The 230686-nt window shown below is 34.8% G+C and carries 200 protein-coding genes, 6 tRNA genes, 2 other RNA genes and 7 pseudogenes (2 of these 215 only partly in view); 114 read left to right on the top strand and 101 right to left on the bottom strand.

All coding sequences use genetic code 11. The features are described 5' to 3' along the window. A protein-coding gene (locus H3U97_RS02950) for an MFS transporter (protein WP_198198016.1) crosses the window boundary here: on the top strand, positions 1-704 show its 3' portion. It extends 616 nt beyond the left edge of the window; only the last 704 of its 1320 coding nucleotides appear in the window; the start codon falls outside the window, past its left edge; its stop codon occupies positions 702-704. A gap of 71 nt (positions 705-775) precedes the next feature. On the opposite strand, the gene H3U97_RS02945 is transcribed toward H3U97_RS02950, so the two are convergent. Together H3U97_RS02945 and H3U97_RS11555 are read right to left on the bottom strand one after the other, a co-directional pair. Continuing rightward, complete coding sequence (locus tag H3U97_RS02945) at positions 776-946, bottom strand: hypothetical protein (RefSeq protein WP_198198014.1); 171 nt, start codon at positions 944-946, stop codon at positions 776-778. Then, a pseudogene (locus H3U97_RS11555) lies at positions 925-1131 on the bottom strand (ATP-binding cassette domain-containing protein); the annotation flags it as partial. The gene H3U97_RS02945 and the pseudogene H3U97_RS11555, both read right to left, overlap by 22 nt. Positions 1132-1622: 491 nt before the next feature. On the opposite strand from H3U97_RS11555, the gene adhP reads away from it, so the two are divergent. After that, positions 1623-2654 (top strand): alcohol dehydrogenase AdhP, encoded by a 1032-nt coding sequence (gene adhP, locus H3U97_RS02935; RefSeq protein ID WP_065578293.1) that lies wholly within the window; start codon positions 1623-1625, stop codon positions 2652-2654. 172 nt (positions 2655-2826) lie between these two features. After that, the gene (locus H3U97_RS02930; RefSeq protein ID WP_198198012.1) at positions 2827-4275 is read left to right on the top strand and encodes an APC family permease; all 1449 of its coding nucleotides are present in this window, start codon (positions 2827-2829) and stop codon (positions 4273-4275) included. 75 nt (positions 4276-4350) lie between these two features. Here the strand turns inward: H3U97_RS02930 and rimL are convergent, their stop codons facing one another. From rimL to H3U97_RS02910, 4 genes are all read right to left on the bottom strand, one after another. After that, positions 4351-4896, bottom strand: a complete 546-nt coding sequence (gene rimL / locus H3U97_RS02925) for a 50S ribosomal protein L7/L12-serine acetyltransferase (RefSeq protein WP_065578294.1) — start codon at positions 4894-4896, stop codon at positions 4351-4353. 185 nt (positions 4897-5081) lie between these two features. Then, entirely contained in the window at positions 5082-6446 is a 1365-nt protein-coding gene (locus tag H3U97_RS02920) for a PTS ascorbate transporter subunit IIC (RefSeq protein ID WP_065578295.1), read from the bottom strand. Positions 6447-6461: 15 nt separating this feature from the next. Then, positions 6462-6734 carry a PTS sugar transporter subunit IIB gene (locus H3U97_RS02915; protein ID WP_034900870.1) on the bottom strand — a complete coding sequence of 91 codons (273 nt, stop codon included), beginning with the start codon at positions 6732-6734 and terminating at the stop codon, positions 6462-6464. A gap of 31 nt (positions 6735-6765) precedes the next feature. Continuing rightward, complete coding sequence (locus H3U97_RS02910; RefSeq protein ID WP_034900868.1) at positions 6766-7209, bottom strand: PTS sugar transporter subunit IIA; 444 nt, start codon at positions 7207-7209, stop codon at positions 6766-6768. Between the two features lie 318 nt (positions 7210-7527). Between H3U97_RS02910 and H3U97_RS02905 the strand changes: the two genes are divergently transcribed. Beyond that, a complete protein-coding gene (locus tag H3U97_RS02905) occupies positions 7528-8559 on the top strand; it encodes a LacI family DNA-binding transcriptional regulator (protein WP_198198010.1) in 1032 nt (343 codons plus the stop codon). A gap of 75 nt (positions 8560-8634) precedes the next feature. On the opposite strand, the gene H3U97_RS02900 is transcribed toward H3U97_RS02905, so the two are convergent. The 3 genes from H3U97_RS02900 to tgt form a co-directional block, all read right to left on the bottom strand. Continuing rightward, positions 8635-8765, bottom strand: a non-coding RNA gene (locus H3U97_RS02900) — RtT sRNA. A 34-nt stretch (positions 8766-8799) separates the two neighbouring features. After that, a tRNA-Pro gene (locus H3U97_RS02895) sits at positions 8800-8876 on the bottom strand. 57 nt (positions 8877-8933) lie between these two features. Next, positions 8934-10088 (bottom strand): tRNA guanosine(34) transglycosylase Tgt, encoded by a 1155-nt coding sequence (gene tgt, locus H3U97_RS02890; RefSeq protein WP_034900864.1) that lies wholly within the window; start codon positions 10086-10088, stop codon positions 8934-8936. Between the two features lie 139 nt (positions 10089-10227). Here tgt and H3U97_RS02885 point away from each other — a divergent pair, with 139 nt between their 5' ends. Next, the gene (locus tag H3U97_RS02885; protein WP_198198008.1) at positions 10228-10908 is read left to right on the top strand and encodes a M48 family metalloprotease; all 681 of its coding nucleotides are present in this window, start codon (positions 10228-10230) and stop codon (positions 10906-10908) included. Positions 10909-10953: 45 nt separating this feature from the next. Here the strand turns inward: H3U97_RS02885 and queA are convergent, their stop codons facing one another. Next, entirely contained in the window at positions 10954-11985 is a 1032-nt protein-coding gene (gene queA / locus H3U97_RS02880; protein ID WP_198198006.1) for a tRNA preQ1(34) S-adenosylmethionine ribosyltransferase-isomerase QueA, read from the bottom strand. Between the two features lie 157 nt (positions 11986-12142). Here queA and H3U97_RS02875 point away from each other — a divergent pair, with 157 nt between their 5' ends. Further along, entirely contained in the window at positions 12143-12901 is a 759-nt protein-coding gene (locus H3U97_RS02875; RefSeq protein WP_086320762.1) for a M48 family metallopeptidase, read from the top strand. Between the two features lie 190 nt (positions 12902-13091). Here H3U97_RS02875 and H3U97_RS02870 read toward each other — a convergent pair whose 3' ends face one another. Then, positions 13092-14309: a pyridoxal phosphate-dependent aminotransferase gene (locus H3U97_RS02870; RefSeq protein ID WP_065578302.1), complete on the bottom strand. Its 1218-nt coding sequence runs from the start codon at positions 14307-14309 to the stop codon at positions 13092-13094. A gap of 143 nt (positions 14310-14452) precedes the next feature. On the opposite strand from H3U97_RS02870, the gene H3U97_RS02865 reads away from it, so the two are divergent. From H3U97_RS02865 to nusG, 11 genes are all read left to right on the top strand, one after another. Then, positions 14453-14722 (top strand): ACT domain-containing protein, encoded by a 270-nt coding sequence (locus H3U97_RS02865; RefSeq protein ID WP_086357127.1) that lies wholly within the window; start codon positions 14453-14455, stop codon positions 14720-14722. Positions 14723-14757: 35 nt separating this feature from the next. Then, positions 14758-16113: a PFL family protein gene (locus H3U97_RS02860; protein ID WP_065578304.1), complete on the top strand. Its 1356-nt coding sequence runs from the start codon at positions 14758-14760 to the stop codon at positions 16111-16113. Between the two features lie 383 nt (positions 16114-16496). Beyond that, complete coding sequence (gene tcdA / locus H3U97_RS02855) at positions 16497-17294, top strand: tRNA cyclic N6-threonylcarbamoyladenosine(37) synthase TcdA (RefSeq protein ID WP_198198004.1); 798 nt, start codon at positions 16497-16499, stop codon at positions 17292-17294. Between the two features lie 297 nt (positions 17295-17591). Further along, the gene (gene adhE / locus H3U97_RS02850; RefSeq protein ID WP_198198002.1) at positions 17592-20294 is read left to right on the top strand and encodes a bifunctional acetaldehyde-CoA/alcohol dehydrogenase; all 2703 of its coding nucleotides are present in this window, start codon (positions 17592-17594) and stop codon (positions 20292-20294) included. Between the two features lie 366 nt (positions 20295-20660). Further along, positions 20661-20736 (top strand) — tRNA-Thr (locus H3U97_RS02845). Positions 20737-20768: 32 nt separating this feature from the next. Next, positions 20769-20853 (top strand) — tRNA-Tyr (locus H3U97_RS02840). Positions 20854-20908: 55 nt separating this feature from the next. Continuing rightward, positions 20909-20983 (top strand) — tRNA-Gly (locus H3U97_RS02835). A 3-nt stretch (positions 20984-20986) separates the two neighbouring features. Further along, positions 20987-21062 (top strand) — tRNA-Thr (locus tag H3U97_RS02830). A 183-nt stretch (positions 21063-21245) separates the two neighbouring features. Next, the gene (tuf, locus tag H3U97_RS02825; protein WP_034900851.1) at positions 21246-22430 is read left to right on the top strand and encodes an elongation factor Tu; all 1185 of its coding nucleotides are present in this window, start codon (positions 21246-21248) and stop codon (positions 22428-22430) included. A gap of 193 nt (positions 22431-22623) precedes the next feature. Further along, entirely contained in the window at positions 22624-22965 is a 342-nt protein-coding gene (secE, locus tag H3U97_RS02820; RefSeq protein WP_198198000.1) for a preprotein translocase subunit SecE, read from the top strand. A 1-nt stretch (position 22966) separates the two neighbouring features. Further along, positions 22967-23512, top strand: coding sequence for a transcription termination/antitermination protein NusG (nusG, locus tag H3U97_RS02815; protein WP_034900847.1), 546 nt, complete (start codon positions 22967-22969; stop codon positions 23510-23512). 84 nt (positions 23513-23596) lie between these two features. Here nusG and H3U97_RS02810 read toward each other — a convergent pair whose 3' ends face one another. Further along, positions 23597-25519 (bottom strand): ABC transporter ATP-binding protein, encoded by a 1923-nt coding sequence (locus tag H3U97_RS02810; RefSeq protein ID WP_198197998.1) that lies wholly within the window; start codon positions 25517-25519, stop codon positions 23597-23599. A gap of 90 nt (positions 25520-25609) precedes the next feature. Between H3U97_RS02810 and H3U97_RS02805 the strand changes: the two genes are divergently transcribed. After that, positions 25610-26770 (top strand): sugar diacid recognition domain-containing protein, encoded by a 1161-nt coding sequence (locus tag H3U97_RS02805; protein WP_198198072.1) that lies wholly within the window; start codon positions 25610-25612, stop codon positions 26768-26770. Between the two features lie 86 nt (positions 26771-26856). Here H3U97_RS02805 and garD read toward each other — a convergent pair whose 3' ends face one another. Then, complete coding sequence (gene garD, locus H3U97_RS02800) at positions 26857-28395, bottom strand: galactarate dehydratase (protein WP_370545671.1); 1539 nt, start codon at positions 28393-28395, stop codon at positions 26857-26859. Positions 28396-28849: 454 nt separating this feature from the next. On the opposite strand from garD, the gene H3U97_RS02795 reads away from it, so the two are divergent. From H3U97_RS02795 to H3U97_RS02770, 6 genes are all read left to right on the top strand, one after another. Then, complete coding sequence (locus H3U97_RS02795) at positions 28850-30181, top strand: MFS transporter (protein ID WP_034900846.1); 1332 nt, start codon at positions 28850-28852, stop codon at positions 30179-30181. Between the two features lie 39 nt (positions 30182-30220). Beyond that, complete coding sequence (locus H3U97_RS02790; RefSeq protein ID WP_065577657.1) at positions 30221-31558, top strand: enolase C-terminal domain-like protein; 1338 nt, start codon at positions 30221-30223, stop codon at positions 31556-31558. 42 nt (positions 31559-31600) lie between these two features. Further along, positions 31601-32935, top strand: coding sequence for a glucarate dehydratase (gene gudD, locus H3U97_RS02785; RefSeq protein ID WP_034900842.1), 1335 nt, complete (start codon positions 31601-31603; stop codon positions 32933-32935). Positions 32936-32982: 47 nt separating this feature from the next. Continuing rightward, on the top strand, positions 32983-33753 hold the full coding sequence (garL, locus tag H3U97_RS02780; RefSeq protein ID WP_034900840.1) for a 2-dehydro-3-deoxyglucarate aldolase: 771 nt from the start codon (positions 32983-32985) through the stop codon (positions 33751-33753). A 36-nt stretch (positions 33754-33789) separates the two neighbouring features. Next, positions 33790-34671, top strand: a complete 882-nt coding sequence (gene garR, locus H3U97_RS02775) for a 2-hydroxy-3-oxopropionate reductase (RefSeq protein WP_086357481.1) — start codon at positions 33790-33792, stop codon at positions 34669-34671. 62 nt (positions 34672-34733) lie between these two features. Next, a complete protein-coding gene (locus H3U97_RS02770; protein WP_086357482.1) occupies positions 34734-35882 on the top strand; it encodes a glycerate kinase in 1149 nt (382 codons plus the stop codon). A gap of 48 nt (positions 35883-35930) precedes the next feature. On the opposite strand, the gene H3U97_RS02765 is transcribed toward H3U97_RS02770, so the two are convergent. Continuing rightward, positions 35931-37934: an OPT family oligopeptide transporter gene (locus H3U97_RS02765; protein WP_198197994.1), complete on the bottom strand. Its 2004-nt coding sequence runs from the start codon at positions 37932-37934 to the stop codon at positions 35931-35933. 226 nt (positions 37935-38160) lie between these two features. Between H3U97_RS02765 and mazG the strand changes: the two genes are divergently transcribed. Both mazG and H3U97_RS02755 read left to right on the top strand, forming a co-directional pair. Continuing rightward, a complete protein-coding gene (gene mazG, locus H3U97_RS02760) occupies positions 38161-38958 on the top strand; it encodes a nucleoside triphosphate pyrophosphohydrolase (protein WP_198197992.1) in 798 nt (265 codons plus the stop codon). Next, positions 38951-39391 (top strand): hypothetical protein, encoded by a 441-nt coding sequence (locus H3U97_RS02755; RefSeq protein ID WP_198197990.1) that lies wholly within the window; start codon positions 38951-38953, stop codon positions 39389-39391. The genes mazG and H3U97_RS02755 overlap by 8 nt, the downstream gene beginning before the upstream one ends. A 79-nt stretch (positions 39392-39470) precedes the next feature. Here H3U97_RS02755 and H3U97_RS02750 read toward each other — a convergent pair whose 3' ends face one another. Together H3U97_RS02750 and gltB are read right to left on the bottom strand one after the other, a co-directional pair. Further along, on the bottom strand, positions 39471-40883 hold the full coding sequence (locus tag H3U97_RS02750; RefSeq protein WP_198197988.1) for an FAD-dependent oxidoreductase: 1413 nt from the start codon (positions 40881-40883) through the stop codon (positions 39471-39473). A 14-nt stretch (positions 40884-40897) separates the two neighbouring features. Beyond that, positions 40898-45355, bottom strand: coding sequence for a glutamate synthase large subunit (gltB, locus tag H3U97_RS02745; protein WP_198197986.1), 4458 nt, complete (start codon positions 45353-45355; stop codon positions 40898-40900). A 395-nt stretch (positions 45356-45750) separates the two neighbouring features. Here gltB and H3U97_RS02740 point away from each other — a divergent pair, with 395 nt between their 5' ends. Beyond that, positions 45751-46938 carry an NAD(P)/FAD-dependent oxidoreductase gene (locus tag H3U97_RS02740; RefSeq protein ID WP_198197984.1) on the top strand — a complete coding sequence of 396 codons (1188 nt, stop codon included), beginning with the start codon at positions 45751-45753 and terminating at the stop codon, positions 46936-46938. On the opposite strand, the gene H3U97_RS02735 is transcribed toward H3U97_RS02740, so the two are convergent. Continuing rightward, entirely contained in the window at positions 46939-48360 is a 1422-nt protein-coding gene (locus H3U97_RS02735; RefSeq protein ID WP_198197983.1) for a sigma-54-dependent Fis family transcriptional regulator, read from the bottom strand. Between the two features lie 255 nt (positions 48361-48615). On the opposite strand from H3U97_RS02735, the gene lysA reads away from it, so the two are divergent. Genes lysA through H3U97_RS02715 form a run of 4 tightly spaced genes read left to right on the top strand, consistent with a single transcriptional unit; the run spans position 48616 to position 54058 of the window. After that, on the top strand, positions 48616-50013 hold the full coding sequence (gene lysA / locus H3U97_RS02730) for a diaminopimelate decarboxylase (protein ID WP_034900801.1): 1398 nt from the start codon (positions 48616-48618) through the stop codon (positions 50011-50013). Between the two features lie 55 nt (positions 50014-50068). After that, the gene (locus H3U97_RS02725) at positions 50069-51481 is read left to right on the top strand and encodes an APC family permease (RefSeq protein ID WP_198197981.1); all 1413 of its coding nucleotides are present in this window, start codon (positions 50069-50071) and stop codon (positions 51479-51481) included. Positions 51482-51499: 18 nt separating this feature from the next. Then, positions 51500-52606, top strand: a complete 1107-nt coding sequence (locus tag H3U97_RS02720) for an alanine/ornithine racemase family PLP-dependent enzyme (protein WP_198197979.1) — start codon at positions 51500-51502, stop codon at positions 52604-52606. A 54-nt stretch (positions 52607-52660) separates the two neighbouring features. Then, positions 52661-54058 (top strand): amino acid permease, encoded by a 1398-nt coding sequence (locus tag H3U97_RS02715; protein WP_198197977.1) that lies wholly within the window; start codon positions 52661-52663, stop codon positions 54056-54058. Between the two features lie 110 nt (positions 54059-54168). Here the strand turns inward: H3U97_RS02715 and H3U97_RS02710 are convergent, their stop codons facing one another. The 13 genes and pseudogenes from H3U97_RS02710 to aas all read right to left on the bottom strand — a co-directional run bounded on the left by H3U97_RS02710 (position 54169) and on the right by aas (position 64856). Then, positions 54169-54774 (bottom strand): MarC family protein, encoded by a 606-nt coding sequence (locus H3U97_RS02710; RefSeq protein ID WP_086365369.1) that lies wholly within the window; start codon positions 54772-54774, stop codon positions 54169-54171. A 157-nt stretch (positions 54775-54931) separates the two neighbouring features. Continuing rightward, a complete protein-coding gene (gene rplS, locus H3U97_RS02705; protein ID WP_034900792.1) occupies positions 54932-55282 on the bottom strand; it encodes a 50S ribosomal protein L19 in 351 nt (116 codons plus the stop codon). Between the two features lie 31 nt (positions 55283-55313). Then, complete coding sequence (gene trmD, locus H3U97_RS02700) at positions 55314-56066, bottom strand: tRNA (guanosine(37)-N1)-methyltransferase TrmD (RefSeq protein WP_065577644.1); 753 nt, start codon at positions 56064-56066, stop codon at positions 55314-55316. Positions 56067-56082: 16 nt separating this feature from the next. After that, entirely contained in the window at positions 56083-56613 is a 531-nt protein-coding gene (rimM, locus tag H3U97_RS02695; protein WP_065651530.1) for a ribosome maturation factor RimM, read from the bottom strand. 19 nt (positions 56614-56632) lie between these two features. Continuing rightward, the gene (gene rpsP / locus H3U97_RS02690; protein ID WP_034900786.1) at positions 56633-56881 is read right to left on the bottom strand and encodes a 30S ribosomal protein S16; all 249 of its coding nucleotides are present in this window, start codon (positions 56879-56881) and stop codon (positions 56633-56635) included. A gap of 274 nt (positions 56882-57155) precedes the next feature. Next, the gene (locus tag H3U97_RS02685) at positions 57156-57524 is read right to left on the bottom strand and encodes a DUF956 family protein (RefSeq protein WP_065577642.1); all 369 of its coding nucleotides are present in this window, start codon (positions 57522-57524) and stop codon (positions 57156-57158) included. A 150-nt stretch (positions 57525-57674) separates the two neighbouring features. After that, positions 57675-58586: a PTS system mannose/fructose/sorbose family transporter subunit IID gene (locus H3U97_RS02680; RefSeq protein WP_065651528.1), complete on the bottom strand. Its 912-nt coding sequence runs from the start codon at positions 58584-58586 to the stop codon at positions 57675-57677. 16 nt (positions 58587-58602) lie between these two features. Further along, positions 58603-59403, bottom strand: coding sequence for a PTS mannose/fructose/sorbose transporter subunit IIC (locus H3U97_RS02675; RefSeq protein WP_065577640.1), 801 nt, complete (start codon positions 59401-59403; stop codon positions 58603-58605). 21 nt (positions 59404-59424) lie between these two features. Continuing rightward, a pseudogene (locus tag H3U97_RS11550) lies at positions 59425-59964 on the bottom strand (PTS system mannose/fructose/N-acetylgalactosamine-transporter subunit IIB); the annotation flags it as partial. 65 nt (positions 59965-60029) lie between these two features. Further along, positions 60030-60396 (bottom strand): annotated as a pseudogene (locus tag H3U97_RS11545) (PTS sugar transporter subunit IIA); the annotation flags it as partial. A gap of 223 nt (positions 60397-60619) precedes the next feature. After that, positions 60620-61519, bottom strand: a complete 900-nt coding sequence (gene murQ, locus H3U97_RS02665; RefSeq protein WP_232343717.1) for an N-acetylmuramic acid 6-phosphate etherase — start codon at positions 61517-61519, stop codon at positions 60620-60622. Further along, positions 61506-62693, bottom strand: coding sequence for a lysophospholipid transporter LplT (gene lplT, locus H3U97_RS02660; RefSeq protein WP_198197972.1), 1188 nt, complete (start codon positions 62691-62693; stop codon positions 61506-61508). The genes murQ and lplT overlap by 14 nt, the downstream gene beginning before the upstream one ends. A gap of 15 nt (positions 62694-62708) precedes the next feature. Next, positions 62709-64856, bottom strand: coding sequence for a bifunctional acyl-ACP--phospholipid O-acyltransferase/long-chain-fatty-acid--ACP ligase (gene aas / locus H3U97_RS02655; RefSeq protein WP_198197970.1), 2148 nt, complete (start codon positions 64854-64856; stop codon positions 62709-62711). A 200-nt stretch (positions 64857-65056) separates the two neighbouring features. On the opposite strand from aas, the gene H3U97_RS02650 reads away from it, so the two are divergent. Next, positions 65057-66031, top strand: coding sequence for an ornithine cyclodeaminase family protein (locus tag H3U97_RS02650; RefSeq protein WP_086360544.1), 975 nt, complete (start codon positions 65057-65059; stop codon positions 66029-66031). A gap of 251 nt (positions 66032-66282) precedes the next feature. Here H3U97_RS02650 and gpsA read toward each other — a convergent pair whose 3' ends face one another. From gpsA to H3U97_RS02635, 3 genes are read right to left on the bottom strand one after another with little or no spacing between them, the layout of a single operon-like run. Next, a complete protein-coding gene (gene gpsA / locus H3U97_RS02645) occupies positions 66283-67296 on the bottom strand; it encodes an NAD(P)H-dependent glycerol-3-phosphate dehydrogenase (RefSeq protein WP_198197968.1) in 1014 nt (337 codons plus the stop codon). Positions 67297-67338: 42 nt separating this feature from the next. Continuing rightward, positions 67339-67821, bottom strand: coding sequence for a protein-export chaperone SecB (secB, locus tag H3U97_RS02640; RefSeq protein ID WP_086320457.1), 483 nt, complete (start codon positions 67819-67821; stop codon positions 67339-67341). A 25-nt stretch (positions 67822-67846) separates the two neighbouring features. Beyond that, positions 67847-68287 carry a rhodanese-like domain-containing protein gene (locus H3U97_RS02635; protein ID WP_065651523.1) on the bottom strand — a complete coding sequence of 147 codons (441 nt, stop codon included), beginning with the start codon at positions 68285-68287 and terminating at the stop codon, positions 67847-67849. A gap of 130 nt (positions 68288-68417) precedes the next feature. Here H3U97_RS02635 and H3U97_RS02630 point away from each other — a divergent pair, with 130 nt between their 5' ends. From H3U97_RS02630 to fruA, 12 genes are all read left to right on the top strand, one after another. Further along, the gene (locus H3U97_RS02630) at positions 68418-68594 is read left to right on the top strand and encodes a hypothetical protein (RefSeq protein WP_165601679.1); all 177 of its coding nucleotides are present in this window, start codon (positions 68418-68420) and stop codon (positions 68592-68594) included. A 584-nt stretch (positions 68595-69178) separates the two neighbouring features. Continuing rightward, positions 69179-70588: a glutamate--ammonia ligase gene (glnA, locus tag H3U97_RS02625; RefSeq protein ID WP_034900760.1), complete on the top strand. Its 1410-nt coding sequence runs from the start codon at positions 69179-69181 to the stop codon at positions 70586-70588. A gap of 74 nt (positions 70589-70662) precedes the next feature. Then, positions 70663-71712 (top strand): nitrogen regulation protein NR(II), encoded by a 1050-nt coding sequence (gene glnL / locus H3U97_RS02620; RefSeq protein ID WP_034900758.1) that lies wholly within the window; start codon positions 70663-70665, stop codon positions 71710-71712. A 5-nt stretch (positions 71713-71717) separates the two neighbouring features. Continuing rightward, positions 71718-73163, top strand: a complete 1446-nt coding sequence (glnG, locus tag H3U97_RS02615; protein ID WP_110453766.1) for a nitrogen regulation protein NR(I) — start codon at positions 71718-71720, stop codon at positions 73161-73163. 201 nt (positions 73164-73364) lie between these two features. Then, positions 73365-74321: a siderophore ABC transporter substrate-binding protein gene (locus tag H3U97_RS02610; protein ID WP_198192171.1), complete on the top strand. Its 957-nt coding sequence runs from the start codon at positions 73365-73367 to the stop codon at positions 74319-74321. Between the two features lie 9 nt (positions 74322-74330). Then, positions 74331-75290, top strand: coding sequence for an ABC transporter permease (locus H3U97_RS02605; RefSeq protein ID WP_086360540.1), 960 nt, complete (start codon positions 74331-74333; stop codon positions 75288-75290). Next, complete coding sequence (locus H3U97_RS02600; RefSeq protein WP_198197966.1) at positions 75280-76251, top strand: iron chelate uptake ABC transporter family permease subunit; 972 nt, start codon at positions 75280-75282, stop codon at positions 76249-76251. The genes H3U97_RS02605 and H3U97_RS02600 overlap by 11 nt, the downstream gene beginning before the upstream one ends. Further along, entirely contained in the window at positions 76248-77003 is a 756-nt protein-coding gene (locus tag H3U97_RS02595) for an ATP-binding cassette domain-containing protein (RefSeq protein WP_198197964.1), read from the top strand. Before H3U97_RS02600 ends, H3U97_RS02595 begins: the two co-directional genes overlap by 4 nt. A gap of 159 nt (positions 77004-77162) precedes the next feature. After that, a complete protein-coding gene (gene cra / locus H3U97_RS02590) occupies positions 77163-78191 on the top strand; it encodes a catabolite repressor/activator (RefSeq protein ID WP_198197962.1) in 1029 nt (342 codons plus the stop codon). Positions 78192-78391: 200 nt separating this feature from the next. Then, complete coding sequence (fruB, locus tag H3U97_RS02585) at positions 78392-79594, top strand: fused PTS fructose transporter subunit IIA/HPr protein (RefSeq protein ID WP_198197960.1); 1203 nt, start codon at positions 78392-78394, stop codon at positions 79592-79594. Positions 79595-79596: 2 nt separating this feature from the next. Continuing rightward, positions 79597-80532: a 1-phosphofructokinase gene (gene fruK, locus H3U97_RS02580; protein WP_198197958.1), complete on the top strand. Its 936-nt coding sequence runs from the start codon at positions 79597-79599 to the stop codon at positions 80530-80532. 8 nt (positions 80533-80540) lie between these two features. After that, the gene (gene fruA / locus H3U97_RS02575; RefSeq protein ID WP_198197956.1) at positions 80541-82241 is read left to right on the top strand and encodes a PTS fructose transporter subunit IIBC; all 1701 of its coding nucleotides are present in this window, start codon (positions 80541-80543) and stop codon (positions 82239-82241) included. A 58-nt stretch (positions 82242-82299) separates the two neighbouring features. Here the strand turns inward: fruA and H3U97_RS02570 are convergent, their stop codons facing one another. Further along, positions 82300-82872, bottom strand: coding sequence for a TIGR00730 family Rossman fold protein (locus tag H3U97_RS02570; RefSeq protein ID WP_086320448.1), 573 nt, complete (start codon positions 82870-82872; stop codon positions 82300-82302). 148 nt (positions 82873-83020) lie between these two features. On the opposite strand from H3U97_RS02570, the gene H3U97_RS02565 reads away from it, so the two are divergent. Together H3U97_RS02565 and H3U97_RS02560 are read left to right on the top strand one after the other, a co-directional pair. Continuing rightward, positions 83021-83096: transfer RNA gene (locus H3U97_RS02565), tRNA-Asn, on the top strand. A gap of 228 nt (positions 83097-83324) precedes the next feature. Continuing rightward, a complete protein-coding gene (locus H3U97_RS02560) occupies positions 83325-84062 on the top strand; it encodes a carbonic anhydrase (protein ID WP_198197954.1) in 738 nt (245 codons plus the stop codon). Positions 84063-84202: 140 nt separating this feature from the next. Here H3U97_RS02560 and H3U97_RS11540 read toward each other — a convergent pair. Then, a pseudogene (locus H3U97_RS11540) lies at positions 84203-85144 on the bottom strand (COG2958 family protein). A 268-nt stretch (positions 85145-85412) separates the two neighbouring features. On the opposite strand from H3U97_RS11540, the gene H3U97_RS02545 reads away from it, so the two are divergent. After that, positions 85413-86369, top strand: coding sequence for a hypothetical protein (locus H3U97_RS02545; protein WP_198197948.1), 957 nt, complete (start codon positions 85413-85415; stop codon positions 86367-86369). A 315-nt stretch (positions 86370-86684) separates the two neighbouring features. Here H3U97_RS02545 and H3U97_RS02540 read toward each other — a convergent pair whose 3' ends face one another. Further along, on the bottom strand, positions 86685-87155 hold the full coding sequence (locus H3U97_RS02540; RefSeq protein WP_198197945.1) for a pyridoxamine 5'-phosphate oxidase family protein: 471 nt from the start codon (positions 87153-87155) through the stop codon (positions 86685-86687). 959 nt (positions 87156-88114) lie between these two features. Here H3U97_RS02540 and H3U97_RS02535 point away from each other — a divergent pair. Next, on the top strand, positions 88115-88750 hold the full coding sequence (locus H3U97_RS02535) for a hypothetical protein (RefSeq protein WP_198197943.1): 636 nt from the start codon (positions 88115-88117) through the stop codon (positions 88748-88750). Positions 88751-88881: 131 nt separating this feature from the next. Here the strand turns inward: H3U97_RS02535 and H3U97_RS02530 are convergent, their stop codons facing one another. The 7 genes and pseudogenes from H3U97_RS02530 to H3U97_RS02490 form a co-directional block, all read right to left on the bottom strand. Beyond that, complete coding sequence (locus H3U97_RS02530) at positions 88882-89097, bottom strand: hypothetical protein (protein WP_198197941.1); 216 nt, start codon at positions 89095-89097, stop codon at positions 88882-88884. Positions 89098-89196: 99 nt separating this feature from the next. Then, positions 89197-90864, bottom strand: coding sequence for a DUF2326 domain-containing protein (locus tag H3U97_RS02525; RefSeq protein WP_198197939.1), 1668 nt, complete (start codon positions 90862-90864; stop codon positions 89197-89199). Further along, positions 90830-91105 (bottom strand): ABC-three component system middle component 6, encoded by a 276-nt coding sequence (locus H3U97_RS02520; protein ID WP_198197937.1) that lies wholly within the window; start codon positions 91103-91105, stop codon positions 90830-90832. The genes H3U97_RS02525 and H3U97_RS02520 overlap by 35 nt, the downstream gene beginning before the upstream one ends. Then, positions 91089-92081 (bottom strand): hypothetical protein, encoded by a 993-nt coding sequence (locus H3U97_RS02515; RefSeq protein ID WP_198197935.1) that lies wholly within the window; start codon positions 92079-92081, stop codon positions 91089-91091. The genes H3U97_RS02520 and H3U97_RS02515 overlap by 17 nt, the downstream gene beginning before the upstream one ends. A 749-nt stretch (positions 92082-92830) precedes the next feature. Continuing rightward, positions 92831-94021: pseudogene (locus H3U97_RS11535) on the bottom strand (integrase domain-containing protein). Between the two features lie 187 nt (positions 94022-94208). Further along, positions 94209-94573, bottom strand: a transfer-messenger RNA (tmRNA) gene (ssrA, locus tag H3U97_RS02495). 64 nt (positions 94574-94637) lie between these two features. Continuing rightward, positions 94638-95618 (bottom strand): D-glycerate dehydrogenase, encoded by a 981-nt coding sequence (locus H3U97_RS02490; protein WP_198197927.1) that lies wholly within the window; start codon positions 95616-95618, stop codon positions 94638-94640. 569 nt (positions 95619-96187) lie between these two features. On the opposite strand from H3U97_RS02490, the gene H3U97_RS02485 reads away from it, so the two are divergent. After that, on the top strand, positions 96188-97084 hold the full coding sequence (locus H3U97_RS02485; protein WP_255548068.1) for a DMT family transporter: 897 nt from the start codon (positions 96188-96190) through the stop codon (positions 97082-97084). A gap of 59 nt (positions 97085-97143) precedes the next feature. Here the strand turns inward: H3U97_RS02485 and H3U97_RS02480 are convergent, their stop codons facing one another. Further along, entirely contained in the window at positions 97144-98424 is a 1281-nt protein-coding gene (locus H3U97_RS02480; protein ID WP_198197923.1) for a virulence factor family protein, read from the bottom strand. A 4-nt stretch (positions 98425-98428) separates the two neighbouring features. Next, positions 98429-101032: a bifunctional lysylphosphatidylglycerol flippase/synthetase MprF gene (gene mprF / locus H3U97_RS02475; protein ID WP_198197921.1), complete on the bottom strand. Its 2604-nt coding sequence runs from the start codon at positions 101030-101032 to the stop codon at positions 98429-98431. A gap of 343 nt (positions 101033-101375) precedes the next feature. Here mprF and H3U97_RS02470 point away from each other — a divergent pair, with 343 nt between their 5' ends. After that, the gene (locus tag H3U97_RS02470; protein WP_198197919.1) at positions 101376-102044 is read left to right on the top strand and encodes an HD domain-containing protein; all 669 of its coding nucleotides are present in this window, start codon (positions 101376-101378) and stop codon (positions 102042-102044) included. Positions 102045-102123: 79 nt separating this feature from the next. Here H3U97_RS02470 and H3U97_RS02465 read toward each other — a convergent pair whose 3' ends face one another. The 3 genes from H3U97_RS02465 to H3U97_RS02455 all read right to left on the bottom strand — a co-directional run bounded on the left by H3U97_RS02465 (position 102124) and on the right by H3U97_RS02455 (position 107079). After that, the gene (locus H3U97_RS02465; protein WP_065577615.1) at positions 102124-103047 is read right to left on the bottom strand and encodes an AEC family transporter; all 924 of its coding nucleotides are present in this window, start codon (positions 103045-103047) and stop codon (positions 102124-102126) included. Positions 103048-103074: 27 nt separating this feature from the next. Continuing rightward, positions 103075-105729, bottom strand: a complete 2655-nt coding sequence (gene glnD / locus H3U97_RS02460) for a bifunctional uridylyltransferase/uridylyl-removing protein GlnD (RefSeq protein WP_198197918.1) — start codon at positions 105727-105729, stop codon at positions 103075-103077. Positions 105730-106335: 606 nt separating this feature from the next. Next, positions 106336-107079, bottom strand: a complete 744-nt coding sequence (locus H3U97_RS02455) for a DNA-binding transcriptional regulator YciT (protein ID WP_065577675.1) — start codon at positions 107077-107079, stop codon at positions 106336-106338. A gap of 380 nt (positions 107080-107459) precedes the next feature. Between H3U97_RS02455 and H3U97_RS02450 the strand changes: the two genes are divergently transcribed. After that, positions 107460-108323 (top strand): aspartyl protease family protein, encoded by an 864-nt coding sequence (locus tag H3U97_RS02450; RefSeq protein ID WP_198197916.1) that lies wholly within the window; start codon positions 107460-107462, stop codon positions 108321-108323. A 90-nt stretch (positions 108324-108413) separates the two neighbouring features. On the opposite strand, the gene H3U97_RS02445 is transcribed toward H3U97_RS02450, so the two are convergent. Further along, positions 108414-110846 (bottom strand): formate C-acetyltransferase/glycerol dehydratase family glycyl radical enzyme, encoded by a 2433-nt coding sequence (locus H3U97_RS02445; protein WP_065577612.1) that lies wholly within the window; start codon positions 110844-110846, stop codon positions 108414-108416. Positions 110847-110860: 14 nt separating this feature from the next. Then, a complete protein-coding gene (locus H3U97_RS02440; RefSeq protein WP_198197913.1) occupies positions 110861-111760 on the bottom strand; it encodes a glycyl-radical enzyme activating protein in 900 nt (299 codons plus the stop codon). Between the two features lie 208 nt (positions 111761-111968). On the opposite strand from H3U97_RS02440, the gene H3U97_RS02435 reads away from it, so the two are divergent. From H3U97_RS02435 to H3U97_RS02400, 8 genes are all read left to right on the top strand, one after another. Next, positions 111969-112922, top strand: a complete 954-nt coding sequence (locus H3U97_RS02435; protein WP_065577610.1) for an ROK family protein — start codon at positions 111969-111971, stop codon at positions 112920-112922. A gap of 15 nt (positions 112923-112937) precedes the next feature. Continuing rightward, positions 112938-114086 carry a PTS transporter subunit EIIC gene (locus H3U97_RS02430; RefSeq protein ID WP_198197911.1) on the top strand — a complete coding sequence of 383 codons (1149 nt, stop codon included), beginning with the start codon at positions 112938-112940 and terminating at the stop codon, positions 114084-114086. 68 nt (positions 114087-114154) lie between these two features. Next, positions 114155-114895 (top strand): DNA-binding transcriptional regulator YciT, encoded by a 741-nt coding sequence (locus tag H3U97_RS02425; RefSeq protein WP_065577608.1) that lies wholly within the window; start codon positions 114155-114157, stop codon positions 114893-114895. A 370-nt stretch (positions 114896-115265) separates the two neighbouring features. Beyond that, entirely contained in the window at positions 115266-115589 is a 324-nt protein-coding gene (locus tag H3U97_RS02420; RefSeq protein WP_065577607.1) for a PTS lactose/cellobiose transporter subunit IIA, read from the top strand. A gap of 27 nt (positions 115590-115616) precedes the next feature. Next, positions 115617-115931 carry a PTS sugar transporter subunit IIB gene (locus H3U97_RS02415; protein WP_198197909.1) on the top strand — a complete coding sequence of 105 codons (315 nt, stop codon included), beginning with the start codon at positions 115617-115619 and terminating at the stop codon, positions 115929-115931. A gap of 5 nt (positions 115932-115936) precedes the next feature. Beyond that, positions 115937-117262: a PTS sugar transporter subunit IIC gene (locus H3U97_RS02410; RefSeq protein WP_065577605.1), complete on the top strand. Its 1326-nt coding sequence runs from the start codon at positions 115937-115939 to the stop codon at positions 117260-117262. A gap of 274 nt (positions 117263-117536) precedes the next feature. Beyond that, complete coding sequence (fsa, locus tag H3U97_RS02405) at positions 117537-118199, top strand: fructose-6-phosphate aldolase (protein WP_065577604.1); 663 nt, start codon at positions 117537-117539, stop codon at positions 118197-118199. 107 nt (positions 118200-118306) lie between these two features. Continuing rightward, positions 118307-119416, top strand: coding sequence for a glycerol dehydrogenase (locus tag H3U97_RS02400; protein WP_198197907.1), 1110 nt, complete (start codon positions 118307-118309; stop codon positions 119414-119416). Positions 119417-119640: 224 nt separating this feature from the next. On the opposite strand, the gene nrdB is transcribed toward H3U97_RS02400, so the two are convergent. The 5 genes from nrdB to H3U97_RS02375 all read right to left on the bottom strand — a co-directional run bounded on the left by nrdB (position 119641) and on the right by H3U97_RS02375 (position 128312). Beyond that, positions 119641-120771, bottom strand: a complete 1131-nt coding sequence (gene nrdB, locus H3U97_RS02395; protein WP_065577674.1) for a class Ia ribonucleoside-diphosphate reductase subunit beta — start codon at positions 120769-120771, stop codon at positions 119641-119643. A 126-nt stretch (positions 120772-120897) separates the two neighbouring features. Beyond that, complete coding sequence (nrdA, locus tag H3U97_RS02390) at positions 120898-123183, bottom strand: class 1a ribonucleoside-diphosphate reductase subunit alpha (RefSeq protein WP_198197905.1); 2286 nt, start codon at positions 123181-123183, stop codon at positions 120898-120900. A 288-nt stretch (positions 123184-123471) separates the two neighbouring features. After that, complete coding sequence (locus tag H3U97_RS02385) at positions 123472-124851, bottom strand: hypothetical protein (protein WP_198197903.1); 1380 nt, start codon at positions 124849-124851, stop codon at positions 123472-123474. Between the two features lie 406 nt (positions 124852-125257). Next, positions 125258-126646 carry a hypothetical protein gene (locus H3U97_RS02380; RefSeq protein ID WP_198197901.1) on the bottom strand — a complete coding sequence of 463 codons (1389 nt, stop codon included), beginning with the start codon at positions 126644-126646 and terminating at the stop codon, positions 125258-125260. A gap of 331 nt (positions 126647-126977) precedes the next feature. Then, on the bottom strand, positions 126978-128312 hold the full coding sequence (locus tag H3U97_RS02375; protein ID WP_110453750.1) for a replication-associated recombination protein A: 1335 nt from the start codon (positions 128310-128312) through the stop codon (positions 126978-126980). Between the two features lie 185 nt (positions 128313-128497). Between H3U97_RS02375 and lolA the strand changes: the two genes are divergently transcribed. Further along, positions 128498-129091, top strand: coding sequence for an outer membrane lipoprotein chaperone LolA (gene lolA / locus H3U97_RS02370; RefSeq protein WP_065577598.1), 594 nt, complete (start codon positions 128498-128500; stop codon positions 129089-129091). A 130-nt stretch (positions 129092-129221) separates the two neighbouring features. On the opposite strand, the gene exuR is transcribed toward lolA, so the two are convergent. Next, positions 129222-129998, bottom strand: a complete 777-nt coding sequence (gene exuR, locus H3U97_RS02365; protein WP_065577597.1) for a transcriptional regulator ExuR — start codon at positions 129996-129998, stop codon at positions 129222-129224. A 263-nt stretch (positions 129999-130261) separates the two neighbouring features. Between exuR and uxaC (H3U97_RS02360) the strand changes: the two genes are divergently transcribed. From uxaC (H3U97_RS02360) to H3U97_RS02325, 8 genes are all read left to right on the top strand, one after another. Beyond that, the gene (gene uxaC / locus H3U97_RS02360) at positions 130262-131674 is read left to right on the top strand and encodes a glucuronate isomerase (RefSeq protein ID WP_198197899.1); all 1413 of its coding nucleotides are present in this window, start codon (positions 130262-130264) and stop codon (positions 131672-131674) included. A gap of 47 nt (positions 131675-131721) precedes the next feature. Continuing rightward, positions 131722-133185: a tagaturonate reductase gene (locus tag H3U97_RS02355; RefSeq protein ID WP_198197897.1), complete on the top strand. Its 1464-nt coding sequence runs from the start codon at positions 131722-131724 to the stop codon at positions 133183-133185. 13 nt (positions 133186-133198) lie between these two features. Next, positions 133199-134698 carry a UxaA family hydrolase gene (locus tag H3U97_RS02350; protein ID WP_198197894.1) on the top strand — a complete coding sequence of 500 codons (1500 nt, stop codon included), beginning with the start codon at positions 133199-133201 and terminating at the stop codon, positions 134696-134698. Positions 134699-134788: 90 nt separating this feature from the next. Further along, positions 134789-136303 carry an MFS transporter gene (locus H3U97_RS02345; protein WP_086360246.1) on the top strand — a complete coding sequence of 505 codons (1515 nt, stop codon included), beginning with the start codon at positions 134789-134791 and terminating at the stop codon, positions 136301-136303. 111 nt (positions 136304-136414) lie between these two features. Further along, a complete protein-coding gene (locus H3U97_RS02340) occupies positions 136415-137737 on the top strand; it encodes a glycoside hydrolase family 28 protein (protein ID WP_198197892.1) in 1323 nt (440 codons plus the stop codon). A gap of 317 nt (positions 137738-138054) precedes the next feature. Further along, complete coding sequence (locus H3U97_RS02335; RefSeq protein WP_198197890.1) at positions 138055-139308, top strand: oligosaccharide MFS transporter; 1254 nt, start codon at positions 138055-138057, stop codon at positions 139306-139308. Between the two features lie 56 nt (positions 139309-139364). Further along, positions 139365-140483, top strand: coding sequence for a glycoside hydrolase family 172 protein (locus tag H3U97_RS02330; RefSeq protein WP_065577591.1), 1119 nt, complete (start codon positions 139365-139367; stop codon positions 140481-140483). An 18-nt stretch (positions 140484-140501) separates the two neighbouring features. Next, positions 140502-141500 (top strand): substrate-binding domain-containing protein, encoded by a 999-nt coding sequence (locus H3U97_RS02325; protein WP_198197888.1) that lies wholly within the window; start codon positions 140502-140504, stop codon positions 141498-141500. Between the two features lie 26 nt (positions 141501-141526). Here H3U97_RS02325 and smpB read toward each other — a convergent pair whose 3' ends face one another. Beyond that, positions 141527-142009 (bottom strand): SsrA-binding protein SmpB, encoded by a 483-nt coding sequence (gene smpB, locus H3U97_RS02320; protein ID WP_065577589.1) that lies wholly within the window; start codon positions 142007-142009, stop codon positions 141527-141529. Between the two features lie 33 nt (positions 142010-142042). Here smpB and H3U97_RS02315 point away from each other — a divergent pair, with 33 nt between their 5' ends. Genes H3U97_RS02315 through H3U97_RS02295 form a run of 5 tightly spaced genes read left to right on the top strand, consistent with a single transcriptional unit; the run spans position 142043 to position 143965 of the window. Next, positions 142043-142504, top strand: coding sequence for a type II toxin-antitoxin system RatA family toxin (locus tag H3U97_RS02315; protein ID WP_198197887.1), 462 nt, complete (start codon positions 142043-142045; stop codon positions 142502-142504). A 1-nt stretch (position 142505) separates the two neighbouring features. Further along, the gene (locus tag H3U97_RS02310) at positions 142506-142781 is read left to right on the top strand and encodes an RnfH family protein (protein WP_086353825.1); all 276 of its coding nucleotides are present in this window, start codon (positions 142506-142508) and stop codon (positions 142779-142781) included. Between the two features lie 19 nt (positions 142782-142800). Continuing rightward, a complete protein-coding gene (gene zur / locus H3U97_RS02305; protein WP_065577587.1) occupies positions 142801-143235 on the top strand; it encodes a zinc uptake transcriptional repressor Zur in 435 nt (144 codons plus the stop codon). Beyond that, positions 143223-143576: an EamA family transporter gene (locus tag H3U97_RS02300; RefSeq protein WP_065577586.1), complete on the top strand. Its 354-nt coding sequence runs from the start codon at positions 143223-143225 to the stop codon at positions 143574-143576. The genes zur and H3U97_RS02300 overlap by 13 nt, the downstream gene beginning before the upstream one ends. Continuing rightward, complete coding sequence (locus H3U97_RS02295) at positions 143576-143965, top strand: multidrug efflux SMR transporter (protein ID WP_065651495.1); 390 nt, start codon at positions 143576-143578, stop codon at positions 143963-143965. Before H3U97_RS02300 ends, H3U97_RS02295 begins: the two co-directional genes overlap by 1 nt. 95 nt (positions 143966-144060) lie before the next feature. On the opposite strand, the gene H3U97_RS02290 is transcribed toward H3U97_RS02295, so the two are convergent. The 6 genes from H3U97_RS02290 to H3U97_RS02265 form a co-directional block, all read right to left on the bottom strand. After that, positions 144061-144276, bottom strand: a complete 216-nt coding sequence (locus H3U97_RS02290) for a DUF4177 domain-containing protein (RefSeq protein ID WP_065651494.1) — start codon at positions 144274-144276, stop codon at positions 144061-144063. 236 nt (positions 144277-144512) lie between these two features. Beyond that, positions 144513-144917, bottom strand: coding sequence for an 8-oxo-dGTP diphosphatase MutT (mutT, locus tag H3U97_RS02285; protein WP_065651493.1), 405 nt, complete (start codon positions 144915-144917; stop codon positions 144513-144515). Between the two features lie 117 nt (positions 144918-145034). Beyond that, entirely contained in the window at positions 145035-147764 is a 2730-nt protein-coding gene (gene secA, locus H3U97_RS02280) for a preprotein translocase subunit SecA (RefSeq protein ID WP_198197884.1), read from the bottom strand. 87 nt (positions 147765-147851) lie between these two features. Further along, a complete protein-coding gene (locus H3U97_RS02275) occupies positions 147852-148190 on the bottom strand; it encodes a hypothetical protein (RefSeq protein WP_198197882.1) in 339 nt (112 codons plus the stop codon). Between the two features lie 138 nt (positions 148191-148328). Continuing rightward, a complete protein-coding gene (locus H3U97_RS02270; RefSeq protein ID WP_198197880.1) occupies positions 148329-149891 on the bottom strand; it encodes a multicopper oxidase family protein in 1563 nt (520 codons plus the stop codon). A 130-nt stretch (positions 149892-150021) separates the two neighbouring features. Further along, the gene (locus H3U97_RS02265; protein ID WP_065613913.1) at positions 150022-150390 is read right to left on the bottom strand and encodes a hypothetical protein; all 369 of its coding nucleotides are present in this window, start codon (positions 150388-150390) and stop codon (positions 150022-150024) included. 254 nt (positions 150391-150644) lie between these two features. Between H3U97_RS02265 and H3U97_RS02260 the strand changes: the two genes are divergently transcribed. After that, positions 150645-151709 (top strand): MJ1255/VC2487 family glycosyltransferase, encoded by a 1065-nt coding sequence (locus tag H3U97_RS02260; RefSeq protein WP_065651551.1) that lies wholly within the window; start codon positions 150645-150647, stop codon positions 151707-151709. Positions 151710-151719: 10 nt separating this feature from the next. Then, a complete protein-coding gene (gene folA, locus H3U97_RS02255) occupies positions 151720-152220 on the top strand; it encodes a type 3 dihydrofolate reductase (protein WP_232343716.1) in 501 nt (166 codons plus the stop codon). 45 nt (positions 152221-152265) lie between these two features. Here the strand turns inward: folA and relA are convergent, their stop codons facing one another. The 7 genes and pseudogenes from relA to trmB form a co-directional block, all read right to left on the bottom strand. After that, on the bottom strand, positions 152266-154524 hold the full coding sequence (relA, locus tag H3U97_RS02250) for a GTP diphosphokinase (RefSeq protein ID WP_198197878.1): 2259 nt from the start codon (positions 154522-154524) through the stop codon (positions 152266-152268). Positions 154525-154529: 5 nt separating this feature from the next. Next, positions 154530-155861, bottom strand: a complete 1332-nt coding sequence (gene rlmD / locus H3U97_RS02245; RefSeq protein ID WP_198197876.1) for a 23S rRNA (uracil(1939)-C(5))-methyltransferase RlmD — start codon at positions 155859-155861, stop codon at positions 154530-154532. Between the two features lie 15 nt (positions 155862-155876). Next, entirely contained in the window at positions 155877-156365 is a 489-nt protein-coding gene (coaD, locus tag H3U97_RS02240; protein ID WP_198197874.1) for a pantetheine-phosphate adenylyltransferase, read from the bottom strand. 204 nt (positions 156366-156569) lie between these two features. Next, a pseudogene (locus H3U97_RS02235) lies at positions 156570-156710 on the bottom strand (galactose-1-phosphate uridylyltransferase); the annotation flags it as partial. Between the two features lie 61 nt (positions 156711-156771). After that, positions 156772-157935, bottom strand: coding sequence for a bifunctional glucose-1-phosphatase/inositol phosphatase (agp, locus tag H3U97_RS02230; RefSeq protein ID WP_198197870.1), 1164 nt, complete (start codon positions 157933-157935; stop codon positions 156772-156774). Then, positions 157932-158657, bottom strand: a complete 726-nt coding sequence (gene nfsA / locus H3U97_RS02225; RefSeq protein ID WP_198197868.1) for an oxygen-insensitive NADPH nitroreductase — start codon at positions 158655-158657, stop codon at positions 157932-157934. Before nfsA ends, agp begins: the two co-directional genes overlap by 4 nt. Positions 158658-158672: 15 nt before the next feature. Further along, a complete protein-coding gene (trmB, locus tag H3U97_RS02220) occupies positions 158673-159377 on the bottom strand; it encodes a tRNA (guanosine(46)-N7)-methyltransferase TrmB (RefSeq protein ID WP_198197865.1) in 705 nt (234 codons plus the stop codon). 260 nt (positions 159378-159637) lie between these two features. Here trmB and H3U97_RS02215 point away from each other — a divergent pair, with 260 nt between their 5' ends. Then, on the top strand, positions 159638-160585 hold the full coding sequence (locus tag H3U97_RS02215) for a ribose-phosphate pyrophosphokinase (RefSeq protein ID WP_086319756.1): 948 nt from the start codon (positions 159638-159640) through the stop codon (positions 160583-160585). A 77-nt stretch (positions 160586-160662) separates the two neighbouring features. Further along, positions 160663-161247, top strand: a complete 585-nt coding sequence (gene pth / locus H3U97_RS02210) for an aminoacyl-tRNA hydrolase (protein ID WP_086361658.1) — start codon at positions 160663-160665, stop codon at positions 161245-161247. 89 nt (positions 161248-161336) lie between these two features. Here pth and H3U97_RS02205 read toward each other — a convergent pair whose 3' ends face one another. After that, positions 161337-161801, bottom strand: coding sequence for a DUF3597 domain-containing protein (locus H3U97_RS02205; RefSeq protein WP_086319752.1), 465 nt, complete (start codon positions 161799-161801; stop codon positions 161337-161339). Positions 161802-162259: 458 nt separating this feature from the next. Here H3U97_RS02205 and H3U97_RS02200 point away from each other — a divergent pair, with 458 nt between their 5' ends. Further along, positions 162260-163498 carry an MFS transporter gene (locus H3U97_RS02200; RefSeq protein ID WP_232343714.1) on the top strand — a complete coding sequence of 413 codons (1239 nt, stop codon included), beginning with the start codon at positions 162260-162262 and terminating at the stop codon, positions 163496-163498. A gap of 139 nt (positions 163499-163637) precedes the next feature. Here the strand turns inward: H3U97_RS02200 and uxuA are convergent, their stop codons facing one another. After that, a complete protein-coding gene (uxuA, locus tag H3U97_RS02195) occupies positions 163638-164819 on the bottom strand; it encodes a mannonate dehydratase (RefSeq protein ID WP_086356734.1) in 1182 nt (393 codons plus the stop codon). 75 nt (positions 164820-164894) lie between these two features. Then, entirely contained in the window at positions 164895-165656 is a 762-nt protein-coding gene (locus H3U97_RS02190; protein WP_065613931.1) for a GntR family transcriptional regulator, read from the bottom strand. Between the two features lie 281 nt (positions 165657-165937). Between H3U97_RS02190 and H3U97_RS02185 the strand changes: the two genes are divergently transcribed. The 8 genes from H3U97_RS02185 to rpmE all read left to right on the top strand — a co-directional run bounded on the left by H3U97_RS02185 (position 165938) and on the right by rpmE (position 175486). Continuing rightward, complete coding sequence (locus H3U97_RS02185) at positions 165938-167407, top strand: mannitol dehydrogenase family protein (RefSeq protein WP_198197861.1); 1470 nt, start codon at positions 165938-165940, stop codon at positions 167405-167407. 15 nt (positions 167408-167422) lie between these two features. Next, entirely contained in the window at positions 167423-168832 is a 1410-nt protein-coding gene (gene uxaC, locus H3U97_RS02180) for a glucuronate isomerase (protein WP_065651476.1), read from the top strand. 87 nt (positions 168833-168919) lie between these two features. After that, on the top strand, positions 168920-171295 hold the full coding sequence (locus H3U97_RS02175) for a TIM-barrel domain-containing protein (RefSeq protein WP_198197859.1): 2376 nt from the start codon (positions 168920-168922) through the stop codon (positions 171293-171295). A 290-nt stretch (positions 171296-171585) separates the two neighbouring features. Further along, the gene (locus tag H3U97_RS02170; RefSeq protein ID WP_198197857.1) at positions 171586-172047 is read left to right on the top strand and encodes a DUF721 domain-containing protein; all 462 of its coding nucleotides are present in this window, start codon (positions 171586-171588) and stop codon (positions 172045-172047) included. Positions 172048-172097: 50 nt separating this feature from the next. Then, the gene (locus tag H3U97_RS02165; RefSeq protein ID WP_082205134.1) at positions 172098-172502 is read left to right on the top strand and encodes a YhcB family protein; all 405 of its coding nucleotides are present in this window, start codon (positions 172098-172100) and stop codon (positions 172500-172502) included. An 85-nt stretch (positions 172503-172587) separates the two neighbouring features. Then, positions 172588-173967 carry a Do family serine endopeptidase gene (locus H3U97_RS02160; RefSeq protein ID WP_065651474.1) on the top strand — a complete coding sequence of 460 codons (1380 nt, stop codon included), beginning with the start codon at positions 172588-172590 and terminating at the stop codon, positions 173965-173967. A 109-nt stretch (positions 173968-174076) separates the two neighbouring features. Continuing rightward, positions 174077-175129 carry an outer membrane-stress sensor serine endopeptidase DegS gene (gene degS / locus H3U97_RS02155; RefSeq protein ID WP_065613939.1) on the top strand — a complete coding sequence of 351 codons (1053 nt, stop codon included), beginning with the start codon at positions 174077-174079 and terminating at the stop codon, positions 175127-175129. 141 nt (positions 175130-175270) lie between these two features. Next, positions 175271-175486 carry a 50S ribosomal protein L31 gene (gene rpmE, locus H3U97_RS02150; RefSeq protein WP_034904595.1) on the top strand — a complete coding sequence of 72 codons (216 nt, stop codon included), beginning with the start codon at positions 175271-175273 and terminating at the stop codon, positions 175484-175486. A gap of 63 nt (positions 175487-175549) precedes the next feature. Here rpmE and metJ read toward each other — a convergent pair whose 3' ends face one another. Continuing rightward, positions 175550-175867 (bottom strand): met regulon transcriptional regulator MetJ, encoded by a 318-nt coding sequence (gene metJ / locus H3U97_RS02145; protein ID WP_086356730.1) that lies wholly within the window; start codon positions 175865-175867, stop codon positions 175550-175552. 179 nt (positions 175868-176046) lie between these two features. Between metJ and metB the strand changes: the two genes are divergently transcribed. Further along, positions 176047-177213 carry a cystathionine gamma-synthase gene (gene metB / locus H3U97_RS02140; RefSeq protein WP_198197855.1) on the top strand — a complete coding sequence of 389 codons (1167 nt, stop codon included), beginning with the start codon at positions 176047-176049 and terminating at the stop codon, positions 177211-177213. A 64-nt stretch (positions 177214-177277) separates the two neighbouring features. Here metB and citX read toward each other — a convergent pair whose 3' ends face one another. The 7 genes from citX to H3U97_RS02105 form a co-directional block, all read right to left on the bottom strand. Further along, positions 177278-177844, bottom strand: a complete 567-nt coding sequence (gene citX / locus H3U97_RS02135; RefSeq protein ID WP_198197853.1) for a citrate lyase holo-[acyl-carrier protein] synthase — start codon at positions 177842-177844, stop codon at positions 177278-177280. A 61-nt stretch (positions 177845-177905) separates the two neighbouring features. Further along, entirely contained in the window at positions 177906-179435 is a 1530-nt protein-coding gene (gene citF, locus H3U97_RS02130) for a citrate lyase subunit alpha (protein WP_081298768.1), read from the bottom strand. A gap of 12 nt (positions 179436-179447) precedes the next feature. Further along, the gene (gene citE, locus H3U97_RS02125) at positions 179448-180335 is read right to left on the bottom strand and encodes a citrate (pro-3S)-lyase subunit beta (RefSeq protein ID WP_065577565.1); all 888 of its coding nucleotides are present in this window, start codon (positions 180333-180335) and stop codon (positions 179448-179450) included. After that, complete coding sequence (gene citD, locus H3U97_RS02120) at positions 180332-180622, bottom strand: citrate lyase acyl carrier protein (RefSeq protein ID WP_034902004.1); 291 nt, start codon at positions 180620-180622, stop codon at positions 180332-180334. Before citD ends, citE begins: the two co-directional genes overlap by 4 nt. Before the next feature lie 21 nt (positions 180623-180643). Next, positions 180644-181678 (bottom strand): [citrate (pro-3S)-lyase] ligase, encoded by a 1035-nt coding sequence (citC, locus tag H3U97_RS02115; RefSeq protein ID WP_065651469.1) that lies wholly within the window; start codon positions 181676-181678, stop codon positions 180644-180646. Positions 181679-181682: 4 nt separating this feature from the next. Further along, positions 181683-182528 (bottom strand): fumarylacetoacetate hydrolase family protein, encoded by an 846-nt coding sequence (locus H3U97_RS02110; protein WP_065651468.1) that lies wholly within the window; start codon positions 182526-182528, stop codon positions 181683-181685. An 84-nt stretch (positions 182529-182612) separates the two neighbouring features. After that, positions 182613-183944 carry a 2-hydroxycarboxylate transporter family protein gene (locus H3U97_RS02105; RefSeq protein ID WP_065651548.1) on the bottom strand — a complete coding sequence of 444 codons (1332 nt, stop codon included), beginning with the start codon at positions 183942-183944 and terminating at the stop codon, positions 182613-182615. A 239-nt stretch (positions 183945-184183) separates the two neighbouring features. Here H3U97_RS02105 and H3U97_RS02100 point away from each other — a divergent pair, with 239 nt between their 5' ends. The 8 genes from H3U97_RS02100 (at position 184184) to H3U97_RS02065 (ending at position 190679) form a co-directional block, all read left to right on the top strand. Further along, positions 184184-185773, top strand: coding sequence for a sensor histidine kinase (locus H3U97_RS02100; RefSeq protein WP_086353835.1), 1590 nt, complete (start codon positions 184184-184186; stop codon positions 185771-185773). A gap of 20 nt (positions 185774-185793) precedes the next feature. Continuing rightward, on the top strand, positions 185794-186495 hold the full coding sequence (locus H3U97_RS02095; RefSeq protein ID WP_173795327.1) for a response regulator: 702 nt from the start codon (positions 185794-185796) through the stop codon (positions 186493-186495). A 159-nt stretch (positions 186496-186654) separates the two neighbouring features. Continuing rightward, a complete protein-coding gene (locus tag H3U97_RS02090) occupies positions 186655-187611 on the top strand; it encodes a glutathione S-transferase family protein (protein ID WP_198197849.1) in 957 nt (318 codons plus the stop codon). 26 nt (positions 187612-187637) lie between these two features. Further along, complete coding sequence (locus H3U97_RS02085; RefSeq protein WP_065613951.1) at positions 187638-188378, top strand: amino acid ABC transporter permease; 741 nt, start codon at positions 187638-187640, stop codon at positions 188376-188378. Beyond that, positions 188375-189133, top strand: coding sequence for an amino acid ABC transporter ATP-binding protein (locus tag H3U97_RS02080; protein ID WP_065613953.1), 759 nt, complete (start codon positions 188375-188377; stop codon positions 189131-189133). Before H3U97_RS02085 ends, H3U97_RS02080 begins: the two co-directional genes overlap by 4 nt. Before the next feature lie 18 nt (positions 189134-189151). Beyond that, a complete protein-coding gene (locus tag H3U97_RS02075) occupies positions 189152-189577 on the top strand; it encodes a GNAT family N-acetyltransferase (RefSeq protein WP_065613954.1) in 426 nt (141 codons plus the stop codon). Positions 189578-189640: 63 nt separating this feature from the next. Next, the gene (locus H3U97_RS02070) at positions 189641-190462 is read left to right on the top strand and encodes a transporter substrate-binding domain-containing protein (protein WP_086320333.1); all 822 of its coding nucleotides are present in this window, start codon (positions 189641-189643) and stop codon (positions 190460-190462) included. 58 nt (positions 190463-190520) lie between these two features. After that, on the top strand, positions 190521-190679 hold the full coding sequence (locus tag H3U97_RS02065; protein ID WP_165754895.1) for a hypothetical protein: 159 nt from the start codon (positions 190521-190523) through the stop codon (positions 190677-190679). A 209-nt stretch (positions 190680-190888) separates the two neighbouring features. Here H3U97_RS02065 and citG read toward each other — a convergent pair whose 3' ends face one another. From citG to H3U97_RS01985, 16 genes are all read right to left on the bottom strand, one after another. Beyond that, positions 190889-191788: a triphosphoribosyl-dephospho-CoA synthase CitG gene (citG, locus tag H3U97_RS02060; RefSeq protein WP_198197847.1), complete on the bottom strand. Its 900-nt coding sequence runs from the start codon at positions 191786-191788 to the stop codon at positions 190889-190891. 26 nt (positions 191789-191814) lie between these two features. Then, entirely contained in the window at positions 191815-194784 is a 2970-nt protein-coding gene (locus H3U97_RS11530; protein ID WP_198197845.1) for a DNA translocase FtsK 4TM domain-containing protein, read from the bottom strand. A 90-nt stretch (positions 194785-194874) separates the two neighbouring features. Continuing rightward, entirely contained in the window at positions 194875-195405 is a 531-nt protein-coding gene (locus H3U97_RS02050) for a gamma carbonic anhydrase family protein (RefSeq protein ID WP_086320330.1), read from the bottom strand. After that, positions 195402-196649: a Bcr/CflA family multidrug efflux MFS transporter gene (locus tag H3U97_RS02045; RefSeq protein WP_198197843.1), complete on the bottom strand. Its 1248-nt coding sequence runs from the start codon at positions 196647-196649 to the stop codon at positions 195402-195404. Before H3U97_RS02045 ends, H3U97_RS02050 begins: the two co-directional genes overlap by 4 nt. Before the next feature lie 67 nt (positions 196650-196716). After that, positions 196717-197406 (bottom strand): 16S rRNA pseudouridine(516) synthase RsuA, encoded by a 690-nt coding sequence (gene rsuA, locus H3U97_RS02040; RefSeq protein ID WP_065577550.1) that lies wholly within the window; start codon positions 197404-197406, stop codon positions 196717-196719. A gap of 15 nt (positions 197407-197421) precedes the next feature. Continuing rightward, positions 197422-198159, bottom strand: coding sequence for a class I SAM-dependent methyltransferase (locus H3U97_RS02035; protein ID WP_198197841.1), 738 nt, complete (start codon positions 198157-198159; stop codon positions 197422-197424). Then, positions 198146-200173, bottom strand: coding sequence for an oligopeptidase A (prlC, locus tag H3U97_RS02030; protein WP_198197839.1), 2028 nt, complete (start codon positions 200171-200173; stop codon positions 198146-198148). Before prlC ends, H3U97_RS02035 begins: the two co-directional genes overlap by 14 nt. 95 nt (positions 200174-200268) lie before the next feature. Then, positions 200269-200526, bottom strand: a complete 258-nt coding sequence (locus H3U97_RS02025) for a BolA family protein (RefSeq protein WP_065651460.1) — start codon at positions 200524-200526, stop codon at positions 200269-200271. 82 nt (positions 200527-200608) lie between these two features. Beyond that, positions 200609-200881: an STAS domain-containing protein gene (locus tag H3U97_RS02020; RefSeq protein ID WP_065577546.1), complete on the bottom strand. Its 273-nt coding sequence runs from the start codon at positions 200879-200881 to the stop codon at positions 200609-200611. 6 nt (positions 200882-200887) lie between these two features. Next, positions 200888-201532, bottom strand: coding sequence for a phospholipid-binding protein MlaC (gene mlaC / locus H3U97_RS02015; protein ID WP_198197837.1), 645 nt, complete (start codon positions 201530-201532; stop codon positions 200888-200890). A 2-nt stretch (positions 201533-201534) separates the two neighbouring features. After that, the gene (gene mlaD / locus H3U97_RS02010) at positions 201535-202119 is read right to left on the bottom strand and encodes an outer membrane lipid asymmetry maintenance protein MlaD (protein WP_198197835.1); all 585 of its coding nucleotides are present in this window, start codon (positions 202117-202119) and stop codon (positions 201535-201537) included. 11 nt (positions 202120-202130) lie between these two features. Continuing rightward, positions 202131-202910 carry a lipid asymmetry maintenance ABC transporter permease subunit MlaE gene (gene mlaE / locus H3U97_RS02005; protein ID WP_065651456.1) on the bottom strand — a complete coding sequence of 260 codons (780 nt, stop codon included), beginning with the start codon at positions 202908-202910 and terminating at the stop codon, positions 202131-202133. Next, positions 202910-203725 (bottom strand): phospholipid ABC transporter ATP-binding protein MlaF, encoded by an 816-nt coding sequence (mlaF, locus tag H3U97_RS02000; protein ID WP_370545668.1) that lies wholly within the window; start codon positions 203723-203725, stop codon positions 202910-202912. Before mlaF ends, mlaE begins: the two co-directional genes overlap by 1 nt. Positions 203726-203982: 257 nt before the next feature. Next, on the bottom strand, positions 203983-204582 hold the full coding sequence (locus H3U97_RS01995; RefSeq protein WP_367642247.1) for a methionine ABC transporter permease: 600 nt from the start codon (positions 204580-204582) through the stop codon (positions 203983-203985). A gap of 98 nt (positions 204583-204680) precedes the next feature. Further along, on the bottom strand, positions 204681-205724 hold the full coding sequence (locus H3U97_RS01990; RefSeq protein WP_086362172.1) for a methionine ABC transporter ATP-binding protein: 1044 nt from the start codon (positions 205722-205724) through the stop codon (positions 204681-204683). Positions 205725-205737: 13 nt separating this feature from the next. Beyond that, a complete protein-coding gene (locus H3U97_RS01985; RefSeq protein WP_198197833.1) occupies positions 205738-206874 on the bottom strand; it encodes an amidohydrolase in 1137 nt (378 codons plus the stop codon). Positions 206875-207057: 183 nt separating this feature from the next. On the opposite strand from H3U97_RS01985, the gene H3U97_RS01980 reads away from it, so the two are divergent. Beyond that, entirely contained in the window at positions 207058-207906 is an 849-nt protein-coding gene (locus tag H3U97_RS01980) for a MetQ/NlpA family ABC transporter substrate-binding protein (RefSeq protein ID WP_081298764.1), read from the top strand. A gap of 28 nt (positions 207907-207934) precedes the next feature. Here H3U97_RS01980 and H3U97_RS01975 read toward each other — a convergent pair whose 3' ends face one another. Continuing rightward, entirely contained in the window at positions 207935-208267 is a 333-nt protein-coding gene (locus H3U97_RS01975; protein WP_081298763.1) for a rhodanese-like domain-containing protein, read from the bottom strand. 151 nt (positions 208268-208418) lie between these two features. Continuing rightward, positions 208419-211052: an aminopeptidase N gene (pepN, locus tag H3U97_RS01970; RefSeq protein ID WP_198197831.1), complete on the bottom strand. Its 2634-nt coding sequence runs from the start codon at positions 211050-211052 to the stop codon at positions 208419-208421. Between the two features lie 273 nt (positions 211053-211325). Between pepN and pncB the strand changes: the two genes are divergently transcribed. The 6 genes from pncB (at position 211326) to mdtH (ending at position 218855) form a co-directional block, all read left to right on the top strand. Then, on the top strand, positions 211326-212519 hold the full coding sequence (pncB, locus tag H3U97_RS01965) for a nicotinate phosphoribosyltransferase (protein WP_198197829.1): 1194 nt from the start codon (positions 211326-211328) through the stop codon (positions 212517-212519). Between the two features lie 167 nt (positions 212520-212686). Continuing rightward, positions 212687-214090 carry an asparagine--tRNA ligase gene (gene asnS, locus H3U97_RS01960; protein WP_086320478.1) on the top strand — a complete coding sequence of 468 codons (1404 nt, stop codon included), beginning with the start codon at positions 212687-212689 and terminating at the stop codon, positions 214088-214090. A gap of 303 nt (positions 214091-214393) precedes the next feature. Beyond that, complete coding sequence (locus H3U97_RS01955; RefSeq protein WP_198197827.1) at positions 214394-215599, top strand: porin; 1206 nt, start codon at positions 214394-214396, stop codon at positions 215597-215599. A 311-nt stretch (positions 215600-215910) separates the two neighbouring features. Beyond that, entirely contained in the window at positions 215911-217050 is a 1140-nt protein-coding gene (locus H3U97_RS01950) for a porin (RefSeq protein WP_198197825.1), read from the top strand. A 134-nt stretch (positions 217051-217184) separates the two neighbouring features. Continuing rightward, a complete protein-coding gene (locus H3U97_RS01945) occupies positions 217185-217643 on the top strand; it encodes a methylglyoxal synthase (RefSeq protein WP_034901282.1) in 459 nt (152 codons plus the stop codon). Beyond that, positions 217644-218855, top strand: coding sequence for a multidrug efflux MFS transporter MdtH (gene mdtH / locus H3U97_RS01940; RefSeq protein WP_065613980.1), 1212 nt, complete (start codon positions 217644-217646; stop codon positions 218853-218855). Here mdtH and H3U97_RS01935 read toward each other — a convergent pair. Together H3U97_RS01935 and lpcA are read right to left on the bottom strand one after the other, a co-directional pair. Further along, entirely contained in the window at positions 218833-219612 is a 780-nt protein-coding gene (locus H3U97_RS01935; protein ID WP_065577535.1) for a class II glutamine amidotransferase, read from the bottom strand. The genes mdtH and H3U97_RS01935 overlap by 23 nt on opposite strands. A gap of 1 nt (position 219613) precedes the next feature. Further along, on the bottom strand, positions 219614-220189 hold the full coding sequence (gene lpcA / locus H3U97_RS01930; protein ID WP_198192228.1) for a D-sedoheptulose 7-phosphate isomerase: 576 nt from the start codon (positions 220187-220189) through the stop codon (positions 219614-219616). A 361-nt stretch (positions 220190-220550) separates the two neighbouring features. On the opposite strand from lpcA, the gene ribE reads away from it, so the two are divergent. From ribE to gorA, 12 genes and pseudogenes are all read left to right on the top strand, one after another. Then, on the top strand, positions 220551-221021 hold the full coding sequence (gene ribE, locus H3U97_RS01925; protein ID WP_086320482.1) for a 6,7-dimethyl-8-ribityllumazine synthase: 471 nt from the start codon (positions 220551-220553) through the stop codon (positions 221019-221021). 4 nt (positions 221022-221025) lie between these two features. Continuing rightward, positions 221026-221445, top strand: coding sequence for a transcription antitermination factor NusB (gene nusB / locus H3U97_RS01920; RefSeq protein WP_034901291.1), 420 nt, complete (start codon positions 221026-221028; stop codon positions 221443-221445). Between the two features lie 21 nt (positions 221446-221466). After that, on the top strand, positions 221467-222510 hold the full coding sequence (locus tag H3U97_RS01915; protein WP_198197823.1) for a TrmH family RNA methyltransferase: 1044 nt from the start codon (positions 221467-221469) through the stop codon (positions 222508-222510). Between the two features lie 145 nt (positions 222511-222655). Next, positions 222656-223591 (top strand): multifunctional transcriptional regulator/nicotinamide-nucleotide adenylyltransferase/ribosylnicotinamide kinase NadR, encoded by a 936-nt coding sequence (nadR, locus tag H3U97_RS01910; RefSeq protein WP_198197821.1) that lies wholly within the window; start codon positions 222656-222658, stop codon positions 223589-223591. Between the two features lie 62 nt (positions 223592-223653). After that, positions 223654-224430 carry a bifunctional demethylmenaquinone methyltransferase/2-methoxy-6-polyprenyl-1,4-benzoquinol methylase UbiE gene (gene ubiE, locus H3U97_RS01905; RefSeq protein WP_198197819.1) on the top strand — a complete coding sequence of 259 codons (777 nt, stop codon included), beginning with the start codon at positions 223654-223656 and terminating at the stop codon, positions 224428-224430. 15 nt (positions 224431-224445) lie between these two features. Further along, positions 224446-225987, top strand: a complete 1542-nt coding sequence (ubiB, locus tag H3U97_RS01900) for a ubiquinone biosynthesis regulatory protein kinase UbiB (protein WP_198197817.1) — start codon at positions 224446-224448, stop codon at positions 225985-225987. A 75-nt stretch (positions 225988-226062) separates the two neighbouring features. Then, on the top strand, positions 226063-226275 hold the full coding sequence (tatA, locus tag H3U97_RS01895; protein WP_065577529.1) for a twin-arginine translocase TatA/TatE family subunit: 213 nt from the start codon (positions 226063-226065) through the stop codon (positions 226273-226275). Positions 226276-226278: 3 nt separating this feature from the next. Then, a pseudogene (gene tatB / locus H3U97_RS01890) lies at positions 226279-226557 on the top strand (Sec-independent protein translocase protein TatB); the annotation flags it as partial. 59 nt (positions 226558-226616) lie between these two features. Next, a complete protein-coding gene (tatC, locus tag H3U97_RS01885; protein WP_065651444.1) occupies positions 226617-227372 on the top strand; it encodes a twin-arginine translocase subunit TatC in 756 nt (251 codons plus the stop codon). 53 nt (positions 227373-227425) lie between these two features. Beyond that, on the top strand, positions 227426-228850 hold the full coding sequence (hldE, locus tag H3U97_RS01880; protein ID WP_198197815.1) for a bifunctional D-glycero-beta-D-manno-heptose-7-phosphate kinase/D-glycero-beta-D-manno-heptose 1-phosphate adenylyltransferase HldE: 1425 nt from the start codon (positions 227426-227428) through the stop codon (positions 228848-228850). 167 nt (positions 228851-229017) lie between these two features. Then, on the top strand, positions 229018-229497 hold the full coding sequence (locus H3U97_RS01875; protein WP_086320489.1) for a hypothetical protein: 480 nt from the start codon (positions 229018-229020) through the stop codon (positions 229495-229497). A 164-nt stretch (positions 229498-229661) separates the two neighbouring features. After that, a protein-coding gene (gorA, locus tag H3U97_RS01870) for a glutathione-disulfide reductase (RefSeq protein ID WP_086360287.1) crosses the window boundary here: on the top strand, positions 229662-230686 show its 5' portion. 328 nt of this gene lie beyond the right edge of the window; the window shows 1025 of its 1353 coding nt (coding positions 1-1025); the start codon lies at positions 229662-229664; the stop codon falls past the right edge of the window.

The following is a 230686-nucleotide window of genomic DNA, read 5'->3' as shown; positions in this document are numbered from 1 at the left end:
GCTTAATTGCTATGTATCTTCGTCGTTGGTTAAAAGAAACACCGATTTTTCTAGAAATTCAAAAACGTAAGAATGAAGAATTAGCTAAAAAATTGCCGGTGATTACTGTGCTTACCCAATATTTACCGCAAACTATTTTATCGATGTTACTAACTTGGGTGTTATCAGCCGGCATTATGGTGATAATGTTAATGACGCCAATTTTATTGCAAAAACAATTTGGTTTTTCAGCACTTGAAGCCTTGCAAGGCAATATATTAGCTATCATCGGACTTATCATTAGTTGTACGTTTTATGGCATGATGATGGATAAGTTTTCAATGGGCAAAGTACTGGTTATTGGTTGTATTATTGCCGCTATCATGATTGCTATATTTTATCTATCATTGGACAATCCGAACCTTCTGTTTATCACTTATTCATTAGCTGGTTTTAGTGTTGGGATTGTCGGTTCTTTTGCCTATTTTATGGTTAAGGTATTCCCAACTCAGGTTCGCTATAGTGGTGTATCATTTTCATTTAATATGGCTTACGCTATTGCCGGTGGTTTAACCCCATTATTGATCTCATTTTTTAGTGATTTTGTTAGTAAAATGGCACCGGCCATTTATGTGGTTGGATTATTTGTATTAGGCGCATTAATTGGACTATTCTTATTAGTTAATAACAATAGCCAAAAATATGTGGCGAAAGATATTGCTTAATTTCTGATAGGAAAAGAAAAATTTTGAGGAACAGGGTTTTTATGTTCCTCAAAAATCATATTTAGACTATTTCACTGATTCTTGCCAAGCTCAACTGTTCGTATTACACCCGCTTTAACACTACGCTGTAATCCTGCTACGAAGTCATTATTATCCAGTTTATATAAACTATATATTCCAACACCGACCGCTAAATTGTTAATAAATGGATTTAATTCTGTCATGGGATCTTGAAATACCATACTAATATGCTCCCTATGGATTGTACGCATTTGTAGGAGAGAAAATTATTATCATTAAAATTTATCTTTCCTTGAGATGTAGTAACACCATCGGGCATTAATCCATTGATTACATTAGATAATAAAGATTTACCTGAACAACTTTCACCAACAATACTTAAAATCTCATTAGCATAAAGATCAAGTGATACATAATTAACCGTATATTTTTAATTGGGACCCTTTGGTGAAGTTATAGTTAAATTTTTAATAGATAATCTTTTTATATTCATCGTTTTTACCTCGGATTGATTACATCATTTATTCCTTGAACAACTAATGAAGTCGATAAAAAGGCTAATAATATTACGATGCACGAAATAGCTGAAATATACCATTGTTGGCGTAATACAAGTCTTCCATTTTTAACTATAAAAATTTTTAGTAAAGATGAGAGATATCAATATCACATATTTATATTATTTTTAGGTATATGTTTGGTTATGAATCCAATTTGTTGAACCTTTATAATTATCAAGGTTTGCTATTTGATAATTTAAGACTGTATATAGAAAGGAATAATGAATAATTCTCATTTTTATTGATAAATGTGAAATAGCGCATATTTTTTCTAAATAAATAGTTTAAAATGAAGCCAGTCATATTTTTTAAATTGTAATTATTTTAGGAGAAACAAATGAAAGCTGCAGTTATTAGACAAGAATGCGATGGTCAAGTCGAAATTAAAGACGTTCCTGTTCGCCCATTAGAGGCAGGGGAGGCTTTGGTTGAGGTTGAGTATTGTGGGCTTTGTCACACTGATCTTCATGTCGCTGCTGGCGATTTCGGTAAAAAACCAGGTCGAGTAATTGGTCATGAAGGTGTGGGTATTGTGACTAAAATTGCACCTGATGTAAAAAGTTTGAAGGTTGGAGATCGTGTTAGTATTGCATGGTTCCATGCAGGTTGCGGTACCTGTGAATATTGTATATCTGGTAACGAAACATTTTGCCGAAGTGCTTTAAACTCAGGTTATACTGTCGATGGTGGTATGGCTGAGCAATGTATTGTTAAAGCTGATTATGCGGTAAAAGTGCCAGATGGCTTAGATCCAGCTCAAGCAACTAGTGTGACTTGTGCAGGTGTAACTACTTATAAAGGAATTAAGGTTGCTGACACTAAACCTGGTCAATGGCTAGCAGTTTTTGGTATTGGTGGACTTGGTACTTTGGCTATCGAATATGGTAAAAATGTTTTTAACAATAAAGTTGTTGCGATTAGTAACAGTGATAGCCAGCTAGAGTTATGTAAGAAGCTTGGTGCTGATTTAGTGGTTAATCCTAAAAAAGTGGCTGATGTTGGTGCTTACATAAAAGAACATACCGATGGTGGTGTGCATGGTGCGGTGGTAACTTCAGTTACTAAAACAGCATTCAATCAGGCTATTGGTTCTGTACGTCCATTAGGTCGAGTTGTAGCTTTGGGTCTACCTTCTGAAACAATGGATTTAAGTATTCCTAAGACAGTTCTAGATGGTATTCAAGTGCTCGGCTCATTAGTTGGTACTCGAGAAGATTTAGCGGAAGCATTTCGTTTTAGTGCTGAAGGTAAAGTTGTGCCAATGGTTGAAAAACGCCCTCTTGAAGATATCAATGATATGATTGACGAGATGAAAGCAGGTAAAATTCGTGGTCGTATGGTTATTGATATGAAAATGAAGAAAAAATAGTAATTATTGAGTGATTAACTCATTGAAAGTCAGCTTTATGCTGACTTTTTTATTGATAGTAATTTCTGATTTGGAAAGCTTTTTTCGATTAAAGTTAATCTTGCTTGTTTTTTATAAATAAAGTCCTATTATAGGCAAGTTTTGCTTTATTGATCAGTTTAAGAGGTTATTTATGTCTGAACACAATTTAGAGAATAATTTGCGGAAAGATCTTGGTTTAGTTTCCGCATTATCACTAGTTGTTGGAATGGTTTTAGGCGCAGGTGCATTTATGAAACCACCCGCTGTATTAGAAGTCGCTGGCGATTATAATTTTGCTTTGTTAGCGTGGATTATTGGTGGAATTTTTTCAATTTGTGGTGGTTTAACGTTATGTGAACTTGGTGTTATGTTCCCAAAAACTGGGGGCATGCTGGTTTATTTAGAAAAAATTTATGGAGCTAAAGTTTCTCATCTATATGGTTGGATGATCACTGTGCTTTTTGCGCCATCTTTAATTGGTGCTTTGGTTGGTTATTTTAGCTCAGTATTTTGTTTATTATTTGGGATCAATGATGCCTATCGTATGGCGGTAAGCGCTGGTGTTTTGGGGCTTATTGCATGCATTAATTCAATAGGCGTGAAACAGGCTGGATATCTGCAAACGATTGCTACCTTTTGTAAGCTTGTCCCAATCTTATTGTTAGCAATATTTGGATTATGGAAAGGTAATGGGCAAGTTGCACTATTTAGTGTTAGTGGTCAAGGTATTGAAACTTATGCGCCATTTGCAGTTGCAATATTGGCAACGCTATTTGCTTATGATGGATGGGCGCAAGTTGCCTCTGTTGCTGGTGAAATTCGTAATCCATCAAAAGTATTACCTAAAGCAATTATTCTAGGCATAATATTTTTAGTAATTGTTTATGCATGTATTAATATTGCACTGTTCAAGATATTTCCAGTACAAGAAATGGTTACGCTTGGCCATGACGCTTCAGCAGTTGCTTCACAGCGCATGTTTGGACATTTAGGCGGTAATTTAGTTGCTGTTGGTATTATGGTTTCAATTCTTGGTGGTATTAATGGTTATATTATGACCTTATCTCGAACTATTTTTAGTATGGGAGAACGAGGCACTATTATTGGGGCAAAATTTTTAAGTACCATTGATGACGATAGCCGTTCACCAGTGAATGCAATTATTATATTGGTTGTTTTTTCATTCCTTTATTCAACGCTACTTGATGCTGATCGCTTATCTGAAATTTCGATGTTCTCCATTTGGGTTTTTTATCTATTAACGTTTATTGGGGTAATTATCGCGAGGAAAAAATTTGCTGATATCCCAAGACCTTATAAAGTCATTGGTTACCCAGTTATTCCTCTTATCGCTATTTTAGGTGCTGGATATGTTATATACGGTATGTTAATTCACCAAACTGTAAATGGGATAGCCTCGATAGTGTTAACCCTAATTGGTTTACCTCTTTATTACTATTTTGATAATAAAAATAAACATATTGAACTTTCACTTGGTGAAGTAAAGAAATACCAATTTAAAACCAAGTATATGATTGCGATATCTTCAATTATTATTGTTTTAGGTTTAATCGCCTATGGTTATTTTATAATCAAATAATCGTTAAGCACATTTATTAAACAATTGTTAATCAAAACCGACTGCGGTCGGTTTTTTGTAATCAAAAAGTTAAACCTAATCAGCAATCAAACCATAAATATTTTGATCATGAAAAGTTTCATTAATATATTCAGCTTGTTTTAAAGTACCTTCATAACTAAAACCACAACGTTTGGCTATAGCATTACTTTTTTCATTATAAACAGTACACTTAATAACAAATCGTCTAATTATTTTTTGCATAGCATAATACTTTATTAATGCATTGATTGCGACGGTCATAATTCCATTGCCCTGTTTTGAGCTATCTAGCCAATAACCGATATAAGCTGTTTTATTATTTTTATCAATCTGATTAAAAGATAGTAATCCAATAGCTTGACCTTTTAATAAAATGACATAGGTTTTGCTTTCATTCTGTTGATGTTTTAACCAACAAGAATCTAAAAACTGCGCTGTATCGGCTTGGTTTTTCACAAATTTAGGCCATACCATAAATTGACTAAAGTACTCTCTATTGCTAGCGATAATATTATAAATATCTGATGCATATTGATTATTTGCTGGTGCTAAACAAAGATGTTTATCAACATCAATCATATCTTTTTGATTATTGGTCATTATTAACTTTTTTAAAATACCTAACAAAGTTGCTTAAATATTTTAAACAAATTATGTTGTCATGTATATTAAATAAACGACGTTGTTGAAAGTTGATAGGCTAAGTTATAGTAAGATGAAGTAGTATAAAATTGCCAGACTAACAAGTCTGGCATCATATTGTTACTTAATGAAAAGATAATAATCTATTTTTCATTGTTACTTTTTTTAGGTTTTGTTAATGCATTATGTACAACTAACAAAGCAAAAATAGCGATAAAGATTCCCATAATAATATCTTTATTGAACCATTTTGCCATATTGCCCAGAATAATTCCTACACCACAAAAGTCTACATCAGAGAAAGTTGTATTAGAAAAACCAAGTGACCCTAAAACTGGTAATAAAAGTACTGGTAGGAATGTCACTAATAAGCCATTTGCAAATGCACCAAGCATTGCACCTCGACGGCCTCCCATAGCATTACCAAATACGCCAGCAGTTGCACCACAGAAGAAATGAGGGACAACACCCGGTAAAATAAGTACAGCATTTAGTTGTCCTAGTACAAATAATCCAACTAATCCACCAAGAAAACTAAATAAGAAGCCAATTAATACTGCATTTGGTGCATAAGGGAAAACAACAGGACAGTCTAAAGCAGGTTTGGCATTTGGTACTAATTTTTCTGAGAAACCAGTAAATGCTGGAACAATTTCAGCTAAAATAAGTCTAACCCCTTGAAGGATGATGAATACACCTGCCGCAAATGTGATGGCTTCAATAATCGCATAAACTAAATAATTATCTCCTTTACTTAGGTTTGTTTGAATATAATCAGGGCCAGCAAATATAGCTAAAATTAAGTAGATAATCATCATTGTTAATGAGATAGAAATTGAGCTGTCACGTAAAAAACTTAAGTTTTTTGGTAAATTCATTTCTTCAGTAGAACGTGAGCCTTTACCAAAGGCAGAACCAAGCCAACCCGCTAATACATAACCTAAGGTTCCGAAATGACCGAATGCAACATCATCATTGCCAGTTATTTTTCGCATATGTGGTTGGGCTAAAGCTGGGAAGAATGCCATGATTAAGCCGAGAACCAATGAGCCAGTAAATACTAATTGCCAACCTTCAAATCCAGCAACGGTCAAAATAATACTGATCATACATGCCATATAAAAAGTATGATGGCCAGTTAGAAAAATATATTTTAAGCATGTGAATCTAGCAACCATAATATTGGCAACCATACCGAATGCCATAATTAACGCGGTTGCTGTCCCATATTCATTTAATGCCATTGAAACGATGGCTTCATTATTAGGGATGATACCTTGAAGTTTAAAAGCTTCTTCAAACATTAAACCTAAAGGAGTAATTGCACTGATTAAAACCGTTGCACCACCACCTAATACTAAAAAACCTAAAATTGTTTTAACCGTTCCTTTAACTGTATCTGCAAATGATTTTCGTTGTGCTAATAGCCCAACCATGGCGATTAGACCTACGAGTATTGCTGGTACTTTTAAGATATCAACAACGAATTTAATTACTTCTTGAATCATAGCATTACCTCATAATTAGGCTTTATTAAAATGTTCAACGAGTTTTTGCTCTAAATCGTTGATATCAATAATATTGTTTAAAACTACTAATTTATCTTGTGGAATTCCAGAACTTGCTGCTAGATCTTTAGTCATCACAAAAAGATCTGCTTGTTCTGGTGTGGCTGAGGCAAGATCGGCATGTGTTACTTCAGCATCAATGTTTAATTTTTTGAGTACTTTTTTGATATTCATTTCAACCATGAAACTACTACCAAGTCCTGAACCACAAACAGCCATAATTTTCATATTATTTATCCTTATATTAATTGGTTTGAATTTAATAACGATCAATTACTGTTAAAATTTCATCGCTATTTTTAGCATTAAAAATTGTATTAACATCATTTGATTCAGCGAATAATGAAGCTAACTGAGTTAACATTTCGATGTGACTAGTGCTATCACTTGCGGCTAACAAAGTAATTAAATAAACAGGATCATTTTCTTCAGAATTAAAATTAACGCCATTTTTAACTAATAGCATCGATAATCCTAAATTATTTACTCCTTGTTCTGGTCTGGCATGAGGCATTGCAATTCCTGGTGCTAATACATAGTAAGGACCAATTGATTCATGTAGCTGAAAGATAGCATCAATATAGTTTGGTGTTATTGATTGATTCTCTAATAATGGAGTGGCGCAAAGCTCTATTGCTTCTTTCCAATCTTTGACAGAATCAACAATTTTTACCGTTTGACCAGTTAACCATTGATTTAACATTTTACCTCCGAAAAACTGATTTATTATCTGTTAATATTACGATAGTAGAAAATTAACACATTGGCTAACAATAATAATTTAAAAAAAACAAAAATGTGATAGCGCTATCATTTTTTAGTCAATAATTTTCCTATTTTGTGATTTGGATAGCATTTTTAATATATATTTGAAAAAAAAATTGTTATTGCATAATATTATAATAATCTCTTTTCTTTTGATTAAATATTTAAATTAGTAAGTTAACTTATTGTAATTATTTGTTTTGTGAAATTTTGGAGTATACATTTAACTATTAGTTAGTTCTAGTTGAGATCAGATATGCAGGATACAAAAAAGCGCAGAAGTACAGGTCAAACAACTTTATTTGATGTCGCTAAATATGCTGGTGTTGGTACGATGACTGTTTCAAGAGCATTACGAACGCCAGATAAAGTGTCGGATAAACTGCGTCAAAAAATCCAACTAGCAGTTGAGACATTAGGCTATAAACCTAATATAGCAGCCAGTTTACTCGCATCAGCTTCTGCCAATAAAGTTATTGCAGTCATTACTACAAAAATTTATGAAGATTCAACCCGTATAGCACTTAATTCACTGCAAGCATATTTATTAAAAGAAGGCTATACCACAATTATCTTTGAATCTTACTCTTTCTATAAGCGTGAATCACAACTGTTGGAGACTATCTATAGCAATAATCTTGAAGCGATATTACTCTTTTATATTGAAAATGATGATTTTATTGAAAATATATTAAACAATAAAACGATTCCTACTTTCAATATTGGTAAGTCGTATGATGAAGTGGCAAATATACATATCGAAGTGGATGATAGTTTAGCAATGTGTATGTTGACTGAACATGTAATAAAAAAAGGCTATCGCCATATTGGTTTACTTTGTGCTGACCATCAATGTCATGTTTTTCAACAAAGGTTACATGGTTGGCATAAAGCTATGTTAAACAATCATTTGCCAACCCATAGAATAATTAATCCGGCAAAACCGGCTAATTTTAGTACTGGTAGTGCATTGTTACCTGATATCTTGTTGAACTGGCCTGAAATAGATGCATTAGTTTGTACTACCGATGAGTTGGCGTGTGGTGTGCTCTATGAATGTCAAAGACGACATATTCGCGTTCCTTATCAATTAGCCGTTTGTGGATTTGGTGATAGCGAATTTAGTCAGGTAAGCATTCCAACACTCACTACTGTTTCTTTACCTTCAAAGAAAAAAGGGGAATATATCGGTAATTTATTATTGAATGAATTAACAGATAAAGGTGGTCATTCAAGTTTCGAAATATCAACTCTGGTACCAACAATTTGTTTAAGAGATAGTTTGTAATTTAACCAGAAAATTAATTATTTAAAGAAATACTTTAAGTTTGAACTAATCTAATAGCTATGATAATAAAATGAATGGATGAGAGCGAGGATTGACTCGCATTTTATGCTCGCCCTACGGGTCGTTGCTAAAGCAACGCTGTCTCGTTCTACTCGGCTCGAACCTCTTATCGGTTCGAATCAAATGCATCGTTGTAGTAATAAAAAAGCCCACTCAAACGAGTAGGCTTTCTTATTAAATTGGTCGGCGAGAGAGGATTCGAACCTCCGACCCACTGGTCCCAAACCAGTTGCGCTACCAAGCTGCGCTACTCGCCGTTAGGAAGCGCATAATACTGTGCTAACTATAATGTGTCAATAGTTGATATATAAATTTTAGCAACTTTGTTCGGCTTTGTTACCTAATGGTGCTGGTGTTTTACCTATTCGTTGATAGAATTCAGTAACAAACGCTTCATATCGTCTATTTGCTACCGCTTCGCGTATTTCAGCCATTAAACGTTGATAATAACGTAAATTGTGAATAGTATTTAAGCGAGCTCCCAATATTTCACCGCATTTATCTAAATGATGAAGATAAGATTTTGTGTAGTTTTTACAGGTATAACAATCACAGTGCGGATCTAGTGGTGTCGTATCGTCTTTATATTTGGCATTACGAATTTTTATAACCCCATTGGTAACAAATAAATGACCATTACGAGCGTTTCGAGTTGGCATTACGCAGTCGAACATATCGATACCTCGACGTACACCTTCAACTAAATCTTCTGGTTTACCAACACCCATTAAATAACGGGGTTTATCGGCGGGTAATTGTGGGCAGGTTCCTTCAAGTATGCGGTGCATATCTTCTTTCGGTTCACCAACCGCAAGCCCACCAACCGCATAACCATCAAAACCAATTTCGGTTAAACCCTTAATTGAAATATCACGTAATTCTTGATGTATACCACCTTGTACAATACCAAATAATGCATTTTTGTTATTTAGTTCATCAAAACGTTGCCGGCTACGTTTTGCCCAACGTAAGGACATCTCCATTGATTTTTTGACATAATCCCATTCAGCAGGAAAGGGGGCACATTCATCAAAAATCATTACAATATCAGAACCAAGATCATATTGGATTTCCATTGAAATTTCAGGAGATAAGAAAATTGAATCACCATTAATTGGATTACGAAAATAAACACCTTCTTCTTTTATTTTACGAATATCACCAAGACTGAAAACTTGAAATCCCCCTGAATCGGTTAAGATTGGTCCTGACCACTGCATGAAATCATGAAGATCTCCGTGTTTGCGCATAATTTCCTGTCCTGGTCTTAACCATAGATGAAAAGTATTACCCAATAAGATTTGTGCTCCTGTTGCTTTTACTTCTTCAGGAGTCATACCTTTTACTGTGCCATAGGTACCAACCGGCATAAAGGCAGGAGTCTCAACGGTATATTCCACTCCACGACGATCAAACTTCATACGGCCACGACGAGCTAAGCCGTCAGTATTATCTAACTCAAATTTCATTTTTATATTAACCTCTTGCGACCAAATAAACAGTTTGGCGCCAATTATTGCTATAATACAAACTTGTATTATTAAATAGTGGCGCCTAGTGTATCGTGCTAAGCTTAATTAGACAATATTTGTAAGGATTTTCGAACCATTGAAATCTATTATTTTATTTATCTCATGTGTTGTAATACTTATGCAGGTTGGATGTCAAAGCCAAACTAGAATACCACCAACTATTGTTTCACCTGAAGGAGTTAAAAGCTTATCGGAAAATGATATATTGGCAATTAGTCAACAAGCATGTATTGAAAATGACAATAGAGCGATTATTCCTCCTGATTATCATCATCTTAATCGTCGATTATCTAAAATAGCCCAAAGTTTACCAAAACGAATAAATAATATTGAATTAAACTATAAGGTTTATATTGATACAGACCCCAATGCTTGGTCAACAGCTAATGGTTGTATTCGAATAAATAGTGGTTTAATAAAATTACTTGAAGATAATGAGTTACAAGCCGTACTTGCGCATGAACAGGCTCATATAGCCCTAAAACATGGGATAAGTTTGTTTCGACAAGCTCCTTATATTGAAATTACTGATAAAGCTAATGAACTTGTAATTATTGTAAAAGAAGAAACCTCACATCAATATGAGGTTGAAGCAGATAGTTTTGCTTTTAATTTATTAGTGCGAGAAAGTATAGATCCAATTGGTTTGCTCAAAATGTTAACAAAAATGCCAATTCATTCTAAAAATCAACCTACCTCACATCCATCAAGAATAAAACGAATGGCCAATATTGTTGATAGGTTGAATTATTATTAACTATTTTTAATTTATTGAATATAAATGATTTATTCTAGATATAAATCATTTATTATTGGTAATTAGCATTGCATCACCATAACTAAAGAATTGATATTTTTCTTTTACGGCATACTGATAAGCATTCATGGTGTTCTCATAACCAGCAAATGCTGAAACCAGCATAATTAATGTTGATTCAGGTAAATGGAAGTTAGTGATAAGAGAATCAATGACTTTAAATTGATAGCCAGGGTAAATAAAAATTCGGGTGTCAGCAAAAAAAGGCTCTATAGTTCCAGTTTGTTGTGCCGCACTTTCAAGAGCTCTGACCGATGTTGTTCCTACAGCAATAACTTTATTTCCACGAGCTTTACAGTCTAAAACAGCTTTCACAACTGATTCTGGAACTTCTGCATATTCGGCATGCATAATATGGGTTTCAATATTTTCAACTCTGACAGGCTGAAATGTACCTGCGCCCACATGTAAGGTAACAAATTCCATCTCAACACCTTTTTGTTTAAGTTTGTCTAATAAAGATTTATCAAAATGAAGACCTGCTGTTGGGGCTGCGACAGCTCCGGGAACTTTGCTATAAACGGTTTGGTATACTTCACGATCTTGAGCATCATCAGGGCGATCTATATAAGGAGGTAATGGAATATGGCCAATTTCATTTAAGATGCTAAGCACATCGTCAGGAAATTGTAGCTCAAATAATGCATCATGGCGTGCTACCATAGTAACTTGGATATTTTCATTTTCACCTAAAATAAGTTCTGCTCCTATTTTAGGCGACTTTGAGGCTTTAATATGTGCGAGTGCTCGATTTCCCTCTAACAATCGTTCAATCAATACTTCAATTTTTCCACCTGATACTTTTTTTCCATATAACCGTGCAGGAATCACTTTAGTATTATTGAAAATGAGTAAATCACCAGCATTGATATAATCAACAATATCTGTAAATACTTTATCTTCAATTTTACCTGTATGGCCATCAAGTGCTAATAATCGACAAGAACTTCTTGTTTCTGAAGGGTATTTTGCTATCAGTTCTTTGGGGAGAGTAAAATTGAAATCAGACAGTTGCATAATTATGTTCCTCAAAAAAATGAGGCACTAGTCTAAATGGCTAATTATCTCTAAGCAAGTAATTATTTGTTGATTATTATTAAAGTTGCGTTAAAATTCAATTTATCTAACATTTATGTTAGAAGAAAGTAAAGTCTGTTAATATAAGGAAAATATTATGAAAAAACATCAAAAAACATTGCTTGTTGCACTACCTTTAGTTGCAGCTATGTCTTTAGCTGGCTGTAAAAATATGAGTGCTAGTGATTTAACTAGTCTTGGTATGAAAGGTTTAAAAGCAGCAACACTCAGTGATAATGATGTGAAATCATTAAGCCAACAATCATGTGCGCAAATGGATGCTCAATCAAAAATTGCTCCAGCTAAAAGTGCTTATACTAAACGTTTAAATAAAATTGCTAAAGCTCTTGGTAATAATATCAATGGAACTCCAGTTAACTATAAAGTGTATATTACTAAAGATGTTAACGCTTGGGCAATGGCTAATGGTTGTGTTCGTGTTTACAGTGGTTTAATGGATATGATGACTGATAACGAAATTCAAGGCGTTTTAGGTCACGAATTAGGTCACGTAGCTTTAGGTCATAGTAAAAAAGCAATCCAAGTTGCTTATGCAACAGAAATTGCTCGTGATGCAGCGGCGGCATCAGGTAACAGTACAGTTGCAGCATTATCTAAATCTTCTTTAGGTGCTTTAGCTGAAGCTGTTATCAATGCTCAATTCTCTCAATCACAAGAACAAGACGCTGATGATTTCTCTTTTAATTATTTAGTTAAGAAAAAAATCAATCCAGCTGGTCTTGCAACTGCATTTGATAAATTAGGTGGTGGTGATGCATCAATTTTAAGTAGCCATCCATCTTCAGCAAAACGTGCTGAAAATATTCGTAATAAATTAGCTGAATTAAAAAGATAATTCATTTAAATAATTTATTAGAAAAAAAGCGCCTTTTTGGCGCTTTTTTATTGGTTACTGTTTATGATTAATAATCATAAATAACAAGCTTAAGCAACGATTAAGCAATTTAATACTTTGTTGAAATAAAAAATAGTTTTTAATAGTTGAATATCCCTCTATTGATAATTAGAGGGATATAGGAATTAAATTATGCTTGTTTATAGTTAGATAAAAAATGTGCAAATCGAGCTATAGCGTCTTGTAGTTCTCCAGTATGAGGTAAAGCAACAATTCTAACATGATCTGGTTTATGCCAATTAAATCCACTTCCCTGAACTAATAGTACTTTTTCTTGTAACAAAAAGTCTAAAACTAATTTTTGATCGTTATGAATATTAAATTTTTTCTGATCCAGCTTAGGGAATAGATATAAAGCACCCTGAGGTTTGGTACAAGAAACGCCGGGAATATCATTTAATAAACGCCATGCCAACATACATTGATCATAGAGTCGACCTCCAGGCACAATAAATTCGTTAATACTTTGATAACCACCCAATGCTCCTTGAATTGCATGTTGTAGTGGTACATTGGCACATAAACGCATTGAAGCTAACATATTTAGACCTTCAATATAGCCTTTAACGTGTTGTTTTGGCCCACAAAGTGCCATCCAACCTTGCCTGAAACCAGCAACTCGATAAGTTTTCGATAAACCACTCATAGTAATAACAAATAGATCTGGCGCTAAAGCTGCTATTGAATGATGTACGGCATCATCATATAAAATTTTATCGTAAATTTCGTCAGCAAAAATAATTAAATTATTTTGGCGTGCGATTTCCGCTATTTCGAGTAAAACTTCTTTACTATACACTGCGCCAGTAGGATTATTGGGGTTAATAATCACAATCCCTTTGGTTTTTGGGGTGATTTTTTGTTTGATATCTTGTAAATCAGGTGACCAATTAGCTTCTTCATCACAAAGATAGTGAACCGCGTTACCACCAGATAAACTAACGGCAGCAGTCCAAAGTGGATAATCAGGCATTGGTACTAATATTTCATCACCACTATTAAGTAATGCTTGCATTGATTGAACAATTAACTCAGAAACACCATTACCAATATAGATATCTTCTACATCTAAATTAGTAATTCCTCTGGATTGATAATGCTGCATAATCGCTTTACGAGCAGAATAAAGACCTTTTGAATCACAATATCCTTGTGATGTTGGTAGGTTGCGAATAACATCCACTAATAGTTCATCTGGAGCAGTAAAACCGAAAGGGGCGGGATTTCCAATATTAAGTTTAAGAATGGTTTGACCTTCTTCTTCAAGCTTTTTTGCATGTTCAAGAATTGGTCCACGAATGTCATAACAAACATGATCCAATTTATTGGATTTTTGAAAATTCACCATAATAACGCCCTTTCATTTTATCTTTTTGTTTTTTATTTTGATTAAAAAAACAATCTACTCCTATTTAGATAATTTTTGAAGGTGTTATTATAAACAACTCAATAAATATTTTTTAAGTGTATAAAATTTGTGCGGAGAGTGTGATGAAAACAATTTTAACGGTAATAGGTAAGGACCAAACAGGAATTATTGCAGGGATAAGCCAAAAGTTATATGAATTAAATATTAATATTTTAGATGTTAGCCAAACTATCATGGATGAGTATTTTACCATGATTATGTTATTAGATTTATCTAAAATTAACACCACTTTTGATGAAGTTAAAAATACTTTAGTACATACCGGTGAGCAGTTAAAAGTTAAAGTGAATATACAACGAGAAGAAATTTTTGATGCAATGCATCGTTTATAAGCTCAATTTCATATTTTTACGAAAGGATAGAACTAATGGAAACAAAACAGATCCTCGAAACAATTAAAATGATAGAGGAAGAAAAACTTGATATCCGCACAATAACCATGGGTATATCTCTTCTTGATTGTATTGATAGTGATGGTGCAAAAGCGCGTCAAAAAATCTACGATAAAATTACACGATTAGCGAAAGATTTAGTTAAAGTTGGCGATCAAATTACTTCTGAATTTGGTATCCCTATTATTAATAAGCGTATTTCGGTTACGCCGATATCATTGATTGCAGGCGCAAGTGACGATAAAGACTATGTTGCTTTTGCTAAAACACTCGATGAAGCAGCCAAAGCGGTTGGTGTTAATTTTATAGGTGGATTTTCTGCATTAGTGCAAAAAGGTTATCATAAAGGCGATGAAATTCTTATTAAATCAATCCCACAAGCATTAGCACAAACCGAACGAGTTTGTTCATCAGTTAATGTCGGTTCTACTCAAACTGGTATTAATATGGATGCAGTAAAGCAAATGGGACAAATTATTAAAGAAGCCGCAGCTTTAACCGCCGATAATAGTAGTATGGCTTGTGCGAAATTAGTGGTATTTGCTAATGCAGTTGAAGATAATCCATTTATGGCTGGTGCCTTTCATGGTGTTGGTGAAGCTGACTGTGTGATTAATGTCGGTGTGAGTGGACCGGGTGTAGTTAAGCGAGCGTTGGAAAAAGTTAAAGGTCAGCCTTTTGATGTTGTTGCTGAAACCATAAAAAAAACTGCCTTTAAAATAACTCGTATGGGGCAACTGGTAGGTAAAGAAGCGTCAGAACGTTTAGGGGTTAAATTTGGGATTGTTGATTTATCATTAGCACCAACTCCAGCTATCGGTGACTCAGTAGCACATATTTTAGAAGAAATGGGACTAGAAGTTGTTGGAACACATGGAACTACCGCTGCGCTAGCGATGCTGAATGATGCCGTGAAAAAAGGTGGCGTAATGGCTTGTGGCCATGTAGGTGGATTAAGTGGTGCATTTATTCCTGTCTCAGAAGATGCAGGTATGATTGATGCGGTAAACAATGGGGCACTAAACCTTGAAAAATTAGAGGCCATGACTTGCGTTTGCTCAGTGGGGCTAGATATGATTGCTATTCCTGGTGATACACCAGCTGAAACTATTTCAGCAATTATCGCTGATGAAGCAGCAATTGGCGTAATTAATCATAAAACTACGGCGGTCAGAATTATCCCTGCGGTAGGTTTGAAAGTAGGCGATAATATTGAATTTGGTGGTTTACTTGGCCATGCGCCAGTAATGCCTGTAAATAAATTTAGTTCATGTGATTTTATTAGTCGTGGTGGGCGTATTCCAGCTCCAATTCACTCCTTTAAAAATTAAGTTATTATGATTCTGCCTTAAATATTTATTTAGGGCAGAGTTACAAATTATTTCTCATCATAAAACATATCGATAACATAGATTCAATGTTTAGTGTGCTTATTCTAAATTGTTCATATATGCAATATTATTCGCTAATTAATTCTCGCTCTTGATTTATATTATAAAAAAACAATTAGTTAAACCAAATACCATCAGGTTATTGTCAATTATAGGGATGCCAATTAATATCAATAATTCTAAACAAATTAATGTTTCACTCTTGAAAAGGTATAATAGGAATAATATTAATGGATAAGTTATCAATAAAAGAGAATAAATATTCTCATCTAAAAAGGTTTGAGGAGTATATGGTGTTTAAACATAAACACTATCAATAAATAATGATGAAAACAGAATTCTATTTTCAACGCTTTAGTGGTATCGCCAGACTTTATGGTGAACAGGCATTACAGCGTTTCTCTCAAGCTCATATCTGTGTCATTGGTATTGGTGGCGTGGGGTCTTGGGTCGCTGAATCACTCGCGCGTAGTGGTATAGGGCAAATTACCTTAATTGATATGGATGATGTATGTGTAACCAATACTAATCGTCAGATTCACGCTTTAAAATCTAATATTGGCAAACCTAAAACATCCGTCATGGCCGAACGAATTTTGCAAATTAATCCTGAATGTATTGTCAATGAAATCGATGATTTTATTAATGCCGATAACGTTAATGATTATTTGGGTTCTAAACAACGTCCTCGTTATAACTATATTATTGATGCAATTGACAGCGTTAGAGATAAAGCTGCCGTTTTGGCTTATTGTAAGCGACAAAAATTAAAGGTCATTACAATAGGGGGCGCGGGAGGTCAAAAAGATCCTACGCAAATAAAAATTGCGGACTTAGCAAAAACCATTCAAGATCCTTTAGCTGCTAAATTACGCGAAAAATTAAAAAATGATTATAAATTAAGTAAGGACAGTAAAGGTAAATATTCAATTCCATGTGTATATTCTACTGAACAGCTGACTTATCCAACTAAAAATGGTCAGATTTGTTTTGCTAAAAATCAAGCAGACAGTAATAAAAAAATGGACTGTGAATCGGGATTCGGAGCGATAACAACGGTAACCGCAACGTTTGGTTTTGTGGCGGTTAGTTATGTGTTAAATAAGTTAAGCATTACATAATATTTATTATTTATTTACGCTAAAAAAATATATTTTTTACTTTGTTGTAAATTGTTTTTTTTTGAAATGCTTTGATATTAAATTAATAGAATTTTGAATTTTAATCAGCAAAAAAACAATAAAAATATTTGCTCTTTTAAATAACATTCATTTTTTGTGAATATCTTATTGTGTAAAGTAAAAAACTGATTTACGATATCCAACAATTTCGTTTTGCTATTATAAATATGCTTTAAATATGTTCAAGGAAGACGCCAAACGATCCAAGTTTATTTTTTAATTTTCAAGGAGAAATCTATGGCAGTAACCAATATGAATGAGTTAAATGAGTTAATGACTCGAGTTAAAAAAGCTCAGGAAACTTATTCTACTTATACTCAAGAGCAAGTTGATAAAATCTTCGTGGCAGCAGCAACAGCCGCAGCCGCAGCTCGAATCCCTCTTGCACAGCAAGCTGTTGCTGAATCAGGAATGGGGATTGTAGAAGATAAAGTTATTAAAAACTTATTTGCTGCAGAGTATATTCTTAATAAATATCGCAATGACAAAACTTGTGGTGTTGTTGCTGAAAATGAGTCTTATGGTACCATTACAATAGCGGAGCCATTAGGGATTATTTGTGGAATCGTGCCAACTACAAACCCAACTTCAACCGCAATTTTTAAATCATTAATCAGTTTAAAAACTCGTAATGCTATTGTCTTTTCGCCACATCCACGCGCTAAAAAATCAACTATCGAAGCAGCCCGTATTGTATTAGATGCAGCAATTAAAGCTGGTGCGCCAAAAGATATCATTGGTTGGATTGATGAGCCATCAATCGAATTATCAAATGCTTTAATGCATCATGATGATGTTGCTGCAATTTTAGCAACTGGTGGTCCAGGTATGGTTAAAGCCGCTTATAGTTCAGGTAAACCAGCATTAGGTGTGGGTGCAGGTAATACCCCTGTAATTATCGATGAAACTGCCGATTTAAAACGTGCTGTTGCATCAGTACTTATGTCTAAAACTTTTGATAATGGTATGATCTGTGCTTCTGAGCAAGCTATCGTTGTTGTTGATTCAGTTTATGATGAAGTACGTAATTTATTGACTCAATATGGCGCTTATGTTTTAAATGCTAAAGAAACAAAAGCTGTTCAAGGTATCATCTTAAATGATAAAGGCGCTTTAAATGCTAATATCGTAGGTCAACCAGCAACTAAGATTGCAGAAATGGCCGGCATTAAAGTTCCTGCCGGTTCGAAAGTACTTGTTGGTGAAGTAAGTAAAGTGGATTTATCTGAACCATTTGCTCACGAAAAACTTTCACCAACATTAGCTATGTTTAAAGCTAAAGACTTTAAAGAAGCAGTAGATAAAGCTGAAAAACTCGTTGAAATGGGTGGTATGGGACATACCTCAGTACTTTATACTGATCAAGATAGCAATCGTGATCGTGTTGCTTATTTTGGCAGTAAAATGAAAACATGTCGTATTTTAATCAACCAACCAGCTGCTCACGGTGGTATCGGTGATTTGTATAACTTTGATTTAGCACCATCTTTAACATTAGGATGTGGTTCTTGGGGTGGTAACTCGGTCTCAGAAAATGTCGGTCCGAAACACTTAATTAACAAGAAAACAATCGCTAAGAGAGCAGAAAACATGTTATGGCACAAATTACCAAGTTCTATCTATTTTAAACGTGGCTCACTTCCAGTTGCTTTAAATGAAGTGATTGAGCAAGGTGCCAAACGAGTATTTTTAGTAACTGATAAATTCTTATTTAATAATGGTTACTCAAAACAAATTACTGATCAACTTGAAGCGCAAGGTGTGATTTGTGAAACCTTCTTTGATGTTGAAGCTGACCCAACATTAAGCGTCGTCCGTAAAGGTACTGATTCAATGACTGCATTCCAACCGGATACTGTTATTGCTTTAGGTGGTGGTTCACCAATGGATGCGGCGAAAATTATGTGGGTTCTTTATGAACACCCAGAAACTAAATTTGACGAATTAGCATTGCGTTTTATGGATATTCGTAAACGTACTTGTCATTTCCCTAACATGGGTAAAAAAGCAAAACTAATTTGCGTGACAACCACATCTGGTACTGGTTCTGAAGTGACACCGTTTGCGGTAGTTACTGATGATGCAACTGGTCAAAAATATCCATTAGCTGATTACGCAATTACACCAAACATGGCAATTGTCGATGCTAACTTAGTTATGAATATGCCAAAATCACTTTGTGCTGCAGGTGGTTATGATGCGGTAACTCATGCTTTAGAAGCTTATGTGTCAATTATGGCAAGCGAGTTTTCTGATGGGCAAGCATTACAAGCATTAAGCTTATTAAAAGCTTACTTACCAACAAGCTACAAAGAAGGAGCAAAAAATCCTATCGCTCGTGAAAAAGTGCATAATGCTGCAACTTTAGCTGGTGTTGCGTTTGCTCAATCATTCTTAGGTGTTTGTCACTCAATAGCCCATAAAATTGGTGCAGCATTCCACATTCCTCATGGTGTGGCTAACGCGATGTTAATTAGCAATGTTGTTCGCTTTAATGCAACGGATAAACCGACTAAACAAGGTACATTTAGCCAATATGGTTATCCTCAAGCTGTAAGACGTTATGCTGAGATTGCTGAACATCTTGGTTTAACTGTAGCAACAGATAAAGACGAGAAGAAAGTTGAGAAACTAATTGCTTGGTTAGATCAATTAAGAAAAGATCTAGATATTCCTTTCTCTATCAAAGAGTTTGGTGTAGATGAGAAAACTTTCTTAGCTCAAGTTGATCAACTTGCAGTTGATGCATTTGATGACCAATGTACTGGTGCTAACCCTCGCTATCCTTTAATTGCAGAATTAAAACAAATTCTACTTGATACTTACTATGGTCGTGCGTATCAAGATAAAGGTGATATTAGTGAAGATGTAGCTGTTCACACTGCAGCTAAAGGTGTAGCTGCAACTAAAACTAAGAAAAAAGCACCAAAAAAGAAATAATTTAAATATTATTTTTGATTAGCAAAAGCCTGAGATAGTTTATATCTCGGGCTTTTTTATTCTTTAATTTTATTGAACGTATAAATTCTGCTTGAAATTAGCGGTGTTAATGGGCAAGATAGAGATGATATTCATAATAATTTTGCTATTAATACCGTTGTTAAACAGTATTTTGTAACTAAAACCAAGAAAAAAACGTAAAAAAAGAAATAATTTAACATATATTTTTTGATTAAAAAAAATCCTGAAATAGTTTATATCTCAGTCTTTTTTGGTTTTTTTGATTTTTTTTTAAGCAAACAATAAAAAAAATGTTTTTTTTGCTTGCAAGCTTAAATGTTCTAGTACATAATGCGCAGCACTTAGGCCGGCTTAGCTCAGTAGGTAGAGCAACTGACTTGTAATCAGTAGGTCGCCAGTTCGATTCCGGCAGCCGGCACCATTTTCCTAAGTAAACAGTTTATAATGATTCGGGGTGGGGTTCCCGAGCGGCCAAAGGGAGCAGACTGTAAATCTGCCGTGTCACACTTCGAAGGTTCGAATCCTTCCCCCACCACCATTATCTAACATTAGCAATTGCTAATTGAAGCATTTAGGTAGCCGAGTTTGAACATGCGGGCATCGTATAATGGCTATTACCTCAGCCTTCCAAGCTGATGATGCGGGTTCGATTCCCGCTGCCCGCTCCAATTGCTGATATAGCTCAGTTGGTAGAGCGCACCCTTGGTAAGGGTGAGGTCGGCAGTTCAAATCTGCCTATCAGCACCATTCTTGTTATTTTCCTAAACCTTCTAAAAAAATTAGATTTGACTGCTTTAGAGCTTGTCACTTGACAGCTTTATCTGGTATCATTCAGAGCTAATTTTAAGTTAGTATTATGTTAAAACTAAATATGATACTTGGTTAATGTGGTGAATCACCACCGATTTGTATTACATTGAGGGACGATAAATGTCTAAAGAAAAATTTGAACGTACAAAACCCCACGTTAACGTTGGTACAATCGGCCACGTTGACCATGGTAAAACAACTTTAACTGCAGCGATCACATCAGTATTATCTAAAAAATACGGTGGTCAAGCTCGTGCATTCGATCAAATCGATAACGCACCAGAAGAAAAAGCTCGTGGTATCACCATCAATACTTCACACGTTGAATACGATACACCAACTCGTCACTACGCACACGTAGACTGCCCAGGCCATGCTGACTATGTTAAAAACATGATCACTGGTGCGGCACAAATGGACGGCGCTATCTTAGTAGTAGCGGCAACTGATGGTCCAATGCCACAAACTCGTGAGCACATTCTTTTAGGTCGTCAAGTAGGTGTACCTTACATCATCGTATTCTTAAACAAATGTGATATGGTTGATGATGAAGAGTTATTAGAATTAGTTGAAATGGAAGTACGTGAACTTCTATCTCAATACGATTTCCCAGGTGACGATACACCAGTAATTCGTGGTTCAGCGCTTAAAGCGTTAGAAGGCGATGCAGCATGGGAAGACAAAATTGTAGAATTAGCAGAAGCATTAGACAGCTACATTCCAGAACCAGAGCGTGATATTGATAAACCATTCTTATTACCAATCGAAGACGTATTCTCAATCTCAGGCCGTGGTACAGTAGTAACAGGTCGTGTAGAGCGCGGTGTAATCAAAGTTGGTGAAGAAGTTGAAATCGTTGGTATCAAACCAACAACTAAAACAACTTGTACTGGTGTAGAAATGTTCCGTAAATTACTAGACGAAGGTCGTGCTGGTGAGAACGTTGGTGTATTACTACGTGGTACAAAACGTGAAGAAATCGAACGTGGTCAAGTATTAGCAAAACCAGGTTCAATTACTCCACATACAGATTTCGAATCAGAAGTGTATATTCTAAGTAAAGATGAAGGTGGTCGTCATACTCCATTCTTCAAAGGTTACCGTCCACAGTTCTACTTCCGTACAACAGACGTAACAGGTACTATTGAATTACCAGAAGGTGTAGAAATGGTAATGCCAGGTGATAACATCAAAATGACAGTATCATTAATTCACCCAATCGCAATGGCAGACGGTTTACGTTTCGCTATCCGTGAAGGTGGTCGTACTGTTGGTGCTGGTGTTGTTGCTAAGGTTATTAAATAATTTAAGCAAGTACGATCTAGAAAGGGTATCTTTTGATACCCTTTCTTACCTAGTCTGTTTAGCAAAATGTTTTTAGAGAAAGAGCATTTTGGAAAATGGATAATATTATAAATAACATAATCATAGGTTTTATATGCTAGTAAGTAACGAGAGTCAAGATACAAGCACTGTTCTAGACAAATTTAAATGGGTTTTGGTTCTAGTATTAATTGCGTTAATTGTTTGGGGAAATTCTTATTTCTCTGTACCTAATGATATATATCAACCAAATGCGATCGTTCGAATTATTGCAGTTGTTGTGGTTTCGCTTTTAACCTTATTTATTGCATTTACAACCACTAAAGGAAAATCGTTTATAGCATTTCTGCAAGAATCACGAAAAGAACTAAGAAAAGTTGTATGGCCTACTCGTAAAGAAACTGTACAAACAACCTTATTAATCGCTGTTATTACCGTTATTGTTGGTACTGCGCTTTGGGGAATGGATTCTTTGTTCCGTTCAATCATCTTTTATCTAACTTCAATAGGGCGTTAATATGAGTGAAACACAACAAAAACGCTGGTATGTGATCCAAGCTTATTCTGGCTATGAAGCACGTGTTGCACAATCATTACGTGAGTATATTAAATTACATAATATGGAAGATTCTTTTGGCGAAGTTTTAGTACCAACCGAAGAAGTTGTAGAAATGAAAAGTGGACAGCGCCGTAAAAGCGAACGTAAATTTTTCCCAGGTTATGTTTTAGTTGAAATGACGATGAACGATGCAACTTGGCATTTAGTTAAAAGTGTACCAAGAACTATGGGATTCATTGGTGGAACATCAGATAGGCCAGCACCAATTAGCCAACGTGAAGTTGATGCAATTATGAATCGTCTACAGCAAGTTGGTGATAAACCTCGTCCGAAAACATTATTTGAGCCAGGTGAACTTGTTCGGGTTAACGAAGGTCCATTTGCTGACTTTAATGGTGTCGTCGAAGAAGTGGATTATGAAAAAAGCCGCTTAAAAGTATCGGTTTCTATTTTTGGTCGTTCTACTCCAGTTGAACTTGATTTTAGCCAAGTAGAAAAAAGTTAATCTATTTGTCATCTAATTAAAAAAATCACAGCTATATGCTGTGATTTTTTGTTTTTAGGTATTTAAATTTTATTAAATTGATGGTTAACTTCTCTCGAACTCTTCCAATTGCTGTTGTAGCTCTAACCATTTTGATTCTGATTCATCTAATTCAGCCTTTAAATTACTTTGATTAAGTAATAATTGCGTTAATTCTGATTTTTTATCAGTTTCGTAAATTGATGAATCAGCTAATTGCTCTTCAATGACTTTTAACTGATCATTTAAACGAGCAATAGTTTGTTCTTCTTTATATAACTGTTTTTTCAATGGTTGTATTTGTGCTCTGGCTTCTGCATCTTTTCGTTTCTGTTCTTTACGTTCTTGTGCAGAAACTTTAGGCAACACTTCTTTTTTTACTGGTTTATCTTTTTCTTGCGGTTGATTTTCAGCCTTTTGCTCATCGGTCAACCATTTATGATAGTCATCAAGATCACCATTAAAAGGTTCAACTTTATGATCATGAACTAAGTAAAACTCATCAGTGGTAGAACGTAATAAATGCCTATCATGCGATACCACAACTAATGCACCTTCAAAATCGATTAATGCTTCAGTCAATGCTTGTCGCATATCTAAATCTAAGTGGTTTGTTGGCTCATCGAGTAACAGTAGATTTGGTTTTTGCCAAACAATTAACGCTAAAACTAATCGAGCCTTTTCGCCACCAGAAAATGTTTTTACTGGCTCACTAACTTTATCACCATGAAAATCAAATCCTCCCAAATAATTACGTAATTCTTGTTCGGTATTCTTTGGTTCTGCAAGTTGTTTTAAATGCCATAAAGCTGATTCATCAGCCCGTAAGTATTCTAATTGGTGTTGCGCAAAATAGCCTAATTGTACCCCTTTAGCTAAACTAATCAGCCCTTGCATCGGTGGTAATTCGCCAGCTAGCAGTTTAATCAGTGTTGATTTACCAGCACCGTTACGACCTAACAAACCGATACGTGAGCCAGGTACTAAATTAAGTTTAATCTGCTCTAAAACAACTTTATCACCATACCCTGCAACGATATTTTCCATGGTTAATAAAGGACTAGGTAAGAATTCTGGTCGTCTAAATTTAAAATGAAAAGGATTGTCAACATGAGCTGGGGCAATCAATTCCATTCTTTCTAACATTTTTATTCGACTTTGAGCCTGTTTTGCTTTGGTTGCTTTAGCCCTAAAACGATCGATATAGCTTTGCAAATGAGCAACTTTAAGTTGCTGACTTTCATACATGGATTGTTGTTGCGCCAGTTTTGCCGAGCGCTGTGTCTCAAATGATGAATAGTTACCGGTGTATTCAAATAATTTCTTCTGTTCAATATGAATGATTTTATTAACCAATGGATCTAAGAAATCACGGTCATGAGAGATTAAAATAAGTGTACCTTGATAATTACTTAACCATTTTTCTAACCACATCACTGCGTCTAAATCAAGATGGTTAGTTGGTTCATCAAGAAGCAGTAAATCAGAACGACACATTAACGCTTGTGCTAGATTAAGTCGCATACGCCAACCACCAGAGTAGGATTTAACCGGTAGCGTTAATTGTTCATTAGAAAAACCTAAACCATGCAATAATGTTGCCGCTCGAGAGCGGATAGTCCAAGCATCAATGTTATCAAGTTTTTCATGAATAAGCGCAATTTGCTCACCGTTATTTTTTTCGTAAGCAATCTCTAAATCTTGCTCTAATTTTCGAAACTCTCGATCACCATCAATAACATATTCGATAGCCGCTGTATCTAATGCTGGAGTTTCTTGGTTTACCCATGCTAATTGCCATTGGGCAGGAATAGAAACACTGCCAGCATCTGTTTGAATTTCACCTTTAATTAAAGAAAAAAGTGTGGACTTACCACAGCCATTTTTACCGACTAATCCAACTTTCTGTTTAGGATTTATTGTTGCAGAGGCATTATCTAAAAGTAGATTAATACCTCTACGAATTTGGATAGAATCAAACACTATCATGACGAAGTCACCTATGATTCAATATAAAATGTGTTATGCTAACAAAAAATAAAGCGTATGCAAAATGATAATAGGAAATTTAACATGGTAATGAATTCTTATTGCCTAACCCCTAAAATTGCTCAACAGATTGTTGAAAGAACCATGAAAATTATTGATTGTAATATCAATGTAATGAATGGGGATGGTTGTATTATTGGTAGTGGTGATTTGGAACGTATTGGAGAATTACATGAAGGTGCAATACTGGCTATATCTCAAAAAAGAACTGTTTCAATTGATGGCACAATGGTTAAACGTCTGAAAGGCGTTAAACCGGGTATCAATTTACCATTAAAACTTAATGATCGTATTGTTGGCGTTATTGGTTTAACTGGTGAACCATCCGATATTCGACAATTTGGTGAATTGGTTTGTATGTCAGCAGAAATGATGATGGAACAAACCCAATTATTACAAGAATTATCTTATGATAATCGTTTAAAAGAAGAATTGATTCTTACTCTAATTGAAAAAGAAGTCTTGCCTGAAAGTATGGTGCAATGGGTTAAACGATTAGATATTAATTTACAGTTACCGCGAGTAGTATGCATGATTGAAGTCGATAGTGGCCAATTAGGCATTGATACTGCTATGAGCGAATTACAACATCTACAAAATCAAATACAACATGTTAGCCAAAATAATTTAGTTGCCATTAAATCTATTACTGAGTTAGTTATTTTAATTCCTGCTTTAAATCGCTATGGACGATGGGATTTACTAGAACACAAAAAGAAATTAGAACAATTAGTAATTACAATCAAAGATTCCACTCATTTAGATATTCGAATTTCATTAGGTAATTATTTTGAACAACATCCTTATCCATTAGTTAAATCTTATCAAACCGCTAAAACAACTATGTTAATTGGTAAGCAAAGAATGCCGAATATCCGTAATTATTATTACCAAGAACTTATTCTTCCCGTTTTATTACATGGTTTAAGTTATGATTGGCAAGCTGAAGAATTATTATTACCTTTAAAAAAATTAAGGATGGGTGATAATAATGGTGTACTGCAAAAAACATTGCAAACATGGTTTAAGAATAATGTACAAAATGGTGATACGGCTAATGAATTGTTTATTCATCGCAATACATTAGAATATCGATTAAATAAAATTGCTAATTTGACTGGTTTAAATCTAGCCAAATTTGACGATCGATTATTATTATATATTGGATTACAGTTGGACAGAAACGAATAAATTCTAAATACACTTTTTATTTTTTAATAATTAAGGTGTATTTAGAATCGCAATTAATAATATATTTATATGCAATTTATTGTTTTTTAGGTAACAGGTGCCGGATTAAAAATAGCTAGTGGATTGTATAATTTCCAATGATCTGACCATGGTTGTTTGCGCCCACTAGCCACATCTAGGATTAAATGGAAAAGTCTCCAACCGATATCCTCAATAGTTGCTTCGCCTAAAGCAATATCTCCAGCACTAATATCAATAAGGTCGAACCATTGTTCTGCGACAATATTACGGCTAGACATTTTAATGACAGGTACCATCGCTAATCCATATGGTGTTCCACGGCCAGTAGTGAAAACTTGCAATGTGATACCTGATGCAACTTGTTGAGCACCACAAACAAAATCACTAGCCGGCGTTGCAGCAAAAATCAGCCCTTTTTTGGTAGGTCTTTGACCAGGAGATAACACTTCGACAATCGGACTTGTGCCTGATTTTGCAATAGATCCCATTGCTTTTTCAACTATGTTATTTAAGCCACCCTTCTTATTGCCTGGTGTAGTATTGGCGCTACGATCAACTTTTCCGGCAGCAAGATATTCATCGTACCATTGCATTTCTCGAATTAGTGCTTTACCGACTTCTTCATCAGCTGCTCTTGGCGTCAGCAAATGAATACCATCACGAACTTCGGTTACTTCAGAAAACATAACTGTTGCTCCACATCTTACTAATAAGTCAGAAGCAAAGCCAACTGATGGATTAGAGGTAACACCAGAAAATGCATCACTACCACCACATTGCATTCCGACGATTAATTCTGATGCAGGCACTGTTTCACGTTTGCGTTGATTTAGACGTTGTAAGTGTTTTTCTGCCACACGCAAAATATGGTCAACCATGGCTTTAAACCCATGTTCATCTTGTAAAGTAACAAGGTCATCATCTTCTAATTTTATCGGAATAGTATCGTGAGTACCTTTAAGTAGTCTTTCAGGTTGTAACTTTTCACATCCTAAACTGATCACCATAATTTCGCCTCCGAAATTAGGATTCTTAGCTAAATTATGAATAGAACGAATTGGTACAATAGCTGCTGGAGCGTCAATGGCTACACCACACCCATATAAATGGGTCAATGGCACGACGCCATCTACATTAGGATATTTTGGTAATAAATCACGTTCAATGATTTTGGCAACATATTCAACAACGCCCGAAACACAATTAACACTCATGGTAATACCAAGTATATTTCTAGTACCTACCGAGCCATCTTTGTTGCGATAACCTTCAAAAGTATAACCTTCTAAAGGTGGTAATGGATCCGCTTTTTTAGTTGCTATTTCTAATTCATGCAATTCTGGCGAAGTTGGCATTAGTGTTACAGCTTCATTTATCCAGCTACCTTGTTTAATGTCTTTTTTAGCGTAACCAATGGTTTCACCATAACGTACTATAGCTTGTCCTTGGTTGATATCATTTAATGCAACTTTATGCCCTTGAGGTACATCTTCAATTAATTGTAATCCATTGTCAAAAATTGTACCTTTGGGTAATCCATTATTATTGACAACAATCGCAACATTATCAATTTCTTTAATTTTGATAAAAAGCGGCTTGTTAATTTGTTTCTCCATTACTCAACTCCCATTATGCTAATTAATTTTATATATTAATTAATAGCAAATTAAATTTTATAACATTTCTCATAATTTCTTCGTTATATCTTAAATCCGAATAAAATAAATAGCATTGTGCATATTCACAATTATAAGTTCATAAATTAGCTAAATATCATAAAAATACCCATAAAAGTCGCTTTGTATCACAAAATTTTGTAGTTTTATTAAATTTTTGTGAAGAACGTAACATTAATTTATGTATTTGCATATAAATAAATGTAATTTGCACTTATTTTTTGTGCTTTTACCCAATGAATTTTTATGATGAACCCCCCATACTTATTTACTATTAGTGGATTATCTTAGAAACGTAAAAAAGTCTATTTATTTTCTACTTCAGCTATACCTTTTATATTTAATAATTAAATTTAGGAAATTATAAGTTTAGGAGCTAAACATGGAAATAAACAAAACCAAACAAAAAAGGACTAACGCCAGATGGATGACGGTCGTTTTTTTATTTATAGTCACAGCGATTAACTACGGCGACCGAGCAACATTAGGTATAGCTGGAAAAGCAATGTCGGGGGAATTAGGATTTGATGCAGCAGCCATGGGATGGGTGATGTCATCATTTGGTATTGCTTATGTAATAGGACAATTACCTGGAGGATGGTTACTAGATAGATTCGGTTCTAAACGAGTTTATTTTTTAAGTATTCTATTTTGGTCTATTTTTACTCTATTACAAGGGACTGTACACTTCTTTATTGGTGCTTGGGCACTAATTATGCTTTTTACCTTCCGTTTTTTAATGGGGCTTGCTGAAGCACCTTCATTCCCTGGAAACAGCCGTATTACCGCCGCATGGTTTCCAGCTAAAGAAAGAGCAACAGCAGTAGCCATTTTTAACTCAGCACAATATTTTGCAACCGTTATTTTTGCACCAATTATGGGTTGGTTGACTCATGAGTATGGTTGGCAATCAGTATTCTTCTTTATGGGTGGATTGGGTATTTTTGTCAGTGCTGTTACTTTGTTTGTTATTCGCAATCCAAAAGATCATCCTTTAGCTAATCAAGCAGAAGTTGATTATATCGTTGAAGGTGGTGCTTTAGTTGATATGGATCAGAAAAAAGACAATGGTAAACAAGAAGGTCCAAAATTAGGTTATTTATGGCAATTATTGACCAATAGAATGTTGCTTGGTGTTTATTTAGGTCAATATTGTATCAACTGTTTAACATTCTTCTTTATTACTTGGTTCCCTATTTATTTAGCAACACAGCGTGGAATGAATATTAAAGAAGTAGGCTTTGCTGCTGCAGTTCCTGCTATTTGTGGCTTTATTGGTGGAATTAGTGGTGGGGTTATTTCTGATTTCATTATGCGCAAAACCAATTCTTTATCAATAGCCCGTAAAACACCTATCATTTTAGGCATGTTATTTTCAATGACTATGATTATGTGTAATTACGTTGATTCAATTGGACTAGTTATTTTATTTATGTCGATGGCTTTCTTCGGCAAAGGTGTTGGTGCGTTAGGTTGGGCTGTAATGGCAGATACAGCGCCAAAAGAGATGAGTGGTCTAGCTGGTGGTTTATTCAATATGTTTGGTAATGCATCAAGTATCATTTCTCCAATTATTATTGGTTATATTGTGGCATGGACAGGGCGCTTTGAATGGGCATTAGTATTTGTTGCCGGTCATGCGTTTGTTGCTGCATTTAGTTATTTAGTTCTTGTTGGTCCAATTAAACGAATGGAATTAAAGAAAAAGGATTAAATAATAAAAAAACAAATTTATGAAATGGAGAATCGTAATATGAATACTCAATCAGTGCCAATTATTACTTCAATGCAAGTTATACCTGTTGCAGGTTATGACAGTATGTTAATGAACATTGGTGGTGCTCACGGTCCATACTTTACCCGTAATATTGTTATATTAACAGATAATGCTGGTCATGTTGGTGTTGGTGAGGCTCCTGGTGGTTCAACAATTGAAAATGCATTGAAGGAAGCTTGTGCACATGTTGAAGGTAGACCTATTTCGATTCTTAACCGTATCGTAAATGATATGCATCAAGGCTATTTAGATTCTGATTATGATACTTTTGGTAAAGGTGCATGGACATTTGAACTACGAGTTAATGCTGTAGCAGCTTTGGAATCAGCACTGTTAGATTTAATGGGGCAATTTTTAAATGTGCCTGTGGCTGAATTATTGGGTGGTGGCAAACAAAGAGATGAAGTAACTGTTTTAGGCTATTTGTTTTATATTGGTGATGATAAGAAAACTGATCTACCTTATGACCAGCCACTCAAAAATGGTCATGAATGGTACAACATTCGACGCCGCGAAGCGATGACAGTTCAGTCGGTAATAGAATTAGCTGAAGTAGCAAAAGATCGCTATGGTTTTAAAGATTTTAAAATGAAAGGTGGTGTATTAGCTGGAGAAAAAGAGATTGAAACGGTCACTGAGCTAAAAAAACGTTTTTCAGATGCTAGAATTACTTTAGATCCTAATGGCGGTTGGTTATTGGAAGATGCTATACGATTATGTAAAGGGCTTAACCATGTCCTGACTTATGCCGAAGACCCTTGTGGTGCAGAAAATGGTTATTCGGGACGTGAAGTAATGGCAGAGTTTCGTCGTGCCACTGGTCTACCAACAGCAACGAATATGGTTGCAACTAACTGGCGAGAAATGTGTCACTCAATTATGTTACAAGCTGTTGATATACCTTTAGCAGATCCGCATTTTTGGACTTTAACTGGTGCAAGTCGGGTTGCTCAGCTTTGTCATGAATGGGGATTAACTTGGGGTTGCCATTCTAACAATCATTTTGATATCTCATTAGCGATGTTTAGTCATGTTGGTGCATCGGCACCAGGCAATCCAACTGCACTTGATACTCATTGGATATGGCAGGAAGGACAGGCCAGATTGACTAAAAATCCATTAGAAATAAGTAATGGCAAAATTAAACTGCATGATAAACCGGGATTAGGCATTGAATTAGATATGCAACAAATTATGAATGCTCATGAATTACATAAAAAATTAGCAAATGGTGCACGTAATGATGCTATTGCAATGCAGTATTTAATACCTGGTTGGCAGTTTGATCGTAAACGACCTTGCATGGTTCGTTAAAACAGAATTAGAGAAATACAAGAAATTTAAGAGGTTAATATTATGAGTTTATCAACGCCAATTATAACGGAAATGAATGTTTATCCAGTCGCTGGATATGACAGTATGCTACTTAATTTAAGTGGTGCACATTCACCGTATTTTACTCGAAATATTGTTATCCTAAAAGATAACTCAGGCAACATTGGTGTCGGCGAAGTACCGTGCGTCGGAACGGTTACTAAAACATTAGAAGATGCTAAATCATTAGTTGTTGGTCAATCTATTGGCCAATATAAAAATGTGATGAATCGAGTGCGTCTTCAATTTGCTGATCGTGATGTTGGTGGTCGAGGCAATCAGACATTTGATCAACGCTCAACAATTCACGTTGTTACTGCGATTGAAGCGGCAATGTTAGATCTACTTGGTAAACATTTAGGCGTTACCGTGGCATCATTACTTGGCGATGGTCAACAACGTGATGAAGTGGAAATGTTAGGATACTTATTTTATGTCGGTGATCGCAACAAAACAGATTTACCTTATCAAAGTCAAAATGATGAAAAATGTGATTGGTATCGCCTACGACATGAAGAAGCACTAACGCCTGAAAAAATTGCCCAATTGGCTGAAGCTACTTATGAAAAATATGGTTTCCGCGATTTCAAATTAAAAGGCGGTGTTTTATCAGCAGAAGATGAAGCAGAAGCAGTAATAGCAATTAAAAAGAAATTCCCAGATGCTCGAGTAACACTTGACCCTAACGGAGGATGGTTATTAGAGGAAGCGATTCGTATTGGTAAATATTTGAAAAATACTTTGGCTTATGCAGAGGATCCTTGTGGTGCTGAACAAGGTTATTCAGGGCGAGAAGTCATGGCTGAATTTCGTCGGGCCACGGGTTTACCGACTGCTACCAACATGATTGCAACCGATTGGCGTCAAATGGGACATACATTATCGTTACAATCTGTTGATATTCCATTAGCTGATCCACATTTTTGGACCATGAATGGCTCAGTTCGTGTTGCACAAATGTGTCATGAATTTGGTTTAACATGGGGTTCACATTCTAATAACCATTTTGATATCTCTTTAGCTATGTTCACACACGTAGGTGCAGCAGCACCAGGCAATCCAACTGCACTGGATACTCATTGGATTTGGCAGGAAGGTAACCAACGTTTAACGAAAGAACCATTACAAATTATTAATGGTAAAATTAAGGTTCCTGAAAAACCAGGATTAGGCATTGAAATTGATATGGATCAAGTAATGAAAGCTCATGAGTTATTTAAGAAAATGGGTCTTGGTAACCGAAATGACGCAATGGCCATGCAATATTTAATTCCTGGCTGGCAGTTTGATAATAAAAAACCATGTTTGGTTAGATAATTGAACTATTATTATCAAAAATAACTCGAGAATTTAAAAGGTAAATTATGAAAAAAATAACCTGCCACAACCAATTTAAGCAAGATATGTTAGAACGTAAAAAACTTATTGGTTGTTGGGCTGCTTTAGGAAATCCAATTTCAACAGAAATACTTGGTTTAGCTGGTTTTGATTGGTTGTTGCTAGATGGTGAGCATGCGATTAATGATGTTACCACGTTTGTACCGCAATTGATGGCATTAAAAGATAGTAGTAGTGCACCAATAGTTCGTCCTGCTTGGAATGATCAAGTTTTAATTAAGCGATTACTTGATATTGGGTTTTATAATTTCTTAATCCCATATGTAGAAACAGTAGAACAAGCCAAATCAGCAGTAGCTTATACCCGCTATCCACCTGAGGGGGTAAGAGGAGTTTCTGTTTCTCATCGTAGTAATGGCTTTGGCACTATTACTGATTATTTTACTAAAATTAATCAAAATATTTGTGTTGTGGTACAAATTGAAACTCAACAAGCAGTTAATAATGTTGAAGCAATAACTGCAGTTGATGGTATTGATGGTATTTTTGTTGGACCGAGTGATCTCTCTGCTTCATTAGGCCATTTTGGTAATCCTAAGCACCCTGAAGTGCAAGCAGCGATAAAACATGTTTTTGATGTTGCTAAAGCACAAGGTAAAGCATGCGGTATTTTGGCACCAATAGAAGCTGATGTTCATCATTATATTGATATGGGGGCAACATTCGTTGCTGTAGGTAATGATCTAGGTTTATTAAGAAGTTCAACCCAAGCGCTAGCAGATAAGTTTTTAAAGTAACGAATACTATTTTAGTCGTAAAAAAAGGAGAGTAAAATGAAAATTGGTTTTATTGGTTTAGGTATTATGGGTAAACCGATGAGCAAAAACCTGTTAAAAGCAGGTTATTCATTAGTCGTTTGTGATAAAAATCAATCTGCAGTGGATGAAGTAGTGGCTGCAGGGGCACAAAGTGCCGTAAATGCTAAAGAAGTTGCTAAACTTTGTGATGTGATTATTACCATGTTACCAAATTCACCACATGTAAAAGAGGTTGTATTAGGTAAAGATGGGATAATTGATGGTGCTAAATCTGGTACTACGATTATTGATATGAGTTCAATTGCACCATTGGCAAGCCGTGAAATTCATGATGAAGTCGTTAAAAAAGGATTGGCAATGTTAGATGCGCCAGTGAGTGGTGGAGAACCTAAAGCAATTGATGGTACTTTATCGGTCATGGTAGGTGGTGATAAAGCTATCTTTGATAAACATTATGACATAATGAAAGCCATGGCTGGTTCAGTGGTTTACACTGGTGAAATTGGTGCTGGTAATGTAACTAAATTAGCAAATCAAGTTATTGTTGCTTTGAACATTGCGGCTATGTCAGAAGCATTAGTTTTAGCAACTAAAGCTGGCGTAAATCCAGAGTTAGTTTATCAAGCAATTCGTGGTGGATTAGCTGGAAGTACTGTACTAGATGCTAAAGCACCAATGGTTTTAAATCGTAATTTTAAACCTGGTTTCAGAATTGATTTACATATCAAAGATTTACAAAATGCTTTAGATACTTCTCATGGTGTTGGAACATCATTACCATTAACTGCATCTGTAATGGAAATGATGCAAGCCTTAAAAACTGATGGTCTGGGTGATTGTGATCATAGTGCATTAGCACGTTACTATGAATCTTTAGCAAAAATAGAAATTAAATAATTAAGGTTAAGATTGAGTATGGCGACATACTCAATACTTTGACTAATTGCATAAGGATAAATATGAAAATTGTCATTGCTCCTGATTCTTTTAAAGAAAGCCTAAGTGCTATTGAGGTTGCTAATATAATTAAAAAGGGATTTTTAAACGTATACCCAAAGGCTGAATACTTTTTGATTCCAGTTGCTGATGGTGGTGAAGGTACTGTTGATGCAATGGTTGATGCATTAAATGGAAATAAAATCACAGTATCGATTACTGACCCATTAGGTGAAAAAGGTTTGGCTTTTTATGGTATTTCAGGAGATGGACAAACAGCGGTAATTGAAATGGCCGCAGCAAGTGGTCTTGAAAGAGTTCCTGTTACTAAGCGAGATGCGAAAATTACGACCTCATATGGTACTGGAGAATTAATCAAAGATGCACTAGATAAAGGTTGTAAAAAATTTATTATTGGGATTGGCGGGAGTGCTACCAATGACGGTGGTGCTGGCATGTTACAGGCTCTAGGTGTCAAGCTTCTTGATAAAGCCGGTAACCAAATTGGTTATGGTGGAGCTTCATTAAGCGAGCTTGATAAAATTGATATTAGTGAAATTGACCACAGAATTAAATTCTGTGATTTCGAAGTTGCTTGTGATGTTACTAATCCTTTGACTGGTGCGAATGGTGCTTCATTTATATTTGGTCCGCAAAAAGGCGCGACACAAGATGATGTTCGTTTACTTGATGAAAATCTGAAACATTTTGCTCAAGTAATAAAACGTAGCTTTAATATGGATATTGAATTTACCCCAGGGACGGGAGCTGCTGGTGGAATGGGGGCGGCTTTATTAGCGTTTATGAATGCTAAATTAAGGCCTGGAATTGAAATTATTACTGAAGCACTAAATCTAGATAAGCTTATTTCTAATGCAGATTTAGTTATCACCGGTGAAGGGCGATTAGATTACCAAAGTATCAATGGTAAAGTACCAGTAGGGGTTGCTAGTATTGCCAAAAAATACCAAAAACCAGTAATTGCTATTGTTGGTAGTTTGGGGGACAAGGCTGAAACTATTTATCCTTATGGTATTAATGCCATGTTTAGTATTTTAAGTAAAGTTGCGACTTTGTCGGAAGTACTAGAATCAGCAACGGCAAAAGCAAATCTTTATCAAACCTCAATGAATATTGCCTTAACACTTAATTTAGGCCGTAACCTTAAATAGTCATAAATACCCTTTATCAGTATCCTGATAAAGGGCATCATAATCATATTATCGTTTAAGTGCTGACAAAGATCTGCGAATAATAAGACAACAGATCGTAATGAAAACAAATAATCCTAAATATTGAGACATATTGCCTAAGTCAGGGAATATTGCCAGAGGTGCATCTCCACCACCATTAGTGACACTAATGACAATCACAATGGCAAGTATAACACCAACTAAACTTTCACCGACGATTAAACCTGATGCAATTAAGGATGCTTTACGATCTACTTTTTTGAACTCAGTTTCTGGATCTAAATTTAGTTTTTCTGCTTTCACATATGCCTGACGTTTTACTATCCATGATAATAATGAACCGATAAATATAGCCATTGTAATACTTGGTGGTAAGTAAATACCTAGTCCGACAGCTAAAGCAGGTAGACGGAATTTAGTTTTCTTTTTGGCTAAAATTAGGTCAATGATGATAACTGTTGCGCCTACCGCTAAACCTATCAAGATCATTGTCCAATCTAGATTATGAGAAAAAATTCCTTTAGCAATGGTTGTCATCAAAGTTGCTTGAGGTGCAGCCAATACTTGGGTAGGGTCCATATTTGGACGAGGAACCGCACCAGTAAAACCATAAGCGTTATAGAGTATTTCAAGAATAGGGGCAATGACAATTGCACCAACAACACAACCAATCAAAAGTGCTACTTGTTGTCGCCATGGCGTAGCATGAACTAAATAACCTGTTTTCAAATCTTGTAAATTATCATTCGAAATACATGCAATTGATAGCACAACACTAGTTGTGAATAGGGCTAATGCAGTGATAAAGTCAGTTCCTTCTACAGAGGATAACATACCATGTGTTTCACTTAAGCCAAGTAATATTAGTGAAATAGCTATAGCAGCAACAATGGCAATACCTGATATAGGACTGGCTGAAGAACCAACTAAACCAGCCATATAACCACAGGCAGCGGCAACTAAAAATCCCATAACAAACGCAAATAAAACTGCACAAATGACTAGCAACCAAGCAATACCAGTTGATAAACCACTATCAGAAATAAAAGAGTAAAATGTTGCAACTAAGATAATTAACATGCCAGCCATAATCATAAAAATAGTTTTTGGTGACAAGTCTCTATCTGTTCGATCAATATCGTTTATAGAAATATCTGAGCGAAGTGTTTTTAACGATGTTTTTAAACCTTCAATAACTGGTTTGATTAAAGTCAGTAATGTCCAGACTGCGGCAATTGCTATGGTACCTGCACCGATAAAACGAATATCTGTGGCCCACAATCCCATTGCAATTTTAGATAGAGGTTGGGATGTATCATAATCGGTAAGGGCACTTAGGATTGGAATACCAAATCCCCAAGCTATAATGGTTCCGATTAATACCGCAATTCCTGAAATAATACCAATTAGATAGCCAGCACTTAGTAATGCTAATGAAAATCCCATTGGGATCTGAAATATTGATTTACCACCAGTAAACCAATAAGCAGTGCTATCAGATAATAAACGAAATCCATTAGTAAATAAGCTCACTGTAGAGGCAATAATACCGCCAAATACGATATCCTTTAATCCATCATTTGCTTCTTTATCGTTAGTTTTCGAACCAGCTTTTAATATTTCAGCAGCAGCGACACCTTCTGGATAAGGTAAATCACTTTTCACTACCATAACATGACGTAATGGAATAGAAAATAATACCCCTAACATGCCGCCAGCAGCGCAAACTGAAAAGGTTAGCCAGAAAGGAAAATTACTCCAATATCCCATCATTAATAAACCTGGCATAACGAAAATAACAGAAGATAAAGTTCCTGCAGCGGAAGCTTGAGTTTGCACCATATTATTTTCTAAAATTGTCGATCCTGAAAATAATCGTAAAATAGCCATGGAAATGACTGCGGCAGGAATGGCTGATGAAAAAGTTAATCCGACTTTCAAGCCTAAATAGACATTGGAGGCTGTAAAGACGATAGTAATTAAAGCACCAAGAATGGTACCGCGTAGTGTAAGTTCTCGTAAATTATTCATACTACCTATATATTAAAGTTAAATTGATAGCCTGTTATTATATACTTAATTATGCTTTATCTGCCATTAATTCTACAATTAAGTTCATATTTTGCCTATTTTTCTTGATTTATTTGCTGTAAGTTATTTTTATTCTTAAACAATAAAATTTGTATATTAAAGATTAGTCACAGCGTAATTATGCTATGCTGGTCATATTCTTAATCATTAACCAATTGTGAGAAAAATGTTAAGAGAATTAAAACGATTGCAGGATATTACTAAAAAGTTGCGTAACCCTATTGGTGGCTGTGAATGGGACAGCAAACAAACTTTTGACTCGTTAAAATCTTATACTTTAGAAGAGACCTATGAAGTCTTAGATGCAATTGATAGACAAGATATGGTTGAACTTAAAAGTGAACTGGGTGACCTACTGTTTCAGATTGTGTTTTATGCGGATTTAGCCAACCAACAAGGTTTGTTTAATTTTGATGATATTTGTCAATCAGTGGCTGATAAATTGATAAGTCGTCATCCGCATATTTTTTCAAATAATACGAGTAAACCAAATTGGGAACAGCTTAAACAACAAGAACGCGATAAGCGAGCACAATATTCGCTATTAGATGATATCCCGACCGCAATTCCAGCATTAATGAAGGCTGAAAAAATTCAAAAACGTTGTGCATCAGTCGGCTTTGATTGGACTGAACTACAACCAGTTATAGCTAAAGTTAAAGAAGAACTTAATGAAGTTGAACAAGAGTTAGCACAATCAACTATTGAGCAATCAAAAGTTGAGGAAGAAATCGGCGACCTATTGTTTGCTACCGTCAATTTAGCAAGACATCTAAAAGTTAAATCAGAGTTATGTTTACAAAATGCTAATAGCAAGTTTATTAGGCGATTTAAACAAGTTGAATTGCTACTAAAGCAAAAAAATCGCAATTTAGTTGATGCAACACTTGAAGAAATGGAAGATGCATGGCAAATTGTCAAGCAAACAGAAAAATCATCTAGCGAAGTAAATAAAAATGACTGAAAAAAAAAATGAATTATATCAAGAAATAGAGGCTTGGTCTCAAAATGCTATTTTACATAGCCCAACGTGGAGTATTAATCAATTGGATTATTCTGAAAAGAGTATTACTGTTGTTGAAATGATTATTGGTGAAATGGCAGATAAAAGCTTTGGTCTTCCTGAAGAACAACTCAATATGATATCACAAGAATATGGCTGTTATTTGTTATTAACTGCACATAAATTATATGGCGGTCAGTTCTATTGGAATCAAGAATTTGAACAACCAATGTTAATTTGCTGTGAGCCCGATGCCACTATTGCGTTATTAACATGGAATAAAGTAAAAGGACGTTTATTGGGTGATAAAACCGATCATATTGCTTATTTTTTGGATGAATTTGGTAAAGCTACTTTTCAACCAGAAAAAGGCACTCAACGTGTCTATTTATAAAAAGTGACTTATATTATCATAAATAAACCCGCCATAAATTAGCGGGTTTAAATGTTGAATTGGAATTCAAGCGTCGTTTTTAAACTTCTAAGTAATCCAAGATTCCTTCAGCAGCTTTACGGCCTTCACTTATTGCCGTAACGACTAAATCAGAACCACGCACAGCATCTCCGCCAGCAAAGATTTTAGCATTCGAAGTTTGATAACCTTTGCTTTCTGGGGCAATTATTCGTCCTCTATCGTCAAAATCAACCCCATGTTCAGCTAACCACGGCATTGCATGCGGTTTAAAGCCAAATGCCATTACCACCGCATCCGCCGGTAACACAAATTCTGAGCCTTCAATAATCACTGGTGAACGACGACCTTTCGCATCGGGTTCGCCAAGCTCTGTTCTTACCATTTTTACGCCAGTAACATGCCCTACATTGTTAATTTCAATGCTCAGCGGTTGTACATTGAATTGGAACTGCGCGCCTTCTTCTTTGGCATTTTTAACTTCACGTTTAGAACCAGGCATATTGGCTTCATCACGGCGATAGGCACACGTCACTTCAGTCGCACCCTGACGGATAGACGTTCTTACGCAGTCCATGGCAGTATCACCACCGCCTAATACCACGACACGTTTATTTTTCATATCTACATAAGGCGCATCGTCAGTTTGTTGGTGTTGCATAATATGTTTAGTATTAGCAATTAAAAATGGTAATGCATCATAAACGCCATTAGCATCTTCATTTTCAAGCCCGGCACGCATTGATTGATAAGTACCAGCCCCAACAAAAACGGCAGTAAACTCAGCAAGAAGATCGGCTAATTGTACTGTTTTACCCACTTCAGTATTAAGGCGGAACTCAACGCCCATTTCGCTAAAAACATGTCTACGATGAACTAAGACCTCTTTATCTAATTTGAAGGCTGGAATACCGAATGTTAATAAACCACCGATTTCAGGATGGCGATCAAAAACGACAGGGGTGACACCATTACGTACTAAAACATCAGCACAAGCCAAGCCGGCCGGGCCAGCGCCAATAATTGCGACTCTCAACCCGGTTTTCTCCACGTTAGAGAGATTTGGTCTCCAGCCCATTTTAAAGGCTTCATCGGTAATATAACGCTCAATACTACCAATAGTTACCGCACCAAATTCAGCATTCAAAGTACAAGATCCTTCACACAGACGATCTTGTGGACAAACTCGACCACATACCTCAGGTAAACTATTAGTTTGATGAGATAACTCAACCGCTTCTAAAATTTTACCTTCAGTAACTAATTTTAACCAATTTGGAATGTAATTGTGGACTGGACAACGCCATTCACAATAAGGGTTACCACAAGCAAGGCAACGATCTGCCTGTGCTTGAGATTGCGAAGCTGAAAAGCCTTCATAAATTTCTACAAATTCAATTTTACGAATGTTTAGCGATTTTTTAGGCGGATCGACACGTTGTAAATCGATAAACTGATAAACATTTTGACTCATATCGTGTTTTCTCCTTACTGTGCCTGAACACGTAGTTCAGCTGCTGACCGACTACGGTGACCTAATAATGCTTTAACATCGCTAGATTTTGGTTTAACTAATACAAATTGTTTAGCAAAATCTTCCCAATTAGCTAATATTTCTTCGGCCCAAGTAGAGTGAGTTAGTTGTGCGTGCTCCATAATTAAACCACGTAGATGCTCTTCATGAATTGAATAGTCAGCAACATCTAACATTTCGACCAACTCTTTATTGATTCGCTTATGTAAATCACCATCAGTATCTAAAATATAAGCAAAACCACCGGTCATACCTGCACCAAAGTTAACGCCTGTTTTACCTAAAACACAGACAATACCGCCAGTCATATATTCACAGCCATTATCACCAATGCCTTCAACCACACTTATAGCGCCTGAGTTACGCACTGCAAAACGTTCACCTGCTCGGCCAGCAGCAAATAATTTACCTCCAGTGGCACCATACAAACAGGTATTACCAGCAATGGTCGCTTCATGGCTTAAAAATGCCGAACCTTGTGGTGGACGAATGACAATACGACCGCCAGCCATACCTTTACCAACATAGTCGTTGGCATCGCCAGTAAGCGTTAAATCAACACCGCCTGCATTCCATACACCAAAGCTTTGTCCGGCAGTACCGTTGAAATTCAATGAAATAGGGGACGTGACTAAGCCTTGATCGCCATATTTTTTAGCAATATAACCAGATAAAGTTGTACCAACAGAACGATCAGTATTTTGAATGTCAAAGTAGAAACTTTTACTTTGACGATTATCCACTGCTTGTTGTGCTTGGGTTATAATCTCTTTATTCAGCACACCTTTATCAAATGGTTTATTGTCTTCAATACAGTGAACCGGTTTACCTTCTATTGGGGTTGCCGTTTCAAGCAAGCTTGATAGATCCAATTTCTGTTGTTTTGCTGTAATACCATCAAGTTCAAGAAGTAAATCAGTACGACCGATCAAATCAACGATTCGACTAACGCCTAGTTCTGCCATAACTTCTCGCGTATTACGAGCAAGAAAACGGAAGTAGTTCATGGCTTTTTCTGGTAGACCGTGATAATGCTCACTACGCAGTTTTTCATCTTGAGTGGCAACACCGGTTGCACAGTTATTCAGGTGACAAATACGGAGGTATTTACAACCCAATGCCACCATTGGTCCAGTACCAAAACCAAAGCTTTCAGCACCTAAAATTGCCGCTTTAACAATATCGGCACCAGTTTTTAGGCCACCGTCAACTTGTAAGCGTATTTTGTGACGTAAACCATTAGCAACTAATGATTGTTGGGTCTCAACTAGACCAAGTTCCCAAGGAGAGCCGGCATATTTAACCGAAGTTAATGGACTGGCTCCAGTACCACCGTCGTAACCTGAAATAGTGATTAAATCAGCATAGGCTTTGGCAACACCGGTTGCGATAGTACCTACTCCCGGTTCAGAAACTAACTTAACTGAGATCATCGCAGTTGGATTAATCTGTTTCAGATCAAAAATCAATTGCGCTAAGTCTTCAATTGAATAAATATCATGATGCGGCGGTGGTGAAATTAATGTCACACCCGGTACAGAAAAACGTAATTTTGCAATATAAGGTGTTACTTTATCACCTGGTAATTGACCACCTTCACCCGGTTTTGCACCTTGGGCAACTTTGATTTGAATCACGTCAGCACTCATTAAGTAACCCGGTGTTACACCAAATCGGCCGGAAGCCACTTGTTTGATACGTGATACTTTGATGGTGTTATAACGGGCAGGATCTTCACCGCCTTCACCAGAATTAGAAAAACCACCTAAGGTATTCATTGCTTCAGCTAATGATTCATGCGCTTCTGGACTTAATGCACCAATTGACATAGCTGCCGAGTCAAATCGTTTAAATAATGACTCTTCTGGTTCCACCTGATCAAGTGCGATAGCTGCGTTTTCAGGTGGATTAAGTTTTAATAGATCTCGCAAGGTTGCAGCTGGTCGATTATTTACGATATCTACATAGCGCTTGTAATCTGCATAATTACCATTATTTACCGCTTTTTGTAGTGATTGTACTACATCAGGATTGTAAGCATGGTATTCACCACCATGCACAAATTTCAACAATCCACCTTGTTCTAATGGTTTACGCCGTAGCCATGCTTTCTTAGAAAGATTGAACTGATCTTGAGCGAAATCATCAAAATTGGCACCACTAATACGGCTTGTTACCCCTTGGAAGCAAAGTTCAACTACTTCTTCATTTAGACCTACGGCCTCAAATAGTTTAGAACAGCGGTAAGAAGCAACAGTTGAAATGCCCATTTTGGACATGATTTTGTATAAGCCTTTATTAATACCATTGCGATAATTAAGAATTGCTTCTCGATAAGACTTATTCACAGTGCCATTATCTACCATTTGAGCTAGGGTTTCATAGGCTAAATATGGATAGATTGCTGTTGCACCAAAGCCTAGTAAAACGGCGAATTGATGCGGATCTCGACAACTTGCTGTTTCAACAATGATATTGGCATCACAGCGCAAGTTCTTTTCAACTAAACGTTGTTGGACCGCACCAACAGCCATAGGTGCCGGAATTGGCAGGCGATCAGGTGCAATATTTCTATCTGATAAAATCAGTAATACCGTTCCCTCACGAACTTTCTCTTCGGCATCACCACATAATTGTTCAATTGCATCACGTAAACTACCGTCAATTTCATATGTGATATCAAGCGTTTCTGATTTGTAATAACGTGATTCTAAAGTAGTTAATTGTTTAAAATCAGAATGAACCAATACTGGATATTTAAATGCAACCCGATGTGCCTGACCTTCTGCTTCGGCAAATACATTCATCTCACGACCGATACTAGTCGACAGTGACATGACATGTGCTTCGCGTAATGGATCTATCGGTGGATTGGTTACCTGAGCAAATTTTTGTCGGAAGTAATCATAAATTAAGCGCGGACGGCTAGATAACACGGCAAACGGTGTATCATCGCCCATTGAGCCGGTTGCTTCTTGGCCGTTTTCACCCAAAACTCGAATACATTGGTCGAGCTCTTCGGCACTATAACCAAATTGTTTTTGGTAAGTAGCGAGTAAAGTGTCGTCATAATCACGAGAGCCGATATCATCATCTGGAAGATCTTCAAATGGGATCAGACGTTTTACATTTTTAGCCATCCACTCTTTATATGGATGACGTTTTTGTAGATCATTATCGGTTTCTGAAGATTGTAAAATGCGACCTTCTTCAGTATCAATTACCAGTAATTCGCCCGGACCAACTCGCCCTTTGCTGACGACTTCATCGGGTTGATAGTCCCAAATACCGATTTCTGAGGCACAAGTGATGAGTTTATCTGTAGTAATCACATAACGAGCAGGACGTAAACCATTACGGTCTAAGTTACAGGCAGCATAACGACCATCTGACATAACAATACCAGCAGGCCCGTCCCATGGCTCCATATGCATAGAGTTAAAATCAAAGAAAGCACGCAGATCTTCATTCATATCAGGGTTGTTTTGCCATGCAGGTGGTACCAATAGACGCATAGCACGGACAATATCCATACCGCCGACTAAAAATAGTTCCAGCATATTATCTAGCGAGCTTGAATCAGAACCGGTGACATTAACAAACGGTGCCGCATCTTGTAGATCTGGAATCAATGGTGTTTTAAATTTGTAAGATCGCGCTTTTGCCCATTGGCGATTCCCCTCAATGGTATTAATTTCACCATTATGGGCTAAATGTCTAAATGGTTGCGCCAGTGGCCAACGTGGTACAGTATTGGTTGAGAAACGTTGATGGAATAAACAGATTGCGGTTTCCATACGAATATCAGCCAAATCTAAATAGAATCGAGGTAAATCCTTTGGCATACATAAGCCTTTATAGATATTAACCTGATTTGAAAAACTACAGACATAAAACGTATCATCTTGCACTCGTTTTTCAATACGACGGCGAACCATATATAGACGGCGTTCTAAATCGATTTTGGTCCAACCCGCCGGGGCATTGACAAATACTTGTTCAATTCTTGGTAATGATGAGAGTGCGATTTCACCAAGCACACTTTTATCAATTGGTACTTCACGCCAACCTAAAACATATAAGGTTTCTTCTGCTAGCTCCTCTTCGACAATTTTACGGCTAGCTTGAGCTTCTGCTTCATCTTGACTTAAAAATAGCATGCCAACGGCATAATTAGCGGCTAAGCGCCAACCGGCGTCTTCGGCGACTAATCGGAAAAATCGATCAGGTTTTTGCATTAAAAGACCACAGCCATCACCGGTTTTACCATCCGATAATATAGCACCACGGTGTTGCATGCGAGCAAGTCCGTGAATTGCGGTACGCACCACTTTATGACTTGGTTGCCCTTCAATGTGAGCAATTAAACCAAATCCGCAGTTATCTTTTTCATGATGCTGGTTATATAACATATCATTGCCTCAAATTCATCGTTATTATTTTTTGTGAAGGTATAGGCATTAATCCCATATTAGGTGTGAAGGTAATTAAAAATAGGTTTTAGGTCAAATAAATATTATTTATAAGTCAATATTTTAATCACTTAGCCTATATATATTAATGAAGCTTATATCTTATATTAACCAATTGTTTTTATTGGTTTTAAATTTTTTTTAAGATTAAGGCTATTTAATTTAAAAATTTTTTCATAATAAGAATTAATATCTGATTAAAAAAAGTTTGAGGAAAGGGGTTTTTTAACCATAAAAATTGACTATATTTGCTGATTTTTTCCAAAATCAGGGAGTTATAATCACCAGATTTATGCTGTTATAATAGATTATCGATTATTGCTTATAGATGAAATATGCAAACTAAAATTACAATTATAGGTGCTGGAGCTGCAGGGCTTTTTTGTGCTGGTCTGTTGGGACAACAAGGTCATGATGTGACAGTCATTGATAACGGTAAAAAATTAGGTCGTAAAATCTTAATGTCTGGCGGTGGTAAATGTAATTTTACTAACCTAAATGTTGAAGCTACCCATTATATTTCTCAAAATCGCCATTTTTGTAAATCTGCTTTAAAACGGTTTAGCCAATGGGATTTTATCCAACTGGTTAATCAATATGCTATTGCCTATCATGAAAAAGATCATGGTCAGCTATTTTGTGATAATTCAGCGCAAGATATTGTCGATATGTTGGTCAAAGAATGCCAAAAAGGACAAGTTAAATTTATGTTACAAACACAACTTGAAGATGTTGTTGAAGAACAACAAGGATTTAAGTTATCTACTTCACAGGGTTGTGTTTATACAGATAAATTAATTGTGGCGACGGGTGGACAATCTATGCCTGCACTCGGTATGACCGCTATTGGTTATAAAATTGCTGAAAAATTTTCTATCCCAGTTGTGCCTGTAAAAGCAGGGCTAGTGCCGTTTACCTTACATAAACCTTTGTTAGCTGTATTATCGACGTTATCAGGAATTGCTCTACCAGTTGAAGTATCTAATAAACGTATCAGTTTTAAAGAAAACCTACTATTTACTCATCGAGGATTATCTGGGCCAGCCATTTTACAAATCTCCAGTTATTGGCAAGCAGGTGAAGCAATAACGATCAATTTATTGCCTGACGTTGCTTTTGAGGAAGATTTTAAGCCTTTGTTAGATAATAATCGTAATCAAAGTCTTAAAAATTGTTTAGCCCAAATATTACCTAAGCGGTTAATTGAAGCGTTAATGCAACTAAATTTGATTGTTGATTCAACTGTTAAACAGTTAACTCCTACTCAGCAACAAGCGCTGTATCAAACATTAACAACATGGAATGTAATACCAAATGGAACGGAAGGTTATCGCACCGCAGAAGTAACTTTAGGCGGAGTGAGTTGCGATGCGTTATCTTCAAAAACCATGGCCGCACAAAAACAACCTAATCTTTATTTTATTGGTGAGGTTGTTGATGTAGCTGGTTGGCTTGGTGGTTATAATTTCCAATGGGCTTGGAGCAGCGCATTTGCCTGCGCCCAAGCCTTGAGTCAAGTATAATCAACTATCAATAACACCCATTTGGATATGATATTTTTTCACTTTATATTGTAATGTCGTTCGTGAGATATTGAGTAATTTTGCCGCAGTAATAATTTTACCATTGGCTTGATTTAATGCATCAATGATAAGTTGCTTTTCATAGTTTTCAACTTGTTCAGTTAGATTGCCGGTTATCTCTTTAATATTTGGCTTTTCAAGCTTAGCTTCTTCTTGTGAAGAAGGGCTTGGAAGGTCAAATAACTCGTCATCAAGAACAATTTGTTGTAATTCTCCTGGCTCATTTTGTAAAACCATACTACGGACGATAGCATTCTCTAGCATTCGTACATTACCTGGCCATGGAGCTGACATTAATTGCTGCAATGCATGTTCACTGATGCCGCTGATCACCATATTGACATCAGTTTTATGTTTATCGATAAAATATCGTGCCAATACAGGGATATCTTCTTGTCTTTCTCGTAAGGCTGGAAGTTTGATTAAACCAACATTTAATCGATAAAATAGGTCACTGCGCATTTTACCTGATTTTAGCAATTCGGCCGGTGATTCATTCATCGCCGCCACAATTCGCACATCGGCATGTTGCTCTTTATTACCGCCTAACGGCCAATAAGTTTTTTCTTGCAAGAAGCGTAATAGTTTACTTTGCATTTCAAGTGGCATTGCATTAAGTTCATCAAGAAATAAGGTTCCACCATTGGCAAGTTCAAGATAACCTTGACGATTTTCAGCGCCGGTAAAGGCTCCTTTAACCGTCCCAAACAAAGTACTTTCAATCAATGTGGTTGGTAAAGCGCTACAATTTAGTGAAATGAATGCTTTATCGCGGCGTTGACTGGTTTGATGAATTAAGCGAGCAAATAGCTCTTTCCCTGTACCAGTTTCACCAACAATTAATACCGGAACATCATTACTGCCTAGAATATTGGTTTGATCGATAACCTCTTGCATTTTGTTCGACGCAAAAACAATTTCCGGTAGCGGTTGTTCTTTATTGTGATATAACTTTCTATTAAGGCGAAAAACCTGATCTTGTAACTGCCTAACATTGGATATATTTCGTCCTATTTCAACCGCACCGATAATCTCTTTATTATGATTATAAAGCGGTACTGTTGTGTGTTGATAATCAACTAATTTACCTACATGATTATAGTAAGTTTGATAAGTATCTTGATACTCCTTACCATGTAAAGCTTGTAGCATAGTACTATCTTCTTTTTTCAAATTAGGGTAAACTTTAAGCATTGGTTTACCGATGGCTTGCTCCATTGTATAGCCATCCAGTTCTGCGCTTTCCTGATTGTAGTAAATGTATTTACCTTCTTTATCAATAATGGCCATTGGCTGATGTATTAGATCAAAAAAATGTTTAAATATTTCCAATGCTTGTAATAATTCAGGATCAATTATCATGATTCTAAAGCCTTTTAAAAATGGATTATTGTTAAGTATAGCTAGCGTTGATTTAAATATCTTTCAAGTATTACTAAAAATAGTGACAAATTTTCGTCATAAAAACGTATTTCTTACTAAATGACTAGTATTTTATTTGTAATTATTTCGTTAAGATATTGATTATTTGTGTTTTTATAAGTTGGCACGTTGATTGCATTGTAAGTGAGTAATTTTTTACTTACCTTTTTTATGTACTAATTAACTGGAGGTCATATGTCCGACACAATTATGTCAAATTATAACAAATTACGTACCGATCTAATAACAAAAGATCGTCGTTTTAGTGCTCAAAACGGCAAACTTTGTTTTGATGGTGTGAATTTGGAAGAATTAGCCAAGAAATATCCAACACCTTTCTATGTATTTTCTGAAAAAGAAATCGATCGTAATATTCAGGAAATCAAAGATTCGTTCAAAGCTCATCCAAATACTAAGATTTTCTATGCGTCAAAAACCTGTTCAGTAATGGGTGTTCTTAAAGCGATTAAAGATGCGGGTATCTATGCAGAAGCAAACTCAATGTTTGAAGTACGTAAATGTTTAGAAATCGGTTTCCCAGGTAGTCAAATTGTTTTCAACGGTGTGGTTAAAAAACCGGTTGATTTAGAATTTGCAATCCAAAACGATCTTTATATCATCAACGTTGATAGCTTATATGAATTAGATATCATCGATGAAATTTCACGTCGCTTAAAGAAAGTAGCCAATGTTTGTGTGCGTGTTGAACCAAATGTTCCATCAGCAACTCACGCAGAATTAGTTACTGCTTACCACGCTAAATCAGGTATCGATTTAGAACAAGCTGAAGAAACTTGTCGTCGTATTCTTGAAATGCCTTATGTACATTTACGTGGTTTACATATGCACGTGGGTGACCAAGTGCCAGAAGCAGAACCATTTGCTAAAGCAACCAAAGTATTAGTTGATGAATCACGCCGTTTAGAAGAAGTTTTAGGCATTAAATTTGATTTAATCAACGTAGGTGGTGGTATTCCAGTTCCTTATAAATACGATGATGAAAATGGTAATCCATTACAAGACAACATGTATGCTGGTATTACTGCACAAGATTTCGCTGATGCGGTAATTAGTGAAGTTCACAAATGGCGTACAGACGTTGAAATCTGTATCGAACCAGGTCGTAAAGTTACCGGTTCAGCAGGTGTGCTTTTAACTGAAGTTGCTTGTGAAAAACGTAAAACTAACTACGATTTAGACGGTAACATTGAAGAACATGTTGAATGGAAATTTGTTGATGCTGGTTATAGCGTATTATCTGACAGCCAACACTTTGATTGGTTCTTCTATGTTTATGATGCGTCAAAAATTACTGAACAACATGATGAGTACATTAAATTAGCTGGTCCATTATGTGATGGTGGTGACTATTTCCATGTTGGTGTTAAAGGTGAAGAATTCTTATTACCTAAAGATACACAAATTGGCGATATCATTGCTTTCCTTGATGCTGGTGCTTATACCATTGAAAGCCAAACGGTTTATAACAATCGTCCACGTACAGCTGTTGTTATGATCGATAAAGAAGGCAAAGACCGATTGATTCGCCGTGAAGACACTTACGAGGATATGGTTGGATACGACGTGTATTAATCATGAGCTATCTGGGGCACTTAGTGCTCCAGATATTATAATGTGAGGTTATTTTATGAGTGATTCTAAAGATTCAAGTTTACTTGGTATTAAAGACATTGTGTTTATGAATGTCATTGCGATTCTAAGTTTACGTCAAATTCCTAATGTTGCTCCTTATGGAGCGTCAGCAATGGTCCTTTGGCTACTTGCTGCATTTTGTCTGTTTTTCCCATTAGCTATGGTTTGTGGTGAACTTTCTACTGGTTGGCCAAAAGATGGTGGGATATTTGTTTGGGTAAAAGAAGCGTTTGGTAAACGAATTGGCTGGATAGTAGTCGTTTGTTTCCTATTTTCATGCGTGCTTTTCTTCCCACTTATGTTGCAATTTGGTTTTACTGCAATTGGTTACATGTTTAGTCCTGAATTAGCACAGAATCAGGTGTTTATTGGTGTTGGCTCCATGGTGGTATTCTGGATCTTAACATTAATGAATATCAAAGGGATGAAATGGACTAAAATTATAAACAGTGTTAGTGCATGGTTAGGGGTATTTATTCCTGCTGGTATTATCGTGTTATTAGCTATTGTCTGGTTAATGACTGGTCACCCAATGGCAACTGATTATAGCCATGTTAGTGATTGGATTCCGGATTTAAGTAGCTGGGATACTATTGTATTTTTATCAAGCATGATGTTCGCTTTTGCTGGACTTGAAGTGGCACCAATGATTGCTGGTCGTACTCGTAATCCACAACGTGACTTCCCTAAAGCGATGGCTGTATCTGCAATTGTTATTGTGGGTATCTATATGATCGGTACTTGGGCAATTAATACTTTATTACCTGCTGCTGATACCGATATTGTTGCCGGTGTAATGCAAGCGATGGAAGCTGCCGCTCAAGAGTTACATATGCCTTGGTTATTACCTGTAATGGCAATCTGTTTATTCTTTGGTGCATTGGGTCAAATTAACTCATGGTTAGTTGGTCCTATCTATATGTTACAAGAAGCATCAAAAGAAGATAATTTACTTGGCGAACGTATTGGTCGTTTACATCCTGTATATCAAACACCAGCATTTGCTTTAGTTATCCAAGCAATCATTGTAACGGTACTTTGTTTCTCAACATTCGTATCACCAAGTATTGCTGCTGCATATTGGATGTTAACTGCATTAACAACCATTTGTTACTTTATCCCTTATTTAGTGATGTTTATTGCTTACTATCGCTTACGTATTACTCAACCAGATGTACCTCGTAGCTTTAAGATCCCAGGTAAAGTATTACCAATTGTTTTACCAGGTTTAGGATTCTTATCTACATTATTTGCGGTGATCTTAGTCTTTATTCCACCAGCACAAATTGATATGGGTGGATATGTTGAGTATATCGCGAAAATTGTTGGTGGTGCAGTGCTTGCAATTGTGTTAGCTGAATGGATATACCATCGCGCACAAAAACGTAATCGCTTGCAACAACAATAAGATATAGAGGAGTAATTTATGTACAAACCTATATTAGAAATTGATTTAGGTAAATTAAAAGACAATGCTCGTGTTGAAAAAGAGCTATTAGCTAAACACGGCATTGAAGTAATGGCAGTAAATAAAGTCTTTGACGGTTGTGTGGAGACCGCCAAAGCGGTACTTGATGGCGGTATTGATGTTATCGCCGAATCAAGAACCTACAATTTGAAGAAACTTAAAGATGCATTAAATTGTAAAACTTGCCTATTACGCAGCCCTTGTTTAAGTGAAATCAGTGAAGTTGTTAAGTATGCTGATATCAGTTTAAACAGTGAAAAACAAGTTATTCAAGCACTTTCTGATGAAGCGGTAAAACAGCAAAAAGTCCATCAAGTTTTATTAATGGTGGATATGGGTGATTTACGCGAAGGGATTTGGTTTGAACATCTAGACGATATTATTGAAACGGTCAAACTGATCCTTTCTTTACCCGGTGTTGAGCTTTATGGGCTTGGTACTAACTTTAACTGCTATGGAACTGTGCTACCGACAGTGAAAAATGGCGTAGATTTTTTACACATAGCACGCAAAGTAGAAGAAGCTTGTAATATCAAGATCAAATATCTATCTGCTGGTAACTGTACAAGTTACCATCTACTTGATAAAGGGATCTGGCCAGAAGGGCTTAATCACATTCGTATTGGTGGTTTACATGAGTTTGGTATTGAGTATGTCGATATGAAATATCTTGATGAGTTTCATCACTCAAACAAACCTGTCGAGAAAGCTTGTAGTGACATGTATAAATTATATGCACAAGTTATCGAGCTTAATAGTAAACCTACCGTGCCTGTTGGTGAATTAGGTGTTGATGCCTTTTTGAACAGCAAAACCTTTGTTGATCACGGTACTCGTAAACGAGCTTTACTTGCTTTTGGTCGTCAAGATGTGCCGGCGGAAAGCTGTGTACCGGTTAATGATAACATTACGGTATTAGGTCAAACGAGTGATCATACTATCGTTGATATTGAAGATGTTTCTGAAACATTGCGAGTTGGCGATATGATTGTTTTTGAGCTTGATTACACAGCTCTGCTTATGGCTTGCCAAACCAACGGCGTAGAAAAACGATTTGTTTATTAATATATAACTGCTGCTGGGCAACCAGCAGCTATTATTGATTACTAGGCGGTTTACATGGCAACATCAGAACCTCAAGAAAGTCCTTATCCCAGTACTTTAAAGAAAAACTTAAAGAATCGTCATTTATTGATGATTTCATTAGGTGGTTCAATTGGTACCGGATTATTTATTGGTATTGCAGCGCCACTTAGCACGGTTGGGCCTTTAGGGACCATTATCGCGTATCTACTTGCCGGCAGTATTATGCTGTCAACCATGCTTTGCTTAGGTGAACTTTCTTGTGCATTCCCTCATGCAGGGTCTTTCCAGCATTATGCATTAATGTTTATTCCACATCCTATCTGGAGTTATACCATTGGTTGGTTATATTGGCTAAGCTGGGTACTATCTATGGCTGCTGACTTAACAGCGGCGTCTATGATTGCTCATCAAGTTTTTTCCTCTATTCCTATCTACATTCTTAGTCTAATTATTCTAACTGTTATCACTTGTGTTCATTTAACCTCTGTTCGTGCTTTTGGTGAAAGTGAATACTGGTTTTCAACGATTAAAGTATTAGCTATTATTGCGTTTATTGCAGTTGGTATATATCTACTTTATCAACAATATAATCAAACGCATGAGTTACCTACCTTTAAAACCGATCAAGGTTGGTTCCCTAATGGCTTTTTATCCATCTTTGTTTGTATGACTATTGTGACTTATTCATTTCAGGGGGTGGAATTAATTGGTAGTGCCGCCGGTGAAGCGCAATCACCTCAAACGGTATTACCGAAAATTATCACCGGTGTGGCGTTTCGGATAATTTTGTTTTATGTGTTAGCGATTGCCGTGTTAGCACTGGTATATCCCTATGGTACAACACATGATGAAATTAGCCCATTTGTTTGGGTATTCAATAAAGCAGGGATAACCTTTGCATCTTATGCAATGCTGTTTGTTATCTTTTGCGCGGCGATTTCGGCTGCTAATTCGGCGATTTATGCTAGTTCTAGAATGTTATGGTCGATGGCTCAGGATAATTTAGCACCAAAATATTTTTCAGAAGTGAATAAACGTGGCGTGCCAACCAAAGGAATATTGTTTATTGCCATTATTGCTTTAGTTTCGTTATTTTCCAAGTATATCGCAGCTGAAAAATTATACCTCTATTTAGTAGCAAGTACCGGACAAGTTGGTTGTTTTGCGTGGATAATTATTGCTTGGTGTCAGTACCAATTTCGTAAAGGTGTGAATCAAGGTAAATACAGTAAAGATATGATTAAATTTAAATCACCGCTATTTCCTTGGTTAGCGATGATCTCCATTACCGTTAACATTATTATTATTGTTGGCGTATGGTTTGGTGAATCAGGACATTTTATTTTATTATCTGAGGTAATCTTAATTTTTGTTATCTTGAGTTCATACTACTTTTTCAAAAAACGACATTTAAATAATAAATTAAATTAATTTTATTCGTTATTTATGTAATCACCTAAACTCTAAATTAAAGGTGATTACATACTATCAGTGATAACTTTCTCTATCTTTATTTCTATCTGAAAGAGGGCTAGCCTGACTTATTTTAGGAATGCAGCAACGCCAGTAAAAACAACTTGTGCCGCAATCGCTGATATTAATAATCCGGTGAGTTTTGACAAAATGGCAATACCGGTATTTTTTAACACTTTAGCAATGCTTTTGGCACATAGTAACATGGCGTAAATACCACTTGAGGCGATCAATAACGAAAGCGCGCCAATCAGATTTTGCATAATACCAACTGAACTTGTGCCCATTACAATAATTGTACCGATGGATGCCGGCCCCATACATAGCGGTATTGCTAATGGCACGACACTAATATCATCATCATCACTATGAATTTTATTTTTTTCCGGTGAATCATTCATTAAAGCAACAGCGGTAATAAACAGTAATGCTCCCGAGCCAATTCTAAACGCATCGAGTGTAAAACCGAATACACTAAACATGGCATTACCAAAAAAGAATAGCACAATACCAATAATGAACACCGCACACGATGTTTTAAGTGCCGTTTTACGGCGTTGTGCTTCATCATACTGCTTAGTGCCACTTAAAAATGCACTTAGCACAGCTGGTGGCGTCATCAATGCAAATAACTTGGTTGTGGTGGCAAGAATCTCAACAAGATAGTTGTCCATAGTGTTACCTTTTTTTATCACTAGATGTTGCTTGAAATGTGTCAACGATTGTTGGCGGGAATGAACATTTACTATACACATAAAAACGGTCACCATAAAGGTGACCATTTTAATTGGATATATTTTAATTAGTTTATTAAATATGAACCAATTGGAATTAGTTAAGGCGCTCTTTGATACGAGCAGCTTTACCACGAAGTTCGCGTAAGTAGTAAAGTTTAGCTTGACGTACTTGACCACGACGTTTCACAGTAATTGAATCAACAATTGGTGAGTGAGTTTGGAATACTCGTTCAACACCTTCGCCATTCGAAATTTTACGTACTGTAAATGCAGAATGTAAACCACGATTACGAATAGCTATAACTACACCTTCATATGCTTGAAGACGTTTTTTGTTACCTTCAACAACCCATACTTTAACTTCTACCGTATCACCCGGGCGAAAAGACGGGATGTCTTTTTTCATTTGTTCTTGTTCTAATTGCTGAATAATTGCATTTTTCATAATTTTGTCTCTTACTAGTTATACTGAAATATTATTGGCTCGGTTTATCACGATATTCCTGTTGGAATTCAGCGAGTAAACGTTGCTCTTCATCAGTCAGAGCTAGATTTTCAAGAAGATCTTCTCTTCTCAACCAAGTTCGTCCTAGTGATTGTTTTAATCGCCAACGACGAATCGCTTCATGGTGACCAGACATTAATACATCGGGCACCGCCATTCCATCTAACACCTCTGGACGAGTATAGTGAGGGCAATCAAGTAAACCGTTAGCAAAAGAGTCTTCTTCTGCTGATGATTCATGATTTAACACGCCAGGGATAAACCTTGCTAATGCATCAATCATTGTCATCGCCGGTAATTCACCGCCACTTAACACGTAATCCCCAATTGACCATTCTTCATCAATTTCGGTTTGGATAACGCGTTCATCTATACCTTCGTATCGTCCACAAATCAAAATCAATTTTTGATATTGTGACAACTCGCAAACTCCCTGTTGGTTTAATTTGCGCCCTTGTGGGGAAAGATAGATTACTTTAGTATCTTCACCTGCTACAGCTTTGGCTGCATGAATCGCATCTCTAAGTGGTTGTACCATCATTAACATGCCGGGACCACCACCATAAGGTCTATCGTCGACAGTCTTATGCTTATCATGCGCAAAATCGCGCGGGTTCCAATAATCTACTGTTAACAGCCCATTTTTAACGGCTCGACCAGTTACGCCATAACAGGTAATAGCTTGGAACATTTCGGGAAAAAGGCTAATTACGCCAATCCACATATTCTTACCTTACCAATTAAAATGCAGGATCCCAATCGACCACAATCATTTTTGTTGTTAAATCAACTTGTTTAATAAATTGTTCTTCAACAAAAGGGATTAAACGTTCTGTTGCTCCAAATGCATCTTTTAGATTTGCTTTAACAACCAATACATCATTAGAACCGGTTTCCATTAAATCAGTTACCTGACCTAAGTCATAACCATTAACTGTTTTTACTCGACAGCCAATGAGATCTTTCCAATAAAAATCACCTTGATTTAATTCAGGCAATTCTTCTGCATCAACAAATACTTCAGCATTGGTTAACGCATTAGCTTGGTCGCGATCATCAACGCCTTTGAGTTTGACAATCATGTCCTGATTATGCGGTTTAAAGCTCTCTACAATTACTTCTTGCCATTTTCCAGCACGCTGGATATACCAAGGTTTGTAATCAAAAATACTATCTGGAAATTCTGTAAACGAAAAAATTCTGAGCCATCCACGAATGCCGTAGCTTGAACCAAGTTTACCAACAATAATTAGATTCTCAGTATTCATCATCACAGTTACTATTACTTAATTAAGCAGCTTTTTGTGCTTGTTTGATCAATGCATTAACACGATCAGAAACGGTTGCACCTAAACCAACCCAATGATTTACGCGATCAAGATCTAAACGTAATTCTTCTGCTTTACCTTGTGCAATTGGATTAAAAAAGCCAACGCGCTCAATAAAACGACCATCACGTGGGTTACGGCTATCAGTGACAACTACTTGATAAAAAGGGCGCTTTTTAGAGCCACCACGAGCTAAACGAATAGTTACCATAACATCCTCTTAAATTAAAAAATAATCTTTCTTTTGCCCAACATGGACAAAATCAAAGCCCCAGAATTATACTCTTTCTAGCAAAAAGTGCAATGATTGATTGAGTGTGAAAAAGCGTGGTGGATTTAGTTATTGGCAAGTTTTGTTATGAATGAATATAAATTAATCTTTTAACCAATTTATATTATAAATAATAAGCTTAAGCTATGTTGGTTAATTAGCTGAATTATGATATTGCGATAGTTAGCCTTTTAAATAGCTGTTTGCCCAATAATTAAGACTTTTTACGCTTAAATGCGCGAATTAAAACATCAAAAAAACCTAATGATTTAACCATTCTCTGACCATCAACATATACTCGGATAGCTCTTAATACTTGTTTGGGATCTTTAGATGCAAAGGCAAATGTACCATCTTTCTTGGTTTGTATAGAGTAACGTGATATCCATCTTCCTTTAAAAAATACCGATGCAATGACATAATCGACTTCTTCCCAAGGTATTTGAATATATTTGCGCGGATCTCGCTGATGATAAAATTCGAACGCTTTATCGCCAATCATAATATGACCGTATTCTGAAAGTCCTGAAAAAGCAGTCGCTTTTACGGTTAAATCTATTTTGCTATTTAATGACTGAACCATTTAGTTGTTTGTATCCCTGATGCAAATTTGAGTTACTCATTACACCCTTTCTCGATTATTTTGAAAAAAGGGTGATTAATGTTTGAGGAAAGCGACAATTTTTGCTTTAAAAAGTGCTCTCCTCAATTTTTTTAGTCAAAACGATTATTTCTATAAAAGACCAACAACGTGACCAATAATACCGACTAAAAATAGTCCAAGAATAATTAAAATTGGCGATACTTTTTTACGAAGTAACCACATACATAAGAAAGTTAATAATAATGGCACCAGTCCAGGTATTAACTGATCTAAGTTATTTTGTAAGGTGGTGACTTTTTCTTGGTTAAGCGCCAATCCACTTTGCATTTGAATCAATGCTTGGTGAATACCTTCGGCACCAGCTGGAAGGGAATTCCAATCGATAAATGCACCATTATCTAATTTAACCGTTGATACAATTGGTTGGAATTTTATTGAAACCCATCTTTGCACTAATGCTGCTAGTACAAACATCCCCAAGATAGATGCACCTTTGGTGATTTTTTGTAGCAAACCACCACCTAAATTGTCGGTAATTTTTGAACCAGTACGGTACCCGAATTCTTGGGTAAACCACATAAAGCTCCAACGAATAATATTCCAAAATAAGAAGAATAAAATTGGTCCTAAAATGTTACCGCTTAGGGCGAGTGATGCACCAAGTGCGCCGAGCATCGGACGAACAGTAAACCAGAACACAGGATCACCTACACCGGCTAAAGGTCCCATCATTCCCACTTTTACCCCTTGAATTGCAACATCATCAACCGGTGCACCATTAGCTCGTTCTTCTTCTAAGGCTAGAGTTACACCGAGTACTGGTGATGCTAAGTAAGGGTGAGTATTAAAAAATTCTAAATGGCGTTTCAAAGCTGCTGAACGGTCTTCTTTTGTGGTATATAATTTTTTGATAGCGGGAATCATTGAATAGGCCCAACCACCATTTTGCATACGTTCATAATTCCAAGAACCTTGGAGGAAAGTTGAACGCCAAGCTACCGCTAAACGGTCTTTTTTGCTTAATTGAATTCGATCTGTCATGTTCTTCTCCAAGTTCCTAGTAATCATTCAAAATATCATCAAGTGGATCGCCTTTACTTCCACCGTTTGATGAATTGCCACGTTCAGAAAGGTTTATATAAATCAGTGCTAAAGCGATACCTAAGGCACCGAGTGCAATTAAAGTTAATTGTGATATTGCCGCAACCACAAAACCGATAATGAAAAATGGCCAAACTTCGCGGTTTGCCATCATATTGATTACCATAGCATAACCAACGGCAACCACCATTCCACCACCAATAGCCATACCCGTTGTTAACCATTCAGGCATTGCGTTTAACGCTTCTTTGACGGCTTCAGCAGGAATAAATAATAATGCAGCAGCTGGAATAGCAATACGTAGACCTTGTAAACAAACACCTAACATTTGTAGCCATTCTATTTTGCGAATATTACCTTCTTCAGCCGCAGCATCCATTAAGTGTACTAAAGGTACTGCAATTGTTCGCACAATCATAGTTAAAAACAGGCCAGCAACAGCAAGTGGAATTGCGACGGCAATCGCAGTTGATACACCTGCAACACCTTGACCACCAAGCACTAAGATAATCGATGAAGCTACAGCAGCAAGAGCTGCATCAGGTGCTACTGCTGCACCAATATTCGCCCAACCTAATGCAATCATCTGTAATGATCCACCAAGTACGACGCCTGCTTCTAGATTACCTGTTACCAGACCAATTAATGAACAAGCAACCAATGGTTGGTGGAATTGGAATTGATCCAAAATACCTTCCATCCCGGCTAAAAAAGCAATAACTATCACTAGAATGATAGCAACAATTGATAAAGTCATAATAATAACCCCTTAATTAAACTAGTTTTGTTGAGCTAATTCTTGTTTCGCTTTTTTTAATAATTCATCCATATTATCGTTTGAATCATTAGGTACTTTGCGAACATCAAATTTCACATTTTTCGCTTTCAATTTTTCGAATGCGTCAACATCTTGAGCGCTCATTGATAACACTTTGTTGACCATTACTTTGCCAACTGAATGTGCCATTGAACCCACATTTAATGTTTCAATATCGACACCACCGTCTAAAGCTCGCAGTACATCTTCAGGGTTTTCGAACAGTAATAAGGCTTTGGTATTGCCAAAACGCGGATCATGGGCAACTTGAATAATCTTTTTAATTGGCACGACATTAGCTTTAACACCAGGAGGAGCCGCCTCTTCAATTAGTTTTTTCCGTAATTCATCTTTGGCTACTGAATCAGAAACCACGATAATCCGATTAGGATTAGTTGCTTTAGTCCAAGACGTCGCCACCTGACCATGTAATAAGCGCGAATCAACACGAGCTAATACTATTTTCAACTTACCATCACCTAACACAGTACCTTCTGGGATAGTATTTGATTGTTGGTTGTTTACTTGTGGTTTAGCCGCAATTTCAACAGTTGTTCGAATTCCTTCTTGAGCTGACTCTATAATTGCTGCAGCCACTTGTTTGGCACTATCCATGGATAAACGTGATGAATAGGCTTCGATCAGCATGGGAAGGTTCAAGCCAGCAACGATAGCCCAATTTGGGTGTTCGCCACAGAGTGTATTGGCTTGATTAAATGGCGTTCCACCCCATAAATCAACTAAAAACAGTACTTCGTTTTGGTTATCGAAAGTAGCTATTGCTGCTAGCATCCGTTCTTTTAAACTATCTGGACTATCACTTGGGTGCAAGGTAACGGCTTTAACGTTTTCTTGCTCGCCAAATATCATCGTCCCTGATTGTAAAATACCTTCAGCAAACTCACCATGAGTTGCTAGGATAATTCCAACCATAACGTACCTCCTAGGTTTCTATATTATTGCTAATATAAAGTTAATAAAATAAAGCAAAGTAATTTTATTTTAGTTAACAAAATAAGCTATTACCTTGATCTGTATCAAAGATTAATAACAATAATTGTCAACTGATTAAATAATCTTCATTTAACTAACATATAAAAATTATGCCATGCTTTCTAAGACTACTGTTCAATAAGAGAATAAATTAGGTATTATTTTATACTAATGCTTTACGAATGAAGCCATTATTTTGTTCTAGTTTTGTTTTTGCTTGCTGAGCGGTTAGTCCGGCAAGAATCATTAAAATAGCTGTTTTACAATGTTGATTACATTGATTTAACGTTGTTATAGCTGTATCTCGGTTGCAATCGGTGGCTTGCATAACAATTGATATTTGCCTTTCAACAAGCTTAGCATTAGTGGCTTCAACATCAACCATTAAATTACCATAAACTTTGCCGATTTTAATCATACTGGCTGTTGTTAACATATTGAGAATCATCTTTTGTGCAGTGCCGGCTTTCATTCTTGATGAACCGGTAATGACTTCGGCTCCGACAATAGGGGTAATAGCAATATTAGCCAAATTAATCATTGGTGCATTAGGATTGCAACATAAACTTACCACTGTAGCGCCAAGTGATTTTGCATATTGCATGCCGCCAATAACATAAGGTGTGCGCCCACTAGCAGCGATACCAACTAAAATATCTTTAGCACTAAAATTAATATGTTTTAGATCATTAATTGCCAATTCGGGTGAATCTTCTGCATTTTCGACAGCTTTAAATATGGCAGGATGCCCACCAGCGATTAATCCAACCACTTGTTCAGGAGCTGTTCCATAAGTAGGCGGACACTCGCTGGCATCTAAAATTCCCAATCGACCTGAGGTGCCGGCACCAAGGTAAACTAAACGGCCATGATTTAGGAATGCATCGCTAATTGTATCCACGGCATTAGCGATGTAGCTAAGTTGTTTTTCGACTGCAAGTGCTACTTGTTTATCTTCATTATTGATAATTTGCAGAATTTCCAGTGTCGATGCGCAGTCAATATTTTCGCTCGCATTGTTGCGATTCTCAGTAATCATTACTGATAAATTAATGTTTGGCATGTGATTTTAACCCTAACCATACAAAAGCAATAAGAATAGCAAATAGCATACCAAAACCGACGCCAATTGTAATGACTGATAATCCACCAGCGACAGCTAAGGTATAAGCACTTAACATAATCATCATTGCGCTATACTCGCTTAAGTTCTGTATTGAAATAACACTTCCGGCACCGACAAGCTCTTTACCAATTTTTTGAATTAGTGCATTTAATGGCACTAAAAAATAACCGCCTAATGCACCAATCACAACTAATAGTATATAAGAGCTAATCATATGACTTTGTAACGTGAATGCGATGACCGCCAATCCCATTAATATTCCAGCTGGAATACAGCGAAGGGTATTGGATATTGAAACCGTCGCACTAGCAAGCCCTGCGCCAACAACAATACCTATTGCCACAACCGCATTTAGATTTGTTGGCGTTGAATTGTCGGTAATACCTAAAACAAAGGGTACCCAGCTGATTAATAAAAAACGCAGGGTAATACCGGCGCCCCAAAATAGGCTGGTACCAAACAAAGTATAGAGTGCTTGTTTAGTGTTAAAGATGATTTTAAAGGTTTTAGCAAAATCTTTTATCATACTCAAAAACTTCCACTCAATATCTTGTCGAGCAGCAGGTAATTTGGGGATAAAAATATTTGCTATCATCGCCAGCCCATACATAACAACACAAGTAAGCAATGCTAATGTAATATCTAAATCAGCAATATGGCCACCGGCAAGTGAACCAAGTAAAATAGCTGCAATGGTTGACGCTTCTATTAAGCCATTCGCTTTAACTAAATTATCGCCGGAAGTAAGTTCTCCTAAAATACCATATTTTGCTGGCGAGTAACCGGCAGCGCCAACACCGACCAAAAAATAACCTAAAAATGGATTGATATTTAAGCAGATAAGCGCTGCACCTAATAATTTAACCCCATTTGCAATCATCATCGCTTTGCCTTTCGACATACTGTCAGCAAATTGACCAACAAAAGGTGAAAGAAGGATAAAAGGAATTACAAAACCGATTTGCAATGCTGATTGGCTCCATTCTGGATAATGGAGCTGCTTAATAAAAGCAAGGATAGCAAAAAAAATTGCATTGTCAGCAAAGGCTGAAAAAAACTGAGCTAGCATGGTCGCAGCCATGCCAACTGATAACAATGGTTGTTTAGACATATCGAATCCTTGCTGTTATTGATTCTCATCGGCCATTTTACGTAAGGTAATAAAATCGATTTTACCTGTACCCAATAATGGTAACTCTTTAACAACACGAATATCTCGAGGGATCGCTAATGCCGGGATACCTAAATCCTGCGCTGCTTGATTCAGCTGTTCCCTAGTTAATTTAGTCGAGGTTGTAAATAGCACAATCGCTTCTCCTTTGGCTGCATCGGCTTTTACGGTTGCGCCATGCATGGCATCAACATCGACCTTTTTAGCTAAAGCTTCAACACTTTCAAGTGAGACCATTTCGCCAGCAATTTTTGCAAAACGTTTTAATCGTCCTTTAATAGTTAAAAATTCATCTTTATCAATTGCAACGATATCTCCGGTATCATACCAACCCTTGTCCACATTACCATTTTCATCAATAGCAACAGGCTCTTCAAGTACCCCTGGTTTTTCAACCCGTAAGTACCCCTTCATTACGTTAGGGCCTTTAAGTTGTAGCTCTCCGCCATTGCTAATACCTGGAACGGGTATTAATCTTGACTCCATGCCCGGTAACAAACGACCAACGGTACCTGCTTTAAATGCCATCGGCACATTAAGAGCAACAACGGGTGCACATTCGGTTACACCATAACCTTCTAAGATTCGAATACCGTATTTATCTTTCCACTGTTCACGCACCGCATCAGAAAGTTTTTCAGCACCAGCAACTACGTAGCGTAAACGCATAAAATCGTATGGATGTGCATAACGGGCGTAGTTGGCTAAAAATGTAGGTGTTCCAAATAACACGGTACAGTTTTGGTCATAAATGATTTCGGGCACCATACGATAATGTAATGGATTTGGATATAAAAACGTACGACTGCCAGAGAACAACGGTAAAAATAAGCCTGCAGTGATGCCAAAAGCGTGGAAAAGAGGTAACGCTGACATAAAACGGTCTGCAGGCGTTGGATCGATAACAGTACGAATTTGTTCGACATTAGCCAATAAACTGCCATGGCTATGCACAACTCCTTTCGGATTGCCTTCTGAGCCGGAAGTAAATAACACTAATGCCTCGTCTTGACTTGATTGTCGTCGTTTAACTAATCGAGGAATGTATTGATGTACAGCAACGTATAGTTTATCAAAAAAGTTCAAACTGCTACGCAAATCTTCAAGGAAATACCAATTTACATCGTTAATTTCTTCTAATAAGTGATCAAGCTTCCCTTTTTTAATAAATTTACGTGAAGTAATAACGGTTTTTATTTCAGCAGCAGTAATTGCACAGGTTAATCCTTTAGTACCTGCCGTGTAGTTTAGCATTGCTGGAATACGATTTTTAACTGATAAACCAAAAATAGTGGCAACAGTAATTGTTGCATTAGGTAGTAATAGGCCAACTCGTTCTTTCGGTTTGGTAATTTTAGAAATAATACAACTTACACCGATGATCTGCTTAAGTAAGTTTCGATAGGAGGCTTCATGAGTGGTAGGGTCTTGAACCATTCGTGATTTTACGCCATAACGAACTTGAGCTTCGAGCAAAGCTTCAAAAAGGGTTAATTTAGGGCGACTTGCCATTCTGGCATTCATCATAATTTGATGTAATTTTTCACCAGCAATATATCTTCGATCACTTGCTTTTGCTGCGTCAGGCATGGGGATTGATTTTGGTTCCAATACATGAATAGTAATTTTTGGAAATAGACGACGTTTAAATAGGCCTTTTAAGCGACTGGTTAAGGTAAATTCGGCTCCTTCTATCCAAACAGGTACAATGGTCGCCTGAGAACGTGCCGCAACAAATGCCGCACCGTCATAAATCTTCATTAATGATCCGGTTATGGTGATTCGACCTTCCGGAAAAATAACAATTGGTCGGCCTTTTTCAATTTCACGGACCAATTTTTTTATTGCCATAGGACTTAATGGATCCATTGGCACAAAATCGACATAGCGTTTGGCTAAACGAACTAGCCAGTGATTAATATATCCTGCGTAGATAGCAAATACTGGTTTTACTGGTAAAAATACACCGATTAAAACGCCATCTAGAAAGGAAACATGATTAGGGGTGATAAGAAGTCTGTCTTGTTTTAGGTTATCAAGATTACCTTGAATCTTGACATGGAATAAAATCTTTAAAAAAAATTTTAATATTTTAAATAACATCTGATTTCTCAATTTCCGTGCAAAATTGCACTCTGTCATAATAGTGAAAATAATTGCAATATACAAGAAGCTAAATTTCAATTGGATTTAATTGAAATTAAACAATTTGTTATGCGAATTCTTCTAGTTTGAAATATTAATTAATAGACAATAAATAGTAAAAAAGTAAAATAAAAGTTAAATAACTGTAAGGAATGAAAATGTTAGTTTTAACAGCTCAAGATATCCAACAATTTTATACCATGAAAGATGCTGTAGAAGCAGATAAGCAAGCATTAAAAATTTATACTAAAGGTAATAGTGAAGTGCCTTTACGTATTAATTTTGATATGCAAAAAGGACAATGCCTAGTTATGCCTGCCCATATTAAAGAAAACGATGTTGTTGGTTTAAAGATTGTCTCGGTTTTTCCTGATAATCCTAAATTGGGCAAACCATCAGTTCCGGCACAAGTGTTTATGATCGATCCTCAAACGGGCGAAGTTTGTGCGATATTAGATGGCACATTTGTTACGCAATTGCGAACCGGTGCGGTACAAGGCGCTGCCACGGATTTATTAGCTAAAAAAGATGCTAAACGAGCAGTATTAATTGGTACTGGTGGGCAAGCAGCGGCACAATTAGAAGCTATGTTAACGGTACGGCAGTTAACCGATGTAGCTATTTATGGACTTGATGCCAAAAAAGGCAAGCAGTTTACTGAAGAGATGAAACAACGATTTGGCCATTTTTCGGCTAACCTCTATTTTTCACAAGATTTGGATGAAGATATTCGCCATGCTGATATTATTACTTCAGTGACTACATCAAAAGAAGTGACTTTCAATGGTGAGCTAGTTAAACCCGGAACTCATATCAATGGTGTAGGTGCTTACACACCTGAAATGCACGAAATCCCAAGTAATATAGTGGCAAAAGCAGATATTCGTGTACTTGATACTAAAGATGGTGTATTTGCTGAAGCTGGTGATATTATCGACCCAATTAATCAAAATTTAGTCACAAAACAAGATTTTTATGAATTGGGAGATTTAGTTATCGACCCGCAAAAATGTCGTCAAAACGATCAGCAAATCACGTTATTTAAAACAGTGGGAACGGCAGTTTTAGATGTCTATGTCGGTTATGATATTTATCAGAAAGCTAAACAAAAGGGTATTGGAACTACTATCTAATAATTCTTTTTAACTCTTAATCACCCCTTAACCAAAAATTTGAGGAAAGGGGTTTTTTAATGTCTAAAATTGGCATTAATAGTGCTTCTTATGAATATTAATAAGAAGTTAGTTCTATAAAATCAAAAATTATAGGAAAGGTTTTTTTAGCGCTTAAAATTGTCGTTAATGGTATTACTTATTAACATCAACAATAGATTAGCCATAAACAATAAAATAATGCGAGGTAAGGGCGGTTCTAAGATCGAAACTTAGCTTTTCAGCTCTTCTTTTTGTGAGCGACCCAGTAATGACATGGCTGCCTGTTTTGGATCTTTATGTTCGTAAAGTACTTTATAGATTTGTTCAGTAATAGGCATATCGACATGATATTTTTGTGCTAATGACCAAACTTCTTTGGTATTTCTACAGCCTTCAACCACTTGAGCAATGATCTCTTGTGCTTCTTGAATTGATTTGTTTTGACCCAGTAAAATACCAAAACGGCGATTTCGAGATTGATTATCGGTACATGTCAGCACCAAATCCCCTAATCCTGCCATCCCCATAAAAGTGGCGGGATCGGCACCAAGTGCTTCGCCTAATCGCATCATTTCAGCCAATCCACGAGTGATTAATGCTGTTCTGGCATTAGCACCAAAACCAAGTCCATCCGATAAACCAGCACCAATGGCAATCACATTTTTGACCGCTCCGCCAAGTTGAACACCGATAAAATCTTTGCTGCTGTAGACTCGAAACGATTTACTACAGTGGAATAAATTTTGTAGTTCTGTTAAAAATTGTTCATCAGTTGAGGCAACAGTAACTGCAGTGGGTAAACCAGATGCCACTTCTTTAGCAAATGTAGGACCAGAAATAACCGCTAATGGAATTTTGTCACCTAAAACTTCGCGTGCAACATCTTGTAATAATCGTCCAGTATCAACTTCAAGCCCTTTTGTTGCCCAAACAATTTTACTATCCTTTCTTAACAATGGTTTTATTTGTTTAAGAATACTACCAAACGCATGGCTAGGTACAACAATAAGTAAAATAGGTGCAGCAGCAACAGCAGTGGCTAAATCAGCTTCAATTTGCAGTTGATCTGGGAAAGGGATATCAGGCAAAAATTGCCTATTTTGTCTATCATGCTGCAAAATAGCCATCTTATCTGGGTTATGTCCCCACAATAAGGTTTCATGGCCATTACGTGCTAGTAATATTGCTAGCGAGGTTCCATAAGAACCGGCGCCAATTACAGTCACTGCAGCATCTTTACTCATATATAATCCAATAGACTTTATTCATTAACCTAACAATTACAATTATTGTAAGGTTTCAGTTGCACTATTTTGCGCTTGTTGTTCTTGTTGTTGTAAATAGTTAATGAACAATGCTTCAAAATTTACTGGTTCTAAATTAAGCTGTGGGAATGTTCCTTTATTCACTAGGCTTGAAATAACTTCACGCGCATAAGGGAATAAAATATTTGGACAATAAGCACCAACACAATGTTGAATTTGTGCATCATCAAAACCAATAAGCGAGAAAATTCCTGATTGAGTAACTTCACAAATATACACAACTTCTTCTTGCTGTTTTACCGTTACGGTAACACGTAAAGAAACTTCATGCACTTCATCACTTAATGCTTGTGATGCTGAATTTAGCTCTAAATTCATTTCTGGTTGCCACTGCTTAGTAAAAATTTCAGGGACATTATTGGTTTCAAAAGAAACATCTTTAGTGTAAATACGTTGAATTGCAAATTGTGTTTCAGGTTGTTGTGTATTGTTTTGTTCTGTCATGATAAAACCTTATTTTAAAATTATATTATTTTCTAACCAATGGTAAGTTTTCGCCGTTCCAACCAGCAATACCATCTTTTAATGTAAATACATGTAAAAAACCTTGTTTGACTAATACTTCACCAATACCTGCTGATGTTAAGCCATTTTCATCAATCACAATAATGATGTTTTCTTTAAATTTTTCAATAGTTTTCGCACTAGCATTTTTAATATCAACGGGTAGAATGTTGTGTGATTCAGTAATATGCCCTTTTTTGAAGCTATCTGCTGAACGAATATCAACAATAACCGCATTTTGTTTATTGATCATATTAATTGCTTGCGCGTTATTAATTATTTTCACTTTTGACAATTTAATTTTTACGGTTAATACAATGATTGCAACAAATAACACAATCCAACCTAATGAAAGTAAATGATGATTTTTGACAAAAGGTATAATTTCGAGCGTAACAAAGTCCATACTTTTATGATTACCTAATTTATTAAAAATAAGATAAGATTATAACGATATTGTCTACTGAAATACAGATCTAAAGGGAGAAATCTTATTTTAAGCTAATAAGAACTAAAGAATCCTAAGAAGAGAATTAATGTTATTCAGACGATTTATCTTACTGGCATTGCTTTTAGTTACTGTAATCTTGTCTGTTTTAGCCGAACCAAATAATTATGCTACAAATAAAACCGTAAACTTAGATCAAAACATGCAAATAACAGGTGAACCATTATTGTTTGACCTAAATTTAACCTGTCGAGAATTTTTCTAGAAATTGATGCCAATGCACCCGATTATTTTCAATATCATGATTGTCCAATACAAAATGAAGGTCAAACATGTTCAATAACTGTAATTTATAAAATCGACGATAAATATCCTAAGTGAACCCATTAATACTTGATAAAAACTATGGGGATGGGGGAACTGAAATATTCATGCTGTTATTGGCATCAATAAAATCCAGTAATGATCGCTAATTCAAAAGATAGTTTATTATATGAAGCGTCGTTTTTTTAAATGAAACATTTAAACGTGATAGGGATGAAATGATTTTTTATTTAATCATAATCGGTTTTCGAAGATTCGATATATAACTTAATTAAGAAGCATCGCCAATTAACTACTCATGGAGCAAAATTGTGGCATAAATGGTTTATGTGACATTTTGGTGCATTATTTTGGTGCTTTATGCATTATTATGGTGCATTAATGCTTTTTCTGCTATTATTTAATCACTAAAAACCGTCTAAAATGGTTAATGAAAAACTGGCATCATATTTGCATATAATTTAATAAATAGGCAAAATGCCTTTAAACTGAACAATTATTATATGTCCTCAATGGAGAAGCTACATGTCTACACAAAAAGTTTTAACGCTAATAAAAGAAAACGATGTTAAGTTTGTTGATTTACGTTTTACTGATACTAAAGGTAAAGAACAACACGTTACAATTCCTGTAAGTCAAATCGACGCTGATTTTTTTGAAGATGGTAAAATGTTTGATGGCTCTTCCATTGCTGGTTGGAAAGGCATTAACGAATCAGATATGGTGTTAATGCCAGATGCATCAAGCGCAGTGATTGATCCATTTTTTGAAGATGTAACATTAAATATTCGTTGTGACGTTTTAGAGCCAGCGACATTACAAGGTTATGACCGTGACCCTCGCTCAATTGCTAAACGCGCTGAAGAGTTTTTAAAATCATCAGGTATTGCTGATACCGTTATTTTTGGACCAGAACCTGAGTTTTTCTTATTTGATGATGTTCGTTTTGGATCGCCAATGTCGGGTAGCTTTGTTCATATTGATGATATCGAAGCAGCTTGGAATTCTGGTACTAAATACGAAGAAGGTAATAAGGGGCATCGTCCTGGCGTTAAAGGTGGTTATTTCCCACTTCCTCCGGTTGACTCATCACAAGATATTCGTTCTGAAATGTGTTTAATCATGGAACAACTAGGTTTAGTGGTTGAAGCTCATCACCATGAAGTTGCAACTGCAGGCCAAAATGAGATTGCTTGTCGTTTCAATACATTAACTAAAAAAGCTGATGAAGTTCAAATTTATAAATATGTTGTCCAAAATGTTGCTCATGCTTATGGTAAAACTGCGACATTTATGCCTAAACCAATGTTTGGTGATAACGGCTCTGGTATGCACTGTCACCAATCGCTTGCTAAAGATGGCGTAAACCTTTTTGCTGGTGACAAATATGCTGGCCTTTCTGAAATGGCGTTATTCTATATTGGTGGTATTATCAAACATGCTAAAGCGATTAATGCTTTTGCGAACCCAGCGACTAACTCTTATAAACGTTTAGTACCAGGTTATGAAGCACCAGTTATGCTTGCCTATTCTGCACGTAACCGTTCTGCATCAATTCGTATTCCAGTGGTTACTAGCCCTAAAGCGCGTCGTATTGAAGTTCGCTTCCCAGATCCAGCAGGTAACCCATACTTATCATTTGCAGCACAATTAATGGCAGGTTTAGATGGTATTATCAATAAGATTCATCCGGGTGATGCGATGGATAAAAACTTATATGACTTACCACCAGAAGAGTCTAAATTAATCCCACAAGTTGCAGGTTCACTTGAAGAAGCGCTAAATGCTTTAGATGCCGATCGTGAATTCTTAACTCGTGGTAATGTATTTACTAATGACACTATTGATGCTTATATTGACTTAAAACGTCAAGATGTTGATCGTGTTCGTATGACACCACATCCGGTTGAATTTGAACTCTACTACAGTCTATAAGTCATTATTGTATTACTTAAAGCTTTAACCACCGCTGAAGGGCGGTGGTATCTAATGAGAACGGAGAGCCAACGATGACATTTGATAATGAATCTGATGCAAATCTTGTTCTCGACTCAATGATTACCAATATTTTATTACTTGATAAAAAACTCAATATTCTTTATGCCAATACCGCTGCACAACAGTTACTTGCTCAAAGTTCGAAAAAAATATTAGATAGTTATTTTCCCGACCTATTAGGTTATTTTTCCCTCGATATTGAATTGATGCAAAATGCATTAGAGCAGAATCAAGGTTTTACCGATAGTGAAGTTAATTTAGTCATAAACAATGAATTACATATTTTATCGTTAACTGCACAATTGCTGGCTAATGGCCATGTGCTAATCGAAATGGCACCATTAAATAGTCATAAAAAGTTGAGTCAAGAACAATTACAGCAAGCTCAACAAAATGCTGCCCGTGAATTAGTGCGTGGACTTGCTCATGAAATTAAAAATCCACTTGGTGGGCTAAGAGGAGCGGCGCAATTATTGTCACGAGAACTACCTAACAATGAGTTGCAAGATTATACAAAAATTATCATTGAACAGGCAGATAGGTTAAGAAATTTAGTTGATAGGTTATTAGGCCCTCAACAGCGGTTACAACAGAAACAACAGAATATACATCAAGCGATCGAACGGATCTATGCGCTTTTATGTTTAGAAAAACCGCTAAATGTTGAAATTATCCGCGATTATGATCCTAGTTTGCCTGAATTCACTCATGATTCAGAACAGATTGAACAAGTGGTTTTAAATATTGTGCGTAATGCCTTACAAGCAATTGATTCAAAATCTGGTTGTATTAAGATTAGAACTAGAACTGCATTTCAAGTCACCTTGCATGGTCAACGTTACCGACTTTGTGCGCGTATCGATATTGAAGATAATGGCCCTGGAGTTCCAGTGCATATTCAAGATACATTATTTTATCCAATGGTTAGTGGTTATGAAGGCGGTACCGGCATTGGTTTGTCTATTGCCCATAATATTATTGACCAGCATAATGGTAAGATTGAATTTAATAGTTGGCCAGGTCATACTGAGTTTTCTATCTATTTACCAATCAAACAATGAGGTTAATGACAATGAATGTTTGGATTGTTGATGATGATAGTTCAATTAGATGGGTTTTAGAAAAAGCGCTTACTAACGCTCATTTTAACTGCATTAGTTTTTCAAGTGGTCAAGAAGTGATTGATGCTTTAGTTAATCATCCACAGAAGCCAGCAGTATTATTATCCGATATTAAAATGCCGGGTATTGATGGGTTATCTTTGCTTAATTATATTAAAGAGCAAATGCCTAATTTACCGGTGATTATTATGACTGCTCATTCAGACCTTGATGCTGCAGTGAATGCTTATCAAAAGGGAGCTTATGATTATATTCCTAAACCTTTTGATGTCGATGAAGTAATTCAGTTGGTTGAGCGGGCTATTTTACAAAGTCAAAGTAATAAACCTAATAGTTCCTCTACTAGCAAAGCTTCTACCGGTATTATTGGTGAAGCACCTGCCATGCAGGAAGTATTTCGTATTATTGGACGACTCTCTAAATCATCTATCAGCGTACTAATTAATGGTGAATCAGGAACGGGTAAAGAATTAGTAGCTAAAGCTTTGCATACTCATAGCCCACGCTCACAGTCACCATTTATTGCATTAAATATGGCTGCTATTCCTAAGGATTTAATTGAATCTGAATTGTTTGGTCATGAAAAAGGTGCATTTACGGGTGCTGCTCAAATAAGGCATGGTCGATTTGAACAAGCTAACGGTGGAACGCTTTTTTTAGATGAAATTGGTGATATGCCATTGGATGTGCAAACTCGGTTATTAAGAGTTCTTGCTGATGGTCAATTTTATCGGATAGGTGGTTATTCACCTGTAAAAGTTGATGTACGTATAATTGCCGCTACGCATCAAGATTTACAAGCTAGAGTAAGGGAAGGTAAATTTAGAGAAGATTTGTTCCATCGGCTAAATGTGATTCGTATTTTATTGCCACCATTACGTGATAGAGCGCAAGATATACCTAAATTAGCTGAACATTTTTTACGTACCACCGCCAAAGAATTAGGTGTTGAAAGTAAAGTGCTAAGCCCTGATGCTCTTAATCTTTTATGTCTGTTCAATTGGCCGGGCAATGTAAGGCAATTAGAAAATGTTTGTCGTTGGGTAACAGTAATGTCATCCAATAATGAAGTTTATGTGCAAGATTTACCTCCAGAACTATTACAATTATCGGCTTCTGATGCCCCAACTAATTATGAGGTTATTAAAAATGTAACCAATCAGATATTACCAGAAACCGATTGGAAAAAACTGTTAGAACTGTGGGCTAAACAAGCGTTATTAGCTGGTAAAACCGGAATTTTGACGCAAACAGTGAGTGATGTTGAAAAAATTTTATTAAAGTGTGCACTTAATTTTACTCGTGGACATAAGCAAGATGCAGCGAATCTGCTTGGCTGGGGGAGAAATACTTTAACAAGAAAACTCAAAGAATTATCAGATGATAATTGATTATGATAGCATGCCGATTTTTTCGGCAATAAGTGATAATGTTATTATCTAATGTTTTTACCAATTTATTTATTATTATTTTACTGTTTGCTTAAAGTTCATTGAACACTTATTTATTTTTAGTTACAATCGAATGCAAATGATAATTATTCTATTTATCATCCATTCGCTTTTGGACTAAGCTAATAACTAGGAGTTACAATGTATTCATCTATCAAAGTTAAATTTTTAGTATTACTAGCCGCTTTATTTGTATTAGCTGGCTGTGACGATAAAAAACAAGAAGCACCAGTAGCTAATAAAACTATAGCTGTTGAACATGCTCAAGGTAAAACAGATGTTCCTGAAAACCCGAAAAAAGTGGTAGTTTATAACACAGCGACACTGGATATTATTGATGCATTAAAAATTCCTGTAACCGGTGTCCCACAATCGGATGTTCATTTCCCAGAATTCTTATCAAAGTATGCTGATAAAGCTTATACCAATGTTGGTACTTTATTTGAACCAAATTATGAAGTGTTAAGTTCATTACAACCTGATGTGATCATCGCAGGTGGTCGTGCCAATGATGTTTATAAAAAATTAAGTGATATTGCACCAACTATTTCGCTTGATATTGATCCTAATAATTTCGTTGCTAGCTTAACCGAGCGTACTGAACAGTTAGGCGATATTTTTGGTAAACAAGCAGAAGCTAAAAAATTAATTGCTGATTTTAAACAAAAAATTGAAACACTAAAACCTAAAACAGATACAGCGGGAACTGCCTTAGTGATTATGGTTAATGGTGGTAAAATGTCAGCTTATGGCCCTAAATCACGTTTTGGCTTTATCTTTGATGTATTAGGTTTCAAACCAGCAACAACCTTCCAAGAAGCCGGTCGTCATGGTAATGCAGTAACTTCTGAATTTGTGTTAAGTGTTAATCCACAATGGTTATTTGTGTTAGATAGAGACAATGCGATTGGTAATAAAGAAGCTCAATCAGCACAACAAGTTCTAAATAACGAATTAATCCAAAAAACTGATGCATGGCAACAAAATCATATTGTTTATTTAGATTCAACTTCAATGTATATCTCTGGCGGTATTCAAACTTATAGTCAATTAATCGACCAAATAAGTGATGTTTTACAAAAAACATCAGCCAACTAATCATAAGTTATGACAAAAACGGTTTATTTTATTGCAGGCATTGCTCTTTTAATAGCAATGGCTGCATTAAGTCTGTTTATTGGTGCTGGGCATGTGACGTTGGCCGATCTTTGGTCTGACAGTAATATGCGACAAATCTTTTTTGTTAGTCGTGTTCCTAGAACGGTAGCATTACTATTAGCTGGTAGTGCTATGAGTGTTGCAGGCTTAATTATGCAATTACTTACGCAAAATCGGTTTGTTGAACCTTCATTAGTGGGAACAACCCAGTCTGCAAGTCTTGGGCTATTAGTCATGATGGTATTTGCTCCTGGCGCAACTGTAATGATGAAAATGGTGGTGGCCAGTTTATTTGCAATGGCTGGCACGATGTTGTTTATGTTTATCTCACGTAAAATCATCTTTAAATCTGCCTTAATGGTTCCACTTATTGGGATTATGCTTGGTGCAGTAATCAGTGCAATTTGTACTTTTTTTGCCATGTATTTTGATTTATTACAATCACTAGGTGGTTGGGAATCGGGTGATTTTTCTGGCATTTTGCAAGGTCGCTATGAACTATTGTGGTTAGTTGGTGCTATTACCTTACTTGCCTGTTGGAGCGCCGATCGTTTTACTGTCGCTGGATTAGGACGGGACTTTTCTGTCAATGTCGGACTTAATTATAATAAAGTAATGTTAACAGGTCTGATTGTCATTGCACTTATTGGTGGGATTGTTGTGGTGGTGGTGGGGGTACTGCCATTTTTGGGCTTAATCGTTCCTAATATTGTGAGTTTATTGTTTGGCGATAATGTTCGTAAAACTATTCCGTGGATTTGTCTGCTAGGTAGTGGTCTGGTTTTACTCTGTGATATTATTGGACGAGTTATTCGCTATCCCTTCGAAATTCCAGTTAGTGTAATCCTTGGTGTAGTTGGTGCTGTGATATTTTTAGTATTGTTGAGTAAAAAACGTCATGCTGGTTAATCAAAAACGCTTTATTTCAAGTCGAAATACTGTACTGATATTACTGGGTATTGCGCTATTTTGTGTCATTTTTTTCATGACATTCAATTTAAAAGGCAATATTAGTTATATATTGACTCATCGTACTTGGATTGTTTTAACGATGATTTTAGTGGCTTTTTCTGCTGCAACGTCAACTTTGCTTTTTCAAACTGTTACTAATAATCGAATTTTAACACCTTCAATAATGGGATTTGAATCTTTGTTTGTATTGATTCAAACATTGGTAATATTTTTTATTGATGCACAAGGTATTCCTTATATTGGTATTGTGGGTAAATTTATTTTCGAATCATTATTATTAATTTTATTTTCTCTATTTCTGTATCGAGGATTATTTACCAAACTTAAACAAAATCTTCATTTGGTTTTATTAATTGGTATTATTTTAGGAACACTATTTCGTAGTTTCTCCAATTTATTACAACGATTAATGACGCCAACGGAATTCGCTGTTTTGCAAAGCCGTATTTTTGCCACATTTACCCGAGCCGAGCCTGTCTTAATCGTGTTTTCATTAATCATTACCTCAATTATTGGTCTGTTTTTATGGCGAATGCGCTTTCGATTTGATGTATTAGCATTAGGACGTGATAATGCTATTAATCTTGGGGTCGATTATCAGAAAAGTGTCACTATCATTCTATTACTCGTTTCGGTATTAGTCTCAATATCAACCGCGTTAGTTGGGCCATTCACATTCCTAGGTCTACTTATTGCTAATTTAGCTTATAGTATTAGTGGCTCTAGCCAGCATCGTTTTTTATTACCAACTGCGTTTTTATTAGGCGTGATTTTTCTTGTCGGTGGACAGATGTTTTTAGAGCGGGTCCTAAATATGGTGGGCGCATTATCGATAGTAATTGAGTTTATTGGTGGTTCATTGTTTATCTTCTTATTATTGAAAAAGGTTCCGATGTGATAGAAATTGATAATATTAGTAAAAAGTATCAAACCATACCTGTATTAAAAAATGTGAAAGCAATCATACCTCAAGGTGGTATTACGGCAATCATTGGTCCAAATGGTGCAGGCAAATCAACCTTATTATCAATTATTAGCCGTCTATTACTTGCCGATGAAGGACAAGTAAAAATTCATAATATGGATGTGGTTAATACCCCGAGTGATAAACTTGCGACCTATTTATCTGTGTTAAGACAAGAAAATCGTTTTACCAGTCGATTGACCGTGTTTGAGTTGGTTGGATTTGGCCGTTATCCTTATTCTAAAGGGCGATTAAATAAAGATGATTTAGTCTATATTAATCGTGCGCTAGAATTTTTAAATCTAACTGAATATAAAGATAGATTTTTAGATGAACTCTCAGGTGGGCAACGGCAGCGAGTTTATGTGGCAATGGTACTTTGTCAGGATACTGAATATGTATTGCTAGATGAACCATTAAACAATCTTGATATGAAACATGCGGTTGCTATGATGAAACAGCTAAGACGAGCTGCCAATGAACTGGGTAAAACCATTGTGATTGTTATTCATGATATTAACTTTGCTTCAGTCTATTCCGATTATATTTTAGCGATGAAAGATGGCCAACTGGTTTATCAAGGCAGTCCTAAACAAATTATGGATTCAAAGATATTAGAGGAAATTTTTGATACACCAGTCAAAATAGAAAATATTCATAATCAAAATATTGCTATTTATTATTAGTATCTAAATTTTTTAACAACAAGGATTTAGAAAATAGCTAAATCCTTTTTTTATTTCTAACGTTTAATTATTTAATTTATTTATAAATAATATAACTTTTGTTTACATTTAATTTATGTTCATGTTAAATAACAAGTAGTTTTTTTTTGAGATTAAGTCATGAAATTAGAGCAGATTGCATTGTTAGCTGGTGTATCAAGAACCACAGCGAGTTATGTGGTTAACGGTAAAGCCAAACAATATCGGGTTAGTGATAAAACCATTGCAAAAGTGATGGCGGTGGTAAATGAGTACAATTATCAACCCAACGCAGTAGCTGCAGGTTTAAGAGCAGGTAAAACTCGCACTATTGGTATCATTATTCCTGATTTCGAAAATATCAGTTATAATCGAATTGCTAGCTATTTAGAGCAATTAGTAAAAAAAGAAGGTTATCAATTATTACTCTCTTGTTCTGAAGATGATCCGAAAATTGAAAAAGAGTGTGTTCTGCATTTAAAACAGCGACGAGTGGATGCGTTGGTGATATCTTCGTCATTTGTTGCTGAACCAGATTATGCCTTTTATGATGGTTGGCAAAATAGTGATATCCCTCTGTTCGCATTAGATAGAATATTATCTGTATCAGAGTTTAGGAATGTTGTTGGTGCAGATAAAGAAGATTCAGAAATGCTAGCCAAAGCATTTGATCAGTTAGTTAATGGCACAGTAGTTTATATTGGTGCCTTACCCAATCTATCCGTTAGCCAGCAGCGTATGGAAGGCTTTAAGGAAATTGCATCAAATAGTAACAATAAAGTTGATTTTTTATGTGCAAATAATTATAGTCGTCGTGACGCGGAGGCTACCTTTAGTCAATGGTTAGCATATAATGATTTACCAGATGGTATCTTTTCTACTTCTTTTTCTTTATTACAAGGCACAATTGATGCAATTTTGAAAAAGTTTGATCATCTGCCAGAAAATCTAACTATTGCCACTTTTGGTGATAATGAGTTACTTAATTTCTTACCTTGTAAAATAATTGCGTTATCACAAGATCATAAAGCGATATCAGAAATAACTATTAAACTATTATTTGATAGTTTACATAATAAAAGCTATCAGCCAGGAACCACAGTTATTCCTCGACGCTTAATTTATCGAGGTAGCCTGAGTCGAAAAAGTATTGCTAAAAAATCAATTTAAGCCGTCATAACGACAGCTATTTTCTCAAAAAAACGATCTAGATCACACTTTAGGAATTAATAGATATAATTTACTTGATTATTAACAAGTTTATATTCATTATTGCTGAAACGATTCAATATTATTCAATAACGAACGATTGTGGGATTGCTGAGTTGTTTTTAGTTGACCCAACATTATAACCCAGAGGTATTTATTTTATGTTTCATTTAGTTAAAGAAGATATTCATTTAAATGAACAAGCAACCAATAAAACTGAAGCAATTAAGAAAATTGCAGCTGCATTAACTAGTGCTGGTTTTGTCGGAGAAGGATATGTTGATGGTATGCTTGAACGTGAAGGTCAAGCAGCAACTTATTTAGGTATTGGTATTGCTATACCTCATGGTACGCCTAAAACTCGTCATCTAGTTAAAAAAACCGGTGTGCAAGTTTTCTGTTTTCCAGAAGGTGTAGAATGGGGTGATGATGGTGAAAAAGCCTATCTTGCCATCGGTATTGCGGCAAGTTCAGATGAACACTTAGAATTACTTCGTCAATTAACTCACGTACTTGGTGCTGATGGTGTTGAAGAAAGAATTAAGAATATTCAATCAGCCGACGAAGCTCTCGCTATTTTAACTGGCAAAGAGAGTTTAGAAGATAGTCAATTTGTTATTAATGAATCTTCATTATTATTAAATATTCAAGCTGACAGTTTAGCTACTTTACAAGCTTTAAATGCATCACGATTAAAACAACAAAATGCTGTTAATGCTAGCTTTATTACTAACGTCCTTGATAATAAACCGAATTATTTGGGTGACGGCGTATGGTTAAATGACAGCCGTGAAGGTAATTTAAAAAATGCAATTGCGATTAGTCGTACAGTAAGTGAGCTAAACCAAGACGGTAAGCCAGTTAAACTTCTGATTACCATTTCGGCTATTGATGATAGTGTGGCAACTATCGCCAATAATATTGCTGCGTTAGCTTATAACCAAAAATTAGTACAATTAATTTCAGCAAATAGTGATGATTTTAATAATCTACTTTTATCAGAAACTCAGTCAGTATCATCTGAAAAATCAGCAACTGCCACTGTAAATACAGCTGCAAGCGCAACATCTACTAGTGATGGTGAAGAGTTAAGTCACGTATTTGTTATTCCAAATGAAAATGGATTGCATACTCGCCCTGCATCGGTGCTAGTTAAATTAGTAAAAGAGTTCAATAGTAAAGTGACTGTTGCTAATCTCGATGGTAAAAATGAACCAGTTAGTGCAACCAGTTTAATGAAGATTGTTGCATTAGGTGCAAAAAAAGGCAGTCGTTTACAATTCACAGCAGTTGGTGATGATGCCGAAAAAGTATTAGATGCAATCGGTAAAGCTATTGAAAGCGGCTTAGGTGAGGGAGCTTAATCATGACTTATCGTGTTGCAACTATCACTTTAAATCCTGCTTATGATCTATTAGGTTTTTGTCCTAAAGTTGAGTTAGGTGATGTTAATTTAGTGCAAACTAATGCTTTACTGCCAGCAGGTAAAGGTATCAATGTTGCTAAAATTTTATCTGACTTAGGTATTAAATTAACCGTTGGTGGTTTTTTAGGGAAAGAGAATCGTGATGGTTTCAATTTACTGTTTGAATCATTAAATGTTACTGATAAATTCCAAACAGTCGAAGGTCGTACTCGTATTAATGTTAAATTAACCGAAGAAAACAGTGAAGTTACAGATCTTAATTTTTCTGGTTTTACTATTAGCGAGCAAGCTTGGCAAACATTTGTGACTAATTCATTGGAATGGTTGAAAGAGATTGATATGGTTGCCATTAGTGGCAGTTTACCTGCAGGCGTATCTCTTGAAAAGTTCACTGAGTGGATGAAACAAGTAAAAGCAATTTGTCCTAAAGTTGTGTTTGACAGTAGCCGTGAAGCTTTAGTTGCTGGGTTGAAAGCTAATCCATGGTTAATTAAACCAAATGATAAAGAACTCGAAATGTGGGTTGGTAGAAAACTAACTACATTATCAGAAATCAAAACTGCTGCTATGGAGCTTATCGATGGTGGCGTAGAAAACGTAGTAATTTCACTAGGAAGTAAAGGTGCTTTATGGGTTACCAAACATGAAGCATGGTTAGCCAAACCGCCTAAATGTAAGGTGGTTAGCACGGTTGGTGCTGGTGATTCAATGGTCGGTGGTTTAATGTATGGTTTACTAACTAACCAATCAATTAAAGACACCTTAGTATTTGCATCAAGTGTTGCCGCTTTATCAGTTGAACAAGCCGGTGTTGGGGTATCAGACCGTCAAGCGGTTACCAACATGTCGGAAAAAATTGAAATAATTGCGGGATAGGAGTATTCATGAATATATATATTGTAGAAGGTAGTAATTCAGGCCCAGTTAATGGCCGTTTAGCTAAAGCGGAATTAGTGTTAGCCGCTAATTCATTAAATTTCAAAGTTGTTGATAATGCAGCATCAGCTGATACGATTATTTCGGTTGGTAATGGTGATATCAGCGATAAATCAGTGATTGGCAAAAAAGTTTATGTGGTAAATGATCTCAATGAAGTTTTTGCTGATCCTAAAAAAATTCTAAATGATGCACAAACCAAAGCGACTGTTTATGATCAATCTGCTAGTTCTGCACCTGTTTCAGCAGCAAATAACGGACAAAAACGTATTGTTGCGGTAACAGCTTGTCCAACTGGTGTTGCGCATACATTTATGGCTGCTGAAGCGATTGAAGAAGAAGCGAAAAAACGTGGCTGGTGGTGTAAAGTTGAAACTCGAGGTTCGGTTGGTGTTGGTAATGAATTAACTCCAGAAGAGGTGGCTTCAGCTGATCTAGTGATAGTAGCATGTGATATAGATGTTGATTTAAGTAAGTTTGCAGGTAAAAAGATGTACCGAACTAAAACCGGTCCAGCTCTTAAAAAAACTGCACAAGAATTAGACAGAGCTTTTAACGAAGCTACAATCTATCAACCAACTAGTTCTGCTTCAACAACAAAATCAAGTAACGAGAAGAAAGGTGTCTATCAGCATCTATTAACTGGTGTATCTTATATGTTACCAATGGTTGTTGCAGGTGGATTAATCATCGCTTTATCATTTGCTTTTGGTTCATTTGAAATGGTTGATGGCGTACAAAAACTGGTAGGTGAATCTCATTTAGCACAAATTGGTGGGCTAGCATTCTCACTCATGGTACCTTTACTTGCGGGTTATATTGCTTATTCTATTGCTGATAGACCAGGTTTAGCTCCTGGGCTTGTTGGTGGTTTGCTTGCTGTCTCTACTGGTGCGGGCTTTTTAGGTGGTATAATCATTGGTTATTTTGCAGGTTACTTAGCAATGTTAATCACTAAGTATTTACCATTACCAAAAACACTTGAAGCATTAAAACCAATTCTTATTGTACCATTACTTGCTACATTAGCTACAGGCTTAGTTATGCAGTTTATTGTTGGTACACCGATAGCATGGCTGATGGAAGCTTTAACTGAATGGTTGAAATCAATGGGAACAGCCAACGCTATTCTATTAGGTGCAGTTTTAGGTGGTATGATGTGTACTGATATGGGCGGACCAATCAATAAAGTTGCTTATGCGTTTGGTACAGGCTTAATTTCGGCTCAAGTATATGCACCAATGGCAGCGGTTATGGCTGGTGGCATGGTTCCACCTTTAGCAATGGGATTAGCAACCTTAATCGCTCGCAAAAAATTTGCTAAAGCAGAACAAGAAAGTGGTAAAGCTTCATTAGTATTAGGCTTATGCTTTATCTCTGAAGGGGCAATTCCTTTCGCTGCTCGTGATCCATTACGTGTTATTCCTTGTTGTATTATTGGTGGGGCAATCACTGGTGGTCTATCATTAGCATTTGGTTCTGAGCTTATGACTCCACATGGTGGTTTATTCGCTTTAGCAATCCCTGGCGTAGTTAAACCAGTTGGTGGTTATTTACTATCAATTGTTGTTGGTTCGGTGATTGCGGGTGTTGCTTACGCATTGATTAAAAAACCTGAAGCACAAACTTCTGAATTAGTTAGCGCATAATACATCATGCAACTAAAAACGCCATCATCTGATGGCGTTTTTTTATTCTTGTCTTAATCTATTTTTTTACCCAACGTTGTAAATCTTTTGGGATAAAATTATCCATCTTCTCTAACATTTCATCAGCAACATCTGCTACGATCAATGTTCGATAAAAACTGTCTCGGATAAAGCCTTCTTGTACTGCGTGTTCTAAAAAATTGAGCATAGGTTGCCAAAATTGACTATTTAATAAGGCAACTGGTTTTTCATGATAACCAATTTGCATACCTGTCCATACCTCAAACAGCTCTTCTAATGTCCCTGTGCCTCCAGGCATAGCAATAAAACCATCAGCTAGCTCAGTTAATCTTGCTTTGCGTTGATGCATATTTTCAACAACTTCCAAACGTGTAATACCATGGTGTGCAGTTTCAGCTTTAACTAACCGCTCAGGGATAATACCAATAACTTCACCGCCATGAGCGAGAACGGCATTAGCAATAACACCCATTAGTCCTTTATTGCCTCCACCATAGATTAATCGTCTATTTTGTTTAGCAATGGTCATACCTAATTGCTCTGCTGCCATACGATATTCTGGACGATTACCTTCACTCGCACCACAAAACACACAAATATTTTTTTTCATCAATTTTACTCTACTGGTTATGCTATTTTCTCGCTATTTTAGCATAGTTTTACCTCGATTTGCTTACAAGCTGAGCAGTTAAACCTAATTAGTGTTTTAGAGATTGACAGAATCGTCATAGATGGTTAATATCTTGTCCGTTAAGTGTTCCTCCATAGTTCAGTCGGTAGAACGGCGGACTGTTAATCCGTATGTCACAGGTTCAAGTCCTGTTGGAGGAGCCAATTTCAGTTTTTAAGAACCTGCTTATATAGCAGGTTTTTTTATATCTACCATTCAATAGATACTTCAAGATCACTTTTATCTGCATAAACATTATTAATTCGCCGTTTAACCATGTTTGAACAGCGATATATAATTATTTTTTATAAGGCGTGTTTTAGCTGGAAAGCCTTATTCTTGCAGGGTATAATTCAGCTTCCCTCCAATTAATACCAAAGTGTGAAATCAACATGAAACATAACGTAGTAATTGCAGTATTAATGGCAACTAGCTTATCTTGTGCCGCTATAGGACATTCATTTCATTGGGGATATGAAGGTCAAGAAAAACCAGAAAACTGGGGTAAATTATCAGCAGAGTATTCTACCTGTGAAAATGGTAAAAATCAGTCACCGATCAATATCGATCATGCATTAAAGACAGAGCATGAAAACTTAAAGTTCTCATTCAAACCAAGTAAACAAGAAATTATTAATAACGGACATACTATTCAGGTTAACGTTACTGGTGATAATCAGTTAATATTAGATGAGCAAACCTTTACGTTACAACAATTCCATTTTCACAGCCCAAGCGAAAATACCATTAAAGGTAAAAGTTATCCAATGGAAGCCCACTTTGTTTACAAAAATAAAACTGGTGAGCTTACCGTCGTCGCCTTAATGTTTAATAGTGGCGAAGCGAATTCTGAAATTGCGAAGGCTTGGCAGCAAATGCCTACGGAAGTGGATAACAAAGCAACTTTAGACAAAACTGTTGATATCAGTACATTATTTCCTGAAATACTCGATTATTATCGCTTTAGTGGATCATTAACAACACCACCGTGTACTGAAGGTGTAAGATGGATTGTGTTAGAACAACCTGTAACAGTCTCAGAACAACAAATTGAAAAATTCCACTCAATCATGCATCACAACAACAACCGCCCAGTACAGCCATTAAATGGTCGAATTATTGTTGATTAATAAATGAATTTTGATTGGCTTTATTAAGATTTATTATAAAGCCAATTTCTATTGTTATATTGATTAAAAAAATATCAATTAACGATAGCTAATCACAATGAGGATAACTTTTTAGTGTCTCTTTTTAGTGATTTTTTTATTTAAGTATTAGTATAATCCCAATCAAAAACTTTTATTTCACCAGTTTGATAAAACTGCTTAACTAACTTAATATAGTTATTAAAATCTTTATTTTCTCTAGCAAGACGACTGCAAGAGTCCCAATCAATAATAGTTTTTTCTTGAGCAGGAATTAGAATTTGACTTTCTGATGGATTATCTACCTCTAATTTAATAACGCCAATACCGTGTGCTGCGCACAATACTCTGAGTTCTTTTAATGTATCACTACCCGTAATTTGTGAAGCGACCAAATAACCAAAATTAGCCCATGAAGAATTAGATACAGCTTGAAAAATGATTCTCTAACATTTGACATATTAAGTAATATTTTAACTTCAAATGACCATAGTTTACTTTGCTGATCGGCATAAAGTTTAACGCAATCTTTGACTAAGCTATCCCAATCGGAGCTGAGATCTTTTAAGCCAACAATATCAGGATGTAGCCATATATTGCCATTTTTACCCATTCTATTTGATGAGGTTTTTTCATCAATACGTTTAGAGTACACATTAAGTTCATCATAAAGATATTTACTTAATAATGGATAGAGAGTGTGTTCACTATGACCATTCTTCTCTGTTTGGGCTTGTGTGGGCAGTTTCTTTGTAGATAAATACTCAGCGTCTAGTACTTCTGCTTCATCCGATTTTTGCGAAAAGTAATACTTTTTAGGACGACCCTCTGTGGTTTTTATTTCTGGATGTTTTTTTGTAAAAGTGGTCGCTGAGCACCAATTTCAGCTGCAATTTGGGCAATAACATCATCATCAGTCATTAAACGCTCACTAGCCTGTTTTTTTCAGCACAGGCTTGCGGATTATGTATAAATATCAACTGAGCCAATTGTTTAGCGGTAAACTGTTTTTGTGGTTGCTGTTTAAGTTGATTAAATATTGTCTTCCTGAGATTTAATGACATAATGTTTAATAACTCTTTGTGATAATGATTAATATACACGTAATATATAATTTATATTAGCTAGTGCTGTCAATTCAATGTTAACTTTAATAGTTATAAGAAATCATATAATCATTATTGATAGTTATAAATTCACAAATAAATTATTGCTTATAAAAGTAATAGCTACATAGTTATATTTAAAACGGTGCTAGTTTTTACATACATGAAATGCCAAACTTAATGGAAAAATTGGATTTTATTTAGTAAATCATGGAGAACAGCGAATATGGCCTCTATTAATGAGATTAATAAGTATTATAATAAATACATTATACTGAAAAAAGATCTTAGTATTGCTGAAAAAAATACAATAGATAGTATTGAAACTAAATTAGAGGATATTTATTTAAGAAATAAAGATGATATTTTAGCTGATATATCAATTGAATTTCTTCAAACGATGTATTATTACACTATATTTTATTTTAATAACAAAAAAGAAAAGATCCCTTATTTATATGGTTATATTGTTACATCTGCATTAAGTTTGTTACTTGATTACTATAATATCTATGCAATTCAAAATCGTTTTCTCAAAAATCTATCAAGTCAGGGACAAATCTTACTAATGATGTTTGCTTGTAATCGATTTGAGTTAATTGAGCCTTGCTACCCCAAAATTGTTGAAAGTATTCTCAACGGTAATATGAGCCGAAGTTTATCTTGGGGTGGCGATGGTAGGGGTAATATTGTACCACCAAAACCACAGCGCTTAGGGGTATTAGCGATTGAAATGATGGCAAGTGAGCGTAAACAAACCATTGATTGGGATGGGGCAAATATCCCAATTGACCTATTTTATCATCGTTTTTGTCAGGAAGCGCTGTATAGCACCGATGAAAATGAGTTGACTGATTGGTTAATCAAGCTTTGTGATAATCATTTAGAATGGATATCACTATTTCTTGATAATGATGAAAAGCAGCCAGCAACTGGTTATGAAATTGATGATATCATGTTATTTCTTTGGCCATTTGAATATCAGGCCGTGAAAAATTTTCGAGCTCGTCATGGCCTTTCTACCCCAGAAATCGATCATCCTCTGTTAAAGACACCAATGGCAATTGACCATTTGCCGAACTTTGCAACATGGCAAAAACCAATGTGGTATAACAAAATGGTTGATAAAGTGATAGAGGTAAATCCAGAGTTAAGCTTTATCCGAGAATTATTTAATTCGTGAGAGTGGCTAGATCTGTATTCAGCCAGCGAAATCTTAACAAAATTATTAAAAAACTTGTAAATACTGGATTTCTATTTTATTAAAATTGTTTATATATCTAAATGAAAAGTGACCTATAAAATTGAGTATTTATAACTAGCTATTTACTATTGTATATTCAACATATGCACCAAATAAAATACGAGTCTTTAACCTATTTTGTGTTATTTTCTTATTACTAATAACTGATAACTAGACGATTAAAAATTAGTTTATAAGTATTGTTATTTTAAGTTTTCTATATCATTTTTACCAAAATGATATAGTCATCATAATTTAATGTTTTTTAGCTGTATAAGCTTGTACTTCAATTTTTATGACGCTAATTGGTCTAACATCGCCTTCAGAAAAAGAGAATGTTTTATTAGGTGCAAATTTATTCATCATTATTTGTAACGCTGCTATTTTTGCGGTGGGTTCTTCAATAAAGGTTGCATATCCATTGCCGATAATACTGGCATAATCGAAGGAATATTTGCAGGCTTTTTCATTAGTAATTAACTGGTGCCCTGTATCTAGCTCAAAGCTAAGTAAAGGATTTTGTCTGAGTAGCTCAACTTTAGTACCGACTTTTGCGCCATGAATATAAAAAATAAGTTGATTATTTGTTGTTAGTTCATAACAAAAATTGACAGGAACAATATAGGGATAATCACCATTATTCATGGCTAAACGAATAACATCAGTATGCTCTAAAATATCGATCACTTCATCAAGATTAGTTATTTCTCTATCTTTGCGTCTCATAGATACCTTTTTATGTCTTAGATAATTTATTTTAAAGTAACAATAACACTAACTTATTAATACCTTTGCTATTATTATGCCTTATATTAAATCTAAATTGAAATTTTCACAAAACTTTAAACCATTCTAAAACTTTAGTTAGGCAGTAAATATTATTTTTAGAGGTGAACTATTAAAGTTAATAGGTTGTGATGAAAAAATTAAGAAGAATTAATTAATCAAATTACAAACGCATCGAATGAACAAGTTTTAATTGAAACAAAAACAACAAATATAGTAACAAATAGAATATTTTATATTATTAACAATAGTCTTATTCATTGTGCAAGCGATGAAGTAATCTGTTTTAGAAAAGCGATGGAGTCAAAAGGTGAAATAAATTTCAGTAATTATGAAGTAATAATTCAACTATCTGTTATTAAATATTTTTTTAAATTTTCTTTGGACATTTAATTTTGAAAAAACAGCTATTATGGTTGGAAGACCGAGAGCAAATTAAAATAAACATCGATCTTGACTTTTCGATTGTGTATTAAAGGTGAATTAATATTGAAAATTTGTTGATAGTTTGTTCATCAATAGCTTTTCAACTTGATGGCATTAGCAAAAGTCACGGTTAATAAACATGAGAAAATATACTAGATAAGCTTGGCTAAATGATATTAATTTCTTTTTTATTGGGTTTCATAAGTAACCTTCATGTTTAATTTTTACTTTTTCCCTCTATCTAATATACTCAACTAATTTGCCTAACTTTTTAACATAATTCATGTGCCACCCGTTGTTTGTAGTTCATAACATTATTTTCGTATTATTTAAAAACATGCTTAGATAAAACTCTTAAAATTCTAAAATATTTTTTATAATTGTTTGAAGTTAAATGGTTATAATGCTTGAAAATATTAATGTAATATATAATTTAGTTGGATTTAAAATATAAGAAAATCAAGGAATATACAATGAACATGATTTGTACTGATATGAACAAAAGAAAAACAGACATTATAACCAAAATAGTAAAAGCCTGTATCTCGTTAGTACCAGATATTGGAAATATTACAAATTCTTTTGGTGATATTTATGCAGGAGTTAGGGAACTGTACTATATAAAACAGGAAAATAAAATGTATCAATTATTCAATCAATGGTTAACTGAAATTCATATTTTAACTGAAAAGCAAATTCATGAAATTATCGAAAATGAAAATTTTTCACTCATTATTAAAAAAGTACTTGAAGATGATGATGATAAGAAAATTATCTTCTATTCTAGATTATTAAAAAAAATACCTAAATTAAAATATACAGAAAATAATAAAAAATCCTTAATATTTATACTATATAATATAACTATGAACGATATTGAGTTAGCTGAAAAATTTTATAATTATTCAAAAGAAAAATGTCTTCTCGATGACGCTAAAGATCAAATATATAGGGAATTATCTTTTACTGATGATGGCTTTATTCTTGCGTCATTAAATAACTTAAAAAATTATGGTTTATTTAAAACAAAACAAACATATGGTGCTGGTGACATTTTTTACCCAACAATATTATTTAATCAATTTTGTGAAATTATCTTTGATACATAAATAATATTTTAAATCAATAAATTAAACCTAACTGACTAATTAGACTGAAAAATTAAAATGAATAGGTAGATAAAAAATTTCCATTTTGCGAATAATTGAAAATAATTGTTTATATTTGTTTTTTAGTACACTCATAACCAAAAATATTTTTTATAAACATCTTCATCATTAAATTGAATGGCAAAAAGACCATGTACATTATTAACCATTATACTTAGATCTATATATCCTAATTGCCACCAATGGAAAATATCCCACATTTCACAATTAAGTAATTTTGCTGCTCGTCCCTCATGCCCCAATAAATATTTGTACCAGCTCACAAGGGTGGGGGGTAAACTAGACACGAATAATACTTTTACATACAGTTAGATACATTAGAACACGGTATTTATACACATGGGATAAAATTTAATTATAAAACACTTCCGAAAAGAATTTTAGGTTTAAAAATCAACACCTAGTAGCTTATTTTGCTCTGATAATATAACGGAGCTATTCTTTTCTACCATTTCTATAAATGATTTATAGTTACCTAGCTGATATTTGTTTATTGCAACAATTATTTGTTTATCTGTTGAAGTCCCTATTTCATGCAATACATTTAACATTCCTGTTACTTGGCGGGGATCTATTCCATTATAACAAGATGAATCTTGTATAAGAATTTCTAAATAATTAGAGTACATACAGATTAAATAATCCATGAGGTTTTTCTTTACCTCACCGACTCCCTCTCCAGCATCACCTTTCAATGTAAACTCAAAAATAACCGGTCTATTTTTTAAGTTCTTTGGTCTAATTCTTATATCAAAATAAGAGGTCACATCATTAGTATATATTGTTTTGACTATATCGAAGATAAAATTTCTATATGTAATAATAAGATTTTCATGATTTTTTCTTAATTGTATAGCTTCGTTAAAAAAATTAGATAGGTTAGCATTTTCATTGAAAATCTCATTATCAATCGATTTTACTTGTGAAAGTTTTCCCTGCTTATATTTTAATTCTTGTAACTCTTTACTGTATTTTTCATATAATCCAATAGATTCTTGATAGATTTCATTCTTCGAAATAATAGCTCCAATGCTATCGATTTCATTAGATAATTGTTCAATATCGTTATTCAATAAACCCATTTCTAATAGAATCTTATCTTTTTTCTGGTTTAAAAATTCTTTTCTTTCTTCATATACAGATTTATGAAACTCTTCAACTTCATGAAAATTCCTTTTAACCATTTCAGGGACTTCTTGTTTAGCCTTTTCAAAAATAGCTAAAAGATGTTTACTTGAAATATCAACTTTGTTGGAATCCTCAATAAATTGATCTAATCGCTCACATTCGAATTTTTTTATTTCATACTCAGTTTTCAATTTCTTCAGTTGATTACTTTTTAATGAATACTCATCTACAATATTTTTTTGGATGTCTGAGATTTCAATAGATTTTATATTTTGAGCAATTTTTTCTAAATCAATATCTAATCTTTCAACTTCTTTATCGATAAAATAGATTTGTTCATCAATTTGTTTTACATCAACTTCCCCATAAAAAGAAATCAATTCTTTTTTATTCTTCTTCAGTTCCTGAATTCTATCTTGCGATTTATAGATATTATCTATTTTATCTAAAATATCTGATAAACCTAGCAACTCAAGGCAACTAATAACATCATCTTTACTGGCATGTGTTATATAACTTATTTCCGTTGATTTTTTATTTAAGATAAGCTGTTTATTGTACAGACTTCGTCTGATACTAAAATGTTTTTTATAATCAGTTAATGTAACATTTTCATTATTGATATATATACTATCTGGATTTCCTAATATTCTTGTTACTTTAAATTCTTTGAAATTATGTAATACAATAGCTTCTAATTTATAACCGTTAATAGCTTCTTTTATTACTTTTTTATCTTCATTTGCACCAAAAATATAATCAATAAATTTAAGTAATAAAGTTTTACCTAAACTATTTATGGTTGCCCCTAATTTTTCAGGATATTTAATATCACCATATATATAAGATACACCTGACTGATAAAATTTTATTTCTTTAATAATTTCATCTTTAGGCGTTTTGATTTTTAATTTCAATATTTTCATTTAAAATCTCACCTTTTTCATTATAAGAAATCATCTTTGATAAATACATAAATTCAAGGACATAAATAAATTTTTGATAAGTTGGTGGTTTTTTTAATTTATCTTTTTTGATATATTTTTTATTAAACTCGTTCCACAATTTTTCAATTGTAAACTCTTCACTGTTAATAGTATCCAAAAGAATTGCACTCAACCCTATAAAACTTTCTGTTAACGTAATATATTTATTGGGTAGAATCATTTATATTGTCCACTTTTTCAAAAATATCACATTTATCAAAAATATAAATAATAAGAAATTTCATGGGTGTTTTTAAATTCCATACCTCTTGAGTGTGAAGAAGAACATCATCGATTAAAGCTTCATACAATGATACACCGCTCATTGTCTCAGATAATTTATTATATTTATCAATAATAAAATTTTTCACTCTTTCAAATTTATTTTCAAAAATAATATTTTGGTTAATAATATTAATGGATTTTTCAACCACATCAAGCTTAGCTATAATAGTCTCAATTTCTTTTTTTATTTCAGTTAACCCATTTATATCTATTTTTTTACTGGGAGAGACTCTATCATATGAACTACTTAAATTATCAATCATTGATCTATCAGCTAAATTTCCTGATATACTTATTATTAGATCTATAATTATCTTTTCATTTACTGCATTTACGTCAATCAGAGATTTGATTCGCATAGAAGCAGAAATACTCTTTAATATATCAATATTATCAATTTTTTGTAAAATTTCTCTTATATAATCTGTATTAACAACCCTATAATTAAAATTAATTCCGTATTGCCTCTTGAGTTCAATTACTTTTTTGTCAAAAAATCTTTCGCTATCATGAGGAAGGTTATTATCTTGAGTGTTAATAAGAAATATAAACTCTTTTAGTTTACCACCCCATTTTTTTTCTTTATAAATAATTTCTAATAACCCATTTAAATCTTCTGTAAACTTGTCCTGTATATTTTTTTTAAGAGAACTTGTTAATCGCGTTGGAGAATATATTTGATAAAATATTCCATCTGAAATAATACAACCATCATTTTTATCATCTCCACCATAAAAATCGGGCATTTCATATTGCTTTCCTATAGATTTATAGTAATCGTATAATACATTTTTGATCTGTATCTGGAAGTTAATTCCTGTTACTCCCCTAAGAAATATCACAATATTTTCAATATAATCATACTTATCCAATTAATAGACTCCTTCAAGAATTTTATAAATAAATTTTTAAACTTACCACATATTCTTTATCCACTAACCCCAACTATTATTTCTTAGGTAGAAATCTATCTATACTAGTGTAGTTTCATAATTTAATAGCTAATATACCGATAGATTTACTCAATGTAATATTTAAATCATACGAACAAAAAACATAAATCACAATATATAATTATGACTAATTATACACAACCATACAAAATCAGCTGATAATTAAAAACATTTGTTATCTATTTTCAATTCCTCAATAATAGCCATTCTCACTAAATCAGAGTGGTTTCTATTGGTTTGGTGTTTGTAAAATATTAATTTATCAAAATAATTTACTATTAGTTCCTCGACCGACACAATTAATTTTGTTTTTGGCACATCATTAAAATAGTGATTTACCTTTTTATTTTATGTTTGTTTCATGGTTTTCCTAACGTCTATGTAAATCATCAAAGTTAAACCAATCCCAATATTAAGTTAGTCAAAGTAATACCCTGTTATTTAACAATTTTTAGGTTTGTAAAACTATTATATTAATACCCAATTGCAGGAAATTTATAAGATTAATGATGTAGACTAGTGAACACTTTTATTCAAAACTTTAAATATATTTAGGAGGATAGATATAAAAAAACAGCCTTTCAACTGGCTTTATAGTTTTAATGTTTTTATCCATTAACTATTTTTAATGTTCTATTACCTGACAATGAGACATTCTCTTTACTGGCTTACTCGACAAAGTCGCCCCACCAGTCTAACATTATCCTTCGTTGTTCCAAATAAGTGGCTCTGTTATAAGCCCGTCTAACGCTATTACTATCAACATGAGCAAGCGCGGCTTCAATAACATTAGGGTCAAAGCCTTGCTCGTTTAATATTGTGCTCGCTAAAGCTCTTAATCCATGTGCCACTAACTTATCTTTATATCCCATTCGTTTAATTGCCATATTCGCTGTTTGGCTATTCATGGGAGTAGAAAAGGGAGGTTTTAGACTTGGAAAAATGTGTTCCCTGTGACCGCTAATAGGTTTCATGATTGATAGAAGTGCCATAGCTTGCTTATTAAGAGTGATAGTATGTTCTCTTCTCATTTTCATTTTTTCAGCAGGAATAATCCATAAACAATTATTAAAGTCAATTTCCTGCCATTTTACCCCTACAGCTTCATTGGGTCGGGTCATTGTTAATAGTTGCCATTCAATTAAGCAACGTGTCTGTAATTCAATTCTAGCCATAGCAAGAGCCTGCATAAATTAAGGTAGCTCTTGTGCTTTGATTGTTGGCATTTGTCATTTTGTAGGGCATTTCAAATGCATCTTTAATCTTGACTACTGGGTTAGCCTCAATTAAGCCTATATTCACAGCATAAAACATAATTTCATTAATGCGTTGGCAAAGCCTTTTAATCGTTTCTAATTTGCCATTTGCTCTTAATGGCTCCATAACTTTTATGAAGTCCTTTGCCTTTAATTTGAAGATGGAACTATTACCGATGTAAGGGAAAATATGTAACTCTAAGGAGTTCCAAATATCTTTTAATATAATTTCAGTTAATCCTTTACTACTCTTAACTTTAAACCAGTCAGTAGCCACTTTTTTAAATGTACTGGTTATTTCGTCTTGCTTGCGCTGTTCTAGTTCCGCCTTATGTTCTTGAGGATCTATACCTTTTTTAATTAATTCGCGCGCTTCGTCTTGTTGTTTTCGCGCTTGTTGTAGCGAAACTTCTGGATATTTACCAAAAGACAATAATGTCTCTTTATTTGATATTGTTTTTTATATTTAAATCGCCAAAACTTAACTCCTGTCGATTTAACCAATAAGAAAAGACCACCTCCATCAAAATACTTTTTATCTTTGTTTGTGGCTTTTAATGATTTTATTTGTGTATCAGTTAAAGGGGCAGTTTTGATGGCCATTTCTCACCTTTGGGGGTATCTAATCAAAAGAACAATTTATCCTACCCCCAAATATACCCCCCCATTCTTTTTGGTTGTAAATGTATCTTACTGATGCTTAATGAATAACAAAATAGGCTTTAAGCCTTGTATTTACTGATTTTGATGTGTTTTAAAGGATTTAAAAGAATGTTACTGTTTATTGAATTGGTGGAGCTGGCGGGAGTTGAACCCGCGTCCGAAATCTCTACATCCTTGGTACTACATGCGTAGTTTGTCTTTGAATTTCGCTTACCCGCTGCGGACAAACACGCCACTGATAAACTAGCTTGATTAAATTTAATGCTTCCGCCCCAAGCAAGGCTTCCACACGATCTCGTTTAGGTTTGACTCCTCTTGATCCCCGTCCTACGAGCGGAGGCTAGGGAGAGAAGGCTCTATACAGGTTATTAAGCTGCTAGTGCGTAGTTTTCGTCGTTTGCGACTATTTTTTTGCGGTTTATTTACGAGGCCTACCGCACCTCGGCATGCACCTTGGGTTTCGCAAATCCCGTCGAATCCAGAATCAGCCCCAATTGTGGTTGGTATTTAAAGAAAATATTGGGGCATTATAGGTGAATTCAAGTGGTAATACAAGTTACCCGACTTCTGGATTAACCCAATTTTCAGTTGGTTTTTCCGGTTTTAATGCGGCAATAATATTATCAACAGCACATTTGGCCATGGCATATCGAGTTTCAGTGGTGGCTGAACCTACATGTGGTGATAATAAAACATTATCAAGTTTTAATAATGGCGAATCTTTGGCTAATGGTTCAACTTCAAAAACGTCTAAACCAGCTGCTTTAATGGTTTTATTTTTTAATGCTTCATAGAGTGCTTGTTCATCAATTATCGGACCTCGAGCGCCATTGATAAGGATAGCTGATGATTTCATTAACGCTAATTTTTGTCTATTAATAAGCTGTTTTGTTTGATCGGTTAGCGGTAAAATGATAACAACAAAGTCAGCTTGTTTAAGGACATCATCTAGTTCAAGACGTTTAGCATGATAGGCTTGTTCAACATAGGTATTGGCTGAACGATTATAATATATGATGTTCATATCAAAACCACAATGTGCTCGTTTAGCTATGGCTTGACCAATACGGCCCATGCCTAAAATACCAATGGTTTTACCATAAATATCTGTACCAAAATACTCAGGTGTGATGCTTTTATTCCAACCACCATTATGAATAAGATTAGATAATTCAACGGTTCGACGAGCAGTAGCCATGAGTAAGGTAAAAATGAGATCAGCGGTACTTTCAGTGAGAACTTTCGGAGTATTCATTAATCGGACGCCATGTTTTTTCAGCGCAGGCAAATCATAATTATCAAAACCGACTGAAATTGTCGCCGCAGCTTTTAATTTAGGGGTTTGTTGCAGAAAATTATCATCAATTCGAGTTGGAATATTAGATCCAATCATACCGTCAGCATTGGCTAATGTTTGGATAAATCCACTAATATCGGTTTTAGGATCACCTTGAAATAGTGTTAGATTGAAAGCTTGCGCTAGTCTTTCTTGTTGATCAGCTGGAATTTTACTAAATAAAACAACATTCTTTTTCATAAATACTCCTATATCGCTATATAGACTATTTTTATCGCAGTATAGCGTTAGCTTATTTAAATTTGCAATGAAATTAAGTTTAAAGCAAATTAGTTTTTATGTACTGAAGAATGAGAAATATTTATATTTTTTTAAATATTTTTAAAAATAATTATTAATATAAATCAATTCAATAGAATATTTTTTAGAAAAATATTAAATTTTTTTGAAATTAGTTGGAACTTTTTGTGATTTAGTCTGTCTATATATTCAGATTACGTTAATTCATTTTTTTGCCCTCCACTCATTTTTGAGTGGATTTTTTTTGCCTACAATTTTTATTAGTGCTAACTAGTCCTGCTATAGAATTATATAATCTACATAAATAATCGATATATGAAAATATATTGAACAATTATTAACAGCAAGTTAATATCTAGCGATTTTCATTATTCTAATAAATAGTGTTATTTTTATTATTATCAAGCCTTTTATCTATTCTCAATTTATTTGGCATATTTAGTCTGGTAACTAAATAATAATGTAATGGATGGTGCTTAAATACTAATAAGTGAGCAGAGAGAATTTTTATGTTATTTTCATCAAGGACAAAAGGCCACCTAATCGCACTGATGACAGTGTTTATTTGGGGAATCACTTATATTGCCACCAAAGTTTTACTGACAGATTTTAAACCGATTGAAATTCTCTTTTTCCGATTTACCTTAGGCTATGCCACGCTTTGGTTGTTAGCGCCTCGCTTTTTCGCCTGGCAGGGGATTAAACAAGAGTTGATGTTCCTTGGTGCTGGATTTAGTGGTGTCACTTGTTATTTTCTCTGTGAAAATATTGCTTTAACCTATACTACAGCATCAAATGTTGGTGTGATCACCACACTAGCTCCAGTCTTTACTGCTATATTGGCCATCTTCTTCCTTAAGGCTGAAAAACCAGCAAAAGTGTTTTATATTGGCTGTCTATTCGGCATGATAGGTATAGCCTTAATTAGTTTTAATGGTCAGTTTGTATTATCGGTTAATCCGCTTGGTGATTTATTGGCGGTGTTTGCTTGCCTATTTTGGGCCTGTTATTCAATTTTAACTAAAAAAAGTAGTAACTATGGTTACAATATTATTTTGTTGACGCGAAGATTCTTTTTTTACGGTCTAATGTTTATGTTACCTGCACTGTATTTGTTTGATTTTGAATGGAATTTGTCAAGATTTAATCAACCCGTCAATTTAATCAATATTTTATTCTTAGGTGTCGGTGCATCAGCTATCTGCTTTGCCTCTTGGAACTATGCGGTAAAATTAGTGGGTGCGGTCAAAATTAGCATCTATATCTATTTAGTACCAATTTTGACAATTATTAATGCAGTATTAATTTTAGATGAACCTTTTACCTGGATTGCGGCAATAGGTACCTTATTTACGCTTGGTGGCGTATTCTTATCAGAAGGGAAAATCAAGCTTAAAAAGCATTAATATTTTTATAATTTTTTATTAATGCTTTTATTTAAAAAATAATACCTAAAGTGCCACATTTATTGCATACGTTTGTCGATAGCTTGCATAATAATTTGCCCTAAGTGCTGATAATTTTCATCAAAATGATGGCCACCAGGTAGTTGAAATGCTTCGCCTTTCATCTCCGGTTGTAGGCAACCGCTATCGTCTTTCTCTTCTGCACCATAGATACAGAATAATTTCTTTTCCGGAATCTGCGCAACCTCAGGTGCTGTTTTCATTTCATCGCCAGATTGCCCCAGCCAACCACTGACTTCTATTTCAAAATTAGCATCTTTGGAAAAAGCAATCATGATCAATGCTTGAACGCTTTGTTGATCTGCTTTGGATAAGCGATTATATAGCGCTGGTAAGATGTCACCGCCAAAAGAATACCCTGCTAGTACAAATTTATTCACTCCCCATTTATCACGGTATTCCTGCATTAAATAAGTCAGATCTTTAGCACTACGTTCCACCGAGCGATGTTGCCAAAAAAGTTTTAACGCATCGACACCAACCACCGAATAACCATGTGAAGCCATATATTCTGCTGAAACTTTATCTAAATCTCGCCAACCACCATCACCTGAATAATAAAAGGTAACACTATTCGGATGTTGTGGATTAGCTTTAGCTGGCAATTCAATCACCGGTAATGGTTCATGCTCACCAAATAAAATCGAGGATAAATGTAAACTTAATAATTCAGTTGGTGACGCTTGATACTCACCAATTGACGTGGTTACTTTAATCTGTTTTTGTTGGCGAGGGAAAATAGCAACTTGTTCATCAGGTGGATTGTTCCAAATAACCTGCCATGTTCCATGGCTGGCTTGTGCAGGTAAAGGTGCGTCGCAATCTTTATGATCTAAAGTAAACTCAATGGATAAAGCTTTAGCATCATCATCTTGTTGTTTGCTTAACCAACGATAAGCGAAAGCTGCGCCTTCTTGCATGCCGGCAACAATAAATTTATCCTCATTTAAGATCTTCTTCGCTTGTTCAAAGCGTGTTTGTTGTTCGGCACAACTTCCTTGTGGTTGTAATTCAAATTGCACTAATTTAGCACCCATTGATTCAGATAAGGTTAATAATTGATTAGCGGTAAAGTGATTATCTCGTGTCGCAACAATTATTGCCGAAGCTTCTGCTGGCTGTTTGGGGCTAGCAGATAAGATAGTAAAGTTTTGATTAATTGTAACAGTATTAACTGAAGCAGTTCGTTGGTTTTTATAACTGTACCAACCTATAACAATACAAAATGTAATGAATACTAAAATAATGAATAATAAAACATAAAGTATGATTTTTTTCATTTGATTAGTTCTTCTGGTTAGTTAATGTTGTTTTGCCACCTGAAATTAACATGGTGGTATCAATTAAGGCGACCAAAGGATCAAGTCCTGCCGGAACTGCCATATAACGTGGTTGCCAATGGGTGGCAAATTTTTCTTTAAAGCGACGCAAACCTTGGAAGTTATAAAAACGTCCGCCACGGCGAAAAACTAACGCGCCTAAGCGTTGGATCATTGGTGCACCACGTCTTCTTTGCATGCCGGCAAGGGGTACCATTCCCAAACTAAAATACTGATAACCTTTTTCTTGATAATGTAAAATTAAACCAACCATTAAAAACTCCATAGTCGATTTTGGAATATCTTGTAAAACTCGCATTAGATCAATACTAGCACTATAGTTTTGCTTGGTTTCTAATAAATTCACAAAAGCAATAATGCGACCTTGGTACTCAACCGCGGCAATCGTGAAATTATCTAAATAGGATTTAGAAAAAGCCCCTAATGAGAATTTTTTCTCTTTGGTATGTTTGTTTTTTAACCATGCATCAGAAACTGCTTTCAATTCATCAATTGGTGCAGTACCCGGTGGATAAAATCTTAAACTAAGCCCATCTCGTTGCCCTCGGTTCCAAGTATATCGAAGATCTTTATATCCCTTAGAATTTAAATCAAACTCTTTTAAATTAACTAAGGCTTCTTCGCCCAGTTTGACAATTCGAAGACCGATATCCATATAGAATGGTAAATTGTTTGCTTTTACTTGGTAAAAAACCGGACGTAAATGGTGTTGATCACAAAGATCTCTAAATGCCCAGATTAAATCAGCCCGAGCAGCGCTATCATTGCCAATAGGATCATATAGCGCAACCATGCTTCTTCCTCGTCTTGCATACATAATGAAAGCAGTATGTGATTGATTGAAGAGCAGTGACTTATCACCACTCATCGCTAATCCGCCTTCAGGTTGTTTTGAGTTGAGCATGATTTGATAGGCTTCACTTAACTCCTCTTCAGTCGGAATCGTTAAGATAGGTAATGCCGGTTTAAATGACCAAAATAACATTACGCCACTCAATAAGATAAAACTACCTAATGCTGCCCGTAATGCTCGGGGAACTCGGCTATCTAATTCAAATTGCCACCATAAATCATGGCTATAAGGAATATCTTGATAAATAAATAAGATTAGCCAAACAAATAAGGCAATTAAACCAAAACTGATAACAAAGGATTTTAGTGAAAAAGGCAAAATACTTAATCGGCTTTTACGATAAAAAGCATGCCTAAAATTGATTAATAGTATGGCTATTACTAATAATGTCGCTGCTTCGATCCAGTGTAAACCTCTTAGCAATGAGCAGAGACTGCCTACTATCAATAATATAACCGATATTCCCCATGCAGAGTAAAGTCTGCGGCGTAATCCTACTGCCATTAGTAGACATAAAACCCCGATTAAACTTGCGGTTAAATGAGCAAAATTGACAATTTTTTTCGGAAAAAAAGTGCTGACAAAATCATGATTAAAACCAGGAGTAACACTCGAAAACATCATGACTACTCCGGCAAAAAATACCGCGGCGGCCATAATCGTTGCTGCAATACCAGTATCGGTTTCTTTAACTTGTGGTGCGGTTAAAAAGTTTTTTCCTTCGTTAATTAGCAGTAAAATTCCGGCAGGAATCAATGGTAATATGATATAAATTAAACGGTAAATGACTAATGCAACCGTTAATGATGCGGTATTAATTTGTGATGAAAATGCCGCTAATATAACCGCTTCAAATATGCCAACTCCACCTGGGACATGACTAAGTACTCCAGCAACTAATGCCAAGATATAAATCATGATAAAGGTAATAAAGTTTGGTTGATTCGGGAGTAAAAAATAGAGAATAGCACCGGCTAAAATGGCATCGATTAAGGTAATTAAAAATTGTCCACTGGCTAATTGCCAGTTAGGTAGACGGATCTGCCAATGGAAAATTTGATATAGCCAAGTATCTTTATTGGGTTTTTCTGCTAATCGGTGCGCATGTAAAAATAACAATACACCCGCATAAATGATCAATACTACACTAGCGATTAATTCGATAGTGATTGCCGAGATATGTAGCGCTAGCATGGTATTTTGTATATGTATTAATGCAGCAATTGTGGCGATTAAGGGTAATGTAAGGCCTAACGAAAGACTAACAAAAATCGACATGCGAGCAACATCTATGGTGGTTAACCCATATTTAAAATAGAGCCGACAACGAATTGCACCGCCGGATAGGGCGGATAACCCGACTGCATTACCAATGGCGGAGGCACAAATTGCACCAGTAGCTATTGTCGATGGTTTTAAATCAACGCCTGCATAACGTGCAGCCGACCATTCATAACCCATCAACATAATATAACTCGCTATCGCCGATAAACATGCTAGTAAAATTGCATGGTAAGGCAGTTTATGCAGAGCTGATTGTAAATCACTAAGATTAATTGATTGTAATAAATGCCAACACACAACCAGTGCGATACAAAAAATAGTGAGGCCAAATAGTAGAGCGATAAATTGACGATATCGAGTGAAACATTCTATAAGTTGCCAAGGCAAAACTTTGCGTGCTGATATTTTCACTTAATCAACTCCAGTTATTTGCATGGATAATAAATTGTAATTAGAGCATTCTACCTTTCGCAATTAGTGAAAACAATCGAAAGAAATTAAAAAAAATATAAAAAAAACATTAAATGCAAGGAATTTTTTGATAAATAAGTCTAAACAATCATCAATAATGATATTAAATATGATTTTTAACTCATTTTAAATTGATTTTGGTGGTTTTATGCAAGAATAAATGTCTGACTTATAAAGTGTTAATTAAAACCATCAATAGCGATTAGATTTTAACTGCGGTAATATACATAATATCTCGATAAAATATAATCTATCATTACCATTTTTAATTAAGCCTAATAAAATGACCAACCGAATAACTGCTCAACAACAACTAATTCTTAATTCGATTAAACTATTTGTTCAACAAAAGCTTTCGCATGATTTTTCCGGTCATGATATGGCGCATATTGAACGAGTTGTAAAATTAGCCGAAAAAATCCTTAATGATCAGCCACAAGCAGATGCATTTATTGTATTGATGAGTGCTTACTTACATGATGTCATTGATGAGAAAGTGGTTGAGAATGTTGATAAAGCAATAATTGAATTGCGTGATTATCTGCAATTATTAAAGGTAACCACTAACGAGATTAATGCTATTTTTGCTATTATCGAAAATATGTCTTATCGGAAAAATCTTTCACAAAAAAACGAGTTATCGTTGGAAGGACAAATAGTTCAAGATGCTGACCGACTTGATGCTATTGGCGCAATAGGTATTGGCCGTACTTTTTATTATGGTGGTAATAAACATAATATTATGCACGATCCAAACATTCCACCGCGAACAAAACTTAATGAAGACAATTACAAACAGCCAAATACAGTAATTAATCACTTTTATGAAAAGTTATTTTTACTTAAAGATATGATGAATACTGACACAGCTAAACAGATCGCCGAACAACGGCATAAAATTTTAGTTGAATTTGTTAATCAATTTGAGCAAGAGTGGCTGAGTAACGATTAAATCTTATCAAAACTAAATCCTGACGATTAATCAGGATTTAGCTAGCTGATTTTCAAACTCTTTAAGGCATCGCTTCTATCTAAAATGGAATTGGTGCACCAACTAAAGAGAGTACGATTGGTAATGTAATTAAACTCAATAAAGTACTGACTAAAGTAGCACTTGATACCAGTGCTGGGTTAGTATCAAATTGAACTGACATTAATGTGGTATTGGCAGCACTTGGCATTGCCGCTAGAACAATAAGGATTTGTTTTGCCATTGGAGTAATAGGCATAAAATAGACCATTGCAAAAGCGACCAGCGGTGATATAACCATCCTCGTTACTAAAGCAAAAGAAAGTTTTGGATAATCAAGTTGTTTAATTTTGATTTTGGCCAATTGCATGCCCAAAATAATCATAATTATCACAATGGAAGAATCACCGATCATACTAATTGAAGTCATAATCGATTTTGATAATGGTATTTGACACAGTTGGAAAAGAATACCAGCAAAGGCACCATAGGCAACCGGCATTCTAATTACTTTGTTAATAACATCTTTTTGACTGACAATATCACTATGTGTACTGCCTTTGGCTGCATAATATATGCCAACAGTGCTCATAACAAATTGTTGTAACACCATCATTATGACACCTAGATCAAAACCGATCGTGCCAAAAAAAACCAGTAATACAGGTGTACCATAATTACCATTGTTCATAAAACACGAACTTAAAATCATTGCACAGCGTTGTTTGACCGAATACTTCATTATCATTGACCAGATGCTGACAATAACTACCAAGGAAAAACAGAGTCCAATAAGATAAGCAATATAGATTAAATAATCGCTGGTTAAGGTATGTGTATAAAATGTTTTAAATGCCAAAAAGGGCGATAACACATATAGCGACATTTTTGAAAGATTAGCAACATCAAAATTAAGAATCTTTTGACCAATAAATCCAACAATAAAAATACAAAAAATAGGAAACAAAATAAGGAAAAATTGCATAATTTTAACTTTAAACTTTTTGGTTAATTAATTTATTGAATCAATAGTTTCAACTATCGACTCGGTTAGTTTTTGACAGGTGTTATCATCAAGGGCTTTATTGTGTTTATCGGTTAGAATAAACAGATCTTCAATATGTTCGCCAATTGTGGCTATTTTAGCACTGCTTAGCGATAAGTCTAATTTTGCAAACACTTCACCAACGCAAGCAAGTAAACCTGGTTTATCAAGCGCAATGAGTTCCATATAAGTTTGATTTTCGTTAAATGACGAAATAAAGTTGACTTGTGTTGGTACAGAAAATGAACGTAGTCGCTGTTTAGCGGGTTTTATTGTCACACCTTTGTAGACCGATTGATGTAGTACTTTATGCAGCGCTTGGATAATATCTTGGTGTCGATTTTCTGGCACAATTTGTCCATTAGGTTCAAGCACAATAAAGGTATCTAATGCAAATCCATTTTTATTGGTAATAATCAATGCATCATGAATACTCAAATTTAACATACTTAACGCATTACATGCTGCGGCAAATAAATAAGGTCTATCAGATGAGTAAATGATGATTTCGCTGCCACCATGATATGGATTGGGATTAATCGAAACTAATGTTTGACTCAAATCATGATTTAATAATAGTTGAGCGTGCCAAACGATCTGTTCAGCGCTATAGCGCAAAAAGTAATCGACGCGATAATCTTGCCAAAGGTTTTTTATCGTTTGCTCGTCGTAATTTTGTGCCAGCAATTCAGTTAGTGCTTGTTGTTTATGTTGACGAGCAACACTTCGTTGTTCTGGTATTTGATGAATGCCAGAATCAAATGATCGTTTAGCGGTTAAGTAGAGCTCACGCATTAAGCTCTGCTTCCAACTATTCCATAAGGTTTCATTAGTGGCACAAACATCGGCAACCGTTAAACAGAGTAAATAATGTAAACGGCGTTTGCTTTTTACTAATTGAATAAATTCGCGAATAACATCGGGATCTTGGAGATCTCGACTTTGCGCAGTTACCGACATCAATAAATGATAACGAACTAACCAAACAATCAAATCGGTATCTTTCGCATCAAGTTCATGTAATTGACAAAAAGATTCGACTAATTTAGCGCCTATTTCCGAGTGATCACCATGTCGACCTTTGCCAATATCATGGAATAATCCCGTTATTACCAGTAATTCAGGTTTAGATAGTTTGGCAAATACTGTTGAACTATTAGGATGTTTTTCTTTACCCACTTCGGTTTTTAAACGATCGAGTTCTAGCAATAAGCGGATAGTATGTTCGTCGACCGTATAAGCATGAAACAGATCAAATTGCATCATGCCTGAGATTTGTTGCCAACCAGGTATATACACCGCCAAAATACCATATTGATGCATTGGCAAAATGGCTTTTTTAATTGCATCTGGATGTTTGATTATTTTCATAAACAATGTTCTTGCTTCTGGCGTTTCACTAAGTAAATAATTGAGTTTTCGCCTTGCAGAACGAAGTTGCCTAATCGTATTTGAATATAATCCTGTAACTTGCGGGTTAAGCAAAATTGTATAAAACAGATTGAGGATCATCAGTGGGTTATCAGTAAACACGCTGTTATGTTTAACATCAATTAGGTTGCCTCTGATTTGAAAATGTTGATCAATATCATAGGTCTTTTGTGATGAATAACGTTTTAATAATGACTCATCAAATAGTTGTAAAAGCATTTGGTTGAGTTCGGTAATATTATGTGCAACACGATAATAATCATGCATCATATTTTCAACCGGTGTATTGCCTTCACCACTATAGCCCAACATTTTAGCGATACTTAGTTGACGATCGAATAATAAACGATTGTCATAGCGGTTGATCACGCAGTGAAGCGCAAAGCGCATGCGCCATAAAAATTTGCGGCAAGTCTTAAATTCGGCCACTTCTTCTGGCGTTAAATAGTCAAACTGGGCAATTTTTTTTAAAAACTCTCCGCCAAAATGTCGGATTGCAACCCATTGGATGATTTGCATATCACGTAAACCACCTGGACTATTTTTTAGATCTGGCTCTAAATTATAGGTAGTGCTGTGATATTGTTGGTGTCTTTCTTGTTGCTCCTGCATTTTGGCCTGATAAAAAGCAGGAGAAGGCCAGATTTTATCACTAAAAATTTCACTGCGGAGCTTATTAAGTAATGACTCACTTCCGGCAATTAATCTTGATTCAATTAAGTTTGTCATGATAGTGATATCATTTTTAGCTTCTTGCAAGCAGGTTTTTAACGTTCTAACGCTGTGGCCAATATCCAAATGCAGATCCCAAAGTAGACGGACTAAATCACCAATTTGTTTTTCCAGTTCTTTGGTTAGTGAGTTATCACTTAGTATCAAAATATCAATATCGGATAATGGATGAAGTTCGGTTCGACCATAACCACCAACTGCAATCAGTGCAATGCGATTTTGTTTAAACAGCGATGAAACTTGTTCAGGAATTTGATAATAATGCCATAATCGTTGAAGTAGCTGATCAATAAACTGACTGCGCAGATGAACTAAGTCATCAATATCGGCGTTATTTTTAAACTGAGTCACTGACCATTGTTGAAACGCATTTAGTTGCTGTTTTAGATAGGGAACAGTTATTTGCTCATCACTAAAATCAAGCGGAGAGATAGAATAAAACAAATGCGCATCTGTCATAGTTATCATATCAAATTAGCAAAATCAAATTGTTATATCGTCCACCGATTTTAAAGCAGTGTCAAGCTGGAATGATAACAGTTTTCATACAATAACATTAAGCAATAATGTTTTATTCGATTCATTAGTAATTTTAAAATTGATGAGTGAATATTTTTTGTAAAAATAATTGAGGAGTCTATACCGTCAAATAGTATTTATTTAGGAAAAATAGTGAGTTAAATAACTTAATGTGAATGCTCCATGACACAACGTATTTAGAATTATTAACAATAAAAACGAGTTGATAAACATAGTTATGCCACTGCTTATAAAATGTGTCATTTAAGATTTTGTAAAAATAATTGAGGAGTGTATGCCATCAAATATGATTTATTGTGGGTAAATAAGAGTATTAAATCAGTTAAGCTTGATTTTTTACTCAATTAACTTATTGAGTGTTTTAGTTATTAGATAAAGGTTGATTATCTGTTGTTTAGAGTTTTATTAAATAAAAAAATGTTGAGCAAAGGTGTTTTTTTGACCGACAAAATAGGAAATTTTGACAATTTTAAGCCTATTCCCTCGTAAACTAAGTTAGTGCTAAATAGTATGATTTGTTGTTAACTAAATAACTTTATCGACAATAATTTTTTTCTCTATTAGATATTGTTCGTCTTTGATATTGATTGCCTGATCGGTAATTACTCGATTAATCGCTTCAAGAGGTGATAACTGATAAGATTGTTTTTGACCAAATTTTGATGAATCCGTGATAATAATGTTTTCACTTGGCTTAGTTAAAATAGTATTAACTAATTCTGTACGCATTTTGTTTCGGCCTGAAAAACCAGTGGAGGGTAAAAATCCATCAATACCGATAAAAGCTTTATCAAAATGTAAATGTTTTATTGCTAGACAAGCTAACTCACCGACTACACTTTCACTATTTTTTTGATATTCGCCACCAATCAAAATTACTTTTAAATCGGTATTTTTCAATAGTTGAGCAATGTAATAACTGGATGTTATTAAAGTTATACGGCGAGTATAGGCTAAGTGTCTTGCGAGCAGGGCATTGGTACTTCCGCCTTCAATAAAAATGTGCTCATCATTATTGACAAGTGACGCTGCATATTCGGCTATTTTTTGTTTCAGTGGGAACTTGATTTTCATACGAGCATCGAGATTATCACTATCTACTGCAACAGCATAACCATGTTCTCGTTTTAAATAACCGTTTTGTTCCAAAAAATTAAGATCATGACGAATGGTGACAACAGAAACATTAAATTGCTGAGCTAAATCATTGACACTAACTTGATTTAGTTCATTCACTTTATAAATAATCTCTTGTTGTCGTTCATTCATTAAATAAAGCATAGTCACCTGCTATTAAATCATCATATCTTTATATTTAAATATAAGTAGTTACTTTACAGAAAGATAGTAATGAATTAAATCGTATTTGTCATTATAAAAGTGGCACAAAAGACGTTTGTCGGTCTTTGAATGAATTTATAAATTAGATTTCTTTTTTGACAATAATATTATCTAGTATCACAGTTTGTCATACCTCAAAGGACGCTGAATGATCAGTAGCAATAACAGCTAAATTACGTTATAGAAAACTTGTTATTGTATGTATGTTTGAAACAATTAATATGGCTAAAGCCGCAAAGGATAAATAATTTTAATAAGTCTCAATCAGAAAGGTATATTAAGAATGAGAATACAATGAGGTAAGTTAAGTGAATAAAAAAATATTATTTCTAATCATGCTGTTTATCAGCCGCTTTGCACAAAGTGCTGAAGTCACTTGGGATCTAAATTTTGATGACAAATATAATTTACCTTTAATCATGATGGATTTTCAAGGTGAACAAATTGCCATGACCTTGGATACCGGTTCGAAAATAGCTTTACATCTACCAATGGATTTAATTAATAAGATTCCTAATAAAACGGAAAACTCTGAAAAAATCAGATCGATTGATCTTTCTGGGGGTGTCACAGAACTTAAATCATTTATTGTCAACAAGTTAGAATTAAATTCTTTTACCTTTAACAAGGTGCAAGTGGTTGAATATAAGGATTGGGGATTAGTTATTTCAAGCGATCCGACTATTGATGATAGTGAGGATACAGATGAAGATAAACCTGTTATTGGGCTTGGGTTGTTTGATGGTAACGTATTAACTATCAATTATCCGGAAAGTAATATAACGATATCAGATGATACTTCAACCGACTTAAATCCAAATTGGGTTGCTATCCCCTTTGATTTAAATGATGAAGGTTTGGTCGTCACTCTGTCTGACGGTATCAAGAATTATAAAATGGTTTTAGATACAGGAGCGACGGTATCACTCATCAAACAACAATCGCTGTCACCAGAATCAATTAAAATAAGCGATCCTGAAGATGATTTTAAATCTATATCACTTGATGTGAATAATGTCGCGAATGATAGCGTTCTGCCAATAATAATTGATTCATTTCCTAATGAATTTCAATCTGACGGATTATTAGGCGCTGACTTTTTAAGTAAAAACAGAGTTAAAATTGATTTTAAAAATAAGCAAATGTGGATCCAACCGGTTGTGACAAAATAATTTTATCTTAAATTTATATTGATGATTAAACGATAAAAAAGACCTACAAGAGTAGGTCTTTAAATTTCTGAGGTTTATAATTATCATTAATTAGATAACGTGTTCTGTTCTGGCGATAATATCATCCTGAGTATCAGGTGATAAGGCAGTAAAGAATGCGGAATAACCGGCAACACGTACAACTAAATCACGATACTGATCCGGATGTGCTTTCGCTGCAAGTAAGGTATCACGTGAAACAACATTATATTGGACATGCCATCCTTTGTGTACTTCAAAGAATGTTCTTAGCATCATCATGAGTTTTAACTTATCACGCGGATTATCTAAAGTTGATGGGTTGAGTTTTTGGTTCAACAGTACACCACCAAGAATTTTATCCGTTGGTAATTTACCTAATGAGTTAAATACCGCTGTTGGTCCTAAGGTATCTGTACCTGAAGATGGGCTAGCACCTTCGGCTAATGGCGTCCATGCTTTACGACCATCAGGTGTTGCAGCGGTTTGAGCGCCAAATGGTACATTGGCAGAGATAGATGAAGTACCAGCATAATAAGTACCACCAATTGGACCACGACCATAACGAGGGTTGCGATAATTTTTTAACTCGTCAATATAGTAGTTATAAAGTTCAGCTAAAAGATAATCAACTTCATCGTTATCATTACCATATTTTGGTGCACCATTGAGTAGACGTTGACGTAGTTGCTCGCCAGCAGAACCTTCAAAGTTTTCCGCTAATGCTTTAGCTAAATCTGATTGTTTGATGGTGTGTTCATCAAAAATTAGTTTTTTAATTGCTTCAAGACTGTTAGTGGTATTGGCAAGTCCTACTTGTAAGCCTGATACCCAATCATATTTAGCACCACCAGCTTTAAGTGTTTTACCACGTTCAATACAATCATCAACTAATACTGAACAGATAATATCGTGGGCATTTTCCTCTAAAATGGTATCAATCACATACTCAATTTCGATTGATTTTCGAGTGTAGTAGCGAATTTGTTTGTCCCATTGTGCTTTGACTTCATCAAAACTTTTGAAGTTATTTTTACTTAATGCTTGTTCTTGCGGTAAATAAACGACACCACTAGTTGCATCTTTACCTCCTTCTAACGTTGCTAGCGCAACACGAGCAAAGTTGATAAAGCTCATACCGGTACAGCGATAACCCCATTTACCCGGGACTGCTGTTTCAATACAACCAATTGCCGAATATTCATAAGCATCTTGGCGTTCTACGCCGAGTTTAATAAATTCAGGAATAACTATTTCATCATTATTAAACGCTGGCATACCAAATCCGCAGCGAATAACTTGCACGCAAGCATCTAAAAAGTCATCGCTCATACCTGAATGATAACGTACACTTAAGTTAGGTTGGGTTGATTTTAATCGTCCACAAGACTCTAAAATGGCATAAGATAATGAGTTAACCGCATCAACAGGGACATCATCAACTAATTTTTGGCCACCGATTGTTACGTTTTGGTACATTGGGCTACCCGCTGAACTTTTTGAGTGTGAACCTGAGCGAATTTTATTAACTTCTAAAAGTTTTAACCAACAACTATGTAATAACTCAATAGCTGCTTCACGTGATAAAGATTTGTTTTGTTCAACATCTTTTTCGTACCATGAAGAGAGATATTGGTCCATACGACCAAATGATACAGAGTGACCATTTGATTCGATTTGTAACAATAACATCACAAAATAGCATAATTGGATTGCTTGCCAGAATGTTTGCGGTGGTTTATGAGCGATAACATCACAGTTTTTAGCAATTTGTAATAATTCATCTTTACGCCATGAACGTTCTTCTTTAGCAGCCATTTCACGCGCTAATTCGGCATAACGTTCAATATATTTACTCATGGCTTGCATTGAGATTTCAGACGCTTTTAGGAAGTGATCTTTGTGGAAATCGTCAAAATCAGTAGTATTAATTCGACTACGACGTTCTTTAATTTTGTCAATAATTCCATCAATCCCTTTTTCCAAAATAAATGGGAAATTAACGGCAAGGTGAGCATCACCAGAGTTCATATTACCTTCGGCTTTGATCATAACAGTATCGAGTAATGATTTATGCTCATCGCTAAATAGTGCATAACAGCGATCAAGTACGGTTTGACCATGCCACCACGGACAAACTCGGTGTAAAACTTCCTTGTCATGTTCGGTGACTTCGAACCCTGCGCCTGGGCGCTCACCTAATACATCAATTTCTTTTTCAACCCAACCAACAGTATATTCAGGAAATATTGGTGCAGCTCTTGGCGAACTGGCTTGGTTACCAACAATTAATTCATCATGTTTTATCCAAATTGTTTTTTTATTTAGATGGTTAGCTAATGCATAAGCGCGGCGTAATACAACCGGTTGTGCCAAATGTTCTTGGTATGATTCAGTGTAATGTTCTGCACGTTCAACACAAATTGGTGGTTTAATAATATGAATTAATGCATTTTTATGGGCTTTAATTCGTGGTGTGACGGTAGTAAGATCTAGCGTAGACATAAGGTTCTCCTTGATTATCCTCGTAAAACAGCGGTTAACTGTTTTTGTTTAGCATAGTTGGTTGCAAAATCTATGATATTTGCGTCGTTTAGTGGCTCTTTAGGTGCGTGATAAGGCAGATCGAGCATTTTGTATTTGTTTATACCTAAGGTGTGATACGGTAAAAAATGAATCTCATCAGTCGGTATTTCGCTAGCGACAAAATCGACAATACTTTTAATCGACTTTTCATCAGCATTAAATCCTTGAATTAGTGGTACTCGGATAGTGATTTTTTTGTTTGTATTCGCTAAAAGTTCAAAGTTTTTTAAAATACGTTTAGCTGAACCTTTCGTCCATGCATAAAAAATAGATTCGTCAGTATGTTTTAAATCCGCCAGGAACAGATTTAAATATGGCAATGAAGCTTCAATATTTTTCCATGGCACATGTAAACAAGTTTCAACAGCTGTGTGGTAGCCTTGCTGTTTACACGCAGTTAAAATTTCTTGGCTTAATTTTGGTTGCATAAATGGTTCACCACCTGACAAAGTTACTCCGCCACCGGTACGTTCGTAAAATGGGCTATCTTTATTAATAGTTTGCATAACCTCTTCAACAGATAAAGATTCACCACAGACGGTTAATGCTAAGCTTGGACAAATATTTTGTATTTTTTGATAATCTGCTTGTTCGGCAGCTTTCCGATTGATCTGAATGTTGCCATTTGATTTTTTGATTAAATTTGGGCAAGATGCAACACAAAGTTCGCAATCATTAATGCAAAGCCTTTCATCAAACAGAATTTCTTGCTTAGCCGATTGACTTTCTGGGTTTTGACACCAAAAACATCCCAAAGAACAACCTTTTAAGAAGACAACTGTTCGAATTCCGGGTCCATCATGAGTGGAATATCGTTGTAAATTAAAAATCATACACAGCCCCAATCTTTTTTCTACATATTAATAACTTTCGAACGAAAGTGTCTGTGATATAGATCACATTTTTTGCTATTAAAATCAAAAATAAGATCTAGATCACATATTTTAAATGTAATTATTCTTTTGAAGGAGTTTTATATTTCGAACGAAAGAATTTTATGTTTTAATCGGAATGTAAAAACAAGTAAGGACGAAGAATAAAATGAATAATTTTACTATTGGTATTGATGTTGGCGGCACTAAAACAGCATATGGGCTTTTTGATAGCAATAAAAAACTAATCTTTAAAAATAAACTACCAACTAATTCAAATTTGGATTCACAAGCTTTTTTTGATGAAATTGCCGATAATATTAATACTATTCTAAAAAATCACGATATTAATTATTCTAATTTACGTGGTGTTGGTATTGGTATGCCTTCTTATATTTTTTATGAAGAAGGACGTATCATGAAAACGGCAAACTTACCTAAGATAAAAGATTTTCCTGCTCGTAGTTATTTGTATAAAAAGTTAGGCGGTAATATCCGGATTATGCTTGATAACGATGCTCATACGGCTGCATTAGCGGAACATCGTAATGGTGCTGGACGCGGTTTTACTCATATGCTTTATTGTCCAGTAAGTACTGGGATTTCCACAGGTATTATTATTGATAATAAGCTATTTCGTGGACGTTATGGTTGGGCCGGTGAAACTGGTCATATGATTGCAACCCCAGGAGAAGGTATCGAATGTGGTTGTGGTAATCGAGGTTGCCTAATGTCATATTGTTCTGGTGCTATGATTGTAAAACATGTTAAACAAAAGATTCTAGAAGGTCATAAAACAATAATGACTGATCTAGCTGGATCGCATGATGCTATTGATGTTTTGCATATTAGTCAGGCTTATGATTTAGATGATGCATTATCTATTTGGGCGATAGATCAAATGGCAAAATATATGGCTGTTTGGCTGTACAATCTTTATTCCGCATTAAATATTAACTGTTTTGTGCTTGGCGGTGGTTTATTAAATATTGGTGATAAATTATTCGATCCTGTTAAAAGCATGTTTAATGATTTAAATCATTGTGATTTACCTGTTTATTTTAAAGAAGCTGAGTTAGGCGATGATTTTGGCATAGTAGGTGCTGCAGAGCTACTTTTTTAATCTGAGGTAATCATGATGAATACAGTGACTATTGATGAAGTAAATAAACCTGCAAAACCTAAGTTTTTAGTAATTATTGATGTCTTAATAGATGGTATCTCAGGTATTTTTCTGCCATTTGTTAATCAATTATGTGCTTGTGGTATTTTGATTGGTATTCTGGCAATTTTGCAAACTACAGGTTGTATTAACATTGAAAGTGATTCTTATAAGATTTTGCATGCAATGGCTAATAGCCTTTTTTATTTTTTACCGATGTTACTTGCCTTTACTTCGGCAAAAAAATTTGGTGTTAACCCTTATACTGCTGTAGTGATTGCCGGAATTTTGCTTTATCCAAGCCTTGTTGAGATGTTAGATAAAGGAGATACGATTAACTTTATCGGTTTAACTATTTATCCAGTTACCTATAATGCTAGCGTGATCCCTATCATATTGGCAGTTGGTATTTTGCATTATGTTGAATTATTTTTTAAGAAAATATTGCCAGACGTGGTGAGTGATTTCTTAACACCGCTGCTTAGTATTATTCTCATTTCAACATTAACATTATCAGTATTAGGGCCATTGGGTGTTGCAATTAGTAAATATCTGGCAATAGGTTATCAATCTGCCTATCAAACTAGCCCAATTTTAGCTGGTTTTATACTGGGTGGAATCATTCAATTAATGGTTATTTTTGGTTTTCATTGGTGTTTAATCCCATTGGCCATCAATAATATTGCTTTGAATGGCTTTGATACTATCTTAGCCATGATGGGGCCAGCAGTTTTTGCTCAGGCGGGTTCGGCCTTTGCGGTATTCTTTTTAGCTAAAAATAAACAGTTTAAATTTATCTGTTTTTCTGCTGGAATATCTGCTTTATTTGGCATTACCGAACCTGCAATGTATGGGGTTAATTTGCCTCTTAAAAAACCGATGATAGGCGTTTGTCTTGGTGGCGCTATTGGGGGGGCCATGACAGGTTATTTTGCTAATTCTGCTATGTCATTTGCTTTCCCTGGACTTGTAACGCTGCCGGTATTTATGGGAAATGCTTTTTGGAGCTTTATTTTAGCTGTTATTATTGGTTTTTTAGTTGGCTTTTTATTTACATTAAGTTGTCATAAAAAGTTAGAATTGGCTAAGTTTGCTCAAACTAAAACTCCAATTCTTAACAATTAATCTTACCTATTTGGTTAAATTTAGGTATCATAATGATTCTCTCTAAATTAGCACAATAGACAGGAAATATGAATAAGCGTCATCAAATAATCTTAGAATTGATTAATAATAAAAAGAAGATTAGTGTAAATGAGTTAGCTGAATTAACTAATGTATCACTCGTGACTATTCGTAATGACTTATCTATTCTTGAACAGCAAAACTATGTTAAGCGTAGCCATGGTTTTGCTGAAATTCTAGATCGTGATTTAATGAGTGAGAGGATGGATGTTAATTTTTCACTAAAGCAGAAATTAGCCAAATATTCATTAAGTTTAATTAATGAAGGCGATTCTGTATTTATTGAGGGTGGAAGTACTAACTCTTTGTTAGCCAGAGAATTACTCAATTTTAAAGGTGAAATTGTCGTTATCACTGTTTGTACCTATATCGCATCGTTATTACGTGATGCCCCATTCGATGTCATTTTATTTGGTGGATTGTTACAAGCTAAAAGTGAAAGTGTAATTGGGCCATTGACAAGAACATGTATCAATCAAACCCACTTTAATAAAAGCTTTTTGGGCATTGATGGTTATAGTCCCGATATTGGTTTTACTGGCCGTGATATGATGCGAGTAGAAGTTATTAATGCTGTCTTGAATAAAGGGGCAGAAAATTTCGTGATTTCAGATTCATCAAAGTTTGGTCTTGTTTATCCTTATACTATCCACTCTGATAATTTTAAACAAATTATTACCGATAACAATATTAGTGTAGATATGGAAAATTCACTAAAAGATAAAGGTATTATTGTTCATAAAGTTTAATTGTACTTTTCTTAAGCTATTTATAATTTGATTTTATTAAAAAATGGAATGGCCTATAATTTTTTAACTTATCCAATTCATTTTACTTTTCCTTTCCTTCTCCTTCTCTTTTTGTATAAAGAACGTTTTTCTTTTACTTTTAACTTATTTCTTTTCTTATCTTAGTAAATCATTACTTAATAAATATTTTGGCTAAATTAATCATATTGCTAATATTTTAATATTCTTATGAAATTAAATTTATTTTCGTTAGAAATTTATTTTATTTTCGTTAATGTGATCTTACTCAACGTTTTGAAAGTATTTTTTGTGTTATTTTTTAATAAAAGATAGTTACAACAAAATATAAATTAAAAAGGAGAGTAATTATATGACCGATATAGAGCAAGTTATTATGAATTTAATTGTTAACTCCGGTGCAGCTAAATCTTTTGCCTACAATGCATTAACTAAAGTAAACGAAAAAGATTACCAAGGATCGGATACTGACCTTCAACAGGCTCATGAATATTTGAAATTAGCTCATAACGAGCAAACAGCATTACTCACAATGGAGGCCAATGGTGAGAAAATTATGATTAGTGCTTTATTTATCCACGCTCAAGATCATTTAATGGCGGCCATATCAGAAATTACATTGATAGAGCAGATCATCGATTTACGAAAAACAGTAAACAGTCTACTAGCTAATTAATTATATAAAGATAACAAGGTAAGTATTATGATTAAAATTAAATTATTTTGTGCAGCAGGATTTTCTACTAGTATGCTAGTTGAAAAAATGATTGAAGCGGCGAAATTACAAAATCTTGAAGTGGATATTCAAGCACATTCGCATGCAAATTTACGTGATCATATAAATGATACTGATGTAGCTTTACTTGGACCTCAAGTAGGTTATGCATTAGCTAAAGCAAAAGAAGTTTGTGATCCAGTCGGTTTACCTGTCGAAGTTATTCCTATGATTGACTATGGCACAATGAATGGACAAAAAATACTTGAATTTGCGCTAAATCTTCATAAAAACAAGGGGTAATAATTATGAGTATTATTGTCAATTTTATTAATACCAAAGTGTTACCCAAAATTTTAGTATTTGTGAATAGTAAAGGTATTATTGCTGTCAAAGATGGAATGTTAAGTATTCTTCCATTAACTGTGGTTGGTAGTTTTTTTCTGGTTATTGGTCAAATACCTTCGAAAGAAATTAATGATTTTATTGCTAATATTTTCGGTAATAATTGGACTGAACCTTTTATGCAAGTTTATGGTGGTACTTTTGCTATCATGGGGTTAATCTCCTGTTTTGCCATTGCTTATGCTTATGTTAAAAATGAGGGGTTTGAACCGTTACCTGCTGGGGTACTTGCTGTTTCGGCCTTTTTTATTACTTCTAACTCTTATGTTGTCGCGCCTATTTCAAGTGAAATTATCGATAATACGGTATCTAAAGCTTGGATTGGTGGGCAGGGAATGATTTCAGCAATCATTATCGGTTTATTCGTTGGTTATATTTATTCACTTTTTTTGCGCCGTAATATCGTGATTAAAATGCCGAAAGCTGTACCAAAAACTGTCGCAGTACAATTTACCGCATTTTTGCCAGCAGCTTGTATTTTTACTTGTGCTTTAATTACTTATGCTTTATTTAAAGCTTTTGGTCAAACGACTTTGTTAGAAGCTATTTATAGTTTAGTGCAAGTACCTTTACAAGGTTTAACCGATTCATTAGGTGGTATGATAGCGATTGCATTTTTTATCTCCTTTTTATGGTGGTTTGGCGTACATGGACAATCGATTGTCAATGGAATCGTGACATCAATATTAACCGCAAATGCCATTGATAATACTAAAATTTTAGCTGAAAAAGGCTATTTGGATCTAAGTAACGGAGGACACATTGTTACTCAACAATTTTTAGATTCATTTATTCTTTTAACTGGTTCTGGTATCACCTTTGGTATTGTGTTCGCCATGATTGTCGCAGCAAAGTCTAAGCAATATAAGTTTTTAGGTAAAGCTGTAATTTTCCCTACTATATTTAATATCAATGAACCAATTACGTTTGGATTTGGTATTGTACTTAATCCGATTATGTTTATCCCGTTTATTGTGGTGCCGATTCTAAGTGGATTATTAGTCTATTTTTCATTTGTTATTGGATTTTTAGAACCTTTTTCTGGTGTTATGTTGCCATGGAGCACACCTGGAATTCTTTCTGGATTCTTGGTTGCAGGTTGGAAAGGTGCATTATTACAAGTGATTATCCTAGGTATTTCTATCGTAGGATATTATCCATTCTTTAAGAAAATGGATGCAATTGCGTATGCAAAAGAACAACAAGAGGCGTTAGCGACAGCTTCATAGTTGTTATGGTTAAATTTTCTTAGATCATCATACAAGTCAAATTGTAAAAATTATTCTTCGGATTTACATTCTTTTGCTAGTAAGCAAAAGAATGTTTTTTTCGATAATTATTTAATCTATATAAGTTAATTATCACTTTTATTCCTTTTGATTATTGTGCGCTTTATTGGTGCTATTTTATTTTTTAAATTTAACAAAAAAAGATTAAAAAATAGTGGAATTATTTTCTATAGTAAGTAAAATTATTTACGAAAGAAAATAAAAAGGAGATATTATGGAACTTTACTTAGATACAGCAGATATTGCTGCAGTTAAACGACTTGCGCCAATATTCCCGATTAAAGGAGTGACTACAAACCCTAGTATTGTAGTTAAATCTGGTAAGCCGATTTTTGACGTACTACTGGCGTTACAGGATATTATTGGTCCAGAAGGGCAGTTATTTGCGCAAACTATTGGTAATAATGCCAAAGATATGATTAAAGAATCAGAACAATTACGCAGTAAAATTCCATCGATCATAACGAAAATTCCGGTAACGACTGAAGGCCTTATTGCTATCAAAGAATTAACTAAGCAAGGTATTCCAACGTTAGGAACGGCTGTTTATGGTGCCGGTCAAGGCTTATTAGCTGCTTTAGCTGGAGCAAAATATATTGCACCATATGTTAATCGTATTGACGCTCAAAGCGGAAATGGAATTGATGTTGTAAATGAATTGCAAACTTTATTAGATTTGCACGCGCCATCTTCAATGGTATTAGCAGCAAGTTTTAGAACGGCAAGACAAGCCTTAGATTGTTTATTAAGTGGATGTAAATCTATAACTTTACCAGTAGACGTAGCTGAGTTATTCCTTGCCGATCCTGCAGTCGATGCTGCTATTTGTAAATTCGAAGATGATTGGAAGAAAACTTACGGAACACTATCTTTTTAATACATTGTTTTAATTAAGTATTCGCCGAATGATTTTTTAGCAATTTAAATTATTAGCTTCAAAATCAAGAAAAGTTAGTAAATTCTATTTTTTAATAGGAAAAAAGTATGAGTGTTGTTGCTATTCAATCACCAGGTAAATATATACAAGGTGCAGGGATCTATGATGATATTGCTAAATATTTGTCACCAGTAGCTAATAAGTTTGTCATTTTAGTTGATCCATTTGTATTACCATTAGTGAAAGACCGATTAGAACAAAATCTCACGGCAAAAAATATCAAATATATATTTGTAGAGTTTGGTGGAGAATGTTGTCATTCAGAAGTTAATCGAGTTATGCAGATAGCGATTGAGAATCATTGTTTAGCTATTTTAGGTATCGGTGGTGGTAAAACACTAGATACAGCCAAAGCAGTAGGCTTTTATGCAAAATATCCAATCGTATTAAGTCCAACCGTTGCTTCTACTGATGCTCCATGTGCCGCGCTTTCTGTTATATACACTGATGATGGTATTTTTGATTCTTATCTATTTTTACCAAACAATGCTAACGTTGTCCTTATTGACACTCAAATTGTAGCTAACGCACCGAGTCGTTTATTAGCCGCGGGAATGGGAGATGCATTGGCGACGTGGTTTGAAGCCCGAGCTTGCCATCGAAGTGGTGCAAAAACTATGGCTGGTGAATTGGCATCATCAACAGCTTTAAATCTGGCTAAATTCTGCTTTGATACTTTAATGGCAGAAGGTCGAAAAGCGATGATTGCTGTGCAAAATAAAGTGGTTACTCCAGCAGTTGAAAAAATCGTAGAAGCGAATACTTATCTTAGTGGTGTCGGTTTTGAAAGTGGTGGTTTGGCTGCAGCTCACGCAGTGCATAATGGACTAACAACACTTGATGAAACACATAAATATTTACATGGTGAGAAAGTGGCATTTGGTGTGTTAACACAACTGATTTTAGAAAATGCTAGTGATGAAGAGTTAGAGCAAATCACGAGCTTTTGCTATGATCTTGGCTTACCAATCTCATTAGCACAAATTGGTGTTACTACTGATATAGAACAGAAAATGCAGAAAGTTGCAGCAGAGTCTTGCGCTGATAATGACACAATGAAAAACATGCCTGGTAATATTCAACCTAAAGATGTTTATGCTGCTTTAATTGCTGCCAACCAGTATGGTGAAAATTATTTATCACGGAAAGATAGATAAATTTCGTCAGAGCTCCATCCTTAATACAAAAGAGAAATTATTCGTGTAATTTCTCTTTTTTTGATTACTTTTTACAGAAAATTTTCGTTAGATACTAAAAGAAAATTAAAATTTATTTTCTAATAAAGACTGTAATTTAATTATATGAAATAACGTTAATAAAAAGGAACCGACAAGGTTCCTTTAATAAAAAATTTGAGGAAAGGGGTTTTTGCGATTAATAATTACAAGGTAAAATCGCTTAAATCATCTTCACTAATTTCTGAATCGATTTGTCCAACTAAATATGAGCTCATTTCTGCTTCTTGTGGCGCAACCTGTACGTTATCAGAAACAAGCCAGTTATTGATCCATGGAATTGGGTTGGATTTTACTTCAAATGGTAATTTGAGGCCGACTGCTTGCATACGAATATTGGTAATATACTCAACATATTGGCATAGAATATCTTTGTTTAAACCAATCATTGAACCACCTTCAAATAGATATTCAGCCCATTCTTTTTCTTGATTAGCGGCTTGTAAGAAGAGGTCATAACAATCTTGTTCACACTCTTTAGCGATTTCGGCCATTTCTGGATCATCTTCACCGCTTCTTAGAGTATTAATCATGAACTGTGTGCCGGTTAGATGTAATGCTTCATCACGGGCAATCAGTTTGATTATTTTAGCATTACCTTCCATTAACTCACGTTCAGCAAAGGCAAATGAGCAAGCAAAACTCACATAAAAACGAATCGCTTCAAGTGCATTAACGCTCATTAGGCATAAGTAAAGTCGTCTTTTTAACTCTCGTAGATCAATAGTGATAGTTCGATTATTGACAGTGTGTTTACCTTCACCTAACAAATTATAATAACTAGCATAACTAATTAATTCATCGTAGTAGCCTGCAATATCACCAGCCCGTTTTTGAATTTCTTTATTAGTCACAATATCGTCAAATACAACCGATGGATCATTAACGATATTACGAATAATGTGGGTGTATGAACGTGAATGAATCGTTTCTGAAAATGACCAAGTTTCTACCCATGTTTCAAGTTCAGGAATAGAAATTAAAGGTAATAACGCCACATTTGGACTTCGACCTTGAATAGAATCGAGCAGAGTTTGATATTTTAAATTACTAATAAATATATGTTTTTCATGTTCGGGGAGCGCTGCGTAGTCAATACGATCTTGTGATACATCGACCTCTTCAGGACGCCAAAAGAAAGAAAGTTGTTTTTCAATTAATTTTTCAAACATTTCATATTTTTGTTGATCGTAACGAGCAACATTTACCGGTTGACCAAGAAACATTGGCTCTTTAAGTTGATCATTATGGACGTGTGAGAAGGTGCTGTAATTCATGCTCATAATCGAACTCCTAACAGAAATTTGTTAAGCTTTTTACTGGGCATATAAGTAAAAAGTCGGAATAGTAGGGATAACTGGCTTGTTATCCGCTACTTTTATTTTTAGGGCTAAGCAGAACAATTAAATTTTGCATGCTCCGCCTTCACAACCATCATCACTTGATGAGACTTCAATATCACCTTGAATATCTTCAGCACCATCTCGTGTATTATGATAATAAAGGGTTTTTACACCATATTTATAAGCTGTTAATAAATCAGATAATAGCTGCTTCATTGGTACTTTATCATTAGGGAATTTAGTTGGATCATAATTAGTATTGGCTGAAATTGATTGATCAATAAACTTCTGCATAATACCGACTAAATGCAAATAACCTGTATTATTTGGGATTTGCCAAAGTAACTCATATAAATCTTTTAATTTTTTATATTCAGGTACCACTTGTTTTAAAATACCATCTTTTGACGCCTTTATGCTGACATATCCTCGTGGTGGCTCAATACCATTAGTGGCATTTGATATTTGTGAGGAAGTTTCAGATGGCATTAATGCCGACAAAGTAGAATTACGTAAACCATAAGTTTTGATTGATTGGCGTAAAGATTCCCAATCATAATGTAATGGTTCTTTAGTAAGTGTATCGATATCTTGTTTATAAGTATCAATAGGTAAGATACCTTGAGCATAGGTTGTTTCACTAAATAGTGGGCAGGCACCTTTTTCTTTAGCTAAATTATTTGATGCTTTTAATAAATAATATTGCATTGCTTCAAATGTGCGATGGGTTAAGTTATTGGCACTACCATCAGAATATTTAACTCCATGTTTAGCTAAATAATAGGCATAATTAATTACACCAATACCTAATGTGCGGCGGTTTATTGATGACGTTTTAGCTGCCGGAATCGGATAGTCTTGATAATCAAGCAATGCGTCTAGGGCACGAACGGTTAAATCAGCTAGCTCTTCAAAATCGTCAAGAGATTCAATTTTACCTAAATTAAAAGCAGATAACGTACAAAGTGCAATTTCACCTTTATCATCATTAACATTATTAAGTGGTTTAGTTGGTAGGGCAATTTCCATACATAAATTGGATTGATGTACTGGCGCTAGTTGAGCATTAAATGGACTATGAGTATTACAATGATCAACATTTTGAATATAAATTCGGCCAGTTGATGCTCGTTCTTGCATTAATAATGAAAACAATTCAACTGCTTTAACTACGCGTTTGCGAATATTAACATCTTGTTCATATTGATGATAAAGAGCTTCAAATTTGTCTTGGTCGGCAAAGAAAGCATCGTAAAGACCCGGTACATCAGATGGACTGAATAAAGAGATGTTTTCATTTTTAATTAGACGTTGGTACATTAATTTATTGATTTGTACACCATAATCTAAATGTCGTACTCGGTTTTCTTCAACACCACGGTTATTACGTAGTACTAATAAACTTTCAACTTCTAAATGCCAGAGTGGATAAAATACTGTAGCTGCGCCACCACGAACACCACCTTGTGAACATGATTTAACTGCAGTTTGGAAATATTTATAAAATGGGATACAACCGGTATGGAAGGCTTCACCACCACGAATTGAGCTACCTAATGCTCTTATACGACCCGCATTCACGCCAATTCCAGCTCGTTGTGAGACATATTTTACAATCGCACCAGCTGTGGCATTGATAGAATCTAAACTGTCATCACATTCAATTAATACACACGAACTAAATTGGCGAGTAGGAGTACGGACACCAGCCATAATTGGTGTCGGCAATGAAATTTTAAAGGTCGAAACAGCATCATAGAAACGTTTAATATAATTTAAACGGCTCTCTTTTGGATAGTTAGCAAATAAACACGCTGCAACTAAGATATATAAGAATTGAGCACTTTCATAAATTTCGCCAGTTACGCGATTTTGAACTAAATATTTGCCTTCAAGTTGTTTGACTGCTGCATAGGAAAAATTCATATCACGCCAGTGGTCGATTATTTTATCCATTTGCTCAAATTCTTCTTGAGTATAATCTTCAAGAAGGTGTTTGTCATAGCGTTTGCTAGCAACAAGTTTTTTTACATGTTCATAAAGTGATGGTGGTGTAAATTGATTATAGGCTTTTTTGCGTAAATGAAAGATAGCTAAACGGGCAGCTAAATATTGATAATCAGGTGCATCTTGAGAGATAAGATCAGCTGCTGCACGGATAATAGTTTCATGAATGTCCGAAGTACGGATACCATCATAAAATTGAATATGTGAACGTAATTCAACCTGAGAAACAGATACATTATCTAATCCTTCTGCTGCCCAAGTGATTACTTTGTGGATTTTATCAAGATCGATAGGTTCTTTTTTCCCATCACGTTTAGTTACTAGCATTGATTTGTTCATTATTCATTTATCATCCATTTTTATGTTTTAATGAAACGTATGATAATTGATATTTGTCAAAATATACAATATATAGTGCCTATTAATCATTTTATTACTATATGTAGTATGCATAATAAACAGTGATCGGGAATTTATTAACGAAAATCAATAACTACGGATAATATTTTTTGAATTTGTTTTTGATAGTAAAAACGATAATGATAGGTAGTATAAAAGAAAAACAAAAATTGCCAATGATAAGCTCTACCTATGAATCGATAGAGCTCTAAATATAGAATAATAAATTTAATTAGTATCGACCGCTATACATAAGCCATTTTTATCTTGGCTCTCTTTTTTGCAGTGATATTTACCATCATATGGATGTAAATCACAATATTTGTTCATTGTCGGATCATAGACCCAAATTCTTTTTCGTTTATTATTTTCTTTTAATGCCGGAGCCCATGAGTCTGGGTATGATTCTTGTGTTGGATAACCCCATTCACTCATTAATGAACCTATTTCACGAGTAAATATTGCATCTTTTCCTGCATTAAAATTTGCGTTACTCAGTTCATCTGCATTAGTAATACGATAATTACCTGGTAACTGCTCACATGCTTCGGCAATTTGTGATGCCTTTCCTATTGAGCTAATACCTGTTCCTATAGTAGCTAGATTCCATCCAGAATACCATTTTGTTATAGTGAATCCATAACGAATTTTGTAACCATTAGTTATATGGGTGCCTTCTAAAATGACTTCATAACCGGTATTGTTACCCATGACATAATTCCAAGCTATCAAGGTATTTTTTGCATTATCAGTACCAAATCTTAGCGTTACAAAGTCGTTATTTGCACTGATTATTGGTTTACTAACAAGTTCTTTACCTTTTATCAATTGCCAATCATATTGGTCGGCTATGCCTTTTTGGGCAAGAGTTAGGTCAAATTGTGCACCATAAAAAGCAGTAGTTGGAAAATTGCTTAATTCTGTATTAGATTGAATTAAGAAACCATAATTTTTATTCCATTGGTTTTTTTGACCACTTTGGGCTTCACTTGGTTGTAACGAAGGGCGTGCATAACAAAATCCATTATCTTCCAATAAGGTATATATTTTCGCTGGACTATCCATAATGTCTTCATTAGGGTATTGATTTGAATTAGGTAATCCATATTGAGTATATAATAGTATGCCATTTGCTTCTAATTTAATTTTATAAGGCGCATACCACCCTTTTTCAGATAATGAGCAAAATGTATCGCTATCTTCTGGTTCAAATTCAATAAGTTGTTTTTTAGCATTGGTATAATACCATTTCATGGTAATTGCACTACTGGTATCGATTGCAGACAGTTGATCGCCATCCTCATCAACAAATTGGCTATTATCAGGAAGTTTTAGAGGTGCAACTTTTATACGTTCTTTAAATGGATAACTTGTTGAATATGGCATATTTTTAACTTCATCACCATAATAGTTTTTACCATCGGTATTTAGACCAAAAAGATCAAAGTCTTTCATATTATTTTCTAATTGTGCTGATAATAATGGTTTATTACCATGAATTGCTTGAACAGTTTTTGAATCGAGTGAACAATAGCTAGAAGGGGATACAAGTAATAAAGGTAGTATTGAAGATATTTTCTTTACAGACTTATTGATGATTTGATTCACTGTTAAATTCCTTTTTATTCATCCTTTATCATTTTAATTTAGTAATTTATAACTATTTGATAAAATTATATTTTTATTTGTTTTTGTTTTTTTGTGGCGCCGATTATAAAGCAAACAATCGCTTTAGTCGATCTTAAAGATGATTAATCATTATTTTATTTGTAATAATATATTAATATTTTTTTAAGTTATTTGATAAATATCATTATTTTATACCTTTATCATTCAATCAATGTAATATGATATACATAAACCATTTTTATATTGCGATTCACTTTGGAAACCCTATTGATATTTATGGTAGTCAAAGCGATCAGCGATTTATATTTGTTGATGTAAGGATAGGAAAGTTAAATTAGCTATCTGAATTAGATATCCTTTAATGTTTCACTGTCCGTAAAAATTACTAGTTATTTTCATCTACTGCTGTGCATAAGCCATTTTTTAAACCATTTTCAGCGACACAGTGATAAACGGCTTGATAAGTATGCAAATCACAATATTTTTGTTTATCCGGATCATATAGCCAAATTCTTTTATATCTAGCATCTTGTTTATCATTAGCTGCCCAAGAATTTGGGTATGCTTTTTGACTAGGGTCTCCCCATTCACTAAAAAGGGTGCCTATCTCTCGAGTATATTTAGCTTTAGCTGCCTGTAAGCTGGAATTAACCACTTCGTTAGTATAACTTATACGATACTTTCCACCGCCAGCTAGGGCGTTACAGCTTTCATCCACTTTGGGCCCCGTTGTAATAGAAGCTCCGGGTTCACCAATTTTATTTTCATCCCAACCGGTAAACCATTTAACGAGAGTAAATGAATATTGAATAGTGGTATTTCTTTGAGGGTTTTTTCCTTCAACAATAACCGTATATCCATCACCAGATCCCATTATATATTGCCAAGCTTTTGCTGGATCTTTAGCATCAGGCATATCAAATGATACCGTAACAGCTTGAGTATTATCGTCTTTGTTAACTTGTACTAACTCACCACCTTGTTTAATTGACCATTCATAATCTTTGGCAATTTGTTCATTAGTCAAAATTAATTGAAATTGCGCACCATAAAAACCAGTAGAAGGAAAATTTTTGCTAGGATCATTTGTCGATTGTGGTAAAAAGCCATTATCACGATCCCATTGTGATTCTGTGTTAGCACCCGATTCTTTTGGTTTTAATTCTGGTTTGGCATAACAAATTCCAACATCATCCATGATGGTATAAGTTTTTGAAGGTGATGTTATTATTTCCTCATTAGGATAGAGATAATAGTCAGGTTCACCATATTTTGATACTAGTAATAAAGCATCAGTAGTCAATTTTACTTTAAATGGTGCAGTTATATTTTTTTTAGCTAAAGAACAAAATGTATCAACAGCTGTTGGAACAAACGAAACTAATTTATTTTTTGAATTGGTATAAAACCATTCCATTTGAATGTTGCCATTATGTTCAAACCCAACTAACTCATCACCATCAATATCAACGTATTCATTTTCGTTTGGATATTTCATTGGTGCAATTGCGACTTTATCTTTAAATGGATAGTTACTGGTGAGTGGTAAATGATCAATCTCCTTTCCATAATAATTTTGATTATAAACTTTTAAACCAAATAAGTTTAAATCGTCCATATTCATCTCTAATGGTAGTGATAAATGAGGTGGTGATCCTGTTATTGAGTTAACCGTTATTTGTGAGAGGCTGGCTTCAGTTGACTGGATTGATTGGAATAATAATACTAAATAAAACCATAGTGCTAAATATCTACTGCTCGTTAGGTAACTCACGGTATATTTCCTATATTTCATTTTTCTTTAATTATTTATTAGAAAGGTTTTTTGCGTATAAGATTTCACATCTGATTATATTTTATATGATAGTTTATAGCTAACAAATAATTGTAAACGATTGTTAATTCATTAAATTGATATTAGTTTCTTTAATTAAGTTTTTGTAAAATATAGGTTTTTTGTTTTTGATTTATATCAACGCTTTTTAAGATTAGTTTATTTTTTATGTGGATAAGAACGCTGGGATTATCGATAACTTATAGTTTGCCTAGTAATAAATGAAATGTAATTTCAATTGATAAAAAATATTAAAATTACATTACTAATTTTATTTCGATTTATAGCGTTGAATACTACTCGCTTTATTTTGATCTTCTAGCCAAGCTAATTTTTCTGCGTAATTTTTTTCAGCTCCTCGTTGGTTGGGATAATAGTATTTAGTTGCCGCCATTTCTGGAGGAAAATAGTTTTCACCAGCAGCAAAGGCATTAGGTTCATCATGGGCATAACGATATTGAGCTCCATAACCTAAATTCTTCATTAATTGGGTAGGTGCATTGCGTAGATGTTCTGGCACATCATAATCTGGCTGAGATGTAGCATCTTTCATTGCTTGATTAAATGCAAGATAAACAGCATTACTTTTCGGTGCACAAGCAAGATAAACGATTGCTTGGGCGATAGCGCGTTCGCCTTCAGCTGGCCCCACTCGGGTAAAACAGTCCCAAGCAGCTAGTGCTACTTGCATTGCTCTTGGATCGGCATTGCCAACATCTTCTGAAGCTATTGCTAATAATCGACGGGCAACATAAAGTGGATCACCACCAGCCGAAATGATTCTGGCATACCAATAAAGTGCGGCATCAGGTGCAGAGCCTCTAATTGATTTATGCACAGCTGAGATCAGATCATAAAAACGATCGCCTTGATTATCAAATCTTGCACTACGCTCGCCAATGACTTCTTTTAGTAATTCTGGTGTAAGGGCTTGACCATCGGACATATCAACCAATAATTCAAGTGTATTTAATGCCCTCCTTGCATCACCACCAACAAACTCGGCAATCTGTTGTTTAGTTTGTTCAGGTAATGTGATATTTAAGTTACCATAACCCCGATCAGTATCATCCATAGCTTGTTGTAAAATTTGCTCAATATCATTATTGGTCAGTGATTTTAGTAAATATACTCTCGCGCGAGACAAAAGTGCTGAATTTAATTCGAATGATGGGTTTTCAGTTGTTGCTCCGATAAAGGTTACTGTACCATTTTCGACATAAGGTAGAAATGCATCTTGTTGACTTTTATTAAAACGATGGACTTCATCAACAAACAAGATGGTTCTAACACCAGATTGCTGGTTTATTTTTGCCCTTTCTATTGCCTCTCGAATATCTTTTATGCCAGAAGTAACCGCTGAAATACGTTCAACTTTAGCGTTGGCATGATGGGCAATAATTTCTGCTAAGGTGGTTTTTCCTGTACCAGGCGGTCCCCACAGGATCATTGAATGCAGATGACCCGCCTCAATGGCTTTAGGTAGAGGTTTATCTTTACCCAGTAGCTGGCTCTGACCAATGTATTCTGATAAATTTCGTGGACGCATCCTTGCAGCTAAAGGTTTAAATTCATCTGAACCAAATTCAAAAGAGAGACTAGGCATGGTGCACTATATACCCGTAATTACAAAATATGGTTATTATATACCGCTTCACTAATAATAGTGAAAAAGAAAAGAAAATATCTTCCACAGCTAACAGAAAAACGGTAATATTTTGAACTAAATTAGTTATTAAAATAGATGATTGTTGAATATATTTTATTACACAAAATACATAAGGATTGGTAATGAAGAAGTTTTTAATGTTAATTGGGTTACTTACAAGTCTTTCTGCATGGGCAGGCGATAAAGAGGTGTTACAAGAACGATTAGCTAAAATTGATGGATTTTATGCCCGTTTTTCACAAGATGTGAAAACAGCTGATAAGCAACCAGTTCAACAAGGAAAAGGTGATTTATGGGTGACAAGACCCTATTATTTTAATTGGACGATGACTGAACCTGATGAAACTTCCATTATTTCTGATGGAACTAATATGTGGGTATACACTCCAGCCGTTGAGCAAGTGAGTGTAATGAGTTTGAAAAAAGCAGTAGATAATCGTTTAATGTTACTAATTACTGATAGCCATAATCCAATTTGGAATGCCTATAATGTTACACGTAAACAAGATTCTTTTACCTTAAAACCGACTGATGGCTCTAATCAAGATTTTGTTATTTCGGTTTTACCAACCGGCATGATTTCTAATTTCACGATTATTGAAGAAGATGGTCAGCGCAGCTTTTATGATTTATCTCGCCAAACTTTAGGCAAAGTTACGATGGATAAGTTCAAGTTTACACCACCTGCTGGGGTAACAATTGACGATCAACGCTAATAATTTTAGTAATATCTAATTTTTTCTGATTCACGAAATTAAAACATTTTGCCTACTAATGCAAAGTGTTTTAATTTGCTTATTAGTTGTTTTTAAGCTGTGCTGCTAAATTGGCTATTTACTAACTCTCTCAATGCTCCGTTTCATTAATACTAATAACTGGATTATCAGAAAAGAGATAGTGGTCGCGTTTGGTTTCGAAATCTTCGCTAGCTGCATCAAATAACATTTTTTTGGTATTTTCTAAATGTTGCCACATAGCTAATTTAGCCGCTTTAGGATCTCGATTAATTAGTGCTTCTAAAATTTTATCATGTTCATCCCACCAACTTTCAATATCTTGTTGTTGTACATGTTCATGAAGTTTTTTCCATAAAGGATTTAATGTCCGTTGCTGCCATGCTTCTTGAACAATTGTGATCAAAGCAGTATTGCGGGTAATCATTGCAATTTGAGTATGAAATTTTAAATCCCAATCAGAATCTCGATAATGATCTTCTTTTTTGGCGTTATGCTGAATTTCTAAAAGTTTAACAATATCATCTTTAGTAATTTGAGTGGCGGCAAATTCGGCGATATTACTTTCAATAAGTTGCCGAGCTTGTAGTAATTCAAAGGGGCCTGTAGTCGAAAAATTTAAACCTTGTGAGGCGGTAATAATATTATTTTGCAAACTATTAGCAATTACATGGATGCCAGACCCTTTACGTGCATCAACATAACCTTCAACTTCAAGCATGATAATGGCTTCTCTGACTACTGCCCGGCTAACTTTTAACTCTTCACAAATTAATCTTTCGGAAGGTAATTTACTGCCAACTGGATAAATACCATTAATAATTCGATTCTTAAGTTCAGTTGCGATTACTTGATAAAGTCGTTGATATTCGTTCTGTTCTTGGGTCATGGTGAAGTTGGCATAATTCCTTTAAGTTTTCTCAGACTTTTAAAATAACATCTAATTGCGCTAAGTTAAATAATATTACTGTAATTTTTTCAAATAAACATACTTGTCAGCTAACTTTCAATAAAAAAATATCCATTTATATATTATGGGTATGGGTTAATTATGTGATGTATGTCAACTTTTTAAGTTGTCTTATATGTTAATATAAGACAAAATATTGACATCTAAACTTACTAGTTAATCACTGCTTTTTGGAGAATAAAATGAGTTTTTTAACTGAAAACTTTTTGCTTGATACTGAATTTTCTCGTCAACTTTATCATGACTATGCGGCTGAACAGCCAATTTTTGATTATCACTGCCATTTACCACCAGAACAAATTGCCAACGATTATCAATTTAAAAATTTGTATGACATATGGCTAAAAGGTGATCATTATAAATGGCGCGCAATGCGTACCAATGGTGTTGCTGAAAAATTTTGTACTGGTACTGATGTGAGTGATTTAGACAAATTCAAGGCTTGGGCGGAAACTGTTCCTCATACCATTGGTAATCCTTTATATCATTGGACTCATTTAGAACTTCGTCGTCCTTTTGGAATTGATAATGTTTTATTATCACCAACTACAGCAGAGCAAATTTGGAATAGTTGTAATGAAATGCTTGCCACTCCAGAGTTTTCAGCTCGTAGCATTATGAAAAAAATGAATGTTAAAATGGCTGGTACCACCGATGATCCTATTGATGATTTAGCTCATCATAAAACTATTGCCGAAGATAGCTCATTTGAGGTTAAAGTTTTACCAAGCTGGCGTCCAGATAAAGCATTTAATATTGATTCTGAATTTTTTGCCCAATATATGGAAAAACTTTCTGCGGTAGCTGACGTGGAAATTTCTAACTTTCAAGCGCTTTGCCAGGCATTATCCAAACGTATGGACCATTTTGCTGCTCATGGCTGTAAGATTTCCGACCATGCATTAGATACTGTTGTTTATGAAGAAGCCTCTGAAAAAGAGTTGGATACCATTTTAACTAAACGTTTATCTGGTGAGGTTTTAACCGCTAAAGAAGTTGCTCAATTTAAAACGGCAGTACTTATCTTTTTAGGTGTTGAATACCACAAACGTCAATGGATTCAACAATATCATATTGGCGCATTGCGTAATAATAATTCCAGAATGTTTAATTTAATGGGGCCAGATGTTGGATTCGATTCTATTAATGATTCACCGATTGCCCAGCCTCTTTCTCGATTATTAGATGCCCAAGCTAAACAAGATGCGCTACCTAAAACAATTTTATACTGTTTAAATCCTTCTGATAATGAAATTCTAGGCACTATGATTGGTAACTTCCAAAGTGCTGGTATTCAAGGAAAAATGCAATTTGGTTCTGGTTGGTGGTTTAACGATCAAAAAGACGGCATGATTCGTCAAATGACACAGCTTGCCCAACTTGGCTTATTAAGTCGTTTTGTTGGTATGTTAACAGATAGCCGTAGCTTCTTATCTTATACACGCCATGAATATTTCAGACGTATTTTATGTCGCATGATTGGACGTTGGGTTGAAGATGGTGAAGCTCCTCGTGATATCCAATTATTAGGTCAAATGGTTAAAAATATTAGTTTTGATAATGCTAAAAACTATTTTGGTATTGAATTGAGTTAAGAGTATTAAGTCGTTGTAATTAGAGTAATTAAATAAGAGTTAGAGTAATGAAAACATTAAATAGAAATGATTTTCCGGGAGCAAAATATACGACACGTGTTGTTCAGTTTGGCGAAGGTAATTTTTTACGGGCATTTTTAGATTGGCAATTAGATATTCTTAACGAGAAAACCGAACTTGATGCTGGTGTGGTTGTGGTGCGTCCATTAAATACCGATTTTCCGCCATCATTGAGTATCCAAGATGGTTTATATACCACATTAGTTCGTGGGTTAAATGAACAAAATCAAGCCGTAAAAGAGTTTAGGCTGATTCGTTCAGTGAATAATGAAATCAATGTGTATACTCAATATGATGAGTATCTTGAGTTAGCAAAAGATCCAAATATTCAATTTATTTTTTCAAATACGACTGAAGCAGGAATTAGTTATGTTGAAAGTGACCAATTAACCGATAAACCTGCAACTAGCTATCCAGCTAAATTAACTGCTTTTTTATATGAAAGATTTGTTCACTTTGCGGGTAGTAAAGAAAGTGGTTTGATTATTATCCCTTGTGAATTAATTGATTATAACGGCGATGCACTTAAAAAATTAGTACTGAAATATGCCAACCAATGGAACTTGTCAGACAAATTCATAAACTGGCTTGAAAATGATAATTTATTCTGTTCGACTTTAGTTGATAGAATCGTACCAGGTTATCCGAAAGCGCAAATTGCTGAACTTGAAGCTGAATTGGGCTATAAAGATAATTTTATTGATTCAGCGGAATATTTTTATCTATTTGTTATTCAAGGACCACAATGGTTAGCTGAAAAACTATGCCTTGATAAATGCGATATAAATATCAAAATTGTTGACGACATCAAACCATATAAAGAGCGTAAAGTGGCCATTTTAAATGGTGCCCATACCGCTTTAGTGCCTGTTGCTTATTTATCGGGTATTGATACTATTGGTGAATCAATGAATGATCCACAGATCTTATCTTATATTAAAGAGACTATTTTTGAGGAAATTATTCCTGTTTTAGATTTACCTCATCAAGAATTGGTTGATTTTGCTCAGTCTGTTATTAGTCGTTTTAAAAATCCATTTATTGAACATCAATTGATGTCAATTGCCTTAAACAGTATGACTAAGTTTAAAACCCGTATTCTTCCTCAATTAATCAATTATCAGCAAGAGAAAGGGACATTACCTAAACATTTGGTCTTCTCTTTTGCGGCATTAATTGCATTTTATCGAGGTGTACGTAATGGGCAAAACTATCCATTACAAGATGATGCAATTTGGTTACAACGTTTTAATAATAGCTGGACAGCCATTGCTGAAGGCAAAAGTTCATTAGAAGATTTAGTTCAAGTTGTATTAGGTGATACAGCTCATTGGCAGCACGATCTACTAAGTATTCCTCAATTAGCACAAACTTTAACACACTATTTAACTGTCATAACCGAAGAGGGGATGCGTCAAGCAATTGAAAAATGTGTTGTTGGTAGCGAATAACATGAGTGATTTAATGGTTAAATATATAAAAATCAATAATAAAGATAATGTCGGTGTGGCATTATCTGATTTAGAAGCACATGAAAAAAATATCGTCGTTGATGGGCAGGTTATTGACCTACAAGAGCCGATTAAACAAGGGCATAAGTTTGCGCTTATCGATATTGAGCAAAATGAAAATATTATTAAATATGGTTTACCAATAGGCCATGCTACCCGCTTAATTAAAGCGGGTGAGCATATTCATTCGCATAATTTGAAAACCAATTTAAGTGATATTAATGATTACCAATATCAACCTACTTTATCAAAAAATGAGTTGTTGCACGAGATAGCTGATAAAGAAGTGCAAATTTATCGACGTAACAATGGTGAAGTTGGTATTCGTAATGAACTTTGGATTATTCCAACTGTCACTTGTATTAATGGTATCGCCGAACAAATTGTTAAACAATTTTGTGATGAGTTAAATAATCAATTAGATATCGACGGTATTACAGTACTTGAACATCCTTATGGCTGCTCTCAATTAGGACAAGATCATCAAAATACTAAAACTATATTACAAAATTTAGTTAAACATCCTAATGCTGGCGCTGTATTGGTAATAGGACTTGGTTGTGAAAATAATCAGGTTTCAGAATTTAAGGCTGATTTAGGAGAGTACGACGAATCTCGAGTTAGATTTTTAATTGCTCAGCAAGAAACCGATGAAGTGGAAGCAGCATTGGTTCACTTGAGAGAGCTTTATGCGATTATGAAACAAGATAAACGCCAATTAGGGCGCTTAAGTGAATTGAAATTTGGTTTGGAGTGCGGTGGTTCAGATGGTTTTTCTGGCATTACAGCCAATCCAATGCTCGGTCTTTTTTCTGACTATGTTGTTGCTCATGGTGGTACAAGTGTACTTACTGAAGTGCCAGAAATGTTTGGTGCTGAAAATATTTTAATGTCACATTGTGTTGATGAGTCTACTTTCGATAAAACCGTCGATATGATAAATGACTTCAAACAGTATTTTATTTCAAATAATCAACCTATCTATGAAAATCCTTCTCCTGGTAACAAGGCTGGTGGGATTACAACCTTAGAAGAAAAGTCTCTGGGATGTACCCAAAAAGCGGGCGGCAGTGAAGTTATTGATGTCCTTAAATATGGTCAAATGTTAACTAAACATGGCTTGAATTTACTAAGTGCACCAGGTAATGACGCTGTAGCTACTGGGGCTTTATCGGCTGCTGGATGTCACATGGTTCTTTTCACTACGGGAAGAGGTACGCCTTATGGTGGAATTGTGCCAACAGTGAAAATTGCAACTAATACCCAATTGGCCGACAAGAAAGCCAATTGGATCGATTTTAATGCCGGTAAGCTTATACAAGGTGTGTCCATGCAATCTTTGTTGCTAGAGTTTATTGAGCAGATTGCTCTGATCGCTAGTGGCGAAAAAACTCGAAACGAAATCAATAATTTCAGGAATTTAGCCATCTTAAAAAGCGGCGTAACTCTCTAGGCATAAATTCAATAGTTAATACCTATGACATTAAGTCCTGCGGGACTTAATGCGGGGACCCTTTTTTTTAAAATAATATAGGTATCTTTTATGAACGAAAAAAAAGAGAATAAAATTACATGGTTAGTAAGATTCTCATATGGTAGTGGTAATTTAATAGGTAGTGGAGCATTAGCGATTAGCGGTGCTTGGTTGCTCTATTTTTATACCACTTTTTGTGGATTAAGTGTGGTACAAGCTGCACTAATTTTTTCAATTGCCACTTATCTTGATGTCATTCTCAATCCATTGATGGGCTTTATTACTGATAATTTTTATCAAACTAAAATAGGTCAACGATTTGGTCGGCGGCGATTCTTTATTTTGATTGGCATCCCTCTAATGGTTATTTACCCTATGCTATGGATCGATGGTATGGGATTTTGGTATTACCTCATAACGTATATTTTATTTGAGATTATTTATACCAGCATTATGATTCCATTTAATACATTACCGGTAGAAATGACCTCTAACTTTTCGGAGCGCACTTATTTAACTGGTTCAAAAGCGATGTTTGGTAAAGTAGCGAACTTCTTAGGGGCGGCAATTCCCGGTGTATTTTTTTATTTTTATAGTAAAGAATCAGCAACCCCATTTTTATTAACCGGAATTACCTATGCAACTATTATGATGTTAGCGTTAATTTTGCTGTATTGTAATAGCTGGGAAAAACCTAAAGATGAGGTAAAAGACGAGTCAGTTCATAGCTTTTTTGAGGCTATCAAAAAGCTGTTTATTGATATTCTATCCACCTTCCGTATTAAAACATTTAGAACACATTTAGGCATGTATTTATTTGGTTTTGGTGCTGAATGGTTATTTACAGCGGTATTTACCTATTTCATTGTTTTTAGTCTCGGTGAACCACGTTCATTTGTTGCTTCAATGAATTCATTAAGTAGTATTTGCCAGTTAGTTTCCACTGCTTTTTTTATGATGTATTGTGCCAAAAAAGGCTTTAAAAAACCTTTTATTATCGCTCTATTAATTGTTGTCTCATCAATGATAGGTTATGTCGGTATCTATTACTTTAATCTACCGCATATTACTTGGCTTGTAGTGGGTATTACCATTTGGTTTGGTTTAGGAACTGGTGGTGTTTACTATATTCCTTGGAGTGTATATGTGTTCCTTGCGGATGTAGATGAAGTGGTAACCAATCGTCGTCGTGAAGGAGTATATGCAGGTGCAATGACGATGGCCGGTAAATTAGTTCGAGCTTCAATTGTTTTTGTACTTGGTGTGATATTAAGTGCTTATGGATTTGAATCGAAATCACATATTCAACCACAAAGTGCGATTGATGCAATTAATGGCATTATTTTATATGGTGTTATTGGCATGGCTTTAATTGGTGCATTCTTTGCATGGCGAATGAAACTTGATCACGCGACTCACTCCATCATTATTAATGAAGTTGCTCGTATCCGCCAAGGTGGCAAAATGGAAGATGTTACACCTGAAACCCGAAAAGTGGTTGAAGAACTATCAGGGATCGCTTACGACAAATGTTTTGGTAATAATAATATTGGCTTTAAGCAAAAAGAGACCACAACCAAATAAAGAATATATTTATCAGGATCAGGCTGCTGATCCTGCGGTTATACAATGCAACAGCAAACATTAGAGCCAAATTACAAGGTTAATGTTTGTAAATATAGAAGGGACAAACTTATGACGACTATATCTGTAAAAGATTTTGGCGCTATTGGTGATGGCAAATCAATAAATACTCAATCTTTTGCCAAAGCAATTGGGCATATTGAACAATTAGGTGGTGGAACGCTAATTGTTCCTGTTGGTACCTATTTTACTGGAGCAATTAAGCTGTGTAGTAACCTAACATTGGTTATTGAACAAGGAGCAACTTTACTCTTCTCTGATGATGCTAAGGATTATCCGGTGGTTAATTCTCGTTGGGAAGGGGTTAAGCAAGATGTGTATATGCCGTGTATATATGGTCAAAATATCAAAAATGTGGTTATAACCGGCAATGGTAAGATTGACGGAAATGGTCAAAAGTGGTGGCATATATTTCGTCATGATCGAAGCAATCTTAAATACCCACGACCTTATTTAATCGGTTTTGATTTCTGTGAACGAGTTACTATTGAAAAAGTCTTTCTAACCCAATCACCGAGTTGGACAGTCCATCCGATGGAATCAAATAATGTCGTTGTCGATAATATTTCGATTCTTAACCCAGCTGATTCACCCAATACCGATGGTATTAATCCTGAATCTTGTCGTAATGTGAGAATTTCTAATTGTTATATTGATGTTGGCGATGATTGTATTGCGATAAAGGCTGGCACTGAAGAAACAGCAGAAAAAAGTCCATGTGAAAACATTTTGATTACTAATTGTAATATGATTCATGGTCATGGTGCGGTGGTTCTTGGCAGTGAAATGAGTGGTTGCATCCGTAATGTCACGATTACTAATTGTGTATTCCAAAAAACTGATCGCGGAGTCAGGTTTAAAACTCGCCGAGGTCGAGGTGGAACAATTTCTGACATCACATTTAGTAATATTGTTATGGACGAAGTTCTCTCTGCGTTTGTGATGAACTATTACTACTATTGTGGTCCGAAAGGGAATGATCCTATTGTTTGGAATAAAGAGCCGATGCCAATAAATGAAGCAACTCCAGCTTGCCATAACATCAGTTTTTCAAACATTATTGCTAAAAATGTACGTGCTTATGCCGGTTTTTTATATGGCATCCCTGAATCGCCAATTTCGAATATCTCTTTTGATAATATCCGGGTTTCAATGCAATTAAATGCACAAGCTGGTGAGGTCGATATGTTTAAAGATGTAAAACCAGAAGCAGGTAAAGGATTCTTTATTGAGAATGCGCAAAGTGTTTTGTTTAATAACGTCATTATTGATAATGTAGCCAGTGAGCCACTATGTGTTAAAAATAGTCAAGATGTTTATGTTAATCAATCTTTTGTTAAGCAAGATGGTAAATTAATTAGCTTAAAGGCTTAACCATGATATTTGAAATAACCGCTAGTTTATTATTAGCGGTTATTTTTTTATTTATTGGCTAATTGCATTTTTAGCTATTTTTTTAAGTCTTAAATCGACACATTTGACTCTTTTAATTAAATTGTAATTTTTATTCACCTCTCAGTAATTTGAATAACATACTGTTTATTAATGTTATTTCTACTTATTACCAATTAACCCGTTTACTAAAAATAAAATTACTTTGAAGTTGATCACATTTATCTAATAAAGCCGTTAAAGCTAAATTTTTAGCTATTCATACTCAAATTAGTGCTTAACTCTTTATAGGATAAATTATGACAAGTGCATTTTATAAAAAACCAACTTATTGGTTTGCTTCGTTTTATAGCATTATGTATTACGCAGCTGGTAGTTTTGTTTTTTCTTTTTATGCAATATGGCTTAGTAAAGAGATTGGTTTAACTGCAAAGCAAACCGGTATCATCTATTCATTTAACTATTTAATTTCATTGATCATCATGATCATTTATGGTGTTTATCAAGACAAACTTGTGCTTAAGAAACATCTTATTTGGTTTCAAAGTATCATTATAACTTGTGCTGCACCGGCGTTAATTTATGTTTATGAACCACTATTGCGACATAATTTTTATGCTGGTGTTATTTTTGGTAGTTTCTTTCTTGGCTTTGGTTGGATTGCTGGTATGGGGTTAATCGACTCATACTGTGAAAAAATAAGTCGAGCGTTTAACTTTGAATTTGGACAATGTCGTACATGGGGGTGTATTGCCTATGCTGCTGGTACGTTTGTTGCCGGTAATTTAATAAGCATTAATCCTCATCTAAATTTTTGGGCAGCTTCAGTTGTAGGTATCTGTTTTATGATACTCAATCTTAATTTCAAGCCTGATTTAAGCAAATCATCTTCGGTAGTATTTCAAAAGAAAGAAAAGTTAAGTTTTAACGAAATTGTTTCAGTATTTGCATTGAAAAAGTTCTGGATATTTGTTGTTTATGTTCTCGGAACTTATAGCTTGTACAACATTTATGACCAACAATTATTCCCGGTTTATTTCACTCAGCAATTTGAAGATGTGAATGATGGTTATCGCTTATACGGTATTTTAAATTCATTTCAGGTCTTTTTAGAAGCTGCGGTTATGTTTTGTGTGCCATTTGTGGTTAACAAAGTAGGGGCAAAAAATGCGTTAATCTTTGCTGCTTTTATTTCCGCTACGCGAATCTTCTTAACTGGGCATGTCGAAAGCATTGCTATTATTTCAGTAATAAAATTGATGCACTGCTTAGAAATCTCAACCATTTTAGTGTCAGTGTTTAAATATATTGATAATAATTTTAACGCTCGTCTCTCTGCTACCGTATTTTTAATAGGTTATCAAGTTGCTGGTTCTGTCGGTGTGATCTTGTTCTCTACCTTCGTTGGTAATTTCTATGATATTCATGGTTCAGCAACCACCTTTAATAACTTAGGTTTAGTGGTTTTAGCCTTTATGATTTTTGCAGTGTTCTTCTTAAGCCGTGATAAAAAATTAGATAGTCCTAAGCTTGAAGACAACATTAAATCATAAAACAGATTTTAGTAATTTAATAAATAGTATTTGATAAAAAATATTGAGGATACAAAATGAATATATTTAATTCAGTAACACAGTTTAACTTTGAACAAACCAGAACAATTTCTCCAGAAAATATGACTGGCGAAAAGGGTAAATCGTGTATGAAAGCTAGTGCTTTAGGACCTGGTCGAAAAGGGCAAGGCTGTATTTCAATTGCAGCGGGTGAAAGAGTGACTATTGCTGAAATTACTGGTCCTGCTGAGATTCGTCATATGTGGTTTACTTTAACCGATAGAACGCATCGAGGTAGTTTTGTATTGCGTGATGTGGTTATTCGTATTTATTGGGATGATGAAACAGTTCCTTCAGTAGAAAGTCCAATTGGTGACTTTTTCTGTAATGGTTTTGGTGCAAGATGTGATATAAATTCAATGCCAATTGTGGTTAATCCAACCGGTGGTTTTAATAGTTATTTTAGAATGCCATTTAATAAAAAAGCGCGAATTGAGATTCATAATGAACATGAAGCTGATTTACAGCATTTCTTCTTTACCATTAATTATGCGTTAATGCCAAAACCGTTTGAAAATCCGCTTTATTTCCATGCACAATGGCGTCGTCAACGTGTAACTAATTATGCACAAGATTATGTTATATTAGATAATGTTCAAGGCTACGGCTATTATGTCGGTACCTACTTAGCCCTTACTGCATTAGAGCGTTATTGGTGGGGTGAAGGTGAATTTAAATTCTATCTTGATGATGATGGTGAATATCCAACCCAACATTCAACCGGTTCCGAAGATTACTTTGGTGGTGCATGGGCATTTCATAACCGAGATAGTCAAGGACGTCCAAAAGCAAAATGTTTCCAAACGATGTTTATGGGTTACCCTTATCAAACAAACCGTGATGCGACGCGTGACTTTTTCCAAACGGGTGATTCTAATCCTGTACATGGTTTTGGTGACGATGGTTTACCAATGCATGGTTTATACCGTTGGCATCTTCCAGATCCAATTGCATTCCACAAAAATATCAAATTGGCGTTTCAACAAATCGGTAATGATGATATCAGATTGTATGAACGTTGTGATGATATTGCTAGTGTTGCTTATTGGTATCAAAGTCCATCGGTGAATAACAATCCAGTATTCCCAAATAAACAACAACGCACCCCACGTTAATATTAAGGTGATTAGTATATGGCGAGTAATAAACTGAAAATTAATGATATTGCTCGTTTGGCTGGCGTGTCGGCAACGACCGTCAGTCATATATTTAATAAACGAGATAAAAAATATCGTATTTCTCCACAAACTAGGCAAAGAGTTTTATCTATTGCGGAAAAATACCGCGATCAATCACATATTCATCAATATTTAGTTAAAGCTAACAGTACCAATACTATTGGTGTTATTGTTCCTGATATGTCAAATTCATTTTTTTCAATGTTTTTGCATCATTTAGAAGCTTGCTTCCGGCAAAAAAATATTCAATTATTGATCACTTGTAGTCATTATAATAAAGAAGTTGAACTTAAAGTTGCGCAAAATTTAGTTGAACGTAAAGTTGATGCAATGATTGTGGTAACATCATTAGATGGTGATCAATTTTATGTCGATATTAATCAAAATACACCAGTATTGCTTTTTGACCGTTATCTAAAAGATACGACATTACCTTTTATTACTAGCGAAGCACTGCAATCTGTAGCTGATTTAATCAAACCTTATGCCGAAAAGTTAGATGAATTTTATTTTATTGGTTGTGATATTCAGTTAACGTCAATTCAAGCTAGACTTAAGGGATTTAAGCAAGGTTTAGAATGTGTTGGATTAAAAGTTGATAGTGATTGGCTGGTGAGTGATGATTATTGTCCAAATAAAGGTTACCAATTGTTGAAAAATGTTCATCAAAAATTGGGTAGGGTACCAAAAGCTATTTTTACACCATCAGGTAACTTACTGCAAGAGGTACTGAGTTATTTGGTCGAAGCTAAAATTGATCCAAAGCAGATCTATTTATGCTCTTATGATTACAATAGTTTTCTTGATTATTGTTACTATCCAATACATGCAATCGAACAGGATTTTGAGAAGATGGCGCTGACTTGTGTGAATGTCATTGATGATTTATTAAATTTTAAAGAATTAAAACATCAGGCATTTTTTATTCAGCCAAAAATTATACGCCATCGTTAATTTAAGATTTGCTGTTGTAAGTAAGATTAGCGGTTGGCATTTTTCATTATGCGAGCTTTGTCAACTTGCCATTGTCTTTCTTTTATATCGGTGCGTTTGTCGTACTCTTTTTTACCTTTTGCGACACCAATTTTTACCTTTGCCCACGCATTTTTCCAATACAAGGATAATGCCACAACGGTGTAACCTTGGCGGTTAATTTGGCCAAATAGCGAGTTTAATTCTCGTTCATTAAGTAATAATTTTCGAGTACGCATAGGTTCACATACGACATGTGTAGACGCAACATTTAATGGTGTTATTGTTGCACCAAATAACCATGCTTCCCCATTTTTTAGTAACACATAACTGTCACTAATATTCGCTTTACCTGCTCGCAGGGACTTTACTTCCCAACCTTGGAGGGATAAACCTGCTTCAATTTCCTCTTCAATAAAGTACTCATGGCGTGCACGTTTATTTAATGCAATAGTTGCCGAACCCGGCTTATGTGATTTTTTCTTAGTCATAATGTGCGTTATTATAGAGTTACATGATACTATATGCCACTAATTTTAACTTTTAATTTTATTATTATGGCATATGTTTTTCATGAGGTGATCGAGCCTTATTCAACCGAACAAATGTTTGCATTGGTTAACGATATAGCTAAATACCCCGAATTTGTCCCTGATTGTATCGCAACTGGGATTATTAGCAAACAAGATAACATTCTAACTGCTTTTATTGAAGTTGAAAAATTAGGCTTTAAAAAATCATTTACTACCATAAATAAGATTAATGAACCTAATTCAATTGATATGGCATTGTTAGATGGTCCATTTAAACATTTAAAAGGACGATGGCAATTTACTCAACTGGATAACCAAAACAGTAAAATTAGCTTTAGTTTAGATTTTGAATTTAATAATAAATTAATGGGCGCTGTTTTTTCTCCTATTTTTAAAGAAGTGATGACCAATATGGTTAAAGCATTTTCGCAAAGAGCAAGGCAGATATATTAAAATGATAAATATTCAAGTTGTATATGCGCTACCTAATCAGCCGACTATTATTGATTGTTCAGTTGATGAACAAACGAATGTCTTGCAAGCAATTGCAAAATCCAATATCTTATCATTATGCAATATCCAATTAGATGGTCATTTTGTCGGTATTTATGGCAAACGCTGTGAGCTTACTGAACAAGTAAAAGATGGTGATCGTATTGAAATATATCGAGCTTTAATCAATGATCCGAAAGAGATTCGACGAAAGAAAGCGGCATTGAAAAAGAAATAAATAGAATGAAGGGAACTGAATGCATAACTTGCTGATTGAAAAAGTTGAAACTTTATGCAAAAAACGAGGTATTAAGCTGACCACTCAGCGTAAAACCGTTTTAAATATTATGCTTAAAGCCAATAGAGCAATGAGCGCATATGATCTTTTAGATCTTTTAAAAGTCAGTGAACCACAAGCTAAACCACCAACAATTTATCGTGCTCTGGAATTTTTACTTGAACAAGGTTTTATTCATAAGGTGGAGTCAACTAACTGTTATATTATTTGTCCTCATTTTCATGACCCGCAACATATATCCATTTTATTTATTTGTGATAATTGTCATCAGATTATTGAAAAGCACTCTGAAAATATTGAAAGTCAACTGAAGTTACTAGCGACGCAAAGTGAATTTTTAATAAAACATAGTGTGCTTGAAATTCATGGAATTTGTCATTCATGTCAACCTTAATTATTTTATTATGGTTAGTTAATATTGTTTGTGACACAGTAGGGCAAATTGCTTTCAAATATGCCGCAGTGACCTCTAATGATAAAGACGGCCGTTATTGGCAGAAATTATTCGGTAATATATGGCTGTGGTTAGGATTTGGTTCTTATTTCATTGGTTTTGTGTTTTGGTTGGCTTTTTTAAGCGAAGTGCCACTATCACAAGGGATCTTATTAGGCTCTTTTAATATGATCACCGTGATGCTTGCTGGACGTATCTTATTTAAAGAACATCTAACCCCCTTTCGGTTGCTAGGGATATTTTTTATAACTACCGGTGTGATATTAGTAGGATTAACTTAATGAAAAAATTTTATATCATCGGTTTTGTCTTGTTACTCTTTTTTGATACTTTTGGGCAAACTTTTTTTAAACTTACGGCTATCTCAGCCTTGCCTTTTGAAGCAAATATGAGTTGGTTGTTAAGGATTTTTAGTCATGGGTGGGCATATTTAGTTATGGTTGGATATGCTGGAGCATTTATCACTTGGATGGTATTGTTAAAAAAAGCGCCAGTTGGCCCAGCTTTTGCTGCATCGCATTTGCAACTTGTTACTGTGATGTTTGTATCGGTTGTTGCATTTAATGAACAAATTACGCTTACGCGCCTACTAGGGGCATTGTCTATTATTGTTGGGATTGTTTTTCTTGCTTTGGCTGAGCAGAGGTTACATCGTAAATCAGTAGAATAAATAGTATTAAGATAATCACTTTTTTAATAGGAATCAATATAGTTAATTTGCATTGATTCCTAATAGTAATATAGAAAAGGTTTTATTCTATTTTATTAGCTACGATCTCGTTCCATTACAACTAAGTAAGCTTCTCGTCGCCAGAATAAAAACAAACGGCGCATATCTTTTTGCATTGTTATAACACGCCAACCTTGTTGTGCATTATCATTTAAAAAAGCACCAAATTTTTCAGGATTTGCATTAGCTGCACCTAAGAGCATTGAAGACAAAGCGCCTTCTTGATAAATTACTACTTTATATTCTTTCATTGTTTTTATACCTTCTTAAAATAAACAAGATAATCTCTAATAATTGTCAAAATTAAGAGAAAATCGCGTTAATAATACGCATATTGGGGATATTAATCCAGTGGCAGGGAAATGAATGATTGAATTTTAATCAATTTTGGTCGAAGTATAGCAAATTAAATCACAATGAAATTTTTGGTGAGACCTTAGCTAAGAATAGCTGACAAGCCAAATTCTTAACTAATATTAGTGATAAATTAAATTTGCTTATCTAAATTTTTAAGCATTTCAATAATTAGTCTATTAGCATCAGGAAATTCATCTGCATTCAGATCTTCTTGATCAATCCAACGGCTTGGTTGCCCTTCTTTCGCAAAAGGGACGCCATCCCATTCTTCTACTAAGTAGGCATGAATTGTGATATCGCGATCATCATAACTGTGTTCAAAGGTTTTTAAAAATTGAGCCTGATGAATGTGGATATCGACTTCTTCGGCTATTTCGCGTTCTAATGTTTGATAAGGTGTTTCACCAGTTTCGATTTTTCCGCCAGGGAACTCCCAAAAACCAGCAAGATGAGAATCTTCACCGCGTTGGGTGATAAAAATTTGACAATCTTGTGAACGAATTATACCTACAGCAATTTCAGTATGTTTTTTCATGGTCCTGTCTGTTTATGATTAAAGTTAGGGAAAGACTATGCTTTCCCTTTTGATTTTTAAGTAACAAAATTCGTTGATTTAAACATCAATATTGTTTAATCATACTAAATTTTTGGCTTAATTAACAGCTCCATGACAATGTTTATATTTTTTTCCAGATCCACATGGACAAGGATCATTACGTCCTACTTTAGCTTGCGTGCGGACAATCGGTTGTGATGAATTTGATGCTTGCCCATCATTCTCACCATCAATACCGGTCACTGATTCATGGTTAGCCTGTTGTTTCGCCATTAATCTTTCAATTTCAGCTTGACGTTGACGTTCAGCTTCATCAACTTCTTCTTGTGAACGAATTTGTACGCGGCTTAAAATACCAATTACATCATATTTCAAAGATTCTAACATATTGGCAAACATATTGAATGATTCACGTTTGTATTCCTGTTTAGGATCTTTTTGTGCATATCCTCGTAAATGAATACCTTGACGTAAATAATCCATAGCAGATAAATGCTCTTTCCATAACGTATCAAGTGTTTGTAACATAACGCTTTTTTCGAATTGTCTGAAGGCGTCAGCGCCAGCTGCAGTTTCTTTTTCAAGATATTTATCTTGTGCAAGTTGTAAGATGCGTTCACGTAAATTTTCTTCATGAAGATTTTGCTCTTCATCAAGCCATTTAGCGATAGGTAAATCTAAATCGAAATCATTTTTTAAGGCTGCTTCTAATCCAGCAACATCCCACATTTCTTCAATCGATTGTGGTGGAATATATTGATCAATAACCGTCGAAAATACATCCCCACGTATTGAATCAATTGTCTCTTTGATATCTACGTTATCTAATAAATCATTACGTTGGCTATAAATAGCTTTACGTTGATCATTGGCTACATCATCATATTCGAGTAATTGTTTACGAATATCAAAGTTGCGACTTTCAACTTTTTTCTGAGCATTAGCGATAGCTTTCGTAATCCATGGGTGTTCAATTGCTTCGCCTTCTTTCATACCAAATTTACGCATCATATTACCGACACGATCCGATGCGAAGATACGCATTAATGGATCTTCTAATGATAGATAAAAGCGAGAAGCACCTGGATCCCCTTGACGACCAGCACGACCACGTAATTGATTATCAATTCGGCGTGATTCATGACGTTCAGTACCAAGAATATATAATCCACCTAGTTCAATAACTTCTTCATGTTTCGCTTGCCATGCTTGTTTCGCTTTTTCGATATCTGCTTCAGTTGGATTTTCTAATTTTGCAACTTCACTTTGCCAGTTACCACCAAGCATAATATCTGTACCACGACCAGCCATATTCGTTGCGATTGTTACGGCCCCTTTACTACCTGCGTCAGCAATAATTTCGGCTTCTTGCGCATGGAATTTGGCGTTAAGAACATTATGTTTGATGCCTGCTTTTTTAAAGGCATGTGAGACAAGCTCTGATTTCTCGATAGATGCAGTACCGACTAATACCGGTTGTCCTCGTTTAACACAAGCTTGTACATCAGCCACGATAGCATCGATCTTTTCTTTTTCGGTCATATAGACAAGATCAGGCTGATCTTTTCTTACCATAGGTCGGTTGGTAGGAATAACAATGGTATCCAAACCATAAATTTGGTTAAATTCGAAAGCTTCGGTATCAGCAGTACCTGTCATACCGGCTAATTTTTCATAGAGACGGAAATAGTTCTGGAAAGTAATAGAGGCTAATGTTTGATTCTCATTTTGAATTTTAACATGTTCTTTAGCTTCCACCGCTTGGTGTAAACCGTCAGACCAACGACGACCATCCATTGTACGGCCTGTATGTTCATCAACAATAACGATTTCATTGTCTCTAACAATATAATCAACGTCACGATGGAATAAGTGATGGGCACGAAGCGCTGCATTAACATGGTGCATTAGTACAATATTACTAGGTGCGTAAAGTGATTCATCACCTTTCATAATGCCTTGTTTTATTAGTAATTCTTCAACCTTAATTAAACCTCGTTCGGTTAAGTTAACCTGACGAGATTTTTCATCAATTGAGAAGTCTCCATCACCTTGGAACTGATCCGAATCTTCTTTTTCTTGACGGATTAAATGTGGAATGATTTTATCGATACTAACATATCTATCTGAGCTATCTTCAGCTTGACCAGAAATAATCAGTGGTGTTCTTGCTTCATCAATTAAAATTGAATCGACCTCATCCACTAACGCATAATGAAGTGGGCGTTGTACTCGGGCATCTTTACTAAAGACCATATTGTCGCGCAAATAGTCAAAGCCATATTCGTTGTTAGTACCATAAGTGATGTCGGCATTGTAAGCTTCACGTTTTATATGTGGTGGCATATTAGGTAAATTGATTCCCACCGTTAATCCTAAAAATTCGAATAAAGGGCGATTATTTTCAGCATCACGCTGTGCTAAATAATCATTAACTGTGACAACATGTACCCCTTTACCGGTTAACGCATTTAAATAAGCAGGCAACGTTGCGGTTAATGTTTTACCTTCACCGGTACGCATTTCAGCTATACAACGTTCATTTAGAACCATACCACCAATTAATTGCACATCAAAATGACGCATACCAAATACACGCTTACTTGCTTCACGGACTACGGCAAAAGCTTCTTCTAATATATCGTCTAATTTTGTACCGTCGGCAATTTTTTGTTTAAATTCGTTAGTTTTTGCCTTAAGTTCGTCATCGCTTAATGCTTCCATTGCTGGTTCAAGGGCATTGATGGTTTCAACACGCTTACGCATAGATTTTAATACGCGTTCATTACGGCTACCGAATACTTTAGTTAATAATTTTAATAACATAACTTTTCTCTTATTGTTTTTTATAATGGGAGATATAAGGATTAAACCTTATTGAATAAATTAATTAATTTGATTATGTAAAATCTATTAAGCGGTAGCGTTTGGACCGGCTCTTATTCCATTATAGGGAGATAATCGAATAACAGTATTTGGACTAACTTCGTCATAATTTCGCACGATAATTTGCTTATCGTAATGCTGTTTTGGTGACAAAGATAAGATTTGCGAGGCTTTTTTAGTTGGAATTTGCTGATCTTGAACTATTTCGGTAATCGCAATAATACCAACTTGAGTAGTAACTGATTGAACTGGTAACGCATTTTGTTGGTCAAAACCGAACCCAGTAGCAATTACACCTAATAATAAGTGCGATAATGCGGTTTTAATAATAAGGCGTTTACTTATATGTTGCCAGTAATTAATCATAGTCATAACCGCAGTATCTTAGCATTTTTTGCCAAAATGAAAAACTATTATTGATTAATAAACTGTCTGAATATTCGAATTTTTATGGTAATAGTAATTAAAAATACCCACCATGTTTTATAGTGGGTATATAGTTAACTAATCCTTAACCATTAATTGTCCCATCATACCGAGTGTTTCATGTTCAACAATATGGCAATGATACATGCGTAATCCTGGCATATTTTGTTGAATTTTTATGGTGATTTTTTCGTGAGGACGTAAATTGATGGTATCTTTTAATGCAACATATTCTGGTGGATATTTTTTACCATCAAATTCATGCGATACAACCGTGAATTGTGTACCATGAATATGGAAATTATGATCCATATGTGAATTATTAAATATTGTCCATTCCTCAACATCATGGATTTTGCTTTCTAGATCAATTCGTTTCATATCATGGCGTTTGCCATTAATTAAAAACAGCATGCCACCTCTTGGTTCGCTCTTGTCCATGACCTCTGTATATTCAAGTGTTTTATGCGCTTTTGCTTCACCAATTTTAGGTAGAGTTCGTAATGGCGAAGGTAAAACAATTGAATTCGCTTGTTGTAGCTCTAATTCAGCAAGTATTATATCTTGTTCTGGTGGTACATTTCCCATCTTACCGCGATCATAACCAATTGATTGTAAGTAAACCGTACCGGTTTGTTTGGGTAAAATTACCAATTCTGCGCGTTCGGCAGGTGATAATAATAGTGGCTTTTCAAGGGAAATTGGTTCAGGCATCAATCCACCATCACTACCCACTAAAAAGACATCACAACCTGGAATTGAAAGGTTAAGATAACGTCCAGAACAGGCATTCCAAACACGAACACGTGTTGCAGTATTAACTTTCATTTTTGGACGATAACCACCATTAATTAATACAAATTGTCCTTCTCGACCATTCATCCAATCAGTCATTGAGTTATCGGCAATTTCTCCTTTGTCTGTCAGTTTCAGATCTGAGAAAAACCAATTTAGTTCCGGTAAAGATTCTAAAGGGTCTTTTTTACTACGAACTATAAATACTCCCGCTAATCCTCTAGCGACTTGTTCAGCAACGGTGTTATGACCATGAGGATGATACCAATAGGTACCTGCACTGCCTTCGGGAATGGCAAATTCGTAAATACGTTCACTGCCTGCAGGTATTTCATCTTGTGGATTACCATCTTGATTTGATGGCACAAGTAAACCATGCCAGTGCACCGTTGTTGATTGTGACAGTCTATTTTTTACTGTCAATTTGACTTTATCACCTTCATAAACTTCAATAAGTGGCCCAGGTATTGAATCATTGTAAGCCCAAAATTCTGTAGTGATATCAGGCGTTAATACAATTTTTACAGGTTTGGCTTCAATAGTAGCTTCAAATATACCTGATTGATGACTACTATTTTTTAACAGCTGGAATTTGGGTAAATCATGACCTTTTGGTAGTGCTGAAGTAGATAATAGTTTTTGTGGTTGTTTGTTGTTCATATTCATATTCATATTCATATTCATATTCATATGATCGTGCATGTTGTCCCCCTTATCACAATTATCAGATTTAACATCACAAACCATGTCAGACATTGATGAATGATCCAATTTGGCAATGGCTTTAGTTGCAATTAAACCACCAACGGCAGCGGTAATATTCATTATAAAATTTCGGCGTTTCATAGTATTCCTATAATCATTTATTTAGTTAAATAATAACTAGTAGTTAGCTCTCCCAACTCGTCTAGTCGTTCAGCAAGCTAACGTGTTATTGATTTCCAGTATTTATTACTAATATTTAACAGAGCGTAAATTAGCTAATTTTTGGTGGTTTTAACTCAGGAATAAATTCTTTATATTCAGGAATAAAATTTGTTGGTAGATATTGTTCACGGTAAATCGGATAATCAATATTAACACTATAATTAGCAATAGCCATGCCACAAGCAAAACAATGATTAACTGATTCACTAATAAAAGGTTTTGTTGATTTAGAAGTCGGCAAATCAATTACTGGAGAGTGATGATTTGCGTTCACCCTTAAAGATTGTAAGCTAGGTGAATGATGAACAGTACAAGGTTTGGACATAATGAGTGGAACATGCCAAATAGAATAAAAAAACAAAAAGATTGTCGATATAATTAAAATATTCACTTTCTTTTTGTTTATGGCTAATGACATTGTTTATCACGCAATTAATCTAGCAAACCTTGTATTTATTTTACTAGAGAAAACACTAAATTTATACTATTTTGACAAGTGGAAGTTTTATTCAACTTCAATTGCTAATAATCGCCAATCTTTCAATCTGTAACATCAACAATAATTGGTATATTAATGGTTATTTAGTACAAGATGATCATAAAAATATATAAGCCAAATATAATTGATTCTGGTATCATATTCGCATAAAAAACATTATGAATAATAGCGATATGAAAATTCTTTTTGGAGTACAAGGAACAGGAAATGGCCATATCAGTCGTTGTCGAACATTAGCCAAAGCTTTAAAAAAGGCTGGAGCGGATGTTGACTATATTTTAAGTGGTCGTGATCCTAAAGATTATTTTGATATGCAAGCTTTTGGCAACTACCGAACATTTGCTGGTCTTTCATTTGCTACGCTTAATGGCAAAATCAATTTTCGTAAAACTATCCAAAGAATTCGGGCTTTTAGATTAATTAAAGATGTTCGTGATTTAGATTTATCTGCATATGACTGTATTATTAGTGATTTTGAACCAGTTAGTGCTTGGGCTGCACATCATCAAAATCGAGAATGTTTAGGTATCAGTAATCAGTCTGTTTGCCAATATCTCAAGCCTAAAGAATATGGCACGATAGCAAATGTGATTATGAAATACTATGCTCCAGTTACACAACCTATTGGTTTACATTGGTTCCATTTTGGTCATAAATTGATTCCACCAATGATTGATTCATTTGCTACACCACCAACTGAAGATGGTAAAATTATCGTTTATTTGCCTTTTGAAGATTTAACTGAAATTACTGGATTATTAAGTCAATTTTCGCAATATCAATTTAGTTGTTTTCACCCTGAGATAAAACAATCTTCTGCGCATGGCAATATTTTATTGCAACCGCTAAGTCGAGATAATTTTACTCAAGCTCTATTAAGTTGTTCTGGTATTATTTCAAATACTGGATTTGCTCTAATTTCAGAAGCATTATCTTTGGGTAAAAAGATTTTAACTAAACCAGTAGCAGGTCAATTTGAACAAGTTTACAATGCCCAATGTTTGCAGTCTTTAGACATGGCAACCGTTATGGAACATTTAAATAATATGAAGTTGAAATACTGGCTTGGTCTACCGTCACCTAAAGCTATTATTTATCCTGATGTAGCGACTGAATTAGCGAATTGGATTGTTTCAGGTCAAAAAGAGACATTACTTTCTTTAAGCCAAAGACTGTGGTCGCAGACTAAATTTCCGAGTAATGTTAGTGAACGCATTAAATCTTTAGGTTATGTATAAAGGAACTACAATGATATTAAGTATAATTGTTGCAATGGCTGATAATCGTGTGATTGGTATGAACAATCAAATGCCATGGCACATGCCTGCAGATTTAGCGTGGTTTAAAAAAAATACATTAAATAAACCGGTGATTATGGGGCGTAAAACGTTTGAATCTATTGGTAGACCATTGCCTAATCGCCACAATATTGTCATCAGTCGACAGGCTGAGAGTAATACGTCAATTAATGCTAATGTTAGTTGGGTTAAATCGATTGATGAGGCAATATCAATTATTAATCAACTACAAGTAGAAGAAGCCTTTATTATAGGTGGTGGTAATATTTATCAACAGGTATTACCTTTAGTTAATCGACTTTATTTAACGCATATTGATGCCAAATTGACGGGCGATACTTATTTTCCTGATTATTCACAAACATCATGGCAACAAATTTATTCAGAAAATCATAAAGCGGATGATAAAAATTGTTATGATTACCAATTTGAGATTTTACAGCGAAGTTAATCAATAGATAAGGTTGCCACTCACATACTAGCGGCAACCGAATTATTATGCTTGTAAGCGTTTTGCTTCCAGCACGTCAGAAAGTTGTTTAATTTTATTCATAACTCTTTCAAGAGAGTCCTGATCAAAAATTTGCATATCCATATCAATCGTCGCAATTTGTTGTTTCATATCTATGCGACTCGAAACACCTAAGACATTTACTTTTTCATTAGCTAAAATTGTTGTTATGTCTCGCAATAAACCACTTCTATCACTAGCTATGATGCGAATGACCATCGTATAACTTGCGTTATGATTACCACTCCATACCGCACTGGTGATTCGTTCTGGAGCATGATTTTTTAGCTCTTGCAACTGTTCACAGTCTGAACGATGGATTGAAATACCTCGTCCTTGGGTAACAAAACCGACAATTGGATCACCGGGGATAGGGCGACAACAATTAGCAATGGTATAGAGTAAATTATCTACTCCTTCAATAATAATTTCACCACCTTTTATCGATGATGTTTTATTGGTATTTTTGGCTTGAGAGGTTGATTTTTGGGTGATCTGTTTAAGAACAGCTTCATCTTCCTCTTCAGCTGTTGGCTTATTAAATTGGGCATTAATAAAATTAACCAGTTGGTTAATTCTAACATCTCCACTACCTATCCCAGCTAATACTTCGTCAAACGAATGGGCGTTATATTTACTAATCAGAATCTTTTCGACACTTTTTAGGCTAATATTTAACGGTTCTAATTCATTTTCTAAAATTTGTTGACCAGCAGCTATATTTTTATCTCGATCTTGTTTTTTAAACCAAGCTTGTATTTTTGCTCGTGCACGGCTGCTATTTACAAATCCAGTATTTGGATTTAGCCAATCGCGGCTTGGATTAGGTTGTTTTTGGGTGATAATTTCAACTTGATCGCCCGTTTTTAATATATAGGTAAACGGTACTATGCGACCCGCAACTTTAGCGCCGATACAACGGTGACCAACATCACTATGAATGTGATAAGCAAAATCTAACGGTGTTGAACCGGCAGGCAAGTCAACAACATCACCTTTTGGTGTAAATACATAAACGCGATCATCAAAAATTTGACTACGCACAGTTTCCTGAATTTCACCACTTTCTGACATCTCTTGTTGCCAAGTTAATAATTTACGTAGCCAAGAAATGCGCTGATCGTAGGCAGTCATTTTATCTGTACTACCTTCTTTGTATTTCCAATGCGCTGCTACACCTAATTCAGCATCATTGTGCATTTGTTCGGTACGTATTTGAATTTCAATAGTTTTATCATTTGGACCATAAACCACGGTATGAATTGATTGATATCCATTGGGTTTTGGATTGGCAACATAGTCATCAAATTCTTTTGCAATATGTTTATAATGGCTATGTACGATACCTAAAGCATTGTAACAGTCTTCGATTCGCTCACAGATGATGCGTACCGCTCGAATATCATATAAATCTTCAAATTGTAGATGTTTACGTTCCATTTTTCGCCATATGCTATAGATATGTTTAGGGCGACCGTAAACTTCGGCTCGAATATGATCTTTATTCATCATATCCTGTAAATTGTTAACAAATTGATTGATATATGATTCGCGATCTAGACGTTTCTCATGTAATTTATGGGCAATAAAACGATATTGGTCAGGATGTAAATAACGGAAACAGAAATCTTCAAGCTCCCATTTTAATTGACCAATACCGAGTCGATTCGCTAAGGGGGCATAGATATTAAAACACTCTTTAGCAGCTAGCACTTGATCTTCTTTAGGTGCATGCATCAAATTACGTAAATAAGTGATACGCTCCGCTAGTTTAATGACTACACTACGGAAGTCATTAACCATCGCAAGTAACATACGACGAATACTATCAATTTGTTCGTTTGTTGCATGACCATTACGGATAGCACGGAGTTGCCTAATGTCCTTCATTTTGACAACACTAGAGAGAATATGAATAATTTCACGGTCAAAATTTTCAGGTAGATCTTCACGGCAGATAATTTTAGTATCAAAGAAAGGTAGTAAAAGGGCGGTTGCTAAACTATTAATATCCATATTTAAGGTTGATAAAATTTCAACCATTTCAATTGCATTTTGGAAGCAATTGACTTGCTCTGGTGCACCAGCGCTATGCTCAAAACAAAAATCCCAAATATCTTTAAACTTTTGATAAGATTCAATATTGGTTAATAACAGTTCTTGTTTTGCCCATTGTTCAACATCAAACTGTGCGAGAGTATAATGCTCGTCATTTTGTTGATGGGCGCCTCTAATTGATACCATAATTATTATCCTGATTTAGTTAACATCAACATTGATTCAATGTGCTTAGTTTGTGGAAACATATCCAAAATAGCAACTTTTGCAATGTTGTATCCTTCCTCAATAAATAGCTTGCAGTCCCTAGCTAATGTAGCAGGATTGCATGAAATATAAACTATTTTTGTAGGTGATATCTTAACAATTTCTGCTGTAGCATTATAAGCACCGGCTCTAGCAGGATCTAATAATACTTTATCAAATTTTGACTGATTCCATATTGAAAATTGCTGTTTATCTTCTAAATTACAGGTGAAAAACTGAGTTTTAGCACCAATTTTAGCTTTATTAAGTTTAGCATTGATCTTGGCTTTTTCAACCAGCGCATCAACACCTTCAATACCTGTGACTGATTGGCTTTTTATTGCCATAGGTAATGAGAAATTACCCATACCACAAAATAGGTCGAGTATTTTATCATCCGAAGTTATATCTAACCATTCTAAGGCTTTATCAATCATCTTTTGATTAATTTGACTATTAACTTGTATAAAGTCGAGTGGACTGAAAGTTAATTTAAGATGATTAATCAGATAATAATGTTCAGTGGCGCCACTAATATGAATCAGGTCATGACCATGAAAATAGAGTGAAATATTGTGAGTTTTAGCGAATTGTTTTAATAAAATGCTATCTTGCTCTGTTAGTGGCATGGTGTGTCTTAATACAAGGATAATGCCACTATCGACGGCAATTAATTCAATATGTCCAAGCGATTTTTTTTGTTTAATTTGTCTTAAACAAGACTGTAATGGCATTAATAATTTATCTAATTGTTCAACTAATACCGGACAGTGTTCTATATTTATAATTTGGTTTGATTCTGCCTGCCTAAAGCCGATGAATAATTCACCTTTAACAAAATTAATTGATAATCTAGCTCTCCTACGATAATGATATGGTTGGTCGGCAATGATATTAGGTGAATTGTCTTTATAGTCCAACTCCGCCCCAGCTTCTTTCTGCAATAGTTTGATTAAGGCTTCATATTTAGCTTGTTGCTGTAAATTTGATGAAATATGTTGTAATTCACAGCCACCGCATTTTGTATAGTACTTACATTGTGGTTTAACTCGCTGTTGGCTGTGATTGTGGTATTTTATAACTTTTGCTTTGGCATAATTTTTTTTATCATCAGTTAGTTGAATATCAACAGTTTCATCGGGTAAAGCAGATTTTATAAAAATTGTTTTACCTTTATGATTTGCGACACCTTGACCGAACGCATCTAAATTAGTGACAGTAACTGTCAATTTTTGTGGAGTAAACTTCTTTTTTGTGGGGGTGTAAAAATTAACCATATTAATAAATTGAAATTATGTTAGCCGTTTTAGTAACTCTGTTTTGACATGTAAAGGTACTAAATTAGAGATATCTCCACCATGCAAAGTAACATCTTTAACAATAGTCGATGAAATAAATCCCATTGCAATAGATGGCATTAAAAAGATAGTATCTAAATCAGGTTTTAATGCTCGATTCATTTCAGCTAATTGTCTTTCGTATTCAAAATCGTGAGTTGTTCTCACTCCTCTGACTATCACTGTCGCTGCATGTTTTTGGGCGAAGTCAGCCATAAGATTATCAAAGCCAATCACTTCCACATTCAATAAGTGTTCAACCGATGTTGAGGCTAAGTTTACTCGTTCTTCTAAAGTAAACAGCGTTTTTTTATTTGGATTTTGCGCTATAGCTACAATTAAACGGGGAAACAATTGCGATGCACGGGTAATTAGGTCGATATGACCATTAGTAATTGGATCAAATGTTCCCGGAAAAATCGCTGTGAGCGCTTTGCTTTTCATCTATCTTATTATCCATTAGTGAATAGGGGAATATCATACCTAATTTTAACCTAGATTGTTAGTTTAACTATGTAAAATCTTCGATTTTTATCCTTAAAAACCCTTTTCCTCAATATTTTTTATAATTATAAAAATATTGAGGTGAACAGAAGTGTTAGTTGTTTTATATCCAATTTATAACTAATTTTAACTATAAAATACTCGTTATTTATTAGTTTTATCTTTGTCGTATACATCACTAATGTTGCGCAATATTTCGGCAGTTTGTTCTGAGTTTAGATCTTGTTGTGTTTCTGCTAGCATTTCATCACCGACCATGAATTTTTTAATACTGGTTGAACGTAATGGAGATATTTAGATTGTCTAATCGTTTAAACTTTAAACATTTATAGACAATCTAATTTATTTATTTTTTAAATTCTTTTAAGCGAGTTTCAAAATCTTGCCACTGATAAAAACCATCACTATTTGCTACGGCATTTTTTAGCTGAAGTTGGTAATGTTGTGGTGGATGATTGATATCAAGTGGTTGCGCGGTGTAAAGTTGTTCAAAACTTTGATAAACGTATTCAGCTTTAAACAAATATTCCCCCGATGCTTTATTACGATAACGTTGTAATATAACCATACCACCAATTGGTGTATTTTCACATTGGTTAGGAAGTTGGTATTCGGCAAAATCCAAGGCACCAAGTAGTGCAGCAATGGTACTATCATGGCCAACGAGTAAATTTACCTTGTTATTCTTTTGGTGTAACAGATCATCTATCATATTAATTAATAACGCACTATTTTTTCGAGCTATAGATCTGGAATGAAAAACTAAATTAATATAGTGGTTACGAATTTGTATAAGTTGTTGCCATTGTTCGTGGCTGGTTATTTTTCCCCATGCAATTTGTTCTTTAGGAAAAGCTGAATAGTACTGTAATAAGAAAGCATCAACAGCACAAATACCAATTGCTAGAGGCCCTAATAATTCTGGCTCTTCATCTTTTACAAAATGAAGATCATAAGGAATATCAGCAAAATCACATTGATATTCAGCATATAATTGTGAATTTTTATAGTCCAAAATATCCGATAGCATCGCATAAGCTGGCGCTAAATTTTTGAAAATTGATTCAGCTTTATCTGCATCATCAATATCTTTTAATAATGCTTGTTTAGATTCTGGTGAATCATCTTGTACACTTGGATCAAATATAGGGTCCATTTTTTCAATGGTATATTTGTGGTTAACCGGGATATCATAACCCGCAAAAGCCCCTGTAACTAAGAATTGCGCGGTGGCAACTGTTCTTTGAAGACTATTAGCATAAACATATATGTCAGGATTTTCCTGTGAAAGCTTAATATTTTGTTGTTCAAGCCATTGCGATAGATAATGTCCAAAATAAGATTCTAAAACACCTCCTCTGGTAGTTAAATAACCATAAGCATGATCCCAACTTGGCCATTTTAATGGGCTAGCTTTTTCTAAAAACTCTATGGTGTTTGCTAATGGAGTGCGTATTCCATGACGACTTAGTATTACAACTTTATCTAATTGGTATTGATCTTTTTTCATTTAGTTATCCATCCTTGTTTATGCAAATAATTTAAAACGAAATCTCGTTGCCCTTTGCTAATTGTTTCTGCAATTTTATCACTCCAACCATTGGTTTTTTGATTAGTCAGTCGATGCTCATAGTATTGACGCATCTGAGTATCATATTGAGCTAATAATTGGTGATTGATTGGTTGATAGTGATTTTCAAAAAAAACTAATTCTTTCGGTAATCTTGGTTTTAGATCTGGATTTTGGTCAGGATAACCGATACAAAGTCCAAATAAAGGAAGAACATATTTAGGTAGCGCAAGTAATTCGCTCACTTTAGCAATATTATTGCGTAAACCGCCAATGTACACCGTACCTAAACCTAATGATTGTGCTGCAATAACCGCGTTTTGAGCCATAAGTGTGGTATCAATACAACCCACTAGAAGTTGCTCGGCTTTTTCAAGTGGAATAGTAGCATCAATTTGAAAATGGCGGTTAAAATCGGCACAAAATACCCAAAACTCTGGCGCTTGAACGATATAACTCTGATCGCCTGAATAATGAGCTAATTCTGATCTTTTCACACTATCAGTGATTCTAATGATGGTAGCGCATTGTAAAAAGTTTGAACTTGGAGCCGATTGTGCCGCTTGAATAATTGCATCAATCTGTTCAGTCGTTAATGGCGTTAATTTATAAGACCGAATTGAACGACGTTGGCAAATTAAATCAATTGTCTCATTTTGCATAACAGCTCCTTGATATCACTGTTTTTTTATAAATTGCAAATCCCAAACACCATGCCCTAGATTTTGACCGCGTTTTTCGAATTTGGTAATAGGTCGATCTTCGGGTCTTGGAATATAGTCGTTAGTTGCAGATAAATTTTTGAATCCTTCTGCTTGACTTAATACTTCAAGCATATGCTCTGCATAGTGTTGCCAATCGGTAGCTAAATGTAAAATACCATCAGTCTTTAATTTTCTATGAATTAAAGCAACAAAATTAGGTTGAATGATTCGACGTTTATTGTGTCTTGCTTTATGCCATGGATCGGGGAAGAAAATTTGCACCTTATCTAATGAGTTATCAGGTATCATGTTTTCTAACACTTCAACGGCATCATGGCACATAACTTTTAAATTAGATAATTGATTTTCCTCAATTGCCATTAAACAAGCTCCAACGCCCGGTTTATGGACTTCAATACCTAAAAAGTTCTTGGATGGGGCATTTTTTGCCATTTCAATTAATGAAGCGCCCATTCCAAAACCGATTTCAAACACCACCGGTTTATTATCTTTAAAAACAATTGGTGAGGTAGCATTGTACTCAACACCATAGATAGGCCATAAATGCGTTAAAGCCTGTTGTTGTCCTTTAGTTAAACGGCCTTGTCTTAATACAAAACTTCGTATTGTTCGTTTAGATTCTGTTACTTGGTTATTTGTGTCTAATTGTTCACTCATTACGTATCTGCTGTTAGGTTAAATAGATTATTAAGATAATTGATCATCTTAGCTATATAGTAGTTTACCTGATTTTTTATTCACTTCAAAAAAACATCTTATTAACCTAGTTTTTTATAGATTAATGTGATGAATGTAAAATATTTTTAATAAATTTTTATAATGTGGTTGAGCATAATCTGTAAATGATTATATAATTGTGATCCCGATTTAACCGATTACGTTTTATGTAATCATGATTACATGCTTGAGGATTTCTCGTGCCTGATATGAAGCTTTTTGCTGGTAACGCCACACCCGAACTAGCAAAACGTATAGCTAATCGTCTTTATACTTCTCTTGGTGATATTATTGTTAGCCGTTTTAGTGACGGTGAAGTAAATGTCCAAATTAATGAAAATGTCCGTGGTGAAGATGTTTTTATTATCCAATCAACTTGTGCGCCTACCAATGACAATTTAATGGAATTATTAGTGATGATTGATGCGATGCGTCGAGCATCTGCTGGTCGTATTACTGCTGTTATTCCTTATTTTGGTTATGCAAGACAAGATCGTCGCGTACGTTCAGCCCGTGTGCCTATTACAGCCAAAGTTGTTGCTGACTTTTTATCGACTGTAGGTGTTGATAGGGTTTTAACCGTTGATCTTCATGCTGAACAGATTCAAGGCTTCTTTGATGTACCCGTTGATAATGTGTTTGGTAGCCCTGTTATTTTAGAAGATATGTTGCAACGTGATTTTGAACGCCCAATCGTGGTATCTCCAGATATTGGTGGTGTGGTTCGTGCTCGTGCGATAGCTAAACTTTTAAATGATACAGATATGGCGATTATTGATAAACGTCGTCAACGTGCTAACGAAGCAGAAGTGATGAATATTATCGGTGATGTTGCTGATAGAGATTGTATTTTAGTTGATGACATGATCGATACGGCAGGAACACTTTGTAAAGCGGCTGATGCATTAAAAGCTCGTGGCGCAAAACGTGTCTTTGCTTATGCGACCCACCCAATTTTCTCAGGAAAAGCTGTAAGTAACATTAAAGATTCTGCTATTGATGAAATTGTAGTTTGTGACACAATTCCATTAACTGCGGAAGTTAAAGCATTGAAAAATGTGCGTCAACTTACATTATCAGGTATGCTTGCTGAAGCAATTCGACGTATTAGTAACGAAGAATCGATTTCAGCAATGTTCCATCAATAATCTTTTCTTCTGAATTAGATAAATGCCCCTATTAGGGGCTTTTTTGTAATAACAGGATAATTAACGATTAAACTATTATGTCAACAATCAAACTAATTGTAGGGTTAGCCAATCCGGGTAATGAATATGCCGCAACTCGCCATAATGCGGGAGCTTGGTATGTTGATTTACTTGCTGAACGTTATAATCAACCATTAAAAAATGATCCTAAATTTTTTGGATATAGTTCTCGAATTAACATCAATGGGCATGATGTTCGTTTGTTAGTACCAACTACCTTTATGAATTTAAGTGGTAAAGCAGTGCAAGCAATGGCTTCTTTTTATCAAATTAAGCCTGATGAGATATTAATTGCTCATGATGAGTTAGATCTTAATCCAGGGATTGCCAAATTAAAATTTGGCGGTAGTCATGGTGGCCATAATGGCTTAAAAGACATTGCCAGTAAACTTGGCAATAATCTGAATTTCTATCGATTAAGAATTGGAATTGGCCATCCAGGCGATAAAAATAAAGTAGTTGGTTATGTCTTAAATAAACCCTCTAAACCAGAGCAAGAATTAATTGATAAAGCTATTGATGAATCAGTCTATTGTACTAATATTTTATTAACTGATGGAATTGAAAGTGCGATGAATCGTTTGCATGCATTTAAAGCTTAAAGTTGTTAACAATAGCGTGTTTTAATTAATTGACTATAAAAAAATCCACCTGATAAACAGGTGGATAACAAATCACGTATCAATTCTGATTAAGAAAATAAATGAGAAACATTACCACCTTTTTCAGCTATTTTCTTCATTACTTCTTTTATTAACCATGTATTCATCGATGCGGTATCGTCAGTACTGCCGGTATAATTAAGTTCGGTGGCGAGTTTTTTACGTGCATCTAAACTACTATCGATACCTAATAATTTCAATAAATCAACAATAGATGTTTTCCAATTAAGTTTTTCTGGAAATTTTTTAGCTAAATTATCCAAAATTGACATGACATCGATCTCAGATATCGGCGCTTTGTTGTCCGATGTGTTTTGTTGATTTTGATCGGAATTACTATTATTTGTGTTATTACTTGAAGTATTATCTGAAGTTTTGTCTTTTACTGTGTCAGTGATTTTATCAACTTGCTCTTTCACTGCATCTTTAGCATGACCTACAGCGGCTTGTGCGTTTGGAAATATTTTTGAAAAAATATTATTTAAGATACCCATATTACACCCCTTATGTTTAAACTGCTTATTAAAAAACTGCTTAACGATATAGATGTAGAAAATATCCCCTTAAGTATAGCGGTTAAGTATAAATTATGTCAAAACCACAATCATTTAATAGCATTTTTTGTAATATTAGTATTTTCTGCTTCATTGTAACCATAACTATCTTATCTACCATTTTCGATTAATTGTTTTTTTAACTCAATGGGCACGCATAAATTAATAGTCTTTATTCTTCATTCACGTCATAAAAACACATTAAGATATTATACCAATTCTATTATTATGTGATCCAAATCACGATTTGGATTAATTTTGGAATACTATAATGAAAAATAACGGTAATATTTGGTTTACCAATTTTGGTGACACTAATTATATTTTAGAAATTTACATTAAAACTAGAGGTTATTATGAGTGCCATATTGAAGTCAGGAGGATATATCCGTTGGCTTATGATTATTTTATTTGCGACGGGTGTTATCCTCAATTATGTTGATAGAAATGCTTTAGGCATTATGGCTCAGGAAATTATACGAGATCTAAATATTACACCTAAAGAATACTCTTATATTACAGGGGCTTTCCAATTAGCTTATACCATTTTTCAACCTATCGTTGGATGGTTTGTTGATGTAATAGGCCTACGTATTGGATTTGCAATTATGGTTGTAATATGGTCAGTTATGTGTGTACTACATGCTGGCGCTGGCGCATGGATCCATTTGGCTATTTTACGTTTTGTTATGGGTGGTGCTGAATCAGTCGTTGCTCCTGCTAATGCAAAAGTAATTAGTTTATGGTTTCCGAAAAAAGAGCGAGCTATAGCTAATGGCTGGAGTATGGTCGGTTTTTCTTTAGGTGCAATGATTGCTCCTCCTTTGATTTATACAATTCATCAATTTGGCGGATGGCAGTTAGCATTTTTAATTCCTGGTTCTTTAGGAATAATTTGGGCTGGAATTTGGCTTTTCTTCTTTAGTGAACCATCCAAAAGTCGTTTTATTTCTGAAGCTGAAAAGAAATATATTCTTTCTGAACAGGATGATAGCGAAATCCAGCAAAATAAAAATATTTGGGTTGCTCTTAAACAAGTGGTTAGTAAAAAGAAATTTTATGGTATTGCTATTCCTGCATTTTTAGCTGAGCCTGCATGGGCAGCAGTTAACTTCTGGGTACCATATTATTTATTAACCGAACGAGGCATGCAATTGAAAGAGATGGCAATGTTTGTCTGGATTCCATTTCTTGCTGCCGATTTTGGTGGATTATCATCTGGATATTTTTCTAGAATGTTAAATAAACATTTTGGTCTTTCTCGAATAAATGCAGCATGTACAACTTATTTAGGTGCAGCATTCTTCATGTTATCAATGGCTTTTGCTAGTTTAACTGAAAGTCCTTATACGGCTATTGCATTAATTGCAATTGGCGCATGGGGTCATCAAATGTTATCGGCGATGTTAACTATTCAAGTTATTGAAAACTTTTCTGGTAAAGAAGTCTCAACGGTGAATGGATTGAGAGGTAGTTCTGCTTGGATAGCGAGTTTCTTATTTACTATAGTTGTTGGGCAGTTTGTTGAAACTATTGGTTTTAAACCATTCTTTATTACCATGGGCTTTTTAGATATCATTGGCGCTATCATAATGTGTTCTTTGTTATATCAACGTAGCCAAAAAAATAACAAGTAATTCGCAAATTATTTATAGACACACATCCTAACTATAAATATAAAAAGAAGAATAGCGTGTATATCACGCTATTTTTATATGTAAATTTAGAAAATAAAAAAGCCCATAATCATGGGCTTCAACATAGATAAATTATTTTTTATTCGAAAAATGCGCGTCTAATTGCGTATTCAACACCACGGATTTCAGCTAAGCCTCTTAAGCGTCCTATTGCAGAATAACCTGGATTAGTTTTCTTTTTAAGGTCATCAAGCATCTGGTGGCCATGATCTGGACGAACGGGTATTAAACGGTTTATACCAGCTTTTTTGCGACGTTCTTCTTCGGCAATAAGTACTTTTATTACGCCATACATATCAACGTCCCCAGCTAGGTGATCACCTTCGTGGAAAGATAATGGATTATCTTCACGTACTGTTGCGCGTAGATGAATAAAATAAACTCGATCGGCAAATTTTTCAGCCATAGTAACTAAATCATTATCACTACGAACACCATAAGAGCCAGTACAAAAGCAAAAACCATTATGGATACTATCAACAGTCTCTTTTATCCATTGCATATCTTCAATCGTTGAAACAATGCGAGGTAAACCTAAAATCGGTCTAGGAGGATCATCTGGATGAACAGTTAATACAACTCCAACTTCTTCTGCAACAGGTACAATAGCTTTTAAAAAATAAGCATAGTTTTCGCGTAATTTAGCTTTATCAATACCATCATAAGTTGCAAGATGTGCTCGAAACTGATCAAGTGAATAACCTTCTTCAGCGCCAGGTAATCCAGCAATAATGTTTGCTACCAATTTATCTTTATCGGCTTGTGTCATTTGTTCAAAGTAGTTTTTTGCTGAATGGACATCTTCTTGACTATAATCTTTTTCGGCATTAGGTCGTTGTAAAATATGAATATCAAATGCTGCAAAGGCAATTTGATCAAAGCGCAGGGCTCTTGAACCATCCGGTAATTGATAACCAAGATCGGTGCGAGTCCAGTCTAATACCGGCATAAAATTATAGCAAACCGTATCAATACCACAAGCAGCTAAATTACGAATAGATTGTTGATAATTAGCAATATGTTGTTCGACATTACCTGAACGGGTTTTTATCTCTTCATGAACAGGAATACTTTCGACAACAGACCAAACAAGGCCTTTATCTTCGATTATTTTTTTTCGTTTTTGAATTTCATCAATAGTCCATACTTCACCGTTAGGTATATGGTGTAATGCTGTAACAATTCCGGTTGCTCCGGATTGTCTGATATCATCCAATGATACTGGGTCACTAGGGCCAAACCAACGCATTGTTTGTTCCATCTAAAATCTCCTTAATGATTCTTTATTTAATAAGTCATTCCAAAAGGAAGATCCATTAACAATGCATATTTTCAACTATTGGTTAACAATAGTGACCGGAATAGAGTCAAATAAATAACCATCAAAATTTGGATCTTCACTGTCAGAAACTGTCATTAATGTTTGTTTAACATTTTCTAAGTGTTGCCACATAGCATGGCGTGCAGCCATAGCATCTTTTAACTGTAATGCTTGTAGAATTTTTTCGTGATCATATAGCCACTTTTTACGGTAACTATGATCGGTGATTCTACTTTGTAGTTGGTCCCACATTTTACTTGTAGATCGTTTAGCCCATAGATCTGACAATAAACGTTCAAGTACTGAATTTTTGGTAGCTCGTGCTATAGCAATGTGGAACATTTCATCAGCACTATAGTCATCAAGAACCTCTTGTTCTAATATTTGCCGTTCCTGTTCCAATATTGCTCTTAATTCAACAATATCTGCTTTGACAATTTGCGAGGCTGCAAAAGCGGCAATATTGCTTTCAATTAATTGTCTAGCTTGTAATAATTCAAATGGACCTAAATCTTCTTCTTCTATTTTCCTATCTTTTTCTGATAAGACTTCATCAGGTAAACCAATTACATAAACACCGGAGCCTTTTTTTACTGCAACTAAATTTTCAAGCTCTAACATAATCAACGCTTCACGAACTACTGTCCTACTGACATTAAAAGTTTCAGCAATGTCTCTTTCTGGTGGAAGCCGATCACCAATTTTAAAGGTTCCACTTTTTAATAATGATTTCAATTCATTACCAATTTCTTGATAAAGTCGATTGACCACTGGCATAATCTATAGTCCTTAGAATACTTTTAAGTTTAATGTAGATAATTATACGCTAATTATTACAACTCCTCTAAGCCTATAATAACAGAAAGTCGTTTCAGTTTTTATATTGGTTTACCAATATTGTTCGGTATTATAGTGTTTTTTGCAAGGATGCTTATAATATAAACCAAAAAATGTGACTAAAATCACAAAAATTAAAAAATAAAGGTGAAAATTTTATCAACAAGTGAAAATATGTCTAACCAATAAATACTGTCAACTAGTTAATAATGGTGTGTTACATGTTAAATTTATCAAATACTCCCCAATCAATTGCACACAAACCTTTATATGCCCGAGAAAAAATGGTAGCGCGGATTGTACATATAGGTTTTGGTGCTTTTCATCGGGCTCATCAGGCATTATTTACTGATCGCCTATTAAATAAAGGTAATAGTGATTGGGCCATTTGTGAGGTAAATATTGTCGGAGGTGAAGAGCTTATTAATGATATTCGAAAACAAGATCACCTCTATACGGTTTTAGAAAAAGGTGCAACATCTAAACAAGCTTATATTATTGGCAGTGTGAAAGAATCATTATTAGCGCCAATAGATGGTATTGAAACTATTTTAGAAAAAATGGCTGATCCGGTAGTCGAGATCGTTTCATTGACAGTAACCGAAAAAGGTTATTGTATGTTACCAGGTGGTGCTGGTTTGGATTTAAATAATCAATTAATTAAATCCGATCTGAGTTCGCCGACTAAACCTATGTCAGCTCCTGGCGTGATTGTTGAGGCCTTATATAGAAGGATGCAACGAGGTTTAAAATCATTTACTGCTTTATCATGTGATAATATGCCTGAAAATGGTTTGGTATTAAAAAAAGCGATTTTAGACTTAGCAAATGCACGTGACCCAGAGTTAGCTAAATGGATTGAAACCAACACCACTTTCCCTTGTACCATGGTTGATCGTATTGTACCCGCTGCGACAGCCGAAACATTAACAGAAATTCAAGATGCACTAGGTGGTATGTTTGATCCTTGTGGTATAGCTTGTGAACCATTTATTCAATGGGTTATTGAAGATAATTTTGTTACTGCTCGACCTAATTGGAACGAAGTTGGTGCTGAATTTGTTGATAATGTTGTCCCATATGAAGAGATGAAACTTCGAATGTTAAATGGTAGTCATTCATTCTTAGCGTATTTAGGCTATTTAGCTGGGTATGAGCATATTAATGATTGTATGAATGATGAGGCATATAAACAGGCAACTTTATCATTAATGCTACAACAACAAGTTCCAACTTTAAATGTTTCGCCGCAGGTTAATTTACAACAATATGCAGAAAAACTCATTGAAAGATTTAGTAATCCATCACTAAAACATCGAACATGGCAAATAGCCATGGATGGAACGCAAAAATTACCACAACGCATGCTTGATTCAATTCGTTGGCATATCAAACATAATTCTGATTTTTCTTTACTTGCTTTAGGAGTGGCTGGCTGGATGCATTATGTTGGTGGTATTGATGATCATAAACAAATAATCGATCTTCGTGACCCAATGGTAGATGAGTTAAAAAAAATAGTAACCGCTAGTGATGATGGTATTGAGCGAGTCAATGCTTTATTAACTTTAGACGCTGTTTTTGGATCTGATTTACCAAATAATTCATTATTTAAAGATAAAGTAACTCAACATTATCTTTGTTTAATGGAGAAAGGTGCAAAACAAACTATTCAGGATTTATTTTTTTAAATTGGACTTTAGAGTATGAAAAAATTTTTGGATGATAACTTTTTGTTACAAACTGATGTAGCGCAAAAGCTTTATTTTGATTATGCTAAAGATCAACCTATATATGATTATCATTGCCATTTACCACCAAAAGATATCGCTGAGAATAAAAATTTTGGTAATTTAACTGAAATTTGGTTAGCCGGTGACCATTATAAATGGCGAGTATTGCGAACTGCTGGTGTAGATGAAAAATTTATAACCGGAACCGCATCTGATTATGAAAAATATCTTACATGGGCAAAAGTTGTTCCTTTAACATTAGGAAACCCTATTTATCATTGGACTCATTTAGAGTTAAAGAGACCATTTGGTATAAAAAATATTATTCTTAATGAAAAAACGGCTGATCAAATATGGACTGAAGCTAATGCTAAATTAGCAACAGCTGAGTTTTCTACTCGTGGTATTTTAACTCAAATGAATGTTAAAGCCGTTGGTACAACCGATGATCCTATCGATTCACTTGAATATCATAAGCAAATTGCATTAGATACCTCATTTCTGACTAAAGTAAGGCCTAGTTGGCGACCAGATAAAGTCTTCAAAATAGAATTAGCTGGTTTTGCTGATTATATTGCTGAATTAGGCAAAGTTACGGATATCGAAATTGATAATTTTGACAAACTACTTTGTGCATTAACTAAACGCCTAGATCATTTTCAACAGCATGGCTGTGAAGCATCAGATCATGGTATTGAAATTTTACGTTATGCCGACATTCCTAGCGAAAAACAGCTTGATCAAATAATAACTAAACGCCTTGCTAATCAATCCCTTTCTGAATTAGAAATTGCTCAATTTAGTACCGCGATACTGGTTTGGTTAGGTAAACAATATCATAAACGCAATTGGGTAATGCAATTACACTTAGGTGCGCTACGTAATAATAATCAAAGAATGTTTAAATTACTTGGCCCTGATGCTGGATTTGATTCAATTGGCGATAGACCAATTGCCGAACCACTCTCTTCATTATTAGGTATTTTAGACTTAACTGACGAATTACCGAAAACTATTTTATATTGCTTAAACCCTCGTGATAATGAAGTGTTAGCTACTATGGCTGGCAACTTTCAAGGTTCAGGCATTGCAGGAAAAATTCAATTTGGATCTGGTTGGTGGTTCAATGACCAGAAAGATGGCATGGAACGCCAAATTATGCAACTTTCTCAAATGGGATTATTAAGTCAATTTGTTGGTATGTTAACTGATTCTCGCAGTTTCTTATCCTTTACCAGACATGAGTATTTTAGGCGAATCCTTTGCAATATGGTGGGACATTGGATGGCAAATGGCGAAATTCCTACTGATTTTGATTTAGTTGGCAATATGATTAGAAATATTTGTTTTAACAATGCAAATCGTTATTTTGGTTCTCATTAATTAAGTTTATTTTTGTCTAAAAAATAGAAATATTAGAATTAGACGATTCGTATTGGAAAATAGTTATTAATTTTTTAGGATAGTTATATGAAAACATTAAAGACATGGATTTTTAAGCAAGACCAGAATAATTGCATTGAATTATTGGTAGATAATCGATTTAACTTTTGCCTATATGTTCTTGAAGAAAAGATGTTTCGTGTTTTAATTAAGCGAAATAATAGTTTATCACTTGATAGAACATGGAGTATTGCTCCTAATCAAGATACTCCATTAGAAGGTCGAGATCGATTAAGCACCGAAGGTTTTTCTTTACCAAAATATGAATTATTGCAACAAGATAATAAACTTATTATAAGCACAAAACAGTTAAGAGTAACCATTGATCAACCATTATCACTAAAATGGGAATTTAAAAATGAATTTGGTGAGTGGCAATTGCTGGTTGAGGATAGAAGTACTAGTGCTTATTTAATTAATCCTCATGGTGATGGTATTGCTCATTATCAACGAAGATATAAAGATGAACACTATTATGGTTTGGGCGAGAAAGCAGGCGACCTTAATCGTGCTGGTCGCCGTTTTGAAATGCGTAATCTTGATTCAATGGGTTATAATGCGAAAGATACTGATCCTCTATATAAGCATATACCGTTTACCATTACCCATCGTAATGAGGTTAGTTTCGGTCTATTTTATGATAATTTAAGCAGTTGTTGGATAGATTTGGGAACGGAACATGATAATTATCACCTTTCATATCGCCGTTACCAAGCTGAAGCAGGGGATATTGATTTCTATTTCTTCTTAGGGCCGAAAATTATTGATGTCACTAAGTCTTTCATTAAGTTAACCGGTAAAACGTTTTTTGGCCCTAAGTGGAGTTTAGGTTACAGCGGTTCAACAATGTTTTATACCGATGCGCCTAATGCTCAAGAGCAGATGCAAAATTTTATTGATCTGTGTCAAGAGCACGGTATTCCATGTGATTCATTTCAATTGTCATCAGGCTATACCTCGATTAATGGTAAACGATATGTCTTTAATTGGAATTATGATAAATTCCCTGATCCGAAAGCTTTCACAAAATCTTATCATGAGGCAGGTTTAAGAATCGCTGCTAATATAAAACCATGTTTGTTACAAGATCATCCTAAATATAAGGAAGCAGCGGAGAAGGGACTTTTTATCAAAGATTCAGAAAGTGATAATCCTGAACGTTCAATGTTTTGGGATGATGAAGGTTCTAATTTAGATCTTACTAATCCAGCAACATTTAATTGGTGGAAAAACAATGTAACCAAGCAACTTCTTGAAATGGGCATTGATTCTACTTGGAATGATAATAATGAATTCGAAGTTTGGGATGCAGAAGCTCGTTGTAATGGTTTTGGTAAGGAAATAGCCATTAAACATATCAGACCAGTAATGCCATTGCTAATGTGTAGAGCATCAATGGAAGCGCAACAAAGTTATAAACCAGATATTCGCCCTTATTTAATATCTCGTTCTGGTTGTGCAGGTATTCAACGTTATGTGCAAACATGGTCAGGAGACAATCGAACAAGTTGGCAAACGCTGCGATATAATATCCGTATGGGATTAGGAATGAGTCTATCAGGACTGTACAATGTTGGTCATGATGTAGGTGGTTTTTCTGGTGATAAACCTGAACCCGAACTTTTTGTACGTTGGGTGCAAAATGGTATTATGCATCCTCGTTTTACCATTCACTCTTGGAATGATGATCATACTGTTAATGAACCTTGGATGTACCCGGAAGTTACGCCGATAATTCGAGATACTATCTGTTTTCGTTATCAATTACTACCTTATTTCTATAATTTATTATGGCAAGCTCATTACGATGATGAACCGATGTTGAGGCCTACTTTTTTGGATCATGAACATGATGCAAATACGTTTACCGAAACTGACGATTTTATGATTGGTAAAGATTTGTTAGTTGCTAGCATTGTTGAGCAAGGTCAAAGAGAGCGTGAAGTTTATTTACCAGAAAATAATACCGGTTGGTATTGTTACCATACACAGCAATGGTTTAGTGGTAAACAATCAATAACTTTACCAGCCCCACTTGAATCATTCCCTTTATTAGTTAGGGCTGGTGCTATTATTCCTATGTCTAAACGTATGGCTTACGTTAATCATCAATTAGATGATTATAGAGAATTTAAAGTTTTTCCAGCTAAAGGTGTTTATTCAACAAAAGGCAGTTTCTTTGAAGATGATGGCGAAAGTTACGATTATCAAAAAGGGAAAGGATTATGGATTGATTGGGATTTAACCTCGGATAATCAACGTATTGATCTTCATATACAAGCAAGAGGTGAATATCAACCTGCTTGGGATGAAATTAATATTTCATTACCAAAAGGTGAATTACGTTCATTATTCATTAATGGTCATTCAATAAATAAAGTTTCTTTAAAATCTATCAAATAATTCTTTATTCTCTCAATTCAATATTAATTGGATTGAGAGATCTATATCAAATTGATTTGATTTCACTTAACGTGTTTTTATTAACAAACTTTACCTATAGCAATTATTTTGCAAATATGCGGTTAATTTGACGTTATTTTCCAATTAATTGTGGATAATACAAATAAACTGTAAATATTATTTTTTTACAGGACATTTTTAATTAGATAAGGTAAATTATTCGGCATAAAAATTTTATGGTTGAGTTAGTTGCTATTAATTTTAGCAGGAAGAAAGGATAAGCCTGAATTATGCGTGGTAATGAGCCAAAAGTGTTGACCTCTTTGTTGTCACAAGGGGCCTTATTATCAAAAATAAAAGATAGAACCATTGCTTTAAGTCAATTGACCAAAATTATTGATGAATTACTTCCACCACCATTAATTCAGCAATATAGAGTTGCTAATTATCGTCAAGGTGTGCTTATTCTTGAGGTCAGTTCGGCCAGCTGGTTAACAAGATTAAAATATGAAAAAGGTAACTTATTATCAGGGATACGCCAAAAAATTTTACCATCTTTATCTTCCATTCAATATAAAATTAATCCAACTATAGCAACTAATTATTCGCAATCAGTTATTTTGTCTGATAAGAATGTTAAAATTAGTAATGTTATTAGTAAGCAAACAGCAATATATTTAAATGCAATTGCAGAGCAAGCACCAGATAAATTAAAAAAACAATTGATTAAACTTGCGAACCATGCAAAATAAACTAAACAATATGTTCAAGTTATATAATTAAGAGCTATAAGGAGTGAAATATGGATAATAATATGATGACTTATATCGTCATTGGCCTAGTAATTGGATTTATTTTAGGCATGATTTTCATGAATTTTATTTCGCCAAAAGGGCGCAAATATATCAAAGCACAACGTGAATTAGAACAAACCCAAGAAGAGTTAGCTTCACAAAAACAAATGATGGTTAAGCATTTTTCACATAGTGCTGAAATTTTAGATAATATGGCCAAAGAATTCCGTCGTTTATACCAACACATCGCTGAAAGTTCAGGACAATTTGTAAATAATGAAAATATGCCTATTGTTGATCTAGAGTCAAATAATGACATCAGTATTAAACAAGAGTTAACGCTTGAAAAACAGCCTAAAGATTATTCAGATAACCCATCTGGATTATTCAAAAGTGAAGATATTAAACCATAATCAATTTTTAAATATTTTTTGATAAGATAATATTAATCAGATTTATATTGTCAATATTAAATCATTCAAACAAGAGAGTTTTATAATGAGTCATTCTTTACGTAAACCAAAAAATTTATTAAGCATAATTGCCTTAAGTTTAGGTTTAAGTTTAGCTACATTACCGAATGCTTATGCTGCTTTTCCGTTTATTCCAACGGATAATAATTTACAACAGCAACAACCTTCATTGGCACCAATGTTAGAAAAAGTACTCCCTTCAGTTGTAAGTATTAACGTTGAAGGCACAGCAAAAATGCAAAGTAATATGCCAGAAGAGTTTAGACGATTTTTTGGTTATCCTGATAGTCAGTCTAGATCATTTTCTGGATTAGGTTCTGGTGTAATTATTGATGCTGAAAAAGGATATATTGTTACTAATAATCATGTTATTGATAATGCAGATAAAATTACTGTTTCGTTAAATGATGGTCATGAATATCAAGCGAAATTAATTGGTAAGGATCCACAAAGTGATATTGCTTTGTTAAAAGTTGATGATGCTAGTAAATTAACTGCTATTAAAATTGCTGATTCAGATAAAACAAGAGTTGGTGATTATGTTGTTGCGATTGGTAATCCATTCGGGATTGGTCAAACGGTAACATCAGGTATTATTTCCGCCTTAGCTCGTAGTGGGCTAAATATGAATGGATTTGAAAACTTTATTCAAACTGACGCATCTATTAACCAAGGTAATTCTGGTGGTGCGTTAGTTAATTTAAATGGTGAACTAGTTGGCATTAACACCGCTATTATTGCACCAAGTGGTGGTAATGTCGGTATTGGTTTTGCTATACCAAGCAATATGGTTAAAAGTTTAACTTCTCAGCTTATTGAATATGGTGAAGTTAAACGAGGTGTTTTAGGTATAAAAGGTAATGAATTAACTTCAGATATCGCTAAAGCCTTTGATCTTGAAGTACAGAAAGGTGCCTTTGTTAGTGAAGTTATTGCTGATTCAGCAGCCCAAGAGGCGGGCATAAAATCCGGCGATGTTATTGTTTCTATGGATGGTAAACCTGTTGATAGCTTTGCTGAATTACGAGCTAAAATTGCCACAACAGGAGCTGGTCGTACCGTTAAATTAGGTTTAATTCGTGATGGTAAAGAGATTTCTGTTGAAGTTAAATTGAAGAACAGTGACCAATTAAGTACCGAGGCTAAATCTCTTCATCCAGCGCTTGATGGAGCAACATTGACTAATGGTGATGTGAAAGGTCAAAAAGGTGTATTGATTGAAAGTATTGCTAAAAATTCACCTGCTTCTCGTTTAAGCTTACAAGAAGGCGATCTTATTACAGGAGTGAATAAGACCAGAGTCGAAAGTATTTCTGATCTACGTAAAATTATTGACAGTAATCCTTCTGCTATTGCCTTAAACATTGTTAGAGGTGATAGTCGTCTTTATCTAATTTTACGTTAATTATTTAGCCAAATATCGTCGGTGCTTCGCATCGACGAAAACGCCTTTTTAACCCTCAGTTATATATGATAGAATCTTATCAATCATTCTCATCCTGCTTGTGACAATTATGCTTAAAAAAATTCTATGGCCGATATTAATCGGTGCTGTTTTAGCGATAGTGTTACTCATTATTTTTCCTTCTTTGAGAAATGGATCTCAATCTGATTTTTCAAGATCCATTTTTAATGATGAACCTATGAGTTATTCTAGTGCAGTAAAGATAGCTGCGCCTGCAGTGGTTAATATTTATAGCCGCTCAATTAATTCAGTACCTGAACAATCACAAGATAGTCCAATAACACCATTAGGCTCTGGTGTCATTATGAGTGAGCTTGGTTATATCGTTACCAATTATCACGTTGTTGATGGTGCAGAACAAATTATCGTTGCTTTGCAAGATGGCAGAATTTTCGCCGCATTACCTGTCGGTTCAGATAAATTAGTTGATATTGCTGTACTTAAAATTGAAGCATCTAATCTTCCGATAATACCGATTAATCCTTCCCGCGATCCGAAAATTGGTGATGTCGTTTTAGCCATTGGCAATCCATATAATATTGGGCAAACTATCACCCAAGGTATTATTAGTGCTACTGGCCGTGATGGACTCAGTCCATATCGTCGACAAAATTTTATCCAAACTGATGCTTCAATTAATCATGGTAATTCTGGTGGTGCTTTAGTTAACACTAAAGGTGAATTAATGGGTATTAATACTCTGACATTTGCCAAAAATCTAGGTAATGATGTTCCTGAAGGTATTGGTTTTGCTATTCCAACAGCATTAGCCGTTAAAATAATGAATAAATTAATTCAAGATGGCAAAGTTATACGAGGCTATATTGGCATTGATGGTTTAGAATTTGCCCCAACACAAAATACTAGTGATCTCCCAAAAGTGTTAGGTATTTTAGTCACTAATGCTGAAGGTCCTTCTTTGCAGGCAGGTGTACAAGCTAATGATATTTTAATAATGGTTGATAATAAACCAGTAAGATCGATTGTTGAAACAATGGACCAAATTGCAGAGTTGAAACCGGGAACAATCGTCCCCATAATTGTCTTACGCAATGGAGAAAAGATTCAACTGCAAATTACTATTGGTCAATTGCCGGTTTAGATTGTCCTTTTATTGCTTGATTATCTTTGATATAGGACGTATAATTCGCACCCTTATCATGTTATTTAACACTCGTATGGTGTATAGATTTTGCGGTTAAGCCATTTATATAGCGATACGAACAAACTTTAGAGGTTTATTATGAAAGAAGGTATCCATCCAGAATACACTGCAATTACAGCAACTTGTTCTTGTGGTAACAAAATTGAAACTCATTCAACTATTGGTCATGACATTCATCTTGACGTATGTGGTGAATGTCACCCGTTCTATACAGGTAAACAACGTGATGTAGCAACTGGCGGACGTGTTGATAAATTTAAACAACGTTTTGCAATGGTTGGTGGTAAAAAATAGTTTTACTAATTTTTACGTTGTAAAAAAGGCGCTTTAAGCGCCTTTTTTGTATCTATGATTCAGTCATTCATCAATTAAATCAGGATCTATACCTAAAGCTCGCATCATTTTCTGTGCTTGTAACGGAATGCCGTCATTATGATCTTTCTGTAAATCTTCATCACAAGGCAATGGTTGACCAGTATAAGCGTGTAGAAAAGCTTCACATAAAAGTTCACTATTCGTTGCATGACGTAAATTATTGACTTGTCGTCTAGTTCGCTCATCAGTTAATATTTTTAATACTTTTAACGGAATTGAGACTGTAATTTTTTTTACTTGTTCGCTTTTTTTACCATGCTCAGCATAAGGGCTAATATAATCGCCGTTCCATTCCATCATTTATTCACCAAATCAATCACATCACAAATAATGTGGATAATTTTAGCGTTTTTTTTGCTTAGCTGCAATCTATACACCAAGATAGTTAGACGTCTAGACATGTTGACGTCTTTTGTTATTGTGTTATTCTTATACAACTAAATCTAAAAATAAATAAAGTGGTTTGTAGGAAGGTTATTATGGCTCGTAAATCTAAAAATCTTAGCCAAGATACTATTGCTGTTCGTGGTGGATTAAATACAGATGACCAATTTGGTAGCGTAGTTCCTGTTATTACGCCATCAACATGTTATCGATATGAAGAGTTTGCCACCCCAAGAAAGTTTGATTATGGTCGCAAATCTAATCCAAGTAGACGATTAGTTGAGGAAACGGTAGCAGAATTAGAAGGCGGTGCAGATGCCATTTTAACCAATTGCGGTATGTCAGCAATACATCTAGTCAGTGTAGCCTTACTTGGCCCAAATGATGTCGTGGTTGCACCTCATGATTGTTATGGTGGTAGTTATCGATTATTTAATAGTTTGAGCCAAAAAGGGTATTTTAAAACCAAATTTGTAGACCAATCCGATCCTGTTGCTTTAAAAGAAGCACTGAATTTAAAACCTAAATTAGTATTGATTGAATCGCCAAGTAATCCATTATTAAGAGTCGTTGATATTACTGATATTGCACGTCAGGCGCATGAGGTTGGAGCGTTAGTTTTGGTTGATAATACCTTTATGACACCAATTTTACAAAAACCATTGGAATTAGGGGCTGATATTGTTAGTCACTCTTGTACTAAATTTTTAAATGGCCACTCAGATCTATTAGCCGGAATATTAGTATTTAAAGATCAACAATTAGCTACAGATGTATTGTGGTGGGCAAATAATATCGGAACATCAACTTCATCATTTGATAGTTATTTATTATTGCGCGGTTTAAGAACCCTTACTGCAAGAGTTAGATTACAACAAGAAAATGCAGAAAAAGTCGTCGAATTTTTAGTTAATCATCCTAAAATTGCTAAAGTTTTTCATCCTTCGTTACCAACAAATTTAGGTCATGACATTGCCAAAAAACAACAAAAAGGCTTCGGTTCACTGTTGAGTTTTGAATTAGCTTGCGCTGCCGATGATATGCCTAAATTCCTAGATGCGTTGAATATTTTTACCTTAGCGCAATCACTTGGTGGCGTAGAAAGTTTAATATGTCATCCAGCTACAATGACCCATTCAGGAATTAGTGCTGAAGCACGCAAAACAGCGGGTATATCCGATCAATTATTACGTATTTCTGTGGGTCTCGAGGATATCAATGATCTGATTGGTGATTTAGAGCAAGCGTTAGCAAATATTTAACCGTCATCAATTTATCAATAGAGTTGGAAAATAGCTTATTTTTCGACTCTATTAATATAGATAGCTATATATTTAAGTTCGTTTCATTATTTCGATAATCATTGACTTTATTGGCAATGGCGCTGAGGATCTCGTTAATTGAATGCCGTTTACTTCGACCACAAATTTTAGCATTATCATGGCAAACTAAACATTGTCGAGAATGATGCTCGAATTTAGACCGAGAAATACTTTTTTGTGTAACAGGGTCAATGACATCTATATCCCATAATCGTCCTAAAAAATGCCTCTCCTCAATTTTTATACACAGTTGTTTAAGCATATCAACGTTATGATCAATTGATAATAATGCTTCATCACCAGTTATGCTTTCATAAAGTTTTTCATAGATAATAGAAATATTATGTCGGTTTAACATCTGATGGATAGCTTGTACAGCTTCATTAAATAAGAATAAAGTGCCACTACTTTTCTTGATTGGTCCAGGTATTACTAAACTTAATGATATTAGCGGATAAGGGTATTGCTCAAAAACTTGTTGCTGATTGTTTACGCGATTTTCTTTAGCCATTAACATTTGCTCAAGCGTTATGTTAATGCCATCGTCGAATCTTAATGTTGGATTATTCATAATGATGTTGAGTAATAGCATAACTAAGAATTTTGTTATGCTATTACTATTACAAAGTTAATTAGTCTTTGACTTGACGAACAACATCAATAATTGAGCCGTCACGGAAGTGAACAATCCCAACAATTTTATCGTTAAATTCAATTGGTTTTGGTTCACCTGTTAATGCAATAGCACGTTGATAAAGTTCTTCAATAGTCATTACTGGTAAATTAGCCGCTTTTAATCGTTCTGCAATTTCAGGACGAGCAGGATTTACCGCTATACCATGGTCAGTGACTAACACATCTACACTTTCACCTGGTGTAACAATAGTGGTTACTTTTCTAATTACCGTTGGAATTCGGCTACGAATTAGTGGCGCAACGATAATAGTTAGATTTGCTCCAGCGGCTGTATCACAGTGACCACCGGATGCACCACGCATAACACCATCAGATCCTGTTAGTACATTAACGTTGAAATCTAAATCTACTTCGAGTGCACTGAGAATGACAATATCTAATTCATCAACACTCGCACCTTTTGAGGCTGGATTAGCGTAAACGTTGGTTGAAACTTCAATATGATCTTTATTCTTACCTAAAGATTGTCCCGCAGCTCCATCAAAACTTTGTGTATCAAGTAAACGTTTTACTAAGCCTTTCTCATGAAGATCGACGATACTTGCTGTGATACCACCTAGAGCAAATGATGCTGTGATATTTTTCGCTCGCATCCGATTTTCTAGAAAGCGTGTCGCTGCAGTTGATGATGCGCCAGAACCAGTCTGAATTGAGAATCCATCTTTAAAATAACCTGAATTTTCGATAACATCAGCGGCATAGCGGGCAATCATTAATTCTCTAGGGTTACTGGTAATACGTGCTGCACCAACGCTAATTTTAGTTGGATCACCAACTTCGTCAACTTTAACAATATAGTCAACTTGATCTTGGCGGATACTTGCTGGATGGTTAGGATAACCAACAATATCTTCAGTAAGTAAAACCACTTTCTTAGCAAATTGAGCATCAACCATAGCATAACCAAGGGCGCCACATTGTGATTTACCTGATACGCCATTAGCATTACCTTGTTCGTCAGCAGTTGATACAGCTAAGAATGCGATATCAATATTAATTTCTCCGCTTTGGATTAATTTGACTCGACCACCATGAGAATGGATATGTACCGGATTTTCCATCAGGCCGTGTGAAATCGCATCAGCTAATTTTCCTCGTAATCCTGAGGTATAGATTTTAGTAATTACACCAGACTCAATGTGAGGAATCAATGCTGCGTTACAGCTTAATAATGAGCTTGAAGCTAATGTAAGGTTCTTAATACCTAATTTACTAATGGTTTCAACAACTTTGTTGATAACTTTATCGCCTTCACGAAATGCGTGGTGAAAAGAGATAGTCATTCCATCACGAAGTTCACACTTTTCTATTGCTTGCTCAATTGACTCACACAATTTACGGGTATATTTAGACTCATCTTTTAGATAAGGTGTGGTTGCATTAGCATCAATAAATGGTGTGATATTTTTAAGATCAGGATGCTGTTTTAATAAATCAGCAATTTTTTGGTTTATAGAAGTTGTCATGTTTCAATCCTATCAAATTTCTTTACGTACACCGGAGTATTTAGCTAGTTCAATGATTTTTTGCGCACGAGCAATAATTGGTGCATCAATCATTTTGCCATTCAAAGAAACAACTCCAAGCCCTTTTCTTTCACCTTCTTCAGCGGCTTCAACGACTTTTTTAGCATTTTCTACTTCACTAGCAGTAGGTGCATAAGCATTATGTAATAGCTCAATTTGTCGTGGATTAATCAATGATTTACCGTTGTATCCTAATTTTTTAATTAGGCTGACTTCTTTTAAAAAGCCTTCATCATCATTAACATTTGAATAAACAACATCAAAAGCATCAATACCGGCTACACGAGCAGCATGTAAAACAGCACAGCGTGCATAAAATAGTTCAGTACCATCCCCGCGTTCTGTTTGCATATCTACTAGATAATCAAATGCTGCAAGAGCGATACCAATTAAACGTGGCGATGATTTGGCAATGGATACTGCATTAACTACTGCTTGAGCTGATTCAATAGCAGCCATTAATTTAGTGCTACCCACTTCTCGGCCACACTCTTTTTCAATTCGTTCAACATGCGCTTCAAGTTCATGAATATCTTCAGCACTATTGGTCATTGGTAAGCGAACAACATCAACACCTGCTCGTACAACGGCTTCTAAGTCTTTAAGACCAAATGGTGTATTTAATGCATTAATTCGAACTACAGTTTCAATGCCATGTTCTTTATAAACAGGTAATTTTAATGTTTGTGCGACGAGTAGACGTGCTGAATCTTTTTCTTTGATAGACACGGCATCTTCAAGATCAAACATAATTGAGTCTGGTTTATAGACAAAAGATGTTGATAACATTGCTGCATTTGCACCAGGAAGAAACAGCATACTGCGACGTAATTTTTTCATAGTAATTTACTCCAATCTAATTCAGTTTCTTCTGCACCGCGTAACACAGCACATTGTACCCGTGCTTTTATTGCACAATCTAAAGCACCTTTATCGTCAATAATGATTAAACCATCAGTTAAGTTAAGTTCATTTAATGTGTTATTAACCACAGCGCGAATTTGATCGCCAAATTGTTTATTTACATCACTATTAATAACAATTTCGATGCCAGTATTTGGCATGACTTTAACTAACAAATCGCTGGATTCGAGAGTTCCTGCCATGGCTTCTTTTTGTATTTTCATGTTTTTACCTTTTGAAAAGAATTAAATATTTAATTTATCCAAATTAGCTGAAATATAATTCCAAGTTGTTGAAGGAACTAATTTCTTAACCTGTTCATAATTTTTTAATGCCAGTGAATTTCGTACTAATGATGCTGATATGATGTTTGATTCCTCGAGTTTTCGAGCAACCTCAATGACAGTAATCTTGGATGACAAACTAACTTTGTCATCTTCTAACCAATATTTCATCGCTTGGTTATAAGCATTAGTTACTTCACTATGTGGCTCAGTACCAACAAAACGGTGAGTTATATTTAATGCTGGAGCAATGAAGTTACGGAAGATTAACAGATCGATTCCCATATAAGCATAGTCAATTTTGCTTTTATCTTTTAAAAAATAAGTAGGGAAGGTCGCTTTAGAAATAATGTATGACGAACTGGCATGAACCGTAACATTTTTAATATCTTTTGTGCCATCTTTTACTAACTGTAAACGTACCTGAAACGGGAACATAGATACATCTTCATTAACCACAAATACATGTACCCAATCACATTGATTGGCTGCAAATTCAATAAGATATTGATGACCTTTAGTAAAAGGATTGGCATTCATCACAATACTGCCAATTTTGTTACCAGACTTTTGGTATTGCGATAATTGTTTACAATATTGTTTAATCCCAACCGGTGTGTTTTCCATCAATACGACTAAATCAGAAATTTCAACAATAGGATAAAAACCGCATGCTTTGAAAAAAGCGATATTTTCAGGTTTAGTATATAAAAATAGATGAAAATAGCCGTTGTCATTGGCATATTTCATCGTATAGTCGATTAAAGTTAGATTTAGTTGGTTTCCGCGATAATCAGGATCAATGGCTACACACTTAATAATATTGTGATCAAGACCGGCACAAGCGATACAATTATTATTCAGTTTTGCAACAATGAAAGTTGTGACTTGTGGATCTAAATCGAGGTCAGATTGCAATAGTAATTGCTTAATTACTTGATAATCTTGTTCAGATTTAGATATATCAACAACACTGTAATCAACTAAATCGTACATATAACTACCTTTTTTCTTCAACGATAAAGTTAGTTAGACGACCAATATTGGTAATTTCAACTTCAATGGTATCACCATCGTGCATAAATATTGGTGGATTTCGTTTTTTTCCAACCCCGCCTGGTGAGCCAGTAAGAATAACGTCACCCGGTGATAATTTAGTAAATGTACTAATATACGAGATTAAATCAGGTACAGTATGTACTAAATTCTTGATGCTATCATGTTGCATCTCTTTTCCATTCAGATAAGTTGCTATTGATAGCGCTTTAGGATCGGGTATTTCATCTGTAGTTGTTAAACATGGTCCAAAAGCCCCGGTATTTGGCCAATTTTTACCAGCTGTGTACCAAGTATATTGCCAGTCACGAATCGAACCATCCATATAACAGCTATAGCCTGCGACATAAGATAAGGCTTCTTCTGATTTTATGCGGAAGGCCTCTTTACCAATAATAATTGCTAATTCGCCTTCATAATCCAGTTCATCGCTGATAGTTGGTTTAATGATATTTGTCTTATGTCCTGTTTGAGAATCAGGAAAACGAACAAATAAAGTTGGGGCAGAACTAGTTTCATTAAATTCTGCTCGTTTTTCCGCATAATTCATTCCTACACACAAAATTTTGTTTGGATTTGGAATTACCGGTAAATAAGTTATTGCTTGTTCATCGATATCACTAGGTGAGTCTAAAAAGTTTTTTGCGTTAGCTAATCCATCTTTATCAGAAAGAAGGGATTTTAGATCTTGATATTTATCGCCTAGTTTTTGGCCTAAATCTACGATGCCATGATCAGTATATAAACCAAAACTTGGTCGACCAGAAACAAGGTAACTGACAAGCTTCATGAATACTCCTTAAAAGCTGTTTATTGAAACTACACAAGAAAATAGAACAACCCTAGTAATAACTAAGGTTGCTCTTGAAAAAAACTATACTAAAAAATTGCCTAGAATGAGTAAGGATACGGATACGTTAATTGCACCACCAATACGAGTAGCAATTTGGGCAAACGGCATTAACTCCATACGTTCTGCTGCAGTTAGGATTGCAACATCACCTGTTCCTCCTTGACCACTTTGACAGCAAGAAATAACCGCCGCATCAACTGGGTACATACCTAGTTTTTTAGCAACAAAGAAACCTGTTGTGACTAAACTTACTACTGTACAAACAATAACTATTAGGTTGATTACGGTGAAAGCTGCAACGATTTTATCCCAAGGTGTGATAGCTACGCCCACTGCGAATAAAATAGGATAGGTTACCGATGTTTGGAAGAACTTGTAAACTACTTGCGAACCACTTAGTACTTTTGGTGAAACACCTGATACTAGTTTAACAAATACTGCAGCAAATAGCATCCCTACTGGCGCTGGAATACCGGTTACTTTGTGACCAATCATACCGACCATATAAAGGATGGCGGCTAATAATACACCAGATGCAAAAGTTGTCACATCAATAACTGATTCTGCTTTAGCTGTTTTATTGATAATTTGGTCATCTTCTGATGCTGGTAACAAGCGACCGTTACCAGTTAAATGAGGATAAGCTTTACCAATACGGTTAAGGATACCACCACAAATAATACCGGTTAAACCACCTAACATAACAATTGGTAATACTCGACCTAGTGCTTCACCTTGTTCCATACCTAAAATAGAGGCATAGCCGATTGATAATGGAATTGCGCCTTCACCAACACCGCCAGCCATGATCGGTAATACTAAGAAGAAGAATGTTTCAAATGGTGATAAGCCTAATAAATAACCCACACCAACACCAACTAGCATACCAACAATTTCACCACATACCATTGGTCCGAAGATTTTTAAGAAACCTTGAATAAGCGTTTTCTTATCCATATTCATAATACTACCAACGATGATACAGCAAATATAAAGATATAAAATGTGAGTATCTTTATAGAATTTGGTTGTTGCTTGTACCACAGGAGTAGGCAGAATGCCATAATAGACTAGAGCTGATGGAATAAAGGTTGCACAAATTGCTGCTGCCCCCATTTTTCCAACAATCGGTAAACGTTTACCTATTTCACCACATAGGAAACCAAAGAAAGCACATGTTACTACCATAACAACTATTTCGCTTGGTAATTTACCTGTTACTAATACTTCAGCAAAGATAAGAATACCTGCGATAATAAATAATGGTAAAGGAATTACACCGATTTTATAATCATCCATAAGTTTCCACCATCCGTATGGCCAAAACTTTTTCGTTTGATCTTCGTGTTTTATCTCATGTTTTTCATTGTTGTTGTGCGTTTTTTCAACTGAATTGAAATCCACCATATTTTTTTTATCTCCAAAATAAATTTGCTTTGTTTTAATGGCGCATATGGTGACAAAATATTAATATCAATTTTGTGATATAAATCATAAATTAAGTGTGGTTTTTATGGTTTTAAAGGCTCTAAGTTTTTTTATGCTGTGTTACACTCCTCAGCAGATACAGCAATTATTTATTAAGTATAAAAATGCGAAAACGAATACATCTGTCATTTACGACAAAATTATTTTTATCTCTTTTAATCTTTTCATTGGTGGTTTTAGCATTGCTGCAAAGCTACATATGGAATGTGACAGAAAATGCCTTATATCGTAGTTTAGGCGAAAAAGCTCAAATTCAGGCGAAAGAGTTAGCTGTGATTCCTAGCTTAATCAAATATGTAGAAGATAAAGATACTGAACAAATCGCAAAACTTGTTTCAGATATTTTTGAACAAAGCGATGCGAGTTATATTGTTATAGGTGATGCTAAAGCTTATCGGTTATTTCATACGGCTAATAATTCAATATATTTACCCATGGTTGGTGATGACAATCAGGAGGTGTTAAGTGGTATTAGTAGCACCACAATAAGTCAAGGATCTTTAGGTTTAGCCCTAAGAGGTAAAGCGCCGATTATTAGCAATGGAAAAGTAATTGGTATTGTTTCGGTTGGTTATATGGTAGATGATATTTATGCGTCACATATAAAACAATTTATTCCATTCATTATTTTTTGTTCATTTTTATTCTTTGCTCTGTTTATATTTTCTTTATGCTTTGCTAGAGCTATCAAAAAACAGATGTTTAATTTAGAACCTCAAGAAATTGCACTATTGGTAAAAAGCCAGAAATCAATAATGGAATCAATCTTTGAAGGTATTATTGCGATTGATCTTGATTACAAAATTATTAATATCAACCAATCAGCAAGGCGCATGCTAAATATTGATATTGATGATAATAGTTTACTTAATCATGATTTATCTAATTTTATTAAATCAACTGATTTTCTTTATGGTAGTACCAATCAGACCAAAGATGTGCATGACCATATTTGCTATTTCAATAATATTATTGTTATTGCTAATCGTATTCGCGTGATTGTTGATGATGAAATTCATGGATGGGTGATAACCTTCAGAAATTATGATGATATTAATTTATTAAGTATGCAATTAACCCAAGTTACGCAATATGTGGATAATTTGCGTGCGCTAAGACATGAACATCTTAATTGGATGGCAACGTTATCCGGTTTAATTTATATGAAACGATATGAAGAAGCGGAATCATTTATTGCGTTACATTCTGCTGATAATCAACAAAATCTAGATTTCATTACCAGTCATTTTCAGGTTCCAGCTATTTGCGGTTTATTAATCGGTAAATATTCTAAGTCACATGAAATTGGCTTAAAATTGTTCTTTGATCCTGCCTGCCATTTGGAGGCATTGCCTTCCAAGATAACTGAAGCCGAGTTTATGTCGATATTAGGTAATCTGCTGGATAATGCCTTTAATGCCTGTTTAAAAAATAATCAAGGTGATAAATCTATCTATTTATATTTAAGTGATAGAACCGATGAAATTGTTTTAGAAGTCAGTGATCAGGGTTGTGGTATAGATGATAAAATCCGCAATTCAATTTTCCAACCGGGGGTAACCTCACAAAATTCGAACGAACATGGTATAGGTTTACATTTAGTTTCAACATATGTGAAAAAAGCTAACGGATACATCACATTTGAAGATAATGAACCTTATGGAACGATTTTTTCTGTTTTTATACCTAAGTAGTTAACAGAGGTGAATAAAGTATGTATGAAATAAAAGAAGATACAATTAAAGTTCTTATTGTTGAAGATGAACCCATTTTAGCTGAATTAAATGCTGAATTTATTCAACGAGACACCAAAGTAGAAGTTATTGGTATCGCTGCAACTTTGGAAGAAGCGAAAGTGATGGTTGAAAAATTAAAACCAACATTAATTTTATTAGATAATTACCTCCCTGATGGAAAAGGAATTGAATTATTTGAATATATTATTAATAATAATTTAGATTGTTATGTTATTTTTATTACTGCTGCGAGTGATATGGATACCTGTAGTAAAGCGATACGTTTTGGTGCTTTTGATTATTTAATCAAGCCGGTATCTTATCAGCGTTTAAAACACTCTCTTGAACGTTTTGAACTTTTTTTATATCGTCAAAGTTTGCAAAAACATGTTAATCAAAGACGTATTGATGAACTTTTTAATCTACAAACTAAAGACTTTGTTGATATTAATCGCCACTCTAAAGGTATTGAAGAAATTACCTTACAAAAAGTTAAAGATCTATTTATGCAAACTAATGAACCGCAAACTGTAGATCAAATTGTCGAAAAAGCTAATATTAGTAAAACCACCGCTAGACGATATTTAGAATATTGTGTGCAAACTAAATTATTAACGGTTGAGCTTAACCATGGCAAAATAGGTCGTCCTGAAAGGCTTTATAAAAGATTAGGAAAGTAATTTTTTTCGCAAAGTTGGTTATTAATCCTACATTATATAATTTATGATTATATAAATATGCTTATTGGTTATTTTATTGCCTAAATATTTGATGCTAGATTGAATTAATCCAATTGTTGGATGATTTAAATTGCAGTATCAAATAATAGGAGTAAGCGTATGTCTATAGGAAAAGTAGTAACGACTGAAAATAATGAAATCAGTAAAGATGGTGCTTTTGTCCGTCAAACTAACCGATTTGACACTCCCTTTGGTAATGAACCTGGCTTGTTACCTGTTGAAGCAGGTCGTTATCGACTGATTTGGGCTGCAATTTGCCCTTGGGCTCATCGCCAAATGATAGCCATCAAGTTATTGGGTTTAGAGGATGTTATTAGTGTAGGTAAGGTTTCTCCTATAAGAACACCACATGGTTGGGAGTTTTCACTTGATCCCAATGGCGTTGATCCGGTGTTAGGGATTCGTTATTTACCGGAAATTTATGCTAAAACCGATCCAGAATATAATGGGCGAGCAACAGTACCTACCGTAGTAGACGTAAAAACTGGCAAAGTTGTTAACAACGATTATTTTAGATTAACTAACTATTGGGAAACTGTTTTTAAGCCATTTCATAAAGCTGGGGCACCAGATCTCTATCCAGAACATTTACGTACTGAAATTGATGAATTGAATGATGTGATATTTCATGAAGTTAACAATGGCGTTTATAAAGCAGGCTTTGCTCGATCACAACCAGCTTATGAGCATGCTTACCATCTCGTTTTTAACCAGTTAGATAAATTAGAACAACGATTAAGCAAATCTCGTTATCTTTTTGGTGATAACATCACTGATTCAGATATTCGTTTATATGTCACTTTGGCTAGGTTTGACGTTGCCTATTATGCTGCATTCAACACTAATCGAAATCGAATTATCGATTATCCTAATTTGTGGGGTTATGCCCGAGATCTCTATCAAATTCCTGCTTTTGGTGATACCACTGATTTTGAGGCGATTAAAAAAGGTTATTTTTTGAGTAATAATGCCCATAATCCTTATGATATTTTGCCGTTAGGGCCTGATGTTAGTAATTGGAAAACGCCACATAATCGAGATAAACAATTTAGTTAATTAATTTAAATATTGGGATAATACAGATGCCAAATATTATTGATTTTGGATTGATTTTCACCCAAATACCGACGTTACTGGCTTATTTGCCAGTAACACTCTTTATCACCATCTTTTCGATGTTACTTGGCGTAATATTAGGTCTAGTTATTGCAATAATTAAAATGAATAAAATACCTGTCTTAACGCAAATAGCAGCGGTATTTGTTTCATTTATAAGAGGAACACCATTATTGGTACAGCTTTATTTAAGTTTTTATGGCCTACCAATTTTATTACGTTATGTTAATTACTTTTTTGATACAGATTTTAATATTAATGGCCTCCCGGCAATATTGTTTGTATTGATTGCCTTTTCTTTTAATGAAGCAGCTTATAACTCTGAAACAATTCGTGCCGCATTACAATCTGTAAATAAGGGGCAAATCGAAGCTGCACAATCGTTAGGTATGACATATAGTCAAGTTTTACGTCGTATTGTTATTCCTGAAGCATTTATAGTCGCACTGCCTAACTTAGGTAATACTTTAATCGGATTACTAAAAGGAACTTCACTGGCGTTTGTTTGTTCGGTAACTGAAATGACTGGTAGAGGTAAAACTTTAGCTGGTCATAGCTATCGTTATTTTGAAGTTTATATTTCACTGGCTCTAATTTATTGGGCGTTAACCATATTAATTGAATTATTAGTCAAATATTTAGAGAACCGATTAACGATAAGTGAAGATAAAAATACTCCAAGTTACCGAAGAGGGAAATGGCTATGATTCATGTTAATAATCTCACTTTATCTTTTCATGGTAATTGCATTTTAAATCAAATTAATTTTGCTATTAAACCACATGAAATCGTTGCAATTATTGGCGCATCGGGAGCAGGAAAATCGACACTGTTACGTTGTTTAAATTTATTGGAAAAACCTCAAGCTGGTAATATCACTATTGATAACATGTCGTTTGATGTTAATAAGTCTAAACGAGATCAAATTGTTAAATTTCGTCAACAAACAGCGATGGTTTTTCAACAATTCAATCTTTTCCCACAAAAGAATGCTTTAGAAAATGTTATGGAAGGGTTACTGATTGTAAAAAAATACTCTCGAGAGAAAGCTGAAAAAATTGCTTACGACAAACTAGTTGAAGTTGGTCTTGCTGATAGAGTAAACCACTATCCAAAACAACTATCAGGTGGTCAACAACAAAGGGTTGCTATTGCGAGAGCGTTAGCTATGAATCCTAAGGTTTTATTACTTGATGAACCTACCTCTGCATTAGATCCTGAGTTAGTCGGCGAAGTATTGGCAACCATAAAAATGGCGGCAAAATCGGGTATTACGATGATATTAGTCTCTCATGAAATGAGTTTTGTGCATGATATAGCCAGCCGAGTTTTGTTCTTAGATAAAGGGCAAATTATTGAAGATGGATCGCCTAAACAAGTTTTTTTAAATCCTGTTCATCAAAGAACAAAAGATTTTTTATCTAGATATTATTCAGCAATGCAAATGGATTATGAGATTTAATCAGTAAATGAGGTACTAATGGGGATTATTATTCAACAACATTGTGATGATATTAATTGGCAAGAAGTTGCTGATTTACTGGCATTTTATGGCCTAAGTTCGTTCGATGCGATAACTCAAGAACAAGTCTTTAAAAGAAGCTATGCGGTAGTTTTTTTATTGGAGAATAATCATGTGGTGGGGGTGGGTAGAGCACTATCAGATGGAATTTGTCAGGCAGCGATTTATAACATTGCTTTGGCAAAACACTTACATGGTCAGCAATATGGTAGGCTAATTGTCGATAAGCTTATCGAACAAGTAAAGGATTGTAATATTATTCTTTATACACATCCTCAAACGGTTGAATTTTATAAGAACTTAGGTTTTGATTTAATGAAAACTGGTATGGCCATATATCAAACAGATCATCGGCAGCAAATGAAAGAAATGGGATTCATTTAGATAGCCTAATTGACTAGCATTTTAATAATATTAACTAATTTTTAACTACAGAGGATCGGCGTTATGAATCTAAAAAAATGGTATAGCTTTTTGATCTTGGCTGTTTTATCACTTATTGGATGTGATAATCAAAACGCAAAAAACCAAAGCACTAAAGTAGAAAAAATCGTTATTGCAACATCAGGTGCACCAAGTCCTTTTACGACAGTCAATGATAAAGGTGAGCTGACGGGTTATGATATTGATGTGGTTAAAGCGATATTTGCCAAACTACCACAATATGAAATTAATTTTGAAATTACAGAATTTCCATCGGTACTTGCAGGACTTGATTCTCAAAGGTATCAAGTTGGTGCTAATAATTATGCAATGAATGAAAAACGTAAGGAGAAGTATTTTTATTCCGATCCAATCTTTAAAAATCAATATGTAATCGCAGTAGCTAAAAATAATAATAATATCAATCGTTTTAGTGATCTTAATGGAAAATCTACAGAAGTATCACCGGGACTAAACTATGCTACAGCTTTAGAAACCTATAATCAGCAAAATCCTAATAATCCTGTCAAAATTGTTTATAGTGAAGCTGATTTATTACCTGTTTTGCAACATGTTGAAAGCGGTCAATATGATTTTCAGCTAATTGATAAAGTAATGTTATCGCAATATATTAGTGAACATCATCTCAATTTAAAAATAATTGAACTGAGTAAGGAAGATGAAGATCGTATTGCTTCACCATTTAGTTATCTTTTAATTAGTAAAAGTACTAAAGGGGAACAATTAACCAAAGATATCAATGAAGCTATCAAAAAAATTATTAGTAGTGGTGAACTAGCACAAATTAGTCAGCGTTATTTTGCTGCTGATTATTCACCTAAATAATAAATATCAATGGTCTAACAGCGGTAAATAAACATCCGTTATCATCTGTTCTAGTTTAATGGTTGGACCAGCACTATTATGGCGATTAGGTGTTCCTTTTGAATTACGGGAAAAAATTTGTCGAATTATCCGAGTGCATCAAATACCATTTTATGCTTTAAGTGATGATAATAACTATAAATCACCGCAATGGTTAATTCATCGGCTTTCATGGTAATTTCCTCTATGGATATTATGTATGCAAGCTAAAGTAGATATACTAGGTCGTATTAGTGTTGATAAAGCTCCGGATGGTTGATGATGAAGTTGAACTCTTCGAATGATTAGCTTTAGCCGATGTGACAATCGTTACGGTGCTTTTATCAATAATTTATTGGTTACCGCTTAACCATCAATTTTTGTAAGAACTTTTATAAGCTAAATGAGTTAATTTGGAACTGCATAATGAGATAAAAACCAAGTAACGGCAATTAGATCCGCTGAGCCACCAGGACTTAAATGACGTTTTATCAGTTCATTATCTAACTTAGCAATCATTTCTAGTCCATTTGGATGCATAACGCCACCTTGTTGGATTAAATCTTTTGCTTCATTTTGCACGAATTCTAATCCGGCCAGTCCACCTCTGGAAACTAGGTTTGTGTCTTGATTGTAAGCTAGTAAATATAGCATTGCTTGTAATAGGGCTGATTCTTCATTATAGCCACTATTCAACATTTCTTGATAAATTGGGAGTGATATCTCACGTGCGGTTGTATATCCTGATTCAGCTTCGCCTCTTGCTCCGGTAAGATTATGTTGTTTAAAAAGCCGTTCTCCTACTGAGTGGCTGCGGTTATTTTGTGATAATTCGTTATTAACCATACCGTGGCAAATATTGGCTACTTCATTACAGATCATCGGAATAGTTGTTTGTAATTTAAGTTGCTCTAATTTACCAATGGCACTTAATAATAGGCCAAAGGCAAATATTCCACCTTTATGAGTATTAATCTGTTTAGTTGCACTAAACATCGCTGTTTCACATTCAAGGCCAATTGGTCGAATATTTGCTAAAAAATCAGGTGCTGCAACGTTGGCATTATGTTTACCATATTGATAGAAACGTTCAAACCAATTTGAAATAGCGTTAATACTTGTTATGAATGTTTGAAAATTCATATCGTAATGTGCGCCATTATTGTTCATATCAACCAATCCAGGTTTGGGTGATAAGCAGATCTCTCTAATTAACGCTTGTACCGCCAATATTGTCGGTGAGCTCAAAACATTGTGACTTATCAATTTCGATTCTAAGCTAATTACTTGCGATAAATAATTACTCATGGAATAGGCTACCTTTACAATTAAGCTTAATAATCATTATGCGATGCTTGAGCAAGTACTTCTCGATTACCATTATGGGCAGGTGCACTTATAATGCCTTCCATTTCCATTTGTTCCACAATTCTTGCGGCTCGGTTATAACCAATTCTAAATTTACGTTGGACACTGGATATTGATGCTCTACGAGTTTCAATGACGAAAGAAACCACTTGATCAAACAATGGATCAAGTTCTTCATCAATAGTATCAAAGCTACCACTTTCACTATCGTCGGTTGAGACGGTTACATTTTCAATATATTTAGGCTTACCACGCGCTTTCCAATCTTGTACGACGGCATGAACTTCTTCATCACGGACAAAAGCGCCATGAACACGAACAGGAATAGAACTATTAGGCGCTAAATAGAGCATATCACCCATACCAAGCAGAGATTCCGCGCCCATTTGATCTAAAATAGTTCGTGAGTCAATTTTACTTGAAACTGTAAATGCAATTCGGGTTGGTATATTGGCTTTAATTAAACCGGTAATAACATCAACAGAAGGTCTTTGGGTAGCTAGTACCAAATGAATACCTGCGGCTCGGGCTTTTTGGGCAAGTCGAGCAATTAACTCTTCTACTTTTTTACCAACAGCCATAATTAAATCGGCAAATTCATCAACCATAACCACAATATATGGAAGTTTTTCAAGCGTCGGCATTTCTAGATCCATACTATCGGTTGGTTTCCAGAGTGGATCTGGAATTGGTCGTCCCATCTCTTCAGCAAGCTTGATTTTCTCATTAAAACCAGCAATGTTACGAACGCCTAAAGCTGACATTAATCGATAGCGGCGCTCCATTTCATTAACACACCAATTAAGCGCATTAGCCGCATCTTTCATATCAGTTACCACTTGGGTTAATAGATGAGGTATTCCTTCATAAATCGACAGTTCTAACATTTTCGGGTCGATCATGATGAACCTAACATCTTCAGGCTGTGATTTATATAAAATGCTTAATATCATGGCATTAACACCAACTGATTTACCTGAACCAGTTGTTCCTGCAACTAATAAATGTGGCATTTTAGCTAAATCAGCAACCACCGATTGTCCAGCAATATCTTTTCCTAAAACGACCGTAAGTGGAGATTGAGCGTTTTTGAATTGTGGGCTATCTAATACTTCTCTGAAATAAACGGTTTGTCGATTTTGATTAGGTAATTCAATACCAACATAAGGTTTACCCGGTATTACTTCTACAACCCTTACTGATGGCATAGATAATGAACGAGCTAAATCACGATCCAGTGTTGATATTCTGGCAGCTTTAATACCCGGAGCCAATTCAATTTCAAACCGCGTAATCACAGGTCCTGGTAAATAATCAACAACGCGAGCTTTTACTCGATAATCTGATAAACTTTTTTCAATTTGCTGTGCCATTGCATTTAACGCAACATGATCAACCTCAATTCGTGTTGTTGGTGGTGGCGTTAATAAATTTAACGACGGTAATGGGGTAGTTGGCTTGGGTAAAGGTTTATCATTACGTTGTAATAACGGATGAATTAGGCTTTCTCCCTCATCTTCATTATCTTCTTCGGCATCTTTATCGATAATTGTTGCCGTTTGAGTTAAAGATGTAAGTGCTTGTGTCGTTTCTTCGTTATCAACATCATTTAAATAAATATCATCAATAGTAGGATTTTCTTGTTTAAGAAGTGAGATATCAACATCCTCAGGTATTTCAAAGTTGTCTGGAATATCATTGAATTGATAATTATTATATTCTTGAGTAATACTTGGTGATATTTCATCCTCAACTGGTTGTATCACATTTGGTTCAATCACACCCTCGCTATTAAAAGTAGGATGATTTATATTTATTTCAGGTTCATGATGTTCCATAGTAAATAATGGTTTACTTGGTGCATCGGCAATCGTGTACTTATCTTCTTCGAACGGTTGGATAATCTCTTGACTATCCATTTGGTCATTAGATTCCGCCAAATTAGTAGAATTAGTTGTATCACCATCATTCATATTTTTTAAAATATTTTCCATCCGCGCTAATATTGCGTCAGGATCAAGGTCTTTTTTGGCTGCCTTGTCAGTTACATCATGAGTTTCGTCTGTAGTTGCAGTGTTAGCTTCGATCGTTTGTAATAATTGTGCTGCCGTTTTTATGAATTTTTCATCATGTTGTAATGAAATCGGATCTATTGTTGATTCGGCTTTTTCCGTATCTATTTTGGTGGTTATTTCTGGATTATTCGTAGCTAAATTGGTTAGTTCAACACTATTTTGGCTACTGTCATCCATATCAAGATGTAAATCAATCTGTGGTTCTTTTTCTTTTATAGATGCTTCATCATTTTGATTTTGCGCAACTGATTGTGTCACTTTATCTGGTGTAAATAACCATTTTATTGGCGACAGTATTAACATAACCAACGCCCCGATTTTTTCAAATAGATAAAGCCACGAAAAGCCAGTTAGTAATGTAACACATGCTAAGGTTGTTGCCAGTAAAGCTAAAGAGGTTACTAAGCTGCTCATAACTGGTAACAAGCTTTCAATAACGATTGAGCCTAGATAACCACCAGCTTGAAATTGTTCCGGATCACGAATATTAAGGGTAAAAAAACCACAACAACTAAGTACAAAAGCTAATATACCAATAATTCGAAATGAAACACTGAAATAGTTAATTGGTTCATTACTATGACGATAAAAATAGCCCATTAACTGTAAACAAAAGAAAATGATAATAATAGGTAAACTAAAAGCAATCAGTCCAAAAAATTGAAATACGATATCAGCAGCATATGCACCAATATAACCGCCAAAATTGCTAATAGGATTATGCCAAGCAGTACGTGACCAACCCGGATCCGATGGGTTGTAAGTAAAAAGTGATAAAAATAAACAAACAGATAATCCTATTAATGTTAATAGAATTAATTGAATAACAATCTGTCTTCTAGTAATTTTAAATTTTTTCAAACATGTACCTAAAAGCTATTTTAATTAAAATTTTAGCTATTTTATCATAAATTAAACCCACTTATAGCGTGGATGAGAGATAAAAATAATTTATTGATATGAATCCAATTCGATTATGGTTTGATTAAATCTTTGCGCATTTAATACATAGTGTTGAGCATTTGTAATGTTGGCTAGAATTTCTTTCTCAGTCAATTTACGAATAATTTTAGCTGGAGATCCCATAATTAGACAACCTTCTTCATATGGTAAGCTGTGAGTAACCAGCGAGTTAGCGCCTACCAAGCAATTTTTGGCAATTTTAGCATTATTTAAAATTGTGCTACCCATACCAATTAAAACATTATCTTCGACCGTGCAGCTATGTAAAATGACGTTATGGCCAATTGTCACGTTTTCACCAATAATACATGGAACATTAGTTTCAATATGAATAGTAGTGTTATCTTGGACATTACTGTTTTTACCAATATGTATCTTGGCGATATCGCCACGTAAAACGGCATTAAACCAGATGGATACATTTTCATCTAAAACCACATCACCAATAATATCGGCAGATTTGGCAATAAAGCAAGTTGGATTAATTTGTGGTTTTAAGTTGCCTAATTGATAAATCATGTTTTTTTCCTTGTTATATTTCTAACACTCAAAAATAAACCGACGGCTAAGAAGTTACAGATCACCATTGAACCAACCATTAACCATTCAGTTAAATTATTAGTAACCGAGGTTGTGGTATGTGTTGAAACGAGTGTAGAAAGTAAAACACCAATAGCGCCGGCAACAGCAAAGCGAATCGTGCCTGCAAGTGAGGAGGCGGTTCCGGCGATATGAGAATAACAATCAAGAATTACCGCCATGCAATTCCCTCCTATGGTTGAAATACAACCGATATAACCAGCAATAAATATGACTAAAAAGAAAAATCCTAAGTAAAATATACTGGTAATTGCCATACCAATTGTCATTACAAACTGAATTAATAATCCTAATTGTATCATTTTTATCGAGCCAACTCGTCGTACCAGACGGCTATTCAGGGTGTTCATAAATATCATAACTAAAATATTTATAGCAAAGTAATAACCAAAATTGATTGAAGCAACACCATGTAAATTAATATAAACAAATGGCCCCAGACTAAGAAATGAGAATAGTCCTGCTCCAGAAAATGCGCCAATCATCATATAAGTAAATACTTGCCTATGTCTAAATAACGCAATGAAATTGCTTAAAATTCTAATTATGCTAAATTTATCACGTTTCGATTTGGCTAAGGTTTCAGGAATATTGATTGTTACCAAGCCTAGGCAGATGATAGCCATTAAACTAAGAACATAAAAGTTTGCTTGCCAGTCAAACCAAAATAGAATAAAACCGCCAATAATTGGTGCAAGTAGTGGGGCAACATTGGAGATGAGCATGACAAAAGACATCATTTTTGAAAACTCATCACGATCACGATAAATATCTTTCATTAATGCATTAATGACAATTGTAGTTGCTGATGCCGCTATGCCATGAAAAAAGCGGGCGGTAATTAATTGATTTATATTGGCAGCTAGACCACAACATAATGCAGCAATGATAAAGATAATTAGCCCAAAAGTTAAAACTTTTCGTCGCCCATAGCTATCGGTTAGCGGCCCAAATAAAAGTTGGCCTAGTGAAAATCCTAATAAATAACAACTTATCGTTAATTGTACAGTGGAGTCGGCAACATTAAATTTTTCGGCAATAGTTGGCATACTTGGTAAATACATATCAATGGATAATGGCATCAACATTGAAATTAAACCAAGAATAAAAATGAGTGCTTGTTTAGAAACTTTGATTACTATTTGCGGATCTTGTGTTTGCACGTCGTCATCCCTTTGGAGCTAAAATTTAGCAAAAAAAATTATTATTTATTGAATCTAATCAAAAATACTAATTAAACGAATTGATCTCGTCCTGAGTAAGTGGTCGATATTCACCTTCAGGTATATTAAGAACAATATTGCCGATCTGTTTGCGATGTAATTGGGTGACATGGTTATTTACCGCTGCAAACATTCGTTTTACTTGGTGATATCGCCCTTCGCTTATAGTGAGTTCTGCATGATAATCGTCAATGATAATCAATTTAGCTGGTTCGGTTAGAGTTTTTTCACTTTTTAACTGAATGCCTTGTTTAAATATATCAATAAGATTAGCGGTAAGTGGTTGTTCAACTGTCACTTGATAGACTTTTTCACAATGATGTTTAGGTGAAGTTATACGATGTGACCACTTACCATCATCGGTTAATAAAACCAAACCAGTGGTATCAAGATCCAGTCTGCCTGCTGAATGTAGTTTTTCTGCCATAGGTTCATCAATAAAATAGAGGATAGTAGGATGATCTGGATCATCAGTAGAACAGACATAACCTTGTGGTTTATTGAGCATAAAGTAGCGATTTTCGGTAATAGGGACGATTTCGAAACCATCATATTCTACAATTTGATCTGGTGAGATATGGTAAGCCCCTGATTTGACTATATCACCATTAACGGTAACTTTTTGGGCTTTAAGTTCTTTATTGACTATTGTTCGGCTCACACCTAAATGGTGAGCAAGAAATTTATCCAGTCGCATATTTAAATACTGTTCCTATATACAATCTAATGGCGTATAAATATCAAAACGATGATTTTTAGTTTTAATTTCAGCCGTTGGTTTTTGATTGGCTAAAAATGGTGCATAATCAGGCCGTTTGACAACAACTCGTTTTTTGGCTATTCGCCTTGCCGGTTCGAGCAAACTTTCGGCATCAAGATCACTACCGACTAATTGTTGAAAAATCCGCATCTCTTTTTTGACTAATGCACTTTTTTGTCGATGTGGAAACATCGGATCAAGATACACAACATCAGGTTTATCTTGATATAAGCTGAGTCCATGTAAGCTTGAATTATAAATTAAACGTAACTGTTTTTGTAATAATTGACCAATAGTCGGATCTTGATAAGCACGATCAAGTCCATCAGCGAGTAAGGCGGCGACCACAGGATGACGCTCAAACATTGTAACCTGACAGCCAATAGAAGCTAATACGAAGGCATCTCGTCCTAATCCAGCAGTGGCATCTATAACGGTTGGTAAGTAATTACCTTTTACGCCAACGGCTTTAGCGATTGCCTCGCCACGACCACCACCAAATTGACGACGATGTGCCATTGTGCCTGACACAAAATTAACTGCGACTGCACCTAATTTTTGTTCATCGGTTTTTTGTAACTCAAGTTGATGAGCTTGACTAACTAAAACAAATGGAAGTTCGATATGATCTGATAACCACTGCTCAGCTAATTGTTTTAGCTGAGCAGAATTGATATTAGTGGATTCCATAGTGACGAAGTAATGCCTCAAGTTGTGGCTCACGGCCACGGAAATTTTTAAACAATGTCATAGGTTCATCACTGCCACCCTGCGACAAAATATTATCAAGAAATGCATTACCGGTTGATTCATTAAAAATTCCTTCTTCTTCAAAACGAGAAAATGCATCTGCTGATAAAACTTCCGCCCAAAGATAACTATAATAACCAGCCGCATAACCACCAGCAAAAATATGGCTAAACGCATGTGGGAACCGTCCCCAATCAACAGTAGGTACTACTGCAACTTGTTGTCTGACCTGTTTTAATGTCTCTAAAATATCCGGTGCTTTGTTACTATGTAGTTTAAAATCGAATAAACCAAATTCTAATTGACGTAAAATAAATAATGCTGCTTGGAAGTTTTTGGCATCTAGCATTTTATCTAACATCTCTTTAGGTAAAGGTTCTCCAGTTTGATAGTGACCGGAGATAAATTCTAAAGCCTCAGGTTGCCAGCACCAATTTTCTAAAAATTGACTTGGTAATTCAACGGCATCCCATGGCACGCCATTAATACCTGCTACCGACGATACTTCAATTTCAGTCAACATATGATGTAATCCATGACCAAATTCATGGAATAACGTGGTGACTTCATTGTGGGTGAATAATGCTGGTTTATCACCAATTGGGCGATTAAAGTTACAGGTTAAATAAGCTACAGGTTTTTGCAAGTGACCATCGGCAAAACGCATTTGGCCAATACAATCATCCATCCAAGCTCCACCGCGTTTATGCTCACGGGCATATAGGTCGAGATAAAAACTACCTTTTAATTCACCATTGGCAGCATAAAGATCATAAAATTTTACCTCTGGCGCCCAAACTTCTACGTCTTGGCGTTGTTTAGCGGTAATACCAAAAATACGGCGCACGACTTCAAATAATCCACTAACGACACGTTGTTCAGGGAAATAGGGACGAAGCTCTTCATCATTGATAGTATATAGATGTTGTTTTTGTTTTTCGCTGTAATAAGCGATATCCCAAGGTTTAATATCGCTAGCTCCAAAGAACTCATAAGCATATCTTTTTAAATCGGCTAACTCTTTTTCACCTTGTGGTTTGGCTTTGCTGGCTAAATCAGTTAAAAAGGCAGTAACTTGCGAGGTTGTTTCAGCCATTTTGGTCGCTAATGATTTGTCAGCATAAGTTTCAAAACCGAGTAATTTAGCGAGTTCATCACGAAGTGATAAAATTTGTTTAATAATATCGGTATTATCCCATTTACCTGCATTAGGCCCTTGATCGGATGCGCGAGTATTATATGCTTGATAAAGTTCAAAGCGTAAGTCTCGGTTATCACAGTAAGTCATAATCGGTAAATAACTTGGCATATCTAAAGTCAGTAACCAACCTTCTTGATTTTTAGCCTTTGCCTGTTCTTTTGCTGCGGCTAAGGCACTTTCAGGTAATCCAGACAAGTCGTCAACATTAGTAATTAGTTTGGACCATCCCATTGTTGCATCTAATACATTGTTACTATATTGCGATGATAATTCAGAAAGTTTAGCAACAATTTCACCGTAACGTTTTTGTTTATCATCTGATAAGCCGATTCCAGATAATTCAAAGTCACGTAAGGCATTGTCGATCACTTTTTTCTGTGCCTTACTTAAATTTTCATAATGATTGCTATCTTTAAGTTGTTTGTAAGCTTGATATAATGGTTTATGTTGTCCAACCCAAGTGCTGTATTCCGAGAGTAATGGTAAACAAGCTTCATAAGCTTCACGTAATTCAGGACTATTTTTTACTGAATTAAGATGACTAACTGGTGACCACGCTCGGCTAAATTTTTCATCCATTTCATCAATGGGTTGTATTAGGTTATCCCAAGTGTATTCACTATTTTGTTCCAATACTGATTCGATTGTTTTACGACAGTTGTTTAATGTCTCTTGAATAGCAGGCAGAACATGCTCAGGTTTAATTTTTGAAAATTGGGGTAATGATGAATTGCTTAATAGTGGGTTAGTCATACTGCGATACCTTATGCGAATGATTATGGTTCTTAATAAAACATTATGTTGTGGCTAAAAACCTTAATTCAAGTCAAAATGCTGATTGGGTTTAATTATAAACCCATTAATTTACGCTCACGTTGCCATTCAGTCGGCGTATAGGTTTTGATTGATAATGCATGGATCCGATTATCATTAATAAATTCGGCTAAAGGTGCATATATAGCTTGTTGTTTTTTTACTCGACTTAATTCGGCAAAGATTTCACTAACTGCAATAACTTGAAAGTGGCTGCCATCATCCGTCATTACATGAACATCATCGAGGTCGAGTGAATTTTTTAATTTAGCTATAATTTCTTGCTTATCCATTATTTAAACTCTTATTATCTATATTTTGTTTATTAAAAAATTTTGAGGAAAGTGGTTTTTTATTATGAATTTGCATTAACAGTTACTGATTAATGACCGTTTGCAAATCATAAAGTTCAATTAATGTTTGTAACTGGGGGCTGATCCCGGTTAATTTGATATTATATTGGTTACAAAAATAGACTAGTGTCGCGAGCCCAGAAGAGTCAACGCGGGTAACTTGAGTTACATTGATATCCGTTACACCATTTAAAAGTGTTTTTTGTGTTGACCATAAATCATTTAATGAGTGAGCATCAAGCTCACCGATTAAATTAAGTGTATTTTGTTGTTTTTCTGCTTGGATTCGCGACATGATGAACTAACCTTTTTGTTTAGCGTTTGGATCAATATTGCGATTAGCTAGATCATTTAACTGTTTAGTTAATGCGTCAATTCCATCTTGGCGTAAAATTGTTGACCATTCATTTTGTTTGGTTGTAATCATACTTACGCCTTCCGCTATTAAATCATAAGCTTTCCATTCACCAGTTACGGTATTTTTTCGCCATTGGAAATCAATCCGTAATGGTTGTTGATTTTTATCTGGTTGATTTAGTAATACACGGATAGAAATTAGCGATTTACCGGTTAAATCTTTTGAGGTTTCAACTTGATAAGATTGACCGTTATACATTGAAAGCGCTTGGGCAAAAGCTTGAACTAGATAGTTTTCGAAAGCGTTGAAATAAGCCGTACGTTGTGTATCAGTTGCAGTTTTATATGCATTACCTAAGATGAGTGCACCAGCATATTTAACTTGTACATAAGGTAGTAAGTCAGCTCTGACAATATCTTTAAGTTTATTTGGATTTGATTTAAGCGTCGCTGATTGCGCTTTCATGGTATTAAAAATTTTGTCTGCTGCAACTTGCATATCTTTATATGGGTCATTTTCTGCAAACGCTGCTGTACTTATCATTAATGCAAGTATTAAAAATAAGCTTTGTTTCAATCTGGTTAACATAATTACTCCTTACTTTCGTTAGTATCTTGTTTTTTGTCTTTATCTGACGAACCACCAGTACTATATAAAAATTGTCCAATTAAATCTTCGATAACCATTGCTGGTTTAGTATTGTTAATCACATAACCGTCTATAAGATAAACAGGCTTCTTGTTAACATTATTATTGGTTGGTGTAGAGGCCTCGTCTGCATCTAAAGCATCTAATTCCTGTTCAATGTTTTGATCTAATCCAAAATTAATATCAATGAATTGTTCACCTAATAAACCCGAGGTTTTGATAGAAAGTGAACTAGAGCTCGGAATTTTATCGTATTGGGCATCTAGATCCATAGTAACATAAGGTTTGTAAACATCATCATTGACTGATTTTAAGTTAATATTACTTACACGACCAATTACTACTCCACCAATTTTAATTGGTGATCTTACCTTTAAACCACCAATATTATCAAATACAGCATAAACACGATAAGAATTATGACTAGCAAAAGATGTTGGATCAGTAACTCTAAAGCATAAAAATAGTACTGAGCAGATCACCACTACCATAAAAAATCCTACTGTAATTTCAACTTGACGACTCATGTTTAATGACCTCAATTACTAAACATTAATGCGGTTAATATAAAATCTAACCCCAAAATAACTAATGATGAATAGACAACAGTGTTGGTTGTTGCCCGACTGATTCCTTCTGATGTTGGCACGCAATCATAACCATTAAATAGTGCAATCCAAGTACTAGCGATTGCAAATGCAAAGCTCTTAATAAAACAGTTACCTAAATCGTGCCACCAATCGACATTGCTTTGAATGGAAGACCAGAAAAATCCAGCATCAATACCTTTCCAATCAACGCCCACTAATACCCCACCTAAAATACCAACAGCGACAAAAATTGCGGTTAAAAATGGCATACAGAAGAATCCCGCCCAAAAACGTGGAGCAATAATTCTTCTTAATGGATCGATCGCCATCATCTCCATACTTGATAATTGTTCAGTGGCCTTCATCAAGCCAATTTCGGCAGTTAGGGCTGAACCAGCTCGGCCGGCAAAAAGTAATCCCGCAACCACAGGACCAAGCTCCCGTAATAGAGCAAGGGCAACTAACATACCTAAGCTTGCTTCGGCACCAAAGGTAGTTAAAATAAAGTAACCTTGTAATGCCAATACCATACCTATAAATAGACCCGATACGATAATAATGGAAAGCGATTGTACACCGACAAAATAAAATTGTTTAACAAGTAATGGAAATTGTTTGCTAAATTGAGGTTTACCAATAAGTGCACCAAATAGCATAAGCCCTGAGCGGCCTAACATTGCAATAATATTAATTATTGATTGCCCAAGTTTTGCAATTAAGTTCAACATTAGTTTACACCTCTACTTAGGTCTAATTTGTAATCAACAGCAGGATAATGGAATGGTACTGGACCATCGGCTAAACCATCTAGGAATTGTTTAACGCGTAAATCATCGTTATGACGCAATTCTTGAGATGTTCCACCGGCAATAATATGTTGTTCAGCAACAATATATGCATAGTCAGCAATACTTAATACTTCATTAACATCATGGCTAACTACAATACAGGTTAAGCCCAGCGATTGATTGAGTTCAGCGATGAGCTTAACGATCACTCCCATTGATATAGGATCCTGTCCAGCGAATGGTTCATCAAACATAATGAGATCTGGATCGAGAGCGATAGCTCTGGCTAACGCTGCACGTCGAGCCATACCACCAGATAATTCTGAAGGCATCATATTTGCTGCGCCACGTAGGCCTACTGATTGTAGCTTCATCAAGACTAAATTATGTAAAACTGGTTCAGGTAAATTTAGGTGCTCACGTAATGGGTAAGCAACATTATCAAATACCGATAAGTCAGTGAATAATGCACCTGATTGAAATAGCATGCTCATGCGTTTACGGACTTCATATAGCCGTGAGCGCGTCATACTAGGTACATCTTCACCATCAAATAAAATTTGACCAGCTTGTGGTTTTAATTGCCCACCAATAAGTCTTAATAGCGTAGTTTTACCTATGCCTGATGGTCCCATAATAGCGGTGACTTTGCCTTTGGGTACCGTTAGATTCATATTTTTGTAAATAGGCCGAGTACCACGATAAAAAGACATATCATGAATTTCGACCAAATTTTGCTGTAATGCGTCAGTCACAATGAGTTCCTACACTACTATAATTGAATTTTGAGTATTTTACTTGATTATTGTAAATAAACAAATGCGTTAAAATGAATTGATAATTTCACTTCCTTAATTATAAAACATGATGAATTTTATTGTTCGTCATTTTATGCTAAAACTTTATCTAAAAAACTCAGTAATAGTTGACGTAATCGGAGTTGTATTGAAATTTCATAGTGATACTGTTAATTGAGCACCACTATATATCAATTTATTATCGGTTGTTGCTGTTATTCATGTCGAGCTTTACGAGCTAAATAATTACCAGTGCTTTGTACAAATTGAATAGCAATAACTAAAATCACGACACAAATGTAGGTAACCGTTGTATCAAAACGCTGATAACCGTATGAAACGGCTAGATCACCAATACCACCAGCACCGATGGCTCCAGCCATCGCAGTTGCACCAATTAAACCAATTGTCGCAGTAGTTAGGGTTAAAATTAAAGAGCTAAATGCCTCTGGTAGCATAAAATGCCAAATAATTTGTATTGGCGTTGCGCCCATTGATTCAGCTGCTTCAATAATACCACTATTTACATCGAGCAATGAGTTTTCGACTAATCGAGAAATATATGGTGCTACATAGAAGGTTAATGGCACAATTGCTGCAGTTGTACCTATTGAACTACCAACTATTAATTTGGTTAAGGGTAGAATTGCCACTAATAAAATAATAAAAGGTAATGAGCGAACTAGATTAATAATTGGATTAATTATTTGATAAATCTTTTTATTTTCAAGCAATCCCGATGGTCGAGTAGTGACTAAACAAATACCCAATGGGATGCCAATTAATGATCCTAATGTTAAAGCAAAAACTACCATATACAGAGTTTCATAAGATGCTTGAGCAAATTGTGCACTAGTTACGTTGGTTGCAAAAGTTGTGCTTAAATAATTTATAATATTATTTACTATTTCCATTAGTTGCTCTCCCAATGTTGGATTTCTGTAACGTTTACCCCATGTTCACGAAGAAACTGTACCGATTGTTCGATATTACTATCACTGCCTTTTAGTTGAACAAACATGCTGCCCAATACAGTTTTTTCAATTTCTGACATATGAGCAAATAAAATATTGACGATGACTTTTTGTTGTAATATTAGTGAATTCATAACAGGCTCTGAGGCTGAGCGACCCAGAAATTCGAGTTTAAACAATTTAATATTATTTTTATCTCCTTCTATCTCTAGGAGATTTTCAACCACTCCTGCCGGAATTTGATCATTAATTACTGAGCTAACAAAATTTTGTGTGGTTTTATGTTTTGGATGACCAAACACATCAAGTACATTGCCATGTTCGATAATTTTACCTTTTTCCATCACCGCGACTTTATGACAAACCTGCTCTATAACATGCATTTCATGGGTAATTAATACCACGGTAATTTTATATTGATCATTAATTTTTTTGATTAATTCCAAAATCGATTGCGTGGTTTGCGGATCGAGTGCTGATGTTGCTTCATCACAAAGTAAAATATCGGGATCATTGGCCAAAGCCCGGGCAATGCCAATACGTTGTTTTTGGCCTCCTGATAGCTCTTTAGGGTAGCTATGAGCTTTATCGCTTAAGCCAACAAACTCAAGCAGTTCATAGACTTTCTGTTTAATCGCTTGTTTGTCTTTTTTGATTAATACTAAAGGGATTGCAATGTTTTCATATACAGTTTTCGATTCAAGTAGATTGAAATGCTGAAAAATCATACCAATTTTACGACGTACTTGACGTAGTTGTGGATTTGATAATTGATTTAATGATTGGTTTTGAATAATAACATCGCCTTGTGTCGGTTTTTCCAGAAAATTTATAAGACGTACAAGTGTACTTTTTCCTGCACCACTATAGCCAATAATGCCATAAATATCGCCTTTTTGGATGGTTAAATTAATGTTTTGTAATGCTTGAGTCGTAATTCCATTGCGTTCATATTGTTTCGATACATTTTCAAATTTTATCATTATGTTATACCTATCAATGTTGGGCTAATTCAATTAATCCTAGTTGTGCAAGATTTGCGAGATAATTAGCTGCTGGCATTATCATATTACGATTAACTAAAAATTTAGGATGGTGTAGTGCATAGGGGCTTTGCGAGCCAAGATTGATAAATGCACCGGGAACATGATGTAAGTAGTGAGCAAAATCTTCACCGCCGAGTTGTGGTTGAAAGTCAACCACCTCATAACCTTCCTGTTTAGCAATGTTTTGGCAAAAATTGACCCATTTAGCCACATTTATGATTGATGGTGGTCCATCAAACCATCTCAACTCGGCTTCAGCACCCATACTAAGAGCAATATTTTCGACAATACTGGTTAGTTGTTGCTTGACCTTTAGCCTTATATCGGGGGTAAGTGTCCTTACGGTACCTTCCATTTCAACTATTTCAGGGATCACATTCCAAGTGTTTCCACCTAAGAATTTGGTAATGCTAACCACTACTGGGTCGAGTCCACTTATGGTACGACTGGAAATTGTTTGTATTGCATTAACAATCTGTGCACCAATGACAATTGGATCAATACCTGATTCAGGTCTTGCCGCGTGGGCTCCAATACCTTTTACCGTAATTTCAATACGATCTACATTAGCCGAAAATGGGCCAGCTCGTGAAGCCATTTGGTTAATGGTTAAGTTAGGGTTATTATGCATACCAAAAATGACATCGACGCCATTGAGTGCACCAATTTCGATAAAATGTAACGCACCACTAAAATTTTCTTCGGCGGGTTGAAAAAGTAACCGAATTGTCCCTTTTAGTTGCTGTTCATTGGCTTTTAATAAATAAGCAGCCCCCATTAAAACAGATGTATGCAAGTCATGACCACAAGCATGCATAACGCCTTGTTTGGTTGAACGATATTGACAATCAGATTGTTCATCTATGGGTAGGGCGTCAATATCTGCTCGTAAGGCAACAACTGGGTTTCCTGAGCCAATTTCGGCGATAACCCCAGTTTTTGCCCCCAGTTCTAAAATACGAATGTTAGCTTGTTCTAGGCAAGTTCTTAACTTTTTTGTTGTTTCAAATTCTTGATTGGAAAGTTCTGGATTTTTATGTAAATCAAGAAAAAGTTGCTCAACAATAGGGGCAATCGTGTCAGTCATGGCATATCCAATAGATATCAATTTTTGATACTTTTACGGTAGCACAGCTGATTTTTTTGCTCTAATAATCGTTTTTTATAACTTATTCCAAAAAGTTATAAGATAGAAGTACATGGAATAAATGAATTGTTATTTCTATGTTAGAGTGTTTGTTAAATTTACATTTCACTGAGGATAGTTCAAATGAAAATAAGTTTTATCAAACAAAAATTTGTTAACAATGTTGCACTATTAGCATTATTTAGTTCTATTTTTTTAATTACTGCATGTGATAACTCATCATCTAAGGTTGATAATCAAACTAAAAAAGAGATCAGTATGGGCGTATCACCAGGGCCGTATAATGATCTGTTCAAAGATGCTGTTAAACCAATACTTGAAGCTGAAGGTTATAAAGTCAAATTAGTTAATTTTCCTCATTTATTAGAATCTGATGTAGCATTAAGTGAAGGAAGTATAGATTTAACTGTCGCTCAGCATACCGCTTATATGGACGTTTTTAATAGTCAACGTAAAGCTAACTTAAAACCGGTAGTGCATGTACCTTCAGTGCCTGCGGCAATATTTTCGAATAAATATACTTCAATCAAAAATGTCTTTTCTGGTGCTAAAATTGGTATTCCTCAAGATGCCTCAAATGCGGCTCGCTCATATAATTTATTGGAAAAAGCCGGTTGGATTAAGTTAAAACCAAATACTAATCCAATTATTGTTAGCAAAAATGATATTGCCGAAAATATTGCTGGTGTGGATATTGTTGAAATGGATTCTGCCAATATTCCTAGAGTCTTAAATGAGTTAGACTTTGCCGTTATTCCTGGAAGTATCGTTTATTCTGCCAATATAGATTCGAAAAAAGCGCTGTTATCAGAAACAATTATCCCTGATTTAGAAATCATGGTGGTGGTTAATGGCGGTAATGAAAATAGCCAGTGGGCAAAAGATATAAAACGTATTTACCAATCACAACAATTTAAAGATTATATGCAAACACATAATCAAAATGGTTATTGGGTTATGCCACAAGAATAATAAATTTGCCCGTTTAAACACGGGCTATTTAATATTTAGGCATACTGGTATCAATGAGTTGTGCCCACGCATCAATGCCACCAGTTAAATTATATAGAAAATCACTATCAAAACCATTTTCGACCAGATAGTTAGCCACATTGAGGCTTCTTACTCCATGATGGCAATAAATTACAATATCTACTTCGTCAGGAATTTTATCTAAATAAAGTGGTATTAAATTCATTGGAATATGATTGGCGCCGTCAAGCATACAAATGGCGACTTCATTAGCTTCTCGGACATCAAGTAAATAGAGTGGTGCTTTACTCTCAATTTTTTGTTTTAGTTGTAATGGGCTAATTTCTTTTATCATTGTCATTTTTCAAACTCATTTTAATTTCGGCAAAAATTTTGAGGAACGGGGTTTTTGGCAGCAAATTTACTGTTGTTTAATTAAAAATCCCACCTTAACTGAATCTTATTGATCAATAACAAGGTGGGATTTTGCTCCTTATAATGCTGTTAATTTATTATGCAGCTAACGCTTTAGTGATTTTTTCATATAGATCTTTAGATAAGTTATCTAGTTTTAATAAGCTTTCTAAAGCAGCTGTCATTTTTTTCTGACGATTTTCATCATAACGTTTTAATCGAATAAGTGGATCAATAAGTCTTGATGCCACTTGTGGGTTTTTCTGGTTTAGTTCCATTAATATTTCAACTAAGAAATGGTAACCACTGCCATCTTCAGAATGAAAAGCAACAGGGTTATTGTTAACAAAAGCACCAATTAAACTTCTTATTCGATTTGGATTATTGAGTGAAAAAGAGCGATGATTAAGTAGTTTTTTCACTGTTGATAATACATTTTGCTCTGGACTGGTAGCATTTAAAGCCAACCACTTATCCATCACTAAACCATCTTGATACCATTTATTGTCGAAATCGGAGAGTAACGTATGTCGACAAGTTAATTGCGCTTTGACTGCCGCGGTAAGCGCCGCTAATGAATCTGTCATATTATTGGCTTGTTGATATTGTTGTTCGACCAAAGTATTCGCTAGCGATTTATCATTAGCGTAAGCTAATAATGATAAACAGCAGTTTTTCAGCATGCGTTTGCCAATATCTGCATGTTCAATCTGATATTGTGCAGTTTGATTATGATGATAAACCGCGGTTAGTTCATCATAGAGTTCATTAGCAAAGACACCTAATAAGAATTGGCGAACTTGATAAATCGCTATCGGATCAACGATATCAAATAGATTTGCCAATTCATTTTCCGAAGGTAAAGTCAGTATTTGTGCGATAAGTGCCGGTTCAGCAGTATCTGATAGTAATATTCCTCTAAAAGCATCTAGTAGCGAATCAGGAATCGACATTGGTCGATTTTGTTGATAATGGCTTACATTTAACCGCACATATTTTGCTAATAACATCTGCGCTGCATCGTAACGACTAAAAGCATTGCTGGCATGTTGCATTAAGAATATAAGATCGTGATCTTGATAATTGTAATTGAGTTTTACCGGTGCTGAAAAATCTCTTAATAGTGAAACAATTGGTTTTTCTGAAACATGATCAAAAACAAATTCTTGTTTGGCTTGGGTTACATTTAGTACATGATGAATAGGTTTATTTTGATATTGCAATGCAATCACATCACCATTTTGCTGATAAAGTTCGATATCTAATGGAATATGTAGTGCCTGTTTTTGACTTTGATCTTGCGTTACCGGCGTATGTTGCTCAACAGTTAAGGTATATTGTTGATTTTGTGGATTATAACTGTCAGTTACTGTTAATACTGGTGTACCTGATTGACTGTACCATAATTTAAACTGAGTTAAATCAATTCCTGATGCATCTTGCATAGCGGCAACAAAATCATCACAGGTAGCTGCACTACCATCATGGCGTTGGAAATAAAGTTTCATACCAGCTTGGAAGTTATCTTCACCTAATAATGTATGCATCATACGAATCACTTCTGCACCTTTTTCGTATACGGTAACAGTATAAAAATTATTCATTTCAATTACTTGTTCCGGACGAATAGGATGAGACATTGGGCTTGCATCTTCAGCAAATTGTACGGTGCGCAATAGTTTGACATCGGCAATCCGTTTAACTGCTCTAAGTCCTTGGTCAGAAGTAAATTCTTGATCTCTAAATACTGTTAATCCTTCTTTTAGGCTAAGTTGGAACCAATCACGACAAGTGACTCGATTACCGGTCCAATTATGAAAATATTCGTGACCAATTACCGATTCAATGCCGATATAATCATCATCGGTCGCGGTCTCGGGTTTAGCAAGGACATATTTAGAATTGAAAATGTTAAGGCCTTTATTTTCCATTGCTCCCATGTTGAAAAAATCAACTGCTACAATCATAAAGATATCTAAATCATATTCTAAATCAAAACGGCTTTCGTCCCAGCGCATAGCATTTTTTAAGCTGGTCATTGCCCATTGTGAACGATCTAAATTGCCTTTATCGACATAAATTTCTAAATCAATTTTTCGATTAGTACGGGTGATAAAGTGATCCTTTAAAATATCAAAATCACCAGCTACTAATGCGAATAAATAGGCCGGTTTAGGAAATGGATCTTGCCATTGCACCCAGTGTCTACCGTCGGAAAGTTCTCCTTGTGCAATGCGATTACCATTAGATAATAAGTAAGGATATTGTTGTTTATTAGCAGTAATTCTAGTTGAAAATCGAGCTAGAACATCCGGTCTATCGAGGTAGTAAGTAATGTGGCGGAAACCTTCTGCTTCACATTGAGTGCATAAAGCATCACCAGAAACATATAATCCTTCTAGTGCAGTATTATCGATAGGCTTAATTTGATTAACGATAGTTAAGCTAAATTCGGAAGGGACATTTTTAATTGTTAATCCCGTTTTGGTGATTTGATAATCAGACCAAGGTTGTTCGTCAATATTTACCGAAACTAATTTAAGTTCTTCGCCATCTAATACTAAATCGTTAGCTTGAGAATTTTTTTTGATGATATGACTACGGGCGATAACTGTAGTTGTTTCTGCCGCTAAATCGAAATCAAGATCGATGTCAGTAATAGTAAAGTCTGGTGTTTTATAGTCATGACGATATTTAGCAGTCGGTTGTATATCAGTTGTCGTTGTACTCATGTTTATATACCTTTGTAAGTGGTGTGCTAATTATGTATTCAAATTAATCAAAACGGGGTTAATACCCATTAGTGTCTATGATTATTCTTTTAAAATAGAATGAATTATATTTGTTTATCATTTTGGAATGAATTTCGATTAATTTTACCAAAATGTCTATATGAACTATTATAGCCTATTAAAAATAATCTTATTAGATAATTAATTTATATCTTAATTATTATTCTGCTATAATTATCGGAATTTTCTTTAAAGAACTGATAATAGATAGACATGTTACCCGCAATAATTACATCAATATTAGATACTGATGCTTATAAGTTGCATATGCAGCAGGCCGTTTTTCATCATTATCCTGAAGCGACTGTCGTTGCACAGTTTCGCTGTCGTAGTGATGATCTACTTGGTCAATATGCCGATCAAATCGCCCATCAAGTTAAATTAATGGAGTCTTTAACACTTACCGATGATGAGTTCGCCTATTTATCTGGTATTACCTTTTTTAAATCTGATTATTTAAACTGGTTAAAAAACTGGCGTTTTAATAGTCAGTTATTAACCATTAAAAACGAAGATGGTTTGCTGGTGATTCAAATTGAAGGCAAATGGGTTGATGTTATTTTGTGGGAAGTGCCATTGCTGGCGGTTATTAGTGAAATTGTTCATAAAGATCGTTCGCCAAATATCGGCGTTGAACAAGCATTAGCAAGACTTAAAGATAAATTAGCCAGATTTGATGAGCAAACTATTGATCTTGATATGTCTGGTTTTAATTTGCTGGATTTTGGCACACGACGACGCTACTCTTTTGCAGTACAAGAAGCGGTAGTGAGTTATTTACAAAATCATTTTGCCAATTTTCATAGTACTAGTAATTATTTATTGGCATATCGTTTAGGGTTAACCCCAGTTGGTACTCAAGCCCATGAATGGTTCCAAGCCCATCAACGTTTAAGCCCTAACTTGCATGATTGCCAAAAAACGGCATTACAAGTTTGGTTAGATGAATATCCAGATGATTTGGGCGTTGCGTTAACAGATTGTATCACTATGGATGCTTTTTTACGTGATTTTGACTATTATTTCGCATCTCATTATCAAGGACTACGCCATGATTCGGGCGATCCGATTGAATGGGGTGAAAAAGCGATTAGCCATTATCAGCAATTAGGAATTGATCCTAAAACAAAATTACTGGTGTTCTCTGATAGTCTAAACTTTGATAAAGCGCTGAAAATTTATCGACACTTTAATCATCGAGTGAAATTATCCTTTGGTATCGGTGGTTTTCTTGCTTGTGATATTCCGTCTATAGAAGTAAATACCAAATCGTTAAACATTGTATTAAAACTAACGGAATGCAATAATCAAGCTGTAGCTAAATTATCTGATAGTCCTGGTAAAACAATTTCACAAGATTTGGCTTTTATTGACGAATTAAAAAGAACGTTTAAAGTCAATCATTAATAGTCATATTGATGATTAATATTAATAATTAAACAAAGTGATATAGCCTTATAAATAATCTGTATTATCAATTTTTGATAATGCTTTAATGAGTATTAAAATTCAGCTTATATATTACTTTTAATATTACTTACTATATAAATAATAAATAGAGATGGATAATTAAAATGAATTCTGTTGCTCCTATTGTTGACGTGCTACAAGGTAAAATTGCTGTTGGTAGCACCATTTCAGTTCAAGGTTGGGTAAGAACTCGCCGTGATTCTAAAGCCGGTATCTCATTTTTGGCTGTGTATGATGGTTCTTGTTTTGATCCAATTCAAGCGGTAATTGAAAAAGAGTTACCAAATTATGAACAAGATATTTTGCGTTTAACTGCTGGCTGTTCAGTAAAAGTGACTGGTAAAGTTGTTGAATCTCCAGGTCAAGGCCAAAAATATGAATTACAAGCAACGCAAGTTGAAGTTTATGGTTTTGTTGATGATCCTGAAACTTATCCAATGGCAGCTAAACGTCACTCAATAGAATATCTTCGTGAAGTTGCTCATTTACGCGCAAGAACCAATATTGTTGGTGCAATTACTCGTGTACGACACACCTTAGCGCAAGCTATTCACCAATTTTTTGATGAACGTGGTTTTTTCTGGCTTTCAACACCAATTATTACAGCCTCTGATACTGAAGGTGCCGGTGAAATGTTCCGGGTTTCAACACTGGATATGTTAAATCTGCCTAAAACAGATAATGGTAAGGTTGATTTTGATAAAGACTTTTTTGGTAAGGAAGCATTTTTGACTGTTTCCGGGCAACTTAATGCAGAAACTTATGCTTGTGCGCTTTCAAAAGTCTATACCTTTGGTCCAACTTTTAGAGCTGAAAACTCAAATACTACACGCCATTTAGCTGAATTTTGGATGATGGAGCCAGAAGTGGCGTTTGCTGATCTTAACGATAATGCCAAACTTGCTGAAGATATGTTGAAATATGTCTTTAAGAAAGTGCTTGAAAAACGAGCTGATGACATGCAGTTTTTCGCACAGCACATTGATAAAGATGCCATTAATCGTCTTGAAAGCTTTATTAATGCTGATTTTGCCCAAGTGGACTACACTGATGCTATTACTATCTTACAAAACTGTGATGCTAAATTTGAAAATCCTGTAAGTTGGGGTATTGATTTGGCGTCTGAACATGAACGTTATTTAGCTGAACAGCATTTTAAAGCGCCAGTCGTTGTTAAAAACTATCCTAAAGATATCAAAGCGTTTTATATGCGTATGAATGATGATGGAAAAACCGTTGCAGCAATGGATGTATTAGCGCCGGGGATTGGTGAAATCATTGGTGGTTCACAACGTGAAGAACGTTTAGATATGTTAGATAAGCGGATGGATGAACTAGGCCTTAAAAAAGAAGATTATTGGTGGTACCGTGATTTACGTCGTTATGGTACTGTACCTCACTCAGGTTTTGGATTAGGTTTTGAACGTCTTATTGTTTATGTCACTGGCGTCCAGAATGTTCGTGATGTGATCCCATTCCCAAGAACTCCACGTAATGCAAATTTCTAAAATTTGTACAAATTATCAACTGACTTTTGGTCAGTTGATAGCAAATATTGAATTAACAAAACTTTACAAATGGTTAAAAAATAATCAAACAGACGCTATTTTAAGCTTAGACATCACGTTTAACGAAAAGTTCACTTGATTTTAATAAATTTTTATACATAATTTACACTACTGTAAAAAGTAAGATGAAAATAATAGTTAAAAACGTTAGTTATAAACATTATTTTTGGATGAATAATCATTGTAAAAATTGACACAACTTAAAGACGTGTCTTTTTATAGAAATAACCATGAGGGTAAGAAATGAAACGTAATCTATTAGCAATCGCTATCCCTGCTCTTTTAGTAGCAGCTGGTGCCAATGCTTCTATCGAAGTATGGAACAAAGACGGTAATAAAGTTGACTTTTATGGTCGAGTAAAAGCAGCTAACCATATTACTGACCGTGGTCAAGCTGATGAAGGTGATGATACTTCAGCTCGTTTAGGTATGTCTGGTCAAACTCAAATCACTGACGGCATTACTGGTTATGGTCGTTGGGAATATGAAGCTAAAGCTGGTAAAAACTCAAATAACGAAGTTCGTTATGCATTTGCTGGTTTAAACTTTGGTGATGCAGGTTCATTCGACTATGGTCGCAACGACGGTGTTTTAAAGGCTATTACTGCTTATACTGACGTATTACCAGAATTTGGTGGTGATGCAGCAAACAATACTTGGAACGTGCTTTCAGCTCGTACTAAAGCTGTTGCTACTTACCGTAACAACAACTTCTTCGGTTTAACTGATGATTTAAGCTTTGCATTACAATATGCTGATAACGGTGATAATTCATACACTGTTGATGGTAAACGTTCAAGCCCATTCTTCGATGAAGATGGTGACTTATCTGGTTACAAAGGTGATAGCCGTGAAGCATATGGTGCTAATGTTCAATGGAATATTTTTGATACTGGCTTAACTGTTGGTGCAGGTTATGCACAAACAGCTGGTAAATCTAAATATGTTGAAGGCGGCGAAGTTAAAAAAGCTAAAACATGGACTACTGGTATCAAATATGATAACTATAATCTATATTTAGCTGCTACTTATTTCCAAACCAAATTCAATACTTGGAATGAAAAAGGTGTTGATGGTGAGCGTTATGGCAATCCTAAAATCAAAGGTGTTGAGTTAGTTGCTCAATATGGTATTGATTTACCAGTTGGTCGTTTAACACCATCTTTAGCTTATGTTCAACATAAATTTAGTAACATTAACTCTGATGACTATGACTACTGGTATGATGATGAACATAAAGAAGGTCGTAATTTAGCTAAATATGTTTCACTTGGTGCGACATATGATCTTAATAAAAACTTCAGTGCTATCGTTGAATATAAATTCAATCTTCTTAAGAAACGAGATGCTGGTGCTGAGTTAAATACATCTCATGAAAGCAATGGGCGTTACCCATTCAAACCAGGTACTAAAGATGTGTTAGGTGTTGGTTTAATTTACCAATTCTAATCTCTTAATATCTTAAATATCTAAAAAAGGCACTTAGGTGCCTTTTTTTTCATCTATTGAACGTCATGTTATCTAAAAAAACATTTTATGCTTAAAAAAATATTATTTTAAGTCATAAAATAGTGTCAATTCGCAGAATAATATCTTAGAAACGTTATTAATCCATAATGTTTGCAATAAAAATCTAGTATTTAACAATAATAATAGATATCCCAGTAATAATTTAGTTGCTAATTAACAGCAGCTATTTATTAAATCAAGAACAAAATATTTTGTATCTTTAATAATAAAATACCTAAGAGGGTAACTAAATGAAACGTAATCTATTAGCAATCGCTATTCCTGCTCTATTAGTTGCAGGTACAGCAAGCGCTTCAATTGAAGTGTGGAACAAAGATGGTAATAAAGTTGACTTTTATGGTCGAGTTTATGCCTTGAACTATATTACTGATCGTGATAATCAAACTGGCGAAGGTGACAAAACCACTGCTCGTTTAGGGATGTCAGGACAAACACAAATTACTGATGGCTTGAGTGGTTATGGTCGCTGGGAATATGAAGCTAAAACAGGATCTGATGCTGATAACGAAACTCGTTATGCTTATGCAGGTCTAAACTTTGGTGATTTTGGTTCATTTGATTATGGCCGTAACGACGGTGTATTAAAAACCTTAACTTCATATACTGACGTTTTACCTGAGTTTGGTGGCGATGCATCAAATAATGATATCTATGCATTAACCGCAAGAACCAAAGCAGTAGCAACTTATCGTAACTCAGACTTCTTTGGTTTAGTTAACGGTCTACGTTTTGCAGTTCAATATGCCGATAATGGGGACAATAGTTCAACTCAATATCTAAATCATCACGAACGTACTGCTCATGACAGCGCTGAAGCTTGGGGTTCGGTAATTGATTGGGATGTATTAGATACAGGTTTATCAATCGGTGCCGGTTATGCACAAACAGGTGGTCATAAAGATGCTAAAGCATGGTCAGCAGGTGTTAAATATGACAACGACAATCTTTATTTAGCAGCACTTTATATTCAAGGTAAACAAAAAGCCGGTTGGGACAATGCTTCAACAACCCGTAAGGCTGATGATTTAAAAACCAAAGGTTTTGAATTAGTTGCGCAATATGGTATTGATTTTGATATTGGTCGTTTAACACCATCTGTTGCTTATATTCAACACAAAGTTAAAGATGCATCTAGTTTAACTAATGATAACGGTCTTAAAGGTAATGATTTAGCTAAATATGTTGATGTAGGTTTAACTTATGACTTCAATAAAAACTTATCAGCAATTGTTGATTACAAAATCAACTTGTTAGATAAAAATGATATTGGTGCACGTCGTAGTTTATATGAAGATGGTACATTTACTAAATCTCAAATCAAAGCAACCGCTAAAGATACTGTAGCATTAGGATTAATTTATCAATTCTAATTATCTTTATCTTAAGATTAAATAAAAGGCACTTAGGTGCCTTTTTTGTTGTAATCTTTTCATTAAATACCGCTTGCGCTTTAATAGATAGTCTGATAAAAATAAAAAAATAATAATCAATTAGGACTATTTTAATGCAGTATATTACTCGAAAATTACCTGCAAAAAAAAATATTGCTTTGGTGGCACATGACCACTTAAAAGAAGCATTATTGAATTGGTGCAAAAAAAATCGCGAAGAGCTCTCTCATCATAATTTATGTGGAACAGGTACGACAGGCACATTAATAAAAAAAGAGACCGGTTTAGATATTACACCAATGCTCAGTGGGCCTATGGGGGGCGATCAGCAAATCGGTGCTTTAATTGCTGAAGGTAAGATTGATATTCTGATATTTTTCTGGGATCCACTTAATGCTGTTCCGCATGATCCAGATGTAAAAGCGTTGTTACGCTTATCAACAGTTTGGAATATTCCTGTTGCCACTAATCAAGCCACCGCGAACGCTTTAATACAATCCTCAATATTTACTCAAGAAGTGGAAATTGAAATTCCTGATTATCAAGGTTATTTAAACGAAAGAGTAAAATAGATGCCAATTCCTTCACAAGTGCGCAAAAAAGGTCGATACATATTATTGTTAGATAATTTGTTTATTGTGTTGGGATTTTATGTAGTCTTTCCATTGGTCTCTACTCATTTTGTTAGTCAAGTTGGTTGGAGTGCATTATTTGTTGGTTTTGCTTTAGGTTTTCGTCAATTTGTTCAGCAAGGATTTGGTTTGATTGGTGGGGCAATCGCTGATCGCTTTGGCGCTAAACCAATGATAATTACCGGTATGTTTTTGCGGTCAATTGGATTTATCTCAATGGCACTAGCAACAGAACATTGGTTATTATTAGTATCTTGTTTACTTTCGGCATTGGGTGGTTTGCTATTTGATCCCCCTAGGATGGGATTAACTATCAAATTTACTCGCCCTCATGAACGAGGCAAGTTTATTTCTCTACTAATGATACAAGACAATGCAGGTGCAGTTATTGGTGCTCTTATCGGTGGTATTTTAATCGATTACGATTTTCAATTAGTCTGTTGGTGTGGCGCTTTTATCTTCTTCTTATGTGGTATTTTTAATCTGATCTATTTACCGGCCTATCATATTGCAATTGGTAAAGCACCGATTATTAACGGCATGAAGATGGTTCTCAAAGATAGAAAATTTACTCATTATGTACTTACTTTAACTGGTTATTATGTGCTGTGGGTACAAATTATGTTGATGTTACCTTTAACCATTACCAACGTATCGGGTAGCCCTAGTTATGTAAAATGGATGTATGCTATCCAAGCGACAATATCACTATGTTTGCTTTATCCTCTTGCTCGAATAAGTGAAAAATATTTCAGATTGGATCAACGTCTCAAATTTGGATTATTCTTGATGTCGTTTGCTTTTATTATTATTGGCTTTACATCACAATTATCTATTTTACTCTCTCTTATAGCATTGTTTTATTTTGGGGCTATTATTGCTGAACCAGCTAGAGAAACATTAGCAACTGTTTTAACAAACCCTAAAGCTAAAGGTAGCTATATGGGGTTTAGTCGGTTGGGATTGGCATTAGGTGGTTTTATTGGTTATACCGGTGCTGGCTGGCTTTATGATCTGGCCCTCCAAATCGGTTTACCGCATTTACCATGGATAATCTTAACGTTAGTCGGTCTATTAACTTTAGGATATTTAGAATATTTATTCAAAAATGAGCCACCTATGACTAAGGTTAAGATGAGAAAGATTGGCTAATTTCGCCATTTTTAAATAAAATTGCTTCACCACTAGCTAACTTAGTCCATACTTCGTTCGAAGTTAATGGCATAGTTGAGATTATTGTTACTACATCATTTGGTGTCGTATGTTTTTGAAAATCTATCTCAACATCTTCGTCAATCAACTTGGCTTTTCCAAATGGTGCTTTTCGGGTGATCCAGTGTAGATTAGTTGAACAATAGGCAAACACATACTCACCATCAGACAATAGCATATTGAAAATACCTAATTGAGTTAATTTAATTGCACACTCTCTAATATATTCAAAAAGCTCAATATTATTGGATGGTTGCTGTGGGTATTTTTTATGTAATTCATTTATTAAATAACAAAAAGCATATTCACTATCAGTTAATCCAACTGGTTGAAATATTCCTGTATCTAATTTTTCATAATCAGTTAATTGCCCATTATGTGCAAAAGTCCAATTTTTACCCCATAGTTCTCGAGTAAAAGGATGAGTGTTTTCTAGTGCAACACCACCGCGATTAGCTTGGCGGATATGAGCAACAACGGCAGTTGATTTTATTGGGTATTGTTGAACCAATTTAGCTATAGGTGAAAAACTACATGGCTGAGGATCTTTAAACGTTCGACAGCCTTTACCTTCATAGAAAGTTATACCCCAGCCATCTTTGTGAGGACCTTTATCGCCCCCACGTTTGATTAAGCTGGTAAAACTAAAACAAATATCGGTCGGTACATTGGCACTCATACCCAATAATTCGCACATATTAAGCCATCTCTTTTTCAATAAGTAGAATTAAAATATGAATTACTTTGATATGGATTTCTTGTACACGATCTGCATAGCCAAAATGTGGTACACGAATATCAACATCAGCTAATCCATTCATTTTCCCGCCATCTTTACCTGTCAGTGTGATAATTTTCATACCTTTTTGTTTAGCAGCTTCAATTGCTTTAAGTACATTAGCTGAATTTCCTGAAGTTGAAATGCCTAATAATACATCACCTTTTTGTCCAACGCCTTCAACGTAACGAGAAAATATGTAATCGAAACCATAATCATTGCCCACGCATGAGATGTGACTAACATCAGATATAGCAATTGCTGGATATGAAGGGCGGTTATCACGAAAACGTCCAGTTAGTTCTTCAGCAAAATGCATTGCATCACAATGTGATCCGCCATTACCGCATGAAAGTACTTTTCCACCTTGTTTAAATGAGTCTGCAATTAAAATAGCTGCTTGCTGGATTTTTTTTAGATTGTCATCGTTTGCAACGAAGTTGCCCAACACGTCAATTGCCTGATTTAATTCATCACGAATGGTGTTAATGTACATTAATAATACCTCTTTAAATAAAAAGCTTTTCCATAACCATTGTAATTCGTTAATAACAGCTTGCAAGCAATAACAATAAATTTTTTATAATAGGTAAAATATTTCAATTGATTATAAGTACATAATAGAATAGTTATCAAATAAATAATTATTAATAAATGCAAAAATGACCTTTAATAAATTAACTATTTTCATACTATAAATAGTTAATAACTATTTTCATTAAAGCTTGTCTTAAATAGATTAAATCCTCTTTTTGCTAATAGGATAAGCCTTTAATTTGTGGTATAATCGCCTAATGATTTTTATCTCTAAAAGAGATTATAAAATTGCATCCAGAATCAATCGGTAAGGAATGAATATGCAAACAATTAAAGGTAAAGTTGCTGCGCCTGAAGCCAAAGTAGCGATTATTGTGGCACGTTTTAACCAATTTATTAATGAAAGTTTAGTTAATGGTGCCATAGATGCACTTACTCGTATCGGTGAAGTAGACGATAACAATATTACCGTTATTTGGGTGCCAGGCGCTTATGAAATTCCTTTAGCAGCAAAAGTTGCTGCACAGTCAAAAAAATATGATGCAATTGTTGCATTGGGCACGGTTATCCGTGGTAGTACTGCTCATTTTGATTTTGTTGCTGGCGAATCAAGTTCAGGGTTATTGAATGCTAGTTTAGATTTTACGATACCAGTTGGTTTTGGTATTTTAACTACTGAAAGTATTGAACAAGCTATAGAACGAGCAGGAACTAAAGCGGGCAATAAAGGTGCAGAAGCGGCACTAACCGCACTTGAAATGTTAAATGTGATTAAAACAATTAAGGAGTAATTTAGTGGCGTTAGTTAATCCTCGTCGTCGAGCAAGAGAGTGTGCAGTTCAAGCTATTTACTCTTGGCAAATTTCTAGAAATGATCTTGCTGATGTTGAGAGCAGCTTCATGGCTGAACAAGATATGAAAGGTGTCGACACCAAATATTTTAGAGAATTACTGCATGGTGTTGCCAAAAATACCACAGAATTAGATGAGAAAATGACTCCTTATTTAACAGAAAGAACTGTTGATGAACTAGGTCAAGTTGAATTAGCCGTATTAAGAATTGCTCTATATGAATTAATGAAGCGACATGATGTCCCTTATAAAGTTGTTATCAATGAAGCTATCGATCTTACTAAAACCTTTGGTGCAGAAGATAGTCATAAATTTGTTAATGGTGTATTAGATAAAGTTGCACCAACCATTCGTACACGATAATTGTCTTTAATTGGGAATAATATGAACGATACTAGTGAAAAAAGTAAGCCCACTATTTTTTATGCTAAAAATAGCGAAGCGAGAGTGAAAAACCGTTCAGCCAAAGAACGTGGCGGTGATTATAAAAATAAACGTAATAATGATGGTTTTCACACTGATTCAAAAGCAAAACATGACCGGATCGAAACCTTTAAACCAAAAAAATTTAATAAAACCGTAAAACCTGCTAAAGCACAATTTGATTTAACGGATGAATATGATTCCCCATGGCAGAAAAAAGTTCGAGATAATGAACAAGTACCAACATTCGGTTATGATGGCTATCGTCAAAAAAAGGAAGAGACATTAGTTTACAGCGAAAACAGTTGTAAAGCGGTATTTAAGCATCGACGTTTGGCTATTGTTAAATTATTTATTACTCAAGAAATGACTTATCAATTTAAAGAATTAATTAATTGGTTAGTCAAACAACGTCTTGGTTATGATGTTGTCTCAACAGAGCAAATTACTAAAATCACACAAACTCCACATCATGGTGGTGTTTGTTTAATTGTTAAAAAACGTATACCGCTCACTTTGCTTGATTATTTAGATGAATATGATGATCAAGCTCAAGATTGCATTATTGCTGTTGATGATGTGAATAATCCGCATAACTTAGGTGGGTTAATGCGTAGTGCAGCTTTTTTTGGTGTTAATGGCGTAATTTTACGGCAAACTAACTTACTCGATAGTGGTGCCGCAATGCGTGTTGCTGAAGGTGGTATTGAAGCTGTTGAATCTATTAAAAGTGATGATTTTATAGCATCTATTGATTTGTTAAAACAACATGGCTATCAAGTTATTGCATTATTACCATGTCAATTAAAATCGATTTCATCCACTGAGTTATCACAATTCAAATTTACCAAGAAAGTTGCCTTAGTTATATTTCAACAAATTAATAACAAATTAATTAACTGTGCTGATAGTATTATCCATTTGCAAGGCAATGATAATATGTCGGCTTTAAATATTTCTGTAGCAACAGGGATTGTGTTATCTGCTATAAAATATCAATCTTAATTGGTATGATTCTCACAATTGATGAATTTAATTGATGAAGTTAACACTTTTGTAATTTTATTATATTAAATAGCATCAATTGGTTAGAAAATGGTTGTTTTTTCTGTACATTAGTATCCAGTTTTGAAATTGATTGGTAATGATTATGTCATCTAAACATCGAGTTGGTTTAATTTTTGGTAAGTTTTATCCGTTACATAGTGGTCATATTTATCTTATTGAAAAAGCATTGACACAAGTAGATGAACTGCATGTCATGTTGGGTTGTGAGGCAATACGTGATAAACAACTGTTTGAAAAAAGTCGCCTGCCTAGACAGCCTCAAGTAAGTGATCGTTTCTCATGGTTGAAAGAAACCTTTAAAGATAGACATAATATTCACATTCATATTTCTGATGAAGCGGGTATTAACTATTATCCCAACGGTTGGCAAGATTGGAGTGACAGTATAAAACGTATTTTATTGGAACATAAAATCGAACCTACTGTGGTATTTACTAGCGAATCACAAGATGTCAAACAGCATGAACGCTATTTTGGTTGCCCTGTTGTTATTGTTGATGCTGATCGTGATTTTGTTAATATTAGTGCGACACAAATTCGAGAAAATCCTTATCAAAACTGGTCTTATATTGCTAAGGCAGCGAAACCTTTTTTTGTTAAAAAAGTAGCGATTATAGGGCATGATAAATTTAATGAATTGCCGGTACAATTAGCTAATATTTATAACACACAATATGTTTCAAATGGTTATATTAACTACATTCAACGAGAAATATCTACAACAGAAAATAAACGTTATTTGAGTGAAAATGATTATCTTAGAATAGCTATGTTGCATGTAGAACGTATGTCCAAAGCTGTTGAAGATGCTAATAAATTACTCTTTACCTCAATTGATTTTGATACGTTGGCTAAATACTATAATCAAATTTTTGCTAAATCTAATGAAGTATTGAATGGGTTAAAAAATAGTTATCAGTTTGATTTAGTCATTCACGAACATGATTTGCCAGCAAACTCCACACCATTACAACATTTCGAAATCGTTTCTCAAATGGTTGAATCGTTATTAATTTAGACCATCACATTTAGGTTAGCTTATGCTAAAATAAGCTAACTATTTATGATAGGTGAATTTTTATGTCTCAATCATCTTCACAGCAAAATGATGAAAATCAAGATAAAATTGATTTTGGTTACACTCAAGTTTTAAAGCAAGATAAAGTAAAACGGGTAGCAGAAGTTTTTCATTCTGTTGCTGATAAATATGATGTTATGAATGATCTTATGTCATTTGGTATTCATCGTATCTGGAAAAAAATCACTATTGAGTATAGTAGTGTTCGTAAAGGTCAAAAAGTTTTGGATCTTGCCGGTGGTACTGGCGATTTGACGGCTAAATTCTCGCAAATTGTCGGTGATGAAGGCTTAGTTGTATTAGCTGATATCAATGAATCTATGCTAAAAGTAGGTAGAGATAAGCTTCGAGACAAAGGTCTATTTAATAATATTGAATATGTACAAGCCAATGCAGAAGAACTGCCATTTTCTGATAACTATTTCGATTGTATTACTATCTCATTTGGTTTACGCAATGTCACCGATAAGCAAAAAGCATTGCAATCTATGTGGAGAGTGTTAAAACCTGGTGGGCGTTTATTAATACTTGAGTTTTCTAAACCACAATACCAGATTTTAAATAAAGCCTATGACCTATACTCATTCACTATGTTACCGTTGATGGGCAAAATTGTTGCTAATGATGCTGATAGTTACCGGTATTTAGCTGAATCCATCAGAATGCACCCAGATCAAAAAACGTTGAAAAAAATGATGGAGGATGCTGGATTTGTCGATGTGAAATATCACAATATGACAGGTGGCATTGTAGCTTTACATACTGGTTTTAAATTTTAATGTGATAAAAAAAGAATGACATTTCTTCGAATTTATAAAATATTAACGGTATTTCGAGCTTATCGATTAGATGAACTATTACCAAAACATCGAACCTCAACATGGTTTAAATTGTTGTTGATTAGTCTATTTTGGGTTAGATCTAAAGCAAAACAACAAGATGTTGGTGAAAGATTGCGTCTAGCTTTACAAGAGTTAGGTCCGGTTTGGATAAAATTTGGACAAATGGTTTCAACAAGGCGAGATGTATTACCAAAACATCTCGCTGATGCATTAGCCAAACTGCAAGATCAAGTAGCTCCTTTTGATGGACTAATTGCCAGACAAATTATTGAATCAGCTCTAGGCTGTTCTATAGATCATTATTTTATTGATTTTGATGAAAAACCATTAGCTTCAGCTTCCATTGCTCAGGTGCATACTGCAACTTTAAAAAGCAGCCAAGCCCAAGTTGTGATTAAAGTTTTACGTCCGAATATTTTACCTATAATCAAATCTGATATTCGCTTGATGTATTGGGCGGCTAATCAATTTACTAAACGGATTAAATTTGGTGAAAAGTTACGTGCGGTTGAAATTGTTAATGATTATGAAAATACACTTTTGAAAGAACTGGATTTACAAAAAGAAGCTTATAATACTGCCCGTTTACGAGATAATTTCATTAATAGTGATATTTTATATATTCCTTATGTTTATCAACATCTTTGTCGAACAAATATTTTAGTAGAAGAACGGATTTATGGTACGCCAATAGCTAATGTTGATGAACTTAAACAAAATAATGTCAACATGAAATTGCTTGCCGAACGTGGTGTTCAAGCTTTTTTTACGCAGGTGTTTAGGGATAATTTTTTCCATGCCGATATGCATCCAGGTAATATCTTTGTTGATATTTCTGAACCACAAAATCCTCGTTATATTGGTATAGACTGTGCAATTGTTGGTGTATTAACTGAAGATGATCAGCGTTATTTGGCTGAAAATTTTCTCGCCTTTTTTAATCAAGATTATCGACGAATTGCGCAAATTTATATTGCTTCTGGTTGGGTGCCAGAAACAACGGATGCAACGGCATTAGAAATGGCTATGCGTAGTGTGTGTGAACCTGCATTTGCCAAACCATTAGGTGAAATATCGTTTTCACAAATTTTATTAGCTTTATTTCAAGTTGCTCGTCAATTTGAAATGGATATTCAGCCGCAATTAACATTACTTGAAAAAACCTTATTTTATATAGAAGGATTAGGACGTCAGCTATACCCAGAACTCGACTTATGGCAAACTGCTAAGCCATTTCTTGAAAAATGGTATGAAGATAAGTACAGTGCTAAAACGTTATTCAAGCAAGTATGGACTTCGTTACCCGAATGGAAAAATATCCTAGTTGATCTGCCAGTAAGATTAGGCGATCAGGCTCGTATGACTAAACAGATGCATAACCAATTAAAACAGATTAATCAAGAATTACAACGAAGCAAAAAACGCTATCGTTGGTCATTGGCCATCCTTAGTCTGGTTTGTGTTTTATCTATTGTGACGCTGGTTATACATTGAGATAGTTATTTTTGGGAATATCATCATTTTACGTGTATAATTTGATTACTTGACGCTATTGGAGATAGTTATCATATGCCTAGTTTGCCCAAACTACTGATATTTGTTGCTGTTATCGTACTATTATTCGGAACAAAAAAATTGCGTTCATTGGGCTCTGATCTTGGGGCTTCAATTAAAGGTTTTAAAAAAGCCATGAATGACGATGATGACAGTAAAGAGACTGATGATTCACAAAAAGTTGAACATCTTGACCCATCTGCTAATAACCACGCCGATAAAGAGTAATCCGTGTTTGATATTAGCTTTGGTCAGCTACTATTAGTATTAATTATTGGACTGGTTGTATTAGGACCGGAACGTTTGCCTATTGCGATTAAAACTGTTGCCGGATGGATTAAAGTACTCCGTCGCATGTCAGCAACTGTCCAGTTAGAATTAAATAAAGAACTCAAACTGCAAGAATTACAAGATAGCTTAAAAAAAGCTGAACAAAGTGGTTTGAATACTCTTACCCCAGAACTGCAAGCATCAATTGATGAATTAAAACGGGTAACTGAATCACTGCAAAACGAGATTAATTCAGTCAGTCAAATTGATACAACAATTCCTTCAGATAAAGATAAATTATGACAGAAGACGCAACCCAACCACTTATTGGACATCTGGTCGAACTCAGAACAAGACTTTTACACTGTATCATTTGTATATTACTAGTCTTAGCCTGTTTACTTTATTTCTCAAATGATATCTATCATATTGTTGCTAATCCGCTTATCAGTCAATTACCTAAAGGTAGTAGTATGATTGCGACCGATATTGCGGCTCCTTTTTTTACACCAATTAAACTGACGGCTGTTGTTGCAATATTTATATCTATTCCTTATCTTTTATATCAAGTTTGGGGATTTATTGCTCCGGCACTATATCAACATGAAAAACGGCTGATTATGCCATTAATTATTTCTAGTACGGTACTTTTTTATATTGGTATTGCGTTTGCATATTTTGCTGTATTTCCTTTGGCATTTTATTTCTTTATCCATACAGCACCAGTTGATGTTGCGATAAATACTGATATTACAAAATATCTTGATTTTGTCATGACACTATTTATTGTATTTGGTTTTGCATTTGAAGTCCCTGTGGCGATTATTTTGCTTTGTTGGACTGGCGTTACTACTCCTAAAAACTTACGTAAAAAAAGACCTTATATTATTGTCGGTGTGTTTGCTGTAGCGATGTTTGTTACCCCACCAGATGTATTTTCTCAAATTTTATTAGCTGTACCTATCTGTTTATTATTTGAAATAGGGACATTTTTTGCCCGTTTTTATCAACCTAGAAAAAAAATCCAACCAGACGATGAATCTGTTGGGGATTAATAATAAATTGATAAGTGATTTACTGAATAACAAGTAAAGGATATATGACCATAATGAAAACTTCACTTCCTGAGTTTAATCAAGCAAATGTTCTGGTTGTTGGCGATATCATGTTAGATCGCTATTGGTATGGAGGTACTAACCGTATATCACCAGAAGCACCAGTGCCAATTGTTAAAGTTGATGCTCTAGAAGAACGCGCCGGCGGTGCAGCCAATGTAGCTATGAATATAACCTCTTTGGGCGGTAGCGCAAGATTAATTGGTTTTACCGGTATTGATGAGCCAGCCAAAGTACTTGATGAACAACTGACTAAACGTAATGTCCATTGTGATTTTGTATCAGTCTCAACTCATCCAACAATTACCAAATTAAGAGTTTTATCTAGAAATCAACAACTCATTAGAATTGATTTTGAAGAAGGTTTTAATAATGTTGATCATACACCTATTTTAGAACGTATTGAAAGTGCACTTTCAACCTCTAAAGTATTAGTGTTATCTGATTATGCTAAAGGAGCCTTAACAGCTATACAAGCAATGATTAAACAAGCTCAAAAAGCAAATGTACCAATATTGGTTGATCCGAAAGGTACTGATTTTGAGCGTTATCGTGGTGCAACACTATTGACGCCAAATATGTCTGAATTTGAAGCGGTTGTCGGTGTTTGTAAAACAGAGCAAGAGATTATCGAAAAGGGCTATCAACTAATTAAACAGTATGATCTCAAAGCTTTACTTGTCACTCGCAGCGAAAAAGGGATGACGTTATTACAGTTAGATAAGCCTGTTTATCATCTACCTACGCAAGCCAAAGAAGTATTTGATGTTACTGGCGCCGGTGATACGGTGATAGCAACCTTAGCTGCTTCATTAGCCGCAGGACAATCACTTGAAGAAAGTTGCTTTTTAGCTAATGCAGCAGCAGGTGTTGTGGTTGGCAAGTTAGGTACATCTACGGTATCTCAAGTTGAATTAAGTAATGCTATCCGTGCTCGTACTGATGATGGTTTCGGCGTAATGACTGAAGAGACATTAAAAGAAGAAATTCGCAAAGCACGCTTGCGAGGTGAAAAAATTGTCATGACTAATGGCTGTTTTGACATCTTACATGCAGGACATGTCTCTTATCTTGCTAATGCTCGTAAGCTTGGAGATCGTTTAATTGTGGCGGTAAATAGTGATGCCTCTGTAAAACAATTGAAAGGGCAGTCCCGACCAATTAACCCATTAATGCAAAGAATGATAGTATTGGGCGCGTTAGATTCAGTGGATTGGGTGGTTCCTTTTGAGGAAGAGACACCACAACGATTAATTGCCAGTATATTACCTGATGTATTAGTCAAAGGTGGCGATTATAAACCTGAAGATATTGCCGGTGGAAAAGAAGTTATCGAGGCCGGGGGAATAGTTAAAGTCCTCAATTTTGAAGATGGTTGTTCCACAACTAACATCATTGATAAAATTAAACAACAATAAATAATATCTGGTAATAAATGGCTACTTATTTAAGTAGCCAATTATTTAAGTAGATGATTACTCTTATTTAATTTTTTCCATTATTTTTATCTTTGTTTTATCTCAATTAAGATTTATTTTAGTATCAATAAAGATCACATATTTAATGACTAATAAGGAATAAAATAATGAAACTAAAAATTACAGTGTTGTTAATGATATTGATGAGTGTCGCTTGTCATCGAGTACCTGTTCAAAAATATCTATATGAAGCAAATCTCCATGACCCAGAACTGATATTCACCACTGAAACTTATTATCCTACCTATTTTTCTTTAAACATTTATGATGGTAAAACTAGCAACTGCGCTAATTTTCAAAGTCTTGGCTATGTATTCCCACATAAAATTGTACCATTTAATATTTATCCTAAATACGTTCCCTCAATTGAAACTAAATCTCCAGCCAATAAACTTGTTACGGTTATTGGCAAATCACGAGATGATAAAGTTTCTTGTACCACAAAATATCACCAATTTACCGCTGAATTGGGTAAAACATATAATATTTTATATAAACTTGAAGACAGAAAATGTTATCTTGAGATTACTGAAAAAATGAGTTCTAAACCTGTCAATTTTCAGGCATTGAATAAATGTGCGGAATAGTCATATCAGTAGCAATATTATTATGCTAATGAATAAAATTATTCTCCGAAACTAATCAATAGTTAATAACTATCGTTAAATTTCATAATTAATACTTTTTTTATTGTCGGCTTTATGCAAAGCTATTAACCATCAATTGCTAATTTGTTTTAAGGATTTTTTATATGACTAAACACTATGACTATATTGCTATCGGTGGTGGTAGTGGTGGTATTGCCTCAATTAACCGAGCTGCATCATATGGTAAAAAGTGTGCCATTATTGAGGCTAAATTATTGGGTGGTACTTGTGTAAATGTTGGCTGTGTGCCGAAAAAGATTATGTGGTATGGTGCACAAATTGCCGAAGCGATTAATCACTATGGCCCTGATTATGGATTTGATACAACAATTAATCATTTTGATTGGGATAAACTCATTGCAAGCCGAACAGCTTATATTGATCGTGTTCATCAATCTTATGATCGTGTATTAAATAATAATAATGTCGATGTGATCCATGGCTATGGCAAATTTGTTGATGCAAAAACGATTGAAGTTAATGGCGAATACTATAGTGCCGATCACATACTCATTGCTGTAGGTGGAAAGCCAACGATTCCAAATATACCAGGAGCACAATATGGTATCACTTCTGATGGATTTTTTGAGTTAAAAGCACTCCCTAAACGAGTAGCAGTAGTTGGAGCTGGTTATATAGCTTGTGAAATTGCCAGCGTGTTACATTCACTTGGGGCAGAAACACATCAATTTGTTCGCCAAGGTACACCTTTACGTGCTTTCGATCCACTTATTGTGGAAACATTAATGGAAGTGATAACCAATGATGGCCAGCATCTGCATACCTTTGCCATTCCATCTTCTGTTAGCAAAAATAGTGACCAATCATTAACGTTAACATTAGAAAATGGTGAGAGTTATACTGTTGATTGCTTAATATGGGCAATCGGTCGTGAACCAGCAACCAAAGAAATGAATTTATCTGCGGCAGGTATTAAGGTTGATAGCAATGGATTTATAGTTGTTGATGAATATCAAAACACCAATGTACCGGGAATTTATTCGGTTGGCGATGATACCGGTGCGGCGGCATTAACTCCAGTTGCCGTGGCTGCCGGCCGGCGTTTATCGGAACGACTATTTAACAATAAACCAAATGAACATTTAGATTATTCTAATATTCCAACGGT

Source organism: Gilliamella sp. W8128 (genome assembly GCF_016100545.1).
GTDB classification, from domain to species: Bacteria; Pseudomonadota; Gammaproteobacteria; order Enterobacterales; family Orbaceae; genus Gilliamella; species Gilliamella apis.
This window is presented reverse-complemented; position numbering and strand designations above follow the sequence as displayed.

Excerpts from the sequence above, each read along its gene's own strand:
- H3U97_RS02910 (WP_034900868.1), bottom strand. The coding sequence starts at position 7,209 with ATGTTAAATCAATGGTTAACTGGTCAAACGGTAAAAATTGTTGATTCT.
- rsuA (WP_065577550.1), bottom strand. The coding sequence starts at position 197,406 with ATGCGACTGGATAAATTTCTTGCTCACCATTTAGGTGTGAGCCGAACA.
- rpmE (WP_034904595.1), top strand. The coding sequence starts at position 175,271 with ATGAAAGAAGGTATCCATCCAGAATACACTGCAATTACAGCAACTTGT.
- hldE (WP_198197815.1), top strand. The coding sequence starts at position 227,426 with ATGAAAACTTCACTTCCTGAGTTTAATCAAGCAAATGTTCTGGTTGTT.
- tatA (WP_065577529.1), top strand. The coding sequence starts at position 226,063 with ATGCCTAGTTTGCCCAAACTACTGATATTTGTTGCTGTTATCGTACTA.
- H3U97_RS02465 (WP_065577615.1), bottom strand. The coding sequence starts at position 103,047 with ATGCAATTTTTCCTTATTTTGTTTCCTATTTTTTGTATTTTTATTGTT.
- nusG (WP_034900847.1), top strand. The coding sequence starts at position 22,967 with ATGAGTGAAACACAACAAAAACGCTGGTATGTGATCCAAGCTTATTCT.
- trmD (WP_065577644.1), bottom strand. The coding sequence starts at position 56,066 with ATGTGGATTGGCGTAATTAGCCTTTTTCCCGAAATGTTCCAAGCTATT.
- H3U97_RS02275 (WP_198197882.1), bottom strand. The coding sequence starts at position 148,190 with ATGATTAATTACTGGCAACATATAAGTAAACGCCTTATTATTAAAACC.
- H3U97_RS02070 (WP_086320333.1), top strand. The coding sequence starts at position 189,641 with ATGAATCTAAAAAAATGGTATAGCTTTTTGATCTTGGCTGTTTTATCA.
- uxaC (WP_065651476.1), top strand. The coding sequence starts at position 167,423 with ATGAAAAAATTTTTGGATGATAACTTTTTGTTACAAACTGATGTAGCG.
- H3U97_RS02455 (WP_065577675.1), bottom strand. The coding sequence starts at position 107,079 with ATGAATGAACGACAACAAGAGATTATTTATAAAGTGAATGAACTAAAT.
- H3U97_RS02675 (WP_065577640.1), bottom strand. The coding sequence starts at position 59,403 with ATGACTTTATCAATTGTTGCTATCATTCTAGTGATAGTTATTGCTTTT.
- H3U97_RS02325 (WP_198197888.1), top strand. The coding sequence starts at position 140,502 with ATGGCGAGTAATAAACTGAAAATTAATGATATTGCTCGTTTGGCTGGC.
- relA (WP_198197878.1), bottom strand. The coding sequence starts at position 154,524 with ATGGTATCAATTAGAGGCGCCCATCAACAAAATGACGAGCATTATACT.
- ribE (WP_086320482.1), top strand. The coding sequence starts at position 220,551 with ATGCAAACAATTAAAGGTAAAGTTGCTGCGCCTGAAGCCAAAGTAGCG.
- H3U97_RS01955 (WP_198197827.1), top strand. The coding sequence starts at position 214,394 with ATGAAACGTAATCTATTAGCAATCGCTATCCCTGCTCTTTTAGTAGCA.
- H3U97_RS01985 (WP_198197833.1), bottom strand. The coding sequence starts at position 206,874 with ATGACTGACACGATTGCCCCTATTGTTGAGCAACTTTTTCTTGATTTA.
- H3U97_RS02425 (WP_065577608.1), top strand. The coding sequence starts at position 114,155 with ATGAATAAGCGTCATCAAATAATCTTAGAATTGATTAATAATAAAAAG.
- citE (WP_065577565.1), bottom strand. The coding sequence starts at position 180,335 with ATGAAAAAATTACGTCGCAGTATGCTGTTTCTTCCTGGTGCAAATGCA.
- H3U97_RS02650 (WP_086360544.1), top strand. The coding sequence starts at position 65,057 with ATGTTAGTTTTAACAGCTCAAGATATCCAACAATTTTATACCATGAAA.
- glnA (WP_034900760.1), top strand. The coding sequence starts at position 69,179 with ATGTCTACACAAAAAGTTTTAACGCTAATAAAAGAAAACGATGTTAAG.
- H3U97_RS02160 (WP_065651474.1), top strand. The coding sequence starts at position 172,588 with ATGAGTCATTCTTTACGTAAACCAAAAAATTTATTAAGCATAATTGCC.
- glnD (WP_198197918.1), bottom strand. The coding sequence starts at position 105,729 with ATGACAGATGCGCATTTGTTTTATTCTATCTCTCCGCTTGATTTTAGT.
- H3U97_RS02905 (WP_198198010.1), top strand. The coding sequence starts at position 7,528 with ATGCAGGATACAAAAAAGCGCAGAAGTACAGGTCAAACAACTTTATTT.
- murQ (WP_232343717.1), bottom strand. The coding sequence starts at position 61,519 with ATGCCAAACATTAATTTATCAGTAATGATTACTGAGAATCGCAACAAT.
- tatC (WP_065651444.1), top strand. The coding sequence starts at position 226,617 with ATGACAGAAGACGCAACCCAACCACTTATTGGACATCTGGTCGAACTC.
- H3U97_RS02920 (WP_065578295.1), bottom strand. The coding sequence starts at position 6,446 with ATGATTCAAGAAGTAATTAAATTCGTTGTTGATATCTTAAAAGTACCA.
- garR (WP_086357481.1), top strand. The coding sequence starts at position 33,790 with ATGAAAATTGGTTTTATTGGTTTAGGTATTATGGGTAAACCGATGAGC.
- H3U97_RS02165 (WP_082205134.1), top strand. The coding sequence starts at position 172,098 with ATGGATAATAATATGATGACTTATATCGTCATTGGCCTAGTAATTGGA.
- H3U97_RS01995 (WP_367642247.1), bottom strand. The coding sequence starts at position 204,582 with ATGGTAGTTTTTGCTTTAACATTAGGATCATTAATTGGCATCCCATTG.
- mlaE (WP_065651456.1), bottom strand. The coding sequence starts at position 202,910 with ATGTTGAACTTAATTGCAAAACTTGGGCAATCAATAATTAATATTATT.
- H3U97_RS02805 (WP_198198072.1), top strand. The coding sequence starts at position 25,610 with ATGAATTCTTATTGCCTAACCCCTAAAATTGCTCAACAGATTGTTGAA.
- mlaD (WP_198197835.1), bottom strand. The coding sequence starts at position 202,119 with ATGAGTCGTCAAGTTGAAATTACAGTAGGATTTTTTATGGTAGTGGTG.
- H3U97_RS02945 (WP_198198014.1), bottom strand. The coding sequence starts at position 946 with ATGGTATTTCAAGATCCCATGACAGAATTAAATCCATTTATTAACAAT.
- lplT (WP_198197972.1), bottom strand. The coding sequence starts at position 62,693 with ATGTCTAAACAACCATTGTTATCAGTTGGCATGGCTGCGACCATGCTA.
- uxaC (WP_198197899.1), top strand. The coding sequence starts at position 130,262 with ATGAGTTTTTTAACTGAAAACTTTTTGCTTGATACTGAATTTTCTCGT.
- H3U97_RS02755 (WP_198197990.1), top strand. The coding sequence starts at position 38,951 with ATGACTGAAAAAAAAAATGAATTATATCAAGAAATAGAGGCTTGGTCT.
- adhP (WP_065578293.1), top strand. The coding sequence starts at position 1,623 with ATGAAAGCTGCAGTTATTAGACAAGAATGCGATGGTCAAGTCGAAATT.
- H3U97_RS02265 (WP_065613913.1), bottom strand. The coding sequence starts at position 150,390 with ATGTCATTAGCCATAAACAAAAAGAAAGTGAATATTTTAATTATATCG.
- H3U97_RS02375 (WP_110453750.1), bottom strand. The coding sequence starts at position 128,312 with ATGCCTAGTCTCTCTTTTGAATTTGGTTCAGATGAATTTAAACCTTTA.
- H3U97_RS02260 (WP_065651551.1), top strand. The coding sequence starts at position 150,645 with ATGAAAATTCTTTTTGGAGTACAAGGAACAGGAAATGGCCATATCAGT.
- H3U97_RS02685 (WP_065577642.1), bottom strand. The coding sequence starts at position 57,524 with ATGGTTCAGTCATTAAATAGCAAAATAGATTTAACCGTAAAAGCGACT.
- tuf (WP_034900851.1), top strand. The coding sequence starts at position 21,246 with ATGTCTAAAGAAAAATTTGAACGTACAAAACCCCACGTTAACGTTGGT.
- mutT (WP_065651493.1), bottom strand. The coding sequence starts at position 144,917 with ATGAAAAAACATACTGAAATTGCTGTAGGTATAATTCGTTCACAAGAT.
- degS (WP_065613939.1), top strand. The coding sequence starts at position 174,077 with ATGCTTAAAAAAATTCTATGGCCGATATTAATCGGTGCTGTTTTAGCG.
- folA (WP_232343716.1), top strand. The coding sequence starts at position 151,720 with ATGATATTAAGTATAATTGTTGCAATGGCTGATAATCGTGTGATTGGT.
- H3U97_RS02740 (WP_198197984.1), top strand. The coding sequence starts at position 45,751 with ATGCAAACTAAAATTACAATTATAGGTGCTGGAGCTGCAGGGCTTTTT.
- gpsA (WP_198197968.1), bottom strand. The coding sequence starts at position 67,296 with ATGAGTAAAGATGCTGCAGTGACTGTAATTGGCGCCGGTTCTTATGGA.
- H3U97_RS02435 (WP_065577610.1), top strand. The coding sequence starts at position 111,969 with ATGAATAATTTTACTATTGGTATTGATGTTGGCGGCACTAAAACAGCA.
- H3U97_RS02315 (WP_198197887.1), top strand. The coding sequence starts at position 142,043 with ATGCCACTAATTTTAACTTTTAATTTTATTATTATGGCATATGTTTTT.
- tgt (WP_034900864.1), bottom strand. The coding sequence starts at position 10,088 with ATGAAATTTGAGTTAGATAATACTGACGGCTTAGCTCGTCGTGGCCGT.
- H3U97_RS02930 (WP_198198012.1), top strand. The coding sequence starts at position 2,827 with ATGTCTGAACACAATTTAGAGAATAATTTGCGGAAAGATCTTGGTTTA.
- H3U97_RS02770 (WP_086357482.1), top strand. The coding sequence starts at position 34,734 with ATGAAAATTGTCATTGCTCCTGATTCTTTTAAAGAAAGCCTAAGTGCT.
- H3U97_RS02400 (WP_198197907.1), top strand. The coding sequence starts at position 118,307 with ATGAGTGTTGTTGCTATTCAATCACCAGGTAAATATATACAAGGTGCA.
- H3U97_RS02605 (WP_086360540.1), top strand. The coding sequence starts at position 74,331 with ATGACAAAAACGGTTTATTTTATTGCAGGCATTGCTCTTTTAATAGCA.
- H3U97_RS02535 (WP_198197943.1), top strand. The coding sequence starts at position 88,115 with ATGAACATGATTTGTACTGATATGAACAAAAGAAAAACAGACATTATA.
- H3U97_RS02355 (WP_198197897.1), top strand. The coding sequence starts at position 131,722 with ATGAAAACATTAAATAGAAATGATTTTCCGGGAGCAAAATATACGACA.
- fruB (WP_198197960.1), top strand. The coding sequence starts at position 78,392 with ATGTTTCATTTAGTTAAAGAAGATATTCATTTAAATGAACAAGCAACC.
- citX (WP_198197853.1), bottom strand. The coding sequence starts at position 177,844 with ATGAATAATCCAACATTAAGATTCGACGATGGCATTAACATAACGCTT.
- H3U97_RS02870 (WP_065578302.1), bottom strand. The coding sequence starts at position 14,309 with ATGGTGAATTTTCAAAAATCCAATAAATTGGATCATGTTTGTTATGAC.
- aas (WP_198197970.1), bottom strand. The coding sequence starts at position 64,856 with ATGTTATTTAAAATATTAAAATTTTTTTTAAAGATTTTATTCCATGTC.
- H3U97_RS02715 (WP_198197977.1), top strand. The coding sequence starts at position 52,661 with ATGGCAACATCAGAACCTCAAGAAAGTCCTTATCCCAGTACTTTAAAG.
- H3U97_RS01945 (WP_034901282.1), top strand. The coding sequence starts at position 217,185 with ATGCAGTATATTACTCGAAAATTACCTGCAAAAAAAAATATTGCTTTG.
- asnS (WP_086320478.1), top strand. The coding sequence starts at position 212,687 with ATGAATTCTGTTGCTCCTATTGTTGACGTGCTACAAGGTAAAATTGCT.
- lolA (WP_065577598.1), top strand. The coding sequence starts at position 128,498 with ATGAAGAAGTTTTTAATGTTAATTGGGTTACTTACAAGTCTTTCTGCA.
- H3U97_RS02345 (WP_086360246.1), top strand. The coding sequence starts at position 134,789 with ATGAACGAAAAAAAAGAGAATAAAATTACATGGTTAGTAAGATTCTCA.
- H3U97_RS02295 (WP_065651495.1), top strand. The coding sequence starts at position 143,576 with ATGAAAAAATTTTATATCATCGGTTTTGTCTTGTTACTCTTTTTTGAT.
- H3U97_RS02340 (WP_198197892.1), top strand. The coding sequence starts at position 136,415 with ATGACGACTATATCTGTAAAAGATTTTGGCGCTATTGGTGATGGCAAA.
- pncB (WP_198197829.1), top strand. The coding sequence starts at position 211,326 with ATGTTACCCGCAATAATTACATCAATATTAGATACTGATGCTTATAAG.
- H3U97_RS02610 (WP_198192171.1), top strand. The coding sequence starts at position 73,365 with ATGTATTCATCTATCAAAGTTAAATTTTTAGTATTACTAGCCGCTTTA.
- H3U97_RS02300 (WP_065577586.1), top strand. The coding sequence starts at position 143,223 with ATGTCAACCTTAATTATTTTATTATGGTTAGTTAATATTGTTTGTGAC.
- H3U97_RS02860 (WP_065578304.1), top strand. The coding sequence starts at position 14,758 with ATGGAAACAAAACAGATCCTCGAAACAATTAAAATGATAGAGGAAGAA.
- H3U97_RS02430 (WP_198197911.1), top strand. The coding sequence starts at position 112,938 with ATGAATACAGTGACTATTGATGAAGTAAATAAACCTGCAAAACCTAAG.
- ubiB (WP_198197817.1), top strand. The coding sequence starts at position 224,446 with ATGACATTTCTTCGAATTTATAAAATATTAACGGTATTTCGAGCTTAT.
- H3U97_RS02170 (WP_198197857.1), top strand. The coding sequence starts at position 171,586 with ATGCGTGGTAATGAGCCAAAAGTGTTGACCTCTTTGTTGTCACAAGGG.
- H3U97_RS02725 (WP_198197981.1), top strand. The coding sequence starts at position 50,069 with ATGAGTGATTCTAAAGATTCAAGTTTACTTGGTATTAAAGACATTGTG.
- H3U97_RS02470 (WP_198197919.1), top strand. The coding sequence starts at position 101,376 with ATGACCAACCGAATAACTGCTCAACAACAACTAATTCTTAATTCGATT.
- H3U97_RS02480 (WP_198197923.1), bottom strand. The coding sequence starts at position 98,424 with ATGAAAAAAATCATACTTTATGTTTTATTATTCATTATTTTAGTATTC.
- H3U97_RS01990 (WP_086362172.1), bottom strand. The coding sequence starts at position 205,724 with ATGATAAAATTTGAAAATGTATCGAAACAATATGAACGCAATGGAATT.
- H3U97_RS02100 (WP_086353835.1), top strand. The coding sequence starts at position 184,184 with ATGCGAAAACGAATACATCTGTCATTTACGACAAAATTATTTTTATCT.
- H3U97_RS02915 (WP_034900870.1), bottom strand. The coding sequence starts at position 6,734 with ATGAAAATTATGGCTGTTTGTGGTTCAGGACTTGGTAGTAGTTTCATG.
- mazG (WP_198197992.1), top strand. The coding sequence starts at position 38,161 with ATGTTAAGAGAATTAAAACGATTGCAGGATATTACTAAAAAGTTGCGT.
- H3U97_RS02445 (WP_065577612.1), bottom strand. The coding sequence starts at position 110,846 with ATGTCTACGCTAGATCTTACTACCGTCACACCACGAATTAAAGCCCAT.
- rpsP (WP_034900786.1), bottom strand. The coding sequence starts at position 56,881 with ATGGTAACTATTCGTTTAGCTCGTGGTGGCTCTAAAAAGCGCCCTTTT.
- mlaC (WP_198197837.1), bottom strand. The coding sequence starts at position 201,532 with ATGTTAACCAGATTGAAACAAAGCTTATTTTTAATACTTGCATTAATG.
- H3U97_RS01975 (WP_081298763.1), bottom strand. The coding sequence starts at position 208,267 with ATGACAATGATAAAAGAAATTAGCCCATTACAACTAAAACAAAAAATT.
- H3U97_RS01915 (WP_198197823.1), top strand. The coding sequence starts at position 221,467 with ATGAACGATACTAGTGAAAAAAGTAAGCCCACTATTTTTTATGCTAAA.
- H3U97_RS02560 (WP_198197954.1), top strand. The coding sequence starts at position 83,325 with ATGAAACATAACGTAGTAATTGCAGTATTAATGGCAACTAGCTTATCT.
- H3U97_RS01875 (WP_086320489.1), top strand. The coding sequence starts at position 229,018 with ATGAAACTAAAAATTACAGTGTTGTTAATGATATTGATGAGTGTCGCT.
- H3U97_RS02570 (WP_086320448.1), bottom strand. The coding sequence starts at position 82,872 with ATGAAAAAAAATATTTGTGTGTTTTGTGGTGCGAGTGAAGGTAATCGT.
- H3U97_RS02050 (WP_086320330.1), bottom strand. The coding sequence starts at position 195,405 with ATGATTTATCAATTAGGCAACTTAAAACCACAAATTAATCCAACTTGC.
- pepN (WP_198197831.1), bottom strand. The coding sequence starts at position 211,052 with ATGAGTACAACGACAACTGATATACAACCGACTGCTAAATATCGTCAT.
- H3U97_RS02635 (WP_065651523.1), bottom strand. The coding sequence starts at position 68,287 with ATGGACTTTGTTACGCTCGAAATTATACCTTTTGTCAAAAATCATCAT.
- tcdA (WP_198198004.1), top strand. The coding sequence starts at position 16,497 with ATGATGAAAACAGAATTCTATTTTCAACGCTTTAGTGGTATCGCCAGA.
- gltB (WP_198197986.1), bottom strand. The coding sequence starts at position 45,355 with ATGTTATATAACCAGCATCATGAAAAAGATAACTGCGGATTTGGTTTA.
- H3U97_RS02035 (WP_198197841.1), bottom strand. The coding sequence starts at position 198,159 with ATGGAATCCACTAATATCAATTCTGCTCAGCTAAAACAATTAGCTGAG.
- H3U97_RS02290 (WP_065651494.1), bottom strand. The coding sequence starts at position 144,276 with ATGAAAGAATATAAAGTAGTAATTTATCAAGAAGGCGCTTTGTCTTCA.
- H3U97_RS02485 (WP_255548068.1), top strand. The coding sequence starts at position 96,188 with ATGTTATTTTCATCAAGGACAAAAGGCCACCTAATCGCACTGATGACA.
- adhE (WP_198198002.1), top strand. The coding sequence starts at position 17,592 with ATGGCAGTAACCAATATGAATGAGTTAAATGAGTTAATGACTCGAGTT.
- H3U97_RS02205 (WP_086319752.1), bottom strand. The coding sequence starts at position 161,801 with ATGGGTATCTTAAATAATATTTTTTCAAAAATATTTCCAAACGCACAA.
- uxuA (WP_086356734.1), bottom strand. The coding sequence starts at position 164,819 with ATGGAACAAACAATGCGTTGGTTTGGCCCTAGTGACCCAGTATCATTG.
- citC (WP_065651469.1), bottom strand. The coding sequence starts at position 181,678 with ATGTACGATTTAGTTGATTACAGTGTTGTTGATATATCTAAATCTGAA.
- nrdA (WP_198197905.1), bottom strand. The coding sequence starts at position 123,183 with ATGAACAAATCAATGCTAGTAACTAAACGTGATGGGAAAAAAGAACCT.
- H3U97_RS02525 (WP_198197939.1), bottom strand. The coding sequence starts at position 90,864 with ATGAAAATATTGAAATTAAAAATCAAAACGCCTAAAGATGAAATTATT.
- H3U97_RS02720 (WP_198197979.1), top strand. The coding sequence starts at position 51,500 with ATGTACAAACCTATATTAGAAATTGATTTAGGTAAATTAAAAGACAAT.
- H3U97_RS02415 (WP_198197909.1), top strand. The coding sequence starts at position 115,617 with ATGATTAAAATTAAATTATTTTGTGCAGCAGGATTTTCTACTAGTATG.
- pth (WP_086361658.1), top strand. The coding sequence starts at position 160,663 with ATGTCAACAATCAAACTAATTGTAGGGTTAGCCAATCCGGGTAATGAA.
- ubiE (WP_198197819.1), top strand. The coding sequence starts at position 223,654 with ATGTCTCAATCATCTTCACAGCAAAATGATGAAAATCAAGATAAAATT.
- H3U97_RS02795 (WP_034900846.1), top strand. The coding sequence starts at position 28,850 with ATGGAAATAAACAAAACCAAACAAAAAAGGACTAACGCCAGATGGATG.
- H3U97_RS02735 (WP_198197983.1), bottom strand. The coding sequence starts at position 48,360 with ATGATAATTGATCCTGAATTATTACAAGCATTGGAAATATTTAAACAT.
- nrdB (WP_065577674.1), bottom strand. The coding sequence starts at position 120,771 with ATGAATTACAGCACCTTCTCACACGTCCATAATGATCAACTTAAAGAG.
- rplS (WP_034900792.1), bottom strand. The coding sequence starts at position 55,282 with ATGAAAAATGCAATTATTCAGCAATTAGAACAAGAACAAATGAAAAAA.
- H3U97_RS02765 (WP_198197994.1), bottom strand. The coding sequence starts at position 37,934 with ATGAATAATTTACGAGAACTTACACTACGCGGTACCATTCTTGGTGCT.
- H3U97_RS02790 (WP_065577657.1), top strand. The coding sequence starts at position 30,221 with ATGAATACTCAATCAGTGCCAATTATTACTTCAATGCAAGTTATACCT.
- queA (WP_198198006.1), bottom strand. The coding sequence starts at position 11,985 with ATGCAACTGTCTGATTTCAATTTTACTCTCCCCAAAGAACTGATAGCA.
- lpcA (WP_198192228.1), bottom strand. The coding sequence starts at position 220,189 with ATGTACATTAACACCATTCGTGATGAATTAAATCAGGCAATTGACGTG.
- prlC (WP_198197839.1), bottom strand. The coding sequence starts at position 200,173 with ATGACTAACCCACTATTAAGCAATTCATCATTACCCCAATTTTCAAAA.
- rimL (WP_065578294.1), bottom strand. The coding sequence starts at position 4,896 with ATGACCAATAATCAAAAAGATATGATTGATGTTGATAAACATCTTTGT.
- H3U97_RS02080 (WP_065613953.1), top strand. The coding sequence starts at position 188,375 with ATGATTCATGTTAATAATCTCACTTTATCTTTTCATGGTAATTGCATT.
- H3U97_RS02310 (WP_086353825.1), top strand. The coding sequence starts at position 142,506 with ATGATAAATATTCAAGTTGTATATGCGCTACCTAATCAGCCGACTATT.
- H3U97_RS02185 (WP_198197861.1), top strand. The coding sequence starts at position 165,938 with ATGTTAAATTTATCAAATACTCCCCAATCAATTGCACACAAACCTTTA.
- fsa (WP_065577604.1), top strand. The coding sequence starts at position 117,537 with ATGGAACTTTACTTAGATACAGCAGATATTGCTGCAGTTAAACGACTT.
- H3U97_RS02875 (WP_086320762.1), top strand. The coding sequence starts at position 12,143 with ATGAAAAAACATCAAAAAACATTGCTTGTTGCACTACCTTTAGTTGCA.
- rlmD (WP_198197876.1), bottom strand. The coding sequence starts at position 155,861 with ATGGTTAATTTTTACACCCCCACAAAAAAGAAGTTTACTCCACAAAAA.
- citG (WP_198197847.1), bottom strand. The coding sequence starts at position 191,788 with ATGAGTAATTATTTATCGCAAGTAATTAGCTTAGAATCGAAATTGATA.
- H3U97_RS01935 (WP_065577535.1), bottom strand. The coding sequence starts at position 219,612 with ATGTGCGAATTATTGGGTATGAGTGCCAATGTACCGACCGATATTTGT.
- citF (WP_081298768.1), bottom strand. The coding sequence starts at position 179,435 with ATGACAACTTCTATAAACCAAAAAATTGCTGATTTATTAAAACAGCAT.
- H3U97_RS02190 (WP_065613931.1), bottom strand. The coding sequence starts at position 165,656 with ATGCCAGTGGTCAATCGACTTTATCAAGAAATTGGTAATGAATTGAAA.
- zur (WP_065577587.1), top strand. The coding sequence starts at position 142,801 with ATGCATAACTTGCTGATTGAAAAAGTTGAAACTTTATGCAAAAAACGA.
- exuR (WP_065577597.1), bottom strand. The coding sequence starts at position 129,998 with ATGACCCAAGAACAGAACGAATATCAACGACTTTATCAAGTAATCGCA.
- nadR (WP_198197821.1), top strand. The coding sequence starts at position 222,656 with ATGTCATCTAAACATCGAGTTGGTTTAATTTTTGGTAAGTTTTATCCG.
- H3U97_RS02200 (WP_232343714.1), top strand. The coding sequence starts at position 162,260 with ATGATTATTTTATTTGCGACGGGTGTTATCCTCAATTATGTTGATAGA.
- H3U97_RS02410 (WP_065577605.1), top strand. The coding sequence starts at position 115,937 with ATGAGTATTATTGTCAATTTTATTAATACCAAAGTGTTACCCAAAATT.
- H3U97_RS02350 (WP_198197894.1), top strand. The coding sequence starts at position 133,199 with ATGGTTAAATATATAAAAATCAATAATAAAGATAATGTCGGTGTGGCA.
- secA (WP_198197884.1), bottom strand. The coding sequence starts at position 147,764 with ATGTTATTAAAATTATTAACTAAAGTATTCGGTAGCCGTAATGAACGC.
- nfsA (WP_198197868.1), bottom strand. The coding sequence starts at position 158,657 with ATGCAAAATGAGACAATTGATTTAATTTGCCAACGTCGTTCAATTCGG.
- H3U97_RS02085 (WP_065613951.1), top strand. The coding sequence starts at position 187,638 with ATGCCAAATATTATTGATTTTGGATTGATTTTCACCCAAATACCGACG.
- H3U97_RS02065 (WP_165754895.1), top strand. The coding sequence starts at position 190,521 with ATGGTTGGACCAGCACTATTATGGCGATTAGGTGTTCCTTTTGAATTA.
- smpB (WP_065577589.1), bottom strand. The coding sequence starts at position 142,009 with ATGACTAAGAAAAAATCACATAAGCCGGGTTCGGCAACTATTGCATTA.
- H3U97_RS02680 (WP_065651528.1), bottom strand. The coding sequence starts at position 58,586 with ATGACAGATCGAATTCAATTAAGCAAAAAAGACCGTTTAGCGGTAGCT.
- fruK (WP_198197958.1), top strand. The coding sequence starts at position 79,597 with ATGACTTATCGTGTTGCAACTATCACTTTAAATCCTGCTTATGATCTA.
- metB (WP_198197855.1), top strand. The coding sequence starts at position 176,047 with ATGGCTCGTAAATCTAAAAATCTTAGCCAAGATACTATTGCTGTTCGT.
- H3U97_RS02270 (WP_198197880.1), bottom strand. The coding sequence starts at position 149,891 with ATGAAACGCCGAAATTTTATAATGAATATTACCGCTGCCGTTGGTGGT.
- H3U97_RS02335 (WP_198197890.1), top strand. The coding sequence starts at position 138,055 with ATGACAAGTGCATTTTATAAAAAACCAACTTATTGGTTTGCTTCGTTT.
- mdtH (WP_065613980.1), top strand. The coding sequence starts at position 217,644 with ATGCCAATTCCTTCACAAGTGCGCAAAAAAGGTCGATACATATTATTG.
- H3U97_RS02025 (WP_065651460.1), bottom strand. The coding sequence starts at position 200,526 with ATGGATAAGCAAGAAATTATAGCTAAATTAAAAAATTCACTCGACCTC.
- coaD (WP_198197874.1), bottom strand. The coding sequence starts at position 156,365 with ATGAAAAGCAAAGCGCTCACAGCGATTTTTCCGGGAACATTTGATCCA.
- agp (WP_198197870.1), bottom strand. The coding sequence starts at position 157,935 with ATGAAAAAAGATCAATACCAATTAGATAAAGTTGTAATACTAAGTCGT.
- trmB (WP_198197865.1), bottom strand. The coding sequence starts at position 159,377 with ATGAGTGAACAATTAGACACAAATAACCAAGTAACAGAATCTAAACGA.
- fruA (WP_198197956.1), top strand. The coding sequence starts at position 80,541 with ATGAATATATATATTGTAGAAGGTAGTAATTCAGGCCCAGTTAATGGC.
- H3U97_RS02520 (WP_198197937.1), bottom strand. The coding sequence starts at position 91,105 with ATGATTCTACCCAATAAATATATTACGTTAACAGAAAGTTTTATAGGG.
- H3U97_RS02490 (WP_198197927.1), bottom strand. The coding sequence starts at position 95,618 with ATGAAAAAGAATGTTGTTTTATTTAGTAAAATTCCAGCTGATCAACAA.
- H3U97_RS02330 (WP_065577591.1), top strand. The coding sequence starts at position 139,365 with ATGAATATATTTAATTCAGTAACACAGTTTAACTTTGAACAAACCAGA.
- H3U97_RS02110 (WP_065651468.1), bottom strand. The coding sequence starts at position 182,528 with ATGAAGCTTGTCAGTTACCTTGTTTCTGGTCGACCAAGTTTTGGTTTA.
- H3U97_RS01950 (WP_198197825.1), top strand. The coding sequence starts at position 215,911 with ATGAAACGTAATCTATTAGCAATCGCTATTCCTGCTCTATTAGTTGCA.
- H3U97_RS02810 (WP_198197998.1), bottom strand. The coding sequence starts at position 25,519 with ATGATAGTGTTTGATTCTATCCAAATTCGTAGAGGTATTAATCTACTT.
- H3U97_RS02600 (WP_198197966.1), top strand. The coding sequence starts at position 75,280 with ATGCTGGTTAATCAAAAACGCTTTATTTCAAGTCGAAATACTGTACTG.
- H3U97_RS02750 (WP_198197988.1), bottom strand. The coding sequence starts at position 40,883 with ATGAGTCAAAATGTTTATCAGTTTATCGATTTACAACGTGTCGATCCG.
- H3U97_RS02420 (WP_065577607.1), top strand. The coding sequence starts at position 115,266 with ATGACCGATATAGAGCAAGTTATTATGAATTTAATTGTTAACTCCGGT.
- H3U97_RS01980 (WP_081298764.1), top strand. The coding sequence starts at position 207,058 with ATGAAAATAAGTTTTATCAAACAAAAATTTGTTAACAATGTTGCACTA.
- H3U97_RS02540 (WP_198197945.1), bottom strand. The coding sequence starts at position 87,155 with ATGAGACGCAAAGATAGAGAAATAACTAATCTTGATGAAGTGATCGAT.
- H3U97_RS02865 (WP_086357127.1), top strand. The coding sequence starts at position 14,453 with ATGAAAACAATTTTAACGGTAATAGGTAAGGACCAAACAGGAATTATT.
- H3U97_RS02095 (WP_173795327.1), top strand. The coding sequence starts at position 185,794 with ATGTATGAAATAAAAGAAGATACAATTAAAGTTCTTATTGTTGAAGAT.
- glnG (WP_110453766.1), top strand. The coding sequence starts at position 71,718 with ATGACAATGAATGTTTGGATTGTTGATGATGATAGTTCAATTAGATGG.
- gudD (WP_034900842.1), top strand. The coding sequence starts at position 31,601 with ATGAGTTTATCAACGCCAATTATAACGGAAATGAATGTTTATCCAGTC.
- citD (WP_034902004.1), bottom strand. The coding sequence starts at position 180,622 with ATGAAAATACAAAAAGAAGCCATGGCAGGAACTCTCGAATCCAGCGAT.
- rimM (WP_065651530.1), bottom strand. The coding sequence starts at position 56,613 with ATGATGAATACTGAGAATCTAATTATTGTTGGTAAACTTGGTTCAAGC.
- secB (WP_086320457.1), bottom strand. The coding sequence starts at position 67,821 with ATGACAGAACAAAACAATACACAACAACCTGAAACACAATTTGCAATT.
- lysA (WP_034900801.1), top strand. The coding sequence starts at position 48,616 with ATGTCCGACACAATTATGTCAAATTATAACAAATTACGTACCGATCTA.
- garL (WP_034900840.1), top strand. The coding sequence starts at position 32,983 with ATGAAAAAAATAACCTGCCACAACCAATTTAAGCAAGATATGTTAGAA.
- H3U97_RS02630 (WP_165601679.1), top strand. The coding sequence starts at position 68,418 with ATGTTATTCAGACGATTTATCTTACTGGCATTGCTTTTAGTTACTGTA.
- glnL (WP_034900758.1), top strand. The coding sequence starts at position 70,663 with ATGACATTTGATAATGAATCTGATGCAAATCTTGTTCTCGACTCAATG.
- H3U97_RS02020 (WP_065577546.1), bottom strand. The coding sequence starts at position 200,881 with ATGTCGCGAATCCAAGCAGAAAAACAACAAAATACACTTAATTTAATC.
- H3U97_RS02710 (WP_086365369.1), bottom strand. The coding sequence starts at position 54,774 with ATGGACAACTATCTTGTTGAGATTCTTGCCACCACAACCAAGTTATTT.
- cra (WP_198197962.1), top strand. The coding sequence starts at position 77,163 with ATGAAATTAGAGCAGATTGCATTGTTAGCTGGTGTATCAAGAACCACA.
- H3U97_RS02545 (WP_198197948.1), top strand. The coding sequence starts at position 85,413 with ATGGCCTCTATTAATGAGATTAATAAGTATTATAATAAATACATTATA.
- H3U97_RS02175 (WP_198197859.1), top strand. The coding sequence starts at position 168,920 with ATGAAAACATTAAAGACATGGATTTTTAAGCAAGACCAGAATAATTGC.
- H3U97_RS02090 (WP_198197849.1), top strand. The coding sequence starts at position 186,655 with ATGTCTATAGGAAAAGTAGTAACGACTGAAAATAATGAAATCAGTAAA.
- H3U97_RS02440 (WP_198197913.1), bottom strand. The coding sequence starts at position 111,760 with ATGATTTTTAATTTACAACGATATTCCACTCATGATGGACCCGGAATT.
- metJ (WP_086356730.1), bottom strand. The coding sequence starts at position 175,867 with ATGATGGAATGGAACGGCGATTATATTAGCCCTTATGCTGAGCATGGT.
- H3U97_RS02075 (WP_065613954.1), top strand. The coding sequence starts at position 189,152 with ATGGGGATTATTATTCAACAACATTGTGATGATATTAATTGGCAAGAA.